Genomic DNA, 228033 nt, shown 5'->3' with positions numbered 1-228033 from the left:
CGTGCCATGTTGCAAGCGTCATCAATCCCTCGGTGTGGCTGCCCACCGAACGCCAGGTTGTGATACTTGAGCGCCGACCCCAACCCGTTGCGCTTGCGCTCGCCCGTCGTGTTTTTCCAGATCGTCTTCAGATTCAGGTGCGGCAGGCGCATGAAGCCTGGCATCACACCTTCGCGCATGGACTGAGCTTCGATATGCCGCCGATCATAATTGCCCCAACTGGCCCAGTAAGTCAGGTCAGGCCATTGGTTCAGCCAGGCGTCAATCTCCGGTACGACCTCGGTGAGCAGGGGTGCTGCATCCACCATCGCCTGACTGATCGTAGTGAGTTGCTGGCAGAACGGACTCAACTCAGGATGAACCCTTGGTCGCACGAGAAAAGAACGCCTATCCAGCACTTCACCGATGCGTGTTGCGATCACACAACCGAATTCGATGATTTCCATTTCATCCACGGACTGCCGGCACCCCGATGGGGCAATATGGTTCTCCCAGCAGGTTGCCTCAAGATCCACGATTAAAATCAGTGTCTGACTCATATCAGCAGCTAACCGAAATTCGGCCCATTGAGCGGATTGGGCGCATCATTAAATTCATCAAGGCCGGTTTCGTCCTGCGTCTGCTCAATATCTTCGAGATCGACCAGTTCATCCAAGCTCAGCATTTGCTGGTCGTCGCCTGGTTCCGTTTCCTGCGGTGGTTCGGTCTGCACACTCTCAGCACGCTCACGCTCTAGCGCTTGGTATTCCGGATCCGCCAGAACCGCCTCGATCCGTTCAGCTTCGGTCAGCCGTTCCGGCTCGGACGCATCAAAACGCTGCCCTAGCTTCGCGTGTAGCTGATCACCCTGAACCCTCAAAGCCTTGGCGCTGTTACTATCGACCCGTGCACTGGCGTTAGCCTCGGCCACGGCCTCCAACAGCTGCGCGTGCTCAGCATCTGGTTTGCGCAACCCACTACTGACAAACCGTGTGACGATCGGGTGCTCACGCTCGTACTTGGCAAGATCGTCACGGCACATGCGCGCATATTCGCGGCTGTAACCGGCAAGACGCTGCGCCTCCTTGTACTGGTGCAACAGCGCCGCGTACTGTGGATTTTGCTGCAGGTACGCGCCCACGTTGCGCAGCCCCTGCAGGCGCTGCTGCAGCTGCGCGGCGGGCTGGTTAAACAGTGCAAGCCGCAGGCGCTCGGCGCGTATCTGCTGCTCTACTTGGCTGAGCCGGTCGCTCAGGCTGACCACGTTCGCGTTGCGCGTGCGGATCGCCTGGTTAATTCGGCCGCGCTCCGTTACCGGCTCGTACTGCTGGCCGGTGGCCTCGGCCTTTGCCTGGGCCTTACGTTCCAGCGCGGATGCGGCCTGACCGAGCTTAACGGTCGGCTCAACGTCCAGCCCACGGTCACGGTGGGATCGGTGATCAACACGCGCACTGTGCCCCGCCGCCGCCAGTGCTTCGTTTGTCAGCTCGGCCCAACGCGCACGCCACTTGCGAACCAGCGCCGGGCCGGTCTTTTTTGAATCCAACTCACGGCATTTTTCGGTGAACCCGTCGGCGGTCAACCGGCGGGTGCTGCACAACAGGTGCGCGTGCTGGTTGCGCTTGTCGCCCTTGGCGTGCGGTCGGTGGATGTTCACGTCAACAACACACCCATGTTCGGCCACCACTTCGCGCGCAAATTGGTGCGCCAGGTCGTAACGCTGCTGATCGTTCAGCTCCCACGGCAAACCTAGCTCAAATTCACGCGCAACCGTCGAGTTAACACGAGTTTCAGCTTGTTCAGCGGCATTCCAAAGCGCAGGGCGATCGGTCGCCCACTCGGGCGTACCCTCAGGCAACACAAGCTCGGCTGACACCACACCCGTTTTGCGAGTGTAGTCGTGTATCAGGCCGGTGCGCTCATCGACAATCTTAGTACCAGACCGATACGCCGCTGCGCCGGTCGCACTGCGACCGCTGCTGCGGGAAATCGGTTTAACACTGTTGTGATAGTCGGCCATCGGTCTGCTCTTGATCTTGATTTTCATCTGGCCTCTGGCCAGATCGCACGCAAACAAAGTTTGCATAAGTGCGCCTTTCGGGAAACAGCGGGTGCTACTTTCCTGCAAATGAGTATAGCCAACTATGCTAAACTGGGCAAAGGTTAACCAGTAATCAGGGGTGAACGCATGACATCGAGCAAGCTAGAACAACTGCTGAAACAGCAGGAGCAACTAAAGGCCCGTATACAGCAAGAGAAATCGAAAGAGCGCAAGGCCGAGCGACAGGCCGACAACCGGCGAAAAATGCTGATGGGTATCGCACTGCAGGAAGCGGTTAAAGCTGGCTCGATTGACCAGCAGTGGATTAATCAGCTACTACACACCTACATTAAAACCTCTCGGGACCGTGAATTTCTAGGCCTGGAACTTGTAGAAACACCTACCTCCGAGGGACGGCAGGAGTCCGCTCAGGAGGTACATCCGGGCAAAAATGCGACCGAGAATACCCAAAAAGAACCAGAGCCGGAAACCCAACTCGATCCAGCAGATCCACTATTACCGGGACAGGGACAGGGACATGGACATGGACATGGACATGGTACGCCACAGTAATGCAGTTGTAGCCGCATCGCCTGCGGCGCTGTGCGCCCGCCCAACAAACTCAATGCCTGCACGCGCCGCTGCGTTAGCCAGGCTAATGGTGCCGTAGCGGTTTGTCGCGCCGTATACGTCCGCGGCACGGTACATAGCGCACCGTGTGTCGAGACCGCGCACCCAGTCGGCCGGATCACCATGCGCTGCTGCGGTTTGCACCAAAATGCGGGCAAAGGCATCCTCCTCATCCGTGTTCGCTTTTAACCACCAGTCCAAACTCTGCAGCCCGATCATCCGCGTTGTCGTCAAACATGCGGCAGGCTTGGCGCTCCTGCTTCAGTGTCGCCAACGCAGAAAAGAAACAGCCTTCGCACAGGTGCAACTCGTATCGTTCTCCATCATGGCGGGACCCATACCCCCAATCAGCGTTGAGCACACCAAATTGAGGGGCATGCTTACCTTCACTCGATGTGCTGTCACCACAGATATCACAGCGTACATCTTCAACGACATCTACAAGCTTCTGCGTCATGATTCTCATGGGTGCGTCCTCTCTGTATCGCTCCTGTAGAGGTTCTACCAGACTACCCGGCAGGTCAAATCGTGCTTGATCACACTGGATCTATCGGTGCCACCGGCCGAAAAATGCCGGTCTTGGTCATCTCGCGTCGAAGATCAAAACGCTCAAGTGCAGCAATCGGATCTACCTGTTCCAGTTGCTCAAAATTCAGTTCAGCAAAGCGGGCTTTATCTATCGCCACTGAGAGCAGGTAGTCGCCGTTGATATGCCCGGTGGCCGGGTCCAGCCGCTGAGAATATCCCGAGACCACTACCCGCTCGATTCCCGGCAACAGCCCCAGCACAACACCCGCCAGTCTCAGTACGATACCGTGGATATGTCGGGCGTATTCCTCTCGGCGTTGGCGATCGGATTTGTCCTTGATTAGCAGGCGGCGGTTACGGGCACCAAATTCAGCGCTGCGGGCCGGGATGTCTTCGATCTCGGGCAGGTCCACATCCAGATACACACCCTGGCTGGCCAGGTCGATATCAAAGTCCACCAGGGTTTCGCGCGGCCAGTCCAGATCACTGAACTCCGCTGTAAGAATGTCGACCATCAGGTCTTCATCGGTTTTGAGTCGCTCCGCGAACATCTGCGCCAGTTGAGTCTGCGCTTGCTGATGAGCTTCCCATGCCCGATTCCATTCAGCAACCTGTCGCTCATACTGTTGCAGACACTGCTCATAGGTCTTGTCGATCTGCAGGCAATGGTGCTTCCACGCCTCCAGTTCGGACTCCCAATTTTGTAGATCCTGTTCCTGCGCTTGAATCAGTCGCTGCTGACGCCCCGGGATCAGCCGATCCCAGAAGCTGACCTCCAACTCCGGCTTCACTGGTCGCGGGGGACGACGCTCGCGCTCGGGCTTGATGGGAGCCGGTTGTTCAAAGGCTTCGGGCTCGTAATCCGGGATGGCACTTCCCGGCGGCACGATATCCTGATGGATCTCCAGCAGCAGATCCATGTCACCGTTGATGGCGTCCATCTCGGACTGGAGCCAGGTGGTCATGCGATCATCGTAGTCCGACCACACCATCCTACGCTGGGATGCGCTCAATGGCTGACCCTCCTGATCCACCAGGCTCACTTGGCCTCTTTCATCCAGTATTGCTTTGAAAGCCGTCAGCTCTGGCGCTGAAGAGGCGGCATGGTTGCTTTGGCGCTGCTGCTCACGCTGTGCACGCCGCTGGTGACTGGGCGAGCCGGACAGCCGGGTGCGATAGGACATGCCTGTACCAGGAGCGCCAACATTGCCCCAGAGGCCATTTTTACCCAGCGTAACGGACGCACCCCGCACACCGGCAGAGAGGCTGACGCCGCGTTTACCGAGGTTCAGCCGAATGCCCGGCGCCAGACGAATGGTATTACGAAATCGAAAAGCCATAATAGTTGTGTATAGAACATCCTTGTTGTGATGGTCGTCAGATCACGGGGTTAGCCAGGCCAGCGTATCGTGCTCAAATGGGGCCCGAAGCTGCCTTATCGGTCATATCGGCAATGCATGCTGTAGGTAATCCCCCAACTGGTTCTTGCAAACTCCGGTGTTCCGCCATTCAGGTAGCAGGCCTCACGGAAGTTTCTTTCATCCTGCCAAGCGTAACACCCGGACAAGACCAGCATCACCATTGTTGCCAACATGAGTCGGATCCCCTGTTTGATCATATCAACCTCTGGTGGAGTAGCTACATGCCCTTATAGGCGTCACCTGTGAGCAATATGACAGAGCCAAACGACATATCGTGTCGCTCTAATGCAAAACCGCTTTCGATCAACCTGCCGTACAATACCACCATGAAGATCGATGCCCTCACCTCTACGCCTTTGGATGACCCGCTCTACTACCTGCGCAATGCCGAGCAGGTGGTTCGGCTGTGCCTGAGTCAGTATGACGACCTGTTGCTGCAAAACGAGGTACAAGCACTGGAACGTCTGCTGTCGCTGGATCTGCCTGCGCGGGCGTTGTTGATTAGGATGGTGATGCGTAAGGGTACGCTGTTTCGTACCGACGCCTTGCGGTATGACGAGGTTCCCGACTTGGGTGGTGCCATCGAAGCACTGGCTTTATCGGGGCTGGTCGAGACCCAACCCAAGTTATCGCTGGAGGTGCTGTGCCAGCTGAGCCGACGTGACGAATGCCGCGCATTGGCCCAACAGCTGCTGCCTGATGCAACCTTTGCAGCCTCAAGCCGTAAGACGGATCTGGTCACCACCCTGCTGAATGCATTTCCAGATACCCAGCTCCAAACGGTTGAGAACTGGTGGCCTCAAGCCCCCTTTAAGGTCCTTGAGCTGTCATGCAGCGACCTGTTCGACCGCCTGCGGCTGATGTTCTTTGGCAATCTGTACCAGAGCTGGTCCGAGTTTGTGCTGACCGAACTGGGGCTGCAGCAGTTCGAGCCGGTCCCACTGACAGATGAGTCTCGCCCTTTCCAGAACCGGGCGGAAGTGGATCTATATCTGCAGTTGCACCAACTCCAGCAACAGGCCGCTGAGGGCGAGCCGATTGAAGTGTTGTGTGACTCCCTGCCACCAGAGATCGACTGTGACTGGATCGATTACCGCCGCCAGAAGGTGCTGTTTCAGTTGGGCCGTGAGGCCGAGCGCCAGCAGCAGACCGACCTGGCATTGAACCTGTATCTGCAAAGCCAACACCGTGAAGCGCAGTTGCGTGCGCTGAGGATACAGGAGAAGCTCGAGCCGCCGGAGCAGGTGTTTCAGTGGGCCTGTGAGGCGTACGTCCGCATTCCTCAGCCCGAGATCCGCGTCGGACTGCAGCGCATACAGCAGCGCTGTGCCCGTAAGGCCAAACTGGATTTTGCTGTATCCGAAGCTCTGTCGATCCCCACTGAGTCGGTCGTTCTGCCCAAGCCCGCACAGGGCCGGGTCGAGCAGGCCGTGATCGCATCTCTGTCAGACTCGGATACAGCGCTGTTTCATGTCGAGAATCGACTTTTTACCGGGCTCTTTGCCCTGCTGTTCTGGCCAGCCTTGTTTGCACCGGTGCGCGGTGCCTTCTTCAACCCGTTTCAGTCAGGGCCTGCCGACTTGTATCGACCAGGGTTCAATGAGTCACGCGCCGAATGGCTCGATGAAGGCTTTGAGAAGCTCCAGTCGGGCACCTACCCGCAGACGATTCTGCAACGGCTGGATCAGAAGCGGGGTATCAGCTGCTCATTGATCCACTGGCCCAGTCTGACACCTGATTTGGTCGAGAACGCTTTGGCGATGATTCCGGCTGCGCATCTTGAAACGGTCTTTCGTCATCTGTTGCTGGACCTGCGCCACCATCGACGCGGGCTGCCGGATCTCATCGCGCTGAGCCGAAATACAGGACAGTATCGTCTGATCGAAGTGAAGGGCCCGGGTGATCGACTGCAGGATCATCAACGGCTATGGCTGCAGGCGATGCTGCAACATGAGATGCCGGTCAGTGTGCTCAACGTGAGCTGGCATGAACACGAGAGCGTTTCGTGAAGGTCGCATCTATCGCCGGCGTATACCACCCGCTGGAACGAGATACCAAAAGTGCGATGACTCTCGCTGCTTCTATATAGCCTTCCCAACAATCACCCCCATCTTTCTCGCCCTATTCCTCAGGCACATACTCCAGTAAATCGCCCACCTCACACCCAAACAGGTGACAGAGCCTATCGATCGCATCCAGGTCGACCCTCTGCGCGTTTTCCTTGTATAGCAGCGTGATCGTATTGCGGTTCAGGCCGGTTTCCCGCGCGACATCGATGATTTTCATTTTGCGCTCCCCCATCAGGCGAGACAGATGACAACGGACCATTTTCAATCCTGAATATAAATAAGCCACCCAGAATGACATAAAAGCATTGCAAAGATCATTTTGCCGCCTATAATGCCATTCAGGATGACATTCTGTTATTACGAATATGATTTGTGCGCTTAGGGTAACAGCGCAGATTTTGAAAAACCATTTCCGCAGAGGGTACTCACACATGCAAGTACAGAAAAATGGCGCTATGCGGGGGCAGCCCCACCACGATATTCTGCGCATCACAGGCCTGGTGACCCGTATCGATGCTGACGGTGATCCTGTTCATGAGTTACAGCTCAGCTGCTGGTGCATGACATACACTGCATTCGCGACTATAACTTGCCAGATCGACAGCAATGTTCTGCTGCAACATTTCTCACTGGTATACGTGATCGGCTATCGCACCGGGGAAGATACGAACCCGATTCTGACTTTGACCTACATCGGTAAACCTACAACCGATCAAGTCATGAGGCTACCTTGCCTACATTCGCTTCCGCGAAGTCTATCACCGCTACCGGATGTGTCGGATCAGCTTGTCTCTGCGGTAAACAACCTCCAAACATTTCAGCTGCGCCATTTCCTGAAATTCAGCTTGGAACGCAGTGATCGTCTGGAATGTTTTATGTTGTTGCCCGCCAGCCAGCGTGACCACCATGCCTACCCTGGAGGACTGATGACGCATTCGTTGGAGGTCGCCCAGATGGTTGTCGGCATGATCCGATTGAATGAGCCGAACATGCCATTGGTGTGGCAGGAGACGGGGTTTGTTGCCGGGTTACTGCATGACCTCGGTAAAATCAGGGTCTATCGGAGAGGGGGGTTCCAGCAGCCGACCGCATCACTGGTAGACCATGATCAACTCACACTCGAGCTGTGTGCCCATGGATTGGAATACCTGGACCAAAACCTGCCAGACATTGCCGATACGTTACGACATGTTTGGACCTGCGCGTCTCCAGGAGCCCGTTATGGTAAAACTGCCATGACCACGTTGGCGCGATACCTGCGTGATGCTGACGGCCAAAACGCCATGGCGGACAAGCAAAAGCGTGCTTCCCGGAATTATTCACTCAACGGAATGCGCAGCATCAATCAGCAACGATTCTGGCTACCTGGCGATGAGGCTATCGCCTACGAGGCAGCCTGATGCAGATGTTTGAGTAAACCCTGCCGTATTCCATCCGGAGGATAAGCGCTCATGCCCAACTCAATGAAGCATATTACCGAGATCGACACAGGTTTCATGGTCCGCAAATGCGTCAATGGGAGAAAATACCAGGCTTTTTTTGGCAATACACGCCATGGTGGCCGTGATCAAGCGCGTGCAGCGGCAATGCAGGCACGCGATGAGTTGATCAACACGCTCGCGAAAAACCGTACTCTGCGCACCTATAATCCCACGAACGTTACCGGGCTTGCCGGTATTTCCTGGTACTGCAAGCCAAACCAACATCGCAATGGTGCCGTGATCCATCAGTTCCGAGCACAGGCACCCAGTGGATCACGGCGGGCTTTAACGGCCATTTTTTCTGTACAAAAGCATGGTCTCTGGGGAGCCTACTGTTTGGCTGTAGCCTGGCGTATGGAGCATGCATCACCCTATTTGGAAGAGAGACCGGATCCAGCACGGACATTCGGGCACTTTATGCAGCATTATCTGGCCGTTGTCGAAAAAACAAAGCCGGGACGATTGCACGATGAACTGACTACGAGGCTCGATAACCTAGGGGAAGATCCCGGGACAACAGGTTGTATCTTGAATATGAGGTCTAGCTTCGGGATGCATGTGAAACTTCCAAGTCTGGCGGCCTAAAATGGAGTATCTCCCAAGTCAATGGGACTACCCGCGTGAGATCCAGACTTCCAATCCGATACTGCAGGTTCACATCTCACTTTCTGAACCATGAGCACAATAACTGTTCGTTTTTTAGCTATTCTCGAGTTTTTGCGTTTTTTCAGCAATTTGCCGAACCTCACCCTGTCGACTTTTGGTTCAGAATCGCCCTATCTCCAAACCTTGATCGTTAATGCAGGTGCGCGAGATTCATGCCATTTTTTGAACAGGGGTATATATGCTGGACCGAATGTTGAGTATTGATGCAGTGATTAACGTTACGGGACTATCCCGGGCAACCATCTATCGGCAAATGGATGCAGGGGAGTTTCCGCAGCGTGTCAGAATCAGCGGAGGTCGGGTTTCATGGCGCGAGTCAGATATTCAGGAATGGATACAACTCGGAACCGACCGATGGTGTGCACAGCGCAACGGGAACCAATCCGAAGGGGCCTAAAAGCCCCTTCTTCACATCCATAGTTTATTCACCGTCAATCAGCGACTTCCAAACTGGACGTGAATGACGTTAGTGTGCTTCGATTCCTGTATAAATTCTGGCTTATCGGAGCAAAGGTTCGAGAGCATATCCCCCCACTGACACCATATCTGCACCTGTAGTGGCCAGCGATCAGCACGGTTATAGGTAGCAATCAAACGTGGCTCCGCATGGCCAATCATTACATCGACCAACAGCTTGTCGGCACCCAAGTGTTCCGTCAATGCCGTCGTTACCGTTCTACGCACATCGTGAACACCAAAAGGCTCCAAATGTGCTAAAGGAGCATCCAAATTTTGCTCTTTCGTATCACGTCCTTGAAGACGTTTTACCGCTTTTGACAGCACATCAATACCTATGGGCTCCCCAGGCTTGCGTGGAGACTCAAATACATACTGGGAATTGCTGTGCTGCCGTTGTTGACGCAGTACATCCAGCGAATAAGCTGAAAGTTTTATCCGTCTTCCTTGCCGAGTTTTAGATCGATGGTCTGGTAATGTCCAGACTCCATTTTCAAGATCCAACTCCGACCACAGTAGCTGAGAAACCTCACTTCTCCTGGCAGCTGTCGAGGCAGCAAGCTTGATGGCATTACGAGTACTGGCAGAAGTACGGCCTGTATCACAATCCAGTGCCACAAGAAGCTCCCTTAACTCTGGCAAAGTGAGGTAGCGTTTTTTTGGAGGAGCGGGACGCGCCTTGATTTTTCCGGGAGTTATGGTGGCAGCTGGGCTCTCCTCGATTTGCTCCATATCCTCACAATAGGCCAGCAACGCTTTCAGCAATGTCAGGCACTGCCTGGCTTCTTCCCGCGCCTTAATGGCTGCATTCGACAAGACTTCCAATAGCTTGGATCGATTCAGATCCATGACTCGGAACGATCCCAGATCATCCTGCAGGTGCAAGCGCCATCGACGCTGCATCTGTTTGACAGTTTTTTCTGTTGGCAGGTAGCCATTCCGAGTCGGATTCGCAGCATAGTGCTTTATCCAGTACGAAAACGCTTCTTGCATGCTCCATGCCTGAGTGTTTTTAGCGACCTCAGCGGCACGATACGACCGTGGATCAATGCCCTGTTTTACCAGCTGAACAGCTTTACCGTGCAATTCTCTTGCCTGCTTCAAACTTACAGATGGAAAAGTGCCGATAATCAAATCAGGGCGCTTGTTACCCAGTCTGAATCGGTAGACCCAGCGTTTGCTCACACGGTCGCCACGCATTTCGATATACAAGCCTGGACCGTGTGTTGATGATACTCTGATACGTTCAACACTCGCGTTACCTGAGGGTTTCAGTGCCTGTATCTCACGATGAGAACTGAGTATTTGCTGCTTCATCTTAAGCTCTTTTATACGTCAAACTGGCCCACCAGCGGCCCACCAAGCGGCCCACCAAGCGGCCCACCACTTGGCATAGTATAGCGTGAGTCTAGATGAGAATCGATGATACTAGCTGAACAGAGGAAATAATCGTAACATATTGTTTTATTTGTTTATTTAGAGACATTTCGAGACAGAATGAAATTCATATAAACAGCCTGAGATACCAATCCCTTTCCCCTCCTAAGGGGCAGGTCGCAGGTTGGAGTCCTGCCTGGGGCACCAGTCTTTTTGCATCAATCAACTTCTGACGCCCCACCACCCATCGCCACTACCACTCTGTTGCGGCCACTGTTTTTGGCCTGATAAAGCGCATCATCGGCTTTGCGCAACACTCTCTGATAATCGGGGTGACCATCAAAGCAGGCCACACCCACGCTGATGGTGGCTTTCAGCTCTTTGCCATCGTACAGCAGGAAACTTTCCCGCTCGACGCTTTTACGCAGCTTCTCCGCCACAGTCCTGGCACGCGTGGCATCCATATCAACTGCAATGAGTAAGAACTCTTCACCACCCAAGCGGAACAGGTAATCGCCGGAACGGCTGTTGTTCAGCAATATCAACGCCAGCTGTTGCAAGACACTGTCCCCCGCCTGATGCCCATGAATGTCGTTCACTTGCTTGAAGTGATCAATATCAATAGCAAGGACGGCGAAGGCTGTTTTCTGAGTGCGGGACTGGCTGACCTGCTTGCTCAACACTACCGGCATGAACTTCCGGTTCAACAGCCGCGTCAGCACATCTCGACCGGATTCCAATTCATCGTTGCGCTCAAACAAATTGCTGAGGTGAAAGCGTATGCTTTTAACCTTATCCCGCAGGTCTCGCAGCAGATGTACGCGTGAATCCTGGCTGATGGCGATGGTGTTACTGCCATCCGATCCGAAAAGCGGCAGCAGCACACTGTCAATCTCTTCCATGGTATCCATCACCGCGCCGGCCTCAGCCGAGCCCTCAAAGGCATGAATACCTTTGTGACGGAACCATAAACCAAAGTCCGACGACTGTATGCGCGGTAGTTCACTCAGTTGAGTACCAACCGCCTGACTGAACATCAACTGATTTTCCCAGTCGAACAGAGCCGCCCTCTGCTGCTCTTTCTCGCTGGCAATATTCTGGGTTATGGCAAAAAGTCGATAGGCCTCTTCAGATCGCGAATTTCGATCGTGTGACAGGGAGTAGGCGTGCCCCATAACTTCCATTGTCAGATCGATGGTATCCGATGCCAGTCGCATCGCCGCATACTGATCTTCATCTGGCAGATTCGGCACTTCATGCAGCAGCTGAACAAAGCGATCCTTGAGGCAACGCGCACCTCTCAGCACCAGGTGAACAGGTATGCCAATGCGAGCATGCACTTCACCGATCTTGCGTTGTTCCGCTATCAATCGCAGCACATCATCTTCAGTGGTCGAGACAAACAGGCCCGCAACCCAACGCCGCATGGACTGACCCAAACGACTCTGTACTTCATCGTTTGACAGAAACTGTGATGCAGTGGGATCACCCAGCATCTCGCGATAAAAGTGCTCTGACAATGAGCTCGCGTGCTGCTGGGAAAAGTCGATGACAAACTGCTGAACCTCTGCGCTGAAGCGTTGATTGATTGCAGTCCACTCTGTACACAATTGCTCGGTCGAAAAGCGAGGCATGATCACTCCATGGCCCGTAGGAAGGAAACATCAAGTTAAAGTGTATCATGGCCCACGTTCTTATTGATCCGACTCAAAACCTTATGGTTGGCGAACGCACACTAATATTGCTAGTATGCAATCAGGTTTGGCTTTGATGTATGGCCTTTCCCGCTTTCCAGCGAAAGAATCTCTCCCGAAAGGGCAACCACTGTTCGCAGTGGGCGCAAAGCCTAGGGTCTGCAATGGATGAGACTGCCTGGCTACCGAAAGAGAGATTCGCCCTACCCTTATTTCCGTGCTACCTGTCCCGTAATAGACTTCGGGCCTCCCAAATTGCGTTCCTATTTGACCTCATCTTCTCGTCCTTTTGGCAACTCTCGGCTTAGTGCCTTTTCAACCACACCCGCTGACTTGGCGTAGCGTGCCAGCAAGTTATACAGCACCGGAATGATGAAAAGAGTCAGCGTGGCGGCAAACAACAACCCGCCCAGAATGACCACACCAATAGCGGCACGGCTTTCCGCCCCCGCTCCTGTCGCCAGCACCAGTGGTATCGCACCGAAGATGGTGGAGATGGTGGTCATCAATACCGGTCTGAAGCGCATGATCGCCCCCTGGAGAATCGCCTCATGTACGTCCAGACCCTTATCACGCAACTGATTGGCAAACTCCACAATAAGGATGCCGTTTTTGGCCATCAGCCCCAGCAACATGATGATGCCGATCTGGCTGTAGATATTGAGACTGATCCCCGATGCCCAAAGCGCAGCCAGTGCTCCCGTCACAGCCAGAGGCACGGTCAGCATAATAATCAGGGGGTGAATCCAGCTCTCGAACTGAGCCGCCAACACCAGGAAGACAATGACAAATGCCAGTGCAAACGTCAGATAGATCGCCGCTGAAGATTCCTGAAATTCACGGCTGAGTCCCTGATAGCTGACACGGGCTTCAGGTGGCAAATAGTCCTGCGCCAGCCCGTTAAGGTAATTCAGTGCCGTACCCAGGTCATAGCCGGGCGCCAGTGAGCCACTAATAATGACGGCAGGCAAGCGGTCGATGCGCCGCAGGTCTGGGTTCGCCCCCACCTCCTCTACATCCACCAGTGCCTGCAGCGGAATCAGGCCGCCCCCTTCACGCGGGCGAAGATAGATCCGCCCAAGGTCAGCTGGCGTCGCCCTGCTCGCATCCTGCGCCTGTACGATAACATCATACTCACGGCCCCGATCCATGTAGGTGGTAACCTGACGTGACGCCAGTACGGTTTGCAAGGTCAGCCCCACATCTTCAACCGTGACATCAAGATCAGCCGCACGCTGGCGGTCGATGTCAACGCGCAGCTCTGGTCGAGTCAGCTCGAAGTCGGTTTCAAGGTTGATCAGGTTAGGGTTTTCCTGCGCTCGCTGCAGGATCTCTTGGCTCCAGCCTTGTACGCTTTCATAGTCAGGCCCTCCGATTACAAAAGAGACGGGCTGACTGAAGCCACTTTGCCCCAGCCCCGGCGGGTTGATCGGAATCGAGCGCACGCCGGGTACCTGTGCCAGTTTTGGAAATAACTCAGCGGCAATGCTCTGCTGTTTAACATCACGCTGATCCCAGTGGCTAAGACCCAAGATAATAAAAGCGTTGTCAGCTTCACCACGGAAACCGACAATCGACAGCAAGCGTTCCGCGACTCCGTCTTCAAGATAGGGCAGCAGTCGCTGTTCGACCTGGCGCACATGATGCTCGGTATAGTCGGCTGTGGAACCACGCGGTGCCTTGCTGGGCATGATAATGACACCCCGATCTTCGGTCGGCGCCAACTCCTGCGGCAAGCGCGGAAAGATCACGGCTGCCAGCACCAGGCCAGCAAGGCCAATCCCCAGCAAAAGACCGGGTTGACGCAATGAGAAGCGCAGCAACCGTTCATAGCCTCGGTTAAGCGCCCCCAATACACGTTCGCTTGCCATCCAGATCCGGTGTCCCTCTTCCTGCTCTGGACTGTGTTGAAGCCACTTGGAGCACAACATCGGGGCCAGCGTCAGTGCCACAAAACTTGACACGATAACTGCCGAAGCCAGTGTGAAGCCGAATTCGCTGAACAGGCGACCAATATTCCCGCCCATAAATGAGATCGGCACGAATACCGCCACCAGTGTCAGCGTGGTGGCGATCACGGCAAAGGCAACCTGACGCGCCCCCAGATAGGCGGCCACCAGAGGTTTCTCACCCTCATCAATACGACGCTGAATGTTTTCCAGCATGACGATGGCATCATCCACCACCAGACCGATCGCCAGAATGATCGCCAGCAGTGTCAACACGTTGATGGAGAAGCCGAGAAAGCCAAGACCGATAAACGCACCGATGACCGCGACCGGTATGGTCACGGCCGGTATCAGAGTAGCCCGCCAGGAACGCAGGAAGATGAAGATCACCAGTATCACCAGTGATACCGAGATCGCCAGCGTGACCAGAACTTCCTTGATGGATGCGCGAATAAAGATCGATTCGTCATAGCTTTCGGTGATGCTTACTTCAGGCGGAAGACTCTCCCGAATCCGACTCAGCTCTTCCTTCACCCGGTCTGAGACCGCGACCGTGTTGGCCTTCGACTGACGCGTAATCCCCATGCCTATGGCGGTCTGTCCATTGGCACGTAAACGACTGACATCAGACTCAACACCCAGTTGCACATCGGCCACATCGCCCAGTCGCAACAGCACGTTACCGTCACGGCGAATCACCATTTCACGGAACTCTTCAACCCGGTTGAGCCGCCCCTCCGTGCGCACGGTAAAGTCACGACTGACCGACTCCACCGAACCACCGGGTAACTCGACATTGTTGGCCCGCAGTGCCCGCTCCACTTCAGCCACCGTCATATCACGCGCCGCCAACCGCTCCGGGTCCAGCCAGACACGCACGGCATAACGACGCTCGCCGCCAATCCGTACCTCCGCCACACCATCGACCACCGCCAAACGGTCTTTCAGTACCCGGTCAGCAAAGTCACTCAGCTGTGCGGAATCCCAGATATCGGATCTCAGGGTAATCCACATCATCGGTCGTGCATTGGAGTCCGCCTTGCGAACCACCGGGGGATCTGCTTCATCCGGCAATCGGTTAATCACACGGGCCACGGCATCACGCACGTCATTGGCCGCCACATCCACATCACGCGAGGTGGTGAACTCGATGGTGGTGCGTGATTCGCCCTGCTCGGTACTGGATTCAATGGAGCGAATACCCTCAATACCGCTGATTGCACCCTCGATCACCTGCGTAATCTGGGTATCCACAACCTCGGCGGCGGCACCGGTATAGTCAGTCGAAACAGACACTACCGGCGGATCGATGTCGGGATATTCACGCACCGGCAGCTGATTCAGGGCCGCCAATCCAAACACCAGAATAAGCAGACTCATGACCGTGGCAAACACGGGTCGCTTGATGGAAATATCGGACAACACCATGTTCAGGACTCCTGCCGGATCAACTCAGACGCCGGAATGGCATTATCCGTACCTTCAAGAATCTGCAGTGCATCACCACTGGAAAGCCGATCCTGAGCCGTGATCACAACCCGATCTTCCGTGTTGATGCCCGAGAGAATTTCGACCTTGCCCGGCTCACGACTGCCCAGCTGTACCGAACGGCGTTCGGCCGTATTGTCGCCAGTGGCGACGAACAGATAGCGCTCATCCCCCTGCAACAGCACTGCCTGCTCAGGTACGACCAGCGCCTCGCGCTGCCTGAGTGTCAACCGAACCGACATGAATTGCCCCGGACGCAGACGTCCTTCACTGTTGTCGATCAGTGCCCTGACCTTTAGCGTTCGGCTAAGCGGGTCGATTCGGGTATCCAGCTCCGCCAGTTCACCTTGAAACACTTCGCCAGGCCAGCTCGAGGTAACACTGTTTACAGGCTGCCCTGACTGCAACTGGCCGACAAAACGCTCAGCTACGGCAAAGGTCAGCTCCATCTCACCGCTTGCATCCAGAGTGGTCAGCGGGTCTCCGCTTTCAATATAGGCACCTGGACTGAACTCACGCAGCCCGACTACGCCTGCAAAGGGGGCCACGATACGGTGGTTGGCTGCCCTGACTCTGGCTGCCTGTCGCTCGGCTTCGGCCACATTGACGGTTGTACGCAGTTCATCCACCTGAGCCTGAGATATGCTGTTGCTGTTGCGCAGCTGCTGGGCTCGGCGCAATTGACGCTGAGCATCGGCCAATCGTGCCTCAGCTACCGCCAGATCAGCCTGAGCCTGACGATCATCCAGCTGCACCAAAAGCTGCCCCTTTTTCACTTGCTGACCGGTGGTGAAATCAATCGCTACAATCCGCCCGGTAACCTCACTGGTCACCACAACTTCATCGCGCGAGCGCAAGGTGCCAACCGCTTCAATTCTATCCCTGACTGTCTGTACTTCTGGCTGGACCACGTGTACGGCTTGAGGACGTTTTTCCCGCCCCTGTTGCTGCTCAACGGGGGCAAGCTGATGCCAGGCAAGAGCCGCCAATGCCGTCATAACCATGATCAACAATCCTGTTAGCCATTGTTTCACGAATTTTTTCTCCCTCTATTGCCCGGGTTAGTGACAGACGATCCTTTGCGGTCTTATCATGCCCACGTCACGTTGCACGCTGCAGCAAAACATATTCAGGTGAACTTTTCACCGTCTGTTAAGCTGCGCTACTGCAGAGTCGGCACCCACATCAGAGTCAACTGACACTGTCAGGTTCCTTACTTTATCTGCTGGCTGGAGTTATCCATGCTTTCTACTCGTTCGTCCCGATCAAGGATCACCCGTCTTACTTTTCTGCTGGGCCTTGCCGTACTGCTGTCAGGCTGTAGCCACGATCGTTACCTGTTTCTGGAGCGTGCCGAGCTGGATCAACTGGAGCAACAGCACAAACTGCAACAGCAGCGCCTTGAAGCTCTTGAAGCTCTTGAAACACGTACTCTTGAGCAGTTTGATGTCATGGAAACGCGCCAGCAGCTGCGCCAGCAGGCACTGCTCGATCGTTTGAACCGACAACAGGACCTGATTCAGTCACTGCCACAACAGCAGGCAAGCATTTTGCCACCGCAGCCAACCACCAGCGAACCGTCCGCTCGTCTCAAGGGCAAACTGGTGGTGGGTGAGACGGAACCGATTTACATTGCCGATCCAGGCCTAGTCTATACTGCACGCATTGACAGCGGAGCCACAACCTCTTCCCTGCATGCACTCAATATCCAGCGTTTTGAACGCAACGGACAGCCTTGGGTCCGGTTTGATATCAGTGTACCCGGCCGTGATGAAACCCTGACCATGGAGCATGAAATTTCCCGACGTGCTCGCATCATACAATCAAACACCGATGACCCCGAACGACGCATTGTCGTAGAGCTGCCGTTCATGATTGGCGATCACCGTGACCTGGCTGAATTTACCCTGAGCGATCGCAGCCACCTGACCTACCCGGTACTGGTTGGACGCAATATCCTGCGTGATGTGATGCTGATCGATGTGGGCCAGGAGTTCGTGACCGAGCTGCCCGAAGGCCTCAATACTGAACAGGGAGCCAAAACACCTTGAGCCGACATTCCAAAGCCCCGTTTTATATTGCAACAGGCCTGCTGATTCTGGCCGGCGTTCTGCTGGCCGTTCTGCGTCATTATCAGCTGGGGGTTCCTTGGCTGCCAGGGCAGCAACAGCCTGTCTGGCTGGTCGAAGCACGGGTCGATTTTCGTGCCTGGGGCGAGCCCGTCACGGTCAGCCTCAACCTGCCGGACAGTCCGCCGGGATTTTCGGTACTGTCCGAGCAGGCAGCTTCACCCGGTTACGGTTTTGCCATTACACAACGTGGCCATGATCGCCGTGCGGAGTGGACAATCCGCCAGGCAAACGGCCCACAGACACTCTACTTCAAGAGCCGACTGATCGCTTCCGCACAGACCGACACTGAGCCCGACAATACTCCAGTCACCGCCAGCGAAGTTTTTCTGGAGGGACCGGACATTGCGGCCGCACGCTCGGCGATTGAGCTGGCGGGCAGTCGCTCCAGCAATCCGGCCAGCTTCACACGCGAATTGATCACCCTGCTTAACAGCCCAACACCGGACCAGAATACGCGACTTTTGCTGAGTGACAGAACCCGCGCCGAGGCCCTTTACCTTCTCATCAACCACAGCGGCACACCGGCTCGCATCGCCGAAGGACTGCGACTTGAGGACGCTCGCCGACAGCAATCGCTGCTACCCTGGCTGCAGGTACATGACGGCAAGCGCTGGCTCACGTTCAACCCACGTACCGCTGAGCAAGGGGTGCCGGATGATGTATTGCTCTGGCGGCAGGAGGCCAGTTCATTACTGGATGTAACCGGAGGCAGCAACTCGGTGGTCAGCTTCTCAATGTTGCGTCAGACAGTTCCCGCCCTGCAGATCATCCGCGCCGAGGCTGACGGGCAGGCGTTCGGGGCCTTCAGCCTGCATCAACTCCCGGTTGAGCAGCAAGGCATGTTCCGCATGCTGTTGTTGCTTCCGTTTGGTGCACTGGTGGTCTGCCTGATGCGAATAGTGGTTGGCATAAAGACTTCCGGCACATTCATGCCGGTATTGATTGCTGTGGCCTTTGTGCAAACCTCTCTACTGCCAGGCCTAGCGGCCTTTATCGGCGTGGTCACACTGGGGCTCTTGATGCGAGGATATCTATCCAGCCTGAACCTGCTGCTGGTATCACGCATATCGGCTCTGATTGTACTGGTGCTGTTTATCACCGCTGGCATCAGTATTATCGGCTACCAAATGGGCTACAGCACCGGCATGACCGTCACACTTTTCCCGATGGTCATTCTGGCCTGGACCATTGAGCGCATGTCGATCCTGTGGGAAGAAGAAGGTGCTCGCGAGGTGGTTACTCAGGGCTTTGGCAGCCTGTTGGTCGCCATTTTTGCATTCCTGGTGATGCGCGCGCCGCTGGCAGAGCACCTCAGCTTCAATTTTCCCGAGCTACACCTTGTAGTACTGGGGCTAATCCTGCTGCTGGGTCAGTATACCGGTTACAAGCTCACCGAACTGCGCCGATTCACCCCGATGAAAAGGTACGACTAATGGGCTGGTGGGGCGATTGGATCAGCCCGCGCCGCATGAACCGGCTCGGCATCCTCAATATGAACAAGCGCAATATTGACTATATTGCGCGCTATAACGACCGCAGTGCCTACCCACTGGTAGACAACAAGCTGTTGACCAAACAGACCGTGGCAGAGTATGGCGTCGCCACACCTGCTCTGCTGCAGGTGGTGCGTGAGCAGCACGAAATTGGCCACTTCATGGAGCGGGTTAAAGGGTTCGATGGCTTTGCCATCAAACCGGCCAAGGGCTCCGGCGGCAAGGGCATTCTGGTGATCGGCTCGCATGAGGGTGAGCGCTTTATCAAAGCATCCGGGATGGAAATTTCGCTGCAGGAAATCGAGCGCCACCTGTCCAATATTCTGGCGGGGCTCTACTCACTGGGCGGCGCCCCCGATGTAGCCATCGTTGAGGCTTTGGTACGCTCCGAACCAGGCCTTGCACGCCACTCTTTTCAAGGTGTACCGGACATTCGCATCATCGTGTTCCAGGGCTATCCCGTAATGGCGATGCTGCGGCTGGCAACGCGTGCTTCAGATGGCAAGGCCAACCTGCATCAGGGTGCAGTGGGTGTCGGGCTGGATCTTGCCAACGGCCGCGCCCGCAACGCCGTGCAGTTCGACCGTCCATTGACGCTGCATCCCGATACCGGCCTTGAACTCAACAGCATCGAGATCGAAAGCTGGCAGTACCTGCTGAACATGGCCAGCAGCTGTTATGAAGCCACCGGGCTTGGCTACATGGGGGTGGACCTGGTCGTCGACGCATTGCGTGGCCCGCTGCTGCTGGAGTTGAATGCCCGCCCCGGGCTAGCCATCCAGATTGCCAATGGCAAGGGCCTGCTGCCACGCCTGCAGGCGGTTGAGGCACTGCGTCGTCCTCACCTGACCCCCGAGGCACGAGTCGAGTGGGCCATGCAGCAGGCTGGCGCCAAGCCGGGCGATATTGATCCTGCACCGCTCTGCCTGGTAAACAGCATCCTCAGTGAGCAGCAGCGAACCCCGGCAGACGGCTGACCCTGGTCACCAGCACGACACCAAGCAGTGACATCGCACCGGTTGCCATCCAGGTCCAGTGCCAGCCACCAGCCTGAGCTGCCAGCCAGGCGATGGCTGGCGGCGCCACAAACTGACCAAAAGCCGACCACTGCAACATCCAGCCAACACAGGTCGACACCACCGAACTGTCCGGTGCCAACCTTACCGCCAGCGAGAACAACGCTCCCGGTACCATGCCGCCGATGGCCGAAAACAGCAGTACAGCAAGGTAACGCAGCCAAGGGAAGTCAGCTGTCAGAGCCGAGAAAGCAAACCACGTGGTCATTGCCATTACAGCAAAACCGCCATAAAGCAACTGCCTTGCCCCTACCCCCACATGCAGCAAACGCCCCGACAGGACATTACCAATAATGTTGACCACCGCCGCCAGAGCCGTCAGCGGGCCCACCAGCCCGGCACTGATGCCCGCCTCGGAATAGATTGAGGGCAGAAAGCCGATGACTGAAAGCCACTGACCGGAATAGGTGGCGAAAATCATCGCCACCAGCCAGGGGCCCGGATGACTCAGGGTCAGTTTCAGCCGCCCCAGCACACGTCCCAACGCACCACCTACCGGCCCCTCCTGGCGCGTATGCAGTTGCTGATCCGGTGGCACGGCACGCCAGACCCAGAACAGCATCAGCAGCGACAACAGTGCCATCAATATCCACCAGCCTTGCCAGCCCACCTGTGCCATTACCCACGGCCCAGCCAACAAGGCCGTGCCGGTGCCCAGCCCCATATAGCACCCCCACCAGCCAAGCCGCAGGCTCAACTTCTCTGCCACCACCAGGTGCCGAATCAGCCCCGGACCGGATAGCGTCACCAGCAGAAAACCGAAACCCTCAATACCCCTCAGCAACAGCAGCATGGCCGCACTCTGTGCCTGGCTGCCGAGCAGGCTGGCGAGCATCAGAATACCCAGCCCCAGCAGTACACTGCGGCGCAAGCCGGCACTGTCCGCCAGCAGCCCGATCAAGGCCCCTGCCAGCATGCCGGCCAGCTGTACCAAAGACAGCAGGAATCCGGCCTCAACCAACGTGACACCAAGAGCATCCTGCAGCACCGGAATGGCTGGTGGCAGTTTTCCGATATGAAGGGCAGCCGTGATACCTGCCAGCATCACAACAAATTCAGGGGCCAGAGACCGCATCCTTAGACTCCAATAAGCAAAAGCCCGGGCACAGGGCCCGGGCTATGATGGCAAAACCGGTTCAGGTGATTAAACCACACCCTGCTCCAGCATGGCATCCGCCACCCGGCGGAAACCGGCAATATTGGCACCCAGTACCAAATTATGTGGCTGGTCAAATGCCTTGGCCGTTTCACTGCAGCGCTGGTAGATACCAGCCATGATCTGTTGCAGGCGTTCATCGACCTGCTCGAAGGTCCACTGTTGCATGCTGGCATTCTGTGCCATTTCCAACTGGCTGGTAGCAACGCCGCCTGCGTTGGCCGCCTTACCCGGGCCATAGTGAATACGCTCGGCGATAAACACTTCCACCGCCTCAGGCGTTGAAGGCATGTTGGCACCTTCACTAATGCAGCGCACGCCATTACCGATGAGTGCGCGCGCATCCGCTTCGGTCAACTCGTTCTGAGTTGCACATGGGAAGGCAGCATCGGCCGTATAGCGCCATACGGCATGGCCATTTTCAGGGTAGGCCTCAACCGGGGTAAACTCCGCTTTCGGATGTTCTTCCAGATATTCGGCCAGCGAGCCACGACGCTCTTCCTTGATCTGTTTGAGGGTATCCAGATTGATACCGTGACAGTCATACAGCGTACCGGTAGAGTCAGAACATGTAACCGGACGGGCGCCAAGGTGATACAGTTTCTCGATGGTGTAGATCGCCACGTTGCCGGCACCGGACACCAGACAGGTTTTGCCCGCCAGCGAGTCGGCATGGGCCTGCAACATGTTCTGGGCGAAGTAGACACAGCCGTAACCCGTGGCTTCCTTGCGTACCAGTGAACCACCCCACAGCAACCCCTTGCCGGTCAGAACTCCTTCATAACGGCCAGTCAAGCGCTTGTATTGCCCGAACAGGTAGCCGATCTCACGCGCACCCACACCAATATCACCCGCCGGCACGTCAGTCGTCGGGCCGATGTGACGGTACAGCTCGTTCATGAAAGATTGACAGAAGCGCATGATCTCCTGATCGGAGCGCCCTTTGGGATTGAAGTTGGCACCGCCCTTGCCACCACCAATTGCCAAACCGGTCAGGGCATTTTTGAATATCTGTTCAAAACCGAGAAATTTGATGATGCCGGCATTTACGGAAGGGTGAAATCGCAGACCGCCCTTATACGGGCCCAGAGCCGAATTGAATTCGATGCGGTAGCCCTTGTTGACCTGCACCTTGCCCTTGTCATCAACCCAGGGAATGCGGAACATGATCTGGCGTTCTGGTTCTACCATGCGCTCAATGATACCGCTGTCCCGGTAGCGTGCTTCTGACTCCAGCAAGGGTTCCAGCGACTCAAGTACCTCTTCAACAGCCTGATAAAACTCTGCCTGGGCGGGGCTGGAAGCCATCAGCTGCGTGATGGTGTTATGGATGTAGGACATCAATGTACCTCTGATGAATGGATTAAAGCTTCACGGGCAACACCAGAGTCGATGAAAGAATGACAACTGGCAGAAACACCCCAGTTGAACAGGCAGAACCGGGACACCCGCCGGAAAAAAGCTCGGTATTATACAGCACCACATTAGTGCAATAAAAGCACTAATATGGCGCCTTGCACTATATTTGTGCAACATGCTGTTGCGATAACATCTACACTCATTTTTTGGTCAGGCACTTCAACCCAGAGAAGCCCGGCGCATTACTTGATCCCAGTCAACGCGACCGAAGATTAACAAGGCCATGATGGAACTCAAGCCCACTGAAAGAGGCACAAGCCATGACACTTACACGCCTGTTGAAACACTCACTGTTGGCACTTGCCATCGGCACTGTGAGCCACTCGGCCATTGCCAATGAGCCGATCCAGCCAATCGAACCGCTCAAGAACGTGAACCTGGCCCTGGCCGAACTGGGCAAGAAACTCTACTTCGACCCACGCCTGTCCAAGTCAGGTTTCATCTCCTGCAACTCCTGCCACAACCTGAGCATGGGCGGCACCGACAATATCAAGACGTCCATCGGACATGGCTGGGCACAGGGTCCGATCAACTCGCCCACTGTTCTTAACTCCAGCCTCAACGTGGCACAGTTCTGGGACGGTCGTGCGGCTGACCTGAAGGAGCAAGCCGGTGGTCCGATCGCCAACCCGGCCGAAATGGGTTTCACTCACGTGCTGGCCGTCGATGTCATTCAAAGCATTCCAGGCTATGTACGTGAATTCCGCCTGGTATTCGGTGATGAAGAGGTGAATATCGACAAGATCACCGATGCCATTGCCGAGTTCGAAAATACGCTGGTGACACCAAACGCCCGTTTTGACCAGTGGTTGCTGGGCGATCAGGATGCCATCACCCCGTTTGAGCGTGAAGGCTACGAGCTGTTCAAGACCAGCGGCTGTGTTGCCTGTCACAACGGCCCGGCAGTCGGCGGCAACTCGTTCCAGAAAATGGGCCTGATTGAGCCCTACCAGACCAACAACCCTGTTGAAGGCCGCGCGGCGGTTACCGGCAAGGATGCGGATCGTTTTACCTTCAAGGTACCGACCCTGCGCAACGTGGAGCTGACCTATCCGTACTTCCACGACGGTGAGGCGGCCACCCTGACCGAAGCCACCGACATCATGGGTCGCCTGCAGCTGGGCCGTAAATTCACCGATGAAGAAAACGCCAAGATCGTGGCCTTCATGAAAACTCTGACCGGTGACCAGCCCCAGTTCCTGATGCCGATTTTGCCACCATCGGTGGATGCGACTCCGAAACCTCAACCGTTTGATTGAAACATCCCGACAGAGGCTCTCTCAGAGCCTCTGTCGCTTGCTTCAAGTTTCCTGCCCCGTTACTCTCCTGCAACACCTTTTCTCTGAACGTTATCGTGAGCACCTCAGATGAGCACACCAGCTGTTGAGTCATTTCTGAATCATGTATTCAGGCCCGGCATTTACTGGTCAATTCTATTGGTCGGCAGCCTATCGGCTGAGGGCGTGGCACTATATTTCCAGTATGGGCTGGACTATGGCCCCTGCGTGCTCTGCATCCATATCCGCCTCTGGGTTGCGGCTCTTGTTCTGGTTGCAATAACAGGCCTTTTGGCACAGCGTTGCACTCATCTGCAAAAGGTCTGTCACCTTCTGACTGCCGCTATTGCGCTGGGCTTTACCGAACGCAGCTGGCGCTTATTGGCCATTGAGCGCAACTGGATTGAGGGCAGCTGCAGTTTTGACTCTGGACTGCCTGACTGGTTTGCACCGGACCATTGGTGGCCCTGGATGTTCGAGATCTGGGAGTCCTGCGGCTATACACCGGAAATGCTGGGCGGTCTGACCATGGCCGAGCTGCTGGCCGGTGCAGGTTTGGTGTTTGTACCACTGGCATTCATCGGCCTTATCCGCAGCCTACTGCAACGCTGATTGACATGTTTCTGCAACAGACGTCAGGTTCAATGATCCCATGACATACTTGGAGGATCAAAGCATGAACACCATTCACCTGACAGCACAGCTGAAACAGCTACTAAACCGCGGCTACTCAATCGATGATGTCCGCAATCTAGTGACCGTTCCGCATGAAGTACTGGAACAGGCCATCCACGAACACCATTTGCAGGAACACAGCCGACGTCATGACCGGCTGCTGCAGGGCCAGGCCGAGTTTGCCATGCGCCTTGGCCGACACTGACAAATCCAGTTGGGGCTTCCATGCGTAAACACTGATATTAAGCCGGGATTAACGACCTTTGCGCTATTTACAACAGGTCAAAGGCCGCTCTACACTCTGACGGTTTTTTATACTCCGGCCCTTGCTGCCGGCCATAACAAAGGAAGCCTGCAATGAAAAAAACTCTGCTGGTCGCTGCCGCGGCCCTGACGCTGTCCTCGACTGCCGCCATGGCCGAGCGCAGCGGTGAAGAACTCTACAAAACCAAGTGCTCCGTATGCCACGCTACAGGTGTTGCCGGTGCTCCGAAGTTCGGTGATGCTGCCGCTTGGGCACCCCGTGCCGAGAAAGGTATTGATGCACTGCTGGCAACTTCTCTGACCGGCATTAACGCCATGCCGCCCAAGGGCACCTGCATGGATTGCTCGGATGAGGAAATGAAGTCCGCCATCCAGTATATGCTGGACGCTGCCAAGTAATTCAGGCATGTGCTGAAACGCAAGAGGAGGCTCTATGCCTCCTCTTTTGCTTTTATCACCGCGGGACACAGAGCCTTCAGCTTACACGTTCACCCTTGGCTTGCAGATCCGCATGGTAGGAAGAGCGTACCAACGGGCCGCTCGCCACATGGGTAAAGCCCAGCTCCTTCGCAATCCGCTCAAATTCAGCAAATTCGTCAGGCGTCACATAACGCTCCAGCGCCAGATGGTTACGACTTGGCTGCAAGTACTGACCGATGGTAATCATGTCAACGTCATGTGCTCGCAGATCACGCATCACTTCGATGATCTCGTCATTGGTTTCGCCACAGCCCACCATCAGGCCGGATTTGGTCCGCACTTCAGGTCGCAGTGCCTTGTAGCGCTTGAGCAGATCCAGTGACCACTGATAGTCAGCCCCCGGCCGTACCTTACGGTACAGGCGAGGAACGGTTTCCAGGTTGTGGTTAAACACATCAGGCGGGGTCTGTTCGAGAATTTCCAGTGCCACGTCCATGCGACCACGGAAATCAGGCACCAGCGTCTCAATCTGTATCGACGGAATACGCTGACGGGTCTCACGGATGCAATCGGCAAAATGCTGGGCGCCACCATCACGCAGATCGTCACGGTCCACCGAAGTGATCACCACATAGCGCAGTCCCATATCGGCAATCGCTTCGGCCAGCTCACGCGGCTCTTCCGGTGCCAGTGCGTTGGGACGACCATGGGCCACATCACAAAATGGGCAACGACGGGTACAGATATCGCCCATGATCATGAAAGTCGCTGTGCCATGACTAAAACATTCACCCAGATTGGGGCAACTGGCCTCTTCACAGACAGACGCCAGCTTGTGCTTGCGCAGCTTGTCCTTGATCCGCTTAACTTCAGCATTGGAGCCCATGCGAACCCGCAGCCAGTCCGGCTTGCGCTGCATCTCCTCCTTCTCGGTCGGGATCACCTTGACCGGGATACGAGCAACCTTTTCAGCGCCACGCAGTTTGACGCCCTGCTCGACTCTACCGCTGTTTTTTTCGGTGGATTCAGCCATTCTGATTCAGTCTTCCAGTATTGGTGTGCGGGTGATCTGATTATACCCCAATTTTTTAACCAAGTAATTTACTAGGTTATTGGGCAGTTGCGCCAGATCGGCGTCGGGCACCAGGGTCTGCACCTGAGTCATTTCAAGCCCCGCGTAACCGCAGGGGTTTATGCGCAGAAAAGGCTCCAGATCCATGTTCAGGTTAAGTGCCAGGCCGTGAAACGAGCAACCCCTGCGGATACGGAGTCCAAGCGAGCAGATCTTGCGCTCATCGACATATACGCCCGGCGCATCCGGTTTCGGGTAGGCATTGATACCGTAGTCAGCCAACACGGCCACGATTGACTGCTCAATAATATCGACCAGATCACGTACTCCCAACTTGCGTCGACGCAGGTCCAGCAAGAGGTAAGCGATGAGCTGGCCGGGGCCGTGGTAGGTTACCTGACCACCGCGATCCACCTGTACCACAGGTATGCTGCCGGGGTTAATCAGATGCTCTGCCTTACCTGCCTGCCCTTGTGTGAAGACCGGTTCATGCTGAAGCAACCAGATCTCGTCGCGACTGTCCGCTGTACGATTGTTGGTGAACGTTTGCATCCGCTGCCAGATAGGGGCATAGGGCTGAAGCCCCAGCTCACGCACAATCAGCTGGTCAGCTAACGTCATCAGAGCACCATCTTCACACGGCCGGTCGCTTTGAGATCCTGATGCAGATTTTCCAGCTGTTCCTTGCTGGTCGCGGTAATTCTCATACGCACCGAGCTGTAGTTGCCGTTGCCGCTTTCCTGAACGGTGACCTGTTCAATATCCAGATCCGGTGCATGGACTTGCACGATTTCAACCACCATTCCCTTGAAGTCGTGCGCATTGTCACCAATCACCTTGATCGGATAGTCGGGGTGAGGAAATTCAATTTTGGGTGCTTTGGGTTCTGTACTCATGAGCTCTCTCCGGTCATCAACCGGTGTTGGAAACGGGTAAACAGGGTAAACATGCGCTGCCACAGCGGGCCCTTGGCGCCATCGGCAACGGGGCATCCATCAATCTCCAACACCGGCACAACGCCACGAGTGGAGCTGGAAATCCAGACCTCATCCGCACCAGCCAGTTCATCCGGTCGTAAATCAACTTCCTGATAGGGGATGCCATTCTCGGCCGCCAGTTCCAGAATAAGTTCCCGCGTGGTACCACCCAGAATTTCCGAACTGCGTTTGGGCGTATAGATCACGCCCTGACGTACCAGAAACAGGTTGCAGGAGGTACCCTCACTCAACAGACCATCACGTACCAGCAAAGCTTCATCAGCGCCTGCTTCTCGTGCCTGCTGCAGTACCAGAATATTGGGCAGCAGACCGGTGGACTTGATATCACAGCGATGCCAGCGCAGGTCAGCAGTCACGATCACCTTGAAGCCCTGAACCTGCTCCGGGCCATCTGCATAGATGTCGCGGATCGGAGAGCAGCAGGCAAACACGGTTGGTTGCATCCGGTCGTCATAGGCGTGGGTACGGTAACCGGCACTGCCTCGGCTGATCTGTAGATAGACCGAGAGGTTACCGCCTCCGTTCCGACTGACAAGCTCATCCAAAATAGCCGCCCAGTCATACTCTGTTTCGATTCGGATGGCACGCAGGCTGTAGGCAAGACGATCTAAATGTTGCTGCAGGCGAAAGCCAACCCCCTGATAGTAAGGGATCACTTCATACACACTGTCAGCAAACAGAAAGCCGCGATCAAACACAGAGATCTGTGCCTGATCCGCCGGCAGGTATTCACCGTTGAGGTAGACGATATCTTTATTCATAAAACGCAACTGCCCACGTCAGTAGTAGATGTGGGCAGCATAAACCGGATTCAAGGTTTTTGTCTGATTTTTAGCCGATCAGGCCAATGAAGAAAAGCAGTATCGCGTGCCAGATACGCTTGAACAGCCCACCTTCAGGAACGGCTTCCAGCGCAACCAGGGGAACCGATGCCACGCGTTCTCCCTGAAGAGTTATCTGAACCTGCCCCAACACATCACCGCTGGCCACCGGGGCCTTGATCACCTTATCCAGTTCAATACTGGCTTCGAGCTGGTCGGTCTGGCCTCGCGGAACGGTCACGGCCAGGTTTTCGGCCACGCCAAGTCGAATCTGGTCGCGGCTGCCGGCCCAGACTTTTTCGTCACGCAGCACCTGACCCGCTTCGTACAGCGCGTGGGTTCGGTAGTAACGGAAACCGTAAGACAGCAGCTTCTGGCTCTCCTGTGCCCTTACCTCTTCACTGCTGCTACCCATTACCACTGAGATCAGGCGCATATCATCACGTTCGGCCGAGGCCACCAGACAGTAGCCAGCTTCGTCAGTATGACCGGTTTTGATGCCATCTACGCTGTCATCACGCCACAGCAGCTTGTTGCGGTTGGGCTGACGTATATTGTTATAGGTAAAGTACTTTTGTGAATAGAGAGCGTAGTGCTGGGGGAATTCGTTAATCAGGGCCTTGCCCAGTTTTGCCAAATCGATCGCCGTTGAATAATGGTCTTCTGCCGGCAGGCCAGTGGCATTCTCGAAATGGGTGTTTTCCATCCCCAGCAGGCGCGCATGCTGGTTCATCAAGTCAGCAAATGCCCGCTCGCTGCCGGCAATATGCTCGGCCAATGCAACTGAGGCATCGTTGCCTGACTGGATAATAACGCCGTGCAGCAGATCATCCACGCTGACCTGCGTTCCTTCCTGGATAAACATGCGTGAGCCACCAGTACGCCAGGCCTTTTCACTCACCAGAACCATGTCTTCAAGTGCAATATTGCCCTTGGCAATCTCGTATTCGACCACATAGCTGGTCATCATTTTGGTCAGACTGGCGGGCGGGAAGCGCTCATCTTCACGGTCCGCGGCGATGACATGTCCCGTATCGGCATCCATCACCAGATAGGCACGCGCTGCAATCTGGGGTGGAGCCGGAATCAGGGCTGAAACCGCCTGGGCTGTGCTCGCCACCAGCATCAGCAGGACAGAAAGAGCGAAGAAGTGTTGAAGAGTGAGTCGTTGCGCCATAGTCTCGTTACATCGTGGAAGTGAAGTCTTGCAGCAGTGACCCGCTGCCCGTACAAAGGTTCAACTCTACCCGCCGGTTCAGGGCAAGTCCACCAAGTGTGCGCCCGGATAACCCGCTGCCTTAAGCTGATCCAGAATCCAGCTCAGTGTATGACTGCCAGTCAGTGGACCCAGATGAACCCGGTAAAGGGTTCGCGCTTCACGCTGCACCGGGTTGATCTGAACCGGCTCTTGCAGCAGACCACGCAGACGTTCCGCAACATCCCGAGCACCAGACTCGGTTGAGAATGCCGCGATCTGCAACATGCGTCCAGTGATCGCAGCTTGATCAGCACTGACCAGGCTGCGCCCTTCCTCCTCTCTGGACTGCGCCAGCACGGCACCGGTACTGCCTGGAATGATTGCCTCCACTTCAACTCGGGCCGTGCCCTTCTGCAGCATGTCCAGACGGTAGGCCGCCGCGTAGGACAGATCGATTACCCGGTCATCATGAAATGGGCCGCGGTCGTTAACCCGCACGACCACCTGACGGCCATTGTCGAGGTTCGTCACTCGAACAAAACTGGGTAACGGCAGCGATTTGTGCGCCGCTGTCATCTGGTACATGTCGTATATTTCACCGTTCGAAGTGGTGTGGCCATGGAATTTTTTGCCATACCACGAGGCATTGCCCCGCACACGATAACCTTCGGCATTCGGTAATACGTAGTAGCGCTTGCCAAGCACCTCATAGGGGCTTTTGTTGCCCCAGCGGCTGACCGGCTCGTAGCGCGGCACGGCATCCGGCACATGAGCCATACTGATCGCCTGATCAGGCCCACGATCATGCTTCATACTGTAACGACTGCTGCTGCCGCTGTCCTTGGAAGCGCAACCGCCCAGGGTCAGTGCTACTGCCAGCAGCGGCAACATCAGCCTTTTCATCTCAACGCCCCTGTGATTCACGTGCTTCACGAATCGCCTGACTCAGCTCATACACCGCCATGGCATAGAGGTGGCTATGGTTATAGCGGGTAATGACATAAAAGTTATGCAGCCCGAACCAGTAATGCTCACCGTCATCCATGGTCAGTTCCATCAGGGTTGCCTTCTGTTCCGGATCAAGGTTACGTCGCGTGGAGACACCTCGCGCCTCCCACTCGGCCAGACTGACTTCGGGCTTAAGGCCAGCATTAACCCATTGAGGGTCAGCCGGTTCATTCATGACCACGTTGGAACGTACCGGCTCACCAGCCTTCCAGCCATGCTTATTAAAATAGTTGGCGACACTGCCAATGGCATCGACCTTGTTGCTCCAGATATTGCGCTTGCCATCAGCATCGAAGTCCACAGCGTAGTTGCGGAAACTCGAGGGGATGAACTGGCCATAGCCCATGGCACCGGCATAGGAACCCACCAGCTCAGTGGGATCGAGATTTTCCTCACGCACCATCTGCATGAACTCGATCAGCTGCCCCCTGAAGAAATCAGCCCGTTTGGGGTAATCAAAGCCGAGTGTCGCCAGGGCATCCAGTACTCGATAACGCCCCATGATACGGCCGTAGCGAGTCTCGACACCGATAATGGCAACGATAATTTCCGCCGGGACACCGTAGGTTTCTTCTGCTCGCTTGAGGGTATCTTCATGCTCATTCCAGAAGCTGACTCCCTGACTGATCCGGTTCGGTTCCACAAAAATCTTGCGATACTCACCCCAGGTCAGGCGGCGCTCCGCAGGGCGCGAAATGGCTTCCAGAATCGACTCCTGTCGCTGAGCTTCAGCCAGTACCTTACGCACTTCATCAGCATCAAAGCCCTGTTCAGCGAGCCTGGTTACGACGTCGTCGGCGAGTGGATGAGTGTCATATCCGTCAGCCGCATAACCTGTGCCTGCTCCGGCCAGCATCAGCCCTGCCAGCAGCAGTGTTCCGATCTTCTTGCGCATTCAATCTCTCCCTCAGCGGGTCAGCATCTGTCTGTGTGTCCTGATGGACATCAGTATGCCAAACCCCGCCATCAGCGTCACAATTGAGGTCCCGCCGTAACTGACCATTGGCAGGGGTACCCCCACCACCGGCAGCAACCCGGTCACCATTCCGATATTCACGAACACATATACAAAAAAAGTCAGCGTAATACTGCCGGCCAGCAGGCGAGCAAAGCTGTCTTGTGCCTGCACCGCAATAATCAGCCCTCGTGCAATGATCAACAGGTATAGCGCCAGCAGAATCAATACGCCGGACATTCCCAGCTCTTCACCAATCACCGCAATAATGAAGTCGGTATGCGACTCCGGCAGAAAATCGAGCTGTGACTGGGTGCCATGCAGCCAACCCTTGCCCGGCAGGCCACCGGAGCCAATGGCGGTTTTGGACTGGATAATGTTCCAGCCTGCCCCCAGCGGATCACTTTCAGGGTCCAGGAAAGTAAGTACCCGCTGACGCTGATAGTCTTTCATAATGGCCCAGAGCGCCGGCAAGGCAGCCCCAACCAGCCCAAGGGCAATAAAAATCCAGCGCCAATAGACACCCGAAAGCAGAATAACGAACACACCTGAAGCCGCGATTAACAATGAAGTCCCAAGATCGGGCTGTTTCATGATCAAAGCAGTTGGGATTGCCAACAGTACCAGCGTACTGAGCAGATGCCGGAAAGTGGGCGGCAACTGCTGTCGCGTTAACCAGGCTGCAACCATCAAAGGCACCGCCAGCTTCATCAATTCTGAAGGCTGAAAGCGGAATCCCGGCAGTTCCAGCCAGCGCTGCGCGCCCTTGGCACCAACACCGAAGAACAACACACCCAGCAGCAAACCAACCCCGGCTATATAGGCCAGAGGAGCCAGAAACCGATAGGTTCTGGGCTGGATCTGTGCCAACACCAGAATGACCACAAAGCCGGCACCCATCCTGACGGCCTGGCGATTCACATAGCCAAAATCCTGCCCTGAGGCACTGTAGAGCACAAAAAGACCAAACCCACACAGCAGCAGCAGTAACAGCAACAGCCAACCATCCAGGTGGGTATAGCGCCAGAGTCCATCCGGCCGCTGAAGGTGCACGTTGCTGCCTGGCATGGTGCGTTGAAAGTCACGATGACTCATGGTTTCACCTGCAGGTCATTGTTGTAATCGCCTACGAGCCAGGCATCCATCACTTCACGTGCAATGGGAGCTGCGGTACTCGACCCGCCGCCCCCATTTTCGACTACGACGGCCACAGCTATGCGGGGATTATCCGCTGGCGCGAACGCAATAAACAGGGCATGGTCACGGTGCCGTTCTGCCAGTGCTTCAGCATCGTATTCCGCATCCTGCGCAATACCAACCACCTGGGCCGTACCGGTCTTGCCCGCGATACGATACTGCGCCCCTTGGGCGGAGCGGCGAGCAGTACCTTTTGCGCCATGCATGACCGACACCATGCCACCAATCACGTGATCCCAATGGTCAGGATTCTTGAGTACAACATCAGCCGGCTTTGGCTTGCGTCGGTAGATCGGATTAAACGGTACCGGGGTGTCTCCCAACTCCGGCACCAGCCCCTGCAGCATGTGCGGCTGTACCCAACGCCCACGGTTGGCCAACACGGAGGCTGTCGTTGCCAGCTGCAGTGGCGTCATAACCAGAAAGCCCTGCCCTATACTCAGGTTGATAGAGTCACCAGGGTACCAGGGCAAACGACGATCATTTTCTTTCCACTCCCTTGAGGGCAGGAAGGATGTGATGGCTTCCGGCAGATCCAGACTGGTATCTGCCCCCACTCCGAAACGACCGAGGAAGTCAGACATTGGGTCAACGCCCATCTTGTGACCCACCTCATAGAACCAGACATCGCAGGATTCAGCCATGGCATCATTGAGATTAACCCAGCCATGCCCGCTACGCTTCCAGTCACGATAGCGGCGACCATTTTGATTGATCTGATAGAAGCCGGGGTCCCAGATTCTTTTCTCTGGCGTAATCGTATCCGTTTCCAGTGCCGCCAGCGCGATGACCGGCTTGATGGTGGATCCCGGTGGATAACCGCCCCGCAAAGCACGGTTGAACAATGGCAGATCAATAGAGTCACGCAAAGCGCTGTAGTCACGACTGGAGATGCCGGTCACGAACAGGTTGGGGTCATAACCCGGTGTACTGACCAGTGCCAGTATTTCGCCGCTGCCTGGCTCAATCGCCACAATGGAAGCTCGCCGTCCCTCTAACAGAGACTCGGAAAACTGCTGCAGGCGCAGATCCAGACTCAGCTGTATATTCTGCCCCGGCACCGGGTCTTCACGTTCAAGCACGCGCAAAATACGCCCCCGAGCATTGGTCTCTACTTTCTGGAAACCCACTTGCCCGTGTAGAAGGTCTTCATAGAACCGCTCGATACCCAGCTTGCCAATATAGTGTGTGGCGGCATAGTTGATCGGGTCGACTTGCCCCAACTCACGCTCGTTTATCCTGCCTACATAGCCCAGCGCATGCGCCAGGGATTCTCCGTAGGGGTAGCGTCGAATCAGGTCGGCTTCAACCTGCACACCTGGGAGCCGATGATAATTCAGTGAAATGCGGGCGATTTCGTCTTCGCTCAAACCAAAACGTAACGGAACCGTTTCGAACGGCCGCCGGCGCTGTTGCAGACGCTGCTCGAAACGCTCGATATCACGTTCACTCAATTCAATCAGCTCGGCCAGCTCAGCCAGTGTGGTATCGAGATCCTGCACTTCCTCTTTCAGCAGAGTGACCGAAAAGTTGGGCTGGTTATCGGCCAACAGCACCCCGTTGCGATCATAGATAAGCCCTCGACGAGGGGCAACAGGCTGTAGCTGCACTCGATTTTTTTCGGATATGGCCGCATAGCGGTCAAACTCGATCACCTGCAGATAGTAGACGCGCCCAATCAGTATCAGCATCAACAACAGTACACAGCCGAAGGCAAAAGCGGCCCGGTTGGTAAAGGTGATGCTTTCCTGAGAATAGTCCTTCAAGCGCTCAAAGGGTGCCATGGTGCGCCACTATTTATGGTAAGGGTGGCCCTGGAGAATGGTCCAGGCACGGTAGAGCTGTTCAGCGAGTACCACTCGCACCAGCGGGTGCGGCAACGTAAGTGCAGACAACGACCACTTCTGATCGGCCAATGCAAGGGCTCGCGGATCAAGGCCATCAGGCCCACCGATCAGCAGGCTGATATTGCGGCCGTCCATGCGCCACTGTTCGGACTGCTCGGCCAGCTGTGGAGTTGACCAGGGGCGACCTTTCACATCCAGCGCCACCACCCGGTCCCCCTTGCCGATGGCCGCGAGCATGGCATCACCTTCACTGCGAATGGCGCGGGCGATGTCGGCATTCTTGCCTCGATGGCCCGGCGTCAGCTCCACCAACTCCAGCTGGAAGTCCGGCGGCAGGCGACGGGCATACTCGTTATAGCCCTCCTCAACCCAGGCAGGCATGCGGTTACCAACGGCAAGCAGGCGAATACGCATACTTCAGTGCTTACTCCTGCACAGGCTCTGCGCTGTCTTCGGCATCAAACCGCCACAGACGTTCCAGGTCATAGAAGCTGCGTGCATCCGGCATCATCACATGTACGATCACATCGCCCAGATCCACCAGTATCCAGTCACCCACCGCCTGGCCTTCGGTGCCCACGGGTTGCAGACCAGACGCCTTGACCTTGTCGAGCACCTCCTGTGCCACGGACATCACGTGCCGCTTGGAAGTGCCGCTGGCGATAACCATGTAATCGGTCACACTGGACTTGCCGCGCACATCAATTTCAGTGATGTCACGGGCCTTGATATCTTCCAGTGCACTGTGCACCAGTTCACGCAGTTGCTCAGTTTGCATTAGCGCTTTGTACCTTCTCTTTTGAGTGAAAACCATAAAGTTCATGCTGGCTGATATAGTGCCACACCGGCTCAGGTAACAGATAGCGCGGCGACTGTCCGGACGCTATCAACTGCCTGATCTGGGTGGCGGATATCCCCAGCGGGGTTAATTCCTGAATATGAATACGCCCTGAGGGCAATCCAAGCAGCTCCTTATGATCACGGCTTCGATGCTGCTGAAACAGCGCCTGCAGCACTGGGCTGAGATCACTGTCAACATAGCCCGGCCGTGCAATAACCAGAATATGGGCATAATCCAGAAACGCCTGCCAACGGTGCCAACGCTCCAACGTCTGAAAGGCATCCATACCCATGGTCATGACAATGGGGCAACCGGGCCCGCGCTCCTGCCGCAATGACTGCAGCGTCAGCAGTGAGTATGAAGGCTCATCCGCTTCGACTTCTCGCGCATCGGCACAGAGTGCCGGTTCGTCTGCCACCGCCAACTGCACCATTTCAAGCCGTTCACGCGCTGTGCAGCCGGGCCGATCACGGTGTACCGGCTCGCCGGAAGGGATCAGACAGACCTGTTCGACTTCAAGCCACTGCTGCAGTTCCAGCGCCGTACGCAAGTGGCCATTGTGAACAGGGTCGAAGGTTCCACCCATGAACACCAGCGGCGGCATCAGCTGCGAACCTGACCGTCACCCAGCACGATGTATTTTTCCGATGTCAGCCCTTCCAGCCCCACTGGACCCCGCGCATGGATTTTGTCCGTGGAGATGCCGATCTCGGCGCCAAGACCATATTCGAAACCATCGGCAAAACGGGTCGATGCATTCACCATCACCGAGCTGGAATCAACCTCGCGCAGGAACGCACGCGCCTTGGTGTAGTTCTCGGTGATAATGGCATCGGTGTGCTGTGAACTGTGGCGATTGATGTGTGCAATCGCTTCATCCATGCCATCCACAATCCGAATCGACAGAATCGGCGCCAGGTACTCGGTGTCCCAGTCAGCATCGGTGGCCGCATTCAGTCGCGGCAGCAGCGCAAGGGTACGCTCACAGCCACGCAACTCAACGCCCAGCTGCTCATAGTGCTCCGCCAGCTCCGGAAGCAGCTCACCGGCCACGGCCGCGTCAACCAGCAGGGTTTCCATGGTGTTGCAGGTGCCATAGCGATGCGTTTTGGCGTTGATGGCGATATTCAGCGCTTTGGTACGGTCGGCCTCGGCATCAATATACACATGGCAGATACCGTCCAGATGCTTGATCACCGGCACGCGGGCATCGTTGCTGATCCGTTCGATCAGGCCCTTGCCGCCACGTGGCACGATGACGTCGACATATTCAGGCATCGCAATCAGACGACCAACGGCCTCACGGTCTGTGGTTTCGACCACCTGTACCGCTTCATGAGGCAAGCCAGCAGCTTTCAGTCCTTCTGCGATGCAAGTCGCAATCGCCTGATTGGAATGGATCGCTTCCGACCCACCGCGCAGAATCGCCGCGTTACCGGATTTCAGGCACAGGCTTGCCGCCTCGCAGGTCACATTGGGACGCGACTCGTAAATGATGCCGATAACCCCCAGGGGTACGCGCATCTTGCCAACCTGAATGCCGGACGGGCGATAGCTCATGTCGCGAATCGCGCCGATCGGGTCCGGCAGCGCCGCGACCTGGCGCAACCCCTCGATCATGCCGTCAATACGGGCCGGAGTAAGCTCAAGCCGGTCCAGCAATGCGTCATCCAGCCCTTTGTCGCGACCGTTTTCCATATCGGTACGGTTTGCCTCTACCAGCGCTTCACGGCGGGCATCAATCGCCTCAGCCATGGCCAGCAGAGCCTTGTTCTTACTGTCGGTGTCAGCACGGGCCATCAGACGTGAAGCCGCGCGTGCCTGTTCACCGAGTTGGGTCATATACTGTGCTACATCCATCATCGTCTATCCGCTTGGACATTGTCAGCCGCACAGTATAACGCCAGTGACACAAAAGGTCTTTTGGTGCTGCAAAAAGCTGGTTTATGCCGCAGGGGTATTGCTGTGACCTTTAGATGATTGTTGCTATCATCGGACATCCATCTTTCGCTATCAGTCACCCGGTGCAAGAAGCCCCCATGGAGCCACAAGACGACACTCACCACAGCCCTCGCACGCTGTCCCTGCGCGCATTGCTCTCAGTCGCCCTTATTCTGCTGCTGAGCCTGTCCTTGGGCGGTGTACTCGAGTACCTGCGCAGCAGCGACCTTGCACGCCAGCAGGCCAATGAGGTAGGTATGATGTTTGGCCGCAGCAGCGCCATCCTGATCCAGCCGCTGGTACTATCCGATGACCGTATCAGCCTGAACTTCATGTTCAACGAACTTGCGGCACAACCCCTGATCAGCGGTCTGCGACTGACCGCTCCGGACCAGACCTTGATCGCGCTGGCGGGGCAACCTCAGGGGCGTGGCCACAACCTTGATCTGGTGCAGGGGGACGAAGTCATTGGCCAGCTGACCTACTGGACCAATCCGACTCCCTTCGAGCAGTTACTGCACCGACAACTACTGGAAACAGCACTATTGCTGGGTGGCAGTCTGCTGTTGACTGCATTACTGCTGGGCCTCAGCCTGCGCCGCCAGCCTGTTTCGGACCAGACCGAAGTCAAGCCCGACTTCCGTGAACTGGTCAGTGAGCTGACCCCTGCCGCTTCCCGCGATTCCATTCCAGCATTCAGCTTCGACGACATGGATAACACGGATACGGAGCCCCGTTCACCAACACCGGCAGCGTCAAAGAATACAGACTCTGCAGTCAAGAGGCAGCCAGCTCCAGTTCAAGCAGAAGCCGAAGCCGAAGCCAAAACCGAACCCTCTCCCGCACAACCGGATCAGACCTCTCGGGGCGATATGGTGGCTGAGTCCGCCCCTCTCCAGCCTGAACAGGAACTGGAAACCGAGCCGGAGGCTGCATATCCGTTAGATGACCGCCGTGAGCCCAGCTTTGATACAGATGAGCTGGTGTCACTGCTTAAGCCGGAACGGGATGATGCCCGCATGCCCAGCTTCATCCCTCAGGTGCCGCACATCAGTGATCTGGCCGATGACAGTGACGAGGCAATGGTGCCCGACACCGATGAGATGGAGCTGGAGGAGCACACGGCACAAGAGGAAGAGTATACCCCCTTGCATCCCAACCCGTTGAAACTTGGTAGCAACGAGGAACAACTGGGTCTGTACAGCTTCGAACACGAACTGGAGCTGATGCTGACCCCTGATGAGGCAGGTTACCTGCTGCTGATCGACACCCGAAGCGCCCACTCCGACAATGTGGAGGATGACGAGCGTAATGCTCTGCTGAAAAACTACCGAACCCTGGCCAACTCCGTAGCCCGCATCTACAGCGGCAGCATCGAGCCGATGAGCGATGGCAACCTGCGTGTACTGTTCACCAACGCGGATGACAAGGACAGCCATGGCGTCAACGCACTCTGCTGTGCCATGTTGTTCACCCATCTCTACAAGCAGTACAACCAGAGTCAAATTCGCGCCTTCCGACCGGTGATGAACTTGCACATGGGGCTGGTGCGCGGCGCCCGCGATCGCATCGAACGGATGCAGGAAGAGGCCCACTTCCTCACCCGCACCACGCAGAGCAACGAGCTGATCAGCCACACGGCGTTGACCGAAGCACCGCTGTTGAAGGAAAGCCTGCTGCAGAAAGCGGACATTCGCCGCGAGGATGAAGACAAGGTGCTGATTCTCAGTGTCAGCGAATCCTATCAGGCCCTGCTGGAAAAGCAGGCACGTCATCTGTTGAGCAAACTGAACGAACGTCAGCAGGGCTCACAGAACAGCCAGCCGACCTCCTGAGGAAGCTGGCTGGCAAGCTATCAGTCGCTGATGACCTCCATACCATCAACCCGCTGATACCCCCGCGGCAGCTTGTTGCCGCGACGGCCGCGTTCACCACGGTAGTGTTCCAGTTCGGCTCCCTTGAGCTTCAGGTGCTGGCGACCGGCATGCACCATCAGCGTATCCTCAGGCCCCAGCAGCATGATATGGGTCATCAGCTCTTCTCCGCTGGCGGCACGCGCCGAAGGAATGTTGATGATCTTGTTGCCCTTGCCGCGCGCCAGCTCGGGCAGCTCTGATACCGGGAACACCAGCAGCCGCCCTTCGCTGCTGATCGCCGCCAGTAACGCGTCACCGCTCGGCACCAGCACCGGCTGCAGCACCTTCGCTCCCTTGGGCAGGGTCAGGGCGGCCTTGCCGTTTTTGGTTTTGCTGGTGAGCTGATCAACCCGGGTGACAAAGCCATAACCTGCATCCGACGCCAGCAGCACCGCATCCTCGTCACGACCACAGACCAGTGCATCCACCACCGCGCCCTTGGGCAGGCTGATATGACCGGTCACCGGCTCGCCCTGTCCCCGTGCCGAAGGCAGGGCGTGAGTGTCGAGGGTATAGCTGCGCCCAGTGGAATCGAGCAAAACGGTGGGCTGGTTCATTCGCCCGGCACAGGCCAGTTTAAAGCCATCACCGGACTTGTAGCTGAGGCCACCGGCATCAATATCATGCCCCTTGGCTGCGCGAATCCAGCCCTGCCTGGACAGCACCACCGTCACCGGATCGGCACTGAGCAGGTCCTTTTCGCTGAAGGCGCGCGCTTCGCCGCGCTCGGCCAGCGGCGAGCGGCGTTCGTCACCAAACTCCTCTGCCGCCGCTTCGATCTCTTCCCGGATCAATTTGCGCATCAACTCATCCGAGCCCAGGGTTTCCTCCAGATGCTGGCGCTCTTCACTCAGCTCGTCCTGCTCGCCCCGGATCTTCATCTCTTCCAGTCGCGCCAGGTGACGCAGCTTGAGATCAAGAATCGAATCGGCCTGCACATCGGTCAGGCCAAAACGGCGCATCAGCTCATCTTTCGGCTTTTCCTCCTCCCGGATGATGGCGATCACCTCATCAATATTGAGGTAGGCCACCATCAGGCCTTCAAGAATATGCAGGCGATCGCGCACCTTCTGCAGCCGGTATTCCAGTCGTCGACGTACCACGCTGGTCCGCCAGCTGAGCCACTCGGTCAGGATCTGGCGCAGGTCCTTGACCTGCGGTCGGCCATCAATGCCGATCATGTTCAGGTTGACGCGGTAGCTGCGCTCCAGATCCGTGGTGGCAAACAGGTGCGCCATCAACTGGTCGCAGTCGACCCGGTTGGAGCGCGGTACGATTACCAGACGGGTGGGATTTTCGTGGTCGGATTCATCACGCAGATCACTCACCATCGGCAGTTTTTTCTGCTGCATCTGGGCAGCAATCTGCTCCAGAATCTTGGCCCCGGATACCTGCGCCGGCAACGCCGTCACCACAACTTCGCCATCTTCCCGGCTCCAGATCGCACGCATGCGGAAACTGCCGCGCCCGGTGGTATAGATCTGACGCAGATCCGCCGGCGGCGTTATGATCTCTGCCTCGGTGGGCATATCCGGACCACGCACGATGTTGCACAGATCTTCCAGCGTAGCCTGTGGATAATCCAACAGATGACAGCAGGCGGAAGCCACCTCGCGCAGATTGTGCGAGGGAATGTCGGTTGCCATGCCGACAGCGATCCCGGTACCGCCGTTGAGCAGCACATTGGGCAGCCGTGCCGGCAGCACTTCCGGTTCGTCCATGGTGCCGTCAAAGTTGGGAACCCAGTTCACCGTGCCCTGCGCCAGCTCCTTCAGCAGCAGCTCAGCATAGGGCGCCAGCCGCGACTCGGTATAACGCATGGCGGCAAATGACTTGGGATCATCCGGCGAGCCCCAGTTGCCCTGACCATCTACCAGCGGGTAGCGGTAGCTGAACGGCTGTGCCATCAACACCATCGCTTCATAGCAAGCCGAATCACCATGGGGGTGAAACTTGCCCAGCACATCACCCACGGTACGGGCCGACTTCTTGTACTTGGCCGTGGCCTTCAGCCCCAGCTCCGACATCGCATAAACGATACGGCGCTGTACCGGTTTCATGCCATCGCCGATATTGGGCAGTGCCCTATCGAGGATGACGTACATGGAATAGTCGAGATAGGCTTTCTCGGTAAAGTCGCGCAGTGACAGTTTTTCAGTATCACCGTCAAAGGTGGTCTCTACACTCATCAACTGATCCTTGAACACTGGATTCCGTTAGCGCAGGCCGCTGCTTTAGCCTGCAGATTGGCAGGGAGTATGCCAGCTCGACAGGAAAAGCGCATCCTGAGCGCTCCCGTCCGTGCATTTTTGCGTATAGGATAAAAGAAACGGATCAACCATCAAGGAACCGCCCATGTCACAGGACAACAATCGCCTGCTGCTGGAGCTGGAAAAACAGCGCCGCGATATCAACCGTGAAATCATCAACCCGAAGATTCCCGAGCTGAGTCTGGACAGCCTGAAGCCTGTACTGTCGATGGTGGCGCATGCCCGTGCGGCCTATATCAGTGAATTGATCGACATCGCCAACATCAGTGGCGGTAACGCACCGTCATCTGACCAGATCAAGCAACTGAAAGCCTGCCGTGAACACTTCGATGAGCTGGTGGCGGCCATGAACGCGCTTGAAACCGTTATTCAGCGGGATTATCTGGATGTGAAGGGCCGGGGGTAGTGATGCGTCGACTCACCATGCTGTTGCTGACCCTTGGTCTGTCGTTGCCGGCGCTGGCTGAGCATCCGCTGAGCGGCAAGCTCTGGCGCTTGTCCGAGCAACGCTTTGTATCCGAGGCTGAGCTTTTCGCTCAACTGCCCACGGATGGCTGGTTACTGCTGGGCGAGCAGCACGACAATCCGCACCACCATCAACTGCAACAGCGCTGGATAGCAGGTCTTGCCGATCGTGGCCAGCTGGGCGCCGTCGCTCTGGAGATGGCAACAACAGTGCAACAGCCCCTGCTGGATCAGGCACTGATGCGTGGCAGCACCGCCACACCAGATAGCTTGAACTGGAATGCGGGCTGGAACTGGCCGCTGTATGCCGATGTGGTCCGCCTGTCACTCGACCGAGCACCCGCCGTCATCGGTACCGACCTGACCCGTGAACAGCAACGCAGTGCCTATCAAGAGGGCGCACCCTCCGGTGACATGGGAGAACTGCACGCCAACTACATGCGTCGACTGCTGTTCGAGAGCCATTGTGGTCAGCTTCCCAAAGACTCGCTGGAGGGGATGCGGCAGGTGCAACTGGCCCGGGACCAGCAGATGGCCGAGCGTCTTGATCAGGCACAGCTTGAAGCACTCAGCGGTGTCATGCTGACCGGCACCATTCACGCCCGACATGACTTGGGGATTCCGCTCTGGCTTGAGAAACCGGCGGTCTCTGTGTTGCTGACATCGGTACAGGAGGGACGCCACGAACCCTATGACTATCTGCCGGAAAGTTATCCCGGGGCACCTGTAGCCGCTGACTATCTGATGTTCACCGATGCCATTGCCGAGCGCGATTACTGTGCTGAGCTGCAGTCTTCGCATCGAAAAACGGAATCTTCCGGATCCTGACGGGTCACTGTACCAATCATTTTCGCCATGGAGTCTGCGATGCTGTCACTGTCCATCGGTCCCTTTGCCATCTCGGCAGACCGCCTTGCCCTGCTGATCGCCTTTCTGGTTGCCCTGTTTGCCGGCTGGGTGAGCAGTCGCCGCGGTGGCAGGAATCCAGAAAGCGCCCTGTTCATTACCCTGCTGCTGGGGCTGATCGGGGCACGGCTGGGGTTTGTGCTGCAGTATGCCGATGAGTACCTGTCGCAGCCGGTGCAGATCCTCGATATTCGCGACGGTGGGTTTTGGTGGGTCAGTGGTCTGACAACCGGATTGGCTTGTGCCCTGTTTTTTTGGCTACGCCAGCCTGCAATGCGACGCCCGCTCAGCATCGGGCTGGTGAGCGGCGCACTGTTCTGGACCGCCACTGCACTGCCGTTGCAGCTGTTGCACAAAACGACTGAAGCGCTGCCACCCTTGAGCTTCAACACGCTCAGCGGAGAGGCCGTGAACCTGCAGCAGTTCAGCGGTGAACCGATCGTGATCAATATTTGGGCCAGCTGGTGCCCGCCCTGTGTGCGTGAGATGCCCGTACTGGCCGAAGCCCAGAGGTCATTACCGGATGTACATTTTCTGTTCGCCAATCTTGGAGAAGATGCACAGAGTGTGAAAGGATTTCTGCAGCAGCTGAATATCGAGCTGGACAACGTGCTGCTGGACCAGCAGAACCAGCTGGGCGCGCACTATGGTTCTCGCGCTCTGCCCACAACCCTATTCATCGATGCACAGGGACGGTTACAGGATTCTCATCTGGGCGAGCTGTCAGCGGCCAGCCTGAAGGACAAGCTGACCGCCATCCGCGCTCAGCTGCCCCAGTAGCGCACGTTGCCGGTATCGATGTGGACAAAATTGGAGCTGGTGTAGAGACCGACCCCTCCAACCTTCGCCTCGCACGCGATTCGGTGCAGCTCTTTCAGTGATGTTCCGGGCAGACGGATATCGATCGCCTTGCCCTGCATATGCAGGCTCTTCTTGGCCACACCACCGCCACCACTGGTGCGCAGCTGATTGTTGGTTTTCGGTGAGCGGTAGCCGGACACGATCTCGAACGGGTTGTTGATGTTGCCGCTCTCCACCCTGATGGTGTGCAACAGGTCCAGCAGCCGAGGATCTATCGGATGAATTTCGCCGGTGCGGAAATCACGCAACAGGTAGTTGATCTCGTCCAAGCTGGAGCTGAGGTAGCGCCCTTCTGCCCAATACGTGGTTTTCAGTTGCTCACCGGTATGCAGATGGCTGAACTGGAGCTTACGTTCAAACAGCGGCCGGATATTGGCTGCCGCCTGTGGCACATGCAGTGCCGCTGCCGTTAGAGCCAGCCCGGTCAACAGACGGCGACGTTGACGACACTCCGGTGCCGTTTCGGCATCCGTTCGGATCTGGCGTGGGGTGAACAGCATGCAGCACCTCGGTAAAATTGACAACTGTATGATTAATAAACAAATCTGGTCGAATTTTACCCAATAGTCCTGCCGTTGGCTACTCTTTAAGCACAGTTTGTGCCAGCGCACCTGGCTCGGCCTTTGGATCAGGCATGTCCGGCAGCGGCCCCAATGCCTGCTGCAACTGCCAGTCCAGCCCGTACACATCGGGGTGATAGTGCCCCTGCTGTTGCTCATCCACCCAGACGGTCAGATAAACCAGATATACCGGCAGCGGCCGCTCAAGCCTGAGCGTGTGGGTGCGGGAGATGTTCAATGCCTGCTCCAAAGAGCGCTCACCCAGCAGCCGCTGGGCAAGGTCTTCAATTTCGTCCACTCGAATACAGCCTGAGCTGAACGCCCGCTCGGTGGACTCGAACAGCGTCTGCTGCGGTGTATCGTGCAGGTAAATACTGTAGGGGTTTGACATGCCGAAGCGTATACGCCCCAGGCTGTTCAAGGGGCCGGGGCGCTGCCGCAACAGATATGGAAAATTTCGGCGCGACAGACTCTCCCAATCAATCCCCTCGGGGTCAACCGGCTGCCAGTTGCCATCCACCTTCTGCAGTACCTCGATCTGTTGGCGAGCAAAATAGTCGGGATCCTTTCGCTGCTTGGGTAACAGATCCTCAACAGCCAGGCGGAAGGGCACCGTCCAGGGTGGGTGCATGATAAGGTGGTCCACGTCCGACTCGAACGACAGGGTAGGACGGTGCGGACGACCACTGATAATTCGGTATTGCTGCACCGCTTTGTCCTGTTCAACCAGTGTCATTGAGTAGGTCCCGGTTCTGACCAGCAGGTAACGTTCGCCCAGGTCCCTTGGCAGCCAGCGCCAGCGCTGCAGGTTGACCCGTACCTGCTGCAGCTGCTGCTCCGGCGAGCGCTGTAGCGCTGCGCGGGTCGCAGGCCCCAGAATACCGTCGGGTTCCAGTCCCTGCTGCTGCTGGAACGCCCTTACCGCATCCACAACCAGTGGGGTATAGACCTCCTGCGGCTCAAACGAACTCTCTGCCGAGCTCAACAATTCCTTGCGAATCAATAACTCACGCACTCCCACAACCACAGAGTGGCTCGCCCCCGTGCGCAGCAGGCCATTCATGCTCAAATCCGGCGCCACCCATGTCTCGCGCTCATGCCGCTGCAACAGCTGCGTATAGTGTTGAACCAGACGCTGATATTCGGCTGACTGGGGCAGCAGTGCATGCAGGGTTGCCCCCACCTCTTCCGCCGCGGCGGCCTGCAGCAACAGGTCAACTGCATCAAGCGTACGGGATTGGAAACGCCACAGCCGGTCGTGCTCTTCGGCAGAAGGGGTCACGCCAGCCATATCCCGCGCCAGACGCATGAAACTGTCACTCAACAAAAGGTCATTCAATACCGGTTCAGGGCTCATGGCCGACCCGGCCGAAAACGGCTGCTGCAGTCGCGCATACTGATAATGTGCCGGATCAAACCCATGTTGCAGTGATGCCCGGATCCAGTGTTCCAGCTCCTGTTGCATCACCGTTTTCGCTTCGCCACGCGCATTGCTCCACAGCAGCTGCCCGCCGGAGCGCTCATACAGAGACTGCAGCGCCGGCCAGTCAAGCCTGTCGGTTGCCGGCAGCTCACCTGCAGCACCCGTTTGCAGCAACTGCTGCAGGTGCTCTTCAACCGATTCTGCAGCCTGTAACGGCATTGCGATCACACATAACAGCAGCAATGCAGACAGACGTTGACTCACAGCTCGCAACATCTCGACCTCGTTCGGTATTTGCCTTTCATCACTATAGCCTGTTTTCGGTTAGTGATATGCTGATACACCTTTACATACCCCGGCACCCAAGGGTTCTGGCGGTTATTTTCACGCAAGCCGTAATTGAAGGAGTCAAAAATGCAGAAATGGATAGGGGCGGGTGTACTGGTCGTGGTTGCAGGCGGTGGACTGGCCTGGCAGCAGGGCTGGCTGGGGGGCGCCGGAGGAGGCCCGACCGAGATGACGGCACACGTACCGGCTGATACGGTTATGTATCTTGGCGGCAGTGCCGATCCCGCACTGATGCAGCAAATGCGCGATACCCCGCTGATGCCGGTCTCGCAGAGTGAGCTGAGCGAACTGATTCAGGAGCTGCACAACGCAGGGGAAGACAGTCCTGCCGCCCGCTTTGCGCGCCACCTGCTGGCCGATCTGCTTACCCACTCCACCACCTACGGTACATTGGTGGACCACTACGGCTTTGACCTGGCACGCCCACAGGCGATCTACATGGACGGCCTGGTACCAGTGATCCGCATAGGCGTGACGGACGAAGCCACCTTCTGGGCACCGTTGGATGAAGCCTCGGCCGCCAGCGGGCTGTCGTCCACTGACACACAGTTGGGTGACACTACCGTACGCACCTGGCGACTCAATCCCGAACAGGATCGTATCGTGGATCTGGCTGTTCGCGTCAAAGACGGCGTTGCCACGATCAGTTTTTTCATCTACAGCGATGACCTGGCCGCCAAACGCCTGCGCATGGCTCTGGATCTGCCTGAGCAGTCACTGGCTGACAGCGGCGAACTCCAGGAAATTCAAAAAACACATGGTCTTGACGAGAGCATGACCGCCCTCATCCACTTGGAACGACTGGCCCGTGGCATTCTGGAACCTGGCAGCAACTCGCTGGCACGCCAGCTGCACCCGGTCATTCAAGCCTCATCCGGCAAGTCGATCGAGCAGCAGCTGGAAGCAAGCTGTCGCAACGAGTTGGTGGCGCTTATTGCACAGATGCCACGCCTGGTGGCGGGCAATACGGGCCCAACATCCGGCAGCGAATTGAACAGTCGTTCGATACTGGAATTGAAAAACGGTGCCGTTGTGGAGAACCTGAGCAAGCTCAGAGGCCATATCCCGGCACACAGCCGTGAGGTCGAAAACCAGATTCTCGGACTGGGCCTTGGTCTCAACATTGATAACCTGGTCCCTGCCACGACTGCTCTATGGAATCAGTTTACCCAAGCTGACTTCAGCTGCCCTCAGCTGGTCAGCGCTCAACAGCAGATGGCGAATGTCAGCCCGGCAATGATGGGGCTGTTTGCCGGCATGGCACAAGGCACATCGGGAGCCGGTTTCTCGCTATATGATCTGCAACTAAGCCCGACCCAACCGATTCCAGAGCAGTATGACTTCCTGCTCAGTATCGCCACGGCCAACCCTCAACCGTTATTGTCCCTGCTCGGCAGCACGCCATTTGGCCGTATGATCAGTATTCCACAGGATGGCAGCCTGAAAGAGCTGGATCTGTCGTTTGTTGCCCCTGGCATTAGCGTCAATGCTGGTATTCAGGGCAACCACATTGTCGTGTTCAAGGGTGAAAAGGCTCAGCAGGCCGTGGAAAAGATCGGGGCAGAGTCATTGGACGCCAACGGGCTCAACAGCCTCAGCATCAATTATCCTCGTCTGGCAGATCTGGTGGATCAGATTCCAGCCCCCATCGCTGCACAAATGGATACCGGTACAGAAACCGGCTGTGTTTCTCAGGTGCAACTGTCCGAGCTGCTGCGTGCTCAAGCCGGCAGTATTGGTTACCACTCCGATATCAACGCTCAGGGCTGGGTGACCGATATGGATATGCGCCTGGCAACCGGAAACCGTGACGCAATCGATCCCGTTGGCAACTTTGTAGTGGTCGACAAAACCTTCGAATGTGAAGTGGGTGAAGAGGCTGGTTACGAAGAGATTCGCAAGGATGGCACAGGACGTTACGTTTATGCTGACATGGACTGCGAGCTCTATCAGAGCAACTACAACTGGAACGTTGAAGGCCGTACGCTGAAGATCAGCACCATTGATGCGCAAAACCGCGAAAGCTGCTCTCAGGAATGGGCTCCGGCCGAAGCGATCGACACCCAGTGTATGCTGATTCCGGCTGACAACGGCTTCCGCTGCCTGTTCGACGGCGAACAGGGCAAAACGCTGCTGCACTACATTCCGGAATAACCAGACTTGTGCACCATGCAAAACGCCGGGCAATCGCCCGGCGTTTCTGTTTTGGCTGTCCGCGTCGGTTCTGGCTGAACGGTGGCTACACCACCTCAGCCAGATTGCCCTTCAGTTCCAGCCAGCGCTTGCGATCGGGCGAGCGCTTTTTCGCCAGCAGCATGTCCATGATCTCCATGGTGTCATCGCCACTGTCCAGCGTTAGCTGCACCAGCCGGCGGGTATCGGGCGACATGGTGGTCTCGCGCAGCTGCAGCGGATTCATCTCGCCCAGCCCCTTGAAACGCTGTACGCCGATCTTGGCGTTCTTGCGCTCGGCACGGATCCGCTCCACGATGCCATCTTTCTCGGCATCATCAAGGGCGTAGTACACCTCCTTGCCGAAGTCGATGCGGTACAGTGGCGGCATCGCCACATAGATATGACCGGCCGACACCAGTGGCTTGAAGTGGCGTACGAACAGGGCACAGAGCAGCGTGGCGATATGCAGGCCGTCAGAGTCGGCATCCGCCAGAATACAGACCTTGTTGTAGCGGAGACCATCCAGCTTGTCAGAGCCGGGATCAACCCCAATCGCTACCGAAATGTCATGGATCTCCTGTGAGCCCAGCACTTCGGCCGGATCCACTTCCCAGGAGTTCAGAATCTTGCCGCGCAGCGGCATGATCGCCTGAAACTCACGGCTGCGGGCCTGTTTGGCAGAACCGCCCGCCGAGTCACCCTCTACCAGAAACAGCTCCGACTGACTGGCATCGGCGCCGGAACAGTCCGCCAGCTTGCCGGGCAGCGCCGGGCCCTGGGTCACTTTCTTGCGCACCACCTTGCGCCCGGCACGCAGGCGGCGCTGGGCGCTGGCGATCACCAGTTCAGCCAGTTTTTCACCCTCTTCCACATGACGGTTGAGCCACAGAGAGAAGGCATCCTTGATCGCACCTGAAATGAAGGCCGCAATCTGGCGCGAAGACAGACGCTCCTTGGTCTGACCGGCAAACTGGGGGTCGCGCATCTTGGCCGACAGGATATAGCAGCATCGGTCCCAGATATCATCCGGGCTCAGCTTGACGCCGCGCGGCAGCAGATTGCGGAATTCGCAGAACTCGCGCATCGCTTCCAGCAGACCAGTGCGCATGCCGTTGACATGAGTACCACCCTGAGCGGTGGGGATCAGGTTGACGTAGCTTTCGGCCGTGACTTCGCCACCATCGGCCAGCCACTGCACCGCCCATTCAACCGCATCCTCTTCCCCCTGCAGACTGCCGCTGAACGGCTCGGTGGGCAGCGTTTCGTATACCTGTGTGGTGCCACGCAGATAGGCGATCAGCCCATCTTCGTAATACCACTCTTCCTGCTCCTTCTTGCCGCCGCTGAGATCAGTAAAGGTAACCTTCAAGCCGGGGCAGAGTACCGCCTTGGCGCGCAGGTTGTGCTTGAGCCGGGTGACACTGAATTTGGGCGAGTCGAAATACTTGGGATCAGGCAAGAAGCGCAGGCTGGTGCCGGTATTGCGCTTGCCGCAGCTGCCGATCACTTCCAGCTCGGATACCTTGTCGCCATCGGCAAAACCGATGCGGTACACCTGACCGTCGCGCTTGATCTCCACATTGAGCAGCTTGGACAGAGCGTTCACCACCGACACACCAACCCCGTGCAGACCCCCGGAGTAGTTGTAGTTATCGTTGTTGAACTTGCCGCCGGCGTGCAGTTTGCACAAAATCAACTCTACCCCGCTGACGCCCTCTTCCGGATGGATATCCACCGGCATGCCTCGACCGTCGTCAGCCACACTGAGAGAGCCGTCTTCATGCAGGGTGACATCGATCTGTTTGGCATGTCCGGCCAGGGCTTCATCGACCGAGTTGTCGATCACTTCCTGTGCCAGATGGTTGGGGCGGTCTGTTTCTGTGTACATACCCGGCCGGCGGCGTACCGGATCCAGGCCACTGAGCACTTCTATCGCATCGGCGTTATATTGCTTCGACATCGGGTGTTCCTGTTCAGGGGGCCGCAATCGGCAGCGCAACAGGCACGGGCAGTTCAACTCTGCCCTCGGCAAATGCCTGTACGGCCGGAATCAGCGCCTCAAAATGTTCAAATCCATGACTGCCGCCCGGCTGCACAAACTGCGCACAAGCGGCATATTTATCCACAGCTTCGCGGTAATCCAGTGTTTCATCACCACTTTGTACCAGCAACAGGTAGCGCGACGGGTCCTGCAACTGCGGGCAATCCAACACCAGCAGCTGCTCCAGATGACGCTCTGTCAGTTGATACTGTTCGCGGGTATAGAGGTTCGTGTTTTGTCCCAGCCACTCTTCCAGCAGCCGATACGGATAGACTGCAGGGTTGACCAGCACCGCTCGCAGCGCCGGATTGTGCTCCACCAGCCAGGTACTGTAATAACCGCCCAGTGAGCTGCCGATCAGCGTGACCGGCCCATTGGCCGCTGCAATCTCGGCTTCCAGCTGCTCAATCGCCTCGGCCGGCCAGTGCGACAGGGCTGGCACTCTCAGCTGAGCTGCGTGTCCCTGCCGCTCAAATGCTGCCTGCAGGCAGCGGGCCTTCCAGGACTGGGGCGAGCTGTTGAAGCCATGCACGTATATAAAAACCGGCGCGTTCATGAGGTTAACTCGTGTGGCAGCTGCAACGAATGGGCATCCACTTGACCGTCAGGATGGAGCCTGTACCAGCGCGCGCCCGGAGTGGCACGCGACGGATCTGTTTCCAGCTCGAACTGTTCACAGCCGGCACGAAACTGTACCACGGTCGAAGGCGCCGACCAGAGTGGACGTCCGGCAAAGCTCAGCAGCTGCAGTTGATGCAGGTGGCCACAGATCACACCACGTACATGAGGAGCGGCATCAACCAGATCAGCCAGCGCCGTCGAATTTCCCAGACGGATCGCATCCTGCCACACACTGCCGGTGGGGGTCGGATTGTGATGCAGTACCAGCAGTGTGGGTCGTTGCGGTGCCTGTGCCAACTGCCGTTGCAGCCAGTCCAGCTCGGACCGGCTCAGACTACCGCTGCCGCGGCCATCAGGTTCCGAGGTGCTGTCGAGCAACAGCAGGGTCCAGTTTCCGCTGTGGATAACTTTATGTCCCAGTTTTCCCGTGTGGTCAGCCAGCTGCATCGCGGCTGTTACATCGTGATTGCCGGGGATCCAGTGCACACAGAGGCTCAGTGGCGCCACAATTTGCAGCAGACGCTCATAGGCATCCGGTCCGCCATGGTGTACCAGATCACCGGTCAGCAGCAGATGGTCGAAGGGGGCAAACTCGGACTGCAGCCACTGTACCAGCCGGATCAGGCACTGATCTGCATCACGACCACGAAACAGCTCACCGGCCACCGGCGGCAGATGACAGTCACTCAGCTGCAACAGCCGAGTCATTCGGCAAACACCTCTTCCAGTAACTGGCCGTGAGCCAGACAGTGGCTGAGCCATTCGTGCAGATAGGTATTGAGCTGTGCCTTTTCATCCGGTTGGTGCATCTGCCGGTTGGGGTAGGGATATACCCCGGACAGCTGCCTCCGACGCATGCAGATCACTTCCGCAATGCGGGCATCGTGGTAGAGCCTGACCACCAGACGCGGGGCATCAAGCCATTCGGATACATTTTCGTACTGATGCGACACCAGTACGGTAGTGGTATAGGTAAAGCGCTCTTCCACCTGCAGCCGTACCAGCGCACGGTGGCCATCATGCACCAGCTGAAACTCGCGTTTGTCGCAGTAATCCAGGTCCGGCAACAGCTTGAGCAAGCGCATGTAGTTGCCCTCGCCCACGGCCTGCTGACGTTTCAGGTTGGGGACATACTTACGCTTCATGACCCACTCCCGACCCTTTCAAACGGTCATGGTTGAGCTGCAGCCACTGCAGCGCAATAATTGCGGCCGCATTGTTGACCACCCGCTGCTGCACCAGCGCAAAGGCTTCAATGGCCGGAATCACATGCACCTTGATGTCTTCACCCTCTTCATCAAGACCGAATACGCCGCCCGATTCGGGAGCATCCACCAATGCGCAGAAAAGCTCGATCCACTCATCGCAGCCACCGGGACTGGGCAGATAACCTGTGATCGGGATCAACTCACCCAGTTCGATGCCAGATTCTTCGATACTTTCACGCCGGGCCACATCTTCCGGCGACTCTCCCGGCTCAACGATGCCGGCCACCAGTTCCAGCAGCCAGGGGGCATCCGTTTTGGTCAGTGCACCGGCACGGAACTGTTCCACCAGAACAACTGCATCACGGGCCGGGTCGTACAGCAGTACACAGACTGCATCACCACGGTCCAGCAGTTCTCGCTGAATACGTACCCGTCCACCCTCAAAACGAGGGTGACTGAGCGTCAACCGATGCAGGCGAAAGAATCCCTGATACAGCGGCTCATCCTGCTCCAGACGGACATCGGTCAGATTGAATGCGGGTTGCCAGACAGGGGCCATTACTCCACCTCAGCTCGCGTTGTTGGGATACGCGACTATACCACCGGCAGACAGCAGACCCCAGCCCTGCCGGGATTCAACCGCGAAGGCGCAGCTTCGGTTGACGCATGCGCTGGAAAAGTTGCAGCGCGGCCTGTCCCGAACGCACATGCAGAGGACGTCGGATCTGATCCGGTCGCAGCAGTGGCTGTGGGCATGTAGAAGGCATGCCCAACAGGAACCCTTGACCCAGGCCTATCCCCATCTGCTGCAGAGCGCGCATCTCTTCATAGCGCTCAATGCCTTCCGCCAGTATTTGGCAGCGCAGATTGCGCCCGATCCGGCCAATTGACTGCACGAACTCACGCTTGACCGGGTCACGATCCAGGTCACTGATGAAATGTTTGTCGATTTTGACGAACTCTGGCTGCAACTCGGACCAGAGGCGCAGACCGGAGTAGCCGGCTCCAAGATCATCAATCGCAATCTGAAAGCCCATGCTGCGGTAGTGTTCCACCGCCGCCCGCGTCAACCCCTGATGGTCGAACGGATGCTGCTCGGACAGCTCGATTACGATCGATTCCAGCGGAATATCCAGCTGACGCAACAAGTCGGCAGTAAAACCATGCTGGTGGTCCGGTGAGCTAAGCAGGGACGCGGTTACGTTCAAAAACAAAAGCCCACCCGGCTTCAATTCAGCAAAGCGGGCCAGCGAGCACTTGCGACAGAGCAGCTCCAGCTGCAGTTGATGGTCATGACGGATAGCGGCCTGAAACAGGCGCGAAGGTGCATGCAGTATGCTGCCGCGGGGGCCACGAATAAGTGCTTCATGACCAATCGCCGTCCCGCTGCGCAGGTCCATGATCGGCTGGAATACGGGCTCCAACAATTCCAGACGCAGAATTTGCTCAAGCTCGGCCCGTTCTGCCGCCAGCAGCGTGGCGGATGGTAAGGGTGGCGGTGTGGACATTGGGCTCCCCGGTCGATCGTAATGATAGCCGGGCAAGCCTATTGCATCTTGATGACACTTGAATGACAGTCTGGATCGCTGCTTCAGACTCAGGACTGGGCAGCAGCCAGTGCTCTCAGCTGCTGAATTTCATCCTCCCAGATTTCCGGCTCGATGGTTTCCAGTACCAGCGGTATACCCTCGAAACGACTGTCACGCATGATGTATTCAAACGGCGCCCAGCCGATCTCCCCCTGCCCCAGACTGTGGTGGCGGTCGATGCGGCTCTCCAGCGTCCCCTTGGAATCGTTCAAGTGCATGCCGCGCAGGTATTCAAAACCGACGATACGTTCGAACTCGGCAAAGGTCTGCTCGCAGGCTTCTGGGGTTCTCAGGTCATACCCGGCAGCGAAGGTGTGACAGGTATCGAGGCAAACACCCACACGGGACTTGTCCTCAACCTGGTCAATGATCGCCGCCAGCTGCTCGAAGCGAAAGCCCAGGTTGGAGCCCTGCCCGGCGGTGTTCTCGATAACCGCTACAACATTCTCGGTCTTGGCCAGCGTCAGGTTGATCGACTCGGCAATGGTCGCCAGACAAGTTGTCTCATCGACTTTTCTGAGATGACTGCCGGGATGGAAGTTCAGCAGTCTCAGCCCCAGCTGCTCACAGCGCTGCATTTCGTCCAGAAAGGCTGCACGGGATTTTTCCAGCGGCTCCGCCTCCGGATGGCCCAGATTGATCAGGTAGCTGTCATGCGGCAGGATCTGATCGGCATTGAACCCCAAGCGTTCACAGTTGGCCTTGAACGCCTTGATGCTTTTGCTTGTCAGCGGTTTTGCATCCCAGCGGCGCTGGTTTTTGGTGAACAGAGCAAAGGCGTTGGCACCAATTTTGGCCGCATTCAGCGGCGCATTTTCCACCCCGCCGGCTGCGCTGACATGGGCTCCGATATAGTACATGCAGTCCCCTTACAGTTTGCAGGCGCCGCCAAGGCAGTCGTCAAAGTCCATCGACGCCAGCTCTTCCTTTTCGGCATGCTGCGTCTTGATGCGGCTGAGCAGATCGGCTTCGACGGCATCCTGACTGGCACCGGCACGGTTGAATACATTCAGCAGGGCAGTCAGTTCTTCCAGAGTCAGTTCGTGCATGGGAGTATCTCCAGTGTGTAAATGGCATTAACAGGGCTGCAGCTGATCCACCATCAGCTGCAGGGTACGCTGACCACGAAACTCGTTCACGTCCAGCCGATATACCAGACGCAGTTTCTGTACCGACTCATTGGGCCAGCGCAGGGTGTCTACATTGAAGGCGATCGCATCCAGTGCCTGAGCACCACCTTCGGGCATCACCACCAGTTTGAGGTGACGCTGACCGACGATACGCTGCTGCAGCAGATGGAAGCGGCCCTCAAACAGCGGCTCGGGGAAATGGTGCCCCCAGGGGCCGGCGTTGCGCAGAGCCTCGGCCAGCTCCATGCTGAAGGCGCTTTCCGGCAACTCGCCATCGGTCAGAATGCGCTGGGTCAGATCCTCGGCGTCCAGCTGACGCCTGACCTCGGCATCAAAGGCGTCTCGGAAGGCATCCAGCTGATCTTCAGCGATGGTCAGCCCCGCGGCCATGGCGTGACCGCCGAACTTCTTCAGCAGCCCCGGATGTTTGGCTGCCACGGCATCGAGCCCGTCGCGGATGTGGAAGCCGTTGATGGAACGGGCTGAGCCCTTGATCTCACCGGCATCACCGGGGGCAAAGGCGATCACCGGACGGTGTACTCGTTCCTTGATTCGGGAGGCCAGAATGCCGATCACGCCCTGATGCCAGCCCTGATCATACAGGCACAGACCGAACGGCAGCGCCTGATCATTCAGGCTCAGCTGGCCCAGCAGTTCCAATGCCTGCTGTTGCATTTCCTGCTCAATCCCACGTCGCTCTCGATTGAGATCATCCAGCGACCGGGCCATCTCCAGTGCGCGCTCGTAATCGTCCTCCAGCAGACATTCGATACCGATCGACATGTCTTCCAGCCGCCCCGCCGCGTTCAGTCGCGGGGCGATGGCAAAGCCCAGATCACCGGCCACCAGTCGTTCACGGTTGCGCCCGGAGACTTCGATCAGCGCCAAAAGCCCAGGGCGTGCCTGTCCGGCACGGATACGCTGCAACCCCTGCCAGACCAGCGCCCGGTTGTTGCGCTCCAGCGGTACCACATCCGCTACGGTGCCCAGTGCCACCAGATCCAGCAGGCTGGCCAGATTGGGCGCCTGTGCCTTGAACCATCCGCGTTCATGCAGGGCACGACGCAGCGCGATCAGCACATAGAAAATCACCCCCACTCCACAGGTGGACTTGGCAATGAATTCACAGCCGGGCTGATTGGGATTGACGATGGCACAAGCCGCAGGCAGCTCATTACCCGCCAGATGGTGGTCGGTTATGATCACATCGATGCCAAGGGCGTTGGCCCGAGCCACACCCTCAATGCTCGAAATGCCGTTATCCACCGTAATCAGCAGGTCTGGCTTGTGCACTGCCGCCACATCGACAATTTCGGGGCTCAGGCCGTAGCCATATTCAAACCTGTTGGGCACCAGATAATCGACTTCAGCAGCGCCCAGCATGCGTAACCCCAGCATTGCCACCGCAGTGCTGGTAGCACCGTCGCAGTCGAAGTCACCAACAATCACGATTGACTGGCGCTGCTCCAGCGCCTGCACCAATCGCTCCACTGCTGCGGCCATGCCTTTCATGCGGTTGTCTGGCAGCAGTTCCTGCAGGCGACGGCCCAGCTGTTCAGGATCCTCAATGCCACGCGCGGCATACACGCGCGCCAGCACCGGATGCAGAGCATTCAGGCGCGGGTGACTAGGGTCAACCTGCAGGGGACGCTGTTGAATAACCGGTTCAGTCATAGTGCCATATCAACCTCTGTGGCGTGCGGGAAGTGCACAAACAAAAAGGCCCGCCGTCAATGCAGCGGGCCCCGTGCCTGGCCCGAGCGGACCAGGTATGGCAGGCTCAGCCGCGGTGGGCGTTATCAGCAATATACTGCTGAACCACGGACAGATCGTTAGCCAGCACTTCAAAGCGCTCGTCACGCTCGAACAGATCGGCCATATGGGCCGGCAGCTGAGGTGATTCCAGACCCGCCTTGACGACCGGTTCCGGGAACTTAACCGGATGTGCAGTCGCCAAGGTGATCATCGGCACCGACTTGTCACGCCAGCATTCGCGAGCAGCCTTGACGCCAATCGCGGTATGCGGATCGAGCAGGTAGCCAGTTTCGGCATGCACATCGCGGATCACGTCACAGGTAGTGGCGTCATCAATGGCGTGGCTGTCGAACAGTGCACGCACCTTCTCCCAACGCGCCGGATCCAGCTGCACGGATTCCTTCTTGAAACGTGCCATCAGATCGGCAATTTCGGCACCGTCTCGGCCATAGACATCAAACAGCAGGCGCTCGAAGTTGGAGCTGACCATAATATCCATGGAGGGTGACAGGGTGTGCACCAGTTCGCCTTTGGACATGTCATTACCGCTGATCACGCGGTGCAGGATGTCGTTGCGGTTGGTGGCGACCACCAGCTGCTCGATTGGCAATCCCATCTGCTTGGCCAGATAACCGGCAAAGATATCACCGAAGTTGCCGGTGGGCACCGAGAAGGAGACCGGACGGTGCGGGCCGCCAACAGCCAGTGAAGCCGAGAAATAGTAGACGATCTGGGCCATGATGCGGGCCCAGTTGATCGAGTTAACAGCACCCAACTTGAGGCCATTGAGGAAGCCCTGATCGGCAAAGCTATCCTTCACCATCTCCTGACAGTCATCAAAGTTGCCTTCCAGCGCGATGTTGAACACGTTGTCGGCCTTGATGGTGGTCATTTGACGGCGCTGCACTTCCGATACACGGTTATATGGATGCAGGATAAAGATATCCAGATGTTTCGAGTGACGGCAGCCTTCGATGGCGGCAGAACCGGTATCACCGGAGGTGGCGCCCATGATGACCAGACGCTCGCCGCGCTCGGCCAGCACATGGTCCATCAAGCGGCCCAGCAGCTGCAGGGCGAAGTCCTTGAATGCCAGGGTCGGACCATGAAACAGTTCCAGCACCCACTCATTGGTGCCCAGCTCTTTCAGTGGTGCCACGGCACTGTGGTTGAAACCGTCATAGGTCTCGTCGATCATCCGCTTCAGATCGGCATCCGTGATGCAGTCATCCACAAACGGCTTGATCACCTTGAAGGCCAGTTCGGCATAGGACAGACCGGCCCAGGAGGCGATCTCGTCCCGGCTGAAAGTCGGCAGGGTTTCCGGCACATACAGGCCGCCGTCACTGGCAAGACCTGCCAGCAGCACATCCGCAAACTTCAGTTTAGGCGCCTGGCCACGGGTAGAAATGTAATTCATTGCTCGTTCCTCAATCAGCCAGCAGCTCAACACGGATGCGGATGATCTCGCCGAGGATATCCGGCAACGCTTCGATCTCGCGAATCGCCTCATTCATCATCCGTTCTTCCACCCGCTGGGTCAGCATGATCACCGGCACTTGAGCTTCGGTGGTCTGTTTCTGGATGATCGCTTCGATATTGATCCCCTTCTCACCCAGAATACGGGTTACATGGGCCAACACGCCCGGGCGCTCCACGGCCTGCAGACGCAGGTAGTAGGCGCTGGTGGTTTCTTCCACCGGAAGAATGGGCGCATCGGACAGCTCGGAGGGCTGGAACGCCAGGTGTGGCACGCGGTTGTCACGGTCAGCGGTCAGGGTACGCACAACATCGACGATATCGGCTACAACCGCAGATGCGGTCGCTTCCGCGCCAGCACCCGGACCATAGTAAAGGGTCTGGCCAACTGCATCGCCGTCCACCAGAATCGCGTTCATGACACCGTTCACATTGGCCAGCAGCACATCACGCGGAATCAGCGTCGGGTGGACACGCAGTTCTATGCCCTTGTCGGTGCGACGGGTAATACCCAAATGCTTGACACGATAGCCAAGCTCTTCGGCGTATTGCACATCCTGAGGGGTGATTTTGCTGATGCCTTCGGTAAAGGCCTTGTTGAACTGCAACGGCACACCAAACGCCAGTGATGACAGAATCGTGAGCTTGTGCGCTGCATCGATCCCTTCGACATCGAAGGTAGGATCGGCTTCAGCATAACCCAGCGCCTGTGCTTCCTGCAGCACGTCAGCAAAGGCCCGACCCTTTTCACGCATCTCAGTCATGATGTAGTTGCCGGTGCCGTTAATGATGCCCGCCAGCCAGTTGATCTGGTTAGCGGCCAGCCCTTCACGAATCGCCTTGATGATCGGAATACCGCCGGCAACGGATGCTTCGAACGCCACCATCACGTTCTGTTCCTGCGCGGCTTCAAATATCTCGTTACCGTGCACCGCAATCAGTGCCTTGTTGGCTGTCACGACATGTTTGCCGTTCTCGATGGCGGTCATCACCAGCTCGCGTGCCGTTTCATAGCCACCGATCAATTCAACCACGATGTCGATCTCGGGGTTGGTGGCCACTTCAAACACATCAGTAGTCAGCTGCATGCCAGAGGTGTCACAGGCTGGATTCTCGCTGCGTGTACCGATCTGCTCAATGATGATTTTCCGACCGGCACGCCGGGAAATCTCCTCGGCATTTCGAGTCAATACATTGAATGTACCGCCACCAACGGTACCCAGACCACAGATCCCTACTTTTACAGGTTTCAAGCCAACACCTCACAGATTGTTCGGTCAGATCAGACAGCCGCCAGCTGGCGGTTAAAAAATGGACTCCATTATAGCGAAAAGGCGGGCCATGCACTATGCACGCCCGCCTCGGTATTCCCGGTTTGACCCAATCAGTTCAGTCCCAGCATCTGCTGCAGACGTGCGGCAGGCACATAGCCGGGCAGCAGTGAGCCATCTTCCAGTACCAGAGCAGGAGTGCCCGTGACACCAACTTTCTGGCCCAGTTCATACTGTGCCTGCACCGGGTTGTCGCACTCCTGCTGGCTGATTGAATCACCGGCCTTGACTTCATCCATGCGCTCACGACGCTCCTGTTCGTTGCCACACCAGATCGATTCCATTCGGGAGAAAGTCTTGGACTGGGGGCCGCCACGCGGGAAGGCAAGATAGTTCACCTGCACCCCCATGCGATTCAGTGCCGGCACCTCGTCATGGAGCTTGCGGCAGTAAGGGCAATCTACATCCGTGAATACGTTGACAGTCGCCTTGATCTCACCTGCCGGCCTGTAGACCACCATATCGGCCTCTTCAACGCCCTGCATTGCAAGTTGACGGGCTTCGTTACGTTTCTGTTCAGTCAGATTGACCAGTCCCTGCTCTGTATCCACCCGATACAGCTGCCCTGCCAAAAGGTGCGTGCCCTCACTGTCGGCATACAGGGTTTCACCGCTGCTCAGCACCACCTCATACAGCCCGGCCATGGGTGCTGGCTCCACGCTTTGCACCTTAAGCCGACTGTCCACACTGTTGAGCTGCTGACGGATTTTTTCGGCAGCTTCATCAGCTGCCCAGACCGAGCCCGTGAGTACCAGCATCAGGGCGGAAGTCAGTGTTGTTGATCGCATGTAAACCTCTATTTTCAGGTGAACCGTTTCAGGTAGAACACGAATTCGTTAATTGGTTCCTATCCACGTGGATGATGTGCCTGGTGCAGCTGCTGCAGGCGATGGCTGGCCACATGGGTATAGATTTGGGTTGTGGACAGATCACTATGGCCCAGCAGCATCTGTACAACGCGCAAATCTGCGCCATGATTGAGCAGGTGGGTGGCAAAGGCATGGCGCAGCACATGTGGTGAAAGCGGTTTGTCGATCCCGCTTTCGATGGCATAGCGGCGCACCCGGTACCAGAAGGTTTGTCGGGTCATGGCCTGACCGCGACGACTGACAAACAGGGTTTCTTCCCGCGGGTTGTCGGTCAACAGCGGCCGAGCCTGGTCCAGATAACGCCCCACCCAGTGAAGCGCTTCATCACCGACCGGTACCAGCCGCTCCTTGTCACCCTTGCCAACCACTCGAATAACGCCAAGCCGACTGTTGATCTGCTCCAGCTGCAGTGATATCAACTCGGTCACACGCAGGCCGGTCGCATACAGCAGTTCCAGCATGGTTCGATCCCTGAGGCCCAGCGGCTCACTCACATCCGGAGCAGCCAGTAGAGATTCCACATCCTGTTCGGTCAGGGTTTTGGGCAGTGGCCGCCCCATACGCGGATTGTCCAGATTCAGTGTCGGATCCTCGACAATGCGCGCCTCGCGCAACTGGTAACGGTAGAACCCACGTAAACAGGAAAGCAGGCGAGAGGTTGAACTGCTGCGCAGCTGCTGTTGCAGGCGCCAGTTCAGATACTGCTGCAAACTGTTTCGACCCGCCTGCAGCAGGTGCTCACCACGGCGGCTCAACCAGTGCGCATACTGGCGCAGATCGCGCCGATATGAGGCGATCGAGTTATCACTCAACCCCTTTTCCAGCCACAGACTGTCGAGCCACAGATCAATCTGTTGTTCATCCTCTGCGGCAACGGTTACTGCGGTACAACGACGATCTGCACTCAACGCCAGACCTCAGCCTGCTGAATACGGTCGTTATCCAGAGGGTACTCGGCGACACCCTGCTTCAATCTCTGTATGACTCTGACACCCTGCCCGTCAGCATGTACCAGCTGACCTTCCACATCGTTGCCGAAGTAGGTGAAAATGCGTACAGGAGAGCCCAGATAGGCTGGCAGTTCTGCCAATGGCGTTGGCTGATATCGTTTTATCACCGGCCTCGCCCGGACCCGTTGTCCTGGAGCTGAATCAGACTCTACTGCCTGTAGGGCCTCTACGCCACCCGATAATTCCGCTTCAGCCTCCGCGACGGCTGCGTCTTCTTCAGGCTCAGCACCAGACTCCACGCGACCGGGGTTACCGGCCATAGCCAGCCCCGTCATTAATTCAAGCCAGTTGATGCCGTCAAGCGCCAGCGGCTTACCATTGATGCTGAACTGCAGATTGAGTGATTGCAACACAGTCATCGGATCCTGCATCATCAGTTCGGCAGCACCAACACCACCCACCGGACGCAGACTTAAAGCCATGTCAGCGTCTGGCTTCTGCAGGTCAAAATAGGCCGTCAACAGGCTGTCAGGCAGTTCAACCCCACTGGCATTCAGCCATTGAACGAAAAGCTGCCGGTGCTGCTGCCGATACTCGTCAGGTTTTATACCCGACTCAGCAGCGCAAAAACGATCACGCCGCTGATTATAGCCTTGATCCGCATAGCTGAACGAGAGTGTTTCAAGACGCGCATTGCCGCTGGCCATCATCGGATTCTGCAACTGGCTTGGATCAGCATTAATGGCCATTTCCATGCGCGTTTCAGCCAGGTCTTGTATATCCACGAACAGGTCAAGATGCACCTTGCGCGCCTGGTTGTCGCCTCGATAGTCCAGGTTGATATCCATCAGCATTTCGCTGAATCCCATCCGTTTCATGGTATTGATATCAAACTGACGTACATTGCCACACCCCAATGCATTAGGGCTGACATAGAGCGGATTGGATTCAAGCATCAGGTCGGACTGCTGCTGAGCCATACGGAACAGCTCCGAGTCCAGCCCCTGTCTCATCCGCTTCAAACTGACGTTAAGCTGTTCGGGCGGAGCATCACCACCAAAGAGAAAGAAAAGAGGGTTACCTGCACGGATACGCACTGCATCGATACTGACAGGTGCATGCACCTGACGGGGCGATATCACCAGATTATTGACGCCAACAGTGCCATCCGGGTGAGCATAGACGGACCCATAGCTAACTTCAGCAAAAGGTGCCATCTGCTGCGACAATTCATCGGCTTTGCTTTTGACCTGAAACCAATAGAAGCCATACGAGGCCGCTGCGATCAGTATCAGAACCACCACTCCCGTTCCCAGCTTGCGCATGGCGACACTCCTGCACCCATTCAGTTTCCGTTCAGAGAAGAATTCTAGGACCTGACCATACAAATGGCGAGCATCCAGATCAACAAAAAAGGCAGCCACAATGGCTGCCTTTTTCTGGATCGTTGGGTGAGGCGTACCTCAGCCCAGCTTTTCCTTGATGCGTGCAGACTTGCCGCTACGCTCACGCAAGTAGTACAGCTTGGCCTGACGTACGTCACCGCGACGCTTCACTTCGATCTGTTCAACAGTCGGGCTGAAGGTCTGGAAAGTACGCTCAACGCCCACACCGTGGGAGATCTTGCGCACGGTGAAAGCGGAGTTCAGGCCGCGGTTACGCTTGCCCAGCACTACACCTTCAAACGCCTGCAGACGGCTACGAGTGCCTTCTACTACGCGTACCTGTACCACTACGGTATCACCCGGTGCAAATGCCGGGATCTCTTTGCTCATCTGTTCAGCTTCAATCTGCTGAATAATCAGGCTCTTGTTGCTCATCGCTCGCTCCTAAGTATTTCTACCGCTGGCCTCCTGGGCCTCGCGGACATATTCGCTTAACAACGTCTGCTGCTCGGGGTTCAGATCAATCTTTTGCAGCAGGTCCGGACGCCGTTCCCAGGTCCTTCCCAGCTGCTGCTTCAGTCGCCAGCGCCGAATCTCGGCATGGTTGCCGCTGAGCAACACTGCGGGCACCTGCTGCCCCGCCAGTTCTTCGGGCCGGGTGTAGTGGGGACAGTCAAGCAGACCCTCAAAGAAGGAATCCTCGGTTGCAGAGTCCTGATGACCGAGTACACCCGGTATCATTCTTGCCACTGCATCCACCATCACCATGGCCGGCAGCTCGCCGCCACTGAGGACAAAGTCGCCCAGTGACCACTCTTCGTCAATTTCGCTCTGCAACAGACGCTCATCAATGCCTTCATAGCGTCCGGCCACCAGAATCAACTTTTCCGCTGCTGCCAGCTCACACACACCCGCCTGATCAAGGCGGCGCCCCTGGGGTGACAGATAGATCACCCGAGCGCCCTCACCGGCGGTTTCTTTTGCAGCCAGAATCGCATCACGCAGCGGCTGCACTTTCATCAGCATGCCAGGGCCACCGCCATACGGGCGATCATCCACTGTGCGATGCCGATCATGGGTGAAGTCGCGGGGATTCCAGCACTCCACCTGCAGCAGGCCGTTACGAACCGCCCGTCCGGTGATGCCATAGCGGGTAACCGCCTCGAACATCTCCGGGAACAGGCTGACGATCCCGAACCACATCACTCAGAAATCCGGATCCCAATCGACCCGCATCAATCCTGAATCAAGATCAACCTCTTTCACCACCTGATCAGGCAGCCAGGGAATCAAGCGCTGTTCGCGATCAATACTCTCGGCCGTACCCTTCACCACCAGCACGTCATTCGCACCGGTTTCCATCAGGTGACTCACCCGTCCCAGCAATACGCCGGATTCGGTGTAAACCAACAGGTTTTCCAGCTGGCTCCAGTAATACTCACCGGCCTCCAGATCAGGCAACTCAGTCTGGGGCACCATAATCTCGCGCCCATGCCAGAGCTTTGCCTCTTCCGGAGTATTCACACCGGCCAATTTGGCGATCAGGCCTTTCCCATGGCGTTTGCCAGCTTCCAGCCTGACAGGCACTTTCTGCCCGCCTGACTCAACCAGCCATGAGTTGTAGTTCAGTATGTTTTCCATGGGCTCGGTATAGGAATGAATCTTGATCCAGCCCTTGATCCCATAAGGTGCAGTGAAGCGCCCCAGTACAACCAGACCTTCCTGTTTTTCACTATTTACTGACACGGCCCGAATCCGACCTTACTCTGCTGCCTTGCGTGCTTCTTTGAGCAGCTGAGCAACACGCTCAGAAGCCTGAGCACCCTTGCCAACCCAGTACTCAACACGTTCCAGGTTAACGCGCAGACGCTCTTCCTGACCACGTGCAACCGGGTTGAAGAAACCGACCCGCTCGATAAAGCGGCCATCACGCGCATTGCGCGAATCGGCTACAGTGATGTGATAAAACGGACGCTTTTTAGCGCCACCACGAGACAAACGAATAGTGACCATGCGCTGGACCCCTTTATTTCGCTGGATGGGTTTTAGGATCGCCCATCATTCTTGTTTCTTCGCTTCCCCGGCCAAACTGCCCAGATAAACGAAGGCCAAACTAAACAGGGCGGTGATTTTACGTGAAACCACCGCCCGTTGAAAGCAAAAAGATCAGTTTTTAATCAGCTCAGAAGCGCGGAAAGCCGCCGCCTCCGCCCATGCCTGGGGGCATCATGCCTTTCATGCCACGTGCCAGCTTGGCCATCCCAGACTTGGAACCGAATTTTTTCATCATTTTCGCCATCTGCTTGTGCTGTTTAAGCAGACGGTTCACATCCTGAACCTGTGTGCCTGAACCCTGTGCGATACGACGCTTGCGTGACCCCGACACAATATCAGGATGACGACGCTCATGCGGTGTCATGGAGTTAATGATAGAAACCATCTGCAACACACCCTTTTCGGCCTGTGCAGCCTGCGCAGCCTGTGCCATCTGCCCCATGCCCGGCAGCTTTTCCAGCATCGACATCATGCCGCCCATGCTCTGCATCTGCTGGATCTGCTCCTTGAAGTCCTCAAGATCAAAGCCCTTGCCCTTGGTGATCTTCTTGGCAAATTTTTCGGCCTTTTCCTTGTCGATCTTGTGCTCGGCTTCCTCGATCAGCGACAGTACGTCACCCATGCCGAGAATGCGTGAGGCAACACGATCCGGGTGAAACGGCTCAAGCGCATCGGTCTTTTCGCCAATCCCCAGGAACTTGATCGGCTTGCCGGTGACATGACGCACAGACAGAGCGGCACCACCACGGGCATCACCATCGGTTTTGGTGAGAATCACACCGGTCAGCGGCAACACTTCATTGAAAGAACGCGCTGTATTGGCCGCGTCCTGACCTGTCATCGAGTCCACGACAAACAGAGTTTCGACCGGGTTAACGGCGGCATGCAGACGCTTGATCTCCTGCATCATGTCTTCATCGACATGGAGACGACCCGCAGTATCGAGAATCAGAACATCGAACGCCTTGACGCGAGCGTGCTGAATCGCCTGTTCAGCAATAAAGATTGGATCCTGGTCAGCACTGGAGGGGAAGAACTCGACACCCACTTCACCGGCCAGTGTTTCCAGCTGACGAATCGCAGCCGGACGGTATACGTCTGCAGACACCACCAGCACTTTCTTTTTCTTGCGTTCCTTGAGAAAGCGCGCCAACTTGGCCACCGAGGTGGTTTTACCCGCACCTTGCAGACCCGCCATCATCAGCACAGCTGGAGGCGTTGCCGCAAGATCCAGTTCCGCGTTGGCTTCACCCATGACGCGGACCAGTTCCTCATTAACGATCTTGACGAAGACCTGCCCAGGACTCAGGCTCTTGCTGACTTCCTGACCTACAGCGCGTTCCTTCACGCTGTTGATGAAATCTTTCACCACAGGCAGGGCGACATCCGCCTCGAGCAATGCCATGCGCACTTCACGCAACGTGCCCTTGATGTTGTCTTCAGTCAGCTTTGCCTGACCGGTTACACTGCGCAGTGTCTGTGTAAGCCGTTCTGTCAGATTATCAAACATCGCATACCTCTATCTGCCGGCGACCGCACTCCCGGCAGCCACCTTTTTAAAACGCTTTGGCGACATATTATACAGGACCCCCCGCCCAGGCGGCACCTTATATTTCCTCCTCTGCGCATTTGTGCCACACTTGGCGGTCTTTAGGGAGGATATGGATGCTGATCACCACGACACTCGTTGCTGTACTCTGCTATGCGATTGCCACGGTACTGCAGTGTCGTCGGCTGTCGTCCACGGCCCATGAACAGCTCCGCACCCCCATTCGCATCCTGGGCCTTGCCGGTTTTCTGCTGCAGGGCTATGCCGTGTATCTGGAGTTGCACCACCCGAATGGCATCGACCTCAGTTTCTTCCCGGTCGGCTCTCTCATCGCCTGGGTCGTGGCAGGACTGGTACTTATCAGCAGCCTCAGACACCGGCTCGATAACCTGTTCGTAGGTGTGTTTCCTCTGGCCGCCATCACGGCACTGCTGACAGCAGTCACACCCGAAGCCAACATACACAAACCTTACGCCGGTGGTTTGCTGGCGCACATCCTGCTGTCACTGCTGGCCTATAGCCTTTTCACCATCGCTACCGTACAGGCCCTGATGCTGTCGCGTCAGGAACGCGCCCTGAAGCAACACCATACCCGCGGATTGGTTGCTTCGCTGCCACCGCTGCAAATCATGGAGCGCTTACTGTTTGAGAGCCTCTGGGCCGGTTTCCTGCTACTGACCGCCGCCCTGATCAGCGGCTTCCTGTTTGTTGACAACCTGTTTGCCCAGCACTTGGTCCACAAGACGCTGTTTTCGCTGATCGCCTGGAGTGTATATGCCCTTCTGCTGGCGGGGCGACACTTCTTGGGCTGGCGCAGCCAAACTGCTGTACGCTGGACGTTGGGTGGCTTCGTATTGCTGATGTTGGGCTTTTTTGGCTCCAAACTGGTATTGGAGATGCTACTCAAGATGTAGCCCGCTCGCTTGACAGCCCCTGTGGCTGACCAGAAAATGAACGCCCAAATCCGCAAACAAAGGTTCCTGTCCCTTGGACGACGCGTCGATAAGCACACTTACCGCCATCCTGGTTCTGCTGATCTTCTGTTCAGCATTTTTCTCCAGCTCCGAGACCGGGATGATGTCCCTCAACCGCTACCGACTGCGCCATTTGGTCAAGAGCGGTCATCGCGGAGCACGCAGGGCCAATAGTCTGCTGGAACGACCGGACCGGCTGATTGGCCTGATTCTGATCGGCAACAACTTCGTCAACATTCTCGCTTCCGCCATTGCCACCGTGATTGCCGTCCGCCTCTGGGGGGACGCCGGCATTGCCATCGCCACCGCTGGACTGACGCTGGTGATACTCATTTTCGCTGAAGTATCACCCAAAACCATGGCCGCTCTGCACCCGGAAAGAATCGCTTTTCCCGCCTCCTATATTCTGAAGCCGCTGCTGAAGCTGGCTTACCCGCTGGTTTGGGTCATTAACGGGATTACCAATGGTTTCCTGCGTCTATTTGGCGTCAACGTCAATGATGCCGGCAACGAACACCTGAGTACCGAGGAGCTGCGGACCATCGTACATGAGGCGGGCTCACTGCTGCCCCATCGCAACCAGTCGATGCTGCTCGGAGTACTGGAACTGAATGAGGTCACGGTCAACGACATCATGATTCCGCGTAACGAAGTGGAAGGAATCGACCTGGATTTGGAGATGGATCAGATTCTGGAGCTGTTGTCCAAAACCGGGCACACGCGTCTTCCGGTTTATCGCGGCGACATCAACAACATTGTCGGCATCCTGCACATGCGCAATCTCGCCCAGCTTATTCAGCAGGGCAATCTGACCAAGCCGGCCATCATGCAGGTTGTGCATGAAGCCTACTTTGTTCCAGAAAGCACACCCCTCCAGACTCAGCTGCTCAACTTCCAGCGCCACAGCCGCCGCATCGGTGTCGTGGTGGACGAATACGGGGATGTTGAAGGGATCGTGACACTGGAAGATATTCTGGAAGAGATCGTGGGAGAGATGTCCAATGACCATGATGACCTGAACCAGGAGATACACCCACAGGAAGACGGCAGCTTTTTTATCGATGGCAGCGCCTACATCCGTGAAGTCAACAAGGCTCTACACTGGAGCCTGCCGACTGACGGCCCCAAGACACTGAATGGCTTGATCACGGAAATTCTGGAGTCGATTCCGGACGCCAACGTCTGCCTGGAGGTATCTGGCTATCGAATGGAAACCCTGCAGATCTGTGACAACTTGGTCAAAACCGTGCGCATTACCAAGACAGCCAAGGCCCTGGAAAGCTTCTAAACTCTGGCGAGATCACAGCATCTCACCCTGTTCCCGCTGCCGAATCAGCGCCCAGACCGCCCGCTTCTCGTCATTATTCATGCTCCCCCAGCGGCTGATCTCCTCGCCGCTGCGGTGGCAGGCAATGCAAATATCACCCTCACCCAGTGCGCACACACTGACACAGGGGCTCGGCACCGGTTTTTCATCGGCATATTTATTCATGCTCGGTCTCGCGGTGTTCGGGGCGGGGTCGCATCGGAATGTCGGCATCAAAACCCACATTAAGCAGCTCCGCCAGAATATAGGCTGTCAGACCCCATATCACCTCACCCTGCCAGTGCCAGGCGGGTACGTAGCGCATCTTGCCGGCAAAATCGATCTGATCAAGGCGTCGGTTGGCCGGGTCAAGCAGGTAGCTGAGTGGTACCCGATGGATGCTGTCAATCTCGCCGGGATTGGGTTCCAGCGGCAGACGCGATGGAATCACTCCCACCCAAGGGGTCACCTGCAACAGGTGTTTTGAGACAACTTGCCCCAGTGAGCCGATCACTTCAACCTGTCCCGGCGGCAGGGCAATTTCTTCTTCAGCCTCGCGCAGCGCGGTTGCCAGCAAATCAGGGTCTTCAGGATCTCGCTTGCCGCCAGGAAACGCCATCTCTCCACTGTGAGTAGAAAGGTAGGGCGAACGCAGGGTTACAATCACTTCCGGGTCGGCGCTATCCGTGAGCGCCAGCAGCACTCCGGCTTCACGCCCAGCCGTACGCAGCCGCCAGGGGCGATGTCGTTGCAAGCGATGACGCAGTTGGTGAAGCGGGTCAGACATGAAACGATCCATTTGTGGACGGGATCACTATAATACCCTGCACGACAGGCATCAGCGACCCTGCTTGCACCCCGCCATTGCGGGACGTTACCCTGCCAACTCTGAACCGGAACAGGCACCGCCAATGAACTTCTGCAGCCACTGCGGCGAACGCGTTAGCTTGAGAGTACCCGAAGGCGACAACCGACCAAGACACGTATGCGAAAGCTGCGGTCGTATTCATTACCAGAACCCGCGCATCATCGCCGGCTGCCTGCCGGTGTACGGCGACCAGGTGCTGCTGTGTCGCCGCGCCATCGAGCCACGCTATGGCTACTGGACGCTGCCGGCCGGGTTTATGGAAAACGGCGAGTCCACCGAGCAGGCTGCCCTGCGGGAAACGCTGGAAGAGGCCCAGGCCAGGGTGCAGCTTAAGCAGCTTTACACGCTTACATCCATTATCCATGTCAATCAGGTGCAGCTGATTTATCTGGCAGAACTGGAGCGCCCCGAATTCGGCATCAGTAACGAGACGCTGGAAAGCCGCCTGTTCAGTGAAGATGAAATCCCCTGGGACCAGCTGGCTTTTACCACCATTCGGAACGCCCTGCGCTTTTACTTTGCGGACCGGCGCGAGAACCATTTCCCGTTGCGCCATATTGAGATGGAGCCCGGTACCGACAGCCTGCTGCTCAAACCCTGATTAGCCTGCCGCCGAAAGGCCGACCATCTCGATCTCCTGCAGGAATCGAGTGTAGTCGGGGCTGTCCTGGCGGCTGTAGTTCAGGTTGCGGAACAGACCACTGAGGCGGACAAAGTGCTCACGCACCTGCTCCTTTTCCTCCAGCTTCAGCGGGTGGTCCAGACAGCGCACCAGTAATCCGAACAACTCCTGCTGACGACTGAGCGAGGTGGAAGCATCGACGTCGTCGAAGGCATCCTGTTGCAGATACACCTGATCCAGACACTGAGCCTTCTGGAAAGTCAGATAATCGTCCAGGGTTACCCCTTCCTCACCGGTTACCTGCATCATCTGTTGAACCTGTTCGCCGTCACGGATCAGCTCAATCATGCGCTTGACCTGCCCGACCCAGCCGTCGGATAGCTCGCGCGTAAACCAGTCTTCCAACTGATCCAGATAGCGTGACCAGGAGATCAGCGGATCCACCGCTGGGTAGGCGCGCTTGTAAGCGCGCTCGGCACTGAGGCCGAGAAAGGTTTTCACCGTACGCAGGGTGGACTGGGTCACCGGCTCTTCAAAGTTACCGCCTGCGGGCGATACGGTGCCTATCAGCGTCAGGCTACCGGTACTGCCGTCGTTGGTCTGCACCATACCCGCCCTTTCGTAAAGTGCTCTCACGGCCGAGTCAAGATAGGCAGGAAACGCCTCTTCACCGGGAATCTCTTCAAGGCGGCCTGACGTTTCACGCATAGCCTGTGCCCAGCGCGACGTTGAGTCCGCAATGACCAGTACGTTATAGCCCATCTGACGGTAGTATTCGCTGATGGTAATACCGGTATAGATCGATGCTTCGCGGGCAGCCACCGGCATTGATGAGGTGTTGCAGATAATAACGGTACGGTCCATCAGCGTACCGCCACGCGGGTCGGGCAGGTTGGGAAATTCGGTAATGGTTTCCACCACCTCACCGGCGCGCTCGCCGCAGGCCACGATCACCACGATATCGACGTTGGAGTAGCGCGAAATCAGTCCCTGCAATACCGTCTTGCCGGCACCGAAGGGGCCGGGGATGCAGGCAGTACCACCCAGCGCCACCGGAAAAAAGGTGTCGATCAGGCGAATGCTGGTCAGCATGGGCTGTTGTGGAAACAGCCGCTGGTTGTAGCCTTCGCGCAACAGATCACGGTTAACCGGTACACGCACCGGCCAGCGCTGTTGCATGCTGACTTCACGCTCCTGACCATTAGCCAGCCGCAGCCGAACCACCGGGGTTGCAACACTGAAGCTGCCCTCCTGCACCCAGCTGACCTCTGCTTCGCCGCGCAAATTGAACGGCACCATAATCTTGTGGCTGAACTTGCCTTCAGGCACACGTCCCAACAGATCACCGGCCTTGACCCGGGTACCCACTTTAACCACTGGCTGGAACGACCATTTCTGATTCTGATCGATACCGTCAACGGCTAGGCCACGCGGCAGAAAAAAACCGTGCTGGCCGGCGATCAGTTCCAGCGGATTCTGCAAGCCATCATAAACCTGCCCCAGCAGGCCCGGCCCCAGCGCTACGGAGAGCATCTGTCCGGTTTGCTCAACCGCATCACCGATGGCCACACCACGCGTGGTCTCAAACACCTGCACATCAGCTTCGCCATGGCGCACCCGAAGCACTTCGGCCTGCAGCTTTTCCGTACGGCCAGCCTCACTCCGCTGCGGACAGATCAGTACCACTTCGTTTTTGGTCAGAGGGTAAAACTCACCCTCTGCATCACGCAGCATGCGGATACTGACAATATCATCATGCACGCCGGTCACACGTGCGGTCACGGTATTCGCTGAACTCATTATCCTGCCTCTGTCACTGAGTGGAGAGTCTCATCCTGTTTGAATCCTGCCAACGCGCTGGTTACCAGCCGGCTGAACTGCTCCTGCGCCTGCTCACCCTGCCAGCGCAGCCGGTATTCGGCAATCGACCAGCGCAGGCGGTAGGCGGCCACGGCAGTAAAACTGAAGGGGTTACACTGCTCAAGCTCACGCAGCTGCTGCCAGAACCAGACCAGCAACTGCTGCTCCAGCTCAGCACTTTGACCCTTTTTAAGCATACTCTGGGCTTCAACCAACCATGGAAAACGCCCGCCAAGGGAAAAGTCGGACTCCTGCCAGTGGCGCCGTATCAGCCACACCAGATCACCGAAGCCCTGAAACCCATTACCCTCCGACTGCCCCGCCAGCCGATAGCGCTGAGCGGCAATCAGGGTACGCCAGACCAGGTGCTGTTCCAGCAACTGCTTCAGCGCGTGGTCCTGAATCTGTGCCAGTTCCTGCTGCCAGTGCTGGACTTCATCCCGGTCAGACAACTCTTCATCACCATCACGCTCACGCTGAAACAGACGCAGCGCCAGTGCCAGCTGCCGCTGATCCGCTGCCTCGAGCATGCCCAGCCGCTTTTCCAACTGCAGAATCGAGATCGGCAGCTCCTTGAGCTGATCCATGCGTGCCGGCAAGGCCGGCAGTGCAGGAATGAGCGTGTAGTAGGAAGACGAGGACACTAGCGGATCACCCCTTCCAGTATCGCTCTGAAGCGTGGCTGCAGGTGACGCAGCAGCAATTCTGCCAGCGCACGGTCGCTCAGGTCGATCTCGGTAGCCTCGCCATTGGTCCGAATCCTGATTCCCTTGCCATCATGGGTATCCAGTACTATACCCTCGCGCAGCAACACGCTGAGCTGCTCCTGCACGTACTGGCTTAGCTGGCTGGCTCTGTAGGCCTGAGGATGGCGCCGCAGCTCTTCCAGACCAATGAAATCAGCCGGCAACAGCAAGTCAATTTTTTCCATACTGGCCAGATCAGCATCACCACAGGCCTGCAGTACCACTTCACGGATCAGTTCACGCATGAACGCATGGCTGTCCAGCTCCTCGCTGATCAACAGCTTCACCCGGTCGGCAAAGGTCCGCGACAACATCTCACGCACCTGCAGATTCATGTCGCGAGCGGCCATTTTCAATGCGTCTTCGCCGGCACGCTTCATGCGCTCAGCCTCATCATGCGCCTTGCGCTTGAGCTCATCCGCTTCCTGACGCGCCTGCTGCAGCAGCCAGTCAGCGCGGTGCTCGGCTTCTTCTATCAGCTCGGCTGCACGCTGCTGGCCCTGCTCGACACCCTGCTCTCGCAGGCGCTCGATCAGCTCTTCAACGCCGGACGCTGCATGGCTCTTAACCTGCTCGGTCATGGTCTACCTCCTCAGGCCGGAATGCCGGCGCTGATCACCAGAGCAAAAATGAAGGCAAACACGGCAAAGCCTTCCACAATGGCGGCTGGCGCAATCGACATACCGAATATTTCCGGCTTGATTTTGGAAACGTTGATCGCGCTGGCACAGCACTGCCCCTGCCGGACCGCACTGAACAGCAGCGCCAGACCCGCCAGAATGCCAACGGCAAACAGACCCGGCGCATTGTCGATATTCACCTCACGGTTAAGCGAGAACATCACCACGATGCCATAAATGGTCTGTGACGATGGCATAGCGGCAATGCCGACGTATCGCCCATGTCCGGTTTCCGTTTCCAGCAGCGCGCCGCAGGCAGCCTGCCCCGCCAGTGCACAGCCAATGATGCTGCCAATAGCACCCAATGCCATGGGGCCATACAGCCCCGCCCATCCCAGTGCCAGTATCAGGTTGTCCAAGGGTTCACCTCCCGTTTGGTGAAAGGTTGAAATGCGTAGCCTTCATCCGCAAGGCTCCAGTTGTAGAACTCGATCAAATTCAACCGCAGTCCGTGAATCACACCACTGACAACGGCCAGTACAAAATTGAGCAGGTGCCCCAGCAGCAGGATCAACACCTCCAGCAGCAGCCCCATGCCGGGAACGGCAGCCGCAACGTCGCTGGCGAGCTGGTTGAAGGTGATGGCCAGCGAAGCGCTGGCCAGCCCAAGTGCAAACAGACGTAGATAGCTGAGTACATCACCGAACATTTTTGACAGTCCGGTCAAGGCCATCAGGCCATCAATCAGCCGCCACATCCAGTTCTTCGCCCCCTGCCATGGACGATGGCTGGAGCAGAGCAGAATCGCCAGCACGCCCGCGGCCAGCATGGCCCATTCAATATCGACCTGCTGCCTTAGCCAGGCGCTAACACCGGCCAGAATCAGTACAATCCAGCCCAGCGGGGCCAACATGACAGTGCTGCCTCGACTGCGCCAGGCCGTAATCAGGTTTGCCAAGACCAGGTGCCCGGCTCCCATGATCACTGATATTTTCATCATGCTGTCGAAATCATTCATATCAAACAGCTTCAAACCCTCCAGCTGTTCAGGCGGAGCGGCACCAAAGTAGCTGCCCACCAGCGCACCCCAGGCAGCTGAAAACAGAGTGAGCGTTACCCCGAGCGCCCTCAGACGGCGACCGGTGGCACTTTCGCCCATGCGGCGCCAATAAAATCCAAGCACCGCTGCCAACAGAAGCGCATAGCCGGCATCCGAGATGATCAGGGCAAAGAAGATGGCAAACGAGAAAAAGATCACCCGCGATGGATCCCAACTGCGGTAACCCGGCATCTGGTAGAAACGGACAATCTCCTCGCCGCCGGAGATGCGATCAGGGTTCTGTAACAGCGTGGGTGGCAGATCGTCTTCGGCAGGTGCTTCAACCACCAGCGCCAGCCCCTGTCGGCGGGCAAAGCTTTCCAGGGCGTCCTGCTGCTGCGCTGGAAACCAACCCTGCAGCGCAAACACCTCTTCAGTATCCAGCGTCTGCCGACTGACCTCTTCACGCTCGGCCTCATCTTCATTGCCGGCAAGTGAACGTTGCAGCAGATACAACCAACGGGTAAATGCCTCGCGCTCGGCGTCCAGAGCTTCCAGCTCAATTTCAAGGTCTTCCAGTTGGGCATCAAGCTGCTCAAGCGGGACCGAGCCGGTGTGAGTCCGAGGTACCGGCATCTGGTTACTGCGGGGCTCTTCTCGAGAGATGACAGCCACATAGGAGTTGCGGTTGTCACGGTGCACGACAGCCCAAGGCAGCTCATTGCCTTCCAGCTCATGCATACGGTAATTGGGCACCAGATAGAACCAGAGCAGCTGGCCATACAGGCCCTGCTCGCCGGGGAGATTAAAGCTGCCCCAGGGTTCCAGATCCTTGATACGCTTGCGCAAAAAGTCGCGCTGCTCGTTCAATTCCAGTCGTTTTTTGCGATTTTTCAGGACACCCTCAAGTACCTGTCGCAGGCTGAAATGGCGCTCCGTGGTCACTTGCTTGCGCTTCTGCGGACAACTGAGCAGATACCGAATAGCCTGCTGCAGCTGTTCGGGGTGTACACCATCGAGTAACGCCACCTCAGGTTCCTGCGATTCATGGCGCAGCGGAATGACATGCACAAGCCCCAGCGCCTGCAGCTGGTCCAGCACCTGAGCCTTGTCCTCGGTCAACCCGATCAAGGTCGCCTTTTGCAGCGTTACAATACTCATTGCAGTGCCACCCTGGCCCGTTTCCCCTTGGCAATCTTGGCCCGCACGACCCCTGCACGCTCGGCATCCGAAAGGGCGATGCGGATACGGCGGATATTAGACTCGGTACGGGGAATCAGGACCTTATCAAACAGGTTAAGGCGCTGTGTCGTTTTTTGCAGCGCCTCTTCAAGACGTTCAAGCCGTACCCGCTCAACCTGCTGCAGCACTTTCAGCTCAAGCATCTGGCCCATCAAATCCACTGCACGGTCGACCCACTGCGGCATTGCCAGTCGTGAGTACTGCGCTCTGTCCAGCTCAACACGCGCCACGCGAGGCAATTCAATGCCCACCAGATTATCCAGCTGGTGCTCAACCCGTTGAATCCTGATCAGGCTGTTCAGGTCGAGCCGCGTCTGGGCCAGCATGGGAATTTGCTCAGCTACACTGGCGTTGATCTGATGCTCATCCTGCTGCAGCTGCTCCAGTACACGGCGAGACTTCATCCGCGCCGCCAATATCTGTTTGCGCTTGAGATCCAGTGCCGGAACGAACTGGCGGAAGGATTTCAACCGCTGGTTTTCATGGTTGAGCGTGCTCTTGTTGAGCGCCAGCTTTGCCATAACCGATTCAGCCTGCCTGCTGCTGTGGGAAATACTTGTCGATCAGCTGTTGCTTCATCAGCAGCTCTTCCGGCTTGAAGCATTCAGCCAAGGTCTGCCAGCACTGGTCCAACGCCTGCTCCAGCGGCATGGAGACACTGATGTCCATGAAGCGATCGCGGAACAAGTCACCAAATTTCAACAGCCGCTCATCATACTCGGTCAGATCAAAGGACATCGCCTGCTTTTGCTGCGCATCACGCGCTTCGGCATAAAAGCGAACCATGGTATTCATGATCTGACCATGATCCTCACGGGTCACCTTGCCGATCACGTGTTGCTTCAGACGCGACAGCGAGCCGAAGGGATCGAGCACACCGTTGTGCAGATAAAACTGTCCCTCGGTGATATAGCCTGTGTTGTCAGGCACTGGATGGGTGACATCATCACCCGGCATGGTGGTCACCGACAGGATAGTCACCGAGCCTGCGCCCTTGTAGTCGCAGGCCTTCTCGTAACGACGCGCCAGCTGGGAATAGAGGTCACCGATATAACCTCGGTTGGAGGGCACGTGTTCCATGGATATGCCCACTTCTTTCAGCGCATCGGCATAGGCGGTCATGTCGGTGAGCAACACCAGCACCCGCTTGCCCTCTTCCACGGCAAAACGCTCAGCCACCGCCAGCGCCATATCCGGTACCAGCAGGCCTTCTACGGTGGGGTCGGAGCCCAGGTGCACGAACATCACGGTGCGTGCGCTAACACCGGCCTCTTCGAAAGCGCGGCGGAAAAAGTGATAGTCATCGAAGATCAGGCCGATACCACCAAAGACCACCACATCCGCATCGGCGTTAGCACCGATCTGCGCCAGCAGGCGGTTGTATGGCTCACCGGCCACCGAGAAGATGGGGATTTTCTGGCTTTCGACCAAGCAGTTGAACACATCGATCATCGGCACATCGGTGCGGATCATACGTGACGCCAAAATGCGCCGGGCCGGGTTGACGGTGGGGCCATCGATTTCGATACGGGTTTCTTCGGACAGACTGGGACCGCCGTCAATGGCGCGTCCGGAACCGGAAAAGGCGCGTCCCATGATGTTCGGCGAAAAAGTCACCTGCATCGGATGACCTAGGAAACGAACCCCGGCCTTGGTGGACAAACCTTTGGTGCCGGAAAATACCTGCAGTGAGACACTGTCGCGATCCAGCTGAATCACCTGCGCCATGTACGGAGGCTGATCCGGGTCGAGGATATTTTCGATCAACGCCAGATCTCCATAACCGATGGCGGCAACCTCGCCCTCTTCAGGCTCAGGCACGTGGACTTTGACGATATCACCCACGATCTCAAGAATGCGCGAGTAGCGAACCAACAATTGTGTCACACCGACTTCCTTCTCATTTGCCATCACACTCAGAATGCGGCCAGCGGGTAGACCTCGTAGGCGACTTCCTCATAGGGGTGCGCCTGCTTCAGGGCTGCCACAGCTGACTCTATCAGCTCATCACTGCAGACCATTTCTACCTTCCATTCAGTTACTCGTTCCAGCTGATGCTGCCGGCCCAAGTGGGGATTGGAGCCATCAAGCGGACGAAACTGCCCCGTACCAAGAGATTGCCAACAACACTGATCATAATCGCCGATATGGCCAACGCCAACTGCAAACAAAGCCTGCTTAACCGCTTCACAGTTGGCTTCAGGGACGAAAAAACAGAGTTTGTACATGCTTGTCTCCCTGCCAAGTGCCTTCATCGATCTACACCATAGCGCCAACTGTGCAGCCGCAGCAAGCATCGAAATCAGGATGCCAGCTCAAGGTGACACAAACATTGCGCGCAGTCATATCGAGTAGGGTGAGGCGTCGCCGCCTCATCCCTCTCACAGAACCGTACGTACGGGCCTCGTATACGGCTCATGTCAGTAATTGACCCCGAGCATGGGGACAGAGATGCCGGTTCTCCCTTGGGTCAAGTCCATTAACCCTAGTTCTTGATGCAGATAAGCGTTGGGGATCGACTGGTGGGCCAGTGGAGACGCCGCATTGTGCCAGCTATTCATCTTGATCGACTTGAACGGCGGACGATAGCCCAACTGTTTCAGTCGACGATGCAGCCGGCTCGGTTTCTTCCACTGTTTGAGCTGAAGGCAGCGTAAACGTCGCCTCAGCCAGCCCATTACCTGTTTCAGTATGCGCGCACAGTGGGCGACCCGGAAGTAGTTGGCGAAGCCCCGCAGCACGGGATTCAACTCTCGGATTGTGTCCGCAAGTCCTGTGCCACGGTTTCGCTTTGTCAGCGCTTTCAACTTCTCTTTCAGTTTCAGCACCTTCTTGTCCTGAATGCGGGTGTAATCTGTATGGATTACGACACCCAGGAACTTGATCCCATCATCGCTGTGTGCAATATGGGTCTTGGTGGCATTCACTGTCAGCTTCAATGCCTCTTCCAGATACCCTTGAGCCACTTTCAGCGCGTTCTCCGCTCCAGCCTTTGAACAGCACAGGATCAGGATGTCGTCCGCATAGCGGACGATCCGATGGCCCCGCGCCTTCATGAACTGGTCGAACGCATCCAGATAGACGTTCGCAATCAGGGGACTGATTACGCCGCCTTGTGGGCTGCCCAGATCCGTCTTTTCAAACTGGTGGCCCACCATTACCCCGCTCTCAAGGAACTGACGCAACAGTGACAATACACTGCCGTCCGTAATCCGTCGGCGGAACTGGCGGATGATCAGATCGTGATTTAGCGTGTCGAAGCATTTCGACAGGTCCATATCCACGACCCACTCACGTCGATAGCGACGAATAAACAGCGTCGCCTTGCCTATCGCGTGATGGCCACTGCGTCCCGGACGATACCCGTAGCTTGACGGATGAAAGTCCGGATCAAAGATCGGTTCAATCAGGCTGCGCACCGCTTGTTGCACGACTCGGTCTCGAACCGTTGGAATACCCAGCTGACGCTCTCCACCATCGTCCTTGGCGATGGTAACGCGTCTGACAGGCTGCGCTCGATAGCGCTTTTCCTTCAGTTCAGATAACAGGCATGACAGCTCCACCTCCAGATTCGCTTCGAACGCAGCCAGGCTCTGCCCATCGACTCCGGCCGCACCTCGGTTGCGTTTGACGTGTTTGAAGGCTTGATACAGACGCCGCATCGACAGCAACCGTCCGTAAAGACTGTAGTATTTCCTCATACCTGCTCATCTCTGTGATGACGACTCCGGAGGTTGGTTTGGCTGCCGGTCTGTTTCGAGCGATCTGTCCGGGTACTAGCACATGGGCAATCTGCCGCCACAGTCTCGTTCTACTCCCGTGTTCGGTGAAAGCCAAAGCAACCGCATTCCTGCAGCGCCTCAACTCACGTCCCCACCCCGTCGGGTAGCTTGTGAACACAGCGTCCACCGTCCTTTCGTTGTGCGTCATACTCATTAATGACTTCCGCCCTTCGCATCCGAGCCAAGGCTTTTGACCTTGCCCGGCCCACTGGACCTCCGCCAGCGGTCGTTCCGGTTTTATCCTCCACACTGTTGCCAGGCTTCTCAGGCCGAAACTTCATCACTACTACGGCTTCATCTGCCACCTCACACCCGCTGTGGCCTTGGCTTTCGCCTTGAGCCTCAACGTCCGATCGAGCCGGATAGGGTGTCAGGCTTCCCCGGTTACTGCACCGGCTCCCTGTTAACGATTCCACCCTCAAGCACAGCACAGGTCTGACCGAGTATCGGGCTTCGCGCTATTTTGCACGCTTACCCACCTGCACTGCCGAAGCAGGTTCACTTGCGTTGTGTACCGTTAACGTCCTATGGCTTCCTTCAGACCCTGCCGTTGGCCAGCAATGCCCTTGCCAGTCGGATTGTCTTCCCCTCAGTCAGGGTGACGCCACCTTCTTTCAGGTGGCCGGGTTTGCCGGCTTCGCCGGGCAAACAAAAAAGCCCGCTACTGGAGCGGGCAGAGGGAACAACAACGTGTTGAGTTCAGTGCAGGCCCAGTACGTCCTGCATGTCATACAGTCCGGTTTGCTTATCGCCCAACCAGCCTGCGGCACGGACTGCGCCCTTGGCAAAGGTCATGCGACTGGAGGCCTTGTGCGTGATCTCAATACGTTCGCCTTCGGTCGCGAACAGCACTGTGTGATCACCGACAACATCTCCGGCCCGGATGGTTTCAAAGCCGATCTCTTTTGCAGGACGAGCACCGGTTTGCCCTTGACGACCATATACGGCACAGGTCTTCAGATCACGTCCGAGCGCATCAGCAACGACTTCTCCCATCCGCAGAGCGGTACCGGACGGCGCATCAACCTTATGTCGATGGTGCGCTTCGATCACTTCAATATCGTAGCCACCGTCATCACCCAGTGCCTTGGCAGCGATCTCAAGCAGCTTAAAGCAAAGGTTTACTCCCACACTCATGTTGGGAGCGAATACCAGCGCCGTTTTTTCCGCAGCCTGTTTCAGCTCTTCTTTCTGACTCTCATTCAGGCCGGTAGTTCCGATCACCATTTTTTTGCCGTTAGCAGCACAGAACGCCAGGTTCTGCAGGGTGACTTCCGGCGTGGTAAAGTCGATCAACAGGTCAAAATCGGATGCTACATCGTCCAGACTGCCAGCCAATTTGACATCCAGCCTGCCCACTCCCGCCAGTTCGCCGGCATCAGCACCAATAAGTGAGCTGCCAGGCTCAACGATGGCAGCACTGAGACTGACATCATCAGCCTGTTGCAGTGCTTCAATAATGGTTTTTCCCATACGGCCGGCTGCGCCGGTCACCGCTACTCTGATCATGCACCTGCCCCGCTGGTCTGTATCCATTTACCTGATTGTGTGATGATCAGGTCATATCTTCAAAGAACTTTTTAACCGAGTCGAAGAAACCGTGTTTCTTCGGGCTGTGCTTGCTGTTGCCTTCTTCAGTGGCATCCGCAAATTCTCGCAGCAGCTCTTTCTGGCGACTGTTCAGATTAACCGGTGTTTCGACGATAACCTTCACCATCAAATCACCTACGCTGCCGCCTCGAACCGGGGTCACACCCTTGCCACGCAGGCGGAACAGCTTGCCGGTCTGGGTTTCGGTCGGGATCTTCAGTTTGACGCGGCCATCAAGTGTCGGCACGTCAAGCTCACCACCCAGTGCCGCATCCACAAAGCTGATCGGCACTTCACAGTAAAGGTGCTTGCCATCACGCTGGAAAATCGCGTGTTCACGCACATGTACCTGTACATAAAGATCACCCGCCGGACCACCATGCGAGCCAGCTTCACCTTCACCGGCCAGTCGAATGCGATCACCTGTATCAACACCGGCCGGAATCTTAACCTGCAGCGTCTTGGTTTTTTCCACCCGGCCCTGACCGTGGCAGCTGTCGCAGGGGTCGGAAATGACCTTACCCTCACCACGGCAGGTTGGGCAGGTCTGTTGTACAGAGAAGAAACCCTGCTGCATCCGCACCTGCCCCACGCCACCACAGGTAGAACAAGTCTTGGCACTGGTGCCTGGCTTGGCGCCACTGCCATCACAGGTTTCGCAGCTGACATAGGTGGGGATCTGCAGCGTTTTCTCACACCCGCGTACCGCTTCTTCAAGCGTCAAATCGAGGTTGTAGCGCAAATCGGCGCCACGCTGTACGCTGGAGCGGCGGCGCCCACCACCGCTTCCACCGAAGATGTCGCCAAAAACATCACCGAAAATATCTGAGAAGTTACCTTCAAAGCCACCACCTCCGAAGCCACCCATACCACCCTGGCCATCCACGCCCGCGTGACCAAACTGGTCGTAAGCCGCTTTTTTCTGGGCATCCGACAGCACTTCGTAGGCTTCGCTGATCTCCTTGAACTTGTCTTCAGCTTCCTTGTCGCCCGGGTTGCGGTCGGGGTGGTATTTCATCGCCAGCCGACGATAGGCTTTTTTGATATCGCGATCGGAGGAGTCGCGCGATACGCCCAAAAGTTCGTAGTAATCCTGTTTTGCCATGATCCGAATCTGACCCGTCAGGTTTGACTCCAAAGAGCCGGACATGACAACGCGGGCAGAAGCCCGCGTTGTCACACTGCAACGATCGACACTCGCGAACGCTTACTTCTTGTCGTCGTCTTTGACTTCTTCAAACTCGGCGTCAACGACATCGTCCGCGGCATCCTTTTCACCCGCTTCGCCACCGGCCTGTTCAGCCTGAGCCGCATCAGCGTACATTTTCTGAGCCACCGCTGACAGCGCTTCGGTCAGAGTTTCAGTCTTGCTCTCAATGGCTTCCTTGTCAGTGCCCTTGAGCGCTTCTTCCAGATCCTTGATAGCCGATTCGATCTTCTCTTTTTCATCCGCAGTCGCTTTGTCACCTGCATCTTTCAGGGTCTTGTGTGCGGTGTGGATCATCGCATCACCCTGGTTGCGCGCGGTGGTCAGCTCCTCGAACTTCTTGTCCTCTTCGGCATGCGCTTCGGCGTCACGCACCATCTGTTCGATCTCATCATCATTCAAGCCGGAAGAGGCCTTGATTACGATGGACTGCTCCTTGCCGGTAGCCTTGTCCTTGGCGGACACGTTCAGAATACCGTTGGCATCGATATCGAAGGTCACTTCGATCTGCGGCATGCCACGAGGTGCCGGCGGGATATCGGCCAAATCAAAACGACCCAGAGACTTGTTCTGGCTCGCCTGTTTGCGCTCGCCCTGTACCACGTGAATGGTCACAGCCGTCTGGTTGTCGTCTGCTGTCGAGAACACCTGCGACTTTTTGGTCGGGATAGTGGTGTTCTTTTCAATCAGGGAGGTCGCAACACCACCCATGGTTTCAATACCCAGAGTCAGCGGAGTGACGTCCAGCAGCAGTACGTCTTTCACATCACCGGACAACACCGCACCCTGAATGGCAGCACCGATGGCAACCGCTTCATCCGGGTTAACGTCCTTGCGCGGCTCCTTGCCGAAGAACTCAGCTACTTTCTTCTGTACCAGCGGCATGCGGCTCTGACCACCGACCAGGATCACCTCATCAATCTCGGACACAGACAGGCCGGAGTCTTTTACCGCAATACGGCAAGGCTCGATGGAACGTTCGACCAGCTCTTCAACCAGTGACTCCAGCTTGGAGCGTGTCAGTTTCACGTTCAGGTGCTTCGGACCGGTCGCATCAGCCGTGATGTACGGCAGGTTGACGTCAGTCTGCTGTGCGGAAGACAATTCAACCTTCGCTTTCTCACCAGCTTCCTTCAGACGCTGCAGCGCCAGCGGGTCGTTGTGCAGGTCGATTCCACTTTCTTTCTTGAACTCATCCGCCAGGTAGTTGATAACCGCCAGGTCGAAATCTTCACCACCGAGGAAGGTGTCACCGTTGGTTGCCAACACTTCAAACTGGTGCTCGCCATCCACATCGGCAATCTCGATGATGGAAATATCAAACGTACCACCACCGAGGTCGTATACGGCAACGGTCTTGTCGCCCTTGGACTTGTCCATGCCATAAGCCAGCGCAGCCGCTGTCGGCTCGTTGATGATGCGCTTCACTTCCAGACCGGCAATTCGGCCTGCGTCTTTGGTGGCCTGGCGCTGAGAGTCATTGAAGTAGGCCGGTACGGTGATCACTGCTTCAGTGACCGGCTCGCCGAGATAGTCTTCAGCGGTCTTCTTCATCTTTTTCAGCACTTCAGCCGATACCTGCGGCGGAGCCATCTTTTTGCCTTTTACATCAACCCAGGCATCACCGTTGTCGGCCGCAATGATTTTGTAAGGCACCATCTTGATGTCTTTCTGAACCACCTTGTCATCATAGCGGCGGCCAATCAGACGCTTGATGGCATACAGTGTGTTGTCCGGGTTGGTAACGGACTGGCGCTTGGCCGGCTGGCCAACCAGTGTTTCGCCGTCATTGGTATAGGCGATAATGGACGGTGTGGTGCGATCACCTTCCGCATTTTCAATCACTTTGGTCTTGTCGCCGTCAAGGATCGCCACGCAGGAGTTGGTGGTGCCCAAGTCGATACCGATAATTCTGCCCATGTCTTACTCCGATCTTTCTGTGACCCGTATTGGGTCAAAAACTGTTCAATTAGCCGTTGTGCATCTATATGGGTACGGCAGCGCGTTTTTCAACTCCGGCCTTCAGCCTTTTGCTACCATCACCATAGCAGGACGTACCAGACGGCCATTCAGCAGGTAACCCTTCTGTACCACTGTGACGACCGTGTTAGGCTCAACACCTTCTGCCGGCACCATGGACATCGCCTGGTGGTGCTCCGGATTAAATACTTCACCCTGCGGATTCAGTTGCTCCACATTGAATTTTTCCAGACTCGAGAGGAACAGCCCCAGTGTCATCTCGACACCTTCACGGATCGCCTTGACCTTCTCTTCATCGCCCTGACTGGCTTCAATTGCACGCTCAAGACTATCCACCACCGGCAGCAACTCTGTCGCAAATTTTTCCAGACCAAACTTGTGTGCCTTTTCCACATCCTGCTCGGCACGGCGGCGAATGTTCTGAATTTCGGCCTGCGCACGCGGTTTGAGCTCAACCAGTTCCTTTTTCAAAGCGTCAACCTCAGCGCGGGATTCTTCCAGCTGCTGGATCAGGCTGACTTCCGTCTCTTCGGCAGCACCTGGCTCTACAACTTCACCTTCGGCGACCAGCACTTCAGGTTCGTTTTGAACCGGCTCGACGGCTTCATTCTGATTCTGCTGCTCTTTCGACATCAGGTCTCTCCAACTGACACTTGAGTATTGGCGTTGATGGCATCTATATGGGGCTCTCTCAGATGGATTCAACCGGCAGCAAGATTTTTTTCAGCTGGGGATTGCAGGTATCGATCAAATGGCTTATACAGTAAACACTGTATAAATAACCACGTGTGATTATCATGCTGACCCAACTGACCATCCGCAACTTCGCCATCGTGAGCGACCTTGAAGTCGAGCTGGATCGAGGGATGACCGTCATCAGCGGCGAAACCGGCGCCGGCAAGTCAATCATGCTGGACGCCCTCGGACTCTGCCTGGGTGATCGAGCTGACAGTGACAGTGTCAACAGCGGCTCAGAGCGCGCCGAGCTCACGGCCAGCTTTGATATCCGCACAATCCCACAGGCCAGGCTGTGGCTCAGCGAACACGACCTGGAGGGTGACCCTCAGGAATGCCATTTACGCCGTGTCATCACACGTGAAGGCCGCAGTCGAAGCTACATCAATGGTCGCCCCACCCCTCTGGCATTGCTGCGCGAACTCGGCCAGTACCTGGTCGACATTCATGGCCAGCACGAGCATCAACGGCTGTTGAAAAAGGATCATCACCGGGTGCTGCTGGACGAATTCGGAAACCATACCGAGCTGACTGAAGAAGCACGCCGCCTATACCACAAATGGCGCCGCCAGCATGCCGAGCTTGAACAACTTACCCAAGTATCGGACGAGCGCAATGCACGCATTCAACTATTGAGCTACCAGGTCGAAGAGCTGGAGCAACTTGCGCTGACGCAGGGAGAACTGGAGCAGCTGGAACATGAGCAGCAACTGCTGGAAAATGCCGGTAGCCTGTTAGGCACAGGTCAGCAATTGCTCAATATCAGCCATGAGGATGATAGTCTCAACTGCCAGTCCATGTTGCATCACTGCCTTCAGCTGCTGCAGCAGCTCGGCACGGAAGATTCGCGTCTGCAACAGGCCAATGAAATGTTTAACAGCGCACTGATACAGGTGGAAGAAGCCGGTCGCGAGGTCCGTCATTTTTTGGAAGCAGTAGAAATCAACCCCGAACGCCAGCAGGAGGTGGAAGAACGCCTGACGGCCATCTACGATGTAGCGCGCAAACACCGCTTATTGCCTGAGCAGCTTATTGAGTTCCAGCAATCTCTACAGCAGGAGCTGATGGGCCTGACCCGATCCGACAACGAAATTGAATTACTGGCCGACGAAGTAGAATCGGCCTGGCAGAGCTACCTCAAAACCGCCGCTGAGCTCAGCCTTGCACGGCAACAACAGGCCGAGCACTTGGACCGCTTGGTGGACGCTCAGCTGCATGCCCTTGGCATGCCTGCCGCCCGTTTCAGTGCGTGTCTGACGCCACTGGATACTGAGCGCTACAGTGCTAGCGGCCTTGAAGAGGTCGAGTTCCTGATTAGCACCAACGAGGGCCAGCCAGCCCGTGCACTGGCAAAAGTTGCATCAGGTGGTGAACTGTCCCGAATCAGCCTGGCGATACAGGTGGTTACGGCACAGACATCCAGCACCCCAACACTGGTATTTGATGAAGTCGATGTGGGTATCGGTGGCGCCATTGCTGAAGTGGTCGGTCGGATGCTGCGTGAACTGGGTGAACGGGTCCAGGTTTTGTGTGTAACACACCAGCCCCAAGTGGCGGCACAAGGGCATCAGCACCTGTTTGTAAGCAAAAAGGGACAGAAAGGTACATCCCAGACCCGGGTATCAAGATTGAGCGAGGCCCAAAGGGTAGAAGAAGTTGCCCGCATGCTGGGCGGTGTCGATATTACGCGGACGTCAATGGAGCATGCACGAGAAATGCTGTCAGCCTGAGCGGCTGACAGCAAGGTTGCCTACTTCTTGTCGTCTTCTTCACAACCGCCCTTGCAGACACCGTAAAGATAAAGCGTACGGTCAGTAATGGTAAAGCCAAGCTGGTCCGCAACCTTGTCGAGGATTTCGGATACCTTGGGCTCAGTAAACTCGCGTACTCGACCACACTTTACACAGACCACATGGTCGTGATGCTCGTCGCGCGCCAATTCGAAGACAGAATGCCCACCTTCAAAGTGATGACGCGACACCAGACCGGCTGCTTCGAACTGAGTCAGAACACGATATACCGTTGCCAAGCCGACATCTTCGCCAAGCTCCATCAGCAGCTTGTATATATCTTCCGCACTGAAGTGGTCACCTTCGCCGGCACGTTCGAGAATTTGATAAATTTTGACCCGCGGCAGAGTCACCTTCAGTCCAGCTTTCCGCAGTTCCTGATTTTCCAGTGCCATATTAGGTCTCAATCACTATGCTGTTCGGGATTTGCAATGTTAGACTCCATTATCTTTGTTTAGGCATGAAAACGGAAGCCATTTACTGATGCGAAAGGTTCTTCTCAGCACAACACTTGCCCTGATGATCGCCGGCTGCTCCGAGTTCCCAGGCGTTTACAAGATCGATATCCCTCAGGGTAACGTGGTTACTCAGGAGATGGTCAACCAGCTGCGCCCCGGCATGACGCACTCTCAGGTGCGCTATGTCATGGGTACACCACTGATCAGCGACACCTTCAGCGAGGGACGCTGGGACTACCTGTACAGCATCAAGGAGGGGGATGGCCAGCGTTACCAAGAGCGGGTCAGCGTTTTCTTTGAAGATGGCAAGCTGACTCGCCTTAGCGGCGACTTTCGTCCCGGGGTAGCGCAGGATCAGTCTCGCTAGTCGATTATACGATGCGGGGAATCACTCCCCGCCCCCCTGTTTCGTTTGCTCTGATGCCTTTTCCGCTTTCATTTTAGCAGCTCGACGAGCACGGACTTCCTTGGGGTCCGCAATTAACGGCCGGTATATTTCAACCCGATCACCATCCTTCAACACTGTCGTCGCAGGGTCCTTTATCGCCTTGCCGAAGATTCCCATCGACGCGGTCGCAGGATCAACACCGGGAAACAGCTCAGCAATTCCAGAGCGAACAACAGCCTGGTAGGCCGTACATTCCTCATCTACCTGCAGTGCAATGATTTTCTGCTCGTAAGGTAACGCATAGGCTACTTCGACACTAATCATTACGCCTCCTGACCCAATACTGTATCGGCACGCATCACAAACGCATCGACCAATGTCGTCGCCACCGAGTTAAACACCTTGGACATGGCAAGCCCGGTGAGCTTGCCCTTGAATTCAAAATCCATCTGCAACTCTACTTTCGAAGCGTCCTCACTCAGGGGGGTGAAGGTCCATTTACCCCTGAAAGACGAGAACGGCCCCTCAACCAAAGTAATCTCCATTGAGTCTGGGCGCTGCAGGAAATTTCTCGTGGTAAAGCTGTACTTCAGCCCGCTCTTTGCAAGATGCAGAGTAGCAACCAGCTCCTGAGAAGAGTCAGAAACAACATCGGTCGACGCACACCAAGGCAGAAATGCCGGATAGTTACGCACATCATTTACAAGATCGAACATTTGCTCAGCTGAATGCAGCACCAAAGCGCTGCGGTTTACCTGTGTCATAGCATCCTCATGGTGATCACCGACTCAGGCCAGCTTGTCGTACAGGTTGACCACAAAAATCACTGCAACCGCAACCGGGGCGATGAACCGAATGGTGAACTGCCATGCACTGTAAGCACCAGAGCTACCCAATGCCAGTTCGTCGCGAGTCATCTTCTGTGTCAAAACCCAACCCGCGTAGACTGCTATCAGCAACCCACTCAACGGCAGCATGATATTGGCAGTAATAAAATCCAGGAAATCAAAGATACCCATGCTGAATATCTTGATATCCGCCCAATGATTGAACGACAGCAGTGATGCAATCCCCATCAGCCAGATGATGAAGCCCAGTAAAGCGGCTGCGTGAAGACGCTTGAATCCAAAACGCTCCACAACCCAGGCTGTTGCCGGTTCAAGCAGGGAGATGGCCGAGGTCCATGCTGCAACACCTACCAAGAGAAAGAACAGAAAGCCAAAGACCTGTCCTCCCGGCATTTGACCAAACGCAACCGGAAGGGTGATAAACATCAGCCCGGGACCTGCCCCCGGGTCCAGTTGGTTGGCAAACACAATTGGGAAGATGGCCAAGCCTGCAACCAGCGCAACCACCGTATCCAGTACCCCTATTGTCAGGACTGTGGCGCCAATTGAATCCTTTTTACCCATATAGGAACCATAGGCCATAATTGCCCCCATACCCAGCGACAGGGTAAAGAAGGAATGTCCCAGAGCCACCAGTACCGCATCCCATGTCAGTGCATCAGGGTTAAAGCTGAACAGGAATGACCAGCCTTCGGCGAAGCTGCCACTGTTGAGTGAGTATCCAAGAAGCACCAATAGCAAAAGGAAGAGGGCGGGCATCATGATCTTGGTTGCCCGCTCCAGCCCCTTGTTTACACCACCTGCTACAACCACGACCACCATCAACACAAAGACAGTGTGCCAAATCAGCATCTGATCCGGGCTTGCCAGCAGCGACTCGAATTTCTTACCGGCAAGGTCGCTGCCTATATCAACAAACTGCCCCGTACCCATACCTGCGATGTAGTGCAGAACCCAGCCAGCCACCACCGAGTAAAAAGAGAAAATGATGTACCCGGCCAGCACACCCAGCCAGCCAATCAAGCCCCAGCGAGGATCCCTGCCAGCTTCCACAGCGGTTTCGCGCACTGCGTTGATCGGGCTTTGCCTGGCACGACGGCCGACCAGAATTTCACCCATCATGATCGGTATGCCAACCAGAAGAATACAAACCAGATAGACCAGCACAAACGCGCCGCCACCATTTTCACCCGTGATATAGGGAAACTTCCAGATGTTACCCAGGCCAACTGCAGATCCTGTTGCTGCCAGAATGAAGATCCAACGGTTCGCCCATGAACCGTGCATAGACTGCTTTGACTGCATAGTGCTCTCAGGTTAAAAATTTCATGAACCGCAATTGTTCATATTTCGGACAAGGGTGACAACCTTTTGCTGCATCTCTACGCTCAAACACGAGATTAATTACTCTGGGACAGCTATATCACCCGCTTTCAATGCGGACAGTCGCTCTATATAATCGCGCCATGGCGAAAAAGAAGAAGTCCCCCGGCGGAAACACCATCTGCCTGAACAAGCGTGCCAAGCACGAATACACCATCGAAACCCGATTCGAGGCCGGTGTGTCTCTCAGCGGCTGGGAGGTGAAAAGCCTGCGCGAAGGCCGTGGCCAACTGGTCGACTCATACGTTGTCTTCAAAAATGATGAAGCCTGGCTTGTAGGCGCACACATCACACCCCTGATCTCAGCCTCAACACATTTTGTCACCGAGCCCAGGCGTGATAGAAAGCTTCTGCTGCATCGACGCGAGATTGAAAAGCTGACTACCGCCGTCGAGGCCAAAGGCTACACCTGTGTAGCATTGGCTCTTTACTGGAAGAACGGCATGGTCAAGTGTGAAATTGCGCTTGTGAAGGGAAAGAAACTGCACGACAAACGCGCTGACGAGAAAGAAAAAGACTGGAATCGACAGAAACATCGCGAAATGTCTGTTGCAGCCCGTTGAACCTTTTCACTTTCTTCCGGTCTACAATGCCGGTACAATGACTCGTTACATATCTGGGGGTGACTTGGCTTCGACGCTGATTACGAACCCTTGGGTGCATGCCGAGAACGTGATGATTCTCGTTAATCCCTCATCACACAGTTATAGTTGCAAACGACGATAACTACGCTCTAGCCGCTTAAGTCGGCTAGCGCCGCACTCTAAGGTGTCTGTAACTCAGAGGTTCGCGGTGTCATACGAGACAGAATCGCCTGGATGCTTTGCTCTAAGCTGAACGGTTAAAACTAAAAGAGCTCGCCCATAGCACCCTGGCTCTCGGGTCGCGACGGGTTAATTGAATAGAGATGCCTAAGCATGTAGATCTTGAGGCAGAGGATTGGCGGACGCGGGTTCGAAACCCGCCACCTCCACCAAACACCCAGAGTTAAAGCCCTGTTTTTACAGGGTTTTTTCTTTTATAGCCCCTCCTTTTTGCTCAATGTGTCACCAATGTGTCACCGGAGCCAATTTAACCGCCTCTTCAAGATGCTTCGGTGCAAGGTGCGCGTACCTCATAGTCACTTTTACCGATGAGTGCCCGAGGATACGCTGAAGCGTCAGAATGTTGCCGCCCTTCATAACAAAGTGACTGGCAAAGGTATGCCGGAGAACGTGCGTCGCCTGCCCCTTTGGAAGCTGTATACCCGTCTTTTCCAACACTCGCCGGAAGGCACCAATGCTACTGGTGAAGTTCCCATGCAACCGCCAATGCTCATGCAGGAAATGTGATAACTCAGCGGAAATAGGAACAGACCGGACTTTACCGCTTTTGGTGTTCGAAAACGTCACGACATTGTTTACCAGGGACACCGGTTTCAGGTTCTCGGCTTCAGACCAACGGGCACCGGTGGCCAGGCAAATGCGTATGAGCGGTTCCAAGTGCGGATTTGAACCGGGCCGACGATCACGGACAGCGTTCAGGATCTCGGTAATTTGCTGATCAGTGAGCCAGGACAGTTCCTGTTCCTGAATGCGGATCTGCTTCACCTTGGAAAGCGGGTTGAGGTAAGTGATTTCTCCCAGAGAAAAAAGCTCATTGAAAACGGCACGGATATACGTGAGCTCGTTGTTCAAAGTCTTGTCACTGATACCAGCGTCAGCACGTTGCCGCCGATCGCGAGCATACATGGTTGAGGTTAGAGACTTCGCATAAGGATCATTGAGCCGAACAGCAAAGCGCTGAAGTGCACGAAAACGGCGCTCGCCGTCGTTCAGTGTGTGCCCGTGCAGGTCGTACCAGAGTTGAAACAACTCAGAGAGCCTGCGGCGATCACGATCTGTATTGAGTTGGGTGTTCAGGCTTGGCGATTTGCTGCGAACCTTGGCCTCAAACTGGACAGCATCCGATTTTCGGTCAAACGTGCGACGAATACGCTTGCCCCTGGATAGCTCGGCATCGACTTGCCAGCGGCCTGACTTCGTTTTCTTGATCACTATGCGGCTACCTTACTGGTTAGCCTTCGTTCGAGCATACCTCGCTCAATCATGTCGAAAAGGTCCGCTTTGGTCAGGTCACGTGCACGGATATACCCCATCAGGTCACGCCATAAACCGGACTTTTTGAGACAGTTCCACGCTTTGCGAGCGGTGATATTGTTCCTTGCGTAGATCGACAAGAGGTTGCCCAGGGCAAGTGCAACATTCCGTTCGTTACCGATCCCGGCAGTTTTGTATTTGCGTTTGGCAATGAAGTCGTCAGCTGGCTTGCACCACTCAGTATCCTGGAGCAACACTGTCCAAAACGGGTCAAGGTAACGGCGGTTGAAGTCAAGGCGGAAGCGGTCGAGACCATAGGCCCAGAGCGGTTGCAGGTACTCAGCAACCAGTTCGTAGGTACTCAAGTTGCACTTCTTATCAGCCGTGGTGTTGTAGTCCGCAAACTGCCTCAGCACGGTTTGAGAGAATCGGAACTCAAGACGCCAGACATCCTCATCAGGGTTCCAGATAGGTTGCCAGTCATGGTCGAGTTTCCGTTCCCAAATACCGTGGAAGTAGTCAATCTTATCGTGGGCAATGATCTCCTTTGACTTGTTGTACAGAGCGGCCTGCAAGCTGGAGACTGTACCGAAGGTGTAGGACTGACCACGCCCGTAAACACTGGCCACCTCGCCGGTAGTGACTTCAAGCGATTGGAAACCACTACGGTCATTTACACGCTGTGAACGGCAAGTGAGACGGTCAACAAAATCAGACGGTGGTACCCAACCTTGCCAGTCAGCAGCGATATGGATAGCCACACCGCAAGGTGAGGGAGGCGTTACGAACCAACCGGACGCCAGTTCATCCATCTGGTGTTGAAGCACATCAGGAGATTGATCACGGATCAACTTTGGTGACACCTCAATTTTGCAATGACTCCCTGCCCTGTCTGCTGTTGTATGAGTATTTTTGATCAGAATCACCACTCCAAAATCAGCATTTTGCAGCAAGAACTTAAAGCCTGCCTTTCCACCACGACGGAGCCGCCACAAGTGCCCCTGATACTCGACCACAGGACGAAACTCAGCCTCTAACCGTTCCTCCAAGTCATCCAGGAGGTCATGGTTCAACATGCCGTTGTAGAGCTGTCGAACGGTATCAATAGAACAGTCCAAGATTCGTACTCCTGATAGGTCAATAATGTCACCCGTAGGAGCGACAAAGTTTCGCCCTGTATCTGAGTGTTCAAAGTTTTCATCAAAACGGATCAACGATTCTTTTTTCATCAGCTGCACCTGATTAACAAGGGTGTATTGCGTAGCAACAAGGTATTTCGTGTATTTATTTGAGACGTGCTACAGGGCCGTCCGGGGCGGTGCGTTCGGGTGCTCAACATTCCGCCCCTCTCGCCCCGCCCCGAACGCTTTACCACTGCTATTTCGAAGCACTAGGGGAACACAGGTAACGGGATAGGATTCACCCTGATAGAAAATTTCACCGTAACAACGGCCATAGCCATGGAACTGATAGCCCATCTGCCGAAGGTCGGATGCCAGGTATTCAACCGGATCACCCTCAACCAGAACACTCAAGGAGTAATAAATCCGATTTGGGGCTGAAGCATAACCGGAGATCCAGAGCCTCAAACCAGAGAGAGGACCAGACTCTATAGAACCAGCTTGACGATCTGGGCGAGGCACCACATCACTGTGACCAGGATCATCATCCGGAACAGGACGAACCCCAGAAACAGCGACAGGGGCTTGAGAAGGAAGGTCAGCAGACGAATCGGGAGCAGGAGCAACTGGTAAAGCTTCCGAAACACCCATAGGAGAACTGAAGAGCCTGTCGAGTCCGCCGGCGTAGATGCTGTAGCCGATAGAGAGAACGGTGATACCCAACGCAAATAGGACACGAGGCGATTTAAAGAGATTGAACCCATTAAGCGTTTGAGACGCGACGCCCGTTTTGGTGGAGTCGTAGAGTCTAAAGACCAGAGGGTTAACCCGTTTATCTCGTATGACGTCAAAGTCTGAGGCTGATTGTCCGTTTTTTTGAGCATCATGGTAACCTTCTTTATAACCTTTAAACATGGGGCCAAGTAGAGCCTTGTTTTTGTGCTTGTAAGCGCCTTCAGTGGTCTGGCGAATATCGTCGCGTATCGATTTAATATTGGGTGCGGTTAAAACAATGTCCCAGTTGAAATGACGGTGCATCTCCCAGGCTTCAACCCAATTTGCAGGCCTGCCATCAATGGAGGCCTGATCAGGTCCGCCTGGATAATCGAGGGCATCAAGATCCTTTTGACGCCATGCCTTTGGAAACATAACACCGGATTCATCAAACAGGCAGAGAGCACCCAAAGGTGCCCAGTGAAACCAGGTGGCCATCTGATAACGACCGTCACGGGTATCAGTATCAACAAAGACAACATCAAAGGAGTCAGGAACATCCTGCATCTGCAGAAAAGTACGTTCACGGCTGACACCGCGAATGTTGGTCACAACCACCCTGCCCGACTTAGCGGCTGGAATAAAGTAATCCGACATGACACCTGCTGTTTTATAGGAGCCGTTTGCACCGTGGTGAATTGAAATGGACATAATCAGAACCCCGGAATAAATCTAAGAACAAAGCGTGTAACCGCGGACGATAAAATAAAGTTAACGCCTTCAGGTATCTTTAAATACCCAAGAATGCTGCGAGTGGGAGCATCCAGCGTGCCCCATGCAGAATTCAAATAGGATGAAATATTAAGATCATTCATGATGGATTGAGCAACGTCCCAAGCAAAGGGTATGGCTGTAATCATAAAGCCAATATAGGCTTTAACGGACTCCTTAATAAAGTAGGCATAAGCATCAACAGTAAATGTATAAATGCCGGAATATATCCAATCCTTTATATCACCAAAGAATGAAATGACATCATTGAAAAATTCAAGCATAGATCACCTCAGAATAATGAGAATTCCAATCACAACGCACAGGAAAAAAAGAGCAGCAGCAAGCTTGCTCAATTCATCCTGAATCAGTGACTTCACCCGCTGTTGCAGCACCCAGCACTGAAGACGACCTCGCTCTTTAACACAGCTCGATCTTATCTAACGTGTACCGGGTTAATCTACGCCACTGCAGCATCGATCATGCTTCTCACCGCAGTATTTCGTCTCGATTCTGTCTGCAGGCCAAGGCATACCCTGCCATGCATGGCGCTCGGGCGTGTGGCTATTTTGAATGGCTGTAAATCCGACAGTCCGGATCAGGCCAGCCCGTAGACGCGACTGAATGCCCCGAAACCGGGACAATGTCGTCCGAAGCGCAGGTGGAGACGACGACCGCTGCTGACTAAGCGACAGGCCATATACATCAGTTCCTGAATCACGGTTTTCAGCCGCCGACGCTTGGCCGGATGACGCACCGGTGCATCCGGCCCCAATAGCGCGTTCTGTCCCATCCAACGCAGTATGTTGTAGCCCAGTACGGCAAAGGCTATGACCAGGTCGTTGGTATCGAACTTCCCTGACGGCAAACGTTCGAGATCCAGATCAGTCTTGAACTCACTGTGGAACTGTTCGCTGGTGGCGTGATCCTGGTAGAGCGCAATGACCTTGGCGTTATCTGCTGCGTCCGATGTGAGTGAAGTCGTCCAGCCCTCCAGGCTGACCTCCGGCTCCAAAAACAGCTGTCCTGAACTGTCACTCTGGCGCACCGTCACCTTGACGATCAGGCGGTCGTCCGTGCCATCCAGCGGTTCGCTTACCAGCGTTTCCATTTTGCCCGGTCGGGTATGGCACCAAAGTGCGCCGGCCGCATGAGCCTTGTCGACCCAGGCCAGTCCATCTTGTGAGCGGGGGTTCCACTTAATCAGGTAGTCTGCCCCGTGCGCACGGAAGTACCCCCGGTTCTCGGCGGCATCATGGGCGCTGTCAAGACGTACCAGTAGCGGTGCATCGGTCAGCTCTCGGACTCGAGGCAGCACCCGGTCGAGGGTGTGAATAAACTCTTTATTGGCATGTTGGTTACCCGGTCGCAGCTCACAGCCCAGACACCAGCCCTCCGTGCCCAGGTAGGCCGCGATGGGGGCATAACCGTCATGCCCCTTGTAGGTATAGGCCACGCCCTCTTTTTTACTGTTGCTGTTGTCCATGGGAAACACGTCCATATCCAGTGGCACGTGCCCGGTGGTGAGTGTGCCGATAGGCACCGAAGCGTTACACAGAAACTCGACGCTGGCCTCATCCAATAACGGGATCAGTGCGCGGGCATCTTCATCAAAGCGCTGACGCAGCCGGGCCGATGAAGGTGATTGCTTGATGCCCATGGCCGCTTTGAAGAAGGGATCATGGCGTGCGTGCTCGACCGCTTCGAAGTCGCTCTTGCCAAGGCAAATCAACCCCAGGTAGGTACGGATGAGGTCGATGTTGGCGATGCCATGGCGCTTGACGATGGAGCGCGAGGTCTTAGCCAGAGAGGTCATCCTGTTCACGCTGTGCCCAACCAGCGCCAGACCACCGTGGGGTGTGATAATCTCGGTTTTTGACTGTTCAAGCTTGAAGGTACGCATAGTCAGATATCACTGCCTGGGTGAATCGAGAATGGCGTCCATATTACCGCCGCAGGCCGCGTGGTTACAGTGTTGTAGAGGTGTGAGTGGGGTTGTAAGTCACGGAATCAGGTTCATTGCTGTATTCAGACAAACATATCTGCTTACTGACTCCCATGAAATCAATAAAGGGGAAACACGGGAGAGCACCACCACCACCGGAAACCGAAAAACTGAACGTGTTTGAAATTTCAGAACGGGTATCATTAATTACGTCACGGAGCTTAGACCATTCCTGTTCTATCTCTGCATCCAATGGATCAATATCAAATCCATCTGGTTCACGTCCGCCAGAATCACCCGAAGACTGATAATCAATCTCCTGACAGGCCAACGCTTTTGGGTTATCTGTACAGAATTTAGCTTGATCAGAATCCCCCTTATTAGCTGTGCCGCCACCAGAGGTTCCGCCGGATGAATTGCCATTACCAGAACCATCACCGGACCCGTCTCCTGTACCGTCACCCGAACCGTCACCGGTACCATCTCCCGTACCATCACCTGAACCATCACCCGACCCGTCACCCGACCCGTCACCAGTACCATTACCGGGGTCATCTTCACCTCCAGAACTGCCACCGGTTGGGCAACTCACATTGGGGGAAACGGTACCCGTTAATGTACCGTTTTCGTCATAACAGGGTTTAGGAGGTATCTCAGGTGGTGTATCACCATACTGATAACCAGATATAGCACGACATGCCTGGCCCGACCCGTCATCACATTCAGACGGTGGCAACCATTGATAAACAGGTACAACTTGGCAACCATCAGCATCAACACCGTATGAACCAAGGGCATCAATATTGGGAGTACCTGAAAAAGACGTACCCGGAGCAGGGCATTCAGGCTCAGGAGGTAAAGGGCATATTGATGAACCCCAAGAAGAATAGTTAGGATAGAGAGAATACGTTCTACTACCGTAAAAAGCGCGGCAGACGCCAGCAGAATCTATAGAGTAAGTCCTATCCGGATAATAAGCGCTTGCACCAGAACACGCCTCAGCATATGTATTACCATAGGATTTAGGTGATGAATCTACATAAACACAAGGATCACCCTCGACAGCAGCAAAAGCAGAAACAGGAAGAAGTCCAATAAAAAAAGAAATCAAAGGGGCCAGAAACCAATTACCCCAGTAATTAGAGGAAATGGGCTGTAAATGAGATTTGAATTTTAGAAACATAATACGACCCAAATAAAAAGAGGCCCGAAGGCCCCTTGTTAAACGTACCATCCAAGCCGCATCCCTGTTATCAGGGCAGATGCAGCCATCGCACCGAACAACAGGGACCAAATCATTAGATACGGCGGATCAGGGCAATGATGATAGATACCGCCGCAATACCGGCAACCACACCGATAACCGCTGTGCCTACGGACTGAGCTGAAGCTTCAGCGTTGCCAAGCTCAGTGGTAACACCGGCAACATCAACGGCTGCCATGGCATTAGCACCCACGAATGCAGTTGCGGTAGAGGCTGCAACACCCACTTTTTTCAGGAAGTTTTTCATTTCATTTTCCTCAACATTGATACAACAATTCCTGTCGCTAACCCGATAGCGAACAGACTTAAGATCCCCACAAACCCAATTCCGAAAGCCTGGGGGTCGAATCCCCCATTCAGCAGCAGATCGATCTGTTGAACCGAATCACTGCTGAACAGGTAGACATTGGGCACCAGGGTGACGCTGTCGCAGGTGGCTGCGGTAGCGTTCCAGTCGGTGCAAATCAGTACATCAGCCACGATCAACAGCCTTTGAGCGTGGCGGGAACAGGGAGGCAAGCCAATGAACCAGGTCGTACAACACGAGACCCACAAACACCGTGATGACGTTCAGGGGCGCAATCAGGAAAAATAGTTCTATTGATTCAAGGCTGTTCATGCATCTATATCCCGCTTATGTGCGTCACGTGCTGTAGCTAGCCAGCTGCCTCTTGCGCCGATCGGTCGGACGTCGCTACGCGACCCCCGCCGATCCGAGGGCGCTACTAAATCAGGCAGCAGCCTTGGCAGTGACGGGTTTGATGGACAGAACCTTGAAGGCCATCTTTTGGCCGGCACCCTGAGTAGGCTGGGCGACGATTTCACACTTGCAGGGCAGGTGTTCGCGCAGCAGGTCAACGGTGGCGTAGTCACAGGCCAGCTTCATCAGCTCAAGACCGGCACGGTCAGGGTTGGTACCGTCAGCCTTCTGAGTAGCGATGATGGAACCACCCTTGTTGCCGTCCATGTCGTAGCGGCTTGCCTGGATAACGTCTGCAGTCATAGTGATGTTCATGGTTTGCACCTCAATTCAGTTCGCCACACTCGGGGCATTTAACGGGATATGCGTTCGGCACCGCGATGAGGGCGCCACAGTTACAAACTGACCAGCGAGCAACCCGGCCACCGAAGGTGTACAGGGGACGCGGTTTGGTAATCATTTCAGGGGGAACCGGCGGGCAGTTGCACTGATGCTGTCCGCAGACAAGGCACAGGCCCACAGCCTCAGCCGGTTTGACCAATTGGCGGAGCCGCTTATTCATTGGCCCCACCATGGGAATTAGAACCCGAGGCACGCCATGTGACCTCGGGGGTGGTTACGCCACCACTCGAATTGTCGTCAGCGCGGTTGGCACTGACGCCCCCATCAGGGGTGCAGCCCTGATCAGCGGGAGACGGGACAGAAAGCATCATTTCAAACTGTGTAAAACAGTCGAAGCAGACGAATTCGATAACGGGTGGCAGCTCACCAGCAGGATCACTCAACGTAACCGAGCAAGAGGAATTACACTCAGGGCAAGGAGCGATCAGCTCATCTAAATACCGAGTAATCATGCTGCGACCTCCTCGAACACATTGCAGGCGTCCGGGTTCTGGTGGATGGATGCCAGGTGGCGGAATATCTGTTCAATGACAGGCTCAGCAGCTGATAAAGACACATCTAACGAAATGGTGTAGCGATGCGTTGTGCTCATGGCAGAACGTGTGTTGAATGCCTCGTGAACCAGTGAATCAATCACGCGGTTATGCAGGCCGTAGCGGTGAAGATCAACAACACGAACGGACAAGGGGCCTGTGTGAATTGGTGACAGGATATCGAGGCTGAATTCACCAGGCATAAAACGAGCTATGAGATACGCACCGGAACAGTTCAGACGCGTGACTTCGGCTGAAATTTCAGAAAAGTGAGCAATCAGGCATTCACGATCAGAGACTTGGGTAATAGCGTTCATCAGATCATTTCCTCTTCCATAAGATTTTTTGAAAGCAACGTAATGTTGACCAGGCGATGTTTGCCAATGCGGACAGATGGCAGATACCCGGACTCAATCCAGCCCTTCACAACACCCTCATCAACACAAATCCACTCGGCAAACTTCCGCCACGCCATCAACGGGGGCACGGGCGCCGGTGCTGGGGTAATCGGTTGTTGTTCCATGGTTGCGCCTCTATAATCGGTTGTTGTAAGAGTTTTGAGCGTTTATTGAACGCGTCCTATGTACACATAATAGTTGCATAACTTAGTATGTGTACATAGGCTTATGAGAATTTATATCTATGAGTAATGGGTTATCTGATAGAGCGTTGCTATTAATAAACAAAAGCAACCTTACAGACCTATCGAAAGCAGGTGATACTGATTACCCTCGCTGGCAAAACATCAAGCGAGGAAGAGCGCGTGTGGGAGCTGATGAGATAGAGATACTGGGGAGAGTGTTCCCAGAATTTCGATGGTGGCTCATGACAGGCGAAGTAGCACCGGAAATCGGTCAAACCAGCCCAGACCTGGAAGAGATCCAGCGCTCAGAATCAAGGACACAAAACGCGGGATAAGCGTCGCTCATAAAGTGATGGAACGTTGGTTTAACAAGGAGGCAGGATGAGCAGAATAGCAATAATATTAGTAGCGATATTAAGCTTTAAAAGTGCATATGCTGAGTTAAATGATACAGAAATAAAGGAAATAAAATCGAAAATATTTCATAAACTTACATTTAGCTGGAGAATACCTTCAGTAAAATACGAAAGAGATTTAACAACATCATTGGTTTCATTTAATAAAGAAGGTGAAATTTTAGAAGTTTCAATAGTGGAACCAGCAAAAAATGATAATGAAGAAATTTATCATAATTCTATTTTCAGATGCTTTGAAAGAGCAAAGGTTTTTGAGTTCTTCAAAGATTACAAGATAGAAGATGAAGACATTGAAAAGCATTTCACAAAAATGGAAGTAAAATTTTGGACACCTCCAATGAGATAGTGTCACCAATGTGTCACGTGCATAGTGGTCTATAGCCGCAAAACGAGACAAACCAGAAGTAGGAACAGGCGGGAAACGCGCATAAACTGGCGCATTGCCGCGTAACAGGGTTTAAGTGTCACGGGTTCGAAACCCGCCACCTCCACCACCTACCCTTCCCACCCAGACCCAACACTTCCCACGACACTAGAAACCACGGGCCTTCCGGCCCATAATGGTTCCCAACGGTTCCCAACCGCACCCAGCAAAGCCGGGGTACATTGGGGGTACAATCGGGGGGACATTTGATACCCCCAAACTGATACCCCCAACCCGAATTGAACAGGGGGTGATCCATGCCACTGACTGACCGACAAGTGAAGGCAGCCAAGCCGCAAGAGAAGAAGTACAAACTCGCTGACGAGAAAGGGCTGTATCTTGAGGTGTGGCCCAACGGCTCAAAATACTGGCGCATGAAGTACCGATTCACGGCAAGGAGAAACTGGCCGCCTTCGGTGTGTACCCTGATGTAAGCCTGGCCGCCGCCCGTGAACAGCGAGACTCTGCCCGCCAGCAACTGACGCAAGGCATAGACCCCAGCGCAGCCAAGAAGGCACAGAAGCAGGCAGGTAAAGCAGCCGCTGAGAACAGCTTTGAGCTGATCGCCCGTGAATGGTTTTCTGTTCGCATGGCTGACAAGTCTGAAGGCCACCAAGCCCGGACCATGCGGGCACTGGAAAAGCACCTGTTCAGTTCAATCGGTAGCAGGCCAATCTCTGATATCACCGCCCTGGAGTTGTTGCCGGTACTTCGCCGGATCAAAGACAGGGGCCACGTAGAAACCGCGCATAGAGTGAAGCAGGTAGCCGGTCAGGTATTCCGGTATGGCATTGTGACTGGCCGTTGTGAACGTGACCCTTCCACTGATCTGAAGGACGCACTTAAGCCCGCCAAGAAAGGCCACTTTGCCGCCATTACTGATCCGAGAGAGTTTGGCCGCCTGCTGCTGTCCATTGATGAATACCACGGCACTCCTGCTGTAATCGCTGCCCTGAAGTGTTCAGCGTTGTGGTTCTGCCGCCCCGGAGAGCTTCGCCACGTTCGCTGGGACCAGATCAACTGGGAGGAAAAGAGGATAGAGATCACCGCAGAGGAAACCCACCAGCCGCATATTATCCCGCTTGCCAAGCAGAGCATTGAGATACTGGAGAACCTGCAACCGATCACAGGCCGTGGTGAGTTTGTTTTCCCCAGCGCCAGAGGTGCCAGCCGTCCCATGTCAGACGGCGCTGTTCGCATTGCCTTGCGAGGCATGGGCTACGACCGGGAAACACACACCGCCCACGGCTTCCGGGCCACAGCTCGCACCCTGCTGGATGAGGTATTGAATTACCGTGTTGAGTGGATCGAACAGCAGCTGGCGCATGAGGTGAAGGATGCCAACGGCAGGAGCTACAACCGCACCCAGCACCTGGAGCAGCGCCGCAAGATAATGCAACACTGGGCTGATTATCTGGACCAGTTGCGCAAGGCCGCCAGCAGCAGCAACGTAATCAGCGCCAGCTTTGGCAGCCGGGCTGGGTAGTCATTCTGTTACAGGTTGGTTTTTTGTGGTGGGGCCAGTGGGGCCACTGGGGCCACTACTCGCAAAGCCCCGTAATTGCTGGGGTTCTATTGCCCCACTACCCGGCCCCACCACTGGGGCCACTGGGGCCACCCTCCCGAATATGGAGGGTAATTAATGGGAATAGTTGAAAACCTACGGCAATACTGTATAGACTGACAGCACTGTAATTAAGAACAGGTGGCCGTGTGCAAGTAGCCAAGTACCAGTGCAAATACCCAGGGATGAATAGCGCCCTGATGGGCGACAAATACAGGCACATTGACCACCAGAAACGTCTTGACTCAGAAGAGGGCCGCAACCCGTCTCTATGGATACTCTTTTGTGCGTCAGTAAGCAGGCACAACCGGAAGGGACTGATAAGAGTATTCAAAAAAAGCCATCCAGATTATCAAGGCAAAAAATCGTCACCTGAGCTGAAATGTATGCTTAACCGCTTACTCAGTGTTGATAACAAAAAAGCCGCATCTAATCGACGCATGGCAAGGCTGCCCAAACTAAGCCAAAACACCTTTATTCTTGGCTTCGAGCACCTTCCCATGATGCCTGACCGACAGGCCCGCCAGCGCACCGGGTAGCCGCGCTGTAATCACTGACTCAGGTGGCGGGGGACCAGATGACCCCGACCCTGACCCCGATCCAGAGCGCCCCTATATCGCCCTTGGCATAGACCACAAGGCCACCACTCCGGCAGGCCCGCCCCTGTTCGCTGTACTCCGACCGTTTACCGATCCGAATACAGTTACAGAGAGGCTATGCCGACATGAATACACACGACACCACCACTCGGAACCGTAAGGTTCAGATATTCCGCCGCCCCGAAGTTGAGGCCCGTTGTGGCCTGTCATGTACCACCATCTACCGCCTGATGAGTAAAGGTGAGTTCCCCCGCCCTGTTCGCCTGACGGCCAATTCTGTTGGCTGGCTGGAATGCCCTATTCCGTACAGATGACGGTTTAAGGTTTTCGGTCTCTGACCAACGGGCACCCGTTGCCAGACACACCAGTACAATCAGCTCCAGGTGAGGGTTCGCCCCTGCCGATCGGGAGCGGATAACGTCGAGCAACTCCTGTATCTGATCCTGTGTTAACCAGGATAATTCTATCTGCTGCAGCTTGAGCGGTTTCACCTTGGCCAAAGGGTTTTCGTATTTCACCTGGTCCAGTGCATAGAGTTCGCTATACACCGCGCGGATATACGTCAGCTCATTGTTCAGTGTCTTATCGGTAATCCCTGACTCAGAACGATTGCGACGGTCTTTCATGTACGCTGTCGGTGTCAGCTTGATTGCTGCCGGGTCCTTGAGGCGAGCCGCCATATTAATAAGCGCAGTCTTCCTGCGCACACCATCGCGCAGGGTGTGTTCATGAAAACCATACCAAAGCGTATTCAATTAGCTCAGTTTTGTAGCTTTCCTTGGTCAAGTCCGACCACTACAGGCATCAAAGTGCGTGCCCCCACAAACCTTGAGCGTAGGGGAAGAGGTATGTGGGCTACGCCGCTTTGAATACGGGGTAGCCCTTTCAGAAAAGCACCCCATGTTTTGACATAGATCATTATTTAAATGTCTGCACGGACAATATAAGAGTTTTTCCTATATACCCGCTCATATCACACCCCTATTATGCCCCTGAGGTTCACAAGGTGTGACCAAGACGACAGGAGTTCGTACCTCATCGCCTGCTTCGGGACTGAAGCAGCGACTGACAGGGAAGTCAGTGACAGGGCCCGCCGCAGGGAGAGCGCCGGGCCCTTTCTTTTGCCCGACGCGCTTACCGTTCCGGCTGTTGTTTGTAGCGGGGCCCGCTAAACCGGACACCACCTCATTCGTTTGATGCCAGTTCCACACGCTACTCCCAGGTAGATTTCATTTTCAATCCCAGATATGGGTGGCTGCGATTATGGTCCTCGATCCATTTCGGCAACCTGGTCATAACAGTCGCAGCACCAGGAAGAACCTTCAGATACACATAGTCCAGTTTAAACGCCTCACGAAGGCCTAGTACATGCCATTACTTTGAGGGCTTCAAACGGGTGAGGCACTCGCCTCTGACTGAACGAAGCGGTACTCCCCCCCGACATTTAATCTAGTCGGCTTCCAATGATATCGTTGGTTGCTGAGTCTGTTTTCTGCTTTCAGAAGGTAGATGCAAACTCCAGCGGAGTTTGGTAGCCCAGTGATGAATGCTGGTCTTGGTTCATTGTAATCAACTCGCCACTCACTGATTAGCTTTCAGGCATGTGCCAGTTCCCCGAACCAATGCTCGTTCAAGCATTCATCCCTGAATTTGCCATTGAAGCTCTCGATATACCCGTTTTGCACCAGCTTTCCAGGCTATATAAGCTTCAGTTTCACCTTATTCTCATAGACCCATTGCTCCAGTGCTTTGCCAGTAAATTCAGGTCTCGGGCCCGTTCTGACAGCGGTCGGATAGCCTCTGAAGTCGCTATAGCATCGAGCGACCGACAGACCTGCTCGCCTAATGCACCCAGTGCAACCGGGCTATCCAGGCACTCTCTCGTAAGTCTGCCGTCTGCCTGTACTTCGCCCCAATGCAAAAACCCCGGCCTCAACGAGACCGGGGTTTCTGGTATTAAGTGCCTGGCGATGACCTACTCTCACATGGGGAAGCCCCACACTACCATCGGCGATGACGCGTTTCACTGCTGAGTTCGGTATGGGATCAGGTGGTTCCACGTCTCTATGGTCGCCAGGCGAAACTGGTACAAACCGGATCTGATTGAGCCTCGTGCCTGTATGTCACGTTGCTCTGATTGTCTGTGTTGTTGCTACAAGCGTTCAATCGGTGCTCTTGCGAGCCGATAATCGTGTTTTGACTGTTTCCAGTCGAACCATTCATTTCAAACGCCTTGGGCGTTATATGGTCAAGCCTCACGAGCCATTAGTACAGGTTAGCTCAACGCCTTACAACGCTTACACACCCTGCCTATCAACGTCCTGGTCTCGGACGGCTCTTCAGGGGGCTCAAGGCCCCGGTGAGATCTCATCTTGAAGGGGGCTTCCCGCTTAGATGCTTTCAGCGGTTATCCCGTCCGAACGTAGCTACCCGGCAATGCCACTGGCGTGACAACCGGAACACCAGAGGTTCGTTCACTCCGGTCCTCTCGTACTAGGAGCAACTCTTCTCAAATCTCAAACGCCCACGGCAGATAGGGACCGAACTGTCTCACGACGTTCTAAACCCAGCTCGCGTACCACTTTAAATGGCGAACAGCCATACCCTTGGGACCGGCTTCAGCCCCAGGATGTGATGAGCCGACATCGAGGTGCCAAACACCGCCGTCGATGTGAACTCTTGGGCGGTATCAGCCTGTTATCCCCGGAGTACCTTTTATCCGTTGAGCGATGGCCCTTCCATACAGAACCACCGGATCACTAGAACCTGCTTTCGCACCTGCTCGACGTGTCTGTCTCGCAGTCAAGCACCCTTCTACTCTTGCGCTCATTGGCTGATTTCCGACCAGCCTGAGGGTACCTTCGTGCTCCTCCGTTACGCTTTGGGAGGAGACCGCCCCAGTCAAACTACCCACCACACAATGTCCTCGATCCGGGTAACGGATCTGAGTTAGAACCTCAACAGTACCAGGCTGGTATTTCAAGGTCGGCTCCACCGGAACTGGCGTCCCGGTTTCAAAGCCTCCCAGCTATCCTACACAAGTAATGTCAAAGTCCACTGTGAAGCTATAGTAAAGGTTCACGGGGTCTTTCCGTCTAGCCGCGGGGACGCTGCATCTTCACAGCGAGTTCAATTTCACTGAGTCTCGGGTGGAGACAGTGTGGCCATCGTTACGCCATTCGTGCAGGTCGGAACTTACCCGACAAGGAATTTCGCTACCTTAGGACCGTTATAGTTACGGCCGCCGTTTACCGGGGCTTCGATCAAGAGCTTCGCGTGAGCTAACCCCATCAATTAACCTTCCGGCACCGGGCAGGCGTCACACCCTATACGTCCACTTTCGTGTTTGCAGAGTGCTGTGTTTTTAATAAACAGTCGCAGCCACCTGGTATCTTCGACCGACATCAGCTTAGGAAGTAAATTCCATCACCGACATCGGCGTGCCTTCTCCCGAAGTTACGGCACCATTTTGCCTAGTTCCTTCACCCGAGTTCTCTCAAGCGCCTTGGTATTCTCAACCTGACCACCTGTGTCGGTTTGGGGTACGGTCGTCTGTAACCTGAAGCTTAGAAGCTTTTCCTGGAAGCATGGCATCAACCACTTCGTCTCACATGGAGACTCGTCATTAGGTCTCAGCCTTAAGGGAGAGCGGATTTGCCTACTCTCCCAGCCTACACCCTTAAACGCGGACAACCATCGCCGCGCTGGCCTAGCCTTCTCCGTCCCTTCATCGCAGTTACAGCCGGTACAGGAATATTAACCTGTTTCCCATCGACTACGCATTTCTGCCTCGCCTTAGGGGCCGACTCACCCTACCCTGATTAGCATTGGATAGGAAACCTTGGTCTTCCGGCGAGGGGGTTTTTCACCCCCTTTATCGTTACTTATGTCAGCATTCGCACTTCTGATACCTCCACCATGGTTTACACCTTTGGCTTCAACGGCTTACAGAACGCTCCTCTACCATGCCCTAAGGCATCCGCAGCTTCGGTGTCTGGTTTGAGCCCCGTTATATCTTCCGCGCAGGCCGACTCGACTAGTGAGCTATTACGCTTTCTTTAAAGGGTGGCTGCTTCTAAGCCAACCTCCTAGCTGTCTGAGCCTTCCCACATCGTTTCCCACTTAACCAGAACTTTGGGACCTTAGCTGGCGGTCTGGGTTGTTTCCCTTTCCACGACGGACGTTAGCACCCGCCGTGTGTCTCCCATGATTGCACTCTTGGGTATTCGGAGTTTGCATCGGGTTGGTAAGTCGGGATGACCCCCTAGCCGAAACAGTGCTCTACCCCCCAAGGTGAGACATGAGGCGCTACCTAAATAGCTTTCGAGGAGAACCAGCTATCTCCGGGCTTGATTAGCCTTTCACTCCGATCCACAGGTCATCCGCTAACTTTTCAACGGTAGTCGGTTCGGTCCTCCAGTTGATGTTACTCAACCTTCAACCTGCCCATGGATAGATCGCCCGGTTTCGGGTCTACTCCCAGCGACTGATCGCCCTATTAAGACTCGGTTTCCCTACGCCTCCCCTAAACGGTTAAGCTTGCCACTGAAAGTAAGTCGCTGACCCATTATACAAAAGGTACGCAGTCACCGTCCGAAAACGGCTCCCACTGCTTGTACGTACACGGTTTCAGGGTCTATTTCACTCCCCTCACAGGGGTTCTTTTCGCCTTTCCCTCACGGTACTGGTTCACTATCGGTCAGTCAGGAGTATTTAGCCTTGGAGGATGGTCCCCCCATATTCAGACAGGATAACACGTGTCCCGTCCTACTCGATTTCACTGCATATAGGTTTTCGCATACGGGGCTATCACCCACTATGGCCGCACTTTCCAGAGCGTTCTGCTAACCACAACACAGCTTAAGGGCTGGTCCCCGTTCGCTCGCCGCTACTAAGGGAATCTCGGTTGATTTCTTTTCCTCCGGGTACTTAGATGTTTCAGTTCCCCGGGTTCGCCTCTCAAAGCCTATGTATTCAGCTAAGAGATACCCGCAAGCGGGTGGGTTTCCCCATTCGGAAATCCTCGGATCAAAGTCTGTTTACCGACTCCCCGAGGCTTATCGCAGGTTACTACGTCCTTCATCGCCTCTGACTGCCAAGGCATCCACCGTGCACGCTTATTCACTTGACCATATAACCCGAAGGCGTCTGTTCAAATGAATGGTTCGTAACGATTATCGCCGATTGGCGCTTGTATCAAACAATACAAGACAATCTTTCAGATCCAATTTGTTAAAGAGCGTTTAAAGCCGAAGCTTTAAAGGATGTACTTCAAACAAGCACAGTCTTTAAAGCTCAATCAGCTTTAACAGTTCGATCAGGTAATATGTGTGAACGCTTGCCAGAATTTCGCAATCGTTTAAGGAGGTGATCCAGCCCCAGGTTCCCCTAGGGCTACCTTGTTACGACTTCACCCCAGTCATGAATCACACCGTGGTAACCGTCCTCCCGAAGGTTAGACTAGCTACTTCTGGTGCAACCCACTCCCATGGTGTGACGGGCGGTGTGTACAAGGCCCGGGAACGTATTCACCGTGACATTCTGATTCACGATTACTAGCGATTCCGACTTCACGCAGTCGAGTTGCAGACTGCGATCCGGACTACGACCGGTTTTGTGAGATTAGCTTGCTCTCGCGAGTTTGCAGCCCTCTGTACCGGCCATTGTAGCACGTGTGTAGCCCTACTCGTAAGGGCCATGATGACTTGACGTCATCCCCACCTTCCTCCGGTTTGTCACCGGCAGTCTCCTTAGAGTTCCCGACATTACTCGCTGGCAAATAAGGATAAGGGTTGCGCTCGTTACGGGACTTAACCCAACATTTCACAACACGAGCTGACGACAGCCATGCAGCACCTGTCTCAGAGTTCCCGAAGGCACCAATCCATCTCTGGAAAGTTCTCTGGATGTCAAGAGTAGGTAAGGTTCTTCGCGTTGCTTCGAATTAAACCACATGCTCCACCGCTTGTGCGGGCCCCCGTCAATTCATTTGAGTTTTAACCTTGCGGCCGTACTCCCCAGGCGGTCAACTTATCGCGTTAGCTTCGCCACTAAAGGATCAAGTCCCCCAACGGCTAGTTGACATCGTTTACGGCGTGGACTACCAGGGTATCTAATCCTGTTTGCTACCCACGCTTTCGCACCTCAGTGTCAGTATCGGTCCAGGTAGTCGCCTTCGCCACTGGTGTTCCTTCCGATCTCTACGCATTTCACCGCTACACCGGAAATTCCACTACCCTCTACCGTACTCTAGCTCAGCAGTATCAGGTGCAGTTCCCAGGTTGAGCCCGGGGCTTTCACATCTGACTGACTGAACCACCTACGCGCGCTTTACGCCCAGTAATTCCGATTAACGCTCGGACCCTCCGTATTACCGCGGCTGCTGGCACGGAGTTAGCCGGTCCTTCTTCTGCTGTTAACGTCACAGCAAGCGGGTATTAACCACTTGCCTTTCCTCACAGCTGAAAGTGCTTTACAACCCGAAGGCCTTCTTCACACACGCGGCATGGCTGGATCAGGGTTGCCCCCATTGTCCAATATTCCCCACTGCTGCCTCCCGTAGGAGTCTGGGCCGTGTCTCAGTCCCAGTGTGGCTGGTCATCCTCTCAGACCAGCTACGGATCATCGCCTTGGTGAGCCTTTACCTCACCAACAAGCTAATCCGACGCGGGCTCATCTGATAGCGTGAGGTCCGAAGATCCCCCACTTTCCCCCGAAGGGCGTATGCGGTATTAGCAGTCGTTTCCGACTGTTGTCCCCCACTACCAGGTAGATTCCCACGCGTTACTCACCCGTCCGCCGCTCGTCACCCAAGAAGCAAGCTTCTCTGTGCTACCGCTCGACTTGCATGTGTTAGGCCTGCCGCCAGCGTTCAATCTGAGCCATGATCAAACTCTTCAGTTTAAAATCTTGTGAATTCAAAGCTGCAAGCAGCTTTTCATTCGGCTCAAGGTATTACACAACGCTAAATGAATATTCAGTTAGGTTGCTTGCCTTGATTAAGCTTTGTGTGCTCAATCCTGACAAGCGCCCACACATATTACCTGATCAATTTGTTAAAGAGCGGGCTTGGCCAACCGCACCGTTCGGTGCAACCTGTTGTCTCAAGCGAGGCGCATATTCTACCGCAACCCGTTTCAGTGTCAACCGTTTTTTTCGTTTTCTGTTTCAGTACTGAGCACTCAAACAACGATTCGGCAGTCACTCAAGAAGCGTAATGATGAACCAAAAAACCACTTAATTCAACATCTTACCACTTGCTCAATTGATCTGCCCTGAACCGTTTCCGGTGGAGCGTCTCAAGCGAGGAGGCGAATTCTACAGACACCACTGAGGGAGTCAACACCTGCGTGTAAAAAAGTTTCAGAAAGATGAAAACCGGCATTGCCCCCCCCAAAACAACAACAGGCGCCAGAGCGCCTGTTGTTCATGTGCTGGAAGCGTCCTAACCGGCGGTATAGGTAAGTGGCACAAACGTGCCCCATAGAATGGCGGTTGCCGCGAGCAACCCGACCAACACACAGACCCCAACCGTTAGAATTGAAGTGGCAAAGAAAAATGCGCGCTCTTCAGGAATTTGCATGATTTCCGGTACCCCCGTGTAAAGCAGGTAGATGGTATAAGCTAATGCCATCATGCCTACAATCACGTTGAACCAAAGCATCGGGTAGAGGCCTGCAAGACCCGACAGAAAAAGTGGTGTCGCGGTGAAGGTTGTCAGCACCAAGCATTTTTCATAGCTGACATTCCCACCATAGGTTTTCTCCATCCAGTGAATGGACCATGCAATAAACCCGACAGCCACCCACATTGCCACATAAAATGCGAGCGCTGCTGGTAACGCACTGGCCACACTCAATTTAACAAACTCTGACCCTCCCAGACTCCAGCCAACTTGAGTGGTACCAATGAAAAGTGACACGGCGGGTATTGCTGCCAGTACACTTATTTGGGCAAGAAATACATGCATCGCCGAGTAATGCTCATTGCGTATCGAGCGCCACTCCTGCTTCGGGTGATAGAACACCCCCATCATGTGCTGCAGGAACATATCACTATCCTCCTCGCAGTCCGGGTTTGGCCCCAGGCTACAATTTTTATTGTATTGATTCAGCCCGAATCCGTTCGCGTTACTTTCTCCACAACCGTTTATACGAATAGCTGCCAATAATGGTCTACAAGCAGTATGGCAAACAGCCACATGATGTACACAATGCTGTAACGAAACATTTTCATCGGATCGCCCGGATGACGAGAAATATTCAATCGTACAGCCCAGGCAATGAAGCGGTAGTTGATGATACTGACCCCTGCCAGATAGATAAGTCCGCTCATACCATTAATAAACGGCAGCAATGTCACTACTGTTGTGAGTATTGAGTACAGCAGAATTTGCAGCCGCGTATAGGACTCACCATGGGTATTGGGGAGCATCGGCACCCCGGCACGGGCATAGTCATCCTTCCTAGCGATACACAGCGCCCAGAAATGAGGTGGTGTCCAGGCAAAAATAATCAGCATCAGCAATAACGCCTGCGAGTCCAGCGAGCCTGTCACAGCAGTCCAGCCCAGTAACGGAGGTGCAGCACCTGCAACGCCACCTATCACAATATTTTGCGGTGTCGCTCGCTTCAGAACAGCCGTGTATACAATGGCATAGCCGATAAGCGACGCCAGAGTTAGCACCGCCGTCAGAGGGTTCACCAATGTAGCAAGAAGCAACAGCCCGGCGCTGCCGATCACCGCTGCAAACAGAAGCGCATTACCCGGACTGACTCGCCCCTGCGGCAGCGGTCGCCGCGCAGTCCTTGCCATACAGCAATCAATATTATGATCCAGAACATGGTTGACCGCCGCTGCCGAGGCAGCGGCTAGCCCGACTCCTATACTGGTTATCAGCAGCAGTGACAGCGATGGTAATCCCGGCTGGGCCAAACAGAATCCAACCACCAATGTCAGCAACATTACGGCGACAACTTTCAGCTTGCATAGCGCCAGATAGTCTCTCCAGCCAGCATCTGAAACGGTATTACCCGCAAACGACACGATACTCATGATTTGCCTCCATTACCGGACTTCTCGCCCGGTCGTGCAGATTCAGCGCCAACAACAACAGCAACACGGCTACCGCGTGATGTGCAACTGCCAGCCCGAGTGGCAACATCCATACAATATTGGCAATACCCAGCAGCGCCTGCACACCCAGCGCAGCCAGAAACAACGTGATATGAAAGCGCAGATACCTCCTTCGCCAAAGCGACAGCGTAACCCAACACGACACCACTATAAGCAGTAACGCCCCCAAGCGATGTGAAACCTGAATGGCCGCTCTTGCCGGAGCATCCAGCAGCCCACCTTCGTAGTTGGGCCCTATGGCCATGAAAGGATTAAGCCCGGTTGAAAAGTCGTATCCAACTGTTTCATCTGCATTGCACAACAACCAATCGCTGCAGGCCCAGCCGGCATAATTGGTACTGGTCCAGCCACCTAACAGCAGCTGCAGGAACAGGCAGAACAGCAGTATGCGTGTTCCCATATGGCCCCCTGTTGGTTGAGCTTGTGGGTTGTAAAAATGACTCAATCGCTGTTCCAGCAGTACCAGCAGCGTCAATGTCGCAAGACCACCCATCAGGTGCAGCGTCACTATGACCGGTAACAGCTTCAATGTGACGGTCCACATTCCAAACAGCCCCTGCAATACTACTAGCCCCAGCAACAGCAGCGACAGCTTCGACGGATACCCTGTCACCGTGCGATTTTTCAGTGCGATGACTGCCAGCATCAGTACAACGAGTCCCAGACAAGCGGCCGCATACCGATGTATCATTTCGATCCAGCCTTTGCGTAGATCAATCACAACTCCTGGATAGCCCTGAGCCAGCTCAACATGATCTGATGGCAACACCCACGTTCCATAACATCCCGGCCAGTCGGGACAGCCAAGGCCTGCGTCATTCAGCCGTGTCCAGCCGCCCAGCAGCACAACAATCAACGCCAGTACTATCGCGCTTCTTACCAGCTTCAGTGCACTCATCCCAGCCTCGATGCTTTCAGCAGTCGTCGCAAATCAGTCAGCACTGCCTTGCCCTCATAGGCTTGTCCGTAATGCAGTACCAGATTGCCCAACGGATCAACAACCCAAACACCTGGCGCCAATGCGTCTGAAGCCTCCATTCTTACCCGAAAGCGATCAGCATCCCGACCCAAAGCATCATGTATACGTTTAAGCCTTTCCTCCTGCCGCAAGCATCCATGGTCACACCCACTCCGGTGCACCAGCAGCAACGACCAATGACGCGTAAAGCGGTCAGCCTGCCCGCCCCATTGCTGCAGCGGCACTGCCGGCTGCAACAACCTGCCAGTATTCACCTGTTCATTCGGTATACCGACGCCTGTGGTATATACCGCCACGGCCAGCAACACTGGCAACATGCCCAATGCCCAGATAGCCCAGAAAGTGCACCTATTACTTGCCATCGCCCTGTCTCCTGCCATGTCGAGCCGCCCAGAACAGCCAGAGCAGCAATGTGACGGCCAGCGCAAACCACTGCACTGCATAGCCTTGATGCCGCTGTGGACTGACTCCTTGATGAATAGCGTTCCTTGGCGTGATTTGATCACTCACTGGCGTCTTGAGGTGCAGCATGACCGCCTCAACCTCCATCTCCAAAGCCTGCCTGATCTGCTCCAGATCGACGGATTGAATTCGTCGTGGCCAGCCTACTTCAGCGGGCAGGTCTGCCAGCGTCATCGACCCGGTTGGATGAGCCAGCACCCCATCGACCTGTATGCGTTGTTGTTCAAGTTGCAGGGCAGGCAACCGGTCTCGATGGGATGGCGCTTCAACCCACCCCAAACTGGCCAGCCACAAGGAGCCCTCATCGACGCGCATCGGAACGATCACTTCGTAGCCCACACGCCCATTAAGGGTACGGTTATCCAGCAGAAAAATACGATATGGCAACAGCTCAACCTCCAGTCGTACCGGCACCCACGCCTGGCGTTCAAGCTGCCTGAGCGCAGTGGCTGCACGCGTCATCGGCTCAACGGCCTGCTGATCGAGCCAAATCTGCTTTTGTTCGGCACGCTGCAGCTGCCAGTAGCCCAGACCAAACAGCAACGGAACACCGAGCAGCGCCAACAGCCAGCGCAGATATTTGAATGCAGCGGGGCTATCCGCTTTACTTGGTTGATCAGACATAAGGAAATTTCCATGCTGCATCTTCTGATCGTCCTGCTGTTTATTGCCATATTGATCGCACTGTTCAGCAGTCTTTGGTCTCTGCTTCGACGACCTTCAGCCGATGGCACCACGGCCAATCGCCTGCTTTGGCGTGTCATTTTCAGCGTATTGCTGATACTGCTTCTGGTCTACGGTTTCAGCAGCGGCCGTCTTCGCTCACATGCTCCCTGGCAGAGCTCAGAGCACATACACAAACAGGAACAGCCCAATCCAGACCACATCCACAAAATGCCAGTACCAGGCCACCGCTTCAAAACCGAAGTGCTGGCGTGAGCTGAAATGACCCAATACCACGCGCCCCAGAATGATCATCAACATCAGCGTACCCAAGGTGACATGCAGACCGTGGAAGCCGGTCAGAATAAAGAAGGTGGCACCGTAAACACCGGACTGCAGCGTCAGTCCCAACTCCTGATACGCATGCACATATTCATAAGCCTGGAAGCCGATAAAAATCAGACCCAACAGAATTGTCAGCGTCATCCAGCGGCGCACCATGATCAGCTCGTCTCGCAACAGGGCCTTGTGTGCCAGTGTCAGAGTAAAGCTGGACGTCACCAGCAGGCAGGTATTGAGCAGCGGTATGTGCCAGGGGCTGATGACAGCTTCAGGTCCGGGATAACGCGCACTGTCGGGTGGATTGAACAGTGGCCACTCTGCCACAAATCCGGGCCAGAGCAGCTCGGTTACCCCCTTGTCACCTTCACCTCCCAACCAGGGAAGCGCCAGCACACGCACGTAGAAAAGAGCGCCAAAGAAAGCGGCAAAGAACATCACTTCCGAGAAGATGAACCAGCTCATACCCCAGCGAAAGGAACGGTCCATCTGCTCGGAATACAGCCCGCTGCGGCTTTCATGAATCACATTGCCGAACCATCCCACCAGAATCAGCCCCATCATCAACGCCCCCGCCAACAACAGCGCGACGCCAAGCCCACCTCCCTGCTGCGCACTCAACGCATTCATCAGGGTACCGGCACCATAGGCCAACAGGAAAAGTGCAATGGATGCCAAAATCGGCCAGCGACTTTGCTCAGGCACGTAATAGGTTGAACTGCTCATAACGATTGCTCCTTTTCAACCTGCTCTGTTGATGAAATCTCCGGCGAGATATCAAACAGGGTGTAGGACAAGGTCAGCGAGCGGATATGCTCCGGCAGGTTCTTGTCGACCACAAACAGCAGCGGCATTTCGACCGATTCACCAGACTGAAGGACCTGCTGCTCAAAACAGAAGCAGTTCACCTTATGCAGATAGCGCGCAGCCTCTGCAGGAGCAACCGACGGGATAGCTTGCGCCACCATACGCCGGCCGGTCGGGTTGGTTGCCATAAAGGCTGTCTGCTTCATCTCTCCCGGGTGGGTGAGAATCAGATTCTGCTGCGGCCCGAATTTCCAGGGCATTGCCTCGTTATGAACCGCAATCAATCTCACCCTGATCTCTCGACTGGTATCCGCTTCCGATGCCGCAACCGGGCCGGTATTGGTAATCTTTCCGTTTAGCCCCGTCACTTCACAAAACACGTCATACAAAGGGACCAGCGCAAAGCCAAAACCGAACATCAGCACACAACCCAATACCAGCCGCCTTACCAGCCTGCGATTGGCTGCTTGCGGGCTCATCGCAGCGACTCCGGCAGTTTCGGCGGCTCGGCAAAGGTATGGTAAGGCGCCGGTGATGGCACTTCCCACTCCAGCCCTTCGGCACCTTCCCAGGCTCTGGCTTCAGCCTTGCGGCCACCGCGTACACAGGCGATCACGTTCCAGACAAAGGTCAACTGTGACAGGCCAAACAGAAAGGCACCCACCGAGGCCACCATATTGAAGTCGGCAAACTGCAGTGCGTAATCCGGTATGCGGCGTGGCATGCCGGCCAGCCCGATGAAGTGCATGGGAAAGAAGGTGATATTGACGCCAATGAAGCTCAGCCAGAAGTGAAACCGACCCATGCGCTCATCCAGCATGTGACCAGTCCACTTCGGCAACCAGTAGTAGACACCTGCCATAATGGCGAAAACGGCCCCCGGTACCAGCACATAATGGAAGTGAGCCACCACAAAGTAGGTATCGTGGTACTGGAAATCCACCGGTGCGATCGCCAGCATCAACCCCGAAAAACCGCCGATGGTAAACAGCACTACAAATGCCAGCGCAAACAGCATTGGCGTTTCGAAGGTCATCGAGCCGCGGAACATGGTAGCCACCCAATTGAACACCTTCACCCCGGTAGGCACGGCGATCAACATGGTGGCATACATGAAGAACAGTTCACCGGCCAGCGGAATACCGACCGTGAACATGTGGTGCGCCCAAACCAGAAACGACAATATCGCGATCGAAGCGGTGGCATATACCATGGAGGCGTAGCCAAACAGACGCTTGCGAGCAAAGGCGGGAATGATCTGGCTGATAATGCCGAAGGCCGGCAAAATCATGATGTAGACCTCGGGATGACCGAAGAACCAGAACACATGCTGGAACAGCACCGGATCCCCACCGCCACCAGCATCAAAGAAACTGGTGCCAAAATGGATATCCATCAACATCATGGTTACCACCCCCGCCAGCACCGGCATGACCGCAATCAGCAGGAAAGCGGTGATCAACCAGGTCCAGCAGAACAGTGGCAGTTTCATCATCGTCATGCCCGGTGCCCGCATGTTGAGAATCGTCGCAATAATGTTAATCGCGCCCATGATCGAACTGATTCCCATCATGTGAATGGCGAAGATGAAGTAGGTCACGCTCGGCGGGGCATAGGTCGTCGACAGTGGCGCATAGAAGGTCCAGCCGAAGTTTGGCGCCCCTCCCGTCATAAACAGGGTCGAGATCAGCATGGCAAAAGCAAATGGCAGGATCCAGAAGCTCCAGTTATTCATTCGCGGCAGCGCCATGTCCGGGGCACCGATCATCATCGGTATCATCCAGTTGGCCAGCCCCACAAACGCCGGCATCACCGCCCCAAACACCATGATCAGCCCGTGCATAGTGGTCATCTGATTGAAGAAGCCCGGCTCAACCAGTTGCAGCCCCGGCTGGAACAGTTCGGCGCGGATCATCAGCGCCATGGAGCCACCCACCAGAAACATCAAGAGGCTGAACCAGAGGTACATGGAGCCGATATCTTTATGGTTGGTGGTAAACAGCCAGCGCCCGAGACCACTGGCTGGGCCATGATGCTCATCTGAATGCGTTTCCAGAGTGGTATCCAGAGTACTCATTGCTCACCCTCCCCATCGGCCGACTGCAACAAGCGCGAGATCTGAGCCGGTGATACCGCCTCACCCAAGCTGTTGCCCCAGGCATTACGCTCATAGGTGATCACAGCGGCCAGTTGAACGGTGCTGAGCTGATCACGAAACGCCTGCATGGCGGTACCCGCCTTGCCGTTCAGCACGATATCGATATGTGCAGACACATCACCCAATGCGACTGGACTGCCCTTCAGGGCAGGGAAAGCACCCGGTACCCCCTCACCGCTCGGCAGGTGACAGGCCGCGCAGGCCTGCAGATACACCTGCTCGCCCTGCTGCATCAACTCATCCAGTGTCCAGCTGCGCTCAGCAGCCTGAACCTGAGCCTCTTTTTCTGCCCGAGCCGCCATCAGCCAGACATCAAAGTCTTCTTTGCTGACCGCTTCGACCACTATTGGCATGAAGCCATGATCCTGCCCACAAAGCTCGGCACACTGCCCCCGGTAGATACCCGGCTCATCAATGATGGTCCAGGCCTCATTGATGAAACCGGGAATCGCATCCTTCTTGACGGCCAACGCCGGCACCCACCAACTGTGAATAACATCGTTGGCGGTCAGCAGAAATCGGATCTTGGTGTCCACCGGCAACACCAGATGTCGGTCAACCTCAAGCAGATAGTTTTCCTGCTTTTCAGCGACATTGGTGATCTGCCCGCGCGGGGTCGACATGTTGCTGAAGAAGCTCAGCTCATGATCCAGATAGTCGTAACGCCACTTCCACTGATAGCCGGTAATCTGCACATCCAGTTCAGCTTCGGACGGATCGTACATTTTGATCAGGGTGGCAGTTGCAGGAACAGCCATACCAACCAGTATTAGCACCGGTATCAACGTCCAGATTACTTCAACCAGTGTATTTTCATGAAAGTGGTGGGCCTTGGCCCCTCGCGACTTGCGGTGATGAAAGATCGACCAGAACATGACACCAAACACCACCAGTGCTATGGCGACACAGATCCAGAAGATTGTCATGTGAAGGTCATATACCGAACGGCTGACATCCGTGACACCGGGTGTAAGATTGAGCCCCCATTCCGCACGCAAAGATGCAGGTGCCAGCAGCGCCAATCCAACCCCTGAGCCGATGGTTTTTATTATTCTAAGTCCCATCTCCAGGTCTCCCCGTCTTGGCCTGCGGCCAGGCTCACAATGCTGTCCGACAGGCGATCCGGTATCTGGAGTATAGCAGCCCTGAAAAAAGCGCAAGCGCAATGATCTGAGTCAAACACCCGCCAGACTGAGCACCCACCACACCAGCAGGATCACACCCAGCACAAACACCAGCGCCAGGAGCAGGCCCGCCAGGACATAATGCAGCGGGCGCCCCTGGCTGAAATCATGCTCACGATTACGTTCAGACTGCACACCAAAGAAGGCTGCCAGCACGCTCAGCAACGCCTGCAGCCAATCAGGCTTGTTTGCCATGATAATCACCTCAATTGAGGTATAGCTGACAAACACACCAAACGGCCAGTGATGGTGAAGAGCAGATGGCAAAAACGGGCCGAAGCCCGTTTTAAGAATCAGTGGCGATGTTTAAAGCGGCGCCAGCACCACAGCAGTGGTCCAGAAAGGGCATACAGCAGGAACAGCAACCAGAGGAAAGTAGAAGTACTGATCGAAATGACCCCCAGAACCAGCGCGATCACCGCCAGAATCCAGAACGGTACCTTGCCCTTAAAGTCAATATCCTTGAAGCTGTAATACAGCACATTACTGACCATCAATACACCGCACAGCGCCACATAGAACGCCACCAGATAGGCGGTACCACTCATGTCGAGCTCGTATTCAGCACACGTCCAGACAAGCCCAGCCACGACCGCTGCCGCAGCAGGACTTGGCAAACCGATGAAATAGCGCTTGTCGACCGAACCGATCTGAGTATTGAAACGCGCCAGCCGCAATGCACCACCCGCCGCAAATACGAACGCGGCAAAAAAGCCCAGTTTGCCAAGATCGAACAGCAACCAGTTATACGCTACCAGCGCCGGCGCCACTCCAAAGGAGACCATGTCGGCCAGCGAGTCATATTCGGCACCGAATGCGCTTTGAGTATTGGTCATGCGAGCCACTCGTCCATCCAGCCCATCAAGCAGCATGGAAACAAATATGGCAATGGAAGCAGGTATGAACTGTCCGTTCATCCCAGCAACGATGGCATAAAAACCCGAAAACAGGGCGCCGGTGGTAAACAGGTTTGGCAACAGGTAAACACCACGGTGACGCTGGGCACTGTTGTCTTGATGCTCACTCTCATCTCTCGGCGATTGTTGCTGATCACTCATTCAAGGCTGCCTCTTTGGTGTAACCGGAAGCCTCATTCTACCCGACAGCAAGGGCCAAACCCAACGCTCCGAGAAGATCAGACCATCCCAGTCCCACCATCATCCTTGTAGGCATTGGCAAGATTATTAAACAGCGCCCGGCTGATACCGGTAATCGCCATGAATTTGTCCAATTCCTGTGCCAGCAAGGAGCTCTGATAGGACTCCTGCATGATGATCAGGCAGAACCCCGTTACACCGTTAACCGCCTTCATCATCAACCCCATACGCAGGGCATCACCGGCATAAACCTGTGTCAGGATCGGTACCAGATGTTTCTTGATCAGCAGGGTACCACTGGCCATGAACTCGACCGGTAACTTGACCTGGACATGTACCTCCCCCACCTTGTGCATACTGGCGGCAAAATTTGCATCGTAGGGACCACTGAAAATGGTTTGCAGCCAAGCCAAGTGAGTCGCCTTAAGCCCTTCGACGCGCCCTTCAAGATAAGGCACTGCCGCCGGTATCTGCTGCAATTCGTCATAGAATTTTTCGGTCACCTCCGCCAAATAGGGAAGCAGCCGGCTTCCCTCCTGAATCAGCAGCTTTTCGTCTTCAGAATCAAACCCGGAATTCAGCTTCCCACGCTGGCACAGGGTGGCAAAATCTGTCTGGCTCATCAGGTACGTCCTTGCATGTGTTGGCTCGGGGTCACTCCCGGCGACCCTCGAAAGGGGCGCTATTTTCTCACGCCAACCACAAATATCAAGGTTTGCTAAACTAATACAAGCCACTGTTATTTAAAGAGAACAATCAATGCCTCACTTGTATGTCGCTTTGACTCAGTCTGACGACACACCTGTTTTCTTGCGATAAGCTGCCGACAAGTTGGCATAGAGCGCTTCGCTGATCCCGGTCACATCCATAAACCGTTCCAGTTCGTGTTCGCGGTAGGAAACCTGCATGATGATCAGGCAGTACACCGTAACACCGTTCACGGCTTTCATCAGCGTACCCAAGCGTTCCGGGTCATCACGGAACTGCTGTGCCAATACAGGAATAAGGTGTTTGCTGATCAATCCAATGCCACTGGCCATAAAGCGCTCAGGCAGGCGCACCTGTACATGAACAACACCCACCTTATGCATGTACGCGGCAAATTCATCGTCATAGGGACCAGTAAATATCTTTTCAAGCCACTTCCGATGAGTCGCTTTCAGCGCATCCAGTCGCCCTTCAAGGAAGGGCATTGCTTCGGGAATCCCGGCCAGTTCCGCATAAAAGGCATCCGTCACGGAGTCCAGCTCTGCCATCAATTGAGGCAGAGCACGTGATAATTCATGCTCATCCTGAGCATCAAAGCCGGCAAACAGCTTAGCCTGTTGATTCAGGTGGGAAAAATCGATTTGTCGCATTAAACACATCCTTGCAATGGACCCTGCACACAGTGGAAGAGCCCTTTCCAGAAAAGACTGATTTTGACTTGTTATGGTTCGAAACGTCTATCACTTAAGAGTCACCCAGCTGTGGATGAATACAGGCGCCGGGTGACGGGTGCAGGGGGAATTCGATTCAACTCAGGCCGCATGGCCATGATGGCTGCGATAGGCGGCCGCCAAATTATTGTAGAGCACTCGACTGATGCCGGTTACCTCCATGAAACGCTCCAATTCATGGCCGCGGTAGGATTCCAGCATGATCAACAGACAAAAACTGGTAGCGGCGTTGAGCGCCTTGAGTACCTGACCGATTTTACCCACATCATTGGCATAGATTTCAGGCAACAACGGAATGAGGTGTTTGTTGATCAAGCCGATACCACTGGTCATGAACTTCTCTGGCAGCTTCACCTGCACATGCACCACGCCAACATGGTGCATATAGGCAGCAAAATCGGCATCGTAAGGGCCGGTAAAAACCTTGCTGAGCCATGCACTATGGGTGGTTTTCAAAGTATCGACACGCCCTTCCAGAAACGGCAGGGCTTCTGGAATGGTTTGCAACTCGGCGTAAAAAGCATCGGTGATGGCGGAGAAGTGTGGCTGTAGCCTGGAGGCCTCCTGAACCAGGATCAGTTCATCTTGCGGCTCAAACCCGGCATAGGCCTTCGCCTGCTCACACAGAACGGAAAAATCGACATTACTCATGATGGACGCATCCTTGACTGTTGGTAGCACAAGCACATCCGGTTACAGCCTAAGGGCCGGGGCGCACTACCAAGCGTTTTATTTTTATTAGTGAAGCCATTCATAGCACGCCCATACCGGAGTTCAAGTTTCCGGAATCCACTTCACGACCTGGATCAAGAAAAGTGGTTCTTCCTCTAATACTTTGGCGTAATAAGAACAAGGCCCAAGCAAGGCCGAGCCTGTCACTTTACTACGCATGGGTGACACAAGCAGATGCCGTGCCAAAACCCTGCGGGAATTATGGTTATCAAGGATGACAGGGATATTGCAGCAGAAAGAAGAGAAGACAGTTCAGCTTTTGCGTCAAACCGGTGCAAGCAGCACCGCTGGTGAGCACCGCAGCACCGAAACAAAACTGCCGGGCAAAGCCCGGCAGTTGATCTAATCACACAATCAAATGCGGGATCAGTTCTTTTCTTTGTCGACCAGCTTGTTGGCAGCGATCCACGGCATCATTGCACGCAGTTTCTCACCGGTCTGCTCGATCGGGTGAGCAGCGTTATTGCGACGACGGGCTGTCATTGACGGGTAGTTGGTCGCGCCTTCGCTGATGAACATCTTGGCGTACTCACCATCCTGGATGCGCTTGAGCGCGTTACGCATGGCCTGACGTGATTCTTCGTTGATCACCTCAGGGCCGGTTACGTATTCACCGTACTCGGCATTGTTGGAGATGGAGTAGTTCATGTTGGCGATGCCGCCTTCGTACATCAGGTCCACGATCAGTTTCAGTTCGTGCAGACATTCGAAGTAGGCCATTTCCGGTGCATAACCGGCTTCAACCAGGGTTTCGAAACCGGCCTTGACCAGCTCAACACAGCCGCCACACAGAACAGCCTGTTCACCGAACAGGTCGGTTTCAGTCTCGTCCTTGAAAGTGGTTTCGATGATGCCGGTACGACCGCCGCCTACGCCTGAAGCGTAAGACAGAGCAACATTCTTGGCGTTGCCGGACGCATCCTGGAAGATCGCGATCAGGTCAGGGATACCGCCGCCCTTGACGAATTCGTTACGCACGGTGTGACCCGGTGCCTTCGGAGCAACCATGATCACGTCCAGATCCTTGCGCGGCTCGATCTGGTTGTAGTGGATGGAGAAGCCGTGAGCGAAGGCCAGAGTAGCGCCCTGCTTGATGTTCGGCTCGATCTCGGCCTTGTACAGCTGGCCCTGGAATTCGTCCGGAGTCAGGATCATCACCAGATCGGCAGCGGCAACGGCGTCAGCCACGTCAGCCACTTTCAGACCGTGGGCTTCAGCCTTGGCACGGGAAGAAGAGCCGGCACGCAGACCAACAGTTACATCAACGCCGGAATCGTGCAGGTTGCACGCATGAGCGTGGCCCTGAGAGCCGTAGCCGATGATGGCAACTTTCTTGCCCTGGATGATGGAGAGATCACAGTCTTTATCGTAATAAACCTGCATGGTTCTGATCCTTTGACTTGAATGGAGTGATTAGGTGCATCTAGCCGTGATGACTATAGCAATGGCGCCTACATTAAGGGATAGGAATCATTGCGTAAAATGATATATTTGCAACATCATATTTCATTTAAAGAAACATAATGGATACCCGTACCCTGCGCCTGTTTCTGAGCTTGGCCGACACCCTGCACTTCGGTCGCAGCAGTGAAGCCTGCCATGTCAGCCCCTCAACCCTGAGTCGCGCCATCAAGCAACTGGAGGACTCGCTGGGCGTTGAACTCTTCCTGCGTGACAACCGCAGCGTCCAACTCACGCCCGAGGGAATGCGCTTTGCCCAGTACGCCCGCGAAGCGCTGCAGCAGTGGGAACAGGTACGTCATTCACTGCTGGAAAGCGCCAGCGAACTGCAGGGCGAGATCAGCGTATACTGCTCGGTCACTGCCAGTTACAGTTTTTTGTATTCACTGCTGAGCCGGTTTCGCCAGCTGTACCCACGTGTCGAGATCAAGCTGCATACCGGCGACCCCGAACATGCCATCGCCCGGGTGCAGAGCGGTCGTGAAGAGATCTCCATCGCCGCCCGCCCCGCTCACCTGCCGACCGGGGTGGCCTTTCGGCCCATCGACCGCACCCCACTGTTGTTCATCGCCCCTGCCAGCGAGCCGAGCGATACCCTCGGCAGTGAAGCACAGTGGAGCCGCCAACCGATGATCCTGCCGGAAAGCGGTATCTCACGTGATCGCGTCAACCAGTGGTTCAGCCACCGCCATATTCAGCCACGCATTTATGCCCAGGTCGCCGGCAACGAAGCGATCGTCAGCATGGTCAGCCTGGGTTTCGGCATCGGCGTGGTACCCCAGATCGTGCTGGACAACAGCCCTCTGGCAGATCGGGTACGGGTGTTGCCGGTATCACCGGCACTGGAGCCCTACGAAATCGGCCTGTTTGCACTGGAGCGCAAACTGCGCTCACCGTTGATCCGGGCGTTCTGGTCATTGCTGGATAATGGCTCTGTCACGGATTAACCCCTACACTGCCGGCTGAACTTTCAAAGAGGCCCCCGCTCCATGACACCCGACATGCTGTTTGTGTTTGCCACCCTCGGCATTACCATCGCCCTGTTTGTCAGCGATCGTATCCGCATGGACCTGGTGGCCCTGATGGTGGTGGTTGCACTGGCATTATCCGGCATCATTACCCCCGCCGAGGCGGTGGCCGGCTTCGGGGAGCCCGTGGTGATCATGATCGCCGCCCTGTTCGTGGTCGGTGAAGCACTGTTTCGCACCGGCATCGCCGCTGCCGCGGGCAACTGGTTGCTGCGCATGGGCGGCAGCAGCGAAACCCGGCTGCTGCTGTTTCTGTTACCCGTGGTGGCGCTGCTGTCCGCGTTCATGAGCTCCACTGGTGCCGTTGCACTGTTGATTCCTGTGGTGCTGAGCATGGCACGCCGCTCCGGCATGCAACCCTCACAGTTACTGATGCCGCTGGCCTTTGCCGCCCTCATCGGCGGCATGCTGACGCTGATCGGTACACCGCCCAATATTATCGTCAGCAGCCAGATGCGCAGTGCAGGCCTTGAGCCGTTTGGCTTCTTTGACTTTACCCCATTGGGGCTGGCGATTCTGATTGCAGGCATGGGCTATCTGATTCTGGTGGCCCGCAAGCTGCTGCCCGAACGAGCACAGCAACTGGCGGAAAACACCGCACCGGGCGTCGCCGCCATCAGCGGCCGTTATGCCCTGAGTCGTCAGCTACACAAGCTGATGATCACGCCCGGCAGCCCATTGGCGCAGAAAACACCGGCCGAAGCGGCACTGCGCACTGAATATGATGTCACCGTGATCGCCATCTCCCGCAGTGGCGGGCTGCTCTCCAGTTTAGTGCCGGTACTGAGCAACACCCGCATGCAGTATCAGGATCAGTTGATCGTATATGCCGACGAAGCACGGCTGGAACACCTGTGCGAAACACTGAAGTTGAAGCGGATGGGGTTTCCGGCGCGGGAGATAAGTCAGCTGGAACGTCAGTTCGGTATGGCCGAAGTACTGCTGCCCCCTGAGTCACCGCTGTGTGATCGTTCAATAAAGGAAGGACATTTTCGCGAGCGCTATGGACTGAGCGTGCTGGGTATCCGCCGAGACCAGGCCGCCATGGATACAAGTTTTACCGAAACTCAACTCACACCCGGCGACACCCTGCTGCTGGCCGGCAGCTGGGAGCAGATCCGCAGCCTGCAGGGTTCGCGCGAGCTGGTGGTATTGCAGACACCTGCCGAGCTGGAAGAGATCCCCACCCACGGCAACCGTGGACCGGTTGCTCTGATTATTCTGCTGGCAATGCTGGTTTGCATGACCACGGGCTGGCTAGACAACCTGTCCGCCATTCTGCTGGCAGCGCTAGCGGTGATCCTCACCGGTTGCGTATCACTGCAGGAATCTTACCGCTCACTCAACGCCACCAGTCTGATCTTGATCGCTGGCATGCTGCCGCTGGCACTGGCAATGGAGCGCAGCGGCGCCCTGGCCTGGGTAGTTGAACACCTCGTCAGCCTGGTCGGCGACAGCAGTCCGCTGGTTCTCTGTGCCAGCCTTTTCATGCTGACCTCCTTGCTGAGTCAGTTCATCTCCAATACTGCCACTACGGTCCTGCTGGCACCCATCGCTATCACTACCGCCCAGCTGACCGGCGTCAACCCAGAACCGGTGATGATGACCGTGGCTATTGCAGCCTCGACCGCATTCGCCACCCCCATCGCGTCACCGGTCAACACCCTGGTACTGGCCCCGGGCAACTACCGCTTTGCCGACTTCGCCCGGGTGGGTATTCCGTTGCAGCTGTTGGCACTGGCGCTCACGTTGATACTGACACCTCTGCTGTTTCCGTTCTGATAGCAGCGCTAACCAAGCTGTCGATACAGGAAACTGACCGAACGCGACCATGCCAAGGCTGCATCATCGGCGTCATAACGGGCGCCGGTAGGGTTGGCGAAGGCATGGTCCGCCACATACCAGTAAACGTTCAGCCTATCGGCTTTGCCGGCTTCGGCCATGGCCCGCTCGAAGCCGCCCACCATCGCTTCGTCGATACTCTTGTCCAGCGTTCCGAAATGACCCAGCACCGGCCCTCGCAGGCGTGACAGCTGTTTTGGGGTACGGGTGACATTGCCGTAATAGATGATGGTCGCGTCGACCGGGGTTTCCATGGACGCATTGAGCGACCAGCCGCCGCCAAAACACCATCCCATGGTAGCGACCTTGCCATTACAGCGCTGGTGCCGCCGCAGCCAGTCGATCCAACCGGTCAGTGTGTCTGTTGCCTCTTCTTCATTGACCGCCTGCATCAGTGCCATTGCATCCTCACGGGTATCAGCAACACCGCCTTCATAAAGATCCACCGCCAGCGCCATAAAGCCTAAATTGGCAAGCTCAGCCGCCACCGCCTTGATTTGGTCATTCAGCCCCCACCATTCGTGAATCAGCACCACCGCAGGAAAAGGCCCATCACCCTCGGGCATGGCCAAGTGTGCCTGCACCTTGTCGCCGCCTCCCAGTGCCAGCTGCACTGACCGAGTTCGGTTGCCCGCTGCTTGCGCAAGCAACGGGTCCGCCAGCACCACTGCCAGTGGCAGTGCCAGCATCCCCTTCAGGAAACTGCGTCGCTCTTCACCGGTTGCCCGTGGAAGAGGCTGGCCCGACTGCGTGTTGCCACACCCCTTGATATCACACATGCCCGTTCTCCTTGTCGTCCTGTGGTGTGTCTCACTATAGACCACACACTGCTTCAGTCAGCTGTACGCGATCAACTCATAAAACTGATCAGGCTCAACCGCCCTGTTTAACCGCAGTTGCAAAAAAAAACTTTTTTTTGCCAGTCTTTTGTTCCATATTCACGCTTTGAATCCGTCCGCTGCATTCGCTGCCGGACACACCGTGAGGCACTCTTAAGCCTCCACCATTCACAGCGTTGCCGGAGACCCATGGCGATGAAAAAAGTGTTCAAGCAACTCGGAAAACTGCTCCCTGGCATGTTGCTGGCGGGAGCCGCATCAGCGCAGGAACTCAACGTATACAACTGGTCTGACTATATCGCTGAAGACACACTGGCGCGGTTCGAACAGGAGACCGGAATCAAGGTCGTCTATGACGTTTATGATTCCAACGAGGTGCTTGAAGCCAAACTGCTGGCCGGTCGCAGCGGCTATGACCTGGCGTTCCCGACAGCACGCCCTTTTGCCGACCGTCACCTCAAGGCAGGCCTTTATCAAAAACTGGACAAAGATAAGCTGACCAATCTGGATAACCTGGATCCGGTCATAATGAAGTCACTGGCCGACATCGACCCGGACAACCAACATCTGGTGCCTTATATGTGGGGCACCACCGGCATTGGCTACAACGTAAAGAAGGTGCGTGAGATTCTGGGCGATGAGATGCCACTGGATACATGGCGCCTGGTGTTTGATCCGGAAATCGTGGCCAAACTGGCCGGCTGTGGCGTGACGCTGATGGACGATCCGACCGAAGTATTTGTCGCGGCACGTGCCTATCTGGGCGAGGATACCACCGACTTCAGCAAGGCTGCACTGGAAAAGGCGGCTGCAGCCGTCATGGCCGTACGTCCGAATATTCGTTACTTCCACAGCTCGCAGTACATCAACGACCTGGCAAATGGCGATATCTGTGTAGCCCACGGCTACTCCGGTGACATTCTGCAGGCCCGTGACCGTGCGGCCGAAGCCGGCAACGGGGTTGAAGTGGCCTATGCTGTACCCTCCGAAGGTGCCGTGGTCTGGACCGATGTGATGGTGATTCCGGCGGATGCACCGCACCCGGATACCGCGCACCAGTTCATCAACTTCCTGCTGCAGCCGGACGTCATCGCACCGATCACCAACTATGTTGCCTACGCCAACGCCAATGCGGCGGCTACAGGGCTGATCGACGAAGAGATCCGCAACGATGCCGGCATCTATCCGCCGCAGGAAACGCGTGAAAAGCTGATCGTGCTGAAAACGCCGACAGAACGTCAGATTCGCGACATGAACCGCAGCTGGACCCGAGTCAAAACCGGCCGCTGAACCCAGTCGATCACCTGAACCTGAGATGCCCCTGAAATCAGGGGCATCTTTTTTATCGGGAGTACCCACCACTGATGGCAACACTGCGCCAGTTCAAACCCGAAGAGCCCTGGCAGGCCCCCGAAGGGGAGCCTCTGGTTCGAATCGAAAACCTCACTAAACGCTTCGGCTCATTCTATGCGGTCGACGATGTCAGCCTGCACATTCATCAGGGTGAGTTCTTTTCTCTGCTTGGCCCCTCAGGCTGCGGCAAAACCACCCTGCTGCGCATGCTGGCCGGTTTCGAGACCCCGACCAGTGGTCGCATTTTTATCGACGGACAGGATGTCACCGATGTGCCGCCCTATGAGCGTCCGGTGAACATGATGTTCCAGTCCTACGCCCTGTTTCCGCACATGACCGTAGCAGACAACATCGCTTTCGGCCTGAAGCAGGAAGGCATGCCCAAAGCCGAGCGTCAGGAACGCGTCGCCGAAATGCTGGCACTTGTTCAGATCGAGAAGCTTGCTCAACGCAAACCGCATCAGCTCTCCGGCGGACAGCGTCAGCGTGTGGCACTGGCCCGCGCATTGGCCAAACACCCGAAGATTCTGCTGCTGGACGAGCCGCTGGGGGCACTGGACAAGAAACTGCGTGAGCAAACCCAGTTTGAGTTGGTCAACATTCAGGAACGCCTCGGCATCACCTTTATCGTGGTGACCCACGATCAGGAAGAGGCGATGACCATGTCCTCGCGCATCGCGCTGTTGCATGAAGGACGCACAGAACAGGTCGACCCGCCTCGACGTCTGTATGAGTTTCCATCCACCCGTTATGTCGCCAGCTTCATTGGGTCGGTCAATCTGTTTGACGGTTACGTGGTGCAACAGGACGACGATCAAGTGATTGTGCAGTGTGACGAGGCCGACTCTCAGCTGCTGGTACGCCATAGTCAGCCACTGGTACCTGGAATGGCCGTGACGGTCGCGCTGCGCCCTGAAAAAGTTCGGGTACTGAGTCAACTGGATGCCGATGCGCCCAACCAGCTGCGTGGAGTCATCAAAGAGATCGCCTATCTGGGCGACGTATCGATCTACCATGTGGAGCTGGCCGGCGGTAAGCGCGTGCAGTTCACCCAGTCCAACGTGCAAGCACTGGCCGAGCAGCCGCTGACCTGGGACGAAGAGGTACTGCTGGGCTGGTCGGCCAACAGCTGCGGGGTGCTGACGGAATGAAGCTGAAACAGCACCTGCCGCCGGCGCGCAACCTGATCATCGCCATCCCCTGGTTCTGGCTGGCGCTGTTCTTCCTGCTGCCGTTCCTTTTCGTACTCAAGATCAGCCTGTCCGAGCCGGTATTGGCACAGCCTCCCTATCTGGACCTGATCCGCGAAATCGAAGACGGGCTGGTGACCATCATGGTCAACTTCGGCAACTATCAGCTGCTGCTGGAAGATTCACTCTATCTGAGCGCCCTGCTGGGCTCGCTCAAAATAGCCGCAATCTCCACTGTCTGCTGCCTGTTGATCGGCTATCCCATGGCCTATGCCATCGCGCGTTCGCCGGCACATTGGCGTCTGCCGCTGTTGATGCTGATCATTCTGCCGTTCTGGACCTCGTTCCTGATTCGCATCTATGCCTGGATCGGTATCCTCAAGGGCAACGGGCTGCTCAATAACTTCCTGCTCTGGACCGGCCTGATCGATACCCCGCTTGAGATCATGCACACACCGTTCGCGGTCTATATCGGCGTCGTCTATAACTATCTGCCGTTTGTGGTGTTGCCGCTCTATGCCACCCTGATCCGGCTGGACCTGACCCTGCTCGAAGCGGCCGCCGATCTGGGCTGCCGCCCCTGGAAGCAGTTTCTGCTGATCACCCTGCCGCTGTCACTGCCGGGCGTACTGGCCGGTGCCATGCTGGTGTTCATTCCGGTGATGGGCGAATTTGTCATTCCCGACCTGCTGGGCGGACCGGATACGCTGATGCTGGGCAAACTAATGTGGACCGAGTTCTTCAACAACAAGGACTGGCCACTGGCGTCTTCGCTGGCTGCACTGCTGCTGGTGGCGTTGATTGTGCCCTTTGTGCTGCTGCGCCACTTTGAGCGCAGAGCCGCCGAGGAGGGTGCCACATGAAACAACGCATGCCACTGCTGATTACCATTCTGCTGCTGGGCTATGCCTTTCTGTACGGCCCGATCATCAGCCTGATCGTGTATTCATTCAATGAAAGTCGGCTGGTCACGGTATGGGGCGGCTTCAGCACCAAATGGTACGGCGAACTGCTGCAGAATACCCAGCTGCTCAGCGCCGCCTGGCTCAGTGTCCGTATTGCTGCCCTGACCGCTACAATAGCAGTAGTGCTGGGCACACTGGCGGCATTGGCACTGGTGCGATTCCGTCGCTTTCTCGGCAGGGGCTCGCTGGAGGTGATGGTAACCGCGCCACTGGTGATGCCAGAGGTGATTATCGGCCTTTCGCTGCTGCTGCTGTTCGTGGCGATGGAAAGCGTGATCGGCTGGCCGGCCGGACGCGGCATGACCACCATCGTGATCGCCCACACCACCTTCGCGATGGCCTATGTCACCGTGGTGGTGCAAAGCCGACTGGCACATATGGACCTGTCGCTGGAAGAAGCGGCGCTGGATCTGGGAGCCCGCCCGCTGAAGGTATTTTTCAGCATCACCCTGCCGATCATCGCTCCCTCGCTGATCGCTGGCTGGCTACTGGCATTCACGCTGTCTTTGGATGATCTGGTGGTGGCCAGCTTCGTTTCCGGTCCCGGTGCCACCACCCTGCCGATGGTGGTCTACTCCAGCGTACGCCTCGGCGTCAGTCCTGAAATCAATGCGCTGGCAACGATCATTGTTGGGCTGGTCAGCATCGCGGTGTTGATTACCGGCGTGTTGCTGTGGCGGCAGGACCGACGCAACCGCCTCGACGCCCACTGAGTTGACAGCGGGCAACAAAAAACCGCTGGTCGTCTGCACGGCCAGCGGTTTTTTTGTGACGCAGATAGCTTTTAAAGGCTCAGGACTTTCTCGCCACGGGCAATACCACACACACCCGAGCGCACCACTTCCATAATGGAAGCGCTGCCCAGCGCATTGATGAAGGCATCCAGTTTGTCGGATGCGCCCACCAGCTGCACGGTGTAGGTCGTCGGGGTCACATCGATGATCTGACCACGGAAGATGTCGCAGGTCCGCTTGATCTCGGCGCGCATCTGGCCGCTGGCCTTGAGTTTGATCATCATCACTTCGCGCTCGATGTGATCACCCTCGGACAGGTCCACCACCTTGACCACATCAATCAGCTTGTTCAGCTGTTTGGTGATCTGCTCCACCACACGATCGTTGCCAATGGTGGTCACTGTCAGACGTGACAGGGTGGAGTCTTCGGTCGGCGCGACCGTCAGCGACTCGATGTTGTAGTTACGCTGGGAGAACAGCCCCACCACGCGCGACAAGGCACCCGGCTCGTTTTCCATCAGGACTGAAATGATATGGCGCATGCTCAGGTCCTCTCTGTCTTGGTCAGCCACATGTCACGCATGGAACCGCGCGGTACCTGCATCGGATATACGTGTTCGAACGGATCGACCGCGATATCCATGAAGACCAGACGATCCTTCAGCGCGAAGGCTTCGCGCATGGCGCCTTCCAGGTCAGAGTATTTCTCGACCTTCATGCCCACATGACCATAGGCCTCCACCAGCTTGACGAAGTCAGGCAGCGACTGCATGTAGGACTGAGAGTGACGGGACTCATAGTTCATGTCCTGCCACTGGCGCACCATGCCCAGCGACTGATTGTTGAGGCACAGAATCTTCACCGGCAGATCATACTGGTTGCAGGTGGAGAGCTCCTGAATGTTCATCTGGATGCTGCCTTCGCCGGTGACGCATACAACGTCATCATCCGGGAAGTTCATCTTCACACCCATGGCCGCCGGCAAACCGAAGCCCATGGTGCCGAGGCCACCGGAGTTGATCCAGCGGTTTGGCTTGTTGAACTTGTAGTACTGCGCCGCAAACATCTGGTGCTGGCCCACGTCAGAAGTCACGAAGGCGTTGCCATTGGTCACCTGGCTCAGCATTTCGATAACCTGTTGCGGTTTCATCAATGCGGAGTCATCAGTGCGGTAACGGCCACCGTGACGCTGGCGCCACTCGTCGATCTGCTGCCACCAGGCGTGCAGTGCATCCTGATCCGGCTGTTTCTTGCTGCCCTTGACCAGCTGCACCATCTCTTCCAGTACCACTTTGGCCGGACCCACGATGGGGACATCCGCCTGGATGGTTTTGGAAATGGAGGCCGGATCAATATCGATATGCACGATCTTGGCAGTCGGACAGAACTTGTCACAGGCGTTGGTTACGCGGTCATCAAAGCGAGCGCCCACAGCCAGAATCAGGTCAGCATGGTGCATCGCCATGTTGGCTTCGTAGCTGCCGTGCATCCCCAGCATACCGATGAACTGACGATCGGTACCCGGATAACCGCCCAGCCCCATCAGGGTGTTGGTTACCGGGAAGTTCAGCAGTTTGGCCAGCTCGGTCAGTTCGGCACTGGCGTCACCCATGATGACACCACCGCCGGTATAGATCACCGGACGCTTGGCCGCCAGCAGCATGTCGGTTGCCTTCTTGATCTGACCGCTGTGACCACGGGTGATCGGGCTGTACGAACGCATCTTGACGTGTTTCGGAAACTCGTACGGGTAGCGCTCGGTCGGCGTGGTCATGTCTTTCGGCAGGTCAATTACCACCGGACCGGGACGGCCGCTCTCGGCAATATGGAACGCCTTGCGCACAATCGCCGGGATGTCTTCCGGACGCTGGACGCTGAAGTTGTGTTTCACGATGGGACGGGAGATACCGAGCATGTCGGTCTCCTGGAAGGCGTCTTCACCGATCAGATGACTCATCACCTGGCCGGTGATCACCACCATCGGGATGGAGTCCATGAACGCGGTCGCGATACCGGTCACGGCATTGGTTGCACCCGGACCGGATGTCACCAGCGCGACACCGGCTTTACCGGTCGCACGCGCATAAGCATCCGCCATGTGAGTTGCAGCCTGCTCATGGCGCACCAGAATGTGCTGTACATCTTCCTGCTGGAACAGAGCGTCGTACACATGCAGCAACGACCCGCCCGGATAACCATAGATGTACTGAACACCCTCGTCTTTGAGGGCGCGTACCACCATTTCTGCGCCTGAAAGTAATTCCACTGTTGTACCCTCTACTCAGCGCCGGCCACCTGCCGGCGAACTAACAGTTTCAGCGTTTCTGCAACGAGAACATGACCCGGCCGCGGAGCAATCGTATCGCCGGCCGCGCCCTGCCCGCAGGCATCATTGGATCATGTTCGGTGCTGGTCAGATGAGGATCTCTTATCTGACAGACCTGTTCTGAGACTTAAGCCGGGTTCGCTTAATAACCCCTTGTGACGTCGGGATTTCCTGTATGCCACAAGTCAAGAAAATAGCCTGACATTCTCGCACCTTGACAAGCTGCGATCAACCGCCTACGACCATTGAACGACGCCGATACTGTACAGGACAGCCCTCTGGGCGTTGTCGGGCATTAGCGTTATAGTAGGCGCATGTCCACGTTCTACATGCCGGAGAGCAAAACAATGAGCATTGCCGAGATCAAAAACAAGGAGCGCGTGATCAACGAGCTGCTGCGTTTTATCCGCAAGGTGCTGGTCGAGCCTGATATCAGCGAGAAAGCGCTGGAGATCGCTCGCAAGCATTTCAATGACAAGAACGCCGGCGTGTTGATCGCCGAAGAGCTGTCATCCACCACCAACGTCAAGATTCCGTTGGAACAGAGCGATGCCGACCGCCTGTTTCTGGAGCTGCTGATCGACGTGGTGCGTGACGAGAAAGCGCTGTACTGAGCCTTACTCAGGCACCAGCCATTCCACGCGCCACTGCCCCTCCCCCTGCTGCAGCGTTGCCTGCAGCCAGGGTGAAACCTGCCCAAGTGTGGCATCCAGCTGCCAGGGCGGGTTGATCACCAACATACCGCTGCCATACATGCCCCACTCGCCTTCTGCTGCCGCAATTTCAAGCTCGGAACACAGAATATTGCGAATCCCGCTCGCCGCCAGTTCTGACTTCATCTTTTGCCACAACCCTGCCGGCAGTAACGGATACCAGATGGCAAAGCAGCCATTGGGCCAACGCTTGATCGCCTTGCTGACAAAACGCACCAGCTGCTGGTATTCCTGCTTCACTTCATAGGCAGGGTCGATCAACACCACCCCACGATTGGGCTTTGGCGGCAACAGCGACAGCACCCCTTCATAGCCGTCACGATGATGTACCGCCACTCGGCCATCCTGACGGAATACCTGCTTCAGCGCTTCAGCCTCGGCCGGGTGCAGCTCCATTACACTGATCTGATCGGCATCACGCGCCATCTGGGCCGCGATCAGCGGAGAGCCGGGGTAATGTTGCAACGCCTTCCCGTTTACGGCTTCGACCTGTTCAAGGTAGGGCTGCACCGCTTCGGGAACCGACTGACGCCACAGGCGGGCAATACCCTGCTGGAATTCGCCGGTCTTGGCCGCCTGATCACCGTGCAGATCATACTGCGCACGCCCGCCATGGGTTTCCAGATAACTCCAGGGTTTGGCCTTGCGGTTCAACGCCTGCAACAGCAGAACCAGCGTCAGGTGTTTGTGAACATCGGCAAAATTGCCGGCATGAAAGCCGTGCTGGTAGCTGAGCATGGTATGTCCTGAAATGGGATCAAAGCGTATCGGGCCGGATCTGCGGAACCCGAAGATGACGGAACTGGTGCTTCAACAGACTGGCGATCTGCTGCAGCGACTCGCGGTCGCGACTGTACAGCACGGTATCACCAGGCTCGGCATAGGGCCCCAGCGCACCGGGCAGGCCGGAGCCAAGCTGAAACAGGGAGCCGTTGGTTTGGCCAGTGCACTCGAACTGCCCCGGTTGTGATGCATACACCCAGCTGCGCCCCTGCCAGCGTGGCGGCTGGTCTGCGCCGGTGTTGAAGCAGATCCGCGCCCGCTTCAGTACCAGTGCATAACCGGTTTCGTTACGATGCTGCAGCTCGAACAGGTTCATTACACTGCCCTGCGCCACGCTCACGGCCACAAAACCCCAATGCCCCTGCGGGTGGCTGAACAGCGCCAGCATCCGTTGCGGGTCAGAGGTGTCAGCGGCATAACGGGCCTGATACTGCTGCGACAGCAGCAGCGGAGCCGAAATGCGGTAATAGGGGCCGCTCAGATAGTGCTGCACCAGCGCCTGCCCCAGCTGTACCTCGGCACGGCTGTCATACACGGGCACGATCGAAAGTGGCAATGGGGAGACACCCGGCTCCTGTTGCCTTGGCTCAGACACCGGGGGTGGCGGGGCGGCACAACCGCCCAGCAACAGGGCCAACAGGAATGCAACTCGCAGTTTCATGACTCAACGCACACTGGCAATGTATTTGGACAGATGCGCCAGTTTGTCCGGGTCATCGTCCATAAAGAATACGTTCACGTCCACATAGGCCGCATCCAGCTTCTGTTCCGTGGCCTGTATCGAGGTGATGAAGCCATTGATACGCGCTACGCTGTCGCCTGACAGCTGCTCGATATCCACGACCACCTGTTCCAGTACCTGCGGAAACGCACCTTCATTCTTGATCACAACCTTCACTTCACGCAGGTTGAGATCCTTGATGGCGCAGCGGAAAGTCTGTTCGCTGTTGCGCAGCTGCGCCAGCCCCTTGGGCTTGGAGCGCATTTTGGCAGGCGCCGAAGCCTCGGTAGGTGTAGCCTTTTTATCTGCCTCAAGCATGGCCGCCGCACGCGCCTGCTGCTCAGGGCTCAGCTGCTGGCGCTTATCCAGCGCCTTGACCATCTTCTGCACCAGCTGCTCACGGGTAAAGGGTTTGCCCAGATAGTCGTTCACGCCTGCCTGAATGGCCTTGAGCACATATTCACGCTCGCCACGGCTGGTCACCATCAAAAACGAGGTCTGCTTGTAATCGTCCTGCGACCGGGTCCACTGCAGCACCTCAAGCCCGCTCATCTCGGGCATTTCCCAGTCACACAAAATCAGATCAAAACGTTTTTGCTGCATCGCCCGAGTGGCTTCGGTACCGTTTTCCACTGCCATCACGCTGAAGTCGGGAAAGGCTTCCCGCACCATGGAAGTCACGCGCTCGCGGATGAAGCGAGCGTCATCGACCACCAGAATATTGAGTTTGCTCATCGAACGCTGTGTTTCCATCAATGCTGCTGTCAGCCGACACTGTCCCACAAAGCGGCCCGGGACTGAAGCCCCGGACGCCGGGCTGGATCAAAAACAGCTGTTTAAAGACTTAATCGGACAGGTAATACTCGACCGTGGACACCACCCGTACCTGCTTGATGTGCGGATTGTTTCGGTCACGCTCACTGATGCTGAACTGGCCCTGAGACGCACGTCGGATCTTGCCCAGCCGGCTTTGTGAGTCGGCCGCGAACTTCTGCGCCACCTCACGTGCATTACGGGTCGCCTCTTCGATCATCTCCGGCTTGACCTCATTGAGGCGTGTGAAGATGTACTCAGTCTGCGACTGATAGTCACCCCCGGTCAACACGATGCCGCGCTTGCCCAGCTCTGGCAGTTCATTCATCACAGCCCGCACCCCTTCGATATTCTCCGAATAGACCGTAACCATGCGGCTGGCCACATAGCGGAACTCGGCACGGTTGTCGCCGCCATATTGCTGCGCCGAACGGTCGGTAATCACCGGCGGCGCATAGCTGATCTCGTCCGGCTGGATGCCGTTCTCGGTCAGGAAATCACGAATCTCTGCCGCATTCACCTCCAGATCGGTGTACAGCAAGTCCAGGTCGTTACTGGCCACGGCGAAGGGGATCGGCCAGATCACGATATCAGCCTGATATTCGCGCTCCGACAGTCCTTTCACGGTCACCGTGCGATCAAGCTGTTTATGATCCAGCGCGGCCTTGCCCAGCAGGCTGCCCAGTGACGCCAGCCCAAGCAGCAGAAACACGCCCAGAATCAACGCCGATGAACGATTTGTTGTCAGCATTCCTTACCTCCACAGATCTGATGAAACCGACCGCCCCTCAAGACAAACCGGCCTTTGCTGCACGCGCGGCGTGCAATTTCTTGTAACTGTCGATCAGACGCAGGTGTCTGTCCAGTCCTTCCAGTTTCATACTGGTGGGCGTCAGGCCATGGAAACGCACCTCGCCCATGACTGAGCCGACCACGGCCTGCATCCGTTCTGCACCGAACATGCGGGACAGGTTGGGCAGAAAATCGTCCAGCTCCAGCTCATCATCCAGCACCACTTCCAGCACCGCCTGCACGGCACGATAGAACAGGCCACGCTCAACGGTATTGTCGTTGTACTGCAGGAACTGCTCCACCAGCTCCAGCGCCTCTTCATGGCGTTCAAGCGCCAGCATGATCAGCAGCCGCAGTTCCAGAATGGTGAGCTGACCCCAGACGGTGTTTTCGTCGAACTCCACGCCGATCAAGGTCCGAATGTCGGTGTAGACGTCGAGCTGGCTCTCGTCCAGCCGCTCGGCCAGATCCGCCAGTTCATCATCACTCAAGCGGTGCAGGTTGAGAATGTCTTCACGGTAATCCAGCGCCTTGTTGGTGTTGTCCCACACCAGATCGTCCACCGGATAGACCTCGGAATAACCCGGTACCAGAATGCGGCAGACCGGCGCGCCCAGGTCTTCATACACCGCCATGTACACTTCCCTGCCCATCTCGGCCAGAATGCCGAACAGGGTATCGGCTTCGTCCTGGTTACTGCCAGAAAAGTTCCAGTGGCTGAAGTCATAGTCCGGCTTCGCACTGAAAAAGCGCCAGGAGATTACGCCGGAAGAGTCGATGAAGTGCTCGACAAAGTTATTCGGCTCAGTCACGGCCAGACTGTTGAAGGTGGGCGGCTGGAAGTCATTCAAGCCTTCGAAGCTGCGGCCCTGCAGCAGCTCAGTCAGGCTGCGCTCCAGTGCCACATGGAAACTGGGGTGGGCACCAAACGAAGCAAACACGCCACCGGTGCGCGGGTTCATCAGGGTCACGCACATCACCGGGAACTGGCCGCCGAGGGAAGCATCCTTCACCAGCACCGGGAAACCCTGCTCTTCCAGTGCACGAATGCCTTCCAGAATGCCGGGGTACTGCTCAAGCACTTCAAGCGGCACATCCGGCAGCGCCAGCTCCTGCTCGATGATCTCTCGCTTCACCGCACGTTCGAAAATCTCTGACAAGCACTGCACCTGCGCCTCCACCAGCGTATTGCCGGCGCTCATGCCGTTACTGAGGTAGAGGTTCTCGATCAGGTTGGAGGGGAAGTACACCGTCTCGCCATCAGACTGACGCACAAACGGCAGCGCACAGATACCACGGTCCACACGGCCTGAGTTGGTATCGATCAGGTTTGAGCCGAACAGCTCACCGTCCGGGTTGTAAATATCCAGACAGTAATCGTCCAGAATGCCCTCGGGCAATGCGTCATCCGGCCCGGGCTGGAACCAGCGCTCGTTGGGGTAGTGCACAAACGCGCTATCGGCGATCTCTTCGCCAAAGAACTGGTCGTTATAGAAGAAGTTGCAGTTGAGTCGCTCAATGAACTCACCCAGCGCCGATGCCAGCGCGCTCTCCTTGGTGGCGCCCTTGCCGTTGGTGAAGCACATGGGGGACGCCGCATCACGAATATGCAGCGACCAGACATGGGGCACGATGTTGCGCCAGGAGGCGATCTCTATTTTCATGCCCAGATCCGCCAGAATCTGCGTCATGTTGGCGATGGTCTGCTCCAGCGGCAGATCCTTGCCCTCGATCCAGGTGGCACCTTCGCCTTCCGGCTTGGCCAGCAGCAACGCCTGCGCGTCTTCATCCAGGTTATCCACAACCTCGATTTCAAACGTGGGGCCGGTCTGCACCACCTTCTTCACGGTGCAGCGGTCGATGGAGCGCAGAATGCCCTGCCGATCCTTGTCGGAAATATCCTCCGGCAGCTCCACCTGAATCTTGAAGATCTGGTTGTAGCGGTCTTCAGGATCAACAATGTTGTTCTGTGACAGGCGGATATTCTCGGTGGAAATATCACGCGCGTTGCAGTACACCTTGACGAAATAGGCCGCACACAGCGCCGAGGATGCCAGGAAATAGTCAAACGGACCGGGCGCCGAGCCATCCCCCTTGTAACGGATCGGCTGATCGGCGATCACCGTGAAGTCGTCGAATTTGGCTTCAAGCCGGAGATTGTCGAGATAGTTGACCTTGATTTCCATGAGCGGGGTACCGGATTGGGGTTGAGCAATGGGGCGAATGCCAAAGGGGTGACATTATCCAGTTTTTGGGGCCGTTCGTCTTGTGAATGGCTAACGCCCCTTGCCACCCAGTAGTCCACCCAACAGACCGCGCAGGATCTTGCGGCCCAACTGACTCCCGACCGTACGTGCCGCCTGCTTGGCCATGGTTTCGACCATCCCCTGACGGCGCTTGTTGCCCCAGAGGAAATCGCTGACCACCCCTTTGGACTCGGATGTTTCATCCTCTTTCTTTTCGGTTGCCGCCGAAACCGCCGCACTCTGGGACGCACGCTGGGCCAGAATTTCATAGGCCGACTCACGATTGACCGGCGTGTCATATTTATGCGCGACCGGACTGCGCGCCAGTACGGCTGCATGTTCTTCCGCGGTGAGGGCGCCCATGCGACAGCGCGGTGGACAGATGAGTGTGCGCTCGACCGGTATGGGCACACCACCCTCTTGTAAGGTGGAAACAAGCGCTTCGCCTACGGCCAGCTGTGAAATTACCTCCGCCACGTTCAGCTCAGGGTTGGCCACAAAGGTTTCGGCAGCGGTTTTCACCGCTTTCTGATCACGCGGCGTGTAGGCCCGCAGCGCATGCTGAATGCGGTTGCCCAACTGGCCCAGAATTTCGTTCGGTATGTCATCGGGCGATTGTGAACAGAAATAGATGCCGACGCCCTTGGAGCGAATCATCCGCACCACCTGTTCCACCTTTTGCCGCAATGCCGCCGGAGCGTCATCAAACAACAGGTGAGACTCATCAAAGAAGAACACCATCTTGGGCCGCTCCAGATCCCCCACCTCGGGCAGGTTTTCGAACAGCTCTGACAGCAGCCACAACAGGAAGGTGGAATACAGGCGCGGCTTCAACATGAGCCGGTTCGCCATAAGGATGCTGATCACGCCGCGGCCGCTCATGTCCGTGCGCATCAGATCCATGATCTCAAGCGCCGGCTCACCCAGGAAGGCGGTACCGCCCTCGCGTTCCAGTGACAGCAGGCTGCGCTGAATGGCGGCAATGGACTGGGCACTGACCAGCCCGTATTGAGCCGAAATATCCTTGCGGTTTTCCGCCACAAAGCTCAGCAGGGCGCGCAGATCGTCAAGGTCGAGCAGCAACAAGCCCTGATCATCGGCCAGCTTGAAGGCCACCTCAAGGATACCGGTCTGGGTATCATTCAGCTCAAGGATGCGACTCAGCAGTGTGGGCCCGATCTCACTGATGGTGGTGCGCACCGGGTGCCCGGCCTGGCCGTACAGATCCCAGAACAGCACCGGGCTCGCCTCGGTGGAAAACCCTTCCATGCCGATTTTGGCGGCACGTTGCATCAGCCTGTCGCTGGATTGACCGGCCATGGCAAGGCCCGACACATCACCTTTCACATCCGCCATGAACACCGGCACGCCCATGCGGGAAAAGCCTTCGGCCAACACCATCAACGATACCGTTTTGCCGGTACCGGTGGCTCCCGCAATCAGGCCATGCCGGTTGCCGTACTGGCCCAGTAACCGTACCGGTTGTTCACCCTTGCCGATCAGTATGGTGCTCATGTGATATCCGCCTTCAGCAGAACGTATTGATATACAGGGCTTCCACCTTGTCCCGTGCCCATTGCGTGCGGCGCAGAAACTTGAGCGACGACTTGATGGACGGCTCGTTACAGAAGCAATTCACCCGAACCTCGTCATACAACCCTTCCCAGCCATAATGCTCGACCAGGCGCGTCAGGATCTTTTCAAGGGTCAGGCCGTGCAGTGGGTTGTTGGGTTGTGCTTGGCTCATCGATGGATCGTCTCGGGATGATTGTGAAAACAAGGATGACGTAAAGACATAGCCTAACCCAAAATGGGTCAATCCACCTTTTTCGCGATGAAAAAGGCGTAGCCGTAATACGCCTTGTAGCGATCCGCCAGCCCTTCAGCCTGAGCCCTGGCGTTGAACCTGTGGATAAAATCGGGAAACAGATCCAGCCCGGTAATCTGCCCAGGCGCTTGCTGCGCCAGTACCCGCGTCTGCCCGCCCGTGCCGCAGCCGATATCGGCAATGCGCGAGTCCGGATTAAACCCATCAATGAAACTCAGCGCCTTGAGCGTCACTTCGGGACTTCCCGGCCCTTGCCGCTCCAGTGCCGCGAAATATTCACAGATCAGACTGAAATCGAAGTCATGGATGGAGGGGGTATCTTGGGTCATGCTGTCAGCTCTCATTGATGCTCAAGGTCAACGGCACATGGTCACTGACCGCAATCCAGTCGTCATACTCACCAACCTGCAGTGAACACTGATTGGTGAGGTCGGCTGAAGTGAAAGCATAGTCGATATGGTAGGGCTTCTGTGGGTTGCGCTGCAGGAAAAATGTTGGCCTCGTTTCCTGCCCCTGTTCTTCATCAAATACCCGATGATACTGGCTCTGGAATCCCAGCTCGGCCAGTTCAGCGACCACATCTGAATGGTTCCACCAGCGGTCAGGCTTATCCCATTGCACGTTACTATTGAAGTCGCCAATGATGATCGTATTTGCGTTACCCAGTTCGCTTCTGTGGATCTGAAGATATTTCCAGAACTGACCCATGTAACCAAAGGCTTCGTTATCACGCCCCTTGGTCCAGACTGCCAACGCAGTCATCTCGCTATTGATGATGAACGGAAGAAAAAGCCTGAGGTCTCTGCTATGCCAGCTCAGTGTCGAACTTTTGCTTTCCAGCCCGAGGAGACTGAAACTGCCAAACCAGTTTAACTTTTCGACACGAGCGCCATTGCGAGGAAAAATGCCGATGCCGCGATTCTTTGATTCGCCAATCCAAAGGTATTCACCCGCCCACTCCCTGTATGCCTGAGTCGAGAGTGCCGGATCTTCGCACTCCTGCACGACCAGAACATCAGCATGCAGAGTATCAGCCTTGGCCAACTTACGTCTGAGAGCGCCATTGCAGTTCCAAGTTACGATTCGCATGCTTCGGGCAGTTTTACTCTGGTTATATTGAGGTGATCAATCTTCAATAAAGAAATCCATATCCACTTTTTTGACTTCATACACAGTCGCCGAGCTTACACCGACATTGCAATCGATCATGAGCTGAACCAGGTCAGTACCATCGATCAGAACCACTTTGGGATCTATTTGACCGACATAGTCCACAGCCTCCTTTGAAAACCGGCTGGTCGTGATAAAAACGCCTTTTCGGGCGCGCTGGCCGTGAAGAGCACCCACAAACTTCTGGATCTCGGGACGACCGACAACACCCTCCCAGCGTTTGGCCTGCAGATAAATCGCGTCCAACCCGAGTCGGTCTTCTTTGATCACGCCATCAATACCCTCATCTGCCGTTTTTCGGGTAGCCTTGCCAGCCTCTTGCACGGAGCCGCCATAGCCCATGGCAACAATCAGCTGTACCACCAGCTTTTCAAAAAACTCGGGCGTGTTGCCCTTGATGAGATGCAGCAGTTCATTCGCAACTTCGTCCCGCAACTGCTGGTAGGCTTGCTCCAGCGTCTCTTCCGGTGTGGCAGGCGATACTTCGGCATCAGAGTTGTGGATAACTTTATCAGTTCGGCTTTTGCTGCTGGCCTGACGGAACTCCTGAAACTCTTCAAATTGTTCCAGATACTTGATATCGATTTTTGCAGGCGCCTGAGCCAGTACCTTTCGGCCTCGCTCGGTAATATGAAACCGTCCCCGCTTTGGTGACTCAAGCACGCCCGCCTGGGTCAGATATACCTTTGCCCATGCCACTCGGTTTGAAAATGTGGCCTGCCGACCACTTGGCAACCTTTCCTGAAGTTCATCCTCCGACAATTTCATCACGACTGCCAGCCCTTCCCGGGCCTCTTGCATTGTGTACTCTTTGCCATCCGCCGACAGTGTTAGCAGTGGCAACATCAATGACTGAAAATCAGGTACGGCCAAGGGGAACTCCTTTCTCTTTGCCTGTGGCACTCTAATGACTGAACCAGCTTTGAAACACAGTCAGTTAAACCCTGCTAAGCCAGTATTGTGGACGCCGTCGGTCATGTGCAACGGCCAAAACCTGAAAGCCTTCAGCTTTCTGGCGGTAAATGATGGATAACGGAAAGCGGTGGAGGGGCGCTCGACGAATATCCGGCTCCAACCCGATCTGCCAACTCTTTGGGGACGTGCAGATCAATTTAGCCAGGGCCTCAAATTCCTCTATCAAGGCACCACCCAAACCAGAGACCTTCGATTCATAGTAACCGACCGACTCCAGAAACTCGGCTTCGCTGCCGGGTGAAAGTAATAGTTCATTTGATCAGCGCTCGTGCCTTTCTCATAACCTCATCACTCGGTACCGCCTGCACGGTGCCCTCATCAAGCTCTTCTGCCCTACGGTGAGCCTCATGTAACCAGTCGGCCCGCAGCTCCTCCTCAGAAGGTGCGTCCAAGCTCAATACCAGCCGGTGAATCAGCCGGGCTTTCTTCTCTTTTGGAAGATGCAGAGCTTCATCTTCAATTTGCTGGAAATTCATGAATGGAACCTCTCGTTCATATGCTCATCATTCTGGCACGGAAAGATGCACGCTGCTACGAGGTAACTTTCGCAACCCCGCGGCAACCAAGAAACCTGGAACAAACCCAGAACCTCTGCCCCTTGTGCTCATCCTTTTTGGACTCACGCAGTACCATATCACTGCCACACTTGGGGCAGGCGACGGCCGCCTCCTTGGCTTCAACAATGCTTTTCACGTGCTTCACATGCTGATGATGGGTTTAAAAGGTGCGGGGGACGTTATCTGTCATGGTGGGTTTTGCATTACAGTGTGGATTATTGGGCTGTGTTTGGCTCATCGGTGGCTCATCCTCTCACGTATACAAAACCATTCTTGCCGCTTTTTTTCACCCGGTACATGGCGCCATCCGCGGCCTTGAGCAATGACTCCAGATCTTTCCCGTCATCCGGGAAGCGCGCGATGCCGATACTGGCGCTGATATGGGCCTCATGGCCGAGCGCATGGATCGGCTGCGCCAGCGTATCGAGCATGCGCTGGGCAATGGAGGTAGCATCCGCTTCGGTGTTGTCGTGGGCAAAGAGCACCACAAACTCGTCACCACCGATTCGCGCCAGCAGGTCTTCTTCCCTTATCACCGCCTGCAGGCGACGCGCCGCTTCTCGCAAAACTTCATCACCGGTGTTGTGGCCGAAGTTGTCGTTAATCAACTTGAAGCCATCCAGGTCAATGAACATCAGCCAGAGCACCTGCTGATGACGGTCCGCATGGGCCAGCTCGGCCTTGGCCGCTTCCTGCATGTAATGCAGGCTGTGCACACCGGTCAGCCTGTCCTTCATCGCAATATCATGCAGCTCGGCACGGGCGGATTCGACCGCCTCCAGCGCTTCGTACAGTTCGGTGAAGTCATACTCCACCATCAGAAAGAGAAAGTCGCCGTTGAGCGGATGGCGGGTACGGCGTATATCCACACTGTGCCGCCGCGGCCCCTCAACGGTCTGCATGATGAAATCCCAGCGCCCCTCCTCACCCGCCTGCACCCGCTGGAGACAGGCGTGCCCCTGAGCCGGATCGGCAAAGCGGGCAACAAAGGCACACATGCCCTCGTCCAGCGGCTGGTTGTACAGGTAATTGTAGGCGTCTGTTGCGGCGGGGTTTTCGACCACCGGGTCGCCATCCAGCGTAAAGGTGGTGGCCGGCACACGGGTATAGCGCATCGCCTCCATCAACAGCAGGTTCTCGGGTTGCTCGCCCATGTTCACCTGTTCGTTGATATACGCAATGATGCCACGATGCCGCTCTGGCCCCAGCAACACCGCCCGATGCATCATCAACAGCGTTTTCGGCTTGCCGTTCGGGTAGGTCGTCCAGGGATCAACCGTCAGGCCATCACGTACGGCCAGCTCAAAGGTCTGAAGCGTCCGGTCGCGCGCACCCTGAGTATCGCCGGACAGGTCCTTATCGATCAGCGCTTGCAACGAATCCAGTCCCCAGAACTCTACCGCTGCCGAGTTGCCCCACCACCAGCCGTGCTTGTCGATATCAAACACCCACACCACGTTGGGAATCAGCTCATAGAGCCGCAATTCCTCATGGGTTTCGATATGAACCAGATGGCCAAACTGGCTTGAATGCGTCACGGCTGAACATCGACCTCTGTGGTATTGAACAGGGTGCCACTATATTAGCTCTGTTCAGCAAGCTCTACAGAAAATCCATACTGAGCGCTGTCGTCAGTCACTACATCCTGATTCCGTGACTTAAAACTCAGCTTCGCATCTCCACACACCTGTAACCACGCGGCCTGCGGCGGTAATATGGACGCCATTCTCGATTCACCCAGACAGTGATATCTGACTATGCGTACCTTCAAGCTGGAACAGTCCAAAACCGAGATTATCACACCCCACGGCGGTCTGGCGCTGGTTGGCCACAGTGTCAACAGAATGACCTCCCTAGCCAAAACCTCGCGCGCCATCGTCAAGCGCCATGGCATCGCTAACATCGATCTTATTCGCACCTACCTGGGGTTGATTTGCCTTGGCAAGAGCGACTTCGAAGCGGTCGAGCACGCACGCCATGACCCCTTCTTTAAAGCGGCCATGGGCATCAAGCAATCACCTTCATCCGCTCGGCTGCGTCAGCGTTTTGATGAAGATGCCTGCGCACTGATCCCGTTGTTGGATGAAGCCAGTGTCGAGTTTCTGTGTAATGCGTCGGTGCCTGTCGGCACGCTTGCCACCGGTCACGCGCCGCTGGATATAGACGTATTCCCCATGGACAACAGCAACACTAAAAAAGAGGGCGTGGCCTACACCTACAAGGGGCATGACGGCTACGCCCCCATCGCGGCCTACCTGGGCACGGAGGGCTGGTGTCTGGGCTGTGAGCTGCGACCGGGTAACCAACACGCCAACAAGGAGTTTATCCACACCCTCGACCGGGTGCTGCCTCGGGTCCGTCAGCTGACCGATGCACCGCTACTGGTACGGCTTGACAGTGCCCATGATGCCGCCGAGAACCGCGCGTACTTCCGTACGCACGGGGTGGACTATCTGATCAAGTGGAACCCTCGCTCACAAGACGGTTTGGCCTGGGTGGACAAGGCTCATGCTGCCGGCGCACTCTGGTGCCATACCCGGCCGGGCAAAATGGAAACGCTGGTGAGCGAATCGCTGGATGGCACTGACGACCGCCTGATCGTCAAGGTGACGGTGCGCCACAGTGACAGTACAGGGCAGCTGTTTCTGGAGCCCGAGGTGAGCCTGGAAGGCTGGATGACTTCGCTCAAGCCGGACGCGGCGGATCATGCCAAGGTGATTGCGCTCTACCAGGATCACGCCACCAGCGAACAGTTCCACAGTGAGTTCAAGACTGATCTGGATCTCGAACGTTTGCCGTCAGGGAAGTTCGATACCAACGACCTGGTCATGGCGTTTGCCGTACTGGGCTACAACATATTGCGCTGGATGGGACAGCACGCACTGCTGGGACCGGATGCGCCGGTGCGTCATCCGGCCAAACGTCGGCGGCTAAAAACCGTCATGCAGGAGCTGATGTATATGGCCTGCCGCCTGGTCAGCAGCGGCCGCCGTCTTTACCTGCGTTTTGGCCAACATTGCCCCGGGTTCAGGGCGTTCGGTTGCATCTACGAGTCGGTCTGATCCACTCGGCTTAACTCACCTCGTTCAACCGCCAAGCCACAAAGCGCCATGCATGGCAGGATGTTTTGTGGTTCCCGATAGCATTCAGAGCAAAAAAACGTCGGAGAAGACGGTGAATGATGCTGCAGTAGCGCAGATGCGGCGGCAGAATCCGGATAAGATCGAGCGGTGTTAAAGAATGTGGTTATATTCAATGCGGTGGCACGGCAATAGCAGATGAATTCACTGATTCAGGGATTTATTTTTCTTGGAATTGACAAAAAGGTATACCCGCTCGACAGAGAGTCACTCAGCAGAGAGCACCATCAACGGCAGCCGAGAAGGGATCAGAGGAAAAATATGGTGAGGTTTGGTCATACCTGATACTCCTTCATTACGTGCTGAACGCCGCCGTGCTGCACTGATCTGCACGGTACTCCCTGTCATCCATTAACAACACTATAGCCAGCACAGGCTGAGCTGACCACACAACTAAAGTAAAAAATCTATCACCCTGGCTCTGCACTTCCTCTACTGGGTAGCCATGCATCGGTTCACTGCCAGCTTCAGTAGCTGAAAAGTAAAAAAGCCCACCGATCGCTCGGCAGGCTTTTGCTCTCAACATGATGTGACAACCAGAGATTACCTGAAGGTAAACTCTCCGGCCTCTACATCCACCGCGATCTTGCGACCGGGCTCGTACTCGCCGGCCAGCAGTCTCTGTGCCAGCGGGTTTTCGATCCACTGCTGGATCGCACGCTTCAGCGGGCGGGCGCCGTAGATCGGCTCGAAGCCCACGTCCACTAGCTTGTCCATGGCGGTGCTGGTGAAGGTGATGCTCAGCTCGCGCTCGGCCAGGCGCCTGCGCAGGCGGTCCAGCTGGATCTCGGCAATGCCGGCCACCTGTTCCTTGCGCAGGCTGTGGAATACCACCACCTCGTCGATGCGGTTGATCACTTCGGGACGGAAGTGAGTACCCACAGACTCCATCACCGCCTGTTTCATCAGGTTGTAGTCGTCGTCATCGCTGTAGTTCTGGATCAGGTCAGACCCCAGGTTGGAGGTCATCACCACGATGGTGTTGCGGAAGTCCACGGTACGGCCCTGGCCATCGGTCAGGCGGCCGTCTTCCAGCACCTGCAACAGGATGTTGAACACATCCGGGTGAGCCTTCTCCACCTCGTCCAGCAGCAGCACCGAGTAGGGCTTGCGGCGCACCGCTTCGGTCAGGTAGCCGCCCTCTTCGTAGCCGACATAGCCCGGAGGCGCACCGATCAGGCGTGCGACGGAGTGCTTCTCCATGAACTCGGACATGTCGATGCGGACCATGGCGTCTTCGGTATCGAACAGGAAGCTGGCCAGCGCTTTGCACAGTTCGGTCTTACCGACACCGGTCGGGCCGAGGAACAGGAAGGAGCCGTTGGGACGGTTGGGGTCAGACAGGCCGGCACGGGAACGGCGCACGGCGTTGGACACGGCCACCACCGCTTCACTCTGCCCCACCACGCGCTGGTGCAGGGCATCTTCCATGCGCAGCAGCTTTTCGCGCTCGCCTTCCAGCATCTTGCTGACCGGAATGCCGGTCCAGCGGGCGACCACTTCGGCCACTTCCTCTTCAGTCACCTTGTTGCGCAGCAGCTTGTGCTCTTCCGCCTGCTGCTCGCTGCTGTCGGCGGCCTGCAGCTGTTTTTCCAGCTCGGGGATACGCCCGTACTGCAGCTCGGACATCTTCGCCAGATCACCGGCACGACGCGCCTGCTCCATTTCGACACGGGCCTGGTCGAGCTGCTCCTTGATCTGCTGCGAGCCCTGCAGGCTGGCCTTCTCGGCCTTCCACACCTCATCGAAGTCGGAATATTCCTTCTCCAGCTGCGCGATATGGGCCTCAAGCTCTTCGCGACGCTTGCGCGAAGCCTCGTCCTTCTCTTTCTTCAGCGCCTCGCGCTCCATCTTCAGCTGGATCAGGCGACGGTCGAGACGGTCCATCTCTTCCGGCTTGGAGTCCATCTCCATGCGGATGCGGGATGCGGCTTCGTCGATCAGGTCGATCGCCTTGTCCGGCAGCTGACGGTCGGTGATGTAGCGCTGGCTCAGCTTGGCCGCAGCGATGATCGCCGAGTCGGTGATATCCACACTGTGGTGGATCTCGTAGCGCTCTTTCAGGCCACGCAGGATGGCGATGGTATCCTCTTCGGAGGGCTCATCGACGATCACTTTCTGGAAGCGGCGTTCAAGGGCAGCGTCCTTTTCCACGTACTGGCGATACTCGTCCAGGGTGGTGGCACCGACACAGTGCAGCTCGCCACGGGCCAGCGCCGGCTTGAGCATGTTGCCCGCATCCATTGCACCTTCGCCCTTGCCGGCGCCGACCATGGTGTGCAGCTCGTCGATGAACAGGATGATCTGACCTTCCTGCTTCGACAGCTCGTTCAGTACCGCCTTCAGGCGCTCCTCGAACTCGCCACGGAACTTGGCACCGGCGATCAGTGCGCCCATGTCCAGCGACAGCACCTTCTTGCGCTTGAGGCCTTCGGGCACTTCGCCATTGACGATGCGCTGCGCCAGCCCTTCAACGATGGCGGTCTTGCCCACACCGGGCTCACCGATCAGCACCGGGTTGTTCTTGGTGCGGCGCTGCAGCACCTGAATAGTACGGCGAATCTCGTCATCACGGCCGATCACCGGGTCCAGCTTGCCGGACTCGGCGCGCTCGGTCAGGTCGATGCAGTATTTGTCCAGCGCCTGACGGGTCTCTTCCGCGTTGGGATCGTTCACGCTGTCGCCTCCACGCATGTTATTGATGGCGTTTTCCAGTGACTGGCGGTTCACGCCACAGTCTTTCAATACCTTGCCGGCATCGCCCTTGTCATCCAGCATCGCCAGCAGCACCAGCTCGCTGGCGATGTACTGATCGCCACGCTGCTGCGCCAGCTTGTCGGTCAGGTTGAACAGGCGCGCCATGTTCTGTGACAGGCGGATCTCACCATCGGGGCTGCTCACCACCGGCAGGCGGTCCAGTGCTTCGCCCACCTTGGCGGTCAGGGTCATCCGGTCGGCACCGGCCTGACGCAAAAGCGGCGCCACCGAGCCGTTCTGCTGCTGCAAAAAGGCAGCCAGCAGGTGGATCGGCTCCATCATGTTGTGGTCCTTGCCGATCGCCAGTGACTGGGCGTCGGACAGGGCTTCCTGAAGTCGTGAGGTAAATTTGTCGGGTCGCATGAGGTCTCCTGTGGATCTCTCGGTGCCGCTGGTCCGACATAGGGGGTCAGACGGTTCGGCTGTTTCTGTTACCCCTATAGATAGGGGCCAGCAGGGGCGGCTTCAAGATCTGACAGCAATTAAATTAGTTATTTCTTATACAGCAGTACACTTTTCTTAATTCTGTAATAGCACCCTGCTACAACATGCACCTGCATCCCGGTAACCCAATACAGGACAGGTGACATGAATCAGATTGAGCATTTTGATCCCGAAGATCATCCGGAACTGGAACAGACCGATTTTGACCGCATGACGGCGAAAGGCATCAGCCGCCGCAACTTCCTGCGTGGTGGAGCCGCTGCCATGGGCCTGTTCCTGGCCGCCAACCCGCTGGCACAGGCAGTTGCAGCCGTAACCCGCCCGGAACCCAGCAAGCTGATGGGATTCAAGGCCGTACCGGCCAGCACCGCCGATACTTTTGTGGTGCCCGAAGGCTATGTAGCCAAGCCGCTGATTTCCTGGGGCGATCCCATCCTCAAGGGTGCGCCGGCGTTTGACGCATCCGGTACCCAGAATGCAGCCGCGCAGGCCGGTCAGTTCGGTGACAATACCGACGGCATGAGCTTCTTCCCGCTGGACGAAGACCGTGCATTGCTGGCAGTGAATAACGAGTACATCAACCCGGAATACCTATTCGCCCACCAGGGCAAGCAGGACCTGACCGCCGATGAGGTGAAGAAGTCCCAGGCGGCACATGGCGTGTCCATCTTCGAGATCCGCCGCAACGCCAAGGGCGAGTGGCAGGTGAACCGCGATTCTGACCATAACCGTCGTATCACCGCCTACACACCGATGGAGCTGACCGGCCCGGCCGCTGGCCATGCGCTGATGAAAACCGCCGCCGATCCTTCAGGCCGCAAGCCGCTGGGCACATTCAACAACTGCGCCAACGGCGAAACGCCCTGGGGCACCTACCTGACCTGCGAAGAGAATTTCCACAAGTACTTCGCCTCGGCTCAGGATGACGTTGCGCTGCCGGCACGCGATACACGCTATGGCCTGAAAGCGGGCAACCGTGACTACCAGTGGTATCGCCATGACGAGCGATTCGATCTGGCCAAGCATGCGAACGAGCCGCACCGCTTCGGCTGGGTGGTCGAGATTGATCCGATGGACCCGACCGCTACACCGAAGAAGCGTACCGCTCTGGGCCGTTTCAAGCATGAGAATGCCGCTCTGACCATCGACCCGTCCGGTCATGTGGTGGTGTATTTGGGTGATGACGAGCGTGGCGAGCACCTGTACAAGTTCGTTTCCAAGGCCAAATACAACCCGAACAACCAGCAGGCCAACCGTGACCTGTTGGAAGAAGGCACCCTGTACGTGGCACGCTTCTCCGCCAATGACGGCGAGATCAAGGGCCAGGGCGAGTGGATCGAGCTGACTCACGGCAAAAATGGCCTTACCGCCGAGAACGGCTTTGCCGACCAGGCGGAAGTGCTGATCTTTGCCCGTGAAGCCGCCACGCAAGTAGGCGCCACCACCATGGATCGCCCGGAGTGGGTAGCTGTTCATCCGGACAACAAGGCAGTGTTCTGCACTCTGACCAACAACAAGAACCGCGGCAAGGAAGGCCAGCCGGTGGGTGGTCCGAACCCGCGAGCCAAGAACAACTACGGCCAGATCGTGCGCTGGTGGCCGCATCAGGGCAACCATGTGGACAGCCGCTTTGACTGGGACCTGTTCGCCATGGCCGGCAACCCGACCGTTGCCGAAGGCCTCTACGCCGGCAGCGACAACATCACTGCCGACAATATGTTCAACAGCCCGGATGGTCTTGGCTTTGATGCTGCCGGCCGCCTCTGGATTCAGACCGACGGCAAGTACAGCAACGAGGGCGAGTTTGCCGGCATGGGCAACAACCAGATGCTTTGTGCCGACCCGCAGACCGGCGAGATCCGCCGCTTTGCCACTGGTCCCATCGCTTGTGAGATCACCGGTCTGGCGTTCTCGCCGGATCAGCGCACGGTCTTCATCGGTGTGCAGCACCCGGGCGAAGAGCTGGCCCCGTCTCACTTCCCGGGCGGCGGCAACAGCAAGCCGCGTTCCACCATCATGGTGGTACAGCGTGAAGATGGTGGTGTGATCGGCGCCTGAAACCCATAAGCGCCCTGATAAAAAGCCCGGCTGAGCAATCAGTCGGGCTTTTTGTTATTGGCAGCCAAGGGACTGACATTCGTCTGGTTACGCTTGCCGCAACCACCACTGCAACCGGCACAAGTGGCGGTATCAGTGCTGCAGCAGCCGACCTTAAGGCTGGAGCGAATACGGTGCAGCAGCCAGATGCTGACCAGTAACACCAGACCGACCAATATGACCCAATCGAACACAGTCATCGTGCTCACAGCAACCACTGCCCTACATGAAAGGTTATCCAGGCACACACCCACGCCAGTGTCAGCCCAAGCAGCAGTGAAACAACAGCCCAGGCCCACCGCCCGGTTTCACGCCGGATCACTGCCAGTGTTGCCAGGCAAGGCATGTAAAGAAGGGTGTAGACCATAAAGGCCAGCCCCGCGCTTGCCGGCAGTACTTGGCCTATCGCCTGCTGCAGCTGGGCGGTATTCTCGCTGTTGGCCTGATAGACAACCGCCAGCGATGCCACGATCACCTCTTTGGCGAGGAAACCTGACAGCAGTGCAACCGTTTCATGCCAGGTGAACCCCAAAGGAGCAAAGAGCGGCGTAAGGGCATGACCGAACTGCTCCAGCAACGGTTCACCACCACGCGGGAAGGTTTGCAGCAGCCAGATCAGAATGGAACCGATCAAAATCACGGTGCCCGCCTTGGTTATAAAGTCGCGGCAGCGATCCCAAAGATGTAGCAGCAGTGAGCGACCACCAGGCATACGCCAGGGCGGCAGTTCCATGATGAACGTTTCGTCATAATGCGCCGGCAGCACCCGTGCGAAGATCGCGGCACATGCCAGCGCGATCAAGACCCCAAGCCCGTAAACTGCAAACAACACCGTGCCCGCGTTGTCCGGAAAAAATACCCCGGCAAGTAACAGCAGTACCGGCAACCGCGCCGAGCAGCTCATAAAGGGGTTGATCAGAATGGTGATCAGGCGGGCGCGGGGCTCTTCTATGGAGCGGGTCGCCATAATTGCCGGCACGTTACAGCCAAACCCCATCACCAGAGGCACCAGTGCCTTGCCATGCAAACCCACTCGACTGAGAAGCCGATCGACAAGAAAGGTGGCACGCGCCATGTAGCCACTTTGCTCAAGCAACTCCATGAACAGGAACAGCAGCACCACGTTGGGCAGGAATACCAGCACACCACCGACACCGGCCATTATCCCATCGACTATCACTTCCCGCAGCAGAGACTCAGGCATGTGTTGTGCCACCTGTGTCGTAATCCAGTCCACGCCCTGAGAGATCCAGTCTGCAGGCAGTGCCCCTGCGGTAAAGGTGGTTTCGAACATCAACCACAGCAGTGCAACCAGAACCGGTAGCCCCAGCCAACGGTTCAGCACAATACGATCCAGACGATCATCGGCCAAATTGCACTCTTCATGGCTCTGCCCCATGCGGTGCAGCAAGCCATGAACCCAGCCGTAGCGCCCTTCGGACACCAATTCGGCAGCTCCGAGTGCGTGCTCGGCCTGGATGCTGTTCTGCCCCTCATCCAGCATGGCCTGCTGTTCATCAGTCAAGGCAAAATCCACGTCGCCAGCGGACTCCAGCCAGCGCACACTCTGCCAACGCGGCAGCCCATGTGTTTCCAGACGATTCAACAGGGTATCAATATGAGGTTCGTATTCGATTGTAAGCGGGGGTACTGCAACCGGTTGCTGCAACCGGGTCACGACCGCGTCCAACAGTTTGTCACAATAGAGTTTGCGTCGGCCATCGCTTGGCAGCACCGGAACGCCCAGTACCTCGGACATGGCGGCCAGGTCCGGTCGAGTGCAGTTGCGCTCAGCTTCGTCCAGCATGTTCAGCGCCAGCAGCAGCGGCACGTTCTGTTCCATCAACTGACTGGTTAACGCCAAGTGCCGACCCAGGTTGCCTGCATCCAGCACGTTGATCACCAGATCCGGCTGCTCTTGCGTCAGGTAGTCTCTTGCGACTCGCTCTTCACTGCGGTTCTGACTCAGGGAATAGATACCCGGCAGGTCGACGATTTTCAGCCTCACCCCCTGGTGCACACATTCCCCGATACGACCACTGACCGTCACCCCTGACAGGTTTCCGGTACGCTGACTGGCCCCAGTGAGCTGATTGAATAACGAGGTCTTACCACAGTTGGGGTTGCCTATCAGGGCGAGCGTATAGCAGCGATCAGTCATCTTGCAATTGTATCCAAATATGTTGCGCCTCTGCGTTGCGCAGACAGAATTGCTGATTGCCGATCCGGTATGCACGCGGGTCGCCCCAGAGCGACTTGGTACGCAGCTCTACTCGCTGGCCACGCAGGATACCCAATGCTGCCAGTCGCTGCCGCAAGGACTGCGGCCCATCCAGAGCTAGGATAAGCGCAACTTGCTGAGCTTTTAAATCAGTCAGGTTCATTCAGCTGTCCCTGCGGCCTCCGGCCGCTGTTTCTAGCCAGATCAAACTCGCCATGCGACCGGTTACGCCGTCGCGACGATAGGAGAAAAACAGATCCTGCTGGGTGAAAGTGCAATACTCACCGCCACTGATCACGGTGACACCGGCCCGGTGCAGTCGCTGCCATGCCAGCTGATAAAGATCCGCCAACCAGCGGTTGGGGTGCAGTGGCGAGGGGACGAATGCCTGTTCCGCCGCGGGCATCTGTTCACAGAATGCGGTCCGTACCTCAGGCCCAACCTCAAAGGCCAGTGGCCCGATCGCCGGCCCCAGCCAGACCTGCACCCGCTCGGGTGTTTCAAAACAGTCCAGGGTGGCTTCCAGCACACCGTTCAACAGCCCGCGCCAACCGGCATGGGCAGCAGCAACTCGCTGGCCGGCCGGATCGGCAAACAGCACCGGCAGGCAATCTGCCGTCAGCACTGCACACGCCACGCCGGGGGTCGAACTCCAACAGGCATCGGCCTCGCGGACGCGGCCATCGGCCTGAGCCTCGACCACTTCGATGCCGTGTACCTGCGACAGCCATTGAGGCTTGATGCTACCGAGCGCCTGCTGCAACTGCCAACGGTTGGCGGCCACGGCCTCCGGCTGATCACCCACATGGTCACCCAGATTCAGCGACGCCCATGGCGACTGGCTCACCCCGCCAATACGGGTGGTGACACATGCACCAATACCATCAGAGAGGGACCAGTCCGGCCGGATCAGTTTCATAGTTCGTAGTCGTATTCCTGTGCATCCCGTTTCAAAACGGTCAAAAGATGCTGCATGTCTTCGGGCAGATCAATTTCCCAGGACATCAGCTCGCCACTGGCCGGATGATACAGCTCCAGTTTTTTGGCATGCAGCGCCTGACGGTGGAACGCTTTCAAGGCACGCTGCATGGCACCACTGGCTCCCTTGGGCATGCGAAAGCGGCCACCGTAAAGCGGATCACCCACCAGTGGGTAATTGATATGAGCCATGTGGACACGGATCTGGTGGGTGCGCCCGGTTTCCAGCTTAAGCCGGATGTGCGTGTGCGCACGAAACTTTTCAAGTACTCGGTAGTGAGTGATCGCTTCCTTCCCAACCCCTACAACCGCCATCTTCTGGCGATTTTTGGAGTGGCGTCCCATTGGCTCCTCGACGCAGCCCCCACCTGTCATGACACCATTTACAACCGCTTCGTATTCCCGCCCCATGCTGCGTTCCTGCAGCTGGACCACGATATCGGTCTGGGCAGCAATTGTCTTGGCCACGACCATGAGGCCTGTGGTTTCCTTATCCAGCCGGTGCACGATGCCGGCACGCGGTACCTGAGCAATATCCGGGCAGTGGTGCAGCAGGGCATTCATCAGTGTACCACTGGCATGACCGGCGCCGGGATGGACGACCAGCCCTGAAGGCTTGTTGATCACCATGATCGAGTCATCTTCGTAGATGATGTCGAGGGGGATCACCTGTGCCTCGTGATGCTCGATGCGCTGCAGCTCGGTTTTGACCTCGATCCGTTCGCCACCATTAAGCTTGTCACGGGGCCGGAGCACCTTGCCGTCAACGGTTAGAGTTCCCTCCTTGATCCAGCCCTGCAGGCGGGAACGGGAATAATCCGGGAACAGCTGCGCGACCGCCTGATCCAGTCGCATTCCGAACATTTCGGTCGGTACCTGTGTTTCTAACTCTAACTGTTCTGACATCAATATGATTCTTAATCGGCGGATGTTTTGGCATGGGCTCCGGTTATGTTTAAATAGGCCGGATACTATCTGGCCAGTATAACCGAATCCGGCCAGTCACGCCGAATTCGGCTCCCAGCATCAGGAATGATCGATCATGCGACCCTTGAAAATCTTGGCTACTCTGGCGCTTTTCAGCCTGCTCTCCGCCTGCTCATGGTTTGGAGGCGACAAGGTGGCACCGGATGTACCGGAGCAGCAGCTCTATGACGAGGCACTCAGCGCTCTGGAAGCCGACAACTACGGCCTGGCGGTTGAAAAGCTGCAGCTGCTGGAAGCCCGCTATCCGTTTGGCCGTTACTCGGAGCAGGCTCAGCTGGAGTTGATCTACGCCTACTTCCGCAATTACGAACCGGAATCGGCCCGTGCCGCTGCCGACCGCTTCATTCGTCTGCACCCGAACCACGATAACATCGACTACGCCTACTACCTCAAGGGCCTGACTGCGTTCGAGGAAGACCGCTCCTTCTTCGAAAAATATCTGCCAATCGATGTGAGCCAGCGCGATCCCGGTGCCGCACTTGAGTCTTTCGAGAGCTTCTCGACCCTGCTCAACCGCTACCCGCAGAGCGAGTATGCACCGGATGCGCAAAAGCGCATGCAGTACCTGAAAAACCGTCTGGCTACCCACGAGATCCATGTAGCGTCCTACTACATGCGCCGTCAGGCTTGGGTGGCCGCAGCCAACCGTGGTCGTTATGTGGTCGAGAACCTGCAGGAAACTCCAGCCGTTCCCGATGCGCTGGCGATCATGGCCGAGGCCTATACCGAGCTGAACATGCATGATCTGGCCAAAAATGCACTGGAAGTGCTGCAGCTGAACTACCCGGAGTATCAGATACGTCCGTTCAAGCAGGACAGTGCGACCCTGATGCAAGCCGCCAGTTTTGGTCTACTTGGTGGTGCCGAGCCGGCTGAACCGGCCCGCCCCACTCCGGCCGCTGATCGCCTGCGGGCCGAAGCGCAGGATCGTGCAGACGCTGAAGAGCAAGCCAACAAGCGCTCGCTGTTCAGTCGCATGACCTTTGGTGTATTTGATGATGAGGATGCGGCCGAATAAGCCAATGCTTCATCCTTACATCGAGTAGGAGGAGGTCTTGCGACCTCCGTCCTCTCACACCACCGTACGTGCGGTTCCGCATACGGCGGTTCATGATACACATTTAAGCTGGTGATATTGATCCATTAGCGATACCAGTCCGATTCGATCAAACACTTTCTTCGGCAGCGCCTGATTCAAGTGCGAGGCGCATGAGTTCCACCAAGGACCACGCCCATTGGTGGCACTGCGCCAAGCCCTGCCTTCAGATAGCCCCAGTCGCATCAGCATCTTGGCCCGGGTGAACGGCCGTTTCCATTGACGCCAGAGGATTTTGCGCAGATGCCGGCGAATCCAGCCATCCAGCGCCTCGAAGCTCCCTTTCACATCGCTATAACGGAAGTAGTTGATCCAGCCCCGCAGTTTCGGGGTCAGTATCTCGACCGTCCGATAGATCCTCTGTCCTCGACCTCTGCGAAGCACCCCCTTGATCGTGGCTCTGAGCCGTTTCAGAGACTTGTCTGCCACTTTGAGCCGGATATTCCGCTTGCGGTTATCCACGCTATAGCCCAGAAAACTCCTGTTCCAGGGTCGATCGACCGCGCTCTTGCCCCGGTTGACGCGAAGTTTGAGTCGTTGCTCAAGATAGTCGGTCAATGATGCAAGCACACGCTCTCCCGCCTTCCGGCTTTTCACGTAGATGTTGCAGTCGTCCGCGTACCGGCAGAACCGGTGGCCCCGCCGTTCCAGCTCTCGATCCAGATCCGTCAACAGGATATTGGACAGCAGCGGCGAGAGAGGGCCGCCTTGTGGCGTGCCTTCCTGCCGTACCGTCACCACACCTCCCTCCATGATCCCGGCCTGTAAATAGGCACGGATCAGTTTCAGGACACGTGTATCCGTGATCCCGCGCGCCAACCGCGACATCAAGATGTCGTGGTTGACCCGGTCAAAGAACGCTTCCAGATCGATATCGACCACCCAGCGACGCCCCTCTTCCATGTAGGACCGAGCCTGCAATACCGCCTGAGCAGCACTGCGTCCCGGTCGGAAGCCGTAGCTGTGATCAGAGAACGTGGATTCAAAGCGTGGACTAAGCACTTGATGCAATGCCTGTTGGATCAGGCGATCCAGAACACTGGGAATACCCAGCATACGGATGCCTCCCCCGGGCTTGGGGATTTCAACCTTGCGCACCGGCTGGGGTGTGTACCACCCCTCCAACAGTTGCTGTTTGATCTCAGGCCAATGGGTTTTCAGGTAAGGCTTGAGCGCCTCGACTGTCATCCCATCCACCCCGGGCGCGCCTTTATTGCGACGAACCCGATCGTAGGCCAGCAGCATGTTGCTGCGAGCCAGTACCGCTGACATCAGATCCCTGTCAGCTTCGCTCGGCAGTGATCCTGCACCCGCTGTAACCGGCAACACCTCGCACGGGACCGCAGCCGGGTTCTGCCCGGACACCTCCTCGGCAAGCAATGACGTCTCAGCCATCCGTTCAGTGTTGTTCAGGGTCATCAAGGGGCAGGGCTCCCGATTCGTCTATCATGTTCAGCCCTTCAGTGACCGGTAAGTCACCTACTATGGCGTCTGCTGAATTCTGCAGTCCCATCCAGCCGCCTCACGACAGCCGTAGCCAGAGGCAGGACAGCAGACCTCCCAGGGTAAGACACGTGACCTTCACACTTATACCTGCCGCATATACGACCGCTGCTCCGTGCAAGTACCGGGCTTTGGAGATATGCGACTCCTCACCCACAGCTGCCGCCTCGTATGCGATTTCTGTTCGTCAGGTCAGTGCTTTGCCTTCGGCTTCCTTCAGATTCCACCTCGCGATGGACACCCTTGCCGTTCGGCTAGTGGTTCCCCTTGCCGGGCCCACAGAGGACTTGCACCTCCAAGTCATCCGACCGCCACCACGCGCATCGGAACAGCGCCCGTCACGGCGCTACGCGCCATGCCTGGCGCACACATAAAAAGGCCGGCAAATTGCCGGCCTTTTTTGTTGCAGCGACAACCGGAATCAGATTCCGGCTTTCCAGCCTGACGTAATCGGATAACGCCGGTCGCGGCCAAAGCCGCGCTGGGTTACGCGTGGCCCGATCGGTGCCTGACGCCGCTTGTACTCGTTTATATCGACCAGACGCAGCACTCGGTTTACATCCTCTGCGGCAAAACCCTCGTCGATAATCGCCTGAGCGGAGTAATCACGCTCCACATACAGTTCAAGAATGCGGTCCAGTACATCGTAGTCCGGCAGGCTGTCCTGATCGGTCTGGTCAGGCGCCAGCTCGGCCGATGGCGGACGATCGATGACGCGCTGAGGTATCACCGGCGACAGCGTATTGCGATAGCGCGACAGCCGGTATACCAGCGTTTTGGGGATATCCTTGAGCACATCAAAGCCACCGGCCATATCGCCGTACAGGGTGGAATAGCCCACGGCCATTTCACTCTTGTTACCGGTGGTGAGCACCAGGTAGCCTTTCTTGTTGGAGATCGCCATCAGCAGCACACCCCGACAGCGGGCCTGCAGGTTCTCTTCGGTGGTATCCGGGCTCAGCCCCTCGAACTGGGGCGCCAGCTGCTGCATGAAGCTGTCGTACAAGGGCTCGATGGAGATCACATCGTACTGAATGCCCAGCGCCCGCGCTTCGGCTTCGGCATCCTCAAGGCTCATTGAGGAGGTATAGCGGAACGGCATCATCACCGCTTCTACCCGGTCGGCACCCAGCGCATCCACCGCCACCGCCACCGTCAGGGCCGAGTCGATGCCACCCGACAACCCCAGCACCACGCCGCGAAAACCGTTCTTGTTGATGTAATCACGCACGCCTTGCACCAGTACCTGATAGACCAGTGCGTCACTGTCCGGCTCGGCCACGCCAGCCTGCTCCGGTTTCAGCACAGCCGTTGCCGGGTCGAAACTGCAGCTGTACAGCGCTTCTTCGCAATGTACCCCCTGAAACAGAATATCGCCCTGGGCCGAGGCCAGCATGGAGCCGCCATCGAACACCAGTTCATCCTGCCCGCCGGTCAGGTTCAGATACACCAGAGGGCAACCCAGTTGCTGCGCCCGCTGATGCAGCACATCGCGACGTTGTGCCGGTTTGCCGATATGGAAAGGGGATGCGTTGAGGCTCAGTACCAGCTCTGCACCCGCAGCCCTCAGCTGTTCAACCGGCCCGGTGTGCCAGATGTCTTCGCAGATGCTCAGGCCGATTTTGATGCCCTTGTGCTCAAACAGCCCGACTTCATCGCCCGCCGCAAAATAGCGCTTCTCGTCGAACACCTGAAAGTTGGGCAGGCACTGCTTGGCATACTCATGCAGCAGCTCACCGTCACGGATCACGCCGGCCATGTTGTAAAGCGCGCCCTCGCGATAGCGTGGGTAGCCCAGCACCAGCGTAACCCCCGATACGGCGGCAAGAATGCGCTGCAGCGCTTCCTGAACACGCAGCTCAAGGCTGGGGCGCAGCAGCAGGTCTTCAGGCGGATAACCGGTCAGGGCCAATTCGGGGAACAGCACGAGATCAGCGTTCAGTTCATCTCGTGCCTTGAGAGCCGTATCGATGATACGGCCCGTATTGCCGGGGATATCTCCCACCAGCAGATTCAGCTGGGCCATGACGACCCGGATCGGTGTGCTCATCTCTCTCCTGCGACTGCTCAGAGTGCCTGTAAACGTCCAGCAGGAGAGTATGCCTCAGGATTGATGACGGGTGAACGCTCAAGCAGCAGATCGGACAACAGGCGCGTGGACGCCGGCGCCAAAACCAGCCCGTTGCGGTAGTGTCCGGTATTCAGGTGTAGCCCCTTCCAGCCGGGAACGGCACCGATAAAGGGAATACCGTCAGGGGAGCCGGGACGCAGGCCGGCCCAATGATGTTCGACTTCATATGCGGCCAGCTCGGGCACAATGCGGGTGGCGGTATCAAACAGGGAATGGCCAGCCTCTTCCGTGGTCTGCTTGTCAAAGCCCACATGCTCCAGTGTGCTGCCCACCAGTACACGGCCATCATTGCGCGGAATAACGTAACGTCCTTCCAGCATCACCACACGGTTGACCAGCCCAACAGGGGCTCTGAACACCATCATCTGCCCGCGCACCGGCTCGACCGGCAGCTTCAGCCCCAGTGATGCCAGCAGCTCACCACTCCAGGCCCCACCGGCCAGAATCACCTCATCGGCTTGATGCTGGCCACGAGCCGTTTTCACGCCGGTCACTCGCTCACCGAAGGTGGTAAAACCCACAATTTCGGTATCTTCATACAGGGTGATATTGGGGTGCTTTTGTACGCTTTCGCGCAAAGCGCGACCAAGGCGCGGGTTGCGGATACTGGCGACTTCCGGCATCCAGATGCCGGACTCGAAGCCTGCTGCCAGATTGGGTTCGGTTTCGTAGATGAATGGGGCTTCAACGCGAGTCAGGGGGCGGTGATAACGCCGCGCCCAGTCCAATGCTCGCTGCTCCTGTTCCGGGTCCACGTTGACCATCAGCATCCCTTTCTGGCGCAGTTCAGGGTCGCAGCCGGTTTCTGAGTACAGGTCTTCAGCCAGATGCACATAGCTGCTCTGAGACCACAGCGCCAGCGCTGTCACTTCATCGCTGTAACGCCAGGGGTACAGCGGCGATACAATGCCGCCCCCCGCCCAGGACGCTTCACGGGCACATTGGCCGCGTTCAATCAGTTTTACCTTGGCACCAGCCTGCGCAAGCAGGCGGGCAGTCATCAGGCCAATAACACCAGCACCAGCTATCAGAAAATCGGACATGGAACGACGCTCCCTTGTTACGTTTTGTGGTCAGGCCCCCTCCCGGTGGAGCCCATTTTCGCTTCAGGGGTTGATCACCTCAGTACGCACACGGCCCAGTAAAGAGACCACCACCCGGTGCTCGATGGCCGTGCCCTCTGCCTGCAGGGAAAATGTGCCATTGGAGCCACCAAGAGCTGTACCGTCCGGTTGATAGATCAGAGAATCACCCCGATTCCAGATTATGTTCACAGCTGTGTGAAAGTTTGCAACGTGAAACACTGTTTCCCCTGCGCCAACCCTGCGATCCTGATCCAGATCAACGAACAGCAGGGCCCCTTGCCACTGCCGCTGACCGGCGCGACCGGTTCCGGCACATTGAGCACCATCCAGTGTACGACAGACTGTTACCTGGCGATTGCGTGTGAGCGCTTCCGAGCGGGCACTGGCCAGCAACGAGCGAATTTCGGTTTGAGTCGATGCTAGCCGGCTCGAAGCCAGCAGGGAGTGAAAGCCGCCAGGGCCAATTGCAATCAGAATACCCAGTATGGCAATAGCCAACAGGCATTCGATCAGCGTAAGCCCCCGCTGGGAGGCCGGGGCAATATGGGTATGATCATCCATGATCCTGTCTCTTGCTGTACTTACCTTGTGCAGGCCGTTCTCATCCTGAGTCGGGCCTTTACAGACTGAACAGTCTGTCGGCGGGTGTCAAGCGGCCTCGACCGCCTCCACCTGCACTTCAAAGATAAGCGTCTTGCCGGCCAGTGGATGGTTAAAGTCCACTGTGACCTTGTCATCATTGAACTCGGTCACCATGCCCGGCAGCTCACCGCCCGGCTCCTGAAATGATACGACCAGGCCCGGCTCCAGCTCCATATCCTTGAACTGGCTGCGCGGCAGTATCTGGATATTGGAGGGGTTGTGCATGCCGAAGCCACGCTCGGGGGCGATGGTCAACTCGGTGTGCTCGCCAGCCTTGAGGCCGAGCATCGCCTGCTCAAATCCTTCCGGGATATTGCCGTCGCCGAAGGTAAAGCTGGCGGGCTGAGCATCGAAGTTGCTGTCGATGATCTGTCCGTCCTGCAGTTTAATTGCAAAATGCAGACTGACCCGAGTACCGGGACCGATTGCAGCGTCTGTCATTTCTGTTCCTCAACAGTTGTGTCGTTACGGCTGAACAGCATATCGACCAGCAGCGCGATGGTGCCCAGCGTGATGGCCGTGTCAGCGATATTAAAGGCCGGGAAGTAATAGCCTTCCCAGTGCAGCGATATGAAATCCACCACATGACCATGCACTGTACGATCATAAAGGTTGCCCAGAGCACCGCCCAGCACCAGCGCCAGTCCCACGCCCAACAGGTAATGTGACCGGGGGGTACGGTACATCCAGTGCAGCAGGAAGGCACTCATGCCCATAGCGATGGCCACGAACAGCCAGCGCTGCCAGCCACCGGCACCAGCCAGAAAGCTGAACGCGGCACCCGTGTTATAGAGCAGCGTCAGATCAAATACCGGCAGTAGAGGCACTGGGTTGGCATAGGTCAGCAGGCTGTCAGCCAGATACTTGCTGCCCAGATCAAGCACGATCACCAGCAGGCTGAGCCAAAGCCAGTGCAACGCACTGGCTCCTGTCTTGAGAGTCTTGGTCATCAGGCAAAATGGCGAGTTTCACCCTCACCTTCAACGTTGCTGACGCAGCGACCGCACAGCTCTTCATGGCCGGCATGGCTGCCCACATCTTCGCGGTGGTGCCAGCAGCGACCACACTTGGCATGACCAGAAGCCGCCACAGCCACCTTGAGGCCGTTCACATCCGTGGCCCGGGCATCACCGGCTTCGCTAAGCGGCTTCAGCGTGGCCTCGGAGGTGATCAGGACAAAGCGCAGCTCATCGCCCAGACGCTCCAGATCGGCCCGCAGACTGTCATCCACATACAGGCTCGCCTCTGCCGCCAGTGAAGCCTTCACCAGCTTTTCGTTACGGGCATCTTCCAGACACTTGTTGACGGCGTCTTTCACCGCCATCACTCGCTGCCAGAACTCGCGACCGAAGGCATCGTCCTCAGCCAGCTCGAACAGCTCTTCATACCAGGTGGTCAGCAGAATCGAGTCCTTATGCTCGCCCGGCAGCGCTTCATAGATCTCTTCAGCCGTGAAGCTGAGGATCGGCGCAATCCAGCGCACCAGCGCCTGGGCGATATGGAACAGCGCGGTCTGACAGGAACGACGCGCCAGCGAGTCCGGCTGGGTGGTGTACTGACGGTCCTTGATAATATCAAGATAGAACCCGCCCAGTTCCTGCACGCAGAAGTGGTGCACCTGCTGGTACACATCGAGGAAACGATAGCTGTCGTAGGCTGCAATCACCTTCTGCTGCAGACGCGCCGTGGCGTCTACGGCCCAACGGTCGAGTGCCAACATGTCGGCAGCATCCACACTGTGGGTGGCCGGATCAAAACCGTTCAGGTTGGCCAGCAGGAATCGGGCAGTGTTGCGGATACGGCGATAGGAGTCGGCGGTGCGCTGCAGAATCTGTTTGGACACGGCCATCTCGCCGGAGTAATCGGTCGAGGCGACCCAGAGGCGCAGGATGTCGGCACCGAGGGTATCGGTGACTTCCTGTGGCGCGATCACGTTGCCGAGCGACTTGGACATTTTGTAGCCCTTTTCGTCGACGGTGAAACCGTGGGTCAGCACCTGCTTGTAGGGCGCGCAGCCGTTGATGGCGATGGAGGTTTTCAGCGATGACTGGAACCAGCCACGGTGCTGGTCGGAACCTTCCAGATACATGTCGGCCGGGAAGCTGAGGCCTTCGCGCTCGCGCAGGACCGCATGGTGGGTCACACCGGAGTCGAACCAGACATCCAGAGTATCGGTGACCTTGTCGTAGTCGGCCGCTTCATCGCCCAGCAGTTCGGTTGCGTCCAGCTCAAACCAGGCATCGATGCCGCCCTGTTCGATCTTCTGCGCGACTTGCTCGATCAGTTCAGCGGTGCGCGGGTGCAGCTCACCGGTCTGCTTGTGGGTAAAGACGGTGATCGGCACACCCCAGGTACGCTGGCGCGAAACACACCAGTCTGGGCTCTGCTCAACCATGGATTCAATGCGGTTCTGGCCCCACTCGGGGAACCACTGCACGCCCTTGATCGCATCCAGTGCCTGGCTCTTCAGCTGCTTCGCCTCCATGGAGACAAACCACTGCGGTGTGGCACGGTAGATCAGCGGCGTCTTGGTGCGCCAGCAGTGCGGATAGCTGTGCTGGAAACGCTTCAGGTGCACCAGGGTACCCTCACGCTCCAGCGCCTCGCACACCGGACCATCGGCCTTATAGACGTGAACACCGGCAAATTCGCCGGCCGCATCGGTATAGGTACCGTCGGCCTGCACCAGGTTCAATGTGCCCAGACCGTAGGCCTGACCGACCACAAAGTCTTCCATGCCGTGATCAGGCGCCGTGTGAACGGCACCGGTACCGGCATCGGTGGTGACGTGATCACCGAGGATCACCGGCACCTGACGGTCATAGATCGGATGCTTGAGCTGCAGCAACTCCAGCGCTGCGCCGTTGCAGGTCGCCAGCACTTCAAACTTGTCCACACCCCAGCGCGCCATGATGTCGTCGACCATTTCGGCGGCCAGGACCATGCGATCCACACCCTGCTCGGTGTGCGCTTCCACCAGCGCATAATCCAGAGCACCGTTGATCGACACCGCCTGGTTGGCCGGGATAGTCCAAGGCGTGGTGGTCCAGATAACCACCGATACCGGCGCCTCACCGGCAGTGGTGCCGAACAGTGCCAGCACCTTGTCCTGATCGATGAAGGTAAAACGCACATCGATGGCGGTGGAGGTCTTGTCCTGATATTCCACTTCGGCTTCAGCCAGTGCGGACTGTCCGACCACACTCCAGTAGACCGGCTTGTAGCCCTTCACCAGATGGCCGTTGTCGATGATCTTGCCCAGCGAGCGCACGATGTTGGCTTCGGTGTCGAAGTTCATCGTCAGGTAGGGGTTGTCCCAGTCGCCCAGTACGCCCAGACGAATGAAGTCCGCTTTCTGCCCGGCGACCTGCTCGGCGGCGTACTCACGACACTTCTGACGGAATTCACGGTAGGGCACCTTGTCACCGGCCTTGCCGATCAGGGTTTCGACCTTGTGCTCGATCGGCAGCCCGTGACAGTCCCAGCCCGGCACGTAGGGGGCGTCAAAGCCGCTCAGGGTCCGGGACTTGATGATCATGTCCTTGATCACCTTGTTGACCGCATGACCGATATGAATATTACCGTTGGCGTAGGGAGGACCATCGTGGAGGATAAACGTCTTGCGTCCCTTGCCCTCTTCACGCAACTGACGATACAGGTCGATTTCATCCCAGCGCGCCAGACGAGCCGGTTCACGCTGCGGCAGGTTGCCGCGCATCGGGAATGCCGTTTCCGGCAGGTTGAGTGTCGCTTTGTAATCGGTCATAACAGGTCGCTTCCAGAGGTAAGGTCAGTCTCGGCCCGCCTGGGCAAACCAGGCGCGGACATGTTCAATATCGGCTTCTATCTGTGTCTTGAGCGCGTCCAGGCCATCAAAGGCCTGTTCGGGGCGAATGAAGTGCAGAAACTCCACCCGCATCAGGCTGCCATACAACTCAGCCCCTGTGTAGTCGAGCAGGTGCGCTTCCAGCACCGGCAGGCGGCCATGCACGGTGGGACGCAACCCCACATTACAGACGGCAGGCAAACACTGGCCATCAAAATGGGCCCAGGCTGCAAACACCCCTCTCAGCGGACAAGGGTAGCGGTGCATGCGCACGTTCGCGGTTGGCACACCCAACTGCCGCCCCAGTTTCTGGCCATGCATCACTCGGCCGGTAACGGCGTAACGCCAACCCAGCAGTTGCTCGGCCAGCTCAAAATCATTCCGCATCAGCGCAGTGCGAACACGCGTGCTACTGACACGCTCGCCCAGCAACGTGAAGGTGTGCGTGCCCTCAACCGTGAAACCGTGACGCTCGCCAGCTTCGCACAGCATGTGATAGTCGCCGCGGCGGTCGCAACCAAAACGGAAGTCATCGCCCACCACGAAATGCTCTACCGCCAGCCCCTTCAGCAGCAGCTCATTGATGAACGCTTCCGCCGACATCTGTCGCAGGCGTGCATTGAAGCTGAGGCAGACCACTCGGTCTACACCCTCGGCCGCCAACAGACGTACCTTTTCATCAAAACGGGTCAGACGGGGCGGCACGCTGTCGCCGCCAAAGAATTCACGCGGCTGGGGTTCGAAAATGATAACGACACTCGGCAGCCCAAGCGCAGCCGCCTTTGCCTTGACCTGCGCCAGCACCTTGCGATGGCCCAGGTGAACACCATCGAAGTTGCCAATTGTTGCCACGCAGCCACGGTGGCGATCACGCAGATTGTGTAAGCCTCGTATCAGTTCCATGCAGTTGCCGAGCCAGCGCCAGAATTTCGGACTGCGAAGTATATCGTACTCTGAACCCGGCGAGTACCGCTCAGAAAGTGTTCAACCGCGCAGATGGCGTAACCTGAGACCGGTCACCAGCAGCATCAGGAGATACGCCCCCCCTCCGGCCAGCACCAGCACTGTCATCCACTGCACTCGCAGCCATACACCAGCCTCAAGCCAGTTCCCGGCCAGCCAATTCATGATCAGCAACAACACCGCCACCAGCGTTATGGAAGCGCTGACCAGCCGGAACAGCATCATGGCCCAGCCCGGTTGCCAGCGGAACACGCCTTCCTTGATCAGCCCATGCAGCAGCCAGCCCGCATTCATGAAGGCAGAAATGGATGTCGCCAGCGCCAGCCCCACATGGTCGAGCGGCCAGATCAGAATCAGGTTGAGTACCATATTGGCAGCCATCGCCTTGACGGCGATTTTGACTGGGGTGCGGGTATTCTGACGAGCAAAATAGCCCGGTGCCAGCACCTTGATCAGCATGAACGCCAGCAGACCGAAAGCATAGGCTCGCAGGCTCATGGCGGCCATCTGCACATCCCGATCGGTCATCTCACCGTAATGGAACAGGGTTGCGATCAGCGGCTCGGCCAGCACCGCCAGCGCCAGCGCAGCGGGCAGACCGATCAGCAGAATCATGCGGATCGCCCAGTCGAGGGTATGGGCAAAACGTTCCGGACTCTTTTCGGCATGAATGCGGGACAGGCTGGGCAGAATCACGGTAGCGATAGCGATGCCGAACACCCCCAGCGGCAGCTCCGACAGCCGGTCGGAGTAGTACAGCCAGGACACACTGCCGGTCTGCAGGAAAGAGGCCAGCACGGTATCCAGCAGCAGATTGATTTGCGCCACCGAGACGCCGAACAGTGCCGGCAGCATCAGCTTAAGAATTCGGCGCACCCCCTCATCCTTGAAATCAGCCTTCGGAAGCGGCAACAGCCGCAGCCGCGCCAGGAACGGCAACTGGAACAGCAGCTGTACACCGCCAGCCATCAGCACTCCCCAGGCGAGCGCCATGATGGGGGTTTCGAACCAGGGGCTGAGCCAAACCGCCGAACCGATCAGGCAAAGATTCAGCAGCACCGGGGTAAAGGCCGGAATGGCGAAGCGCTCGTAGCTGTTCAAAATGGCGCCGCAAAAAGCAGTCAGAGAGATCAGCAACAGATAGGGAAAGGTGATTCTGAGCATGTCGGCGGCAAGCTCAAACTTTTCGCCACCGGCCATGTAAAAGCCCGGCGCAAAAACAGCAGCCAGCACAGGCGCTCCTACCACCGCAATTACCGTGACCAGCACCAGCACCGAACCCAGCGCCCCGGCAACGCGATCAACAAGCTGTTTGACCGCGGCAAGATCTCGCTGGCTGCGATACTCGGACAGCACCGGCACAAAGGCCTGGGAGAAAGCGCCCTCGGCAAACAGACGGCGGAGGAAGTTGGGTATCTTGAATGCGACAAAGAAGGCATCGGCACTGCCACTGGCACCAAAGTAATTGGCAATCACCACATCACGCACCAGGCCAAGCACTCGCGACATCATGGTCATGATGCCCACAACGCCACTGGAGCGCAGTAGCCCGACACCGCCCCGTTTCGCCTTGTCTGTCACACTGACCCCTTTATTGAAATGCAAAAAATGTGCGCCGATCATATCCCCCTTTGCCAGACAGACAAAGTGGATTCAAGACGACGCGCGTAAAGGTTGACATCGACCGGCCGGACATGAATAATGTCGCGTCTAATTTTCGGCACTCGCATCGTCGTAATCTGATCAACCCAATTATCAAAGGAGCCGGACCGTGGCTAATTCCGCAGGATCCAAAAAACGCGCTCGCCAGGCGGAGAAGCGTCGTCAACACAACGCTAGCCTGCGCTCCATGGCGCGCACGTACATGAAAAAAGTAATCGCTGCCATCGACGGCGGTGACAAGGCTGCTGCTGAAGCAGCGTTCAAGGTCGCTCAGCCGATCATGGACAGCTCTGTAACCAAAGGCATCTTCCACAAGAACAAGATCGCCCGCACCAAGAGCCGCCTGACTGCTCGCATCAAGGCAATGGCATAAGTCACTACCTTGTCAGCATAAAAAAACCGGCAATTGCCGGTTTTTTTGTGCCTGCCATTCAGCCACTGTAATAACGCCGCGAGGTACCGACCTCAGGCCAGCACCAGGTTATCGCGGTGCACCAGCTCTTCCTCGCCCATGAAGCCCAGCAATGACTCGATTTCGCGACTGGGACGACCGATAATTCGACGCGCATCCTCTACGCCGTAATTTGCCAGCCCGCGTGCAACCACACGCCCCTGCTCGTCCATCATCATCACCATCTCGCCACGCGAGAAATCACCGCTGACCGAGCGCACTCCAGCAGGCAGGAGACTCTTGCCCCGTTCCGCCAGCGCCATCACGGCACCAGCATCCAGCACCAGCGTACCGCGCGCCTGCAGGTGCCCGGCAATCCACTGCTTGCGTGCCGCCATGGGCTCTCTCTCAGGCAACAGTAGAGTACCGATCAGCTCACCGCGGTGGAGCCGCAGCAGCACATCCGGCTCGCGCCCACTGGCAATCAGCGTCAGTGCACCAGAGCGCGCTGCCAGCTTGGCTGCACGCACCTTGGTCGCCATGCCACCGCGTCCAAGCCGACCACCATCTCCAGCCATGGCGACCAGTCGCTCATCCTCCGCCATCGCTTCACTGATCAGCTCTGCATCGGGATTGCTGCGCGGATCAGCGGTATACAGCCCCTGCTGATCAGTCAGCAGTACCAGCACATCCGCTTCGACCGCGTTGGCCACCAATGCCCCCAGCGTATCGTTATCACCGAAGCGAATCTCACTGGTGACAACGGTATCGTTTTCGTTGACCACTGCAACCACACCCAGCTCGATCAGAGTACGCAGCGTGGAGCGAGCATTGAGATAGCGCTTGCGATTGGACAGGTCATCATGGGTCAACAATATCTGGGCCGTGTGCATGCCGTGACGACGGAAATTGGTTTCATAGGCCTGCACCAACCCCATTTGACCGACAGCCGCTGCCGCTTGAAGGCGGTAAATCTCGCGCGGACGCCCAGCCCAGCCCAGCCGGGTCATTCCCTCAGCCACCGAGCCGGAAGACACCAGCACCACCTCGACACCACTGCGCGTCAGCTCAACCAGCTGGTCCACCCAGTGCGCAATGGCGACCTGATCCAGCCCCTGACCATCATTGGTCAGCAGCGCACTGCCAATCTTGACCACCCAGCGCCCGCGCTGGGTCAGACCATTACGTCCCGCTGTCACCTTATACCTTCTCCGTCAGGGTACATACTCCACTTCGACATCGTAATCATCATCGTCGAAGTCATCATCATCGAGGCCATCATCCGCCATGCGACGCGCCCGTTGCTCCATGCGCAGACGCTGCAGATTTTCACGCGCCTCTTCATCGATCAGTGCACGCGTATGCCGCTCCTGCTCGAGCAGTTCCGGATCTTCCGCTATTGCTGCCGCACGGGCATCCAGAAAATCCTGCAGATCATGCACCAGCGGCGTCAGCCCCAGCTTGTTCAGCGCTGAAATTCGATACACTGGACCTTCCCAGCCCAACGCGTCGATTACGGCCTGACAGGCTGCATCCTGCTCCTCTTCAGGCAACATATCCAGCTTGTTCAGCACCAGCCAGCGCGGCTGTTGCGCCAGCGTCTGGCTGAATTTTTCAAGTTCGTTCACGGCGGTCACCGCCGCCTGCGCGGGCGTAGTTTCATCCCAGGGCGCCATATCCACCAGATGCAGCAGCACCCGGTTGCGCGCCAGATGCTTGAGGAAGCGAATCCCCAGCCCCGCGCCTTCGGCCGCACCTTCGATGATGCCCGGAATATCGGCCACCACGAAGCTGCGATGCGCTTCGGTGCGCACCACGCCAAGGTTGGGCACCAGCGTTGTAAACGGGTAATCCGCCACCTTCGGCTTGGCTGCCGAGATGGAGCGAATAAGGGTGGACTTGCCCGCATTGGGCAGACCCAGCAACCCTACATCGGCCAATACTTTCAGCTCCAGCCGCAGGTTGCGCAATTCGCCTTCACTGCCTTTGGTGGTCTGGCGTGGTGCGCGGTTGACACTGCTCTTGAAGCGCGTATTACCCAGGCCATGAAAACCGCCCTGAGCAATCTTGTCCTGCTGACCAATACGGGTTAGATCCGCCAACACCTCTCCGGTATCGACATCCACTATTGTTGTACCCACAGGCACCTTCAGGATGAGATCTTCCCCCTTGGAGCCGGTACAGTTGCGCCCGCTGCCGGATTCACCGTTCTGCGCCTTGAATCGGCGGGTAAAGCGATAGTCGATCAGCGTATTGAGCGATTCATCCGCCTCAACCCAGATCGAGCCACCATCACCGCCATCTCCGCCATCAGGCCCGCCCTTTGGAATGAATTTCTCACGCCGGAAGCTCAGACAGCCGTTACCACCCTTGCCAGCTTCCACTGTGATGGTCGCTTCATCTACAAATTTCATCATTACCTCCAACTTTCATTCATCCCGGGATCAGAGGAGTACACCCCCTCAATCCGGGCGGGACAGCCGGACGCTTGCGCACGGCCGCCTGCAAACGAAAAAAGCCCCGCCTGGGCGGAGCTTTTCGATGCGAGTATCAGATCACTGCTCAGGCAGGAACGACGCTCACATATTTACGGTTGTTCGGACCCTTGACCTCGAACTTGACCACGCCGTTTGCAGTTGCAAACAGGGTGTGATCCTTGCCCAGACCAACGTTGGTGCCGGCGTGGAACTTGGTGCCACGCTGACGGATCAGAATGTTACCCGCGATAACGGCCTGACCACCGAAACGCTTTACGCCCAGACGCTTTGATTGTGAGTCGCGGCCGTTACGCGTTGAACCACCAGCCTTCTTATGAGCCATTATTCAATCTCCTAATTCGGTTGATCAGCCACTGATGCCAGTGATTTTAACTTCTGTAAACCACTGACGGTGACCCTGACGCTTCATGTGATGCTTGCGGCGACGGAACTTGATGATGGTGACCTTGTCACCACGGCCGTGAGCTACAACTTCTGCAGCCACTTTGGCACCTTCAACAACCGGAGCACCGACCTTAACGTCGTCGCCGTTACCGACCAGCAAAACGCGGTCGAACTCAACGCTGGAACCTGCTTCAGCAGTCAGTTTTTCCAGCTTCAGTGTCTGTCCTTCCTGCACACGGTACTGTTTACCGCCGCTTACGATTACTGCAAACATGCTTTTCTCCAAGTATTAACCTGCCCGGCTACTGGAAACGAAACCTACTTCTAATGGCCGAAGTCTGAAGACTTCTGGACACCCTATGGTAGGGAGCGATCGTGGACAGGTTTAAGGCGCGCAATTTTACCCGAGTCCCTCGCCACAGGCAAGCGCAATCCTTGCCAAATCCCCCGCCCCGACGCCCGTCTCCCAGCTCGGCTTGACACCCTTCTCCCAGCCCCCTAGCATGCGGCGGGTGTTCAGTCCACATACAGAACCCCGCCCATGCAGCCACACCAGCTTAATCCGACCATAGAGCCGCAGTTCGATGCGGTAACCGATTATATTCTTAACCACCTTGGGTCGACTGTGCCCCTGGTCGAGAAGATCGGTCACTATATTGTCGCCGGCGGCGGCAAGCGACTGCGCCCGCTGCTGGTACTGCTCAGCGCCAACGCTTGCGGCTACAGGGGCGAGCAGCACATTCCGCTGGCCGCCGTAATCGAATTCATCCATACCGCTACCCTGCTGCACGACGATGTTGTGGATAACTCAGAGCTGCGCCGTGGCAATGCAACCGCCAATGCCAAATGGGGCAATGCGCCCAGCGTACTGGTGGGTGATTTTCTCTATTCCCGCGCTTTCCAGATCATGGTCGAGATAAACCGCATGGAGATCATGCAGGTGATCTCCAATGCAACTACCGTAATCGCCGAAGGTGAAGTGTTACAGCTGCTGAATCAGCGCAACCCGGACACCTCCGAAGAGTCCTACATGCAGGTCATTCTCGGCAAAACGGCGATGCTGTTTGAGGCTGCTACCGAAGTTGGCGCCATTCTGGCCGATGCCAGCGCAGAGGAGCGCGAAGCACTGCGACTGTACGGTCGCCACCTGGGTATCGCCTTCCAGCTGGTGGACGACCTGATGGACTATCTGTCCGACAGCGCCACCATGGGCAAGAATGTCGGTGATGACCTGGCGGAAGGCAAGGCCACCCTGCCACTGATCCACGCCATGCGAGTCGGCAGCGAGACTGAGCGCAAACTGATTCGTGGCGCTATTCGCGAAGGCGGTCTGGACGATCTGCAACCGGTACTGGATATCGTGCAGCGCACAGGGTCAATCGACTACACCCGTCAGCAGGCCGAAGCCGAAGTCAGTCGCGCCATTACCGCGCTGGAAGCACTGCCGGCCAGTTCTTTCCGTGAGACACTCACCACCCTGGCACAGATGGCAACCCGCCGCACCAGCTGATCCCTGAGCACGCTGCAGCTCGACTGCGGCGTGCAACTTGAGCCTTTGCAGCCGCTAAAATCCCCCATCTGATCCGATATCGATCAAATAAGGGCACACAGGCCGTGCCTGCAGGCAGTCAAATCGGTATAATCGGGCAAATTTTATGAAATGCCTTGGATATACGGTTTCCTATGACTAGACCCTCCTCCTTTGAACGTGAAGAGCTGCTCAAGTGCGGCCATGGCGAGATGTTCGGCCCAGGCAATGCCCAGCTGCCGGTCGGCAACATGCTGATGCTGGACCGCATCATCGACATCAACACCGATGGTGGTCAGTACGGCAAGGGTGAGATCATCGCCGAACTCGATATCCGCCCAGACCTTTGGTTCTTTGACTGCCACTTCCCGGGAGACCCTGTCATGCCGGGCTGTCTCGGTCTTGATGCCATGTGGCAGCTGGTAGGCTTTTTCCTCGGCTGGCGCGGCAATGAAGGACGCGGACGCGCACTGGGCTCCGGTGAAGTCAAGTTCACCGGTCAGGTGCTTCCCACCGCCAGCAAGGTGACCTATCACATCGAACTCAAGCGTGTCATCGAGCGCAAGCTGGTTATGGGTATAGCCGATGGTTCACTGTCTGTTGACGGCCGTACCATCTATACTGCCACGGACCTGCGTGTCGGCCTGTTCAAGCAGACAGATAACTTCTGAGCCTGAACTTCGACCCGTTAACCTTGCCATATAATAAGACAGTATATTTCTGAACGATTGAAGAGAGGCTACACATGCGACGCGTCGTTGTGACCGGTATGGGGATCGTTTCCTGCCTGGGAAATGATCTGGAAACAGTTCTGGACTCACTGAAGCAGGGGCGCTCCGGCATCAAGTTTCAGCCGGAGTACAAGGAGCTTGGCTTCCGCAGTCAGGTTGCGGGCAGCATCGATATCGACCTGGACAGCCTGATCGATCGCAAGCTGCGTCGATTCATGGGCAACGCTGCGGCTTATGCCTACCTGGCCATGAAGCAGGCGATTGAAGATTCCGGCCTGAGCGAAGACCAGATCTCCAATGTCCGTACCGGCCTGATCGCCGGCTCAGGGGGTGCATCTTCAGCCGATATCGTTGAAACCGCTGATATTCTGCGTGAAAAAGGTGTCCGCCGCGTAGGCCCCTACCGCGTTACCCGCACCATGGGCTCCACCGTCTCCGCCTGTCTGGCAACTCCGTTCAAGATCAAGGGTGTCAACTACTCGATCACCTCAGCCTGCGCGACCAGTGCACACTGCATCGGTAACGCCATGGAGCAGATCCAGCTCGGCAAGCAGGACGTTGTTTTTGCCGGTGGTGGTGAAGAGCTGCACTGGTCGCTGAGTGTCATGTTTGACGCCATGGGCGCGCTGTCCAGCAAGTACAACGATACTCCGGAAAAAGCGTCTCGTGCTTATGACGCCAATCGCGACGGTTTCGTGATCGCAGGTGGTGCCGGCATGCTGGTGCTCGAAGAACTGGAGCACGCCAAAGCTCGTGGCGCCAAGATTTACGCTGAGCTGACTGGCTACGGCGCTACTTCCGACGGCTACGACATGGTTGCACCGTCCGGTGAAGGCGCCATTCGCTGCATGCAGCAGGCGATGGCCACCGTAGATGGCCCCATCGACTACATCAACTCCCACGGCACCTCCACTCCGGCTGGTGACATTCAGGAGCTGAAGGCGATGAAGCAGACCTTCGGTGACAAGATGCCGCCGGTCAGCTCTACCAAGTCACTCACCGGTCACTCACTGGGCGCCACCGGTGCACAGGAAGCGATCTACTCGATCCTGATGCAGCAGAACAACTTCATCTGTGCGTCGGCCAACATCGAAGAACTGGATCCGGAAGCGGCCGGCATGCCGGTTGTCACGGAACGCAAGGACAACATCGAGCTCAAGCGCGTCATGTCCAACAGCTTCGGCTTCGGCGGCACCAACTCAACTTTGGTGTTCGAGAAATACGAAGGCTGATACTGCGGCCAGCCCCATTGGCTGGCCCATAAAAAAGCCGCTCATAATGGAGCGGCTTTTTTATGGGCCGAATTCAACCTTAGCTTACTCCAGACTGCCCTGCTCTCGCATGGTCTGCTCCAGCCAGCCTGCTACTTCAGCATGCACTTCATCCACACTGCGCCCTTCCGTCTGGATCGCGGGACCTACACTGACCTGCACGGTGCCGGGATACTTGACGAACGAGTTACCGGGCCAGTAAAGACCCGCATTATGTGCCACCGGTACAATCGGTACACCGCGACTCACGGCCAGCATCGCACCGCCCTTGTTCAGCTTGCCCATCTGCCCCACAGGTACACGTGTACCCTGCGGGAAAATCAGCAATGGAATACCGCTGTCCAGCCGCTGCTGCCCCTGCTCCAGCAGCTGTTTCAGCGCACCGCGCCGCTTGCTGCGATCAAGCGCGATCGGACGCAACAGTGCCAGTGCCCAGCCGAACAGCGGGATTCGTAGCAGCTCGCGCTTGAGCACCACGGCCTGAGGCCGAATGAGTGTCTGGAAGTACAGCGTCTCCCACTCGCTCTGATGATTGGCCACAACCACATACGCACCTTCTTTTGGAAGATGCTCACGCCCCTTCAGTTCAACCCCCAAACCACAGCAGATGCGCAACCAATCGATATAAAAATAATTGATCAGGGTCAGAAACTTGAACCGGGCCCGAAACGGCAGCAATGGGCCAATCAGCAAACAGGGGATCGCAAACAGCATTGTCAACGGGTAAAAGCCAACCGCATAGAGCAGGCCGCGCAGATACAGCCGCATGCCCCCAGAGCGTTGAGCAGGCATCAGCTCTCCCCCTGGCTGGCATTGTGATGATTGAAGACCGGGTTGGCGTACATCTGACGCAGGAACGGCCGCTCCTCATCGCTCACACTTTCAAGGCGCGCGTCAAAGGCCTGCTGCTGCTCGACACTGACCGCCTCGCCGGCAGCAGCAAGATTGCTTGGGTGCAGCCGGTAATTGAGGTGGATTTGACGATCGATTTCAGCGGCAATCTGCTCAGGGGTTTCAAACTCGCCACTCAGCGGAGTACCAAAAGCGATGTGAACCTCCCCCTTGTCGCCGGTAATGCCTCGGACAATACTGCTGATATCCTCGTATTCAGATTTCTCGTATGCACCGTGCAGCGCAACAGCGGCCAGCTCACGAGCCTTGAGCGCATCACAGGGGTCAAGCTCATAGGCAATGGATACCGGTACAATGTTGAGCCGCCCCACCATCTCGCCCAGGCTGCGCTGCTTGCGGTGCGACATGTAGAACATTTTCATCAATGCCGGATCTGTACGGTCATTGCCATCCTTCGCCCGCCCCTCGCGCTGCGCAATCCAGATTGAGTGGCCATTGCTGATGCTGTGATCGATGTAGGAAGAGAGTTGAGTCAGCGCCGACATCATCTCTCGCCCCTTGGCAGAGCGATTAACGATGAAGCTTTTATTAAGCCGCATCAGGTCCGACACATAGGGTTTGCGCAGAAGGTTATCACCGATCGCAATGCGCACCGTCGACATGCCAGCCTTATAGCGAACCCAGTTCACAAACGCCGGGTCCATGGCGATGTCACGGTGATTGGATACGAACAGATAAGCTTCGTTGGGGTCCAAACGCTCAATACCCGAGCAGCTAACCCGCGTTGTGGTGCGTCCGATCATTTTCTGCATGTAATCGGCCACCAGCTGCTGGAAACCATCTATGCTTTCGATCTCGCCAACTCGTGCTGCCACAGCAATGCGCACCAGTGGACGCAGCAGCCAGCCCAGCGGGCCGGAAGCCCTGGGAAACTGGTAGCGTGTCAGGGCCGAGATACATTCGTCGTCGCGCACCAGCCGCTGAAGTACCGCCTCGACTTCATCATCCCGGTAGGGGCGGATGGACTGATAGGGATCCGGTGTCAGAGTCTGAGCATTCATTCGCGTATGTCACGCCTCTAGCGGCTGCTGAAAAGTTGCACATTTTACCCTGTTACTGCCCGTTTTACAGTGCAACGGGAGGTAAAACATTACCCTGCAGGCAAAGGCGAATTTCAAATCAGACATGCCGCAGGTATAGTGAAGCCCATCCAACACCCACCCGCCTGCAATAGTTGAGGAAACCGGCATTGAATACTTACCTGATGCTTAAACATGCACACCTGACCATGGTCGGACTGAGTATCATCCTGTTCATGTTGCGCGCAGCACTTATGCTGGTTTGGCCCAAGGCGCTCAATGCTCGCTGGCTCAAGATTTTCCCCCATGTGATCGATACATTGCTGCTGGTCAGTGCGATCGGCCTGATGCTGGTGCTGTCGCAATACCCGCTCACCCATCACTGGCTCACAGCCAAGATACTGGGTCTGGTCGGATATATTGGTTTTGGAACGGTTGCGCTGAAGCGTGGCAAAACAATGAAAACACGCCTGCTGGCTCTGGTCGCGGCACTGTTGTGTCTGGGGTATATTCTGGCAGTGGCTTTGACGCGTTCTGCCAGCCTTGGGCTGTTTTAAAATGTGAAGGTATACGGCGAACATTTAGAGTTCGCCGTAATGCTCCCGAATGACGCGCTGCAACTCACTGCGCCAGGGACGCTGACGAATACCGAAGGTACTGAGCAGCTTACGGCACTTGAGCACAGATGAAGCCGGCCGCTGTGCAGCAGCCGGATAATCAGCCGATGCTACGGCACGAAGTTCCTGTACAGCAAGCTCCTCATACTGCCGCGCCGCGGCCAGAATCGCCTCACTGAAGCCATAACGGGAGGTGATTTCAGCACCGCAATAGTGATAGGTTCCCCACACATCAATACCGCAGGTCAGCTGGCGCAGGATGGCTAGGATGACACGCGCCACATCTTCAGCCGAGGTAGGGCAGCCACGCCGGTCATCAACCGCCTCAATCATGGCTTCATGCCGCGCCTGCTCCAGTGTACGCAAAAGATAATTGTCACCACGGGCACTGAACACCCAGCTCACACGCAGGATAAGATGTTGAGAGTGCAGGTTGCGCACGGATTCTTCACCTTCCCACTTGCTGCGCCCAAATACGCCCAGCGGGGAGGCAGCGTCATCCTCACTGTAGCCACTGGCATAGTGGCCATCGAAGACATAGTCCGAGGACAGGTGCAGCAGCGGGATACTGAGCAGCGCACAGGCGGCAGCAAGGCTGGCCGCGCCAGCACTGTTCACGGCCAAGGCCTGATCAGGCTGCCGTTCGGCATCATCAACCCGGTTGAAGCCGGCACAGTTGATCACGTAGTCAGGCAGGTGTCGTTCAAGTTGCTGTCGGATCTGCTCAGGGTCGGTCACATCAAGTTTGCGTCGTCCCAGGGCGATACACTCAAGCCCCTGCTGTTGCAACAACAGCTCCGCCAGAGCATGACCAATCTGGCCATCCGCTCCGCAGATGAGAACCTTGGCTGATGTTGTATAGGCGCTGGCCACCATTGACGGGATGTTCACCTGTTACTGGAATGAAAGTTCGGGGGCAAGCCCGGTTCATTTCGAGCATACCGCAAACTCTGCCCCTGCACACCTGCCCGATATGAAAAAAGTGCCCTGCAACAGACACAAAAGCCCCGCGTTGCGGGGCCTTTGAACAGGTATTGCTGCAGTCGCGTGGATCAGCTCTCAGAACGGGATGTCATCATCAAAGTCATCAAAACCCGGGGCTGGCTGCTGAGGTTGTTGCGCAGGCTGTTGTGCCGGCTGCTGACGCGGAGCCTGCTGTGGCGGTGCCTGATTGTATTGTTGTGGCTGACCATAGCCCATGTCGCCGCCCTGAGGTGCATAACCGCCACCCTGTGAAGGTTGCTGGTAACCACCACCCCCTTCACCACCGCGTCCATCCAGCATCTGCATCTCGCTGGCTACAATTTCAGTCGTGTAGCGATCCTGGCCATCCTGTCCCTGCCACTTGCGGGTACGCAGGGAGCCCTCAATGTAAACCTTTGAACCCTTGCGCAGATACTCGCCCGCAATTTCAGCCAGACGGTTGAAGAATACGACCCGATGCCACTCGGTACGCTCCTGCATCTGTCCGCTCTGTTTGTCTTTCCAGCTATCGCTGGTGGCAAGGTTCACGTTGGTGACCGCATTGCCAGATGGCATGTAACGTACTTCGGGATCAGCTCCCAGATTACCGATCAGAATTACTTTATTGATACCGCGCGCCATCTCACTCTCCCGTTATCCTGTTAGCCTGGGCCACCGCATCCTGCATGTGGCCGTACGCCCATGAGGATACCACAAGCACAGCTGTTTTTGCTGTCCCGCTATAGGCTCTATAATAGTCCTTTTTGCCAGCCAAGGCGGAGCCGCAATGGACAAGATTCTGGTACGGGGTGCACGCACCCACAACCTGAAAAATATTGACCTCGATATCCCCCGCGACCAGTTGATCGTCATCACAGGGCTGTCGGGATCAGGCAAGTCCTCACTCGCCTTCGACACTCTCTACGCCGAAGGACAGCGCCGCTACGTGGAATCCTTGTCCACCTATGCACGCCAGTTCCTGTCGATGATGGAAAAGCCCGATGTAGACCATATCGAAGGACTGTCACCGGCCATATCGATCGAGCAGAAATCCACATCGCATAATCCCCGCTCGACAGTTGGTACCATCACCGAGATTTACGATTACCTGCGTCTGCTCTTTGCCCGAGCAGGCGAACCGCGCTGCCCTGAACATGACTTGCCGCTGGCGGCACAGACCGTCAGCCAGATGGTTGATCAGGTGCTCGCACTGCCCGAAGGCACACGCGTAATGCTGTTGGCTCCCGTCGTACAGGGCCGCAAGGGTGAGCACTTACATATCATCAGCCAGCTGCGCAGCCAGGGCTTCGTCCGCGCCCGTATAGATCGGCTGGTGGTCGATCTTGATGATGCCCCAACACTGGACAAGAAACGCAAACACGATATTGAAGTGGTGGTTGATCGCATCAAGGTTCGAGAGGACCTTCAAACCCGCTTGGCAGAATCATTTGAAACCGCTCTGGAGCTGAGCGATGGCATTGCCAGAATTGCCCCCATGGATGAGGGTATGGAGGAGATGGTGTTTTCGGCACGTTTCGCCTGCCCGACCTGTGGCCACAGCATTCAGGAACTCGAGCCTCGTTTGTTCTCATTCAACAACCCCCACGGCGCCTGCCCTGCCTGTGATGGTCTTGGGGTACGACAGTATTTTGATCCAGCCAAACTGGTACAGGACGCATCACTGACCCTTGCACAGGGTGCCATACGTGGCTGGGATAAGCGAAGTCTCTACTATTACCAACAGCTGCAGGCGGTAGGTCAACACTACGGCTTTGATCTGGATACCCCGTTTGAGAAACTCAGCGAACAACACCGCAATATCATTCTGCACGGCAGTGGTGATGACAGCGTAGACTTTCACTACCGTAATGACCGAGGCGAACGCGTTAAGAAGGCGCACCCCTTTGAAGGCGTGATCAATAATCTGGAGCGGCGCTACCGGGAAACCGAGTCCGAAAGCGTACGCGAAGACTTGGCTCGCTATCTCAACATGCATGCATGCCCCTCATGCAATGGCAGCCGACTGCGTGCTGACGCGCGCCATGTATTTATTGACCAACGCACTCTGCCTGATCTTGTACGCCTGCCGATTGGTCAGGCAAAAGAGTACTTTGAACAGCTTGAACTCGGAGGCAAACAAGGCGAGATCGCCGACAAGATTCTGAAAGAGATTCGTGAACGCCTGAGTTTTCTGGTCAATGTAGGACTCGACTACCTATCGCTTGAACGCAGTGCTGATACTCTTTCAGGTGGTGAAGCCCAGCGCATCCGACTGGCAAGTCAGATTGGTGCAGGTCTGGTCGGTGTCATGTATGTACTGGATGAGCCATCCATCGGACTGCATCAACGCGACAATGAACGTCTGCTCAAAACTCTGGAACACCTGCGTGACCTGGGCAATACCGTCATCGTAGTTGAACACGATGAAGACGCCATCCGCATGGCGGATTATCTGATTGATATCGGCCCCGGAGCCGGCGTACATGGCGGGCGTGTCATCGCCGCGGGCCTGCCCCAGACCATTATGGACAATCCCGAATCGATCACAGGCCAGTATCTGTCCGGCAAACGGTCGATTGCGATACCGGAACAACGCAAGCCGGTGGACAGTGACAGGATACTGCGTCTGATAGGCGCCAGCGGCAACAACCTGCAGAAGGTGACGCTCGAAATTCCTGTTGGACTGATGACCTGTGTGACCGGCGTGTCGGGTTCCGGCAAATCCACATTGATCAACAACACGTTGTACCCGGTTGCCGCCACGGCACTTAATCATGCGACAACGCTGGACGCGGCACCTTATGAGCGGATTGAAGGATTGGATCTGTTTGACAAGGTCATCGATATAGACCAGAGTCCGATTGGACGCACTCCACGCTCCAACCCCGCGACCTATACCGGTATTTTTACACCGATCCGTGAACTCTTTTCCGGGACCCAGGAAGCACGCTCACGCGGCTACAAACCGGGACGTTTCAGCTTCAATGTAAAGGGTGGCCGCTGTGAAGCCTGCCAGGGGGACGGCGTAATCAAGGTGGAGATGCACTTCCTGCCGGACATCTATGTGCCCTGCGATATCTGCAAGGGCAAGCGCTATAACCGTGAAACCCTGGAAGTGAAGTACAAGGGCAAGAGCATCGATGAGGTATTACAGCTGACGGTTGAGGATGCGCGTGAATTCTTCGACGCCATACCAGCGCTGGCACGACGGCTGCAAACCCTGATCGATGTCGGCCTCAGCTATATTCGTCTCGGACAGGCAGCGACGACACTTTCGGGCGGCGAAGCACAACGTGTCAAACTGGCGCGAGAATTGAGTAAGCGGGACACCGGCAAGACCCTGTATATTCTTGACGAGCCCACCACCGGGCTGCATTTCTATGACATACAGCAACTGCTCAATGTCCTTGATCGCCTGCGGGATCACGGCAATACCATCGTCGTGATTGAACACAACCTGGACGTAATCAAGACCGCCGACTGGATCATAGACCTGGGCCCGGAAGGTGGCAGCGGTGGTGGCGAAATCATTGCCACCGGCACACCTGAGACCGTTGCAAACGTGCCACAGTCACATACCGGACGCTTCCTGAAACCCATGTTGAAATCTGTCTGACCTTGTGCGGGCTGTCACCAACACTACAGCCCGCCTTCACCAAATTACAGGCGAAAAAAAACCCGGTAACCAAAGGCACCGGGTTTTTTTAACAGTTCAGAAGAGTATTAATCTTCTGCACTCTCATCTGCAACAGTCTGACCAACCGGACGATCTACCAGTTCAACGTAGGCCATTGGAGCCTTGTCGCCGGCACGGTATCCGCACTTGAGAATGCGGATATAGCCACCGGGACGAGCCGCGTAACGCGGACCCAGTTCGTTGAACAGTTTACCTACAGCATCGTTGCTGCGGGTACGGGAGAACGCCAGACGACGGTTAGCAACCGAATCGATCTTGGCCAGAGTGATCAGCGGCTCAGCAAAGCGGCGCAGTTCTTTAGCTTTAGGCAGAGTAGTCTTGATCAGTTCGTGTTCGAACAGAGACACTGCCATATTTTTGAACATCGCTTTGCGGTGAGCACTTGTACGATTTAAGTGTCGACCAGATTTACGATGACGCATTTTCTAAATCCTTTGCAGCTTAGGGTTAGAAGTCAGACTCAAGAGGCAACCTTGTCATCGCCTTTCAGACTGGCCGGGGGCCAGTTTTCCAGACGCATGCCAAGCGACAGACCTTTAGATGCCAGCACATCTTTGATCTCGGTCAGAGACTTCTTGCCCAAGTTAGGAGTCTTCAGCAGCTCTACTTCGGTGCGCTGGATCAGATCACCAATATAATAGATCTGCTCTGCTTTCAGACAGTTCGCGGAACGTACAGTCAGCTCCAGGTCGTCGACCGGGCGCAGAAGAACAGGATCAATCTCCGGCTCATTCGGCTCGGCGCGAGTCTGTTCACCCGCGTCTTCCAGATCAACAAACACGACCAGCTGCTGCTGCAGTATGGTAGCCGCACGACGGATGCACTCTTCCGGATCGATAGTACCGTTGGATTCAATATCGATCACGAGCTTGTCCAGGTCGGTGCGCTGTTCTACACGTGCACTTTCAACTGCATAGGACACGCGCAGAACAGGGCTGTAGCTGGCATCCAGCTGCAGACGTCCGATGGCACGAGTTTCATCCTCGTCGCTGTTACGTGAGTCAGCCGGCACATAGCCACGGCCGCGTGTCACGCGCAGCTGCATGTTCAGTGCAGCACCCGGATTCAGGTGAGCAATCACATGTTCGGGATTGGCAATTTCAACGTCCTGAGTCAGCTGAATATCGCCAGCCGTGACAGAACCTGCCTCTGACTTGGAGAGTGTCAGAAGCGCCTCATCACCGTTGTGCAGAGCAATGGCAACACCTTTGAGGTTCAGCAGGATCTCGATGACATCCTCCTGCACCCCTTCTATGCTGCTGTACTCGTGCAACACACCCTCAATCTCAACTTCCGAAATTGCACAACCCGGCATGGAAGAGAGCAGGATACGGCGCAGCGCATTGCCCAGGGTATGGCCGAACCCTCGCTCCAGTGGCTCAAGAGTCACCTTGGCGCGGGTTTTGCTAATCTCCTGCACGTCAATGTGACGCGGGTAAAGAAACTCGTTTACTGAACGCTGCATAGTTCCACCAGTCAAGAGTTCAAGAATTACTTCGAGTAGAGCTCGACGATCAGGTGCTCGTTGATGTCGGCTGAAAGATCGCTACGTTCCGGCAGGGACTTGAAAGTACCTTCCATCTTCGAAGCATCAACTTCAATCCATTCAACGGGAGCACGCTGAGCAGCCAGATCCAGTGCGTGTTTGATACGCAGCTGGTTTTTGGCTTTTTCGCGAACTGCTACTACGTCGCCAGCCTGTACCTGGTAGGAAGGAATATTAACTACCTGACCATTGACAGTGATCTGACGGTGAGACACAACCTGACGTGCTTCAGCACGGGTAGAACCATAACCCATGCGGTATACAACGTTGTCCAGACGGCCTTCGAGAAGCTGAAGCAGGTTTTCACCTGTAGCACCCTTGCGGCGTGCTGCTTCTTTGTAATAACCACGGAACTGACGTTCCAGCACGCCGTAAATGCGACGTACTTTTTGCTTTTCACGCAGCTGCAGACCGTATTCAGACAGGCGACCGCGACGGGCACCGTGAACACCGGGTACTGTTTCTGCTTTGCACTTGCTGTCAAGCGCGCGGACACCACTCTTCAGGAAGAGATCGGTGCCTTCACGACGGGACAGCTTGCACTTTGGTCCAAGATAACGAGCCATATTACCGTCTCCAGATTAAACGCGACGCTTCTTCGGCGGACGACAACCGTTGTGCGGAATCGGGGTCACGTCCGTGATGTTTGTGATTTTGTAGCCACAGCCGTTCAGTGCACGGACTGCTGACTCACGACCCGGTCCCGGGCCTTTCACAAACACGTCGAGGTTTTTCAGACCGTATTCCAGAGCTGCCTGACCGGCACGCTCAGCTGCCACCTGGGCGGCAAACGGGGTGCTCTTGCGGGAACCACGGAAGCCGGAGCCACCTGAAGTTGCCCAGCTCAGAGCATTACCCTGGCGATCGGTAATAGTGATGATAGTGTTGTTAAAAGAGGCGTGGATGTGCGCGAGCCCATCCGCTACCTGCTTTTTAACCTTTTTACGAGTGCGATTACCTGGCTTAGCCATATTCGGAAATTCCTATCGCTTACTTACGGATCGGCTTACGCGGCCCTTTACGGGTACGCGCATTGGTCTTGCTGCGCTGACCACGCACCGGCAAATTACGACGGTGACGCAGGCCACGGTAGCAACCGAGGTCCATAAGGCGCTTGATGTTCATGTTGACTTCACGACGCAAGTCGCCTTCAACGGTCAACTTGGCAATTTCACCACGAACATTATCGAGCTGCTCTTCAGACAGATCACCAATCTTGGTGCTAGGCGCAATGCCGGTAGCATCACAGATCTGTTGTGCAGTCGTGCGGCCTATCCCGTAAATGTAAGTCAGAGAAATTACCGCATGCTTATTGTCAGGAATATTGACGCCAGCTATACGGGCCATTCAATGTACTCCATATTTATGTCCTGGGAGAAATGCTCACCAGAACCAATCATTCTTTAGTTCGTGGAAGGCGCGCAATATTACACCCTGATCAAAAATAAATCAAGGCTACGCACCTCCACTCCCGGCCAGCTGTGGATTAACCCTGGCGCTGCTTGTGTCGGGGCTCCACTTTGCAGATCACGCGCACGGAACCGTTGCGTCGTACGATCTTGCAGTTACGGCAAATCTTTTTAACAGATGCACGTACTTTCATGATCCACCTCATTAGGCTTAGCGCAGCAGACCTGCGCCGCCTTTAAGATTCGATTTTTTCATCAGGGACTCATACTGGTGTGACATCAGATGCGACTGCACCTGCGCCATAAAGTCCATAACCACTACCACCACGATCAGCAACGATGTACCGCCGAAGTAGAATGGCACGTTCCAGGCTACCACCAGAAACTGGGGCATCAGCGAAACGGCCGTGATATAGAGTGCACCAAACAATGTCAGGCGACTCAGCACGGAGTCAATATACCGTGCGGACTGATCACCAGGACGAATCCCTGGAATAAAGGCACCTGATTTCTTCAGGTTATCTGCTACATCACGTGGATTGAAAACAATCGCAGTGTAGAAGTAGCAGAAGAACACAATTGCCATCGCAAACAGCAGAATGTACAGCGGCTGTCCTGGCCCAAGAGCCAGTGCCACATCCTGCAGCCACTCCATCCCTTCAGACTGACCAAACCATTGGCCAACCGAAGCCGGGAAGAGCAGGATGCTGGACGCGAAGATCGGCGGGATAACCCCAGCCATATTGACCTTCAAAGGCAGATGACTTGACTGCGCGGCATAGACACGACGTCCCTGCTGACGTTTTGCATAGTTAATGGTAATGCGGCGTTGGCCACGCTCCATGAACACAACAAAACCAACAGTAGCAATGGCCATGACAGCAATCGCCAGCAGCGCCAGGATATTGAGATCACCCTGGCGCGCTGATTCGAAGGACTGACCGATCGCACCCGGCAAACCAGCCACAATACCGGCAAAAATCAGAATCGAGATGCCGTTGCCAATGCCGTGCTCAGTGATCTGCTCACCCAGCCACATCAGGAATACAGCCCCTGCAACCAGCGTTACGACTGCTACAAAGTAGAAGCTCATATCGGCTGCGAAGGCAACGCCCTGACTGGCCAGACCAACTGCCATACCAAGCCCCTGTACAGTCGCGAGAATGACTGTACCGTAGCGGGTGTACTGGCTGATCTTGCGACGACCCGCCTCTCCTTCCTTCTTCAACTGCTCCAGGTGAGGACTGACCACTGTCATCAACTGCATGATTATGGATGCAGAGATGTAGGGCATGATCCCCAGCGCCAGGATTGACATCCTTTCCAGCGCACCACCTGAGAACATGTTGAACAGACTGAGAATGGTTCCCTGATTCTGATCAAACAGCGCAGCAAGACGATCAGGGTTGATACCCGGCACCGGAATATGAGCCCCGATACGGTATACGATGATCGCAATCAGAACGAATCTGAGACGAGCCCAAAGCTCTTTCAGTCCACTCTGCATGCCTGCCGGTATTTGTCCTTGCTTAGCCATTTACGCCTCGACTTTGCCGCCAGCAGCCTCGATCGCAGCCTGTGCACCTTTGGTCACTTTAAGACCTTTAACGGTGACTGCCTTTTTGATCTCACCAGACAGTATCACGCGTGCAGACTTGATCTCTTCACGGATGATATCAGCCTGTTTCAGCGCAGCCAGGTCGACAACGTCAACACCGGCAGCAGCCAGTTCGTTCAAACGAACTTCAGCTACATAGCGCGCCTGACGAGAGGTAAAACCAAACTTCGGCAGACGACGCTGGATTGGCATCTGACCGCCTTCGAAGCCCGGGTTCACGCTACCGCCAGAACGGGACTTCTGGCCCTTGTGGCCACGGCCACCAGTTTTACCCAGTCCGGAACCGATACCGCGACCTACACGCTTGGGAGCATGCTTGGAACCGGCGCCCGGGCGCAGAGAATTCAAACGCATTGGGTGACTCCTTTTATTCGCCTTCTACACTAACCATGTAGTTGACCTTGTTGATCATCCCGCGCACAGCCGGAGTATCTTCCACTTCTACGGTGTGGCCGATACGGCGCAGACCCAGACCCTTCACACACTGAATGTGCTTGGGCAGCCGACCGATGGTGCTACGAGTCAGAGTTACCTTGATAGTATTCGCCATCGCTTAGCTCTCCAGAATCTCTTCAACGGACTTGCCACGCTTGGCTGCAACATCTTCAGGCGCCTTCATGACTTTTAGGCCGTTGATAGTTGCGCGTACTACGTTTACCGGGTTGGTAGAGCCGTAGCACTTGGCCAGTACGTTGTGAACGCCTGCCAATTCCAGAACGGCGCGCATTGCACCACCGGCAATTACACCGGTACCTTCTGAAGCGGGCTGCATGTAAACACGGGAAGCACCGTGACGGGCTTTAACCGGGTACTGCAGAGTGTGGCCATTGAGCTGGACGCTAACCATGTTACGGCGCGCCTGCTCCATCGCTTTCTGGATCGCAACAGGAACTTCACGTGCTTTACCGCGGCCGAAGCCCACACGTCCGTTACCGTCACCAACGACAGTCAGCGCTGTGAAACCGAAGATACGACCGCCTTTTACCACCTTGGCGACGCGGTTTACCTGAACCAGCTTCTCTTGCAGTTCACCGTCTTTCTGTTCGTGATTTGCCATAATAGAAACCTTTAGAATTCCAGGCCGCCTTCGCGAGCAGCATCAGCAAGAGCTGCAACACGACCGTGGTATTTAAAACCGGAGCGGTCAAACGCTACCTTGGAAACGCCTGCTTCTTTAGCACGGCTGGCGATCAGAGCACCCACTTTCTTGGCTGCTTCGATATTTCCGGTAGCACCTTCACGCAGATCTTTTTCTACTGTGGAAGCAGAGGCCAGAACCTGGCTGCCATCAGCAGAGATAACCTGCGCGTAAATGTGACGCGGAGAGCGATTCACGCAAAGGCGAACAGCACTCTGCTCGCGCATTTGCATGCGCGACCGACGCGCACGACGGATACGAGCTTGTTTCTTAACGTTCATGACCCTGCCTTACTTCTTCTTAGCCTCTTTACGGCGTACATATTCGTCAACATAACGAACACCCTTACCTTTATAAGGTTCAGGCGGACGGAATGCGCGAACTTCTGCAGCCACCTGACCAACACGCTGCTTATCAGCACCGCTGATAACGATCGTGGTGTTGTTCGGTGTTTCAGCTGTAACACCTTCGGGCAGTTCGTAATCGATCGGATGAGAGAAGCCAAGCGTCAGGTTCAGAACTTTACCTTTAGCCTGCGCACGGTAACCAACACCCAGCAAATTCAGGGTCTTGGAAAAGCCTTCACTTACACCAACCACCATATTGTTGACCAGTGCACGTGTAGTACCAGCCAGTGCCATGGACTGTTTGGCGCCATCACGCGGAGCAAAAACGAGCTGACCTTCAGCCTGCTCTACAGCAACTGAAGCATGAACATCCAGGCTCAGCTGACCGTTTTTACCTTTGGCTGTCAGAGACTGACCCGCCAGTTTAATCTCCACGCCTGCCGGTACTACTACGGGTTTCTTCGCAATTCGTGACATTGGAATACCTCTTAGAATACCGTGCAGATAACTTCACCACCGATGCCGGCCTTACGGGCAGCGCGATCGGTCATGACGCCTTTGCTGGTAGAGACAATTGCGATACCAAGACCATCTGCCACTTTCGGCAGCTCAGACGCGCTCTTGTAGATACGCAGACTGGGACGGCTTACACGCTTGATCTCTTCGATAACCGGCTTGCCTTCGAAATATTTCAGTTCGATGGACAAGACCGGCTTAACATCACCTTCAACGGAGAAGTCGGTGATGTAGCCTTCATCCTTCAGAAGATTTGCCACTGCAACCTTCTGTTTGGAAGACGGCATGGCAACATGGGCTTTTTCAGCCATGTGTCCGTTGCGGATACGGGTAAACATATCCGCGAGGGTGTCTTGCATACTCATGCTATTAACGTCCTCTTAAGTGCAGCGCAGTGCGGTAGCAGGCAAATTGCCTGCCCTGACCACTGAGCTTACCAATGACAAGCTTACCAGCTTGCCTTCTTCAGACCCGGAACATCGCCACGCATAGCTGCTTCACGCAGCTTGATACGGCACAGTCCGAACTTGCGATATACGCCGTGCGGACGACCTGTAACCTGACAGCGACGCTGCTTACGCACCGGGCTAGCATCACGCGGCAATTTCTGCAGCGCGACCTGTGCATCCCACACCTCATCTTCTGAGCTGTTCGGGCTTGCAATAATTGCTTTGAGCTCAGCACGCTTTGCGGCGTACTTGTTCACGAGATTCTCGCGCTTGAGCTCACGATTGATCATGGAAACCTTGGCCATTATTCAACCCCTGCCTTATTTCTTGAACGGGAACTGCAGAGCGGACAGCAGCGCACGACCTTCGTCGTTATTCTTCGCGGTAGTGGTGATCGTAATATCGAGACCACGCAGCTTGTCGACTTTGTCATAGTCGATTTCCGGGAAGATAATCTGCTCTTTGACGCCCATGCTATAGTTACCACGGCCATCGAAGGACTTCGGGTTCAGCCCACGGAAGTCGCGGATACGCGGGATGGAAACGTCAACCAGACGATCCAGGAATTCCCACATCTGCTGACCACGCAGAGTGACTTTGCAACCGATAGGCCAACCTTCACGAACCTTAAAGCCTGCAATTGACTTGCGAGCATTGGTTACGACCGGTTTCTGACCAGCGATTGCAGTCATGTCAGCAACAGCGTTTTCGAGCTGTTTCTTGTCGCCCAGTGCTTCACCAACACCCATATTCAGGGTGATTTTGGTAACACGGGGAACGGCCATGACGTTCGGGCAGTTCAGCTCTTCTTTGAGCTTCTGCTTGATTTCGTTTGCGTAAAGCGCTTTCAATCTGGACATTTGCACCAACCTCTCTTACTTAGCACCAACGATGGTTTCGCCGGTAGACTTGTAGAAGCGGACCTTGGTGCCGTCTTCGAGCAGCTTAAAGCCTACACGATCGCCTTTTCCGGTCTGCGCGTTAAAGATAGCAACGTTGGAGGTCGCGATAGCCGCTTCCTTCTCAACAATGCCACCCTGACGACCCAGCATCGGATTGGGCTTCTGGTGCTTCTTGATCATGTTGATGCCAGAAACGATCAGACGATCGTCCTGAAGCACGCGCATAACCTTGCCGCGCTTGCCCTTATCTTTACCTGCGATAACGATGACTTCATCGTCGCGACGAATCTTACGCATTATTTTACCTTGTCTTTTCCTGCTACCCTCTCATGCTCAAAAACGCCAAACCCTGCTGGGAGTGGCGTTTTTAACAAGACACTGTTAATAAACAGAGTCTTAGAGCACTTCAGGCGCCAGGGAAATGATCTTCATGAACTTCTCATTACGAAGCTCACGCGTTACTGGCCCGAAGATACGCGTTCCAATCGGAGCGTCGTTGTTGTTCAGCAGAACCGCAGAGTTGGTATCAAAGCGGATCAGTGAACCATCTGGACGACGAACACCTTTACGGGTACGTACTACGACAGCCTTAAGTACCTGGCCTTTCTTCACCTTGCCACGCGGAATTGCTTCCTTGACGGTCACCTTGATGATGTCGCCAACGGATGCGTAGCGGCGGTGGGAACCACCCAGGACCTTAATACACTGCACACGCTTGGCACCGCTGTTGTCAGCAACATCAAGCATCGTTTCAGTCTGAATCATGGTCTACTCCACAAACTGTATAAACCGTCACCACAACTGCCATTAGCAGCTGAGGTGAGCAGGCATAATGGAGCAAAGGCGCACTAGTTTACACCTTTGCTGCACGCTCTTCAATGCGAATAAGCGACCAGGTTTTGGTCTTTGAAAGCGGACGGGATTCGGCAATAGTTACCAGATCACCCATCTGACACTCATTCTTCTCATCGTGAGCATGCAGTTTGGTGGAGCGCTTTACAAACTTACCGTAGATCGGGTGTTTTTCCTTACGCTCAACCAGAACTGTGATGGTTTTATCCATCTTGTCACTGACGACCTTACCGGTCACAGTCCGAGTACGTTTTTCCGCGCTCATTTGGTCACCTGCATTTCGTTAAGTACTGTCTTAACGCGAGCGATGTCGCGACGAACCTGACCAAGCAGGTGAGTCTGCGCCAGCTGGCCAGTAGCTTTCTGCATACGCAGGTTAAACTGGTCCTTCAGAAGGCCCAGCAGAGCCTGCTGAAGCTCTTCAACGGACTTGTCACGCAGTTCAGTAGCTTTCATTACATCACCGTCCGTTTAACAAAAGTGGTTGATACCGGCAGCTTGGCAGCAGCCAGAGCGAAGGCTTCTGCAGCCAGCTCTTCGGGAACACCGCTCATTTCAAACAGCACCTTGCCGGGCTGAATCTGAGCGACCCAGTATTCCACGCTACCCTTACCTTTACCCATACGTACTTCAAGCGGCTTGGTGGTGATCGGCTTATCCGGGAAAACCCGAATCCAGATCTTGCCACCACGCTTTACGTGACGGGTCATGGTACGACGGGCCGCTTCGATCTGGCGAGCAGTGATGCGGCCACGACCGGTCGCTTTCAGTGCAAACTCACCAAAGCTGACCTTGCTGCCGCGCTGTGCCAGGCCGCGGTTGCGACCTTTCATTACCTTGCGGTATTTCAGTCGTTTCGGTTGCAGCATTGACGTCTACCTCACTTAGAACCTTTCTTCTTGGGCGCGTTCTTCTCGGCACGTACCTGTTCGATACCGCCGAGGATCTCACCCTTGAAGATCCAGACTTTAACGCCAATCACACCATATGTAGTGTGGGCTTCGTAGGTAGCGTAATCGATGTCTGCACGCAGAGTGTGCAGAGGAACACGACCTTCGCGATACCATTCAGTACGTGCAATCTCGGCACCGCCGAGACGTCCGCCAACCTGAATTTTGATGCCTTTGGCGCCCTGACGCATGGCGTTCTGAACCGCACGCTTCATAGCGCGACGGAACATTACGCGACGTTCCAGCTGACTGGCAACGCTCTGTGCAACCAGTTTTGCATCCAGATCCGGCTTGCGTACTTCTTCGATGTTGATGTGAACGGGCACACCCATCATCTGGGAAACAGCGTTACGCAGCTTCTCGACATCTTCGCCCTTCTTGCCGATCACAATACCCGGACGAGCCGTGTAGATGGTGATCTTGGCATTCTGTGCCGGACGCTCGATTTCGATGCGGCTCACAGATGCATTTTTCAGCTGCTGATCCAGGTACTTGCGAACCTGGAGATCGTTCAGCAGCCGTGCAGAGTATTCAGACTTGTCCGCGTACCACACAGAGGTGTGGTCTTTAACGATACCAAGCCGAATACCGGTCGGATTTACTTTCTGACCCATATTGAACTCTCCTAGCAGTCAGCTCTTAGTCGGCCACCTTGACGGTGATATGTGACGTACGCTTCAGGATGCGATCAGCGCGACCCTTGGCACGTGGCCGGATACGCTTCATGGTCATCCCTTCATCAACGAAGATCGTTGATACACGCAGCTCGTCAACATCAGCACCTTCGTTATGCTCCGCATTCGCAATAGCAGACTCGAGTACTTTCTTGACCAGGTGTGCACCTTTCTTCGTGCTGAACGCCAGGATATTCAGAGCTTCGCCCACAGACTTACCACGGATCTGATCAGCGACCAGTCGGGCCTTCTGGGCGGAGATGTTGGCGCCTACATGCTTGGCGATAACTTCCATCATCAACCCCCTTACTTCTTCTTGGCCTTCTTGTCGGCTGCATGACCGCGGTATGTACGTGTCGCAGCGAACTCGCCCAGTTTATGGCCTACCATGTCCTCGGTAATAAAAACCGGAACATGCTGACGACCGTTATGTACTGCAATAGTGAGACCTACAAACTGTGGGAACACAGTTGAACGACGTGACCAGGTCTTGATCGGACGACGCTCGTTAGCCTCGATTGCAGCCTCTACCTTCTTCAACAGGTGAAGGTCAATGAACGGACCTTTCTTCAGTGAACGTGGCACAGCTGTATCCTCTTATTTAGCCTGACGACGGCGTACGATCAGTTTATCAGTACGCTTGTTCGAACGGGTTTTGTGACCCTTGGTCGGCACGCCCCACGGAGTAACCGGGTGACGACCACCAGAGGTACGACCCTCACCACCACCGTGCGGGTGATCAACCGGGTTCATCGCCACACCGCGAACGGTCGGACGAACACCACGCCAGCGCTTGGCACCAGCTTTACCCAGCTGACGCAGGCTGTGCTCAGAGTTGCTCACTTCACCCAGGGTCGCGCGGCATTCGGACAGCACCTTGCGAGTTTCACCTGAACGCAGACGCAGTGTCGCGTAGGTTCCCTCACGGGCTACCAGCTGTGCTGAAGTTCCTGCTGAACGTGCGATCTGAGCGCCCTTACCCGGCTTCAGTTCGACACAGTGAACAGTACTACCCAGCGGAATGTTACGCAGCGGCAGAGTGTTACCGATTTTGATATCGGCATCATCACCAGACTGGATTTTGGAACCCGCAGTCAAACCTTTAGCCGCAATAATATAACGACGCTCACCATCGGCGTACTTCACCAGAGCGATGTGCGCAGAACGGTTCGGATCGTATTCCACACGCTCAATTACAGCGGGGATACCATCCTTGTTGCGACGAAAATCGACGATACGGTAATGCTGCTTGTGACCACCACCGATATGACGGGTGGTGATACGGCCGTTGTTGTTACGACCACCGGACTTGCTCTTCTTCTCGACCAGTGCGGAAAAAGGCTTACCCTTATGCAGATCAGCGCTGACCACCTTTACGAGATGACGACGTCCAGCAGAGGTCGGCTTTGCTTTAATAACTGCCATTGTTCAACCCCTCGTTATTCGCCTGCCAGGAAATCGATTTCGGAGCCTTCGGCCATACGGACATACGCTTTACGAACATCGTTACGCTTACCAAGACCACGCTGAGTGCGCTTGGTTTTGCCTTTGATGTTCAGAACGCTGACGCCTGCGACCTTAACATTGAAGAGTTCTTCAACGGCTCGCTTGATTTCCGGCTTGGTTGCATCTTTGGCCACACGGAAGACAACCTGTTCGCTGCCTTCTGCTACGATTGTGGCTTTTTCAGAGATGTGCGGTCCGAGCAGCACTTTATAAATGCGTTCCGGGTTCATGCCAGCACCTCCTCAATTTTCTTCAGAGCAGGGACTGTTACCAGGACCTTCTCGAAACCAACCAGGCTAACCGGGTCGATACCTGCAGCGTCGCGTACATCAACGTGCGGAACGTTGCGCGCAGCCAGATACAGATTCTGCTCGACGTTTTCGGTAATCAGCAGGGCATTGTCCAGCTTCAGCTCACCGAGCTTGGCAATGAACTGCTTGGTTTTGGGTGCTTCAAGCTGGAAGTCTTCAACAACAACCAGACGTTCCTGACGCACCAGCTCAGACAGGATGCAACGCATTGCAGCACGATACATCTTCTTGTTTACTTTCTGAGCAAAGCTACGCGGCTGCGCAGCGAAGGTAACACCACCCGAGCGCCACAGCGGCGAGCGACTGGTACCGGCACGGGCACGGCCAGTTCCCTTCTGACGGAAGGGCTTGGCACCACCGCCGGATACAGCTGAACGATTTTTCTGCGCTTTGGTACCCTGACGGCCAGCTGCCATATAGGCAGTGACAACCTGGTGAACCAGCGCCTCATTGAACTCTTTACCAAAAGCCAGATCGGAAACTTCAACCGATCCGTTGGCTCCAGTCAGATTCAGATTCATAACAATCCTCCTCAGGCGCGTGCTTTAACAGCAGGTTTAACGATGACATCGCCACCAGTGGCGCCCGGGATTGCTCCCTTGACGATCAGCAGGTTGCGCTCTGCGTCAACACGTACGACTTCAAGAGTCTGTACGGTGCAACGCTCGTCACCCATGTGACCGGCCATCTTTTTACCCTTGAAGACACGACCCGGGGTCTGGCACTGACCAATGGAACCCGGAGCACGGTGAGAAACGGAGTTACCGTGAGTCATATCCTGAGTGCGGAAATTCCAGCGCTTAACACCGCCCTGGAAACCTTTACCCTTGGATTGACCGGTAACATCGATCTTCTGACCTGCTTCGAAGCGCTCAACCGTCAGCGAATCGCCAACGTTGATTTCCTCGTCACCATTCAGACGGAACTCCCACAAACCGCGGCCGGCTTCGACACCTGCCTTGGCAAAGTGACCCGCTTCCGGCTTGCTCAGGCGATTGGCCTTCTTGCTTCCGGTGGTCACCTGTACCGCTGCATAACCGTCAGTTTCGACGGTCTTGATGCTGGTAACACGGTTCGGTTCCATTTCGATGACGGTGACTGGCACGGACACGCCATCTTCTGTGAAGATACGGGTCATACCCGCTTTACGTCCGATAAGTCCTACAGACATGTTTATACCTCTTGCCAGTTGTGTACGGGGCTGTCACCCGCTATGGCTGCCCTTTTCAGGCGCATTCCACAAATAGCGCTTCATTAATTGAATAATTAGCGCAGTGCTTATTAGCCGAGGCTGATCTGCACTTCAACACCCGCAGCGAGATCCAGCTTCATCAGTGCGTCGACAGTTTTTTCTGTCGGCTCAACGATGTCCAGCACACGCTTGTGAGTACGGATTTCGTACTGGTCACGCGCGTCTTTATTGACGTGCGGAGAGATCAGTACGGTAAAACGTTCTTTGCGGGTAGGAAGTGGGATCGGACCACGCACCTGAGCACCCGTCCGCTTAGCAGTCTCAACGATCTCCTGAGCAGATGAGTCGATCAGGCGATGATCAAAAGCCTTCAGACGAATTCTGATTTTTTGGTTCTGCATTCTGATCACGCATTTCCTGTAAGTTTTTTAACGGCAATAGCCGACCTCCCCTCGGATAAAGGGGACGCAAATTTTACCCAGTGGAGCCACCATCGTCAACCGAAAGTTTACTTTTTGACCAACCATGGCAACAGCTACAAAAAAGCCCTCCGAGGAGGGCTTTTTGACTCATGCTGTAATCAACAAGGATTACGCAATGATTTTGGCAACAACACCCGCACCAACGGTACGACCACCTTCACGGATAGCGAAGCGCAGGCCTTCTTCCATCGCGATCGGGTTGATCAGGGTAACGGACATCTGAACGTTGTCACCCGGCATTACCATTTCAACACCTTCCGGCAGTTCACACGCGCCAGTGATGTCAGTAGTACGGAAGTAGAACTGCGGACGGTAGCCCTTGAAGAACGGAGTATGACGACCGCCTTCTTCTTTGCTCAGTACGTACACTTCGCCTTCGAACTGAGTATGCGGCTTGATTGAGCCCGGCTTGCACAGTACCTGACCACGTTCAACGTCGTCACGCTTGGTACCACGCAGCAGCGCACCAACGTTCTCACCGGCACGACCCTGGTCCAGCAGCTTGCGGAACATCTCAACGCCAGTACAGGTGGTCTTGGTGGTGTCGCGGATACCCACGATTTCCACTTCGTCACCCACGTTCAGGATGCCACGTTCGATACGACCGGTTACTACGGTACCACGACCGGAGATGGAGAATACGTCCTCGATCGGCATCAGGAACGGCAGGTCAATTGCACGCTCAGGCTCAGGAATGTACTCATCCAGAGTCTCAACCAGCTTCTTAACGGCAGAGGTGCCGAAGCCGTTGTCGTCTTCACCGTTCAGCGCCATCAGCGCAGAACCTACAACGATCGGAGTGTCGTCGCCCGGGAAGTCGTACTGATCCAGAAGTTCGCGAACTTCCATCTCTACCAGTTCCAGCAGCTCTTCATCGTCTACCATGTCCGCTTTGTTCAGGAACACAACGATGTAAGGTACGCCTACCTGACGTGACAGCAGGATGTGCTCACGGGTCTGCGGCATGGGGCCGTCAGCAGCAGAACATACCAGGATCGCGCCGTCCATCTGGGCAGCACCGGTGATCATGTTCTTAACGTAGTCAGCGTGTCCCGGGCAGTCTACGTGCGCGTAGTGGCGAGTCGGTGATTCGTACTCTACGTGTGAAGTAGAGATGGTGATACCACGCTCACGCTCTTCCGGTGCGTTGTCGATACCGTCGAAGGCAACGGCTGCGCCGCCCCATACTTCTGCACAGACGCGAGTCAGTGCAGCGGTCAGTGTCGTTTTGCCGTGGTCAACGTGGCCGATAGTACCTACGTTAACGTGCGGCTTGTTACGTTCAAATGATTGCTTAGCCACGGTTATATCCTCTTAATTCAGCAATTGGCTTATCAGTTCTGCTTAATAACGGCTTCGGCAATATTCTGCGGAGCTTCGGAATAACCCTTGAACTCCATAGAATAGGTCGCACGACCCTGAGACGCAGAGCGCAGGTCAGTAGCGTAACCGAACATTTCACCCAGCGGTACTTCAGCGTTGATCACCTTGCCGGATGTGCTGTCTTCCATACCCTGCACCAGACCACGACGACGGTTCAGGTCACCCATCACATCGCCCATGTACTCTTCAGGGGTTACGACTTCAACTTTCATCATCGGCTCGAGCAGACACGGACTGGCTTCCTGTGCATACTTCTTAAGTGCCTGTGATGCGGCGATTTTAAACGCCATTTCGTTGGAGTCAACTTCGTGGAAGGAACCGTCGTACAGACGTGCCTTCAAACCGATGAGCGGATAACCGGCGATAACACCGTTCTTCATCTGCTCTTCGATACCTTTCTGTACCGCCGGGATGTATTCCTTCGGAATCGCACCACCCACGATCTCGTTCAAGAACTCCAGTCCTTCTTCATCACTCGGGCTGAACTCTACAACAACGTGACCGTACTGACCGCGACCACCAGACTGGCGAGCAAACTTGTGGTTTGCCACAACAGGCTTACGGATTTTTTCGCGGTAGGCAACCTGCGGCTTACCGATATTGGCCTCAACCTTGAATTCGCGACGCATGCGGTCAACGATGATATCAAGGTGAAGCTCACCCATACCGGAGATAATGGTCTGACCGGTTTCTTCATCAGTTTCAACACGGAAAGATGGGTCTTCCTGAGCCAACTTGCTCAGTGCAATGCCCATTTTCTCCTGGTCAGCCTTCGACTTCGGTTCTACTGCAACGGAGATAACCGGCTCAGGGAATTCCATGCGTTCCAGAACAATTTTCTTGTCCAGGTCGCACAGAGTGTCACCTGTGGTTACATCCTTCAGACCGATCATCGCCGCGATGTCACCAGCGCGTACTTCCTTGATCTCTTCACGGCTGTTGGCATGCATCTGCACCATACGACCGATACGTTCTTTCTTCTGTTTGACAGAGTTATACACACTGTCACCAGAATTCAGCACGCCGGAGTAAACACGTACGAACGTCAGGGTACCAACAAACGGGTCAGTTGCGATCTTGAATGCCAACGCCGCAAACGGGGCATCGTCATCCGCTTCACGTGTTTCAACGGTCTCAGCCTTGTCGTCGAGAGTACCTTCGATCGCCTTAACTTCTGTAGGTGACGGCAGGTATTCAATGACGGCATCCAGTACAGCCTGTACACCCTTGTTTTTGAACGCCGAGCCAGCCTGCATCAGGATGATCTCATTGTTCAAAGTGCGTGCACGCAGGCCTTCCTTGATTTCATCAACGGTCAGCTCACCTTCTTCAAGGTACTTTTCCATCAACTCTTCAGAACCTTCGGCAGCGGCTTCAACCATCTGCTCGTAGTACTGATCAACGGTGTCCTGCATGTCAGCCGGGATATCACCTTCTTCAAAGGTCATACCCATGTCATCTTCGTTCCACAGGATCGCCTTGCCGCGCAGCAGGTCTACAACACCCTTGAACTCATCTTCTGCACCAATCGGCAGATTGATGGGAACAGGGACGGCACCGAGACGCTTCTTCAGCTGCTCTTCAACCATGTAGAAGTTGGCACCGGCGCGGTCCATTTTGTTGACGAACACCATGCGGGGAACTTCATACTTGTTGGCCTGGCGCCATACAGTCTCGGTCTGCGGCTGCACGCCTGAAGAAGCACACAGAACCACGACGGCACCGTCCAGTACACGCAAGGAACGTTCTACTTCGATAGTGAAGTCAACGTGCCCCGGAGTATCGATGATGTTGACGCGGTGCTCATCGAACTGCTTCTGCATACCGCTCCAGAAACAAGTGACAGCTGCGGAGGTGATGGTAATACCACGCTCCTGCTCCTGCTCCATCCAGTCGGTAGTGGATGCACCGTCATGGGTTTCACCCATCTTGTGGCTACGGCCTGTGTAAAACAGAACACGCTCAGTGGTGGTAGTCTTGCCGGCATCAACGTGCGCACAGATACCGATGTTACGATATCGTGCAAGTGGGGTAGTTCGAGCCACGACTCAATTCCTCTGATGTTTAGAAGCGATAGTGGGCAAAGGCCTTGTTGGCTTCTGCCATGCGATGCACGTCTTCACGTTTCTTAACAGCAGCACCACGACCTTCAGCAGCATCAGCAAGTTCACCTGCCAGACGCAACGCCATGGATTTCTCGCCACGCTTACGGGCGGCGTCTACCAGCCAGCGCATGGACAGAGCCATACGACGGGAGGGACGTACTTCCACGGGCACCTGGTAAGTCGCACCACCTACACGGCGGGACTTGACTTCAACCAGCGGCTGAACAGTTTCCAGTGCTTTTTCGAACAGCTCCAGCGGGTCCTGCTTGGTGCGTTCTTCAATTTTGTCCATCGCACCATAAACAATGCGCTCAGCAACAGACTTCTTGCCGTGCACCATCAGGTGGTTGATGAATTTTGCCAGTGTAATGTTACCGAATTTGGGATCCGGCAGGATTTCGCGCTTCGCAGCGACGCGTCTTCTTGGCATTGGATAAGCCCTCTGTAATAAATTAAGGTCTTCAGGATATGCGGATTGTATTCACATCCGCCCTTACTCTTATCGTCTTTCGGTCTCGCTTTAACAGCTACGCAACCCTAAGCGGCCACCGGCTGGAACAGCTTCACCGTCGGAGCGACGGGATCAGGACTTGGGACGCTTGGTACCGTACTTGGAACGACCCTGTTTGCGATCGTTAACACCGGAGCAGTCCAGAGAACCGCGTACAGTGTGGTAACGAACACCCGGGAGGTCTTTTACACGACCACCACGGATCAGAACAACTGAGTGTTCCTGCAGATTGTGACCTTCACCACCGATGTAGGAAGACACTTCAAAGCCGTTGGTCAGACGCACACGACATACTTTACGCAGAGCCGAGTTCGGCTTCTTCGGAGTAGTAGTGTAAACACGGGTACACACGCCACGACGCTGCGGACATGCTTCGAGCGCGCGAACGTCGCTCTGCTGCACCTTGCGCTTACGTGGCTGGCGTACCAACTGGTTAATCGTTGCCATTAAGCAAACTCCACGTTTGGTTTTTTACCATCTTTATGAGCTGAACTTTGAGTCCAGCACGAAAGGGCCGGAATTTTAATCAATTCCGGCCCCTGACGTCAATTATTGAGCAATATTTACTCAGCGTCCGGCGAAGACATGGATGCATTGAGTGCTTCGGTCAGTGCCTGCTGCACATCTTCCGCACTCACGGTCATACCTTCTGTTGCCATCTGACGTTTACGCTTACGCTCGCTGTGGTATGCCAGACCCGTACCCGCCGGGATCAGTCGACCTACCACCACGTTTTCTTTCAGGCCGCGCAGGAAGTCGCGCTTGCCGGTTACCGCACCTTCGGTCAATACGCGGGTTGTCTCCTGGAAGGAGGCCGCGGAGATGAACGACTCTGTTGCCAGAGAGGCTTTGGTAATACCCAGCAGTACGCGCTCGTACTTGGCCGGAATTTTGCCTTCCGCATCAAGGCGCTTGTTCTGATCAATGATCGCGGCATACTCAACCTGGTCACCCGGGATGAAGTCGGAATCGCCGGTTTCATTAATCTCGGCCTTGCGCAGCATCTGACGCACAATTACTTCAATGTGCTTGTCGTTGATTGCCACACCCTGGAGGCGATAAACCTCCTGGATCTCGCTGACAATGTACTTGGCCAGTTCGGCTACACCCAGGATTCGCAGGATGTCGTGAGCGTTGGACGGACCATCAGAGATGACCTCACCCTTCTCAACCGTTTCACCCTCAAACACGTTCAGGTTACGCCACTTCTGGATCATGATCTCAACCGGATCAGAACCATCCAGCGGGGTGATCACGATGCGACGCTTGCCCTTGGTTTCCTTGCCGAAGGTTACGGTACCTGAAACCTCTGCCAGTACGGCAGACTCTTTCGGCTTACGTGCCTCGAACAGGTCGGCAACACGCGGCAGACCACCGGTGATGTCCTTGTTGACCGAACCTTCCTGCGGAATACGCGCAAGAATGTCACCGATCTGAACATCAGCACCGTCGTTCAGGTTGACGATCGCCTTGGCCGGCAACAGGTACTGGGCCGGCATTTCAGTGCCCGGGTGGAACACGTCGTTGCCCTGCTCGTCTACCAGTTTGACCATCGGACGAATGTCTTTGCCAGCCTGCGGACGATCCTTGCCATCCAGAATCTCAATGGTTGAGAGGCCTGTCAGTTCGTCGGTCTGACGTTTGATGGTGATACCATCTTCCATACCCACGTACTGGATGCGGCCCGCCACTTCGGTCACGATCGGATGGGTGTGCGGGTCCCAGTTGGCCACAACAGCACCGGCATCAACCTTGGAGCCGTCACGCACCTTGATGATGGCACCGTACGGCAGCTTGTAACGCTCACGCTCACGACCATGCTCATCGGTTACACCGACTTCACCGGAACGAGAGGTCGCCACCAGGTTTCCATCGGTACGCTCAACATACTTCAGGTTATGCAGGCGGATTTCACCACCGTTCTTGACCTGAATGTTATCCACAGCAGCGGCTCGCGATGCAGCACCACCGATGTGGAAGGTACGCATGGTCAACTGTGTACCCGGTTCACCGATGGACTGGGCGGCAATAACACCGACCGCTTCGCCTCGGTTAACCAGATGTCCACGACCCAAGTCACGACCATAGCAGTTGGAACAGATGCCAACCTGAGCTTCACAGGTGATCGCGGAGCGCACCAGAATTTCGTCAATACCGCTGTATTTCTCGTCATTTTCCAGACGATAAACCCAGGTTTCGTCAATCAGCGTGCCGGCTTCGATCAGTGTTTCCTTGCCGCTCGGGTCAAGCACATCCTGAGCCACGACACGCCCCAGTACACGCTCACCCAGAGTCACGATCACATCGCCACCCTCGATCATCGGCTGTACCAGTACACCCTTGTCGGTACCACAGTCTGGCTCGGTGATTACAACATCCTGTGCCACGTCAACCAGACGTCGAGTCAGATAACCAGAGTTTGCGGTTTTCAGAGCTGTATCCGCAAGACCCTTACGCGCACCGTGGGTTGAGATGAAGTACTGAAGTACGTTCAGACCTTCACGGAAGTTAGCCACGATCGGTGTTTCGATGATGGAACCATCTGGCTTGGCCATCAAGCCACGCATACCGGACAGCTGACGAATCTGTGCGGCACTGCCTCGAGCACCAGAGTCGGCCATCATATAAACGGAGTTGAAGGACTCCTGCTCGACCTTGTTGCCTTCGGCATCGATGACAACGTCGACTTTCAGGTTATCCATCATCTTCTTGGCCAGCAGTTCGTTGGCACGAGACCAGATGTCGATAACCTTGTTGTATTTTTCGCCCTGAGTTACGAGACCATCAGCGAACTGACGCTCGATCTCTTTAACTTCTTTATCGGCCTCGGCAATGATCTCGACCTTCTCGGCCGGGATTTCAAAGTCGTTCACGCCGATGGACGCGCCGGACATGGTCGCCTGACGGAAGCCCATGTACATCAGCTGGTCGGCGAAGATAACGGTGTCCTTCAGACCACAGCGACGGTAGGCTTCGTTGAGCAGGCGCGAGATCGACTTCTTCTTCATCGCCTGGTCGACCAGTTCGAACGGAAGGCCATCAGGCACGATATCGAACAGCATGGCACGGCCCACAGTGGTGTCCTGCAGTTCGTGACGCTCTTCCACATTGCCTTCGATGTCACGGATCACTTCCGGAATACGTACCTTGATACGTGCCTGAAGATGAACCTGACCGGCACCGTGGGCGCGCTGCACTTCCTTGATGTCAGAGAAGATCATGCCCTCACCCTTGGCGTTGATACGCTCACGGGTCATGTAATACAGGCCCAGTACCACGTCCTGAGACGGTACAATGATCGGCTCGCCGTTCGCCGGTGACAGGATGTTGTTGGTGGACATCATCAGGGCACGGGCTTCAAGCTGGGCTTCGATGGTCAGCGGTACGTGCACCGCCATCTGGTCACCGTCAAAGTCAGCGTTGTACGCGGCACACACCAGTGGGTGCAGCTGAATCGCTTTGCCTTCGATCAGAACCGGTTCGAACGCCTGAATACCCAGACGGTGCAGTGTCGGTGCACGGTTCAGCAGGACCGGATGTTCGCGGATAACCTCGTCGAGGATATCCCACACCAGCGGCTCTTCACGCTCAACCATCTTCTTGGCCGCCTTGATGGTGGTCGCATGGCCACGCAGCTCCAGCTTGGAGAAGATGAACGGCTTGAACAGCTCCAGTGCCATTTTCTTCGGCAGACCGCACTGATGCAGACGCAGGTACGGGCCTACCACGATTACGGAACGACCGGAGTAGTCAACACGCTTGCCGAGCAGGTTCTGACGGAAACGACCCTGCTTGCCCTTGATCATATCGGCCAAGGATTTCAGCGGGCGCTTGTTGGAACCGGTTATGGCACGACCGCGACGACCGTTGTCCAGCAACGCGTCAACGGATTCCTGCAGCATGCGCTTCTCGTTGCGCACGATGATATCCGGCGCGTTCAGGTCGAGCAGGCGCTTCAGACGGTTGTTACGGTTGATCACACGACGGTACAGATCGTTCAGGTCGGAGGTCGCGAAACGACCACCATCCAGCGGTACCAGCGGACGCAGATCCGGCGGCAATACCGGCAGCACTTCCATGATCATCCAGCCGGGATCATTGCCCGACTTCAGGAAGGCTTCCATCAGTTTGAGACGCTTGGACAGCTTCTTGATCTTGGTTTCAGAGTTGGTCTGCGGCAGCTCTTCACGCAGCTGTTGGCACTCTTCTTCCAGATCGATTGAAGCCAGCAGTTCTTTAATCGCTTCCGCACCCATACGGGCATCGAAATCGTCACCGAACTCTTCCAGTGCTTCAAAGTACTGCTCGTCGTTCATCATCTGACCGCGCTCAAGCGTGGTCATACCCGGATCGATCACTACGAAAGATTCGAAGTAGAGTACACGCTCGATATCACGCAGGGTCATGTCCAGCATCAGGCCGATACGAGACGGCAGTGACTTCAGGAACCAGATATGTGCAACGGGTGATGCAAGCTCAATATGAGCCATGCGCTCACGACGCACCTTGGTTTGAGTGACTTCGACACCACACTTCTCGCAGATGACACCACGGTGCTTCATGCGCTTGTACTTGCCGCACAGGCACTCGTAATCCTTGACCGGACCAAAAATCTTGGCACAGAACAGGCCATCACGTTCCGGCTTGAAGGTACGGTAGTTGATGGTTTCCGGCTTTTTGACTTCACCGTAAGACCAGGAACGGATCATATCCGGTGATGCCAAGGACACACGAATGGAGTCGAACTCTTCGGACTGTCCCTGGGACTTCAGCAGATTCAGCAAATCTTTCATTGTCTATAGCTCCTCGCGGAGTTCTCTGCGCCGGGACCCGCGGATCCCGGCCTGGTGATCATTCAGGTCTTACTCGCTCTCAAGCTCGATATCGATGCCGAGAGAACGGATTTCCTTGATCAACACGTTGAACGATTCGGGCATACCCGGTTCCATACGGTGATCGCCATCGACGATGTTCTTGTACATCTTGGTACGACCGTTCACATCGTCCGACTTCACGGTCAGCATCTCCTGCAGGGTGTAGGCGGCACCATAGGCTTCCAGCGCCCAGACCTCCATCTCACCGAAGCGCTGACCACCGAACTGTGCCTTACCACCCAGCGGCTGCTGAGTAACGAGGCTGTAGGAGCCGGTGGAACGGGCATGCATCTTATCGTCAACCAAGTGGTTCAACTTCAGCATGTACATGTAGCCAACGGTTACCGGACGGTCAAACAGGTCGCCGGTGCGGCCGTCATACAGACGTACCTGACCGCTGTCATCCATATCAGCCAGACGCAGCAGTGCCTTGATTTCGCTTTCCTTGGCGCCATCAAATACCGGCGTTGCCAGCGGTACACCGCCTTTCAGGTTAGCAGCCAGCTCCAGGATTTCAGCATCGCTGAAGCTGTCCAGCTCTTCCTGACGACCCGCGGTCAAACCGCCGTGATCATCATTGTAGATCTGTCCCAGGAAGGTACGCAGCGCCTTGACCTTCTCGGCCTTGGCCTGCTCCTGTTCCAGGATACCGTTGATCTTGCGACCCAGACCCTTGGCAGCAGCACCGAAGTGCGTTTCCAGAATCTGACCCACGTTCATACGTGACGGTACACCCAGCGGGTTGAGCACGATATCGACCGGTTCACCATTGGCATCGTACGGCATGTCTTCAACCGGCATGATAACCGAGATAACACCCTTGTTACCGTGACGACCCGCCATCTTGTCACCCGGCTGTACGCGGCGCTTGGTAGCAACGTATACCTTGACGATCTTGAGTACGCCCGGAGCCAGATCATCGCCGGTCTGCAGTTTGCGTTTCTTGTCTTCAAAACGCTTGTCCAGGTTCTCGCGACGCTCTTCCAGGTGCTTGCGTGCCAGCTCCAGTTCTTCTGCTACCGACTCATCAGCCACACGAATCTTGAACCATTCGGACTTTTTCAGTCCGGACAGGAACTCTTCGCTGATCTCTTCGCCTTTCTTCAGACCTGCACCGCCTTCAGCGGACAGACCGACCAGCTTACGCTGCAGACGTTCGAAGGTTGCCTGCTCGACGATACGGAACTCTTCGTTCAAATCCTTGCGAATGCCATCCAGCTCTGATTTTTCGATCGAGAGTGAACGCTCATCCTTCTGCACGCCGTCACGGGTGAATACCTGCACATCGATAACCTTGCCGATGGTACCGGTCTTAACGCGCAAGGAGGTATCCTTAACATCGGACGCCTTTTCACCGAAGATCGCACGCAGCAGTTTTTCTTCCGGCGTCAACTGGGTTTCGCCTTTCGGCGTTACCTTGCCTACCAGAATGTCGCCCGGGCCCACTTCAGCACCGATGTGAACAATGCCGGCCTCATCCAGTTTGGAGAGTGCAGATTCGCCCACGTTGGGAATATCGGAGGTAATCTCTTCCGGCCCCAGCTTGGTATCACGCGCCACACAGGTCAGTTCCTGAATGTGGATGGTGGTAAAGCGATCTTCCTGCACCACACGCTCGGAGATGAGAATGGAGTCCTCGAAGTTGTAACCATTCCAGGGCATGAACGCGATGCGCATGTTCTGGCCCAGCGCCAACTCACCCAGGTCAACGGACGGGCCGTCAGCCATGATATCGCCACGCTGTACCACTTCGCCCGGACGGACGATGGAGCGCTGGTTGATGCAGGTGTTCTGGTTGGAACGAACATACTTGGTGAGGTTGTAGATATCCACACCGGCATCGCCCGCCTGAACTTCATCGTCATGAACACGTACCACAACGCGAGCAGCATCGACCGACTCGATCACACCACCGCGACGCGCCACTACGCAGACACCGGAGTCCTGCGCCACGTTACGCTCAATACCGGTACCGACCAGCGGCTTCTCGGCACGGAGAGTCGGCACAGCCTGACGCTGCATGTTGGAGCCCATGAGCGCTCGGTTGGCGTCATCGTGTTCCAGGAACGGAATCAGTGCCGCTGCAACGGATACCACCTGACGCGGAGACACATCCATGTACTGGATACGTTCCGGCGGCATTACGGTAAATTCGTTGAGGTGACGCACTGCCACCAGATCGTCTGTCAGACGACCGTTATCATCCATGGCCGCTGAAGCCTGGGCGATAACGTACTTGTTTTCTTCAATCGCCGACAGGTAATCGATTTCGTCGGTTACCTGACCGTCCAGCACACGACGGTACGGCGTTTCAAGGAAGCCGTAGTCGTTGGTGCGGGCAAAAACGGCCAGCGAGTTGATCAGACCGATGTTCGGACCTTCGGGGGTCTCGATCGGGCAGACACGACCGTAGTGGGTCGGATGCACGTCACGGACTTCGAAGCCGGCACGTTCGCGGGTCAAACCACCCGGGCCCAGTGCGGAAACACGACGCTTGTGGGTGATTTCCGACAGCGGGTTGTTCTGGTCCATGAACTGCGACAACTGGCTGGAGCCAAAGAATTCCTTGATCGCGGCGGCCACTGGCTTGGCGTTGATCAGATCCTGCGGCATCAGGTTGTCGGATTCGGCCATTGAGAGGCGCTCACGTACGGCGCGCTCAACACGCACCAAGCCGACACGGAACTGGTTCTCGGCCATTTCACCGACGGAACGGATACGACGGTTGCCCAGGTGATCGATGTCATCTACGGTGCCACGACCGTTGCGAATTTCGATCAAGGTCTTCATGACATCCAGAATGTCGCTCTTGTCGAGCACACCGGAACCGGTTACTTCTTCACGGCCCAGTCGACGGTTGAACTTCATGCGACCAACGCCGGACAGGTCATAGCGCTCTTCAGAGAAGAACAGGTTCTCGAACAGACCTTCAGCCGATTCCTTGGTAGGCGGCTCGCCGGGACGCATCATGCGATAGATTTCAACCAGCGCTTCCAGCTGACTGCGGGTCGGGTCGATACGCAGAGTGTCAGACACGAACGGACCGCAATCCAGGTCGTTGGTGTACAGTGTCTCGATGCGATCAATACCCAGCACCTGCATCTTACCGATCAGTTCTTCGGTGATCTCGGCGTTGCAGTTGGCAACCAGTTCACCGGTACTCGGATCGACCAGGTTGCGCGCCAATGCCTTGCCGATCAGGTATTCGGCCGGCACGTTCAGCTGCTGCATGCCTGCCTTGGCCATCTGGCGGATGTGACGCGGGGTAATACGGCGACCCGCTTCAACAATCACGCTGCCTTCAGGGTCCTTGATCTCGAACGACATGGTCTCGCCACGCAGACGCTCCGGGATCAGGTCCATCCAGATGGCATCCTGCTCGAGGGTCCAGCCGGTGGTTTCAAAGAAGGTTTCGAGAATTTCTTCCGCTTCAAGGCCCAACGCACGCAGCAGAATGGTCGCCGGCAACTTGCGGCGACGGTCGATACGCACGAACAGACTGTCCTTCGGATCGAACTCGAAGTCGAGCCATGAGCCACGGTAAGGAATGATGCGGGCAGAATAGAGCAGCTTGCCTGAAGAGTGTGTCTTGCCCTTGTCGTGGTCAAAGAATACACCCGGAGAGCGGTGCAGCTGAGATACGATAACACGCTCGGTACCATTAACAACAAAGGTACCGTTCTCGGTCATCAGGGGCATTTCGCCCATGTAAACTTCCTGCTCCTTGATATCCTTGACCGCCTTCGTAGAAGAGTCGCGATCATAGATGATCAGGCGCACTTTGACGCGCAGAGGCGCTGCGTAGGTGATACCACGCTGCTGACACTCTTTCACGTCGAATACGGGTTCGCCCAGACGGTAACCGGCGTACTCGAGGGCTGCGTTGCCAGAGTAAGAGACAATTGGAAATACGGAATTGAACGCAGCGTGCAAGCCTTCGTCACGACGTCCATCGCTTGCGTTGCCATCCTGCAGGAAGCGACGATAAGAGTCGAGCTGAATCGCCAGCAGGTATGGCACATCCATAACCTGTCGCAACTTGGCGAAATTCTTGCGAATGCGTTTCTTCTCAGTATATGAATAAGCCATCAGTGTTCCCCAGCATCTGCACCCAGGTTGAGAAGCCAGTCCGTCGCATGCCTGCGATCGGGCTGTGTAGCCATTATTTATTTGCTGTCTATAAATAACGGAAAAAGGCCGGTGGCGTTTCGCCACCAGCCATACGCTTTCAAGCAGTTTTAAGCCGCTTTTTGCGCATCAACGCGATTACTTGAGCTCAACAGTCGCGCCAGCTTCTTCCAGAGCCTTTTTCAGCTCTTCAGCTTCATCTTTGGAAACGCCTTCTTTGATGGTAGACGGAGCACCGTCAACCAGCTCTTTGGCTTCTTTCAGGCCCAGGCCGGTAGCGCCACGGACAGCCTTGATGACGTTTACTTTCTTGTCGCCGGCAGCAGCCAGAACAACGTTGAATTCAGTCTGCTCTTCAGCAGCAGCGCCGGCATCACCAGCCGGACCAGCCATAACAGCAGCAGCGGCAGTTACGCCGAACTTCTCTTCCATGGCTTCGATCAGAGTAACAACGTCCTTAACAGACATTTCAGAGATTGCGTTGATGATATCTTCGTGAGTCAGAGACATGATTCAAATCCTGATAATTGGGTAGAGCAATAGCTCGTTAAAACTTTCAAGAAACAGCCGAGAACGAATCTCAGGCAGCTTCCTGCTCTTTCTGGTCGCGAATGGCCGCAATGGTACGAACCAGCTTGCCGGCTGAAGCTTCTTTCAAGACGCTCATCAGCTTGGCGATTGCTTCGTCGTAAGTCGGCAGGCTTGCCAGCATTGTGATATCGACCAGTTCACCTTCGAAGGCGGCTGTTTTCAGCTCGAACTTCTCGTTCTTTTTCGCGAAATCCTTGAGGATACGCGCACCGGCACCCGGGTGCTCGGTGGAGAAGGCGATAATGGTCGGACCTACAAAGCTGTCCTGCAGACATGCGTAGTCAGTGCCATCTACTGCGCGACGAGCCAGTGTATTACGTACGACTTTCAGCCATACGCCGTTTGCACGGGCTTCTTTACGCAGAGCAGTCATGTCTTCTACAGTTACACCGCGTGAATCGGCTACAACTGCAGACAGAGCAGACTTGGCAGCTTCCTGGACTTCAGCGACGATCGCTTTTTTGTCTTCGAGTCCTAATGCCACGATTTACTCCTGGATATAGTCTTGCGACTGTTTACCAACCACCCCCTGCGGGGCTTCTGAGTACGGTGGTTTTGATTCATGTGAATCGCACCGTCTGCGCAGGCTGGTGTTTCCATTAAGATGCCGCAACCGAAGTGACGACATCACCTGCGGTCTTTGACGGCCTTCGTCTCTGTATTACAGGTCACGAAGACCCTCAAAAAACCTTTACGTCGATCAGAAGCTCAGAGAGGACTGATCGATCGCCAGACCCGGGCCCATGGTAGTGGACAGGGTTACTTTCTTGACGTAAACACCCTTGGCGGAAGAAGGCTTCAGCTTCTTCAGTTCAGCCAACAATGCTTCAACGTTCTGCTGGATAGCCTGAGCTTCGAAGCCCAGCTTGCCAACTGAACAGTGAATGATACCGTTCTTGTCAGTACGGAAGCGCACCTGACCAGCTTTGGCGTTGTTAACGGCAGTCGCCACGTCGGGAGTTACAGTACCAACCTTCGGGTTCGGCATCAGACCGCGCGGACCCAGAATCTGACCCAACTGACCAACAACGCGCATAGCGTCCGGAGTCGCGATCACAACGTCAAAATCCAGGTTACCGGCTTTTACCTGCTCAGCCAGATCATCGAAACCAACGATGTCTGCACCAGCTGCTTTTGCCTTCTCGGCATTTTCGCCCTGCGCGAAAACCGCAACACGAACATCCTTGCCGGTACCGTTCGGCAGTACGCTGGAGCCACGTACAACCTGATCAGATTTACGCGGATCAACACCCAGGTTCACCGCAACGTCGACAGACTCGGTGAACTTGACAGCGGAAACTTCGCCCAGCAGAGATACAGCATCTGTTACTGCGTACAGCTTGCCGCTCTCGATTTTTTCACGAATCGCCTTCTGGCGCTTTGTCAGCTTAGCCATTATTCATCACCCTCTACAACAAGGCCCATGGAGCGCGCGCTTCCGGCGATGGTGCGGACAGCCGCATCCATGTCAGCCGCGGTCAGATCAGGCATCTTGGTGGTTGCAATCTCTTCCAGCTGAGCGCGGGTAACAGTACCCACTTTTTCAGTGTTCGGACGCGCAGAACCACTCTTCAGACCTGCAGCCTTCTTCAACAGAATGGCAGCCGGCGGAGTCTTGGTGATGAACGTAAAGCTGCGGTCGCTGTATACAGTAATAACAACCGGAGTCGGCAGACCAGGCTCGATACCCTGAGTCTGGGCGTTGAACGCCTTACAGAACTCCATGATGTTTACACCGTGCTGACCCAGAGCCGGACCTACTGGAGGACTCGGGTTAGCCTGACCTGCTTTTACCTGCAGCTTGATATAAGCGTTGATTTTCTTAGCCATTAAGCTACTCCTTTGGGTTCAAACGCCCTGAAGGCTCCCCATTTCCACAACAACGAAAACCGCCTGATGGCGGCTTCGTTACCAGAATCTCAGGCCTTTTCGACCTGAGTAAATTCAAGCTCGACCGGTGTCGAGCGCCCGAAGATGAGGACAGCCACCTGCAAGCGGTTCTTCTCGTAGTTGACCTCTTCGACCACGCCGTTGAAGTCAGCAAAAGGACCGTCGATGACACGCACCATCTCACCGGGTTCAAATACAGTCTTGGGCCTTGGCTTGTCTGCACCACTTTCAACACGCTGCAGAATTTCCTGAGCCTCTTTTTCAGTAATCGGTGCAGGCTTATCAGCCGTACCACCAATGAAACCCATTACGCGGGGAGTATTCTTCACCAGATGCCAGGTCTCATCATTCATGGCCATCTGCACCAGCACGTAACCGGGGTAAAACTTGCGCTCGGACTTACGCTTTTTGCCGTCACGAATCTCAACCACCTCTTCGGTGGGAACCAGCACTTCGCCGAACAGATCCTGCATGCCATGCAGTTCAATCCGTTCTTTCAGTGCATTCATGACGCGCTTTTCGTAGCCGGAGTAGGCATGCACGACATACCAGCGCTTCTTGTCCATGTCCATGCTCACACCTCTTATCCGATGGCGCCGGACACCAGCCAACCCAACAGGGAATCAAGCCCCCAGAGCGCCAGCCCGACCAACAGTACAGCAATCACTACAATTGCAGTTGTCTGCAGCGTTTCCTGGCGCGTCGGCCAGACAACCCTGCGAATCTCATTCTTGGCTTCTTTGAACAGCCTGAAGAATGCCTTTCCTTTCGCGGTCTGCAGTGCAACCAGCCCTGCAATCACCGCCAGCGCCAACAGCGCCAAAACACGGTACAGCAGTGACTCGCCAGCGAACATGGAGTTCCCTACCACACCAGCTGCAACCAATGCTACAACGACTAGCCACTTCAGGCCGTCGAGTTTAAATCCTTCGGAAGTCACTTTAGAGTTCACGCCAGGGCCTCGGAAAAATGAAAGCTTGCGCTTTGTGTGACGCCATTCCCGATTAGGAATGGCAGGCCAGGAGGGACTCGAACCCCCAACCTGCGGTTTTGGAGACCGCTGCTCTGCCAGTTGAGCTACTGGCCTGTTGCGTAACAGGGAGGCACATTATATGCACCTCCCCACACAGGTGCAACAGGTAATTACCGAATTTTATTCGATAATTTTGGCTACCACGCCTGCGCCAACGGTACGACCACCTTCACGGATAGCGAAGCGCAGGCCTTCTTCCATCGCGATCGGGTTGATCAGGGTAACGGACATCTGAACGTTGTCACCCGGCATTACCATTTCAACACCTTCCGGCAGTTCACACGCGCCAGTGATGTCAGTAGTACGGAAGTAGAACTGCGGACGATAGCCCTTGAAGAACGGAGTATGACGACCGCCTTCTTCTTTGCTCAGTACGTACACTTCGCCTTCGAACTGAGTATGCGGCTTGATTGAGCCCGGCTTGCACAGTACCTGACCACGTTCAACGTCGTCACGCTTGGTACCACGCAGCAGCGCACCAACGTTCTCACCGGCACGACCCTGGTCCAGCAGCTTGCGGAACATCTCAACGCCAGTACAGGTGGTCTTGGTGGTGTCGCGGATACCCACGATTTCCACTTCGTCACCCACGTTCAGGATGCCACGTTCGATACGACCGGTTACTACGGTACCACGACCGGAGATGGAGAATACGTCCTCGATCGGCATCAGGAACGGCAGGTCAATTGCACGCTCAGGCTCAGGAATGTACTCATCCAGAGTCTCAACCAGCTTCTTAACGGCAGAGGTGCCGAAGCCGTTGTCGTCTTCACCGTTCAGCGCCATCAGCGCAGAACCTACAACGATCGGAGTGTCGTCGCCCGGGAAGTCGTACTGATCCAGAAGTTCGCGAACTTCCATCTCTACCAGTTCCAGCAGCTCTTCATCGTCTACCATGTCCGCTTTGTTCAGGAACACAACGATGTAAGGTACGCCTACCTGACGTGACAGCAGGATGTGCTCACGGGTCTGCGGCATGGGGCCGTCAGCAGCAGAACATACCAGGATCGCGCCGTCCATCTGGGCAGCACCGGTGATCATGTTCTTAACGTAGTCAGCGTGTCCCGGGCAGTCTACGTGCGCGTAGTGGCGAGTCGGTGATTCGTACTCTACGTGTGAAGTAGAGATGGTGATACCACGCTCACGCTCTTCCGGTGCGTTGTCGATACCGTCGAAGGCAACGGCTGCGCCGCCCCATACTTCTGCACAGACGCGAGTCAGTGCAGCGGTCAGTGTCGTTTTGCCGTGGTCAACGTGGCCGATAGTACCTACGTTAACGTGCGGCTTGTTACGTTCAAATGATTGCTTAGCCATCGCGAGTCAACCTGATCAAGTCGTTTCAAGGACGCAAATACAACAAAGGGTAGACATATCTCTATATCTACCCTTTGCGACAAAACTGGAGCTCATGGGCGGATTTGAACCGCCGACCTCACCCTTACCAAGGGTGTGCTCTACCCCTGAGCTACATGAGCATATTCGGTATATCTTCGTTGGAGCGGGTAGCGGGAATCGAACCCGCCTCTTCAGCTTGGAAGGCTGAGGTAATAGCCACTATACCATACCCGCTTGAACGGAGATGGTGGTGGGAGGTGGATTCGAACCACCGAAGCTCGCGCGTCAGATTTACAGTCTGATCCCTTTGGCCACTCGGGAACCCCACCAGCCTTTCAAACACTTCGTCGAGATGGTGCCGGCACGAGGAGTCGAACCCCGGACCTACTGATTACAAGTCAGTTGCTCTACCAACTGAGCTATACCGGCCTTGTCTCTCGAAGTGGTGCGTATCTTACTGATCCGACTGGGACTGTGCAAGCCCAGAACATAATTTTTTTTCAATTTTTATACCCGGCCATCCTCGCAGTAACAACTGCCTGGGGGCAAGGCCAATTTCCGTTCCAGCTGACACCTCAACTTCAAGCAGAACACCCGTACCTGGCTGCATGACCGGCTGCAATTCACTGTTAAGTCCCAAGCCTTCCTTCAGCGCACGCTGCTCAACCGCTGCTTCTGCACGGGCACGATCACCGGTGAACGGCCCCAGCAGGAAGCGCCCCTGACGGGTTTGCGGTACCCACTCCGCAATCGCCAGCCGGTCAAGCAAGTCACGTTGCGCCTGAGCCTGTGATGGAATCTCAACCGCCAGCTGATAACCCGCCACCTCTTCCGGAGCGGGGAACTGTGCAACGGCCATTGCGATCGGCGCCAGCAGTTGGGCGGCCTGCCCAGCTTCATTCTCCGTTGTAAAAACGCCCACCTGATAACATTCGGGCTGAAGCGGGCGTACAACCTCCCCTCCGGACAACTCATGCAACAGCCGCAACCTGGTTACCTGATCCTGACTGAATGCACTGCTGGCAGTTGCCGTCTGCTCACGCTGCGCGTACCACAAAAAAAGCAGCGCATTGCATAACAGCAGAATCAGCAACAACCAACGCAGCATGCCTTACTCCAGCGCCCAACGCAGTCCATCAAGGACCAGATCAGGCACAAGCTCTCCCATACCCATAAGTTCGCAAAACAGAGCACCATCACCCCCGGTCACCAGCAAGGGCGCACCTGTCTGCTGCTGTTCCAGCCAACGCGGCAGCATTTGTGCCAGCGAGCTGAACATCAGATTTGTTCCATGAGCCACAGCACTGCTGGTATCACAACCCGGTTCAAGACTGAACACCTCGATGTCACGATCGACCAGTATGCCGGCCGTAGAGCCGGTCAACACCTGACGCATCAAGCGCAGGCCCGGTAGTATATAGCCGCCGAGATGTTCACCTTCGGCACCGAGCAGATCGATTGTAATTGCACTGCCACAATCAATGATGCAGCAGGCCTGCCCGCAACGCTGCCAGGCAGCCAACATCACCAACCAGCGATCAACCCCCATTCTGGCCGGATCAGCATAACTGTTACGCACACCGGCAGCCGCTGTAGCCGTTCGCGCAAATCGCACCGGCACACCCCAAACCGCTGCAACTGATGCAGACAACGCCTGCTCGAAAGCGACACCGGCAACCGAGCCTGCCAGCACCTGTTGCGGCACCTCAGGGCAGTCAGCCAGACTCGCAGCACTGAAGTCGCGCGTCAGCCAGCGCCCGCTTGCCGCTGCAGCGCCATTCCCCTGTCTGTAGCGCCACTTGATGAACGTATTACCCGCATCGACCTCAAGTATCATTGCAGTCGCACGCTCATTTCGCCACCGTGGAACACTTCCTGTCCGGCACTCGTTTGCAGCCGCAACCCACCTTGATCAGTCACCCCCAAACAGACCCCTTCATACCGGCGTGGCCCTGAGGTCAGTGCCACCTCGCGCCCACGAAAGGCGTTGGCCTCCTCCCAGGCGGAACGCAGTGGCGCAAAGCCACTGGTTTCAAAGCGCTCCAGCATGTGGATCAGCTCACTCACCACAGTCGCAAGCAGCTGTGTTTTTGAACCGGAATATCCCAGCTGAGTCAGGTCCACACAGGGTTGATCCAGCTGCTCAACCATTGCTTCAGGCAATTGGACATTGAGACCTATACCAATAGCCACCTGACATTCACCCGCCGCATCGCCACTGAGTTCAATCAGAATTCCACCCAACTTGGCATCATTCACCAGCAGATCATTGGGCCACTTGAGACCGATATTCACTAGCCCCTCCTGTGCCAACGCCTGCTGCAGTGCCAACCCGACAGCAAGACTGAGCCCCTCAAGGGCGGCAGCACCACTGTTAAAGCGCCAGGCCAGAGAGAAACAAAGACTTGAGCCCAGCGGGCTGACCCATTGCCGCCCACGCCGCCCCCGTCCCGAGTGCTGATACTCGGAAGCGAACAGCCCAGCCGTGAGCCCCGCCTGCATGGCATCCAGTGCACGCGTATTGGTTGAATCCGTTTCCACCGTCAGCACCAACTGCCCAAGCCGGTCTCGCACAGGTTGCGGCAGCAGCTGCTGCAGATCAGCTTCATCCAGCAGATCCAGGCCTCCAGGAATGCGATATCCCCGCCCCTTCACGCTATACACCTCAACACCCAGCTCCTGCAGCCGCTGCATGTGCTTCCAGACAGCACTGCGACTGATGCCCAGGGTTCGACCAAGTTCACTGCCGGAATGGAATGCGCCGTCAGCCAGAACCCGCAACAGGTTATCCAGCATCATGCAGTCTTGCCTCCAGCACGATCCAGCACGATAAAACTGTAATCATAAGGATTGGGCTCAATGGCACTGAAGTCTTCCCGAGCCATCTCTTGCCACTGCGCGGGGTCGAGCGGCGGAAAATGCGCATCACCCTGCACCTCGGCATGAACCTGAGTCAGATAAAGGCGATCAGCCTGCGGCAGGGCAAGTGCATATATCTCGGCACCACCAATGACCAGCGACTCCTCAAAGCCATTGACGAGTGCCAGGCTCTCCGCCAGTTCAATCGCCTGTTGCAGACTGTGGACAACCCGGACCCCTGCACCATCATGAGTCCAGTCCGGATTGCGCGTGATGACGATGTTGGTGCGTCCCGGCAGCGGTCGACCAATCGACTCGAAGGTTTTGCGCCCCATGATGATCGGCTTACCCAAAGTCACCCGCTTGAAGTACTTCAGATCCTCCGGCAGATACCAGGGCAGCTTATTGTTATTACCAATTACTCGGTTTTGAGACTGGGCAGCAATCATCGCCAGACGCATGAGATCTCCTCGGATTCAGACAGCGATAGGGGCTCGAATGGCAGGATCAGGCGCATAGCCGATCACCTCGAAATCATCGTATTCATAGCTGAAGATATCCGCCGGGCGGCGCTTTATCTGCAGCTGAGGCAAGCGCTTGGGCGTACGCGACAACTGTTCGTCCACAATGGCCGGATCACTCAGATGATTTGCATACAGGTGCAGATCGCCAAAGGTATGCACAAACTCCCCCACCTCAAGATCACATTGCTGTGCGATCATGTGGGTCAGTAGCGCATAGGAGGCTATATTGAATGGCACCCCCAGAAAGAAATCGGCACTGCGCTGATACAGCTGGCAACTCAACCGACCGTTTGCCACATAAAACTGGAACAGAGTATGGCAGGGAGGGAGGGCTGCCTTGCCGTGCCGGGCATTCTCTTGCGGGCTGAGCGACTCATCCGGCAGATCCGCCGGGTTCCAGCCACTGACGATCAGGCGGCGTGAGTTGGGGGTGCGCTTGATCTGTTCAACAACAGTGGCGATCTGGTCGATACTGGACCCATCCGGACAGGCCCATGAACGCCACTGCTTGCCGTAGACCGGCCCCAGCTCACCGTTTTCCAGCGCCCATTCATTCCAGATACTAACCCCGCGCTGCTGCAGCCAGGTGTTGTCGGTGCTGCCTGAGAGGAACCAGAGCAACTCGTAGATCACCGACTTCAGGTGCACCTTTTTAGTGGTCAACAGTGGAAAACCTTCACTCAGATCAAACCGCATCTGGCGCCCGAACAGGGAACGTGTACCTGTACCGGTGCGATCACCCTTGTCAGTGCCCTGCTCCTTGATCTCACGCATCAGATCCAGATACTGCTGCATATGCGCCCCGCTCCAAAAACAAATGGACTTCATTCTAGGGCGTTTGGGTTGTGTAGACCAGATCGATCTATGTTTTGCGGCGGTAAGCCAGCAGCATCAGCAACCCTCCCAGCAGCAGCATTGGCAGCGACAACAACTGCCCCATGGTCAGCCAGTCAAACGCGATAAAGCCGAGATGCCCGTCCGGCTCACGCACAAATTCAACCAGAAAGCGGAAACTGCCATACGCCATCAAAAACAGGCCCGACACTGCCATGCGTGGGCGAGGACGGGATGAAAACCACCACAGCAATACAAACAGGACAACACCCTCCAACAGCATCTGATACAGCTGTGACGGGTGTCGTGCCAGCATGTCACCGGCACGGGGGAAGATGACGCCCCAAGACTGATCCGTTGGCCGTCCCCAGACCTCCCCGCCGATAAAGTTGCCCAACCGGCCGGCACCGAGCCCGATCGGCACCAGTGGCGCAATGAAATCCCCGATTTCGAAGAAGGTTTTCCCTTGTCGCCTGGCAAACAGCCATGCCACTGCGAGCACGCCCAGCAAGCCCCCGTGGAAAGACATGCCCCCCTCCCACACGGCGAACAGCCAGAGCGGGTCCTGCAGAAAATAGTCAAAATTGTAGAACAGGACGTAGCCTGCACGCCCACCGACGATCACGCCGACCGCGCCCCAGAATACCAGATCCGACACCTGCTGCTCGGTCCAGCCTGAACCTGGTTGACGGGCGCGCCTATTGCCCAGCCACCAGGCACCGCCAAAACCGATCAGATACATCAGTCCATACCAGTGAATTTGCAGCGGGCCCAGCTCCAGCGCCAGCGGGTTGATATTATGAATCCACATAAAGCCTCACCAGAGATTACCGAGAATAAAACGCAGCGATACCGCGAGCAAAAACAGGGCAAAAACCTTTTTCAGCTTCGCCTGCGGCAGACTGTGTGCCAGCCGCGCACCGATCGGCGCCGTCAGATAGCTGGCCACGACAATACCGGCAAACGCCGGCAGGTAAACATACCCCAGACTCCACGCTGGCAGCTGTTGTTCACCCCAGCCGAGCCAGATATTGGTGCCGGCCCCCATCAGTGCGATTGGAAGACCACAGGCCGCTGAAGTCGCAACTGCCTGCTGCATATCGATCCGACGCCAGTTCAGATAAGGCACCGTCAGGGTACCGCCACCGATACCGAAAATCGCAGACGCCCAGCCAATCCCTGCTCCTGCCACCCCAAGCTCAGGTTTTGATGGCTGCGCATCACCTGTAGAAGGCTTGAGATTCAGAGCCATCTGGATGGCTACCAACAGCACAAAAATGCCGATGGTCAGCTGCAACACCGGGCCGGGCAGTTGTACTGCCGTATTCACGCCGAGCAGAGCACCAAACAGAATACCCGCCCCCAGTGGCCGGAACAGTTCCCAGCGCACCGCCCTACGCCCGTGATGCGCCCGAACAGAGCTGATCGACGTGACTACAATGGTTGCCAGCGAGGTTGCCACCGCCATATGGGTCAGTACAGCAGCGGATATTCCCTGCAGCTCAAAGGTAACGATCAGCACCGGCACGATCAGCAGACCGCCACCGATTCCAAACAGGCCGGCAACGACACCAGCCAGCGCACCCAGCAACAGATAGAGCGCCAAAGTTGTTAACATGGTTTCAATCCTGGTACGAAAAAGTCGATTATATTAGTGACTGTTGCCCACAGATGAAACCGGAGGGGATGTGTGTCTGCTCACTATTGCCGTTAATGCCGATCCGGAATGGCCGCTGCTGCTGGTTGCCAACCGTGATGAATTTCATGCGCGCCCCACCGCACCCGTCGCCCCCTGGCCAGACCTGCCCATTCTGGGCGGTCGGGATCTGCAGGCAGGCGGCAGCTGGATGGCACTGGGGAACAACAACCGCTTTGCACTGGTTACCAATCACCGCGATGCACGGCGCCAGCCACCCGAGGATGCCCCCAGCCGAGGGACGCTGGTTACGGAGTTCATTCTCTCTCAGCAATCGGCACAGGACTTTTGCCAAAGCCTTACAGCCGCACGTGCCGGCTTCAACCTGCTGCTGGCCGATGGCAAGGGACTTTGGCATTACAGCAACGTCAACGGTCTGTGTCAGCCGGTCATGCCCGGCATCCATGCATTAAGCAACGCGCTGTTGGATACACCCTGGCCGAAGGCACTGCGCGCCAGGGCAGCCCTGGCCCGCGCCATGGACAACCGTGAACTGAGCGAAACACAGCTGCTACGATTGCTGCACGATGAGCATCGCCCCAGTGATGAGGCGCTGCCGGATACCGGTATCCGGCTGGAACGGGAACGGCTGCTGTCATCCTGTTTCATCCGTTCGCCGGATTATGGTACCCGCGCCAGCACTCTTTTGCTGCAGCACCGCAGCGGCCGCATGCTGTTTTTGGAGGAGGGATACGACCGGGATGGCCGCGCACTCAGTCTGCGCCGCTACAGTCTGGATCGTCCTCTGCTGGTTCCTGTTGATTGGGAAGGCGTGGCCGGGTCAGCTGCCCCAGGCCGAGATGCTTGAGGGTACGACGCAAATACCGGTGGATCTCTTCGGCATCATCCATGCGCAGCACCTGACTGAGCAGTGACTGCGCTCTAGCCAGGCTTACACCACGAATGGCGGACTTGACCCGTGGAAGGTTGTTGGAGTTCATTGACAGCACTTCATACCCCATCGCCATCAACAGCAGAGCTCCGCCGGGGTCAGCTGCCATCTCGCCACAAATGGAAACCGGCTTGCCCTCCTTGCGGGTTTCACGGGCAATGTACTGCAGCGCGCGCAATACAGCGGGATGATAGGGTGCATACAAGCCGGCCACGCGCGGGTTGTTGCGGTCCACCGCCAGCAGGTACTGGGTCAAATCGTTGGACCCCACTGAGATGAAATCGACTATGCGTGCAAAGCGGCGCACCTGGTACACCGCGGCCGGAACCTCTACCATCACGCCGACCATGGGACGCTCAACCGCGTAACCTTCGTCCTGCAGCTCAGCCAGTGCACGGTCAATCTGGCGCATCGCCTCTTCGACCTCATGCACACTGGTCACCATCGGCAGCATGATGCGCAGATTGTTGAGCCCCTCGGAGGCACGCAACATGGCACGCACCTGTACCAGAAATATTTCAGGGTGGTCCAGGGTTACTCGGATGCCGCGCCAGCCCAGGAAGGGGTTGTCTTCCTCGATCGGGAAGTAGGGCAGCGCTTTGTCGCCGCCGATATCCAGTGTTCGCATGGTCACGGGCCGTGGTGCAAACGCTTCCATCTGACTGCGATAACTCTGCAGCTGCTCCTGTTCGCTGGGGAAGAAGTCACGGATCATGAAGGGAATTTCAGTACGATACAGACCGATCCCTTCGGCACCACGTTCCAGTGAGCGGGTCACATCCGCCACCAGCCCGGTATTGACCCACAGCGGCATGCGATAACCGTCCGTTGTTTCAGCCGGCAGGTCCCGGAGCCCTTCCAGCCCGGCTGCCACCAACCGCTCTTCACGCATCACTTCACGGAAGGCTTCCAGCAACTGTTCCGAAGGGTTCACATAGATGCGACCGGAGTAACCGTCCACTATCACCTTGCGCCCCTCAAGGCGGGTAAAGGGCAGGTCGACCACCCCCATCACGGTGGGTATGCCGATTGAGCGTGCCATGATCGCTGCATGGGAATTGCCCGAGCCGGTCACCGATACCAACCCGACCAGCTTGTTCTCCGGCACCATGCCCAGCATCGCCGGTGACAGTTCATCTGCGATCAGGATACTGTCATCGGGATAATCCACCTCCATCGGGCCTGCACTTTCCTGCAGATAGCTGAGAATGCGCCGGCCAAGGTCACGCACATCGGTAGCTCGCTCACGCAGGTAGGCGTCTTCCATGGCGTTGAACTGCTTCACATGGCCAAGGATAACTTCGCGCAGCGCGCCCTGAACCCAGTTGCCGGCACGAATGTGCGCCTCAATTTCAGTCTTGAGCGCCGGGTCATCCAGCATCCGCAGGTAAACGTCAAACAGCGCCTGTTCTTCGGACTTCAGCCGCTGTGCCAAACTGCGTCCCGCGGTGCGGATATCATCCCGTACCGCTTCCATCGCCATCTCCAGACTGTGCAGCTCCTGCTCGACATCGTGTGGCGTCTTGTCTGGAACGGTTTCCAGCTCGGCGTCGATGGTTGCCACGACCACAGTTCCAATCGCCACTCCCGACGCGGCAGCCACACCATCGAAGCGACGATCATGCACCGCCTTCGCCTCGGCCTGGGGGTGCTGCTCCGAGTTGATTGAACCGGTCGCCTCTGCATGGGCGATAACCCCCGCCAACTGGGCCGACACCGTTACCAGAAAAGCCTCTTCACTTTCATCAAAGCGGCGCAGATCATGCTGCTGTACGACCAGTACCCCCAGCACACTGCGGTGATGGATGATCGGCACCCCCAGGAAGGCATGAAAGCGCTCTTCTCCGGTTGACTGGAGGTAGTGAAACGCCGGGTGACTGAAGGCATCTTCCAGGTTGATTGGCTCGGCTCGCTGTCCCACAAGCCCCACGATACCCTCTGTCATGGACAGGCTGACCTTGCCGACCGCTTCCTGATTCAGCCCCTGGGTTGCTCGCAGTACATAGCGCTGCTGCACTGAGTCCAGCAAAAAAATAGAGCACACCTCCGTCCGCATGGCACGCTGAATACGGCGCACAATCAGGTCCAGCACAGACTCCAGGTCCGGGGCAGTACTGACTTCCTGTACGATTTTGCGCAGTACACTCAACATGCTCATGGAGCGCTCCTATCTCTGCATCAGACCACGGCCTATAAACGTGCCAACCGCGGTGACAACTCCTTCATCGCTTTCCGATACACCTCGCGCTTGAAGGACACCACCTGCCCCAGAGGGTACCAATAACTGACCCACTCCCAGCCATCAAACTCGGGAGAGTCGGTATGGTCGATCCGCACGGCACTGTCTTCACTGAGCATCCGCAACAGGAACCATTTCTGCTTCTGGCCTACACACACAGGGTGTGAGTGGCGCCTGATCATGCGTTTGGGCAAACGGTAGCGCAGCCAGCCTCTCGTCACCGCCATGATTTCAACATCATGGGGCGACAAACCGATCTCTTCGCTCAGCTCACGATACATTGCCTGCTCCGGCGTTTCGTTCGACTGTATGCCCCCCTGCGGGAACTGCCAGGCGTTCTGCCCGATGCGTCTTGCCCAAAGAACCTGACCCTGCGAATTAACCAGAATGATTCCGACATTGGGCCTGAATCCATCTGTATCAATCACAATTCTGATCCCGATCAATATACGTTTTAGTTTTATTGTTCCACAGATCCGTGATTTGGCAAATAGCCACCGTTTCTCGGCAATTGCACGTACCTCCAGGCCCGTCTATGCTTGCGCTTTATTTTCAGCCGGCTCCGCCGGCAACCGACACTGAGGGAGTTAGCCGTGAGCCTGGCGATTTTTGATCTGGACCATACCCTGATCGGCGGCGACAGCGACCATGCCTGGGGCGAATTTTTGTGCCGCAAGGGCGTGGTAGACGAAACGGAATACCGCGCTGCCAATGACCGCTTCTATGAAGAGTACCTGCGCGGCGAGATGGATATCCACCAGTTTCTGAATTTTGCGCTGAATCCACTGGCTCAGCACTCACCGGAACAACTGGACAGATGGCACGCAGAATTCATGCATGAATGCATCGAGCCGATCATCCTGCCCAAAGCGGAAGCATTGCTGCAACAGCACCGAGAACAGGGCGACTTTCTGCTGATCATCACTGCAACCAACCGCTTCGTAACGGCACCCATTGCCCAACGGCTGGGTGTCGATGATCTGCTGGCCACCGATCCAGAGATGATCAACGGCCGCTTCACCGGTAAGGTCGCCGGTACGCCGTGCTTCCAGGGTGGCAAGGTGACACGCCTCCAGCAGTGGCTGAAACAGACCGGCCACAGCCTGAAAGACAGCTGGTTCTACAGCGACTCCAATAACGACCTGCCACTGCTGGAAGTAGTGGACAACCCGGTAGCTACCAACCCGGATGAACGCCTGCGCACAACGGCAGAGGCACGTGGCTGGCCGATCCTGCAGTTGATGGAGTGATATCGATGGCTGCGCCGGGGTGACTCTGTTTCGGCGCGGCCATTCCCCATCAGAGGCGCGTGCGGCAGGCTTTCATGCTGGCATTAAGCGCACGCATGATGGAACGACGGCTAATCACCCCCGCCAGCCGACCGTCCTTGCCCACGACCGGCCAAGTTTTGGGTTTATCACCGCCCATTTTCTGCACCTGATCAATAATGTTCTCTCCGGGGCTGGCACACAGCGGCTCGCTGAACATGATATCGCGCACCTGAATCCGGCTATCACAGTGGTAACTGCCGCTGATTAGATAACCGACACAATCATGCTCGGACACAAAGCCACACACCCGATACTCATCATCAACCACGGGCAAACCGCTCTGGCCAGACTGCAGTATCAGATCCACCGCCTCGGCCAGCGTCATCTCCACGTGCAGCGGATGGGGTACAGGCTGCATCAAATCCTCTACGCGTTGCTGATGAATCATATTGACTCTCCTTGGATCACCGGTCGTCTTTTGCAGCTATTATCTCAGATCGTTGCCTGCTTCTGTCTTGATTATAGTCAGGGACAGGGGCTGGGGTAGCATTGATGAATCGCTTCAATCTCTGCCAACAGGTCGGAAGTCAGGGTCAGCTGCAGGGACGCGAGGTTACTGCGCAGCTGGGTCATGCGAGTCGCGCCAATGATATTACTGCCCAGGAAAGGCCTGCTGTTCACATAGGCCAGCGCCATTTGTGCCGGGTCCATGCCCTGCTCGGCCGCCAGCGCCAAATAGGCATCGGTGGCCGCAAGTCCCTGCTCGGTAATGTAGCGCTTGTACTCAGGGAACAGCGCCAGACGCGATCCCTCAGGCCGAGCCCCTCCTGCGTATTTGCCGCTGAGCACGCCAAATCCCAGCGGTGAGTAGGCCAACAGACCCACCTTTTCACGCAGCAGCACCTCGGCAAGCCCTACCTCGGTTGTGCGGTTGAGCAGGCTGTAGGGATTCTGTACCGAGATAATCCGAGGCAGACCCAGCTGCTCGGCCAGCTGAAGGCACTTCATGGTACCCCAGGGGGTTTCGTTGGACAGACCGATGTAGCGGACCTTGCCCTCGCTTACCAGGTCCCCCAGTACACGCAATGTTTCAGCCAATGGCGTGCCATCGGCTGAAGGGTCGTGCTGATAGCCCAGCTGGCCAAAGAAGTTGGTCTTGCGATCGGGCCAGTGCAGCTGATACAGGTCGATATAATCCGTTTGCAAACGGGTAAGGCTGCCTTCGATTGCCGCACGCAGATTGGCCTCGTCATGGTGCAGATCAGGACGCAAATAGCTAACCATCTCGCCAGGACCGGCTGCCTTGGTGGCCAGTACGACCTGATCCCGACAACCGCGTTGTCGCATCCAATTGCCGATATACTGCTCCGTACGCCCCTGAAACTCTGCAGCGGTGGGCACCGGATACATCTCGGCGGCATCGATCAGGTTCACGCCCTGAGCCAAGGCATAATCGAGCTGTTCGAACGCTTCTGCCTCACTGTTCTGACGCCCGAAGGTCATGGTCCCCAGTGCGATACGGCTGACATTCAGCTCGGACTGTCCCAGCATTTGATACTGCATTGCGTTCTCCTCTGACTCTCGACCTGTTTAACCTGCAGGCAGCACGCGCATAAAGTAGGCTTTCAGGTATTCGGTTTCGGGAATGGCCGGATGGATCGGGTGATCCGAGCCCTGGCTGCCCTGCGCGAAGATCTGGCCGTTACGATCCAGCTCGCGGCTGTTCGCGCGCAGAATATCCACCAGGCGGCTCTTTTCCAGATGCATGGAACAGGACGCGGATATCAGTGTGCCGTCCTTTTCCAGCAGCCGCATGGCCAGATTATTGATACGGGCATAGGCACGCTCGCCGTTGCGGATATCCTTGCGCCGGGCGATAAAGGCCGGCGGGTCCACAATCACTACATCAAAGCGCTCCTTGTCGGCGACCAGTGCCTTGCACAGGTCAAAGGCATCGCCCTGCAGGCCCCGAAAGCGGGTTTCACCCTCATTGATGCGCGCATTTTCGGCTGCTACTTCCAGCGCCGTCACCGAAGCATCCACACACACCACTTCGGAGGAGCCGGCGGCCAGTGCCTGCGCCCCCCAGCCGCCA

Annotated in this window: 230 protein-coding genes, 5 tRNA genes, 3 rRNA genes, 1 other RNA gene, 5 pseudogenes and 1 riboswitch (2 of these 245 cut by a window edge); of the genes and pseudogenes, 49 read left to right on the top strand and 195 right to left on the bottom strand. The window is 56.1% G+C overall.

Going from position 1 to position 228033, the window contains the following annotated elements; all coding sequences use genetic code 11:
• Both CFI10_RS02280 and mobQ read right to left on the bottom strand, forming a co-directional pair.
• Positions 1-539: the 5' portion of a 3'-5' exonuclease gene (locus CFI10_RS02280; protein WP_206838847.1), read on the bottom strand. The gene continues 52 nt to the left of window position 1, outside the view; only the first 539 of its 591 coding nucleotides appear in the window; its start codon is at positions 537-539; its stop codon lies off the left edge, out of view.
• Between the two features lie 8 nt (positions 540-547).
• A complete protein-coding gene (gene mobQ, locus CFI10_RS02275) occupies positions 548-2065 on the bottom strand; it encodes a MobQ family relaxase (RefSeq protein ID WP_206838845.1) in 1518 nt (505 codons plus the stop codon).
• Between the two features lie 102 nt (positions 2066-2167).
• Here mobQ and CFI10_RS02270 point away from each other — a divergent pair, with 102 nt between their 5' ends.
• Positions 2168-2593 carry a hypothetical protein gene (locus tag CFI10_RS02270; protein ID WP_206838843.1) on the top strand — a complete coding sequence of 142 codons (426 nt, stop codon included), beginning with the start codon at positions 2168-2170 and terminating at the stop codon, positions 2591-2593.
• Here the strand turns inward: CFI10_RS02270 and CFI10_RS02265 are convergent.
• From CFI10_RS02265 to CFI10_RS02255, 3 genes are all read right to left on the bottom strand, one after another.
• Complete coding sequence (locus tag CFI10_RS02265) at positions 2537-2851, bottom strand: 3'-5' exonuclease family protein (protein ID WP_206838842.1); 315 nt, start codon at positions 2849-2851, stop codon at positions 2537-2539. The genes CFI10_RS02270 and CFI10_RS02265 overlap by 57 nt on opposite strands.
• Positions 2820-3116 (bottom strand): hypothetical protein, encoded by a 297-nt coding sequence (locus tag CFI10_RS02260; RefSeq protein ID WP_206838840.1) that lies wholly within the window; start codon positions 3114-3116, stop codon positions 2820-2822. Before CFI10_RS02260 ends, CFI10_RS02265 begins: the two co-directional genes overlap by 32 nt.
• Positions 3117-3186: 70 nt before the next feature.
• A complete protein-coding gene (locus tag CFI10_RS02255) occupies positions 3187-4518 on the bottom strand; it encodes a DUF4236 domain-containing protein (RefSeq protein ID WP_206838833.1) in 1332 nt (443 codons plus the stop codon).
• 407 nt (positions 4519-4925) lie between these two features.
• Between CFI10_RS02255 and CFI10_RS02250 the strand changes: the two genes are divergently transcribed.
• Both CFI10_RS02250 and CFI10_RS19435 read left to right on the top strand, forming a co-directional pair.
• Positions 4926-6608: a VRR-NUC domain-containing protein gene (locus CFI10_RS02250; RefSeq protein WP_206838831.1), complete on the top strand. Its 1683-nt coding sequence runs from the start codon at positions 4926-4928 to the stop codon at positions 6606-6608.
• Positions 6609-6668, top strand: a pseudogene (locus tag CFI10_RS19435) (DUF4113 domain-containing protein); the annotation flags it as partial.
• Positions 6669-6720: 52 nt separating this feature from the next.
• Here CFI10_RS19435 and CFI10_RS02240 read toward each other — a convergent pair.
• Positions 6721-6927 carry a helix-turn-helix domain-containing protein gene (locus tag CFI10_RS02240; protein ID WP_206838829.1) on the bottom strand — a complete coding sequence of 69 codons (207 nt, stop codon included), beginning with the start codon at positions 6925-6927 and terminating at the stop codon, positions 6721-6723.
• Positions 6928-7099: 172 nt separating this feature from the next.
• On the opposite strand from CFI10_RS02240, the gene CFI10_RS02235 reads away from it, so the two are divergent.
• The 3 genes from CFI10_RS02235 to CFI10_RS02225 all read left to right on the top strand — a co-directional run bounded on the left by CFI10_RS02235 (position 7100) and on the right by CFI10_RS02225 (position 9212).
• Positions 7100-8068: a TraI domain-containing protein gene (locus tag CFI10_RS02235; RefSeq protein WP_206838827.1), complete on the top strand. Its 969-nt coding sequence runs from the start codon at positions 7100-7102 to the stop codon at positions 8066-8068.
• A 51-nt stretch (positions 8069-8119) separates the two neighbouring features.
• Positions 8120-8734, top strand: a complete 615-nt coding sequence (locus tag CFI10_RS02230; RefSeq protein WP_206838816.1) for a hypothetical protein — start codon at positions 8120-8122, stop codon at positions 8732-8734.
• Positions 8735-8993: 259 nt separating this feature from the next.
• Complete coding sequence (locus tag CFI10_RS02225) at positions 8994-9212, top strand: helix-turn-helix transcriptional regulator (protein ID WP_206838814.1); 219 nt, start codon at positions 8994-8996, stop codon at positions 9210-9212.
• A 38-nt stretch (positions 9213-9250) separates the two neighbouring features.
• Here the strand turns inward: CFI10_RS02225 and CFI10_RS02220 are convergent, their stop codons facing one another.
• The 4 genes from CFI10_RS02220 to CFI10_RS02205 all read right to left on the bottom strand — a co-directional run bounded on the left by CFI10_RS02220 (position 9251) and on the right by CFI10_RS02205 (position 16783).
• Complete coding sequence (locus CFI10_RS02220) at positions 9251-10588, bottom strand: tyrosine-type recombinase/integrase (protein ID WP_206838812.1); 1338 nt, start codon at positions 10586-10588, stop codon at positions 9251-9253.
• A gap of 278 nt (positions 10589-10866) precedes the next feature.
• Positions 10867-12282 (bottom strand): diguanylate cyclase, encoded by a 1416-nt coding sequence (locus CFI10_RS02215; RefSeq protein ID WP_206838803.1) that lies wholly within the window; start codon positions 12280-12282, stop codon positions 10867-10869.
• Positions 12283-12454: 172 nt separating this feature from the next.
• Positions 12455-12532: riboswitch (cyclic di-GMP riboswitch) on the top strand.
• A gap of 73 nt (positions 12533-12605) precedes the next feature.
• Positions 12606-15719, bottom strand: a complete 3114-nt coding sequence (locus CFI10_RS02210) for an efflux RND transporter permease subunit (protein WP_206838801.1) — start codon at positions 15717-15719, stop codon at positions 12606-12608.
• A gap of 2 nt (positions 15720-15721) precedes the next feature.
• Positions 15722-16783, bottom strand: coding sequence for an efflux RND transporter periplasmic adaptor subunit (locus CFI10_RS02205; RefSeq protein WP_206838799.1), 1062 nt, complete (start codon positions 16781-16783; stop codon positions 15722-15724).
• Positions 16784-17020: 237 nt separating this feature from the next.
• Between CFI10_RS02205 and CFI10_RS02200 the strand changes: the two genes are divergently transcribed.
• The 3 genes from CFI10_RS02200 to CFI10_RS02190 are packed head-to-tail and all read left to right on the top strand — an operon-like array spanning position 17021 to position 20381.
• The gene (locus CFI10_RS02200; RefSeq protein WP_206838797.1) at positions 17021-17830 is read left to right on the top strand and encodes a putative ATP-dependent zinc protease; all 810 of its coding nucleotides are present in this window, start codon (positions 17021-17023) and stop codon (positions 17828-17830) included.
• The gene (locus CFI10_RS02195; protein ID WP_206838782.1) at positions 17827-19344 is read left to right on the top strand and encodes an inactive transglutaminase family protein; all 1518 of its coding nucleotides are present in this window, start codon (positions 17827-17829) and stop codon (positions 19342-19344) included. The genes CFI10_RS02200 and CFI10_RS02195 overlap by 4 nt, the downstream gene beginning before the upstream one ends.
• The gene (locus tag CFI10_RS02190; RefSeq protein ID WP_206838781.1) at positions 19344-20381 is read left to right on the top strand and encodes an alpha-L-glutamate ligase-like protein; all 1038 of its coding nucleotides are present in this window, start codon (positions 19344-19346) and stop codon (positions 20379-20381) included. The genes CFI10_RS02195 and CFI10_RS02190 overlap by 1 nt, the downstream gene beginning before the upstream one ends.
• Here the strand turns inward: CFI10_RS02190 and CFI10_RS02185 are convergent.
• Together CFI10_RS02185 and gdhA are read right to left on the bottom strand one after the other, a co-directional pair.
• Positions 20347-21555, bottom strand: a complete 1209-nt coding sequence (locus CFI10_RS02185) for an MFS transporter (RefSeq protein WP_242530081.1) — start codon at positions 21553-21555, stop codon at positions 20347-20349. The two genes, CFI10_RS02190 and CFI10_RS02185, sit on opposite strands and share 35 nt — an antisense overlap.
• 69 nt (positions 21556-21624) lie before the next feature.
• Positions 21625-22977, bottom strand: a complete 1353-nt coding sequence (gene gdhA / locus CFI10_RS02180) for an NADP-specific glutamate dehydrogenase (protein WP_206838779.1) — start codon at positions 22975-22977, stop codon at positions 21625-21627.
• A gap of 338 nt (positions 22978-23315) precedes the next feature.
• On the opposite strand from gdhA, the gene CFI10_RS02175 reads away from it, so the two are divergent.
• The 4 genes from CFI10_RS02175 to CFI10_RS02160 all read left to right on the top strand — a co-directional run bounded on the left by CFI10_RS02175 (position 23316) and on the right by CFI10_RS02160 (position 25670).
• A complete protein-coding gene (locus CFI10_RS02175) occupies positions 23316-24314 on the top strand; it encodes a cytochrome-c peroxidase (RefSeq protein WP_206838777.1) in 999 nt (332 codons plus the stop codon).
• Between the two features lie 108 nt (positions 24315-24422).
• Positions 24423-24944 carry a disulfide bond formation protein B gene (locus CFI10_RS02170; RefSeq protein ID WP_206838775.1) on the top strand — a complete coding sequence of 174 codons (522 nt, stop codon included), beginning with the start codon at positions 24423-24425 and terminating at the stop codon, positions 24942-24944.
• A 64-nt stretch (positions 24945-25008) separates the two neighbouring features.
• Entirely contained in the window at positions 25009-25212 is a 204-nt protein-coding gene (locus CFI10_RS02165; protein WP_206838773.1) for a hypothetical protein, read from the top strand.
• A 152-nt stretch (positions 25213-25364) separates the two neighbouring features.
• A complete protein-coding gene (locus CFI10_RS02160; protein ID WP_206838771.1) occupies positions 25365-25670 on the top strand; it encodes a c-type cytochrome in 306 nt (101 codons plus the stop codon).
• Between the two features lie 76 nt (positions 25671-25746).
• On the opposite strand, the gene lipA is transcribed toward CFI10_RS02160, so the two are convergent.
• The 13 genes from lipA to CFI10_RS02095 form a co-directional block, all read right to left on the bottom strand.
• Positions 25747-26724, bottom strand: coding sequence for a lipoyl synthase (gene lipA, locus CFI10_RS02155; RefSeq protein ID WP_091822633.1), 978 nt, complete (start codon positions 26722-26724; stop codon positions 25747-25749).
• A 6-nt stretch (positions 26725-26730) separates the two neighbouring features.
• Positions 26731-27384 carry a lipoyl(octanoyl) transferase LipB gene (gene lipB, locus CFI10_RS02150; protein ID WP_206838769.1) on the bottom strand — a complete coding sequence of 218 codons (654 nt, stop codon included), beginning with the start codon at positions 27382-27384 and terminating at the stop codon, positions 26731-26733.
• Positions 27384-27659, bottom strand: a complete 276-nt coding sequence (locus CFI10_RS02145) for an HP0495 family protein (RefSeq protein WP_206838767.1) — start codon at positions 27657-27659, stop codon at positions 27384-27386. The genes lipB and CFI10_RS02145 overlap by 1 nt, the downstream gene beginning before the upstream one ends.
• Positions 27656-28522, bottom strand: a complete 867-nt coding sequence (locus CFI10_RS02140; protein ID WP_206838765.1) for a D-amino acid aminotransferase — start codon at positions 28520-28522, stop codon at positions 27656-27658. Before CFI10_RS02140 ends, CFI10_RS02145 begins: the two co-directional genes overlap by 4 nt.
• 70 nt (positions 28523-28592) lie before the next feature.
• Entirely contained in the window at positions 28593-29759 is a 1167-nt protein-coding gene (locus tag CFI10_RS02135; protein ID WP_206838763.1) for a D-alanyl-D-alanine carboxypeptidase family protein, read from the bottom strand.
• 78 nt (positions 29760-29837) lie between these two features.
• The gene (locus CFI10_RS02130) at positions 29838-30683 is read right to left on the bottom strand and encodes a septal ring lytic transglycosylase RlpA family protein (protein WP_206838761.1); all 846 of its coding nucleotides are present in this window, start codon (positions 30681-30683) and stop codon (positions 29838-29840) included.
• Position 30684: 1 nt separating this feature from the next.
• On the bottom strand, positions 30685-31683 hold the full coding sequence (gene mltB / locus CFI10_RS02125; RefSeq protein ID WP_206838759.1) for a lytic murein transglycosylase B: 999 nt from the start codon (positions 31681-31683) through the stop codon (positions 30685-30687).
• A gap of 12 nt (positions 31684-31695) precedes the next feature.
• Complete coding sequence (gene rodA, locus CFI10_RS02120; protein WP_206838756.1) at positions 31696-32838, bottom strand: rod shape-determining protein RodA; 1143 nt, start codon at positions 32836-32838, stop codon at positions 31696-31698.
• Positions 32835-34724: a penicillin-binding protein 2 gene (gene mrdA, locus CFI10_RS02115; protein ID WP_206838754.1), complete on the bottom strand. Its 1890-nt coding sequence runs from the start codon at positions 34722-34724 to the stop codon at positions 32835-32837. Before mrdA ends, rodA begins: the two co-directional genes overlap by 4 nt.
• Positions 34725-34733: 9 nt before the next feature.
• Positions 34734-35201, bottom strand: a complete 468-nt coding sequence (rlmH, locus tag CFI10_RS02110; RefSeq protein WP_206838753.1) for a 23S rRNA (pseudouridine(1915)-N(3))-methyltransferase RlmH — start codon at positions 35199-35201, stop codon at positions 34734-34736.
• Positions 35202-35211: 10 nt separating this feature from the next.
• Positions 35212-35565, bottom strand: coding sequence for a ribosome silencing factor (gene rsfS / locus CFI10_RS02105; protein ID WP_091822659.1), 354 nt, complete (start codon positions 35563-35565; stop codon positions 35212-35214).
• Entirely contained in the window at positions 35555-36232 is a 678-nt protein-coding gene (gene nadD / locus CFI10_RS02100; protein WP_206838751.1) for a nicotinate-nucleotide adenylyltransferase, read from the bottom strand. The genes rsfS and nadD overlap by 11 nt, the downstream gene beginning before the upstream one ends.
• Complete coding sequence (locus CFI10_RS02095) at positions 36232-37488, bottom strand: glutamate-5-semialdehyde dehydrogenase (RefSeq protein WP_206841844.1); 1257 nt, start codon at positions 37486-37488, stop codon at positions 36232-36234. The genes nadD and CFI10_RS02095 overlap by 1 nt, the downstream gene beginning before the upstream one ends.
• Before the next feature lie 164 nt (positions 37489-37652).
• On the opposite strand from CFI10_RS02095, the gene CFI10_RS02090 reads away from it, so the two are divergent.
• The gene (locus CFI10_RS02090; RefSeq protein WP_206838749.1) at positions 37653-39404 is read left to right on the top strand and encodes a hypothetical protein; all 1752 of its coding nucleotides are present in this window, start codon (positions 37653-37655) and stop codon (positions 39402-39404) included.
• 20 nt (positions 39405-39424) lie between these two features.
• On the opposite strand, the gene parC is transcribed toward CFI10_RS02090, so the two are convergent.
• Positions 39425-41674 carry a DNA topoisomerase IV subunit A gene (parC, locus tag CFI10_RS02085; RefSeq protein ID WP_206838746.1) on the bottom strand — a complete coding sequence of 750 codons (2250 nt, stop codon included), beginning with the start codon at positions 41672-41674 and terminating at the stop codon, positions 39425-39427.
• Positions 41675-41840: 166 nt separating this feature from the next.
• Between parC and CFI10_RS02080 the strand changes: the two genes are divergently transcribed.
• From CFI10_RS02080 to CFI10_RS02070, 3 genes are read left to right on the top strand one after another with little or no spacing between them, the layout of a single operon-like run.
• Complete coding sequence (locus CFI10_RS02080) at positions 41841-42161, top strand: hypothetical protein (protein ID WP_206838744.1); 321 nt, start codon at positions 41841-41843, stop codon at positions 42159-42161.
• A gap of 2 nt (positions 42162-42163) precedes the next feature.
• Positions 42164-43048: a ChaN family lipoprotein gene (locus tag CFI10_RS02075; protein ID WP_206838742.1), complete on the top strand. Its 885-nt coding sequence runs from the start codon at positions 42164-42166 to the stop codon at positions 43046-43048.
• A 39-nt stretch (positions 43049-43087) separates the two neighbouring features.
• Positions 43088-43906, top strand: coding sequence for a TlpA disulfide reductase family protein (locus tag CFI10_RS02070; RefSeq protein WP_206838740.1), 819 nt, complete (start codon positions 43088-43090; stop codon positions 43904-43906).
• On the opposite strand, the gene mepK is transcribed toward CFI10_RS02070, so the two are convergent.
• The gene (gene mepK, locus CFI10_RS02065; protein ID WP_206838738.1) at positions 43891-44487 is read right to left on the bottom strand and encodes a peptidoglycan L,D-endopeptidase MepK; all 597 of its coding nucleotides are present in this window, start codon (positions 44485-44487) and stop codon (positions 43891-43893) included. The two genes, CFI10_RS02070 and mepK, sit on opposite strands and share 16 nt — an antisense overlap.
• Before the next feature lie 79 nt (positions 44488-44566).
• Positions 44567-46234 carry a L,D-transpeptidase family protein gene (locus CFI10_RS02060; protein WP_206838736.1) on the bottom strand — a complete coding sequence of 556 codons (1668 nt, stop codon included), beginning with the start codon at positions 46232-46234 and terminating at the stop codon, positions 44567-44569.
• Between the two features lie 150 nt (positions 46235-46384).
• Between CFI10_RS02060 and CFI10_RS02055 the strand changes: the two genes are divergently transcribed.
• Positions 46385-48472: a hypothetical protein gene (locus CFI10_RS02055; protein ID WP_206838734.1), complete on the top strand. Its 2088-nt coding sequence runs from the start codon at positions 46385-46387 to the stop codon at positions 48470-48472.
• Between the two features lie 85 nt (positions 48473-48557).
• Here the strand turns inward: CFI10_RS02055 and parE are convergent, their stop codons facing one another.
• From parE to ffh, 19 genes are all read right to left on the bottom strand, one after another.
• Positions 48558-50453 carry a DNA topoisomerase IV subunit B gene (parE, locus tag CFI10_RS02050; protein WP_206838732.1) on the bottom strand — a complete coding sequence of 632 codons (1896 nt, stop codon included), beginning with the start codon at positions 50451-50453 and terminating at the stop codon, positions 48558-48560.
• Between the two features lie 13 nt (positions 50454-50466).
• The gene (locus CFI10_RS02045; protein WP_091822685.1) at positions 50467-51090 is read right to left on the bottom strand and encodes a YqiA/YcfP family alpha/beta fold hydrolase; all 624 of its coding nucleotides are present in this window, start codon (positions 51088-51090) and stop codon (positions 50467-50469) included.
• On the bottom strand, positions 51087-51863 hold the full coding sequence (locus CFI10_RS02040) for a metallophosphoesterase (RefSeq protein ID WP_206838730.1): 777 nt from the start codon (positions 51861-51863) through the stop codon (positions 51087-51089). Before CFI10_RS02040 ends, CFI10_RS02045 begins: the two co-directional genes overlap by 4 nt.
• Complete coding sequence (locus CFI10_RS02035) at positions 51860-52300, bottom strand: DUF1249 domain-containing protein (RefSeq protein WP_091822689.1); 441 nt, start codon at positions 52298-52300, stop codon at positions 51860-51862. The genes CFI10_RS02040 and CFI10_RS02035 overlap by 4 nt, the downstream gene beginning before the upstream one ends.
• On the bottom strand, positions 52290-52922 hold the full coding sequence (locus tag CFI10_RS02030; RefSeq protein WP_091822692.1) for an NUDIX domain-containing protein: 633 nt from the start codon (positions 52920-52922) through the stop codon (positions 52290-52292). The genes CFI10_RS02035 and CFI10_RS02030 overlap by 11 nt, the downstream gene beginning before the upstream one ends.
• Positions 52923-52998: 76 nt before the next feature.
• Positions 52999-53871 (bottom strand): EAL domain-containing protein, encoded by an 873-nt coding sequence (locus CFI10_RS02025; RefSeq protein ID WP_206838728.1) that lies wholly within the window; start codon positions 53869-53871, stop codon positions 52999-53001.
• 89 nt (positions 53872-53960) lie between these two features.
• On the bottom strand, positions 53961-54812 hold the full coding sequence (nfo, locus tag CFI10_RS02020) for a deoxyribonuclease IV (RefSeq protein WP_206838727.1): 852 nt from the start codon (positions 54810-54812) through the stop codon (positions 53961-53963).
• 9 nt (positions 54813-54821) lie between these two features.
• Positions 54822-55001: a hypothetical protein gene (locus tag CFI10_RS02015; protein ID WP_091822701.1), complete on the bottom strand. Its 180-nt coding sequence runs from the start codon at positions 54999-55001 to the stop codon at positions 54822-54824.
• A 27-nt stretch (positions 55002-55028) separates the two neighbouring features.
• Positions 55029-56756 carry a single-stranded-DNA-specific exonuclease RecJ gene (gene recJ, locus CFI10_RS02010; protein WP_206838719.1) on the bottom strand — a complete coding sequence of 576 codons (1728 nt, stop codon included), beginning with the start codon at positions 56754-56756 and terminating at the stop codon, positions 55029-55031.
• Positions 56757-56862: 106 nt separating this feature from the next.
• Positions 56863-58257: a threonine synthase gene (thrC, locus tag CFI10_RS02005; RefSeq protein WP_206838717.1), complete on the bottom strand. Its 1395-nt coding sequence runs from the start codon at positions 58255-58257 to the stop codon at positions 56863-56865.
• Between the two features lie 10 nt (positions 58258-58267).
• Entirely contained in the window at positions 58268-59569 is a 1302-nt protein-coding gene (locus CFI10_RS02000; protein ID WP_206838716.1) for a homoserine dehydrogenase, read from the bottom strand.
• A 131-nt stretch (positions 59570-59700) separates the two neighbouring features.
• Entirely contained in the window at positions 59701-60435 is a 735-nt protein-coding gene (locus CFI10_RS01995) for a DsbC family protein (protein WP_206838715.1), read from the bottom strand.
• A gap of 59 nt (positions 60436-60494) precedes the next feature.
• Positions 60495-61424: a site-specific tyrosine recombinase XerD gene (gene xerD, locus CFI10_RS01990; RefSeq protein ID WP_206838714.1), complete on the bottom strand. Its 930-nt coding sequence runs from the start codon at positions 61422-61424 to the stop codon at positions 60495-60497.
• Positions 61421-62791: a hypothetical protein gene (locus tag CFI10_RS01985; RefSeq protein WP_206838713.1), complete on the bottom strand. Its 1371-nt coding sequence runs from the start codon at positions 62789-62791 to the stop codon at positions 61421-61423. Before CFI10_RS01985 ends, xerD begins: the two co-directional genes overlap by 4 nt.
• 138 nt (positions 62792-62929) lie before the next feature.
• Positions 62930-63286, bottom strand: a complete 357-nt coding sequence (gene rplS, locus CFI10_RS01980) for a 50S ribosomal protein L19 (RefSeq protein WP_091822721.1) — start codon at positions 63284-63286, stop codon at positions 62930-62932.
• A 9-nt stretch (positions 63287-63295) separates the two neighbouring features.
• Positions 63296-64054, bottom strand: coding sequence for a tRNA (guanosine(37)-N1)-methyltransferase TrmD (trmD, locus tag CFI10_RS01975; protein ID WP_091822724.1), 759 nt, complete (start codon positions 64052-64054; stop codon positions 63296-63298).
• 3 nt (positions 64055-64057) lie between these two features.
• Positions 64058-64597: a ribosome maturation factor RimM gene (gene rimM, locus CFI10_RS01970; protein ID WP_091822727.1), complete on the bottom strand. Its 540-nt coding sequence runs from the start codon at positions 64595-64597 to the stop codon at positions 64058-64060.
• 15 nt (positions 64598-64612) lie between these two features.
• Positions 64613-64864 (bottom strand): 30S ribosomal protein S16, encoded by a 252-nt coding sequence (gene rpsP, locus CFI10_RS01965; protein ID WP_091822730.1) that lies wholly within the window; start codon positions 64862-64864, stop codon positions 64613-64615.
• Positions 64865-65033: 169 nt separating this feature from the next.
• Complete coding sequence (ffh, locus tag CFI10_RS01960; protein ID WP_091822733.1) at positions 65034-66416, bottom strand: signal recognition particle protein; 1383 nt, start codon at positions 66414-66416, stop codon at positions 65034-65036.
• A gap of 155 nt (positions 66417-66571) precedes the next feature.
• On the opposite strand from ffh, the gene CFI10_RS01955 reads away from it, so the two are divergent.
• Positions 66572-67369, top strand: coding sequence for a cytochrome C assembly family protein (locus tag CFI10_RS01955; RefSeq protein WP_091822736.1), 798 nt, complete (start codon positions 66572-66574; stop codon positions 67367-67369).
• 73 nt (positions 67370-67442) lie between these two features.
• Entirely contained in the window at positions 67443-68717 is a 1275-nt protein-coding gene (locus tag CFI10_RS01950) for an HlyC/CorC family transporter (RefSeq protein WP_091822739.1), read from the top strand.
• 12 nt (positions 68718-68729) lie between these two features.
• Here the strand turns inward: CFI10_RS01950 and CFI10_RS01945 are convergent, their stop codons facing one another.
• Both CFI10_RS01945 and CFI10_RS01940 read right to left on the bottom strand, forming a co-directional pair.
• Positions 68730-68921, bottom strand: coding sequence for a DUF1289 domain-containing protein (locus CFI10_RS01945; protein ID WP_091822743.1), 192 nt, complete (start codon positions 68919-68921; stop codon positions 68730-68732).
• The gene (locus CFI10_RS01940; protein WP_206838712.1) at positions 68914-69522 is read right to left on the bottom strand and encodes a CoA pyrophosphatase; all 609 of its coding nucleotides are present in this window, start codon (positions 69520-69522) and stop codon (positions 68914-68916) included. Before CFI10_RS01940 ends, CFI10_RS01945 begins: the two co-directional genes overlap by 8 nt.
• 124 nt (positions 69523-69646) lie before the next feature.
• Between CFI10_RS01940 and CFI10_RS01935 the strand changes: the two genes are divergently transcribed.
• The gene (locus tag CFI10_RS01935) at positions 69647-70204 is read left to right on the top strand and encodes an NUDIX hydrolase (protein ID WP_206841842.1); all 558 of its coding nucleotides are present in this window, start codon (positions 69647-69649) and stop codon (positions 70202-70204) included.
• Here the strand turns inward: CFI10_RS01935 and CFI10_RS01930 are convergent, their stop codons facing one another.
• From CFI10_RS01930 to grpE, 13 genes are all read right to left on the bottom strand, one after another.
• Complete coding sequence (locus CFI10_RS01930; RefSeq protein ID WP_206838710.1) at positions 70205-72025, bottom strand: V-type ATP synthase subunit A; 1821 nt, start codon at positions 72023-72025, stop codon at positions 70205-70207.
• Positions 72025-72729 (bottom strand): hypothetical protein, encoded by a 705-nt coding sequence (locus tag CFI10_RS01925; protein ID WP_091822751.1) that lies wholly within the window; start codon positions 72727-72729, stop codon positions 72025-72027. The genes CFI10_RS01930 and CFI10_RS01925 overlap by 1 nt, the downstream gene beginning before the upstream one ends.
• Positions 72729-73412 carry an ATPase gene (locus CFI10_RS01920; protein ID WP_206838708.1) on the bottom strand — a complete coding sequence of 228 codons (684 nt, stop codon included), beginning with the start codon at positions 73410-73412 and terminating at the stop codon, positions 72729-72731. The genes CFI10_RS01925 and CFI10_RS01920 overlap by 1 nt, the downstream gene beginning before the upstream one ends.
• Before the next feature lie 11 nt (positions 73413-73423).
• A complete protein-coding gene (locus CFI10_RS01915) occupies positions 73424-73870 on the bottom strand; it encodes an ATP synthase subunit C (RefSeq protein ID WP_091822756.1) in 447 nt (148 codons plus the stop codon).
• Complete coding sequence (locus CFI10_RS01910; protein ID WP_206838705.1) at positions 73858-75651, bottom strand: V-type ATP synthase subunit I; 1794 nt, start codon at positions 75649-75651, stop codon at positions 73858-73860. The genes CFI10_RS01915 and CFI10_RS01910 overlap by 13 nt, the downstream gene beginning before the upstream one ends.
• Positions 75648-76253, bottom strand: coding sequence for a V-type ATP synthase subunit D (locus CFI10_RS01905; protein ID WP_206838703.1), 606 nt, complete (start codon positions 76251-76253; stop codon positions 75648-75650). Before CFI10_RS01905 ends, CFI10_RS01910 begins: the two co-directional genes overlap by 4 nt.
• A 7-nt stretch (positions 76254-76260) precedes the next feature.
• On the bottom strand, positions 76261-77619 hold the full coding sequence (locus CFI10_RS01900) for a V-type ATP synthase subunit B (RefSeq protein WP_206838701.1): 1359 nt from the start codon (positions 77617-77619) through the stop codon (positions 76261-76263).
• A gap of 29 nt (positions 77620-77648) precedes the next feature.
• The gene (locus tag CFI10_RS01895; protein ID WP_091822765.1) at positions 77649-77960 is read right to left on the bottom strand and encodes a YqfO family protein; all 312 of its coding nucleotides are present in this window, start codon (positions 77958-77960) and stop codon (positions 77649-77651) included.
• 192 nt (positions 77961-78152) lie between these two features.
• Positions 78153-79433, bottom strand: a complete 1281-nt coding sequence (ltrA, locus tag CFI10_RS01890; RefSeq protein ID WP_206838699.1) for a group II intron reverse transcriptase/maturase — start codon at positions 79431-79433, stop codon at positions 78153-78155.
• 780 nt (positions 79434-80213) lie between these two features.
• Complete coding sequence (gene dapB, locus CFI10_RS01885) at positions 80214-81023, bottom strand: 4-hydroxy-tetrahydrodipicolinate reductase (protein ID WP_206838697.1); 810 nt, start codon at positions 81021-81023, stop codon at positions 80214-80216.
• 46 nt (positions 81024-81069) lie between these two features.
• Positions 81070-82209, bottom strand: a complete 1140-nt coding sequence (gene dnaJ, locus CFI10_RS01880) for a molecular chaperone DnaJ (RefSeq protein WP_091822928.1) — start codon at positions 82207-82209, stop codon at positions 81070-81072.
• Between the two features lie 102 nt (positions 82210-82311).
• On the bottom strand, positions 82312-84231 hold the full coding sequence (dnaK, locus tag CFI10_RS01875; RefSeq protein ID WP_206838695.1) for a molecular chaperone DnaK: 1920 nt from the start codon (positions 84229-84231) through the stop codon (positions 82312-82314).
• A gap of 102 nt (positions 84232-84333) precedes the next feature.
• On the bottom strand, positions 84334-84924 hold the full coding sequence (gene grpE / locus CFI10_RS01870; RefSeq protein ID WP_206838665.1) for a nucleotide exchange factor GrpE: 591 nt from the start codon (positions 84922-84924) through the stop codon (positions 84334-84336).
• Between the two features lie 164 nt (positions 84925-85088).
• Between grpE and recN the strand changes: the two genes are divergently transcribed.
• Positions 85089-86756, top strand: a complete 1668-nt coding sequence (gene recN / locus CFI10_RS01865) for a DNA repair protein RecN (RefSeq protein ID WP_206838662.1) — start codon at positions 85089-85091, stop codon at positions 86754-86756.
• 20 nt (positions 86757-86776) lie between these two features.
• Here the strand turns inward: recN and fur are convergent, their stop codons facing one another.
• Complete coding sequence (gene fur, locus CFI10_RS01860) at positions 86777-87211, bottom strand: ferric iron uptake transcriptional regulator (RefSeq protein ID WP_206838659.1); 435 nt, start codon at positions 87209-87211, stop codon at positions 86777-86779.
• 88 nt (positions 87212-87299) lie between these two features.
• On the opposite strand from fur, the gene CFI10_RS01855 reads away from it, so the two are divergent.
• The gene (locus tag CFI10_RS01855; RefSeq protein WP_206838649.1) at positions 87300-87641 is read left to right on the top strand and encodes an outer membrane protein assembly factor BamE; all 342 of its coding nucleotides are present in this window, start codon (positions 87300-87302) and stop codon (positions 87639-87641) included.
• A gap of 21 nt (positions 87642-87662) precedes the next feature.
• Here CFI10_RS01855 and CFI10_RS01850 read toward each other — a convergent pair whose 3' ends face one another.
• The 3 genes from CFI10_RS01850 to CFI10_RS01840 are packed head-to-tail and all read right to left on the bottom strand — an operon-like array spanning position 87663 to position 89815.
• A complete protein-coding gene (locus CFI10_RS01850; protein WP_206838646.1) occupies positions 87663-87986 on the bottom strand; it encodes an RnfH family protein in 324 nt (107 codons plus the stop codon).
• Entirely contained in the window at positions 87986-88426 is a 441-nt protein-coding gene (locus CFI10_RS01845; protein WP_206838644.1) for a type II toxin-antitoxin system RatA family toxin, read from the bottom strand. The genes CFI10_RS01850 and CFI10_RS01845 overlap by 1 nt, the downstream gene beginning before the upstream one ends.
• Positions 88427-88450: 24 nt before the next feature.
• On the bottom strand, positions 88451-89815 hold the full coding sequence (locus CFI10_RS01840; RefSeq protein ID WP_206838643.1) for a sodium-dependent transporter: 1365 nt from the start codon (positions 89813-89815) through the stop codon (positions 88451-88453).
• Positions 89816-89976: 161 nt separating this feature from the next.
• Here CFI10_RS01840 and smpB point away from each other — a divergent pair, with 161 nt between their 5' ends.
• Together smpB and ssrA are read left to right on the top strand one after the other, a co-directional pair.
• Positions 89977-90456 carry an SsrA-binding protein SmpB gene (gene smpB, locus CFI10_RS01835; RefSeq protein WP_091822791.1) on the top strand — a complete coding sequence of 160 codons (480 nt, stop codon included), beginning with the start codon at positions 89977-89979 and terminating at the stop codon, positions 90454-90456.
• A gap of 55 nt (positions 90457-90511) precedes the next feature.
• Positions 90512-90869: a transfer-messenger RNA gene (gene ssrA / locus CFI10_RS01830) on the top strand.
• Positions 90870-90939: 70 nt separating this feature from the next.
• Here the strand turns inward: ssrA and CFI10_RS01825 are convergent.
• The 12 genes from CFI10_RS01825 to CFI10_RS01770 form a co-directional block, all read right to left on the bottom strand.
• A complete protein-coding gene (locus CFI10_RS01825) occupies positions 90940-91929 on the bottom strand; it encodes a phage integrase (RefSeq protein ID WP_206838642.1) in 990 nt (329 codons plus the stop codon).
• A complete protein-coding gene (locus tag CFI10_RS01820; RefSeq protein ID WP_206838625.1) occupies positions 91929-93200 on the bottom strand; it encodes a hypothetical protein in 1272 nt (423 codons plus the stop codon). The genes CFI10_RS01825 and CFI10_RS01820 overlap by 1 nt, the downstream gene beginning before the upstream one ends.
• 69 nt (positions 93201-93269) lie before the next feature.
• The gene (locus CFI10_RS01815; protein ID WP_206838622.1) at positions 93270-94517 is read right to left on the bottom strand and encodes a zonular occludens toxin domain-containing protein; all 1248 of its coding nucleotides are present in this window, start codon (positions 94515-94517) and stop codon (positions 93270-93272) included.
• A 2-nt stretch (positions 94518-94519) separates the two neighbouring features.
• Positions 94520-94861, bottom strand: coding sequence for a DUF2523 family protein (locus CFI10_RS01810; protein ID WP_206838619.1), 342 nt, complete (start codon positions 94859-94861; stop codon positions 94520-94522).
• A 314-nt stretch (positions 94862-95175) separates the two neighbouring features.
• Positions 95176-96480 (bottom strand): IS1380 family transposase, encoded by a 1305-nt coding sequence (locus CFI10_RS01805; RefSeq protein ID WP_206834329.1) that lies wholly within the window; start codon positions 96478-96480, stop codon positions 95176-95178.
• A 64-nt stretch (positions 96481-96544) separates the two neighbouring features.
• On the bottom strand, positions 96545-97756 hold the full coding sequence (locus tag CFI10_RS01800; protein WP_206838616.1) for a hypothetical protein: 1212 nt from the start codon (positions 97754-97756) through the stop codon (positions 96545-96547).
• A gap of 64 nt (positions 97757-97820) precedes the next feature.
• Positions 97821-98033, bottom strand: a complete 213-nt coding sequence (locus tag CFI10_RS01795; RefSeq protein ID WP_206838613.1) for a major capsid protein — start codon at positions 98031-98033, stop codon at positions 97821-97823.
• A complete protein-coding gene (locus tag CFI10_RS01790; RefSeq protein ID WP_206838610.1) occupies positions 98030-98266 on the bottom strand; it encodes a hypothetical protein in 237 nt (78 codons plus the stop codon). The genes CFI10_RS01795 and CFI10_RS01790 overlap by 4 nt, the downstream gene beginning before the upstream one ends.
• Complete coding sequence (locus CFI10_RS01785; protein WP_206838607.1) at positions 98259-98405, bottom strand: hypothetical protein; 147 nt, start codon at positions 98403-98405, stop codon at positions 98259-98261. The genes CFI10_RS01790 and CFI10_RS01785 overlap by 8 nt, the downstream gene beginning before the upstream one ends.
• Positions 98406-98516: 111 nt before the next feature.
• Positions 98517-98801, bottom strand: coding sequence for a hypothetical protein (locus CFI10_RS01780; protein ID WP_206838604.1), 285 nt, complete (start codon positions 98799-98801; stop codon positions 98517-98519).
• Between the two features lie 535 nt (positions 98802-99336).
• A complete protein-coding gene (locus CFI10_RS01775) occupies positions 99337-99738 on the bottom strand; it encodes a hypothetical protein (protein WP_206838601.1) in 402 nt (133 codons plus the stop codon).
• Complete coding sequence (locus CFI10_RS01770) at positions 99738-99944, bottom strand: hypothetical protein (protein ID WP_206838599.1); 207 nt, start codon at positions 99942-99944, stop codon at positions 99738-99740. The genes CFI10_RS01775 and CFI10_RS01770 overlap by 1 nt, the downstream gene beginning before the upstream one ends.
• A gap of 441 nt (positions 99945-100385) precedes the next feature.
• Between CFI10_RS01770 and CFI10_RS01765 the strand changes: the two genes are divergently transcribed.
• From CFI10_RS01765 to CFI10_RS19425, 5 genes and pseudogenes are all read left to right on the top strand, one after another.
• Positions 100386-100766 (top strand): hypothetical protein, encoded by a 381-nt coding sequence (locus CFI10_RS01765; protein ID WP_206838596.1) that lies wholly within the window; start codon positions 100386-100388, stop codon positions 100764-100766.
• Between the two features lie 335 nt (positions 100767-101101).
• A pseudogene (locus CFI10_RS19430) lies at positions 101102-101304 on the top strand (Arm DNA-binding domain-containing protein); the annotation flags it as partial.
• A gap of 129 nt (positions 101305-101433) precedes the next feature.
• Positions 101434-102330 (top strand): tyrosine-type recombinase/integrase, encoded by an 897-nt coding sequence (locus tag CFI10_RS01760; protein WP_425270439.1) that lies wholly within the window; start codon positions 101434-101436, stop codon positions 102328-102330.
• A 227-nt stretch (positions 102331-102557) separates the two neighbouring features.
• Positions 102558-102947, top strand: coding sequence for a hypothetical protein (locus CFI10_RS01755; RefSeq protein ID WP_206838594.1), 390 nt, complete (start codon positions 102558-102560; stop codon positions 102945-102947).
• A gap of 185 nt (positions 102948-103132) precedes the next feature.
• Positions 103133-103243: pseudogene (locus CFI10_RS19425) on the top strand (MerR family transcriptional regulator); the annotation flags it as partial.
• Here CFI10_RS19425 and CFI10_RS19420 read toward each other — a convergent pair.
• The 11 genes and pseudogenes from CFI10_RS19420 to CFI10_RS01700 form a co-directional block, all read right to left on the bottom strand.
• Entirely contained in the window at positions 103214-103762 is a 549-nt protein-coding gene (locus CFI10_RS19420) for a phage integrase (RefSeq protein WP_425270424.1), read from the bottom strand. The pseudogene CFI10_RS19425 and the gene CFI10_RS19420 sit on opposite strands and share 30 nt — an antisense overlap.
• Positions 103763-104219: 457 nt before the next feature.
• Positions 104220-104395: pseudogene (locus CFI10_RS01745) on the bottom strand (IS3 family transposase); the annotation flags it as partial.
• Between the two features lie 110 nt (positions 104396-104505).
• Positions 104506-104892 (bottom strand): annotated as a pseudogene (locus tag CFI10_RS19115) (transposase family protein); the annotation flags it as partial.
• Between the two features lie 77 nt (positions 104893-104969).
• A 5S ribosomal RNA gene (rrf, locus tag CFI10_RS01735) occupies positions 104970-105085 on the bottom strand.
• Positions 105086-105251: 166 nt separating this feature from the next.
• Positions 105252-108138: ribosomal RNA gene (locus tag CFI10_RS01730) — 23S ribosomal RNA — on the bottom strand.
• 229 nt (positions 108139-108367) lie between these two features.
• Positions 108368-109910, bottom strand: a 16S ribosomal RNA gene (locus CFI10_RS01725).
• Together the 16S, 23S and 5S rRNA genes form the textbook arrangement of a ribosomal RNA operon.
• A gap of 541 nt (positions 109911-110451) precedes the next feature.
• Positions 110452-111057, bottom strand: a complete 606-nt coding sequence (locus CFI10_RS01720; RefSeq protein ID WP_206838591.1) for a Yip1 family protein — start codon at positions 111055-111057, stop codon at positions 110452-110454.
• Between the two features lie 98 nt (positions 111058-111155).
• Positions 111156-112061 (bottom strand): heme o synthase, encoded by a 906-nt coding sequence (gene cyoE / locus CFI10_RS01715; RefSeq protein WP_206838588.1) that lies wholly within the window; start codon positions 112059-112061, stop codon positions 111156-111158.
• Entirely contained in the window at positions 112036-113040 is a 1005-nt protein-coding gene (locus tag CFI10_RS01710; protein WP_206838587.1) for a COX15/CtaA family protein, read from the bottom strand. Before CFI10_RS01710 ends, cyoE begins: the two co-directional genes overlap by 26 nt.
• Positions 113037-113483 carry a hypothetical protein gene (locus tag CFI10_RS01705; protein ID WP_206838585.1) on the bottom strand — a complete coding sequence of 149 codons (447 nt, stop codon included), beginning with the start codon at positions 113481-113483 and terminating at the stop codon, positions 113037-113039. Before CFI10_RS01705 ends, CFI10_RS01710 begins: the two co-directional genes overlap by 4 nt.
• Positions 113473-114207, bottom strand: coding sequence for an SURF1 family protein (locus CFI10_RS01700; protein WP_206838582.1), 735 nt, complete (start codon positions 114205-114207; stop codon positions 113473-113475). Before CFI10_RS01700 ends, CFI10_RS01705 begins: the two co-directional genes overlap by 11 nt.
• Positions 114208-114219: 12 nt before the next feature.
• Between CFI10_RS01700 and CFI10_RS01695 the strand changes: the two genes are divergently transcribed.
• Entirely contained in the window at positions 114220-114522 is a 303-nt protein-coding gene (locus CFI10_RS01695) for a DUF2909 domain-containing protein (protein WP_091827905.1), read from the top strand.
• Here CFI10_RS01695 and CFI10_RS01690 read toward each other — a convergent pair.
• The 10 genes from CFI10_RS01690 to ilvC form a co-directional block, all read right to left on the bottom strand.
• Entirely contained in the window at positions 114427-115311 is an 885-nt protein-coding gene (locus CFI10_RS01690; RefSeq protein ID WP_206838579.1) for a cytochrome c oxidase subunit 3, read from the bottom strand. The genes CFI10_RS01695 and CFI10_RS01690 overlap by 96 nt on opposite strands.
• Entirely contained in the window at positions 115308-115871 is a 564-nt protein-coding gene (locus CFI10_RS01685) for a cytochrome c oxidase assembly protein (RefSeq protein ID WP_206838574.1), read from the bottom strand. Before CFI10_RS01685 ends, CFI10_RS01690 begins: the two co-directional genes overlap by 4 nt.
• Positions 115868-117469, bottom strand: coding sequence for a cytochrome c oxidase subunit I (ctaD, locus tag CFI10_RS01680; RefSeq protein ID WP_206838570.1), 1602 nt, complete (start codon positions 117467-117469; stop codon positions 115868-115870). The genes CFI10_RS01685 and ctaD overlap by 4 nt, the downstream gene beginning before the upstream one ends.
• On the bottom strand, positions 117466-118614 hold the full coding sequence (gene coxB / locus CFI10_RS01675; RefSeq protein ID WP_206838568.1) for a cytochrome c oxidase subunit II: 1149 nt from the start codon (positions 118612-118614) through the stop codon (positions 117466-117468). The genes ctaD and coxB overlap by 4 nt, the downstream gene beginning before the upstream one ends.
• A gap of 111 nt (positions 118615-118725) precedes the next feature.
• The gene (locus CFI10_RS01670; RefSeq protein ID WP_091827909.1) at positions 118726-118929 is read right to left on the bottom strand and encodes a DUF2970 domain-containing protein; all 204 of its coding nucleotides are present in this window, start codon (positions 118927-118929) and stop codon (positions 118726-118728) included.
• A 98-nt stretch (positions 118930-119027) separates the two neighbouring features.
• Positions 119028-119792, bottom strand: a complete 765-nt coding sequence (gene pssA, locus CFI10_RS01665; RefSeq protein WP_091827910.1) for a CDP-diacylglycerol--serine O-phosphatidyltransferase — start codon at positions 119790-119792, stop codon at positions 119028-119030.
• 77 nt (positions 119793-119869) lie between these two features.
• Positions 119870-120454 (bottom strand): protoglobin domain-containing protein, encoded by a 585-nt coding sequence (locus CFI10_RS01660; protein ID WP_206838565.1) that lies wholly within the window; start codon positions 120452-120454, stop codon positions 119870-119872.
• A gap of 162 nt (positions 120455-120616) precedes the next feature.
• Positions 120617-121189, bottom strand: a complete 573-nt coding sequence (locus CFI10_RS01655) for a protoglobin domain-containing protein (protein WP_206838562.1) — start codon at positions 121187-121189, stop codon at positions 120617-120619.
• A gap of 162 nt (positions 121190-121351) precedes the next feature.
• On the bottom strand, positions 121352-121921 hold the full coding sequence (locus CFI10_RS01650; RefSeq protein WP_206838559.1) for a protoglobin domain-containing protein: 570 nt from the start codon (positions 121919-121921) through the stop codon (positions 121352-121354).
• Between the two features lie 447 nt (positions 121922-122368).
• On the bottom strand, positions 122369-123385 hold the full coding sequence (gene ilvC / locus CFI10_RS01645; protein ID WP_091827914.1) for a ketol-acid reductoisomerase: 1017 nt from the start codon (positions 123383-123385) through the stop codon (positions 122369-122371).
• A 140-nt stretch (positions 123386-123525) separates the two neighbouring features.
• On the opposite strand from ilvC, the gene ilvY reads away from it, so the two are divergent.
• Together ilvY and CFI10_RS01635 are read left to right on the top strand one after the other, a co-directional pair.
• Complete coding sequence (gene ilvY, locus CFI10_RS01640) at positions 123526-124410, top strand: HTH-type transcriptional activator IlvY (RefSeq protein WP_206838556.1); 885 nt, start codon at positions 123526-123528, stop codon at positions 124408-124410.
• Positions 124411-124452: 42 nt separating this feature from the next.
• Positions 124453-126273, top strand: a complete 1821-nt coding sequence (locus CFI10_RS01635; RefSeq protein ID WP_206838539.1) for an SLC13 family permease — start codon at positions 124453-124455, stop codon at positions 126271-126273.
• 8 nt (positions 126274-126281) lie between these two features.
• On the opposite strand, the gene CFI10_RS01630 is transcribed toward CFI10_RS01635, so the two are convergent.
• On the bottom strand, positions 126282-127112 hold the full coding sequence (locus tag CFI10_RS01630; protein WP_206838534.1) for a dienelactone hydrolase family protein: 831 nt from the start codon (positions 127110-127112) through the stop codon (positions 126282-126284).
• 255 nt (positions 127113-127367) lie between these two features.
• Here CFI10_RS01630 and CFI10_RS01625 point away from each other — a divergent pair, with 255 nt between their 5' ends.
• From CFI10_RS01625 to CFI10_RS01610, 4 genes are all read left to right on the top strand, one after another.
• Positions 127368-128462 carry a polyamine ABC transporter substrate-binding protein gene (locus tag CFI10_RS01625; RefSeq protein ID WP_206841840.1) on the top strand — a complete coding sequence of 365 codons (1095 nt, stop codon included), beginning with the start codon at positions 127368-127370 and terminating at the stop codon, positions 128460-128462.
• Positions 128463-128536: 74 nt separating this feature from the next.
• Complete coding sequence (locus CFI10_RS01620; RefSeq protein ID WP_206838531.1) at positions 128537-129676, top strand: ABC transporter ATP-binding protein; 1140 nt, start codon at positions 128537-128539, stop codon at positions 129674-129676.
• On the top strand, positions 129673-130578 hold the full coding sequence (locus CFI10_RS01615; RefSeq protein ID WP_091827919.1) for an ABC transporter permease subunit: 906 nt from the start codon (positions 129673-129675) through the stop codon (positions 130576-130578). Before CFI10_RS01620 ends, CFI10_RS01615 begins: the two co-directional genes overlap by 4 nt.
• Positions 130575-131393, top strand: coding sequence for an ABC transporter permease subunit (locus CFI10_RS01610; RefSeq protein WP_206838529.1), 819 nt, complete (start codon positions 130575-130577; stop codon positions 131391-131393). Before CFI10_RS01615 ends, CFI10_RS01610 begins: the two co-directional genes overlap by 4 nt.
• 71 nt (positions 131394-131464) lie before the next feature.
• Here CFI10_RS01610 and ilvN read toward each other — a convergent pair whose 3' ends face one another.
• Complete coding sequence (gene ilvN / locus CFI10_RS01605) at positions 131465-131956, bottom strand: acetolactate synthase small subunit (RefSeq protein ID WP_091827921.1); 492 nt, start codon at positions 131954-131956, stop codon at positions 131465-131467.
• Positions 131957-131958: 2 nt separating this feature from the next.
• Entirely contained in the window at positions 131959-133680 is a 1722-nt protein-coding gene (locus tag CFI10_RS01600; protein ID WP_206838526.1) for an acetolactate synthase 3 large subunit, read from the bottom strand.
• Between the two features lie 407 nt (positions 133681-134087).
• On the opposite strand from CFI10_RS01600, the gene CFI10_RS01595 reads away from it, so the two are divergent.
• The gene (locus CFI10_RS01595; protein WP_091827923.1) at positions 134088-134354 is read left to right on the top strand and encodes a hypothetical protein; all 267 of its coding nucleotides are present in this window, start codon (positions 134088-134090) and stop codon (positions 134352-134354) included.
• Between the two features lie 3 nt (positions 134355-134357).
• Here the strand turns inward: CFI10_RS01595 and CFI10_RS01590 are convergent, their stop codons facing one another.
• The 12 genes from CFI10_RS01590 to CFI10_RS01530 all read right to left on the bottom strand — a co-directional run bounded on the left by CFI10_RS01590 (position 134358) and on the right by CFI10_RS01530 (position 145876).
• Positions 134358-135191: a 23S rRNA (adenine(2030)-N(6))-methyltransferase RlmJ gene (locus CFI10_RS01590; RefSeq protein WP_206838523.1), complete on the bottom strand. Its 834-nt coding sequence runs from the start codon at positions 135189-135191 to the stop codon at positions 134358-134360.
• 19 nt (positions 135192-135210) lie between these two features.
• Positions 135211-135897 carry a hypothetical protein gene (locus CFI10_RS01585; protein ID WP_206838508.1) on the bottom strand — a complete coding sequence of 229 codons (687 nt, stop codon included), beginning with the start codon at positions 135895-135897 and terminating at the stop codon, positions 135211-135213.
• Positions 135898-135900: 3 nt separating this feature from the next.
• Positions 135901-136710, bottom strand: coding sequence for a response regulator (locus tag CFI10_RS01580; protein ID WP_242530079.1), 810 nt, complete (start codon positions 136708-136710; stop codon positions 135901-135903).
• Positions 136711-136801: 91 nt separating this feature from the next.
• Positions 136802-137521 (bottom strand): SIMPL domain-containing protein, encoded by a 720-nt coding sequence (locus tag CFI10_RS01575; protein WP_242530078.1) that lies wholly within the window; start codon positions 137519-137521, stop codon positions 136802-136804.
• 37 nt (positions 137522-137558) lie between these two features.
• Entirely contained in the window at positions 137559-139748 is a 2190-nt protein-coding gene (locus tag CFI10_RS01570) for an OsmC domain/YcaO domain-containing protein (protein ID WP_206838506.1), read from the bottom strand.
• 90 nt (positions 139749-139838) lie between these two features.
• Entirely contained in the window at positions 139839-141323 is a 1485-nt protein-coding gene (locus CFI10_RS01565) for a helicase HerA-like domain-containing protein (RefSeq protein ID WP_206838490.1), read from the bottom strand.
• 13 nt (positions 141324-141336) lie between these two features.
• Positions 141337-141555: a VF530 family protein gene (locus CFI10_RS01560; RefSeq protein ID WP_206838463.1), complete on the bottom strand. Its 219-nt coding sequence runs from the start codon at positions 141553-141555 to the stop codon at positions 141337-141339.
• A 68-nt stretch (positions 141556-141623) separates the two neighbouring features.
• The gene (locus CFI10_RS01555; RefSeq protein ID WP_206838461.1) at positions 141624-141965 is read right to left on the bottom strand and encodes a class I SAM-dependent methyltransferase; all 342 of its coding nucleotides are present in this window, start codon (positions 141963-141965) and stop codon (positions 141624-141626) included.
• Between the two features lie 4 nt (positions 141966-141969).
• Positions 141970-142725: an endonuclease/exonuclease/phosphatase family protein gene (locus tag CFI10_RS01550; protein WP_206838457.1), complete on the bottom strand. Its 756-nt coding sequence runs from the start codon at positions 142723-142725 to the stop codon at positions 141970-141972.
• A gap of 36 nt (positions 142726-142761) precedes the next feature.
• Positions 142762-143679, bottom strand: a complete 918-nt coding sequence (locus CFI10_RS01545) for a restriction endonuclease (protein ID WP_206838452.1) — start codon at positions 143677-143679, stop codon at positions 142762-142764.
• Positions 143680-144032: 353 nt separating this feature from the next.
• On the bottom strand, positions 144033-144257 hold the full coding sequence (locus CFI10_RS01540; RefSeq protein ID WP_206838449.1) for an addiction module protein: 225 nt from the start codon (positions 144255-144257) through the stop codon (positions 144033-144035).
• Positions 144258-144583: 326 nt separating this feature from the next.
• On the bottom strand, positions 144584-145876 hold the full coding sequence (locus tag CFI10_RS01530; RefSeq protein WP_206838442.1) for a GGDEF domain-containing protein: 1293 nt from the start codon (positions 145874-145876) through the stop codon (positions 144584-144586).
• Between the two features lie 219 nt (positions 145877-146095).
• Here CFI10_RS01530 and CFI10_RS01525 point away from each other — a divergent pair, with 219 nt between their 5' ends.
• The gene (locus CFI10_RS01525; RefSeq protein ID WP_206837229.1) at positions 146096-147400 is read left to right on the top strand and encodes an IS1380 family transposase; all 1305 of its coding nucleotides are present in this window, start codon (positions 146096-146098) and stop codon (positions 147398-147400) included.
• A 621-nt stretch (positions 147401-148021) separates the two neighbouring features.
• On the opposite strand, the gene clpB is transcribed toward CFI10_RS01525, so the two are convergent.
• Complete coding sequence (gene clpB, locus CFI10_RS01520) at positions 148022-150598, bottom strand: ATP-dependent chaperone ClpB (protein WP_206838439.1); 2577 nt, start codon at positions 150596-150598, stop codon at positions 148022-148024.
• A gap of 225 nt (positions 150599-150823) precedes the next feature.
• On the opposite strand from clpB, the gene CFI10_RS01515 reads away from it, so the two are divergent.
• Positions 150824-152737 (top strand): PhoX family protein, encoded by a 1914-nt coding sequence (locus CFI10_RS01515; RefSeq protein WP_206838436.1) that lies wholly within the window; start codon positions 150824-150826, stop codon positions 152735-152737.
• Between the two features lie 38 nt (positions 152738-152775).
• Here CFI10_RS01515 and CFI10_RS01510 read toward each other — a convergent pair whose 3' ends face one another.
• Genes CFI10_RS01510 through rluD form a run of 5 tightly spaced genes read right to left on the bottom strand, consistent with a single transcriptional unit; the run spans position 152776 to position 156881 of the window.
• The gene (locus CFI10_RS01510; protein ID WP_206838433.1) at positions 152776-152985 is read right to left on the bottom strand and encodes a hypothetical protein; all 210 of its coding nucleotides are present in this window, start codon (positions 152983-152985) and stop codon (positions 152776-152778) included.
• Positions 152982-154937: a ferrous iron transport protein B gene (gene feoB / locus CFI10_RS01505; RefSeq protein WP_206838430.1), complete on the bottom strand. Its 1956-nt coding sequence runs from the start codon at positions 154935-154937 to the stop codon at positions 152982-152984. The genes CFI10_RS01510 and feoB overlap by 4 nt, the downstream gene beginning before the upstream one ends.
• Complete coding sequence (locus CFI10_RS01500; protein ID WP_091826478.1) at positions 154930-155160, bottom strand: FeoA family protein; 231 nt, start codon at positions 155158-155160, stop codon at positions 154930-154932. Before CFI10_RS01500 ends, feoB begins: the two co-directional genes overlap by 8 nt.
• Positions 155161-155916 carry a peptidoglycan editing factor PgeF gene (pgeF, locus tag CFI10_RS01495; RefSeq protein ID WP_091826476.1) on the bottom strand — a complete coding sequence of 252 codons (756 nt, stop codon included), beginning with the start codon at positions 155914-155916 and terminating at the stop codon, positions 155161-155163.
• Positions 155913-156881, bottom strand: coding sequence for a 23S rRNA pseudouridine(1911/1915/1917) synthase RluD (gene rluD, locus CFI10_RS01490; protein WP_206838427.1), 969 nt, complete (start codon positions 156879-156881; stop codon positions 155913-155915). Before rluD ends, pgeF begins: the two co-directional genes overlap by 4 nt.
• 136 nt (positions 156882-157017) lie before the next feature.
• On the opposite strand from rluD, the gene CFI10_RS01485 reads away from it, so the two are divergent.
• Positions 157018-157980 carry an outer membrane protein assembly factor BamD gene (locus CFI10_RS01485; protein WP_206838424.1) on the top strand — a complete coding sequence of 321 codons (963 nt, stop codon included), beginning with the start codon at positions 157018-157020 and terminating at the stop codon, positions 157978-157980.
• Positions 157981-158070: 90 nt separating this feature from the next.
• On the opposite strand, the gene ltrA (CFI10_RS01480) is transcribed toward CFI10_RS01485, so the two are convergent.
• From ltrA (CFI10_RS01480) to murJ, 9 genes are all read right to left on the bottom strand, one after another.
• The gene (ltrA, locus tag CFI10_RS01480; protein WP_242530041.1) at positions 158071-159477 is read right to left on the bottom strand and encodes a group II intron reverse transcriptase/maturase; all 1407 of its coding nucleotides are present in this window, start codon (positions 159475-159477) and stop codon (positions 158071-158073) included.
• Between the two features lie 505 nt (positions 159478-159982).
• Positions 159983-161611: an NAD+ synthase gene (locus CFI10_RS01475; protein ID WP_206838421.1), complete on the bottom strand. Its 1629-nt coding sequence runs from the start codon at positions 161609-161611 to the stop codon at positions 159983-159985.
• 17 nt (positions 161612-161628) lie between these two features.
• Complete coding sequence (gene thiO / locus CFI10_RS01470; RefSeq protein WP_091826468.1) at positions 161629-162735, bottom strand: glycine oxidase ThiO; 1107 nt, start codon at positions 162733-162735, stop codon at positions 161629-161631.
• A 63-nt stretch (positions 162736-162798) separates the two neighbouring features.
• Positions 162799-163338, bottom strand: a complete 540-nt coding sequence (locus tag CFI10_RS01465) for a GspH/FimT family pseudopilin (RefSeq protein ID WP_206838405.1) — start codon at positions 163336-163338, stop codon at positions 162799-162801.
• A gap of 87 nt (positions 163339-163425) precedes the next feature.
• Entirely contained in the window at positions 163426-163860 is a 435-nt protein-coding gene (locus CFI10_RS01460) for an FKBP-type peptidyl-prolyl cis-trans isomerase (RefSeq protein ID WP_091826466.1), read from the bottom strand.
• Positions 163857-164369 (bottom strand): signal peptidase II, encoded by a 513-nt coding sequence (lspA, locus tag CFI10_RS01455; protein ID WP_091826465.1) that lies wholly within the window; start codon positions 164367-164369, stop codon positions 163857-163859. Before lspA ends, CFI10_RS01460 begins: the two co-directional genes overlap by 4 nt.
• Positions 164369-167185: an isoleucine--tRNA ligase gene (ileS, locus tag CFI10_RS01450; protein WP_206838390.1), complete on the bottom strand. Its 2817-nt coding sequence runs from the start codon at positions 167183-167185 to the stop codon at positions 164369-164371. The genes lspA and ileS overlap by 1 nt, the downstream gene beginning before the upstream one ends.
• Before the next feature lie 24 nt (positions 167186-167209).
• Positions 167210-168148, bottom strand: coding sequence for a bifunctional riboflavin kinase/FAD synthetase (gene ribF / locus CFI10_RS01445; protein ID WP_091826461.1), 939 nt, complete (start codon positions 168146-168148; stop codon positions 167210-167212).
• 81 nt (positions 168149-168229) lie between these two features.
• A complete protein-coding gene (gene murJ, locus CFI10_RS01440; protein WP_242530173.1) occupies positions 168230-169726 on the bottom strand; it encodes a murein biosynthesis integral membrane protein MurJ in 1497 nt (498 codons plus the stop codon).
• Between the two features lie 253 nt (positions 169727-169979).
• On the opposite strand from murJ, the gene rpsT reads away from it, so the two are divergent.
• A complete protein-coding gene (gene rpsT, locus CFI10_RS01435) occupies positions 169980-170243 on the top strand; it encodes a 30S ribosomal protein S20 (protein ID WP_091826457.1) in 264 nt (87 codons plus the stop codon).
• Positions 170244-170335: 92 nt separating this feature from the next.
• On the opposite strand, the gene proB is transcribed toward rpsT, so the two are convergent.
• From proB to rplU, 4 genes are all read right to left on the bottom strand, one after another.
• The gene (proB, locus tag CFI10_RS01430; protein ID WP_091826456.1) at positions 170336-171460 is read right to left on the bottom strand and encodes a glutamate 5-kinase; all 1125 of its coding nucleotides are present in this window, start codon (positions 171458-171460) and stop codon (positions 170336-170338) included.
• Between the two features lie 15 nt (positions 171461-171475).
• A complete protein-coding gene (gene cgtA / locus CFI10_RS01425; protein ID WP_206841830.1) occupies positions 171476-172675 on the bottom strand; it encodes an Obg family GTPase CgtA in 1200 nt (399 codons plus the stop codon).
• A gap of 148 nt (positions 172676-172823) precedes the next feature.
• Positions 172824-173081 (bottom strand): 50S ribosomal protein L27, encoded by a 258-nt coding sequence (rpmA, locus tag CFI10_RS01420; RefSeq protein WP_091826454.1) that lies wholly within the window; start codon positions 173079-173081, stop codon positions 172824-172826.
• 24 nt (positions 173082-173105) lie between these two features.
• On the bottom strand, positions 173106-173417 hold the full coding sequence (gene rplU / locus CFI10_RS01415; protein WP_091826453.1) for a 50S ribosomal protein L21: 312 nt from the start codon (positions 173415-173417) through the stop codon (positions 173106-173108).
• A 267-nt stretch (positions 173418-173684) separates the two neighbouring features.
• Here rplU and ispB point away from each other — a divergent pair, with 267 nt between their 5' ends.
• The 3 genes from ispB (at position 173685) to fabB (ending at position 176634) form a co-directional block, all read left to right on the top strand.
• Entirely contained in the window at positions 173685-174653 is a 969-nt protein-coding gene (ispB, locus tag CFI10_RS01410) for an octaprenyl diphosphate synthase (protein ID WP_091826451.1), read from the top strand.
• A gap of 173 nt (positions 174654-174826) precedes the next feature.
• Complete coding sequence (gene fabA / locus CFI10_RS01405) at positions 174827-175342, top strand: 3-hydroxyacyl-[acyl-carrier-protein] dehydratase FabA (protein ID WP_206838369.1); 516 nt, start codon at positions 174827-174829, stop codon at positions 175340-175342.
• A gap of 74 nt (positions 175343-175416) precedes the next feature.
• Complete coding sequence (gene fabB, locus CFI10_RS01400) at positions 175417-176634, top strand: beta-ketoacyl-ACP synthase I (RefSeq protein ID WP_206838349.1); 1218 nt, start codon at positions 175417-175419, stop codon at positions 176632-176634.
• An 84-nt stretch (positions 176635-176718) separates the two neighbouring features.
• Here the strand turns inward: fabB and CFI10_RS01395 are convergent, their stop codons facing one another.
• Both CFI10_RS01395 and CFI10_RS01390 read right to left on the bottom strand, forming a co-directional pair.
• Positions 176719-177465, bottom strand: coding sequence for a lysophospholipid acyltransferase family protein (locus tag CFI10_RS01395; RefSeq protein ID WP_242530077.1), 747 nt, complete (start codon positions 177463-177465; stop codon positions 176719-176721).
• The gene (locus CFI10_RS01390) at positions 177465-178586 is read right to left on the bottom strand and encodes a 1-acyl-sn-glycerol-3-phosphate acyltransferase (RefSeq protein WP_206838335.1); all 1122 of its coding nucleotides are present in this window, start codon (positions 178584-178586) and stop codon (positions 177465-177467) included. Before CFI10_RS01390 ends, CFI10_RS01395 begins: the two co-directional genes overlap by 1 nt.
• A gap of 203 nt (positions 178587-178789) precedes the next feature.
• Between CFI10_RS01390 and CFI10_RS01385 the strand changes: the two genes are divergently transcribed.
• On the top strand, positions 178790-179161 hold the full coding sequence (locus CFI10_RS01385) for a SirB2 family protein (RefSeq protein ID WP_175527636.1): 372 nt from the start codon (positions 178790-178792) through the stop codon (positions 179159-179161).
• Positions 179162-179185: 24 nt separating this feature from the next.
• On the opposite strand, the gene rfbD is transcribed toward CFI10_RS01385, so the two are convergent.
• Both rfbD and ssb read right to left on the bottom strand, forming a co-directional pair.
• Positions 179186-180112: a dTDP-4-dehydrorhamnose reductase gene (gene rfbD, locus CFI10_RS01380; protein ID WP_242530076.1), complete on the bottom strand. Its 927-nt coding sequence runs from the start codon at positions 180110-180112 to the stop codon at positions 179186-179188.
• Between the two features lie 168 nt (positions 180113-180280).
• The gene (gene ssb, locus CFI10_RS01375) at positions 180281-180826 is read right to left on the bottom strand and encodes a single-stranded DNA-binding protein (protein WP_091826440.1); all 546 of its coding nucleotides are present in this window, start codon (positions 180824-180826) and stop codon (positions 180281-180283) included.
• Between the two features lie 145 nt (positions 180827-180971).
• Between ssb and uvrA the strand changes: the two genes are divergently transcribed.
• Entirely contained in the window at positions 180972-183800 is a 2829-nt protein-coding gene (uvrA, locus tag CFI10_RS01370) for an excinuclease ABC subunit UvrA (RefSeq protein WP_206838317.1), read from the top strand.
• Between the two features lie 107 nt (positions 183801-183907).
• Here the strand turns inward: uvrA and rplQ are convergent, their stop codons facing one another.
• The 53 genes from rplQ to CFI10_RS01105 form a co-directional block, all read right to left on the bottom strand.
• Positions 183908-184303 (bottom strand): 50S ribosomal protein L17, encoded by a 396-nt coding sequence (gene rplQ, locus CFI10_RS01365; RefSeq protein WP_091826436.1) that lies wholly within the window; start codon positions 184301-184303, stop codon positions 183908-183910.
• Positions 184304-184341: 38 nt separating this feature from the next.
• The gene (locus CFI10_RS01360) at positions 184342-185346 is read right to left on the bottom strand and encodes a DNA-directed RNA polymerase subunit alpha (RefSeq protein ID WP_091826434.1); all 1005 of its coding nucleotides are present in this window, start codon (positions 185344-185346) and stop codon (positions 184342-184344) included.
• Positions 185347-185372: 26 nt separating this feature from the next.
• Positions 185373-185993 (bottom strand): 30S ribosomal protein S4, encoded by a 621-nt coding sequence (gene rpsD / locus CFI10_RS01355; RefSeq protein WP_091826432.1) that lies wholly within the window; start codon positions 185991-185993, stop codon positions 185373-185375.
• Positions 185994-186008: 15 nt separating this feature from the next.
• On the bottom strand, positions 186009-186398 hold the full coding sequence (gene rpsK / locus CFI10_RS01350) for a 30S ribosomal protein S11 (protein ID WP_010324082.1): 390 nt from the start codon (positions 186396-186398) through the stop codon (positions 186009-186011).
• 19 nt (positions 186399-186417) lie between these two features.
• On the bottom strand, positions 186418-186774 hold the full coding sequence (gene rpsM, locus CFI10_RS01345) for a 30S ribosomal protein S13 (protein WP_091826430.1): 357 nt from the start codon (positions 186772-186774) through the stop codon (positions 186418-186420).
• A 139-nt stretch (positions 186775-186913) separates the two neighbouring features.
• On the bottom strand, positions 186914-187030 hold the full coding sequence (gene rpmJ, locus CFI10_RS01340; RefSeq protein WP_007021200.1) for a 50S ribosomal protein L36: 117 nt from the start codon (positions 187028-187030) through the stop codon (positions 186914-186916).
• 17 nt (positions 187031-187047) lie between these two features.
• Positions 187048-188373, bottom strand: coding sequence for a preprotein translocase subunit SecY (secY, locus tag CFI10_RS01335; RefSeq protein ID WP_091826428.1), 1326 nt, complete (start codon positions 188371-188373; stop codon positions 187048-187050).
• Entirely contained in the window at positions 188374-188808 is a 435-nt protein-coding gene (rplO, locus tag CFI10_RS01330) for a 50S ribosomal protein L15 (RefSeq protein ID WP_091826427.1), read from the bottom strand. It abuts the gene before it with no gap.
• A 13-nt stretch (positions 188809-188821) separates the two neighbouring features.
• A complete protein-coding gene (gene rpmD, locus CFI10_RS01325; RefSeq protein WP_091826425.1) occupies positions 188822-189004 on the bottom strand; it encodes a 50S ribosomal protein L30 in 183 nt (60 codons plus the stop codon).
• A 3-nt stretch (positions 189005-189007) separates the two neighbouring features.
• Positions 189008-189511: a 30S ribosomal protein S5 gene (gene rpsE / locus CFI10_RS01320; RefSeq protein ID WP_091826423.1), complete on the bottom strand. Its 504-nt coding sequence runs from the start codon at positions 189509-189511 to the stop codon at positions 189008-189010.
• Between the two features lie 11 nt (positions 189512-189522).
• Complete coding sequence (gene rplR, locus CFI10_RS01315) at positions 189523-189873, bottom strand: 50S ribosomal protein L18 (RefSeq protein ID WP_091826421.1); 351 nt, start codon at positions 189871-189873, stop codon at positions 189523-189525.
• 9 nt (positions 189874-189882) lie between these two features.
• A complete protein-coding gene (rplF, locus tag CFI10_RS01310; RefSeq protein WP_091826419.1) occupies positions 189883-190416 on the bottom strand; it encodes a 50S ribosomal protein L6 in 534 nt (177 codons plus the stop codon).
• 11 nt (positions 190417-190427) lie between these two features.
• Positions 190428-190820 carry a 30S ribosomal protein S8 gene (gene rpsH, locus CFI10_RS01305; protein WP_206838304.1) on the bottom strand — a complete coding sequence of 131 codons (393 nt, stop codon included), beginning with the start codon at positions 190818-190820 and terminating at the stop codon, positions 190428-190430.
• Positions 190821-190903: 83 nt separating this feature from the next.
• Entirely contained in the window at positions 190904-191209 is a 306-nt protein-coding gene (gene rpsN / locus CFI10_RS01300) for a 30S ribosomal protein S14 (protein WP_091826414.1), read from the bottom strand.
• Positions 191210-191224: 15 nt separating this feature from the next.
• Complete coding sequence (gene rplE, locus CFI10_RS01295; RefSeq protein ID WP_091826412.1) at positions 191225-191764, bottom strand: 50S ribosomal protein L5; 540 nt, start codon at positions 191762-191764, stop codon at positions 191225-191227.
• A 15-nt stretch (positions 191765-191779) separates the two neighbouring features.
• The gene (gene rplX / locus CFI10_RS01290; RefSeq protein WP_091826410.1) at positions 191780-192103 is read right to left on the bottom strand and encodes a 50S ribosomal protein L24; all 324 of its coding nucleotides are present in this window, start codon (positions 192101-192103) and stop codon (positions 191780-191782) included.
• A 99-nt stretch (positions 192104-192202) separates the two neighbouring features.
• Positions 192203-192571, bottom strand: a complete 369-nt coding sequence (rplN, locus tag CFI10_RS01285) for a 50S ribosomal protein L14 (protein ID WP_091826408.1) — start codon at positions 192569-192571, stop codon at positions 192203-192205.
• 88 nt (positions 192572-192659) lie between these two features.
• The gene (gene rpsQ, locus CFI10_RS01280) at positions 192660-192923 is read right to left on the bottom strand and encodes a 30S ribosomal protein S17 (RefSeq protein WP_010324095.1); all 264 of its coding nucleotides are present in this window, start codon (positions 192921-192923) and stop codon (positions 192660-192662) included.
• Complete coding sequence (gene rpmC, locus CFI10_RS01275) at positions 192920-193114, bottom strand: 50S ribosomal protein L29 (RefSeq protein WP_091826407.1); 195 nt, start codon at positions 193112-193114, stop codon at positions 192920-192922. The genes rpsQ and rpmC overlap by 4 nt, the downstream gene beginning before the upstream one ends.
• Positions 193114-193527, bottom strand: a complete 414-nt coding sequence (gene rplP, locus CFI10_RS01270; RefSeq protein WP_091826405.1) for a 50S ribosomal protein L16 — start codon at positions 193525-193527, stop codon at positions 193114-193116. The genes rpmC and rplP overlap by 1 nt, the downstream gene beginning before the upstream one ends.
• An 11-nt stretch (positions 193528-193538) precedes the next feature.
• Positions 193539-194222 (bottom strand): 30S ribosomal protein S3, encoded by a 684-nt coding sequence (rpsC, locus tag CFI10_RS01265; protein WP_091826403.1) that lies wholly within the window; start codon positions 194220-194222, stop codon positions 193539-193541.
• Between the two features lie 25 nt (positions 194223-194247).
• Complete coding sequence (rplV, locus tag CFI10_RS01260; protein WP_425270423.1) at positions 194248-194580, bottom strand: 50S ribosomal protein L22; 333 nt, start codon at positions 194578-194580, stop codon at positions 194248-194250.
• A gap of 8 nt (positions 194581-194588) precedes the next feature.
• Complete coding sequence (gene rpsS, locus CFI10_RS01255) at positions 194589-194867, bottom strand: 30S ribosomal protein S19 (RefSeq protein WP_010324100.1); 279 nt, start codon at positions 194865-194867, stop codon at positions 194589-194591.
• A gap of 12 nt (positions 194868-194879) precedes the next feature.
• Positions 194880-195707: a 50S ribosomal protein L2 gene (rplB, locus tag CFI10_RS01250; RefSeq protein WP_091826398.1), complete on the bottom strand. Its 828-nt coding sequence runs from the start codon at positions 195705-195707 to the stop codon at positions 194880-194882.
• A 14-nt stretch (positions 195708-195721) separates the two neighbouring features.
• A complete protein-coding gene (gene rplW / locus CFI10_RS01245; RefSeq protein ID WP_206838289.1) occupies positions 195722-196018 on the bottom strand; it encodes a 50S ribosomal protein L23 in 297 nt (98 codons plus the stop codon).
• The gene (gene rplD / locus CFI10_RS01240; RefSeq protein WP_091826393.1) at positions 196015-196620 is read right to left on the bottom strand and encodes a 50S ribosomal protein L4; all 606 of its coding nucleotides are present in this window, start codon (positions 196618-196620) and stop codon (positions 196015-196017) included. Before rplD ends, rplW begins: the two co-directional genes overlap by 4 nt.
• A gap of 11 nt (positions 196621-196631) precedes the next feature.
• The gene (rplC, locus tag CFI10_RS01235; protein WP_091826391.1) at positions 196632-197270 is read right to left on the bottom strand and encodes a 50S ribosomal protein L3; all 639 of its coding nucleotides are present in this window, start codon (positions 197268-197270) and stop codon (positions 196632-196634) included.
• Positions 197271-197380: 110 nt separating this feature from the next.
• Positions 197381-197692, bottom strand: a complete 312-nt coding sequence (rpsJ, locus tag CFI10_RS01230; RefSeq protein ID WP_091826389.1) for a 30S ribosomal protein S10 — start codon at positions 197690-197692, stop codon at positions 197381-197383.
• 189 nt (positions 197693-197881) lie between these two features.
• Positions 197882-199075 (bottom strand): elongation factor Tu, encoded by a 1194-nt coding sequence (gene tuf, locus CFI10_RS01225; protein ID WP_091826387.1) that lies wholly within the window; start codon positions 199073-199075, stop codon positions 197882-197884.
• Between the two features lie 32 nt (positions 199076-199107).
• Entirely contained in the window at positions 199108-201201 is a 2094-nt protein-coding gene (gene fusA / locus CFI10_RS01220) for an elongation factor G (RefSeq protein WP_206838283.1), read from the bottom strand.
• A 19-nt stretch (positions 201202-201220) separates the two neighbouring features.
• On the bottom strand, positions 201221-201691 hold the full coding sequence (gene rpsG, locus CFI10_RS01215) for a 30S ribosomal protein S7 (RefSeq protein ID WP_091826383.1): 471 nt from the start codon (positions 201689-201691) through the stop codon (positions 201221-201223).
• 153 nt (positions 201692-201844) lie between these two features.
• On the bottom strand, positions 201845-202219 hold the full coding sequence (gene rpsL / locus CFI10_RS01210; RefSeq protein ID WP_091826381.1) for a 30S ribosomal protein S12: 375 nt from the start codon (positions 202217-202219) through the stop codon (positions 201845-201847).
• A 116-nt stretch (positions 202220-202335) separates the two neighbouring features.
• On the bottom strand, positions 202336-206565 hold the full coding sequence (gene rpoC / locus CFI10_RS01205) for a DNA-directed RNA polymerase subunit beta' (RefSeq protein ID WP_206838269.1): 4230 nt from the start codon (positions 206563-206565) through the stop codon (positions 202336-202338).
• A gap of 69 nt (positions 206566-206634) precedes the next feature.
• Positions 206635-210735, bottom strand: coding sequence for a DNA-directed RNA polymerase subunit beta (gene rpoB, locus CFI10_RS01200; RefSeq protein WP_091826378.1), 4101 nt, complete (start codon positions 210733-210735; stop codon positions 206635-206637).
• A gap of 177 nt (positions 210736-210912) precedes the next feature.
• A complete protein-coding gene (gene rplL / locus CFI10_RS01195) occupies positions 210913-211284 on the bottom strand; it encodes a 50S ribosomal protein L7/L12 (protein ID WP_091826376.1) in 372 nt (123 codons plus the stop codon).
• A 70-nt stretch (positions 211285-211354) separates the two neighbouring features.
• Positions 211355-211849 carry a 50S ribosomal protein L10 gene (gene rplJ / locus CFI10_RS01190; RefSeq protein ID WP_091826374.1) on the bottom strand — a complete coding sequence of 165 codons (495 nt, stop codon included), beginning with the start codon at positions 211847-211849 and terminating at the stop codon, positions 211355-211357.
• 216 nt (positions 211850-212065) lie between these two features.
• Positions 212066-212761 (bottom strand): 50S ribosomal protein L1, encoded by a 696-nt coding sequence (gene rplA, locus CFI10_RS01185; RefSeq protein ID WP_091826373.1) that lies wholly within the window; start codon positions 212759-212761, stop codon positions 212066-212068.
• Positions 212761-213195, bottom strand: a complete 435-nt coding sequence (gene rplK, locus CFI10_RS01180) for a 50S ribosomal protein L11 (protein ID WP_091826371.1) — start codon at positions 213193-213195, stop codon at positions 212761-212763. The genes rplA and rplK overlap by 1 nt, the downstream gene beginning before the upstream one ends.
• An 89-nt stretch (positions 213196-213284) precedes the next feature.
• A complete protein-coding gene (gene nusG, locus CFI10_RS01175; RefSeq protein ID WP_175527633.1) occupies positions 213285-213827 on the bottom strand; it encodes a transcription termination/antitermination protein NusG in 543 nt (180 codons plus the stop codon).
• An 11-nt stretch (positions 213828-213838) separates the two neighbouring features.
• Positions 213839-214207, bottom strand: a complete 369-nt coding sequence (secE, locus tag CFI10_RS01170; RefSeq protein WP_206838266.1) for a preprotein translocase subunit SecE — start codon at positions 214205-214207, stop codon at positions 213839-213841.
• Positions 214208-214266: 59 nt separating this feature from the next.
• Positions 214267-214342: transfer RNA gene (locus CFI10_RS01165), tRNA-Trp, on the bottom strand.
• A 66-nt stretch (positions 214343-214408) separates the two neighbouring features.
• Positions 214409-215602 carry an elongation factor Tu gene (tuf, locus tag CFI10_RS01160; protein WP_206838263.1) on the bottom strand — a complete coding sequence of 398 codons (1194 nt, stop codon included), beginning with the start codon at positions 215600-215602 and terminating at the stop codon, positions 214409-214411.
• 86 nt (positions 215603-215688) lie between these two features.
• Positions 215689-215763 (bottom strand) — tRNA-Thr (locus CFI10_RS01155).
• A 19-nt stretch (positions 215764-215782) separates the two neighbouring features.
• Positions 215783-215857, bottom strand: a tRNA-Gly gene (locus CFI10_RS01150).
• An 11-nt stretch (positions 215858-215868) separates the two neighbouring features.
• Positions 215869-215952 (bottom strand) — tRNA-Tyr (locus tag CFI10_RS01145).
• A 24-nt stretch (positions 215953-215976) separates the two neighbouring features.
• Positions 215977-216052 (bottom strand) — tRNA-Thr (locus CFI10_RS01140).
• A gap of 25 nt (positions 216053-216077) precedes the next feature.
• Entirely contained in the window at positions 216078-216731 is a 654-nt protein-coding gene (locus tag CFI10_RS01135) for a hypothetical protein (RefSeq protein ID WP_206838248.1), read from the bottom strand.
• 3 nt (positions 216732-216734) lie between these two features.
• Complete coding sequence (locus CFI10_RS01130) at positions 216735-217460, bottom strand: type III pantothenate kinase (RefSeq protein ID WP_206838245.1); 726 nt, start codon at positions 217458-217460, stop codon at positions 216735-216737.
• The gene (gene birA / locus CFI10_RS01125; protein ID WP_242530075.1) at positions 217457-218422 is read right to left on the bottom strand and encodes a bifunctional biotin--[acetyl-CoA-carboxylase] ligase/biotin operon repressor BirA; all 966 of its coding nucleotides are present in this window, start codon (positions 218420-218422) and stop codon (positions 217457-217459) included. The genes CFI10_RS01130 and birA overlap by 4 nt, the downstream gene beginning before the upstream one ends.
• Positions 218419-218943 carry a dihydrofolate reductase gene (locus CFI10_RS01120; protein ID WP_206838231.1) on the bottom strand — a complete coding sequence of 175 codons (525 nt, stop codon included), beginning with the start codon at positions 218941-218943 and terminating at the stop codon, positions 218419-218421. The genes birA and CFI10_RS01120 overlap by 4 nt, the downstream gene beginning before the upstream one ends.
• A gap of 15 nt (positions 218944-218958) precedes the next feature.
• Positions 218959-219801, bottom strand: coding sequence for a thymidylate synthase (locus tag CFI10_RS01115; RefSeq protein WP_091826361.1), 843 nt, complete (start codon positions 219799-219801; stop codon positions 218959-218961).
• 67 nt (positions 219802-219868) lie between these two features.
• Positions 219869-220651: a prolipoprotein diacylglyceryl transferase gene (gene lgt, locus CFI10_RS01110; protein WP_206838216.1), complete on the bottom strand. Its 783-nt coding sequence runs from the start codon at positions 220649-220651 to the stop codon at positions 219869-219871.
• A 6-nt stretch (positions 220652-220657) separates the two neighbouring features.
• Positions 220658-221458: a sulfite exporter TauE/SafE family protein gene (locus tag CFI10_RS01105; RefSeq protein WP_206838213.1), complete on the bottom strand. Its 801-nt coding sequence runs from the start codon at positions 221456-221458 to the stop codon at positions 220658-220660.
• A 43-nt stretch (positions 221459-221501) separates the two neighbouring features.
• On the opposite strand from CFI10_RS01105, the gene CFI10_RS01100 reads away from it, so the two are divergent.
• Positions 221502-222344, top strand: coding sequence for an NRDE family protein (locus CFI10_RS01100; RefSeq protein ID WP_242530074.1), 843 nt, complete (start codon positions 221502-221504; stop codon positions 222342-222344).
• Here the strand turns inward: CFI10_RS01100 and ptsP are convergent.
• Together ptsP and CFI10_RS01090 are read right to left on the bottom strand one after the other, a co-directional pair.
• Positions 222250-224580, bottom strand: coding sequence for a phosphoenolpyruvate--protein phosphotransferase (ptsP, locus tag CFI10_RS01095; protein ID WP_206841819.1), 2331 nt, complete (start codon positions 224578-224580; stop codon positions 222250-222252). The two genes, CFI10_RS01100 and ptsP, sit on opposite strands and share 95 nt — an antisense overlap.
• Positions 224581-224618: 38 nt before the next feature.
• Positions 224619-225095, bottom strand: coding sequence for an RNA pyrophosphohydrolase (locus CFI10_RS01090; RefSeq protein ID WP_091826354.1), 477 nt, complete (start codon positions 225093-225095; stop codon positions 224619-224621).
• Between the two features lie 165 nt (positions 225096-225260).
• On the opposite strand from CFI10_RS01090, the gene CFI10_RS01085 reads away from it, so the two are divergent.
• The gene (locus CFI10_RS01085) at positions 225261-225917 is read left to right on the top strand and encodes a histidinol-phosphatase (protein WP_206838211.1); all 657 of its coding nucleotides are present in this window, start codon (positions 225261-225263) and stop codon (positions 225915-225917) included.
• A gap of 49 nt (positions 225918-225966) precedes the next feature.
• Here CFI10_RS01085 and CFI10_RS01080 read toward each other — a convergent pair whose 3' ends face one another.
• From CFI10_RS01080 to CFI10_RS01070, 3 genes are all read right to left on the bottom strand, one after another.
• Positions 225967-226386 (bottom strand): CBS domain-containing protein, encoded by a 420-nt coding sequence (locus CFI10_RS01080; protein WP_242530073.1) that lies wholly within the window; start codon positions 226384-226386, stop codon positions 225967-225969.
• A gap of 77 nt (positions 226387-226463) precedes the next feature.
• Positions 226464-227501, bottom strand: coding sequence for an NADP(H)-dependent aldo-keto reductase (locus tag CFI10_RS01075; RefSeq protein ID WP_206838209.1), 1038 nt, complete (start codon positions 227499-227501; stop codon positions 226464-226466).
• A 27-nt stretch (positions 227502-227528) separates the two neighbouring features.
• Positions 227529-228033: the end of a class I SAM-dependent rRNA methyltransferase gene (locus tag CFI10_RS01070; protein WP_206838196.1), read on the bottom strand. 692 nt of this gene lie beyond the right edge of the window; only the last 505 of its 1197 coding nucleotides appear in the window; the start codon falls outside the window, past its right edge; it ends in the stop codon at positions 227529-227531.

Source organism: Marinobacterium iners (genome assembly GCF_017310015.1).
Taxonomy (GTDB): Bacteria; Pseudomonadota; Gammaproteobacteria; order Pseudomonadales; family Balneatricaceae; genus Marinobacterium; species Marinobacterium iners.
Note: the sequence above shows the minus strand (reverse complement) of the source record. Positions and strands in the feature narration are given on the sequence as shown.

Coding starts and splice junctions, on each gene's coding strand:
- CFI10_RS01625 (WP_206841840.1), top strand. CDS start 127,368: ATGAAAAAAGTGTTCAAGCAACTCGGAAAACTGCTCCCTGGCATGTTG.
- rsfS (WP_091822659.1), bottom strand. CDS start 35,565: ATGCAAACTGAGCAACTGCGTGAACTGGTGCACAGTGCACTGGAAGAT.
- CFI10_RS01985 (WP_206838713.1), bottom strand. CDS start 62,791: ATGCGCAAGCTGGGAACGGGAGTGGTGGTTCTGATACTGATCGCAGCG.
- parE (WP_206838732.1), bottom strand. CDS start 50,453: ATGTCGAAGCAATATAACGCCGATGCGATAGAAGTGCTCAGTGGCCTG.
- rplP (WP_091826405.1), bottom strand. CDS start 193,527: ATGCTGCAACCGAAACGACTGAAATACCGCAAGGTAATGAAAGGTCGC.
- rpsP (WP_091822730.1), bottom strand. CDS start 64,864: ATGGTCACTATTCGTTTGTCTCGTGGTGGCGCTAAAAAGCGTCCGTTT.
- rplQ (WP_091826436.1), bottom strand. CDS start 184,303: ATGCGTCATCGTAAATCTGGTCGACACTTAAATCGTACAAGTGCTCAC.
- recN (WP_206838662.1), top strand. CDS start 85,089: ATGCTGACCCAACTGACCATCCGCAACTTCGCCATCGTGAGCGACCTT.
- CFI10_RS02015 (WP_091822701.1), bottom strand. CDS start 55,001: ATGCACGAACTGACTCTGGAAGAACTGACTGCCCTGCTGAATGTATTC.
- lgt (WP_206838216.1), bottom strand. CDS start 220,651: ATGTGGATTCATAATATCAACCCGCTGGCGCTGGAGCTGGGCCCGCTG.
- smpB (WP_091822791.1), top strand. CDS start 89,977: ATGGCGAAAAAGAAGAAGTCCCCCGGCGGAAACACCATCTGCCTGAAC.
- CFI10_RS02225 (WP_206838814.1), top strand. CDS start 8,994: ATGCTGGACCGAATGTTGAGTATTGATGCAGTGATTAACGTTACGGGA.
- CFI10_RS02240 (WP_206838829.1), bottom strand. CDS start 6,927: ATGGTCCGTTGTCATCTGTCTCGCCTGATGGGGGAGCGCAAAATGAAA.
- CFI10_RS01845 (WP_206838644.1), bottom strand. CDS start 88,426: ATGACACAGGTAAACCGCAGCGCTTTGGTGCTGCATTCAGCTGAGCAA.
- CFI10_RS01770 (WP_206838599.1), bottom strand. CDS start 99,944: ATGGAACAACAACCGATTACCCCAGCACCGGCGCCCGTGCCCCCGTTG.
- fabA (WP_206838369.1), top strand. CDS start 174,827: ATGACTAGACCCTCCTCCTTTGAACGTGAAGAGCTGCTCAAGTGCGGC.
- CFI10_RS01130 (WP_206838245.1), bottom strand. CDS start 217,460: ATGATACTTGAGGTCGATGCGGGTAATACGTTCATCAAGTGGCGCTAC.
- CFI10_RS02185 (WP_242530081.1), bottom strand. CDS start 21,555: ATGCGGTCTCTGGCCCCTGAATTTGTTGTGATGCTGGCAGGTATCACG.
- lipB (WP_206838769.1), bottom strand. CDS start 27,384: ATGACGTTAGCTGACCAGCTGATTGTGCGTGAGCTGGGGCTTCAGCCC.
- nfo (WP_206838727.1), bottom strand. CDS start 54,812: ATGTACTATATCGGAGCCCATGTCAGCGCAGCCGGCGGGGTGGAAAAT.
- CFI10_RS02255 (WP_206838833.1), bottom strand. CDS start 4,518: ATGGCTTTTCGATTTCGTAATACCATTCGTCTGGCGCCGGGCATTCGG.
- CFI10_RS02175 (WP_206838777.1), top strand. CDS start 23,316: ATGACACTTACACGCCTGTTGAAACACTCACTGTTGGCACTTGCCATC.
- CFI10_RS01720 (WP_206838591.1), bottom strand. CDS start 111,057: ATGTTCCTGCAGCACATGATGGGGGTGTTCTATCACCCGAAGCAGGAG.
- CFI10_RS01765 (WP_206838596.1), top strand. CDS start 100,386: ATGAGCAGAATAGCAATAATATTAGTAGCGATATTAAGCTTTAAAAGT.
- CFI10_RS01910 (WP_206838705.1), bottom strand. CDS start 75,651: ATGAGTATTGTAACGCTGCAAAAGGCGACCTTGATCGGGTTGACCGAG.
- CFI10_RS01580 (WP_242530079.1), bottom strand. CDS start 136,710: ATGGAAACACAGCGTTCGATGAGCAAACTCAATATTCTGGTGGTCGAT.
- CFI10_RS01775 (WP_206838601.1), bottom strand. CDS start 99,738: ATGAACGCTATTACCCAAGTCTCTGATCGTGAATGCCTGATTGCTCAC.
- ffh (WP_091822733.1), bottom strand. CDS start 66,416: ATGTTTGATAATCTGACAGAACGGCTTACACAGACACTGCGCAGTGTA.
- ptsP (WP_206841819.1), bottom strand. CDS start 224,580: ATGTTGAGTGTACTGCGCAAAATCGTACAGGAAGTCAGTACTGCCCCG.
- rpsG (WP_091826383.1), bottom strand. CDS start 201,691: ATGCCAAGAAGACGCGTCGCTGCGAAGCGCGAAATCCTGCCGGATCCC.
- rpsD (WP_091826432.1), bottom strand. CDS start 185,993: ATGGCTCGTTATCTTGGACCAAAGTGCAAGCTGTCCCGTCGTGAAGGC.
- CFI10_RS01700 (WP_206838582.1), bottom strand. CDS start 114,207: ATGTCTGATCAACCAAGTAAAGCGGATAGCCCCGCTGCATTCAAATAT.
- rplK (WP_091826371.1), bottom strand. CDS start 213,195: ATGGCTAAGAAAATCAACGCTTATATCAAGCTGCAGGTAAAAGCAGGT.
- rplF (WP_091826419.1), bottom strand. CDS start 190,416: ATGTCACGAATTGCGAAGAAACCCGTAGTAGTACCGGCAGGCGTGGAG.
- CFI10_RS01115 (WP_091826361.1), bottom strand. CDS start 219,801: ATGCAGCAGTATCTGGATCTGATGCGTGAGATCAAGGAGCAGGGCACT.
- birA (WP_242530075.1), bottom strand. CDS start 218,422: ATGATGCTGGATAACCTGTTGCGGGTTCTGGCTGACGGCGCATTCCAT.
- coxB (WP_206838568.1), bottom strand. CDS start 118,614: ATGGGACTTAGAATAATAAAAACCATCGGCTCAGGGGTTGGATTGGCG.
- rplL (WP_091826376.1), bottom strand. CDS start 211,284: ATGTCTCTGACTCACGAAGATATCATCAACGCAATCTCTGAAATGTCT.
- rpmC (WP_091826407.1), bottom strand. CDS start 193,114: ATGAAAGCTACTGAACTGCGTGACAAGTCCGTTGAAGAGCTTCAGCAG.
- dnaJ (WP_091822928.1), bottom strand. CDS start 82,209: ATGGCAAAACAGGATTACTACGAACTTTTGGGCGTATCGCGCGACTCC.
- CFI10_RS01560 (WP_206838463.1), bottom strand. CDS start 141,555: ATGAGCCAAGCACAACCCAACAACCCACTGCACGGCCTGACCCTTGAA.
- CFI10_RS02190 (WP_206838781.1), top strand. CDS start 19,344: ATGGGCTGGTGGGGCGATTGGATCAGCCCGCGCCGCATGAACCGGCTC.
- thiO (WP_091826468.1), bottom strand. CDS start 162,735: ATGTCCGATTTTCTGATAGCTGGTGCTGGTGTTATTGGCCTGATGACT.
- rplR (WP_091826421.1), bottom strand. CDS start 189,873: ATGAACGTTAAGAAACAAGCTCGTATCCGTCGTGCGCGTCGGTCGCGC.
- rpsM (WP_091826430.1), bottom strand. CDS start 186,774: ATGGCCCGTATAGCTGGCGTCAATATTCCTGACAATAAGCATGCGGTA.
- uvrA (WP_206838317.1), top strand. CDS start 180,972: ATGGACAAGATTCTGGTACGGGGTGCACGCACCCACAACCTGAAAAAT.
- CFI10_RS01955 (WP_091822736.1), top strand. CDS start 66,572: ATGCTGATCACCACGACACTCGTTGCTGTACTCTGCTATGCGATTGCC.
- thrC (WP_206838717.1), bottom strand. CDS start 58,257: ATGAATTACATTTCTACCCGTGGCCAGGCGCCTAAACTGAAGTTTGCG.
- cyoE (WP_206838588.1), bottom strand. CDS start 112,061: ATGAGTATCGTGTCGTTTGCGGGTAATACCGTTTCAGATGCTGGCTGG.
- CFI10_RS02170 (WP_206838775.1), top strand. CDS start 24,423: ATGAGCACACCAGCTGTTGAGTCATTTCTGAATCATGTATTCAGGCCC.
- CFI10_RS02135 (WP_206838763.1), bottom strand. CDS start 29,759: ATGGCGCAACGACTCACTCTTCAACACTTCTTCGCTCTTTCTGTCCTG.
- rplC (WP_091826391.1), bottom strand. CDS start 197,270: ATGTCTGTAGGACTTATCGGACGTAAAGCGGGTATGACCCGTATCTTC.
- CFI10_RS01810 (WP_206838619.1), bottom strand. CDS start 94,861: ATGCTTGAATTTTTCAATGATGTCATTTCATTCTTTGGTGATATAAAG.
- CFI10_RS01905 (WP_206838703.1), bottom strand. CDS start 76,253: ATGGCAAAGCTGGCGCTCAACAAGAGCACGCTCAACCATGAAAACCAG.
- ispB (WP_091826451.1), top strand. CDS start 173,685: ATGCAGCCACACCAGCTTAATCCGACCATAGAGCCGCAGTTCGATGCG.
- rpsJ (WP_091826389.1), bottom strand. CDS start 197,692: ATGCAGAACCAAAAAATCAGAATTCGTCTGAAGGCTTTTGATCATCGC.
- CFI10_RS01485 (WP_206838424.1), top strand. CDS start 157,018: ATGCGACCCTTGAAAATCTTGGCTACTCTGGCGCTTTTCAGCCTGCTC.
- CFI10_RS01575 (WP_242530078.1), bottom strand. CDS start 137,521: ATGCTGACAACAAATCGTTCATCGGCGTTGATTCTGGGCGTGTTTCTG.
- pgeF (WP_091826476.1), bottom strand. CDS start 155,916: ATGAAACTGATCCGGCCGGACTGGTCCCTCTCTGATGGTATTGGTGCA.
- rpsC (WP_091826403.1), bottom strand. CDS start 194,222: ATGGGTCAGAAAGTAAATCCGACCGGTATTCGGCTTGGTATCGTTAAA.
- rpoB (WP_091826378.1), bottom strand. CDS start 210,735: ATGGCTTATTCATATACTGAGAAGAAACGCATTCGCAAGAATTTCGCC.
- CFI10_RS01460 (WP_091826466.1), bottom strand. CDS start 163,860: ATGACAGACGCTGCAATCGGTCCCGGTACTCGGGTCAGTCTGCATTTT.
- feoB (WP_206838430.1), bottom strand. CDS start 154,937: ATGACTGATCGCTGCTATACGCTCGCCCTGATAGGCAACCCCAACTGT.
- CFI10_RS01710 (WP_206838587.1), bottom strand. CDS start 113,040: ATGAGTGCACTGAAGCTGGTAAGAAGCGCGATAGTACTGGCGTTGATT.
- murJ (WP_242530173.1), bottom strand. CDS start 169,726: ATGACCATGATGTCGCGAGTGCTTGGCCTGGTGCGTGATGTGGTGATT.
- rplD (WP_091826393.1), bottom strand. CDS start 196,620: ATGAATCTGAATCTGACTGGAGCCAACGGATCGGTTGAAGTTTCCGAT.
- CFI10_RS01940 (WP_206838712.1), bottom strand. CDS start 69,522: ATGTCTGACCCGCTTCACCAACTGCGTCATCGCTTGCAACGACATCGC.
- dnaK (WP_206838695.1), bottom strand. CDS start 84,231: ATGGGCAGAATTATCGGTATCGACTTGGGCACCACCAACTCCTGCGTG.
- CFI10_RS01075 (WP_206838209.1), bottom strand. CDS start 227,501: ATGCAGTATCAAATGCTGGGACAGTCCGAGCTGAATGTCAGCCGTATC.
- cgtA (WP_206841830.1), bottom strand. CDS start 172,675: ATGAAATTTGTAGATGAAGCGACCATCACAGTGGAAGCTGGCAAGGGT.
- CFI10_RS02035 (WP_091822689.1), bottom strand. CDS start 52,300: ATGAAGCGTAAGTATGTCCCCAACCTGAAACGTCAGCAGGCCGTGGGC.
- CFI10_RS02165 (WP_206838773.1), top strand. CDS start 25,009: ATGAACACCATTCACCTGACAGCACAGCTGAAACAGCTACTAAACCGC.
- CFI10_RS01465 (WP_206838405.1), bottom strand. CDS start 163,338: ATGGATGATCATACCCATATTGCCCCGGCCTCCCAGCGGGGGCTTACG.
- rpmA (WP_091826454.1), bottom strand. CDS start 173,081: ATGGCTCATAAGAAGGCTGGTGGTTCAACGCGTAACGGCCGCGACTCA.
- CFI10_RS01995 (WP_206838715.1), bottom strand. CDS start 60,435: ATGCGATCAACAACACTGACTTCCGCCCTGATGCTGGTACTCACGGGC.
- rlmH (WP_206838753.1), bottom strand. CDS start 35,201: ATGCGTATTCGCCTGCTTGCCGTTGGTAACCGCATGCCTGCCTGGGTT.
- CFI10_RS02130 (WP_206838761.1), bottom strand. CDS start 30,683: ATGAAAAGGCTGATGTTGCCGCTGCTGGCAGTAGCACTGACCCTGGGC.
- tuf (WP_206838263.1), bottom strand. CDS start 215,602: ATGGCTAAGCAATCATTTGAACGTAACAAGCCGCACGTTAACGTAGGT.
- CFI10_RS01850 (WP_206838646.1), bottom strand. CDS start 87,986: ATGATTAGTGTCGAAGTAGCCTATGCGTTACCTTACGAGCAGAAAATC.
- fur (WP_206838659.1), bottom strand. CDS start 87,211: ATGGCACTGGAAAATCAGGAACTGCGGAAAGCTGGACTGAAGGTGACT.
- CFI10_RS02235 (WP_206838827.1), top strand. CDS start 7,100: ATGCAAGTACAGAAAAATGGCGCTATGCGGGGGCAGCCCCACCACGAT.
- CFI10_RS01525 (WP_206837229.1), top strand. CDS start 146,096: ATGCGTACCTTCAAGCTGGAACAGTCCAAAACCGAGATTATCACACCC.
- CFI10_RS01475 (WP_206838421.1), bottom strand. CDS start 161,611: ATGAGCACACCGATCCGGGTCGTCATGGCCCAGCTGAATCTGCTGGTG.
- grpE (WP_206838665.1), bottom strand. CDS start 84,924: ATGTCGAAAGAGCAGCAGAATCAGAATGAAGCCGTCGAGCCGGTTCAA.
- CFI10_RS02025 (WP_206838728.1), bottom strand. CDS start 53,871: ATGTCCACACCGCCACCCTTACCATCCGCCACGCTGCTGGCGGCAGAA.
- CFI10_RS01945 (WP_091822743.1), bottom strand. CDS start 68,921: ATGAATAAATATGCCGATGAAAAACCGGTGCCGAGCCCCTGTGTCAGT.
- parC (WP_206838746.1), bottom strand. CDS start 41,674: ATGAGTGTAGAGACCACCTTTGACGGTGATACTGAAAAACTGTCACTG.
- CFI10_RS01080 (WP_242530073.1), bottom strand. CDS start 226,386: ATGATTCATCAGCAACGCGTAGAGGATTTGATGCAGCCTGTACCCCAT.
- rplW (WP_206838289.1), bottom strand. CDS start 196,018: ATGAACCCGGAACGCATTTATAAAGTGCTGCTCGGACCGCACATCTCT.
- ltrA (WP_206838699.1), bottom strand. CDS start 79,433: ATGAGGAAATACTACAGTCTTTACGGACGGTTGCTGTCGATGCGGCGT.
- CFI10_RS01695 (WP_091827905.1), top strand. CDS start 114,220: ATGCTGCATCTTCTGATCGTCCTGCTGTTTATTGCCATATTGATCGCA.
- rpmD (WP_091826425.1), bottom strand. CDS start 189,004: ATGGCGAATACTATCAAGGTAACTCTGACTCGTAGCACCATCGGTCGG.
- CFI10_RS01590 (WP_206838523.1), bottom strand. CDS start 135,191: ATGCTCAGCTACCAGCACGGCTTTCATGCCGGCAATTTTGCCGATGTT.
- rpoC (WP_206838269.1), bottom strand. CDS start 206,565: ATGAAAGATTTGCTGAATCTGCTGAAGTCCCAGGGACAGTCCGAAGAG.
- rpsE (WP_091826423.1), bottom strand. CDS start 189,511: ATGGCAAATCACGAACAGAAAGACGGTGAACTGCAAGAGAAGCTGGTT.
- CFI10_RS02230 (WP_206838816.1), top strand. CDS start 8,120: ATGCCCAACTCAATGAAGCATATTACCGAGATCGACACAGGTTTCATG.
- CFI10_RS01805 (WP_206834329.1), bottom strand. CDS start 96,480: ATGCGTACCTTCAAGCTTGAACAGTCAAAAACCGAGATTATCACACCC.
- CFI10_RS02215 (WP_206838803.1), bottom strand. CDS start 12,282: ATGCCTCGCTTTTCGACCGAGCAATTGTGTACAGAGTGGACTGCAATC.
- ltrA (WP_242530041.1), bottom strand. CDS start 159,477: ATGACCCTGAACAACACTGAACGGATGGCTGAGACGTCATTGCTTGCC.
- rpsH (WP_206838304.1), bottom strand. CDS start 190,820: ATGAGTATGCAAGACACCCTCGCGGATATGTTTACCCGTATCCGCAAC.
- fabB (WP_206838349.1), top strand. CDS start 175,417: ATGCGACGCGTCGTTGTGACCGGTATGGGGATCGTTTCCTGCCTGGGA.
- CFI10_RS02145 (WP_206838767.1), bottom strand. CDS start 27,659: ATGAGTACAGAACCCAAAGCACCCAAAATTGAATTTCCTCACCCCGAC.
- mltB (WP_206838759.1), bottom strand. CDS start 31,683: ATGCGCAAGAAGATCGGAACACTGCTGCTGGCAGGGCTGATGCTGGCC.
- CFI10_RS02070 (WP_206838740.1), top strand. CDS start 43,088: ATGCTGTCACTGTCCATCGGTCCCTTTGCCATCTCGGCAGACCGCCTT.
- CFI10_RS02040 (WP_206838730.1), bottom strand. CDS start 51,863: ATGACTCGGCTGTTGCAGCTGAGTGACTGTCATCTGCCGCCGGTGGCC.
- rpsK (WP_010324082.1), bottom strand. CDS start 186,398: ATGGCTAAGCCAGGTAATCGCACTCGTAAAAAGGTTAAAAAGCAGGTA.
- rplO (WP_091826427.1), bottom strand. CDS start 188,808: ATGCGTTTGAATTCTCTGCGCCCGGGCGCCGGTTCCAAGCATGCTCCC.
- CFI10_RS02095 (WP_206841844.1), bottom strand. CDS start 37,488: ATGGATGTAGCACAGTATATGACCCAACTCGGTGAACAGGCACGCGCG.
- ilvC (WP_091827914.1), bottom strand. CDS start 123,385: ATGCAGGTTTATTACGATAAAGACTGTGATCTCTCCATCATCCAGGGC.
- rplS (WP_091822721.1), bottom strand. CDS start 63,286: ATGAGCAACAAGAGCCTGATTATTCAGCAGATTGAAGCTGAACAGATG.
- CFI10_RS01515 (WP_206838436.1), top strand. CDS start 150,824: ATGAATCAGATTGAGCATTTTGATCCCGAAGATCATCCGGAACTGGAA.
- rpsL (WP_091826381.1), bottom strand. CDS start 202,219: ATGGCAACGATTAACCAGTTGGTACGCCAGCCACGTAAGCGCAAGGTG.
- rplB (WP_091826398.1), bottom strand. CDS start 195,707: ATGGCAGTTATTAAAGCAAAGCCGACCTCTGCTGGACGTCGTCATCTC.
- rpsQ (WP_010324095.1), bottom strand. CDS start 192,923: ATGAGCGCGGAAAAACGTACTCGGACTGTGACCGGTAAGGTCGTCAGT.
- CFI10_RS02205 (WP_206838799.1), bottom strand. CDS start 16,783: ATGGTTATGACGGCATTGGCGGCTCTTGCCTGGCATCAGCTTGCCCCC.
- rplA (WP_091826373.1), bottom strand. CDS start 212,761: ATGGCTAAGCTGACAAAGCGCCAGAAGGCGATTCGTGAAAAAATCGAG.
- CFI10_RS02045 (WP_091822685.1), bottom strand. CDS start 51,090: ATGAACGCGCCGGTTTTTATATACGTGCATGGCTTCAACAGCTCGCCC.
- nadD (WP_206838751.1), bottom strand. CDS start 36,232: ATGCCGCCGCTGGTGTTCATGGGTGGAACCTTCGACCCTGTTCACAAT.
- CFI10_RS01795 (WP_206838613.1), bottom strand. CDS start 98,033: ATGAAAAACTTCCTGAAAAAAGTGGGTGTTGCAGCCTCTACCGCAACT.
- rodA (WP_206838756.1), bottom strand. CDS start 32,838: ATGAGTCATCGTGACTTTCAACGCACCATGCCAGGCAGCAACGTGCAC.
- CFI10_RS01800 (WP_206838616.1), bottom strand. CDS start 97,756: ATGGTACGTTTAACAAGGGGCCTTCGGGCCTCTTTTTATTTGGGTCGT.
- CFI10_RS01385 (WP_175527636.1), top strand. CDS start 178,790: ATGCTTAAACATGCACACCTGACCATGGTCGGACTGAGTATCATCCTG.
- ilvY (WP_206838556.1), top strand. CDS start 123,526: ATGGATACCCGTACCCTGCGCCTGTTTCTGAGCTTGGCCGACACCCTG.
- CFI10_RS01705 (WP_206838585.1), bottom strand. CDS start 113,483: ATGGCAAGTAATAGGTGCACTTTCTGGGCTATCTGGGCATTGGGCATG.
- CFI10_RS01615 (WP_091827919.1), top strand. CDS start 129,673: ATGAAGCTGAAACAGCACCTGCCGCCGGCGCGCAACCTGATCATCGCC.
- CFI10_RS01620 (WP_206838531.1), top strand. CDS start 128,537: ATGGCAACACTGCGCCAGTTCAAACCCGAAGAGCCCTGGCAGGCCCCC.
- rplV (WP_425270423.1), bottom strand. CDS start 194,580: ATGATGGAAGTTATCGCCAAGCATGTAGGCGCCAACATCTCCGCCCAG.
- CFI10_RS01585 (WP_206838508.1), bottom strand. CDS start 135,897: ATGAAACTGCGAGTTGCATTCCTGTTGGCCCTGTTGCTGGGCGGTTGT.
- pssA (WP_091827910.1), bottom strand. CDS start 119,792: ATGAGTGATCAGCAACAATCGCCGAGAGATGAGAGTGAGCATCAAGAC.
- CFI10_RS01935 (WP_206841842.1), top strand. CDS start 69,647: ATGAACTTCTGCAGCCACTGCGGCGAACGCGTTAGCTTGAGAGTACCC.
- CFI10_RS01895 (WP_091822765.1), bottom strand. CDS start 77,960: ATGTACAAACTCTGTTTTTTCGTCCCTGAAGCCAACTGTGAAGCGGTT.
- CFI10_RS01930 (WP_206838710.1), bottom strand. CDS start 72,025: ATGAGTTCAGCGAATACCGTGACCGCACGTGTGACCGGCGTGCATGAT.
- secY (WP_091826428.1), bottom strand. CDS start 188,373: ATGGCTAAGCAAGGACAAATACCGGCAGGCATGCAGAGTGGACTGAAA.
- CFI10_RS01840 (WP_206838643.1), bottom strand. CDS start 89,815: ATGCAGTCAAAGCAGTCTATGCACGGTTCATGGGCGAACCGTTGGATC.
- CFI10_RS02160 (WP_206838771.1), top strand. CDS start 25,365: ATGAAAAAAACTCTGCTGGTCGCTGCCGCGGCCCTGACGCTGTCCTCG.
- rplX (WP_091826410.1), bottom strand. CDS start 192,103: ATGCGTAAGATTCGTCGCGACGATGAAGTCATCGTTATCGCAGGTAAA.
- CFI10_RS01635 (WP_206838539.1), top strand. CDS start 124,453: ATGACACCCGACATGCTGTTTGTGTTTGCCACCCTCGGCATTACCATC.
- CFI10_RS02030 (WP_091822692.1), bottom strand. CDS start 52,922: ATGGCCCCTGTCTGGCAACCCGCATTCAATCTGACCGATGTCCGTCTG.
- CFI10_RS01120 (WP_206838231.1), bottom strand. CDS start 218,943: ATGCGTCTGGCGATGATTGCTGCCCAGTCTCAAAACCGAGTAATTGGT.
- CFI10_RS01135 (WP_206838248.1), bottom strand. CDS start 216,731: ATGCTGCGTTGGTTGTTGCTGATTCTGCTGTTATGCAATGCGCTGCTT.
- CFI10_RS01655 (WP_206838562.1), bottom strand. CDS start 121,189: ATGCGACAAATCGATTTTTCCCACCTGAATCAACAGGCTAAGCTGTTT.
- CFI10_RS02075 (WP_206838742.1), top strand. CDS start 42,164: ATGCGTCGACTCACCATGCTGTTGCTGACCCTTGGTCTGTCGTTGCCG.
- ilvN (WP_091827921.1), bottom strand. CDS start 131,956: ATGCGCCATATCATTTCAGTCCTGATGGAAAACGAGCCGGGTGCCTTG.
- CFI10_RS01820 (WP_206838625.1), bottom strand. CDS start 93,200: ATGAAAAAAGAATCGTTGATCCGTTTTGATGAAAACTTTGAACACTCA.
- CFI10_RS02140 (WP_206838765.1), bottom strand. CDS start 28,522: ATGAATAAAGATATCGTCTACCTCAACGGTGAATACCTGCCGGCGGAT.
- ctaD (WP_206838570.1), bottom strand. CDS start 117,469: ATGAGTACTCTGGATACCACTCTGGAAACGCATTCAGATGAGCATCAT.
- CFI10_RS01565 (WP_206838490.1), bottom strand. CDS start 141,323: ATGAGCACCATACTGATCGGCAAGGGTGAACAACCGGTACGGTTACTG.
- CFI10_RS02250 (WP_206838831.1), top strand. CDS start 4,926: ATGAAGATCGATGCCCTCACCTCTACGCCTTTGGATGACCCGCTCTAC.
- CFI10_RS02200 (WP_206838797.1), top strand. CDS start 17,021: ATGCTTTCTACTCGTTCGTCCCGATCAAGGATCACCCGTCTTACTTTT.
- trmD (WP_091822724.1), bottom strand. CDS start 64,054: ATGTGGTTCGGGATCGTCAGCCTGTTCCCGGAGATGTTCGAGGCGGTT.
- recJ (WP_206838719.1), bottom strand. CDS start 56,756: ATGACTGAACCGGTTATTCAACAGCGTCCCCTGCAGGTTGACCCTAGT.
- CFI10_RS02270 (WP_206838843.1), top strand. CDS start 2,168: ATGACATCGAGCAAGCTAGAACAACTGCTGAAACAGCAGGAGCAACTA.
- CFI10_RS02220 (WP_206838812.1), bottom strand. CDS start 10,588: ATGAAGCAGCAAATACTCAGTTCTCATCGTGAGATACAGGCACTGAAA.
- CFI10_RS01500 (WP_091826478.1), bottom strand. CDS start 155,160: ATGAACCTGACTGATTTAAAAGCTCAGCAAGTTGCGCTTATCCTAGCT.
- ribF (WP_091826461.1), bottom strand. CDS start 168,148: ATGGAACTGATACGAGGCTTACACAATCTGCGTGATCGCCACCGTGGC.
- CFI10_RS01360 (WP_091826434.1), bottom strand. CDS start 185,346: ATGCAGCGTTCAGTAAACGAGTTTCTTTACCCGCGTCACATTGACGTG.
- mepK (WP_206838738.1), bottom strand. CDS start 44,487: ATGCTGTTCACCCCACGCCAGATCCGAACGGATGCCGAAACGGCACCG.
- rpmJ (WP_007021200.1), bottom strand. CDS start 187,030: ATGAAAGTACGTGCATCTGTTAAAAAGATTTGCCGTAACTGCAAGATC.
- CFI10_RS01785 (WP_206838607.1), bottom strand. CDS start 98,405: ATGAACAGCCTTGAATCAATAGAACTATTTTTCCTGATTGCGCCCCTG.
- gdhA (WP_206838779.1), bottom strand. CDS start 22,977: ATGTCCTACATCCATAACACCATCACGCAGCTGATGGCTTCCAGCCCC.
- CFI10_RS01105 (WP_206838213.1), bottom strand. CDS start 221,458: ATGTTAACAACTTTGGCGCTCTATCTGTTGCTGGGTGCGCTGGCTGGT.
- CFI10_RS01690 (WP_206838579.1), bottom strand. CDS start 115,311: ATGAGCAGTTCAACCTATTACGTGCCTGAGCAAAGTCGCTGGCCGATT.
- CFI10_RS01540 (WP_206838449.1), bottom strand. CDS start 144,257: ATGAATTTCCAGCAAATTGAAGATGAAGCTCTGCATCTTCCAAAAGAG.
- lipA (WP_091822633.1), bottom strand. CDS start 26,724: ATGGCTGAATCCACCGAAAAAAACAGCGGTAGAGTCGAGCAGGGCGTC.
- rluD (WP_206838427.1), bottom strand. CDS start 156,881: ATGTCAGAACAGTTAGAGTTAGAAACACAGGTACCGACCGAAATGTTC.
- rplN (WP_091826408.1), bottom strand. CDS start 192,571: ATGATTCAGACTGAAACGATGCTTGATGTTGCTGACAACAGCGGTGCC.
- CFI10_RS01650 (WP_206838559.1), bottom strand. CDS start 121,921: ATGAGTAATGTCGATTTTTCCGTTCTGTGTGAGCAGGCGAAGGCCTAT.
- CFI10_RS01780 (WP_206838604.1), bottom strand. CDS start 98,801: ATGAACATCACTATGACTGCAGACGTTATCCAGGCAAGCCGCTACGAC.
- CFI10_RS01920 (WP_206838708.1), bottom strand. CDS start 73,412: ATGACCGAGCAGGTTAAGAGCCATGCAGCGTCCGGCGTTGAAGAGCTG.
- CFI10_RS01760 (WP_425270439.1), top strand. CDS start 101,434: ATGGCTGACAAGTCTGAAGGCCACCAAGCCCGGACCATGCGGGCACTG.
- CFI10_RS01815 (WP_206838622.1), bottom strand. CDS start 94,517: ATGTCCATTTCAATTCACCACGGTGCAAACGGCTCCTATAAAACAGCA.
- CFI10_RS01630 (WP_206838534.1), bottom strand. CDS start 127,112: ATGTGTGATATCAAGGGGTGTGGCAACACGCAGTCGGGCCAGCCTCTT.
- CFI10_RS02055 (WP_206838734.1), top strand. CDS start 46,385: ATGCAGAAATGGATAGGGGCGGGTGTACTGGTCGTGGTTGCAGGCGGT.
- CFI10_RS01595 (WP_091827923.1), top strand. CDS start 134,088: ATGAGCATTGCCGAGATCAAAAACAAGGAGCGCGTGATCAACGAGCTG.
- rplU (WP_091826453.1), bottom strand. CDS start 173,417: ATGTTTGCAGTAATCGTAAGCGGCGGTAAACAGTACCGTGTGCAGGAA.
- CFI10_RS01555 (WP_206838461.1), bottom strand. CDS start 141,965: ATGACCCAAGATACCCCCTCCATCCATGACTTCGATTTCAGTCTGATC.
- CFI10_RS01685 (WP_206838574.1), bottom strand. CDS start 115,871: ATGAGCCCGCAAGCAGCCAATCGCAGGCTGGTAAGGCGGCTGGTATTG.
- CFI10_RS01390 (WP_206838335.1), bottom strand. CDS start 178,586: ATGAATGCTCAGACTCTGACACCGGATCCCTATCAGTCCATCCGCCCC.
- CFI10_RS01855 (WP_206838649.1), top strand. CDS start 87,300: ATGCGAAAGGTTCTTCTCAGCACAACACTTGCCCTGATGATCGCCGGC.
- CFI10_RS01395 (WP_242530077.1), bottom strand. CDS start 177,465: ATGCCTGCTCAACGCTCTGGGGGCATGCGGCTGTATCTGCGCGGCCTG.
- rpsN (WP_091826414.1), bottom strand. CDS start 191,209: ATGGCCAAGGTTTCCATGATCAATCGTGAGCTCAAGCGCGAGAATCTC.
- CFI10_RS01670 (WP_091827909.1), bottom strand. CDS start 118,929: ATGGCAAACAAGCCTGATTGGCTGCAGGCGTTGCTGAGCGTGCTGGCA.
- rplE (WP_091826412.1), bottom strand. CDS start 191,764: ATGTCCAGATTGAAAGCGCTTTACGCAAACGAAATCAAGCAGAAGCTC.
- mrdA (WP_206838754.1), bottom strand. CDS start 34,724: ATGGCACCCTTTGAGCGCTTGAAGGACTATTCTCAGGAAAGCATCACC.
- CFI10_RS01570 (WP_206838506.1), bottom strand. CDS start 139,748: ATGGAAATCAAGGTCAACTATCTCGACAATCTCCGGCTTGAAGCCAAA.
- CFI10_RS02080 (WP_206838744.1), top strand. CDS start 41,841: ATGTCACAGGACAACAATCGCCTGCTGCTGGAGCTGGAAAAACAGCGC.
- ssb (WP_091826440.1), bottom strand. CDS start 180,826: ATGGCGCGCGGTATCAATAAAGTAATTCTGATCGGTAATCTGGGAGCT.
- CFI10_RS02260 (WP_206838840.1), bottom strand. CDS start 3,116: ATGAGAATCATGACGCAGAAGCTTGTAGATGTCGTTGAAGATGTACGC.
- ileS (WP_206838390.1), bottom strand. CDS start 167,185: ATGACCGATTACAAAGCGACACTCAACCTGCCGGAAACGGCATTCCCG.
- CFI10_RS01550 (WP_206838457.1), bottom strand. CDS start 142,725: ATGCGAATCGTAACTTGGAACTGCAATGGCGCTCTCAGACGTAAGTTG.
- clpB (WP_206838439.1), bottom strand. CDS start 150,598: ATGCGACCCGACAAATTTACCTCACGACTTCAGGAAGCCCTGTCCGAC.
- CFI10_RS01660 (WP_206838565.1), bottom strand. CDS start 120,454: ATGAGCCAGACAGATTTTGCCACCCTGTGCCAGCGTGGGAAGCTGAAT.
- mobQ (WP_206838845.1), bottom strand. CDS start 2,065: ATGCAAACTTTGTTTGCGTGCGATCTGGCCAGAGGCCAGATGAAAATC.
- CFI10_RS02210 (WP_206838801.1), bottom strand. CDS start 15,719: ATGGTGTTGTCCGATATTTCCATCAAGCGACCCGTGTTTGCCACGGTC.
- dapB (WP_206838697.1), bottom strand. CDS start 81,023: ATGATCAGAGTAGCGGTGACCGGCGCAGCCGGCCGTATGGGAAAAACC.
- nusG (WP_175527633.1), bottom strand. CDS start 213,827: ATGGACATGGACAAGAAGCGCTGGTATGTCGTGCATGCCTACTCCGGC.
- CFI10_RS01610 (WP_206838529.1), top strand. CDS start 130,575: ATGAAACAACGCATGCCACTGCTGATTACCATTCTGCTGCTGGGCTAT.
- lspA (WP_091826465.1), bottom strand. CDS start 164,369: ATGACCAAGACTCTCAAGACAGGAGCCAGTGCGTTGCACTGGCTTTGG.